The following is a 230686-nucleotide window of genomic DNA, read 5'->3' on the forward strand; positions in this document are numbered from 1 at the left end:
GCGGACGTATGATGACATGCAGCCGGGTGGTCGTCAGTACCTCACGTGCCATTGCTATCTCGCCATACGACGGAGTAGTTCCGCCTTCGGGGATACCGGCACAAAGTTCCACACGGTTTGCTCCACCTTCCTGTGCAGCAATGCAACTCTCTACAGAGTTGGTACAAACCTCAAATAAGTAATTCTTCATATTTTATCCATATTAAAAACAACTGTTGAACGGAGAATTAAAAAAGGGCGAATTGCTTCGCCCTTATCCTAAACATTTTCTTTTTCAATCTTTACTTTGCAAAGCTCACCGCACGTGTTTCGCGGATAACGGTTATCTTCACCTGTCCCGGGTAGGTCATCTCATCCTGAATCTTCTTCGCAATTTCACCCGACAGATTCTCCGTCTGCTTATCGTCTATCTTATCCGCTCCGACAATGACGCGAAGTTCACGTCCTGCCTGAATGGCATAAGTCTTGGTCACACCCGGATAAGACATAGCCAATTGTTCCAGATCGTTCAGACGCTTGATATAAGCTTCAACAATTTCACGGCGTGCACCCGGACGTGCTCCTGAAATAGCATCACACACCTGTACGATAGGTGCAAGCAGACTGGTCATTTCTATTTCATCATGGTGAGCACCGATAGCGTTGCAAATATCCGGTTTTTCCTTAAACTTCTCAGCAAGCTTCATACCTAACAAAGCATGTGGCAATTCCGGTTCTTCATCGGGCACCTTACCAATATCGTGCAGCAATCCGGCACGTTTTGCCTTTTTCGGATTCAGTCCCAGTTCGGATGCCATCACAGCACAAAGATTAGCCGTTTCGCGAGCATGTTGCAACAGGTTCTGTCCGTAAGACGAACGATATTTCATTTTACCGATGATACGAATCAACTCCGGATGTAATCCGTGTATACCAAGGTCGATAGTGGTGCGTTTACCTGTCTCGATAATCTCTTCTTCCACTTGCTTACGCACTTTGGCAACCACCTCTTCGATGCGTGCCGGGTGGATACGTCCGTCAGTAACCAACTGGTGCAATGCCAGACGGGCTATTTCACGGCGAACAGGGTCGAACGCAGAAAGAACGATAGCCTCGGGGGTATCGTCTACTACGATTTCAACACCGGTAGCAGCTTCGAGAGCACGGATATTGCGGCCTTCGCGTCCGATAATGCGTCCCTTGATTTCGTCCGATTCAATGTGGAATACAGTTACTGAGTTTTCAATAGCTGTTTCTGTAGCCACACGCTGTATAGACTGTATCACGATGCGTTTAGCCTCTTTACTTGCGGTCAACTTGGCATCATCCATGATATCATTGATATAAGACTGTGCCTGGGTTTTCGCTTCTTCTTTCAGTGACTCTACCAGACGTTCTTTGGCTTCGTCGGCCGACAAACCGGAAAGTGCTTCCAGCTTCTCAATCTCCTGATGCTGGAGTTTGTCCAGTTCTTCTTTCTTCTTGTCTACAATACCCAATTGAGCTTCCAGATTTTCTCTGACCGCATCAGCCTCGGCTCTTTTACGCTGAATCTCTTCCTGGCGCTGGCTAAGCACCATTTCACGTTGCTTCAACTTATTTTCGGCCTGTTGGATCTTTTGGTTACGTAGAGCTACCTCTTTCTCCAAATCTGCTTTCTTATTGAGAAACTTCTCTTTCACTTCCAGCAGTTTGTTTTTCTTAATCACTTCCGCTTCTGTCTCTGCTTCTTTCAGGACATTATCATATTTGGCCTTTAGTCCGTATTTAAACAATACGTACGATAAGATTCCTCCTACGATGAAGCATGCAATGGATGCTACTATTGTTACTAACATTGTAATTTAATTTAAATATAAATAAAAACGCACTGCCAAATACCCGAGAGCTTCCTCTTTCGGGCATCTTTAGCAGTGCGTGGATTTTCTTTATAAAAATGGAAACAGTTATTCCTCGTTCCTGAAATACTCTTCCAGCATTTCCGTAAGTTCTTCTATCTTGGCCGTATACGGTTGGGTATCATTACGTTGCAGCAACTGTAGCTTCTCCAGTGAAAACTGATATGCCACCATAGCTATAATCTTCTCCGGAGCCACGTTCCTGTAGTGCTCCCGATACGCATTGAGCCTGATATTTACCTGCTTTGCCGCTTCTCTTACGGTCTCTTCCTCATCACGGTTAATGGTGAGAGGATAATAAGAATCCGCTATTTGCAGGTTTATTTTTATTTTATCGTTCATACATCCTTTTTTATGTTATTCATTCAACAAAGCGATGCATTTATCGACTTCACGCACTAATTTGGACAATCGCAGCTTCGTCTCTTTTACGTCGCTGCCGTTAAGGCTGATTGTCGTAGCTGTTTTTAGGTCTGTGTAGCTTGATTCTAACGCTTTGTATTCAGCTCTCGCCTTTTCGAGTTCGGACTTCTCATCTTCGAGAAGTTGCTTTAACTCAGCATTTTCGCGCTTTAATTCATCGTGCAGATAGATTAAATGCCGCAGCCTTGCTTCAAAGGTACTTAATAGCTTCTTTTCTTCTTCTGTCATCACTACACCAAAATTGTACACAAAAATACGATTAACTCTGATATTACAAAAACTTTTCGGCGGAAAATAGTCATTTATAGTGAAAATAGTTATCCGGGGGACTTCCTTTACCTCCCCCGACTCCTAATTATATAAAAGCCCGCTACAAGCACAATTATCCAAAATCGACAACCGATTTGTTATAAATATGCAATAAGAGCGCAAAAAACCGGATACATTTTCATCTTTTTGTGGCTTTTTGTTATTAATTTAATAGAATTTATATCAGATAGACTACGATTTCGAACTTTTATTCCTACATTTGCGGGCAAATGATAACCTTTATTAAAACGCATAATCATGGCTAAAATAACCAAAGAAGCCGCATTGCTCTATCATTCACAGGGCAAACCCGGTAAAATTGAGGTGGTACCTACCAAACCCTACAGTACACAAACCGACTTATCTCTCGCTTACTCTCCCGGCGTGGCAGAACCATGCCTCGAAATAGAAAAGAACCCACAAGATGCTTATAAATATACAGCCAAAGGCAATCTGGTAGCTGTTATCTCAAACGGTACAGCTGTTCTGGGATTGGGTGATATCGGCGCTCTTAGCGGCAAACCGGTAATGGAAGGTAAAGGTTTGCTTTTCAAAATCTATGCAGGAATCGATGTATTCGATATCGAAGTCAATGAAAAAGACCCCGACAAATTTATCGAAGCCGTCAAAGCCATCGCCCCTACTTTCGGGGGTATCAACCTGGAAGATATCAAAGCACCCGAATGTTTTGAAATAGAACGCCGCCTGAAAGAGGAACTCGACATTCCCGTAATGCATGACGACCAGCACGGAACGGCCATCATCTCCAGTGCGGGATTGGTCAATGCCTTGCAAGTAGCCGGTAAAAAGATTGAAGATGTAAAAATCGTAGTAAACGGTGCAGGTGCTTCGGCCGTATCGTGTACGAAGCTTTATGTATCATTGGGCGCACGCCTTGAAAACATTGTCATGCTCGATAGCAAAGGTGTTATCAGCAAGGCACGCACCGACCTGAACGAACAGAAGCGTTATTTCGCAACCGACCGTACCGATATTCACACACTGGCCGAAGCCATCAAAGATGCCGACGTATTCTTAGGACTCTCCAAAGGAAACACTTTGTCGCAGGATATGGTGCGCAGCATGGCTCCGATGCCTATCGTCTTTGCCCTGGCAAACCCGACCCCGGAAATCTCTTACGAAGACGCCATGGCAGCCCGCCCGGACGTATTGATGGCAACCGGACGTTCGGATTATCCCAATCAGATTAATAATGTAATCGGTTTCCCGTATATCTTCCGCGGAGCTCTCGACACGCAAGCGAAAGCGATCAATGAAGAGATGAAAATTGCCGCTGTACACGCCATTGCCAATCTGGCCAAACAGCCCGTACCCGATGTAGTGAACGAAGCCTACCATGTGAACAACTTCACCTTCGGTCCGGAATATTTTATTCCGAAACCGGTAGATCCCCGCCTGATCACGGAAGTATCCATCGCCGTGGCCCGTGCCGCTATGGAGAGTGGTGTTGCCCGTAAGAATATAGAGAACTGGGATGATTATAAAACACATCTCCGCGAATTGATGGGACAGGAATCTCAGCTGACCCGCCAACTCTACGACACGGCCCGTCGCAATCCGCAACGTGTGGTATTTGCCGAAGGCGGACACCCCAACATGTTGAAAGCTGCTGTCGAAGCCAAATCGGAAGGAATCTGCCATCCTATTATATTAGGTAACGAAGAGCGCATCGAGAAACTGGCCAAAGAACTCGACCTGAGCCTGGACGGAATCGAAATCATCAACCTCCGCCACGACCGTGAAGCGGAACGCCGTGAGCGCTATGCACACATCCTCTCCCAGAAGCGTGCCCGCGAAGGTGCTACATACGAAGAGGCCAACGACAAGATGTTCGAGCGCAACTACTTCGGTATGATGATGGTTGAAACCGGAGACGCAGACGCTTTCATCACCGGACTGTACACCAAATACAGCAATACCATCAAAGTAGCGAAAGAAGTTATCGGCATCCGTCCGGAATACAAACATTTCGGAACCATGCACATCCTGAACTCCAAAAAGGGAACTTACTTCCTGGCTGACACTTTGATCAACCGTCATCCGGATACTTCCACTTTGATAGATATAGCCAAACTGGCCGATCAAACTGTCAGATTCTTCAATCATACTCCGGTGATCTCCATGCTGAGCTATTCCAACTTCGGTTCCGACCAGGCAGGAAGCCCGCTGAAGGTACACGAGGCAGTGGCCTATATGCAACAGGAATATCCCGAACTGGCAATTGACGGTGAAATGCAAGTGAACTTCGCCATGAACCGCGAGCTCCGTGACTCTAAGTACCCTTTCACCCGCCTCAACGGCAAGGATGTCAATACATTGGTATTCCCCAACCTGAGTTCTGCCAACGCAGGATATCAGCTGCTGCAAGCCATGGACCCGGATACCGAATTCATCGGCCCGATCCAGATGGGACTGAACAAACCTATCCACTTTACGGATATAGAAAGCTCAGTACGCGACATCGTAAACATCACAGCCGTGGCTGTGATCGACGCTATTGTAGAAAAGAAAAAAGCTAATAAATGAAACGGCCATTATCCAAATCACAAATAGTTTGTATCATTCTGCTTTGGGTGGCGCTTTGTTACATAGTATTGGTATACGCCGAACGTATTGACGGTCCTACCATACTTATGCTTATCATTTCGGCAGCATTAGTGTTTATTCCCGTCTATAAATCACTTAAAAAGAATAAATAATATCTTTTTATTCCTTTTTTGCGGCATAAAATATCAATTTTGATGTTTTATGCCGTTTTTCTTTATAAAATGCTTGCTAGTTCGATTTTTATGTTTACTTTTGCAACGTCATCAACAGAGACGATAGAATTTAAAAACAATCATATTAAAAAGAAAAAAGAATTATGAATGCAGCTAAGGTATTAGAAGATTTGAAGAGAAGGTTCCCCAACGAACCGGAGTATCATCAGGCAGTAGAAGAAGTTCTTTCTACCATTGAAGAAGAATACAACAAACATCCTGAATTCGACAAGGCCAATCTGATTGAACGTCTTTGCATTCCAGACAGAGTATACCAGTTCCGTGTAACTTGGGTAGACGATAAAGGCAACGTGCAGACCAACATGGGTTACCGTGTTCAGCACAACAACGCCATCGGCCCGTACAAAGGAGGTATCCGCTTCCATGCTTCTGTAAACCTTGGTATTCTGAAATTCCTTGCTTTCGAACAAACATTTAAAAACTCGCTGACCACATTGCCTATGGGTGGCGGTAAAGGTGGATCGGACTTCTCTCCACGCGGAAAGTCAAATGCCGAAGTAATGCGTTTCACTCAAGCCTTCATGCTCGAACTGTGGCGCCACATCGGTCCTGAAACCGACGTACCGGCCGGTGACATCGGTGTAGGTGGCCGCGAAGTAGGCTTCATGTTCGGTATGTACAAGAAGTTATCTCACGAATTTACCGGAACATTCACCGGTAAGGGACGCGAATTCGGCGGTTCACTGATCCGTCCGGAAGCTACAGGTTACGGTAACATCTACTTCCTGATGGAAATGCTGAAGACCAAAGGAACCGACCTGAAAGGTAAAGTATGCCTGATCTCCGGTTCGGGTAACGTGGCTCAGTACACTGCCGAAAAAGTATTGGAACTCGGTGGTAAAGTAGTTACCATGTCCGACTCCGATGGTTACATCTACGATCCGGACGGAATCGACCGCGCCAAACTGGATTACATCATGGAGTTGAAGAACCTCTATCGTGGACGTATCCGCGAATATGCCGAAACTTATGGTTGTAAATATGTTGAAGGAGCCCGCCCCTGGGGTGAAAAGGGTGATATCGCACTGCCTTCAGCCACTCAGAACGAACTTAACGGAGACGATGCACGCAAGTTGGTTGCCAACGGGGTGATAGCCGTATCGGAAGGTGCTAACATGCCTTCTACACCTGAAGCCATCAAAGTGTTCCAGGATGCTAAGATCTTGTACGCTCCGGGTAAAGCAGCCAATGCAGGCGGTGTATCTGTGTCAGGATTGGAAATGACTCAAAACTCTATCAAACTGAGCTGGAGTTCGGAAGAGGTGGACGAAAAACTGAAGAGCATCATGAAGAACATTCACGAAGCTTGCGTACAGTACGGTACCGAACCGGACGGGTACGTAAACTATGTGAAGGGTGCTAACGTTGCCGGATTCATGAAAGTAGCCAAAGCAATGATGGCACAAGGAATCGTATAATCAGCAAAGAATCCAATAATGTCATAGTAAAAGAAAGCCCGTTTCTCCTAAAAGGAGGACGGGCTTTCTTTTTAAACAATCCACACTACTTCTTTACAATAACCTCCGGTTCGAAAATCTCCCTATCGAACTGCTTTCACACATATGTCCCCCCTTTCATACCTCCGCACCCAATCAGGCAGAGCCATCCGGCGTTGCGAGTACAACTATCCCTCTTCTGGTTGCAACCATACGAAAATACGAATAGAAAACGGCTTGACAGGCATTACCAACTATATTGAAGAGCCAGTAGTGCTTTTTTAATTCCCTTCACGCGTCCACCATTTTACCGACCTCCGTCCGGTACTCCCAACGTCACCGGAATATGTCTCCCCATTCAGTTCCCGCCGATATTCCGCCAACCGTTCAGTCACAAAAAATAATATTAACAGGCGGTTCAAACAGATGCCTTATCAGTTTGCTATAAAAGAAGTTGCCGGCATCACAAAAATAAAAACAATCGTTTCAATCTTTCATAAAACTAAAAAGAGGTCTCTTTTTTTTATCTATTAAAAATTTGCTTGTTTGTTTTAAACCATTTACTTTTGGAATTTTAAAAACCAAAGCCTTATTTTTGAAAAAATCACAATCAGCCTTATATTCTACTAAATGATTTTAAATAACGAGTCTAATAAGAAGAAGAAATTTGAGCAGTTTTTCATTATGACTTATCCCAAAGTCAAAGCGTTTGCATGGAAATTGTTGAAGTCAGAAGAAGATGCAGAGGATATAGCCCAGGATATATTCGCAAAACTATGGACTAATCCTGAGATTTGGGAAAATCAGGAAACTTGGAACAGCTACATATATACTATGGTCCGCAACCATATTTATAACTTTCTAAAACATAAATCAATCCGGCAGACCTATCAGGAGCAATGCACAAAAGAGGAGCCGGCTATATCCGAAACTGACATTCACGATCAACTTTATGCCAAGGAAAGTGAACTTCTGATAAAACTTACGATTGCCAATATGCCCGAACAGAGGAGGAAAATCTTCCGAATGAGCCGGACACAGGAAAAAAGTAATCAGGAAATCGCCGACGAGCTGGATATTTCGATCCGCACTGTAGAGCGCCACATCTATTTGGCACTAATCGATTTAAAAAAAGTACTCCTCACCCTATTTTTTTTCTATCTCGGTTGAGTAATCAGTCACACCTAATTGTCTTATCTATATAAAGGCTATAAAAATGAAGAATTATATTCAGAGAATCATCCGTTTGTTTGCCACCTCCGACCCCGACCCAAAGCTCACCGGAGAGATCCACCGATGGCTGCTCGATCAGGAGCATGCCGGGGAAAAGGAGACGGCACTGCACGATTTATGGAACGAAACGGAAGGAAAGGTGGACAGGACTACTTGGGATTCTCTTGCATCGGTATATACCAAAGTCGGAGCCAACTCCGGGGACAGACATCAGCCACGTATCCGTTTCGCACATTATGCGGCTGCCATAGCGTTGCTGATCGTATCAGTTTCGGTCACTTTTCAAATGACCAAACAGCACTTTGCCGAAGCTCCCCTTATTGAAAACATAACACCGGACGGACGACTGAGCAGCCTTCGTCTTCCGGACGGCAGCATAGTACAAACCAACTCGGGCAGTATCTTGCTCTACCCCGAAAAGTTTAAAGGTGAAACCCGCACAGTTTACCTAATCGGTGAGGCCAACTTCAAAGTAAAGAAAAACTCCGGTCAGCCATTCATTGTCAGATCGGGTACCATGTCGGTGACAGCCTTGGGCACTGAATTCAATGTCGCTGCTTATCCGGAAGAGAACGAAATGATTGCAACTTTGATCCATGGAAAAATAAAAGTGGAATGCGACAATGGGAAAGAGAGTTATATCGTCACTCCCGGACAGCAGGTCACTTATCGTAAAAGTACGGGAGAAAGCCGACTCGCCGAAGCAAACATCGAAGACGTAACAGCCTGGCAAAAAGGAATGTACGTATTCAGAGGCGTCACCATGTCAGAAATCCTGAACGAGCTGGAAAGACGCTATGCAGTCACCTTCCAGTATAACGCCAATTTATTTAATGATGATAAATTCAACTTCCGTTTTCGTGAAAAATCCACTTTGGAAGATATCCTGAACATTATGCAGGAAGTTGTGGGAGGATTCAGTCATGAACTGAAGGGAAATATATGTTATATAAAACCGGAGACAAAAAAATAAAATGATTTAATATATTGATTTGTTTAACCTTAAAAACAACTGTTTAGTATGTAAAAAAGTATCCGGAAAGAGGCGGCCACCTGATTCCGGATATGAAATCTGAATTCTTTGCGTTAAAGCTTATGCTTTACTTTTTGGGAAATAAATATTATGATTTAACACTAAAATTCGTTCAAATCTATGAATTTTTATCGATTAAAGTCTATTTTTTTTATAATTTTTAGCTGTTTTATTCTACAAACGGCTGCCTTTGCTCAAAACAACGTAAAAATAACAATCAAGAAAAAGAATATCACGTTGCAGGAAGCATTGCGGGAGGTTGAGAAACAATCTGATTATCTGATCGCTTTCAACGAATCCAAACTTGAGAAAACCAAGCGCGTTAACCTGAATATTAATGCTGAATCTCTGGATAAGACACTGGCTTCTATCCTGTCCGGAACGGGGCTTTCCTACAAAATCAAAGACAAATATATCATGATTATTCCGCAATCAAAAGTGGAAGTCGAAAGCAAAAAACTGTCGGGGATAGTGAAAGATGACAAAGGAGATCCCTTGATCGGAGTCAACGTCTCCTTCAAAGGCAGCCCCACAGGAACCGTCACCGGTCTTGACGGACGATTTTCCATTCTGGCTGCCAAAGGAAATATCATTGAATTCTCCTACGTAGGCTATACCACCCAATATATTATAGTGGGCGATGCTTCTTCGCTAACTGTCGTATTGGAAGAAGACGCCAAGGCACTGGACGAAGTAGTTGTTACCGCACTGGGTATCAAACGTGCGGAAAAGGCATTGAGTTACAGTGTTCAGCAGGTAAAATCGGATGCTATCAACGATGTGAAAGATGCCAACTTCGTGAACGGATTGACCGGGAAAGTTGCAGGTGTATCCATCAACCGGAGTTCCTCGGGCATCGGCGGGGCGACCCGTGTTGTCATGCGCGGAGCCAAGTCTATCGTAGGAAACAATAATGTGCTCTACGTGGTGGACGGTATGCCTATCGGCAACCCTTCAAAAGGCGAAATCAACAATGACTATAGCACTCCGGGAGGAGGTGAAGGTATTTCCGACTTCAACCCGGAGGACATCGAAAGTCTATCGATACTGACAGGTCCGGCCGCCGCAGCCCTGTATGGTTCATCGGCAGCCAACGGTGTTATCCTGATTAACACCAAGAAAGGGCAGGAAGGCAAACTGAAAATCTCGATCTCCAACAATACGGAGTTTATGACCCCGTATGTAATGCCGGAATTTCAAAACCGATACGGTAATGCAAAAGGATCATACAAGAGTTGGGGTGAGATGCTGCAACAGCCTTCAACGTTCCGCCCGAAAGACTTCTTCAAGACAGGCGCCAATATCATGAATGCCGCCAATTTTTCAGTAGGAAACAAAAATAATCAAACGTTCGTATCGGTGGCAACAACAAACTCCACCGGCATCATTCCCAACAACGAATACTATCGTTACAACTTCACATTACGCAACACCGCGAGTATGCTGAATGACAAACTCCATCTCGACCTGGGAGCCAGTTATGTTCTGCAGGGAGACCAGAATATGCTGTCGGCAGGGCGTTACTTTAATCCGCTGGTACCTCTGTATCTCTTTCCGCGGGGTGAAGATTTCGAAGCAGTCAAGGTGTACGAGCGCTATGACACCAACCGAAAATTCCCCATACAGGAATGGTCTTATGGCGATCAGGGCCTGAATCTGGAAAACCCGTACTGGATTGTGAACCGCGAAATGTTTGTTTCCAAAAAGAAACGTTACATGTTTTATGCCAACGTAAAATACGATATTCTCAGTTGGCTGAACATAGCAGGACGTATACGTGTGGATAACACCAACACTACTTCCGAGCGCAAATTACACGCTTCGACAATCAAGCTGCATGCCCAATCGGACAAAGGAGCCTACAACCGGAGCATGGAAGAATATCAGCAGACCTATGCGGATATTATGCTGAATGTGAACAAGAATTTCGGTAACTTCAACCTGACGGCAAATGCCGGATTCAGTTATGAAGATCACCTGACCACCGGCATGGGCATCGGAGGAAAACTGTTTACCGTCCCCAACCTGTTCTCTGCCTATAACTTCGATCCGGCTTCCGGACCCGGTTCGCAATCGCACACCCATACACGTAACAATTCGGTCTTTGTAAGCACCGAGCTGGGATATAAAAGCATGCTTTACCTCACACTTACCGGACGACAGGAATGGGCTTCCCAGTTAGTCAACTCTGACCAGCCCACCTATTTCTATCCTTCTGTCGGAGTGTCGGGCGTAATCTCTGAGATGGTAAGTCTGCCTAAATTTATTTCATTCTGGAAGATGAGAGCTTCCTTCGCCGAAGTAGGAGGACCGATCAACTATACCGGATTGACTCCCGGAACTGTCACCGATCCCATGAAAGGCGGAGTCATCAATCCGATATCTGTCTATCCTTTCCCGAACTTCAAAGCAGAACAAACCAAATCGTATGAGTTGGGAACTAACCTGAGACTTTTCAACAACAAAATCAATATCGATGCCACGGTGTACCTGACAGATACCTACAACCAGACCTTCCTTTCCAGCATGTCTCCTGCTTCGGGATACTCGGGCTTCTATGTACAAGCGGGTAAAGTGCGCAACAAAGGTATCGAACTGTCATTAGGCTATAACGATCAGTTCGGAAAAGTGGGATATGCCACCAATCTGACTTATACAGCCAACCGAAATAAAATCATGAAGATGGTGCATGACTATAAGAACCCTTCGGACGGTTCGCTGTTCAGCATCACTGAACTGACCCTGCAGGATAAGGGAGGAGTTTACCTGCGGGAAAAGGACGCCATCGGAGACGTATATGTAAAAGGCATCCTTGCCAGGGGCAAAGACGGTAAACTGATCGAAGAAGAAGGAGGATATAAAGTAGACCGCTCACAACGCATCAAGATAGGATCGGTCAATCCGGACTTCTCGATCGGCTGGAGACACAATGTCACCTGGAACAACATTACTCTGGACCTGCTGTTCAACGGACGTTTCGGAGGTATTGTCACCTCTTCCACCCAAGCATTCCTTGACGACTACGGTGTATCGAAAGACACTTATAAAGCGCGTCAGAACGGTGGTGTATGGGTGAACGGAACCCAATACGACGCGGAAAAATATTATACGACCATCGGCGGCGAACAACTGATGGCATATTATGCATACAAAGCAACCAATATCCGTCTTCAAGAAGCCAGCCTGAGCTATACCCTACCGGGCAAATGGTTCGGAAATGTGATCAACCGGCTGACAGTTTCCGCCATCGGGCGCAATTTGTGGATGATCTATAATAAAGCCCCATTCGATCCGGAAATGACCTCTTCGACAGGTACCTATAACCGGGGAGATGTCTTTATGCCACCCAGTTTGCGTAGTGTGGGATTTAGCGTGAAGATTGAATTATAACCTTTAAAAAATGCAACACTATGAAATTAAATAAAGTAAAGAATATGTGGAGAACTCTATCGGTCATAGCCCTCTTGGGTTCAACACTATGCACCTCGTGTATATCCGAAGATATCAACCGGAACCCGTTGCTCCCGACGAAAGAAGATGAAAAGATGGACGGAGTTATTTACGGAGCCTACCTGCCCAATCTTGAAAAAAGTGTAATCCCCATCGGCACCGCTTCAGAAAGTACAGAACCGGTAAACCGCTATCAGATCGGAGTAAATCTGGCCGGTGACGCCTGGGCGGGATACATGTCTCCCCGAGACAACAAATTCAACGGCAGCAAGAATTTCACCAACTATTTCATGTACGAAAACTGGGTGAACTATGTGTATTCTTTTATGGTGACGGATGTATATTCGCCATGGATGCAGATAAAACGCATCTCGCAGGATGAAGGGACAAGAAATGACGAGATTTATGCCCTAGCCCAGATCATCAAGATCGCGGCACTGCACCGCACTACGGATATGTTTGGCCCCATCCCCTACTCACAAGTGGGCAAAGGTTCTTTTAAAGTGGCATACGACTCTCAGGAAAGCGTATACCGCTCTTTTCTGAAAGAACTGGAAGAGGCTGTCCAAACCCTGGACGATTACTCGAATAAGAGCAAAGAAGTATTGCCTGCCTTCGACATTGTTTATAACGGCGATGTCAATAAATGGATGCGCTTTGCCAATTCGCTGATGCTCCGCCTGGCCATCCGTGTCCGTTTTGCCGATGCGGGACTCGCCAAAGAATATGCGGAGAAAGCCGTGAAGCATCCCGCAGGCCTGATCGACAGTAAAGAACTGGCAGCCCAGATGGGTAAAGGAGCCGGCCTGCAGATGAAGAATCCGCTGAAAGTGATCAACGAAGAATACAATGACACCCGTATGGGGGCCACCATCTATTCTTACCTGGCAGGATACAATGACGCCCGCGCTGCCGTATACTTTGTCAAAAACAATGGTTTCAAAGCCGTACGTTGCGGGATCGCCAAGTCCGGAGACGCCTATAACGGATTCACACGCCCGAACGTGCATGAAGACGACCCTCTCTATTGGATGAAAGCATCCGAAGTATGCTTCTTGAAAGCCGAAGGGGCACTGGCCGGATTCGATATGGGCGGCAGTGCCGGCGACTTCTACAACGCAGGCATCCGCATGTCGTTCAGTGAGAATGGACTGGACAATTCGTCGGCCGAAACCTATCTGAAAGACTCCACCCGCAAACCGGCCAACTACACCGATACCTCCAACGGCGAGTTGAGCGCCAATGCTCCGAGCAGCATCACCATCCGTTGGGAAAACGGAGCTACGGAAGAAGAAAAACTGGAACGTATCATCACTCAAAAATATCTCGCCATCTTCCCCAACGGTCAAGAGGCATGGACCGAGTGGAGACGTACCGGATATCCCCGCCAAATAGTCGTTGCCGAAAATAAAACGAACTCCGCAGTATTGATCGGAAACGGATACGACCTGGGAGGCGTAAGGAGACTGCCCTATCCCCGCACCGAATATGAACAAAACGGCGAAAACCTCCACAACGCCATCAGCCAGTATTTGGGAGGAGTAGACAATGCTGCCACCAAAGTATGGTGGGACAAAAAAAGCAAATAGTAATGAACCTGAAAATTAAAGAAACATGAATATGAGAAATACCATTTTTACATTTATCGGAGTAGCATTGTTGGTAGGCTTCGTCGCATGCGATGACTGGACCTCACCGGAGAAACTCGATGTAGAAAACGAAGCAGTGGGTGACCTTTACTCCAAACGCGACTCCATCAAGTGGGCCGAAGAAGAAAAAAGGCATAAAGAGAACGAAGCTGCCTACGAAAAATACCTGGAGAACCTGAGAGCTTACAAAAGCACCAAGCACCCCATTATGTTCGGGTGGTTCAATGCCTGGCAACCGGACGGAGCGGGAAAATATCCCCGCCTGTCTCTTTTGCCGGACAGCATGGATGTTGTTTCGATATGGGGAAACTGGCACTCTCTGAGCGAAGAAAAAATCAAAGAGTTGCGGAGCGTACAGGCCAAAGGAACCAAAGTCATTATCGGCTGGATTATAGAAGATATAGGCGACCAGATAAAATGGGGACGCGACCAATGGCCCGCCGATGATACTCAAGCCATCAAAGAGTATGCGCAAGCCATCGTAGACACAATCAACAAATACGGCTACGACGGATTCGATTATGACTATGAGCCGTCATACGCATCACCGTTCAAGCCGGGCAACCATTGCGGCAATTTGACTTCTTGCTCACGCGATTATAATAAAGAGAAAGAAATCTTGTTTATGAAGACCATGCGCGAGCTGCTGGGCCCGGACAAACTGTTTCATCTGAACGGCTCTATCCACTGGCTGGACCCGCGTGCGGCACAGTATTTCGACCGTTTTGTCGTTCAATCTTACAACGGATCGGCTTCCAGTTTTGAGAGATGGACCAATGATATCCAAAACCGGTTGAATATCAAACCCGAACAGCTCGTATTTACGGAAAGCTTTCAGAACAAGCCCGGTGCACGAAGCAGATTCCCGGGTACATACGCCGGTTACGTGGCTTCCAAACAAGGCAATGTGGGAGGAATCGGAGTCTTTCATATTAATGAAGACGCATTTGAAGACGAAGCCTATGTTAACATCAGAAAGGCCATCTCTATCATGAATCCTCCCGTAAAATAATTAACCTAAAAACAGTTTGAAACATGAAATGTAACGTATCTTACAAATATCTGTTTATTGCGATCGGCATACTTTGCCCGCTCTTTTCCGCCTGTGACTATGCCGACGGAGAAGGTTCAGGCTCGGAAAACGCAGTATACATGGAAACACCCGATAATAAAGGCATCGTCAACTTCACTTTAGAGCCCGATGGCGGAATAACCTATCTGACACCCCGGCTGGCCAATATCAGCCAAAGCCCGGTGACTATACAAGTGGGTTATGACAAAGAGGCCTTGGATAAATACAACAAGGACAACGGGGCCTCGTATGAACCCCTTCCCCCCTCCGCTTTTAAACTGGCAGATGCAGAGGGAAACGAGCTATCCGCCTCCGAAGGCATACGAGTACCCGCCGGTGACTTTTCAGCAAAAATAATGGTGAAAGTAGGACAACTGAATTCCAAGGATTTCCCCGACAGTAAGAAATACGCCATTCCCCTGAGCATCACGGGTGCTTCCAACTATTCGCTGATTCCCTCACAACGCAGCGCGATCTTGCTCCTGAATCGTTCCATCCTTTCGTCGGTAGCCAAAGTCAGCGGTGGAGAAGGCATCCGGATAAAACCTGTCGGAATGCACACAAAGGCCGAATGGACCATTCAAATGAGTGCCATCTATTCCAGCCTGACCCGAAGCAACCTGACCACAGCCTATCTAAGCAACGGAACAGGAGGAGCATTCTATACCCGCATTTCATCTACTGCCGGCATACAAGTGAAAAACGGACGCGACGGGGACGACACATGGACTCAAATACCCCTGCAAGCGGGTAAATGGCTGCATATCACCTATGTGCACAAGGATAAGAAAACGACAGTCTATGTCAACGGAAAGGTCCAGAAGGTATTTGAGAACAGTGCCATCACCTTTGGCGAGAACAGCATGATCGTAGTCGGAAACTCCGGTTACCGTAACGACTATCTTCGCGAGATACGTTTATGGGACAAGGCGCTGACAGAGTCGGAAATCAACGATTACTTATACCTCCCGATGGACCCTGCAACCCCGCATCTTATTTCGTATCTGCCACTGAGCAAAGAGATGGAGACCAAAGACCTGAAAGCTCCCGCCGGTACGGAGAATGTAACCACGAAAGCCCGCATTGAATATGTGGAAAACGTTAAATTCCCGGCAGATGAATTAGTAATTGTAAATCAAGAATAAAAAGGAATTCAAAATGAAAAGAAGAATAAAATCCGCCCAAAGCATTTTATGGGTTCTATTACTCATTTTGTCAGCATCGTGCAGTAAAGACGAAATACAGATCGTAGATCAGGATACAAGTTGGCAAATGGACAATAAGTATATCGAAGAAGATATCCGTGAGCAACTCGGCATCGATCCGTTCACAGATCTGGTGTACCTGGGATATTACGGCAATCCTTATACACAGTTGGAGGCAATCAACGACCTGGTAAATACCACACTGGTGGGAAAGAACGAACTTTCGTTCAAAGTAAAAGTGACGAAGCCTTACAAAGAAGATATCAAAGTCAATCTTATGAAAGAAGACAAACTGGTAACCGATTTTCCAGAGATGGCGGAGGGAATACCTCTTTTTCCGAGCGAAAACTGCACCTTTGAAGGCGGTGTGCTGAAAGCCGGCGAACTGGAAACAACGGTGAAACTAACGATTAAGGATGTTGAGAAGTTAAACAACCTATCGGGTTATGTGATGGCCATAAAGCTGACGATGGAAGGATCGCATGAGCATTTGGCCATCGCCCGAACCCGCTCGGCATACTTTGTGAAATTAAATCTTTCTATACGCCTGGACAATATCGATTCAAGCAATAAAAAGATCGAAGGAAAAGGATTCAACAAAGAAATCAGTTTTAAATCGGACATACGCCCGGATAAATTAGGTTCGTTAAACGATGGCAACTTCACAGCCAACAACTGGTATACCTCCAACGCGAACAATTATCTGACGATAATTCTACCGGAAAAACAATCGCTCAAAGGGTTCAGGCTGGACACCAACACCTCTCCAAGCGGCTCGTATATGCTCAAATCCTGTAGAGTGATGGTTGAAACACCGGATGGGAATTGGGTGAACCATGGAGTATTCGACCGCAAGAGTATGGATGGAATTGCTTATATAAGCTTTAAAAAACCGGTGGAATGTACTAAAGTGCGTTTCGAGAATATGATGGCCTTCAATGGCAGATTTTCCGTTGATGTAAATGAAGTCACAGCTTTCCGGTAAAGCAAGATTTCATTACTTTTTATTCACGCCGTGAAGGGGCGGGACTGTTATTTCATAAGTCCCGCCCCTTCCTTAAAACCATGTGACAGCACATTAATATACAAACAGGTGAAGCAGTACCCTTCTCCATGTTATGCCTCTGAACACATTTCATATTTCTTACTATCTTTAGTGAAAATGGTCTGCCATTGATCCGGCCTGATCGTCCGGCTGAGATAGTTCTCCTTCGGGAACAGCCTCAGCTACCTCACGTTCGATAATCTCCTCGATCCGTTTTCTGTTTTTGCGCAACAGATCATAAATCTCATTTTCATCAAAGCTGTCCTCAAATATAATGGGATATTTTTCCACATCTTCGCTGTCACCAGCACAAACAAGAATACGCAGTTCGCTACAATGACCGTAAGATATTATGGCACTGTATTCTTTTAAAAGTTCAGCCAGTTTGGTGAGGAAATCAAGTTCTTTAGTTGTCAGTAGTCCGATCATAGTGTGTAATAGTATTGTTGTTATTTCAATAGCTGTAAAATAAGCGTAAAACAGTTGATTCTGCAAGCATATACGTATTCCTTATATTCTATTTTTAAGCAAAGTAATATTCATTTTATTCATCTTATTCCATTTTTTCGTATATTTGCTTCGAACGGAACATTTTAACGGAAATCGTTGTTCAAAAAGCAAAAAGAACATGGAAACAGAAGAAGAAATACAGAATGTAAATGTCCATCACGGACATAACATAAGGCGCACCCGGATCGAGAAAAACATCAAGCAGGACGCATTGGCAGCACTCGTAAACATGACACAACCGAATGTATCCAAATACGAGAAGATGCGGGTGATTGAGGATGAAATGCTAAATAGATTCGCAAGGGCACTGAATGTGCCGGTAGAATATCTGAAAACGCTGGAAGAGGATGCACCTTCTGTGGTATTTGAGAATATCACAAATAATGTGCATGACAATAAAGACAGCTCAATGGGATCTACAGGATATAACAACGATAGTATAACTAACACTTTTAATCCGATTGATAAAATCACCGAACTCTACGAGCGTCTTCTCAAAGAGAAAGATGAAAAATATGCTGCGCTTGAAAAACGGATTCAAGGTCTGGAACAGCAAAATAACAACGGAAAGTAATTCCGCAAACATATCTCTCCATATAAATGGGTATAGCCATCCGATGCTTAGGGTGTAGCCATACCGGGGTTAGGGTGTAGCTATCGGTCCCGGATGGCTACACCCTACTTATTATGTGCAAGTTCCATCGGGGCGGGCATCCCTCACCCGTTTCTCCGGACAAATCTTCGATCCGGGTATATTCCACATGACATTGTATACATGTATCTGTTTCCGCTAACACATCATTAAATACATAAAAAAAGCAATGGAATATGCTTGGCGTATCCAATCAGAAACTTCTGCCGGCATGTGGTCTGGAAAGAAAAAAAGAGTTTTAATCAGTTTATAACTATATCTGGCGGGCAGCTCTGTCCCTTCCCCATCCAAATCCAGAAAAGAGCGAATTATTCCTCTTTTTCACCAATAAGAGAAGGGTTTTGGTCGCTATTTGCAAACTCTCAATCAAATTTCACTCAATTCTATTATTCCACTAATAAAATACCAATTAATAGGTATTTTTCTGACAAGAAAAAACTTGTAAATTTGCATAAGCTGAACTAATTTTAATTATGAAAAAATTTTATTCCCTTTGTTTGTCGCTCGTACTTGTTGTCTCATCCCCAAAGAAGGACAATAGAATCGTTGAATGCCGTGTATTAACAAATGAGCATATCTAAGCCCTTCGTAACGAAAGCATTTTTGTTAAATCCCATTTATAGTATAACGGAGAATGTTTATATCCGTCATTAAGAATATATTTAATTTAAACCGATAAGAATAATGAAAAAATTAAGAATTACGTGGTTGTGCCTGATATTGGCTGGAATACTACTAGGTGTATCATCATGTTCTAACGATGCAGAGGAGTTACAAGGTAAGCTCGTTATAACATTCGCCAAACCGACAAAGGGACTCAAAGTTGCTATTTGTTCGATGGAGAATACTAAGTACCCCATTTTAGTAGAATCCCCGAATGTTAATGGAGTATTGAAAGTATCGTTGAATATAGGGAATTATTATATAAAACCCTCTGATGATTCTTCTGATATGTATTCGGACATCGGAATACAGGTTAGACCGGATAAAACAACAACAGTGACATATGGCGAATCTCGTCAGGTCATTGGAAGAGAATGATTATAATATTTAAACCCAGAATGGTTTTGACAGATTCAGTTTGAACCTGTCAAAACCATCTTTTAATAAGGAAAGAAGATACCCCAGACCTTTAATATGAAGTAGTAATATGTTTCTGCGCTTTATTAAAAACATGAAATTTCTAACCAGCAATAAAAGTATAACTTCCTCTAATCTGCAAGGACGACTACAATACCGGAACATGGTTATCTGGATATATTAGACTTACTGACATAGGGTTGTCATAGAAAGTGTTTGAGAGCAAATGTCAAAGTGCCAAAATGTCAAAATGATAATCCAATGGCTCTATATCCCGTTCTTTCGGGCACGTCTCTGATGAAGTTCGGAAAAACGGCTCACAGACGATTCCCCGATTATCATTTCAACAGGTCATTCAGCTGCTTCCTTATCAAATAGAAACAATAAAGGAGTATTATCCGCCGTAATCTCTTTGTTAGAGTAAAACACCATTCCTTTACACACTTCGGACAGGATACTTTCCTGCGAGCAACGGGAAGAAAATCCGTACTCTTATCGCCCGATTTGCATAACAATATATGTAATCTGCCAAAACATTAGGAGATATTTAAAAAAGAAGTAAGCAAATTAGGAAAATGTAACCGTCTTTCAAGGCAAATGCTTACTTGTTTTGAGGTAAATGCTTACTTGTTTTCCGGAAAAGCAAGGCTCTACCGACTCAAAAGAGCGGTTCTTCGCCAAAGAAACCAGCCATTTCTCACTTCTACCGTCCTGGTTGATCCGGAGAAAGAAAAGTACGAGTCTGTAAAAAGGAGAATTTTATTGCTTTTTATCTGTATTACAGCAGAAACGATATAATTTTGATATTCCCCTTCTACATCATCAGATTTATATCTTTTCAGTAATAGTGTATACGTCTCTTACTTAAAAATAATTTCTCTAACCAGATTCAAACGAATACCGTTTTTCTGATAAAATGATGTCATTTTGTCCTTATAGCTGACCCTAAAGTTAGGATGCCTTTTATTACATACAAATGCACGCTTATATTTATATCTCGATAAATCGTGGTTAGCCTTGAAATGATCAATGGTAGTTTGTAATTGTTCGTCCACCGCATGAAAAATCCAATCGGCTGCTTGTACTTTCAGTTCAACGAAAACAATATTGTCACCATTGGTTAACATGGCATCACAACGAAAGTCCATTGTTCCGTCACTTCGATTCATCTCTACGCAATTATCGACTGCTGTAAAGTTGATAGATTGATTCGTTTGGTTCTTTACCACAGCAACCCATTTATCCGGTTGATTCCTATCTACATAAGCAGGGGTCTTTTTTTCTTCGTCTTCATCATCGCAAATGCCAAATTCCTTATCAACGATGTTCTCTGTCTGACACTTTGCTATAAAAAAATCAATGGACATAGTCACTTAGTTTTTATAATCAAACTCTTGTTCTATTTCAAGTAACTGATCGAACAATTCATTAGTCACTCCCAATTGGATATTCAAAAAGTTCTCGTCAGAAGGCAAGCCCTCGTAAGTACTTAACCTAAATACTCCTCCGTCTTTCAGTTCGTAAATCCGGAGTCGCGCCGGATCTATCGCACTGTCCGCAGGAACTACCTCTTTTATTCTCTCTTGCAAAGTTTCATTTGCAGATATTTTTTGAGTCAGCAAAAAAGCTTTTGCGGCTAAAGTGAGATAATTGATGACATAAGGACTATGCGTAGTAAGCACAAGGCGGTTCAACTCTATCTTATTGGCATAACTTAATAAATCGAAAAGTACACTTCGCTGTGACTCCGGATAGAGATTCAGTTCCATCTCTTCAACAATGTTCACAAAGCAGGAATATTTGAACCGGGATGAGATATTGCGCAACATAGCGAACTTTACCCCATCCGTAAGTGATTTATCATTCATAACTTTATTCACTTCCTTTTCAATCTGCTTCTTCTCTTTAATGCTCAAGTCCTCTTTATTGGCATTGTCCAGCACTAGGTCGGATAGGAATCTGGTAATTAAAGAAAGAGGTAAAACAGACTGATAACCACTGGAAGCTGCCGACAAACGAATCTTGTAATCGCTGCCTTTAATCCACGATATCTTATTGAGTGCGTCATATTCAAAATCAGTGTCATTGAATGGAAGCCGATATCCGGTTTTGAATGCCTCCTTAGCCTTATCAAACTCTTCAAGCAGGGTTTCTAAAGATTCCGGCAGACTTTTCAATCCATCCGTATCATCGGCTGTACTCAAAAAATTTCGTTCAGCTGGAACATACATTACCTTCGCTACCTTATAAGACTCCGGAAGTCCTTTGGCTTCGACATGAAACTTTTCATTTTCATAGAAGAAGTTATAATGTAATCCATAAAAATGGATAACCGTTTCTCTCTTAAAGTATGATTCCAAACGGTGATAGGCACAATATATTTTCTGGAATCGTGAATATTGGGTAATGTATTTTTCACTGGTGATACGGCGTGCCAGCCCCTTCTCCAACCACGTAAACATGGAGTATAATTTGGCAATGGTACTTTTTCCCGATCCCTGTTTTCCTATCAAAACCGTATATTTGTCGAACACGACATCCGCCTCGGATATAGGTCCAAACTGATATACAGTAAGATTAACTGTTTCATTCATAAATAAACCCCTATTGATATTTACATTCAAATATACTACAAAAATACATTATTAACCCGTTTTCTCACAAAAGTTAATAAAATAAGATCGGGCAGCCGCACAATCGTCGTTTGATCGAAGACCGGCAACGAAGGTAAATATGAATCAATAGCAGATATAACATACTCCAGAAAGCTCCTACCCTATAATAAAACTTTGCGTGCAAACTATTAACTGTTTATCGCTAAACCATTAACCGTTTGCACGCAAAGAGTCATTTTTGGGTAGTGGTCTTAATGCCCCTATTCTTTTTTTGATGTTCCTTTACTTTGTCCTCAGACATCAGATGCCTGTTCTTTTCATATTCTTCATGGATCTGCACTTCCCGGCTCTCCATGTCCTTCTTCAATTGCCTGTCTCTATTCATACTTTCTACGTTTTAAAGATTGGCAATATGACAAATCCGGAAGAAGAAAGTTTGGAGGTTTAAGGAAGTTTAGGAGTAGCCGGACTGCTTTTCATCGACCTTCCTTACTGAACCAGGCCGATCCGGACTTTATAATTTCCGGAAGTAAGTTCCGCTCCCGATTCCTGAAGGATGGGACGCGCTTCGGAAGTCATTGTTTCTCCATCGGCATTGGTGGCGGTAAGCGTATAACTTAAATGGGTTCCACCGGTCGGGACATTAAAATATAAAAGGTCTGTCACATTACCTGCCAGGCTTGCCTGACGTCCTGTAGGACTACTTACGGTAATGGAGAAGTCTGTAAAGTTTGCCATAAATTCATCCGAATACTCAACGCCAACCCCGATATTAATTTGGGGCGCTTTCACCGAAATCAGAGTAACATCCTCCGATACAATAGCGAAAGGATAGTCGACGCTGTAGATGGGTGTACCCGATTCATTGTCCGGCGCCTCGGTCTGATCGGGAGTAAAGGCCTTCAGGGTATATTCACCAACCGGAAGAACGATCCTTTTGGAAAGTTCCGCTGCTCCCGGATCATAACTACGTACACACTCAGAACCTTGCCAGATCTCAAGCTTAAGTCCGGCATCGACGGCACGAGTAATGGGCAGCGTTTCGGTATCACAACTGAGGATGATATTTTCTACACGGAGATAACCGACGGAATGATCGGGAGCAGTTTGCTCGCTACAGGAAGCCGTAGCAAGCAAGAGGAGAAAGAGGTATATATAGGTTTTCATATTTATTTGTCGTAATGTAAAGTGAATGAATCGAGCCAGAACTGTGAACCTATGATATAAGCATCACCATATGGAACTTTTGCATCCCTAAACTTATCTTCCAAGTGATCACGATCTTCTTTAGTACCGGCCTTAAATATAATCTTCACATGAGAGATCGGTAAGTTTCTATGTTCATTATTATACTCAAAATTCAAGGTTTGAGTTTGATAGGATGAATATGCAGTACCGGATTTCAAATAAGCTTTGCCAATTATGGTTTCTACTTCTCCTGTAATATTTTCCAAATAGGCTTCAATCAAATACTCATCATCTTTATATGGAGCAGCTTTGTACACAAAACTCATAGACGTTGGACGAATATAAGCCGCTTTACCATTAACTACATCTCCAGCAGCCTCATAATCTCCTACGCAAACGATACCCGCACTGATATGATTAATAACACTATTTCCAAGCCAATAATCTTTATTACCGAAAGAACAAGTGTTTCCTGCTCCCCACCCTAATGTCATCATATGAGCAACATTACGCTCACCATCAACTACCGGAAGCGTACTTGATTTAGATACATAGAATGCGTTAGCTCCATCAGTATGACAGGTCAAAGGATTTCGCGTACCAATCCAATCGCCTTTAAATGTGTATAATGGATTCTCACTCTTGGGATATGTAACATCATATCCAGCATTAAAATCAGAATTGGGTATGGATAGCGCCTCATACGTTTTCACCTCCACTTTCTCTCCCGGCACTTCTCCCCTATACTTCGCTCTCACATAATAAGAGGTTCCCGGACTCAGCCCTGCCTTTCGCAAATCTCCGGGCATCGCCTCCCAACTATTACCATCGGCACTAAATTCGTAAGCAATATCGGTAAACTTATCTAAATTGCCGGTTTTCACGCTATCGGCAGTGAGTGTGTTCAAAGTAAACTCTTTCGTCCAAACATTGCCTGGATAATAACCCACTTTAAAGACAGGTTTCACAGTCCGGATGGTATACATACCGGCATCACTCCAACGGTCATTTGCTTTTACCCGAACGGCTATTATATTATCCGTATCCTGTCCTCCATCGTGAGTCAGCATGCCGGAAGTTACTCCGGCAAAGTCGATAACTCCCTCAGTACTTCCTGCAGTCAGATCGGGCAAGACAATATTCACAGCAGCCAAAGCCCGCCGATCTTCTTCGGAAAGTTCCGACAGCAGATACGTCTTATTCAGATGTTCCAAATGCTTATCCGCAAAGTTAAAGGCAAACTCCACATCCTGAACCGGACGCAAAGCTGTATACGCAATGCCGGCTCTCGACAAAGCATCTGCCGTCTCGGTATAAGTCAACACATGATTTTCATCGAAATCCTCACTAAATACCTTAGCCTTCGGCAACCAGCTGTCGGGTACGGTTTCGTTGATAGTAATAGGTTCCTGTTGAGTTTCCGTAGTGACCTCTAGACTTACATTGGAAGCCTTCATGGAGAGCTTATAATTATACTTAACACCCGCTTTCACTGTCTCGATCGGATTCAAAGCATAACTTCCCTCCTGCCCTGTCTCTACAGAAGTACCGATCAATGCCATTGTCACCCGGCCTCCGGCTTTAAAGTAGGGATGTGTGGCGTCTCCCGGTTTCCAAGTAACCGACTCCCCCCCTGCGCTAACTTCCACATAATAATCTTTCAGACGTTTATCAAAGACCTCTTGATTCACAATCTCAAAAGTAGCCAGCGCATTGGCTACCTTACAGCCGACAGTAACCGTCGTTGCTTTACCCTTCTCGATGGCAATGTCTTGAACTTCTCCATAATAATAGGGTGCATCCAATGCCAGTGACGGATTCTCTCCAAGATAAGCCTTCAGTTGATAACTGCCTACCTTGAATACCCTTTGATCTCCGAAATCTCTCAATGCACCTTTGTATTCGGGCACGATTGTCCCTTCTCTGTCACGCAGCAACTCAATCGTGAACTGTTGCCGCAATTCATCTGACAAAGCCTCCGGCAAAGTCCGGGTAACCGCCGCTTCATCCGTCAATACGATATTCAAACTGCCGTTAGGCATCGTTTCTATTTCTTCCTGACACGACAGGAAAAAGAACAAACAACACACTAAAGATAAAACAGATTTATGCATAGCTCTCTTTCTTATTCATACAATAATTCAAATTCATCAACCCACAGTTCACTGCCTACACCCACCGAACCGGTCACCTTCATCCCGGTAAAGTCACCGCCATAATGGCTCGAAGTGGCAACAATCGTTATCTTGGCAGGCTTCGCCGTTTTATTGGTATAAGTCACATCGAACCGGAACTGAGTATATTGGGTCACCGTCTCTTTTCCGATGAACTCTCCGTAACCGATCTCGTTGTCTTTATCGTCCCACAGACGGAGATAGATATGGCATTCATCATTTTTCAGATTATCCGGATTACCGACATAATCCACCGGTTTAGAAGTATATTTATACCACCCCTTCAATCCGGTGGGACGTGCCCCCGTAAACGAACGTCCAAACTTGGGGCTATCCTTGGGACTTTGGGCATTCGTTTTATAATCACCGATAAACAGATTGCCGGCAGCCACCCCTACCAGCGGCACACTACCTAAAGTGACCATATAAGCCGCCTTTCCGTTCACAACGCTCTTTTCTTCCGGGCGGGTACTCGAATCACGGCTGCCCGCCAGTGAAGAGGTCACTCCATCATTTCCGGTTGCCCAGAAAGAATTTGAGCCATCGGCATTAGGATACCAACTCTTCTTAAAGGTTCCTGTGGGATTCTGCGACCAGGTATCGAAGTTTAAGTTAGGTATTTCCTGTATCTTTTCGGTAGTAAATCCGGATTCCGTACTAGGAACTTCCTCGACCACTACCCGCCAAACGTAATCGGTACCATCTTGCAATCCGGTCAGTGTCGTACTGAAAGTTGTACCACTTTCCAGTTTCACATCTGTTTCGGGTACAACGGTCCAGGTATCTTCCGACTTCTTCCTGTATTCCACACGGGGAGTGGTTCCTTGCTTCATACCCCCGTTCAATGTGGCTCTTGTAGCCCACACATCGGCACTTCCCGTGGTACCTGTCGATGTGGTACGTACCACATCGACCGTCCATAACTCTTCTTTATCGAAACGGTTGACAACAAACTCTTGCGGTCTCCTGAAATTGGTTACAGTGGACGGATCGGGAGTGATGGTAGCCTTACTGCCTCCCAGAATCATCTTTGTTATCTTGACAGCAGACAAATCCTGTTTCTGCGAGACATACACCAATACCGTGTGATTCTTATCATCGATGATGGCAGGCAAGGCCTGGTTCTCGACTTCGACTATTCTCTCGATTGTCTGCTTAACGGTTATCATCCACTGATAATCCTGATAAGTACGCAACAGAACAGGAACGGTCTTACTGAAATCGACCCGTGTATCTGCTCCTGCCGGCAAGTCGGCTAAAGCAGAAAAGCCGGCCGAAGGAAATTTATTGGGGCTGACGCAGTATTGTTCGTCTACGCTGTAAGTGGCCTCTTCGTTCACAACGAACCTGGTAATACGTAATTCTTCTATATCGACTTCATCACCCACTTCCACTACGATGGTGCGGCTGTTCTTGTTTATCTCGGCATCACCGGTCTGCCCTTCTACTTCGAAAGCTGTAATTTCGCCTTTGATATAAGGGTAAGGAATGTCATTCTGTATGCAAGCACCCAGAGCAAAGACCGACAGAAACAGGAATAGATAAATTTGTAAACTCTTCATTTCTCAAAACACTGCTTAAATTAGAAATACATCGTCATTCCGAGATTAATCGAGAATAAGTCTATCTTAAAATTACCACTTGCACTATGACGGGACGCCTTGTTTACCTGATTGTGTATCTGATCGACCCATTTATAACTGAATCCCATCACTCCTACCGAAACTTCTACCGAAGCAAAATCGGATACGAATGCCGCCAATCCGGGAGCCGCACCGATCTCAAACGTGTGAGAACGCTGATAGTATCCCGTCAAGTCGTTACCCGTACCATTGGAATGTTTCCCCTGCCCATAAGCATAAGTCAGACGCACTTCATTGAAGAAGCCGAACACTTTACTGCTGCCCAGCCCCATATAGGTACGCAGAAATCCGGATGCGGAGTAGTTATGCTCCAGATACATATCGTCTTTGATGTGGAACGAAAGATCATCGCCCAGATTAATGTCTACGTTTCCTATATTGAAGTAGGTACGGGAGTAGGTGAACCTGCCTCCCGCTGCCATATTATCAGCAAAAAAGTATCCTCCGAAAGGGCTCAAACGGAATGTATAACCTTTGGCATCGATGTTTGCCAATACCAAAAACTGATATTGATCAGCACTCTGCTCCGAATACGAAACTGTAGAACCCATAAACCATTGCCCTTTCGGGACAAACACACTCTTCACGATTCCACGGTCAAACTTCTTCTTTGCCTGGACCAGTACCGGACAAAGAAGAAGTAGAAATATGATTATTTTTTTCATTCGCTATGGATTAGTTGGCGGTAACAGGTGTACCGTACACCAATTCAAAATCATCAATCAACATGACACTGCTTTCACTGCCGGTAAAGAAGTCACCATATTTACTTGCAGAAGCAACGACGATAATATATTTGGGTTTACGGGTCAAATCACGGTATTTCAAATCAATCGTAAACTGCTTCCAGACTACATTTCCGCTTTCATCGAAAGAACCTTTAGACTCTTCATCGGTAATGGAACCGTAAGCTATAACATCTTTATTGGCTTCAGAAAGATCAACCGTATAACGCGTAGGACTGCCTTCTTTGTTATTGTTGACTTCATAAGCTGTCTTCACTCCATTATCATCAACCAAACCTTCATTGTCAGTCAAGGCAATATAGATAGCACATTTATCACCACCCGAGTTTTTCAATTCCTCCACATTATGATCTCCACGATCTATACTGGTTCCACGAGTGTATTTGTACCATCCCTTCAGCTGCGTAGGACGTGACGTAAACTCACGGCCGAAACGTATACGTGCTCCCATCGGGCTTGTATACGTTTCCATATAACGCCCGATATAGATGTTACCGGCAGCAAATTTTCCGATACCAAACATTCCCACAAATTGCGAAGACAATTTGGCCGATTTACCACCTACGGTATGTACATCGTTACTTTCTCCGATACTTGGATTTTTACTCATGGTAGCTGCTCCCACATTACCGGTATCCCAATACGAATTCTTTGCAGAAGCCTCAGCCGCAGTTCCCGGGAACCAAGTTTTTCCATTCTGATTCCATTCATCAAAACTTCCATTTTCCAGTTGTTTCTGGAGTTCGGTGGTCGCAGTCGTTATTTTTCCGTTTACTCCATTTATTGCAAAACAGAAATCATACTCCGTACCGGGAATCAGACCGGTTATGGTTGCAACAAGCTTTCCATCGGCCTGTTCAACATTGGACACCGTATTCCAATCTTCCGTTCCGGAAATGCGATACTTACACTCTTTGGTAACGACGCCGTCAGGAAGAGGAAGAGTTACGTCTGCAAAATCAGACCAGACATTTACACTCGGATTACTTTCTTTAGGAATGGCTATATTCACATTATACTCTTTGGTAGAAGGATCTAAGGTGACTGATACCCCACCAATAGCACCATTGGCCTTCATAGTATAGTTAATACGATAGTGCTGACGTTCTTTTACATCTGTAATCGGTTCGGATTCAAAAACAAAAGAACGCCCATCCGTATTTGTCAATGCCAACGAAATATTCAACTTATCCACCGCAAAATACCCGGAGCGTGTCTCGTCCTTACCAAAAACCAGCTTACCGGAAGAATTACCCACAGAACAGTTCAGTTTCGAAAAATACTTCTTCACATCAGCACTGTAATTGACTGTCACTTTCACATTGGCCAAACGGCACTCTATGTTAACACTCTGATTTACTTTCGGAACAACCGTTACTTCACTTTGCCCCCAGTAATAAGGCTCGTCAAATCCGGCTGTCCCTACATCAACCCCTTTTGAGAAAGCATTAATGGTATAGGAACCTAATGGCAATTCAAGAGGAGTAGATGTCCAGTTATGCCAATCATCAGTCTCCTTTACAACGGTCCCGGCTCTGTCAACTACCTGCAAGGCAATCGGCAACTCTTCTGCTCTTGTTGCCGGAACTAAAATCGTACTTGTATTCTTCTCCACGGAAAACTGGAGAAATCCGGTCTTACCATTGGAAGTCTCCTCTTGTTGGCATGATGCCATCACAAGAGTAAAGACAGAGACGAACAAATATATATATCTTTTCATTGAAAATTCAAATTAGTTTTTCACCACTTTTACTGTCAATTTCTTGGCTAACTCCTTACCATTATTATCAATCAGTTTAATAGTAAAATAGTGTTGCTGAAGCCCAAACGGCGATAACATAGGCATAAAACCGGATACATCAAAGATAAACTCTTTTTTATCTTTAATCGGATCATTCGGGTCAATCAGGCCTATACCGGATCCGTCTTCTAAACTACCTCCAAGTTTATCCTCCAAATCACCAGGATTAGCTAAGTCGAACGTTTCGCCCAACCCCATTTGAGAAATTAAACCTATAAACTCGTTGGAATCTGAAGTTATCGTCACAAGTAAATTCTGAATTCCAGCCGGAGCTTTCATTGTAACCTGAACTGTTGGAGGATTATTGGTATCCACTTCTACCACTTCATCCGCCCCGATAATCTCCGGTCCGTCTACTGTCGGCTGATCGGGATCTGTTGGTTGATCCGGTTCGTCCGGTTTCGATTCTTCAATCAGTTCAGTCGGTACTTTCACTGTAATGCCAGTTTCATCCATGGTCAAGTCAATATCCAACTGTATCCCCAACTTCGGATCAGAAGGAGTTACGTCGGGATTGTTCGGATCTTCACCTTCTTCTACCGGTTTCACCGTGACATTAAAAGAATCACCGCCTTGCAGACCTTCTGCATCGGGCTTCGTCACTGTATAAACAGTCTCAATGTCTCTACCACTGTCCTTCTCCGTTACTTTCGCTACAATTTTAATCGAAGTAGAGCCGTCAGGAATGCTGAGATAAATCGAACTTAAATCTTCCTTCTTTACATAAATGACTCCGCCGATTCCGTTTGAAACGGTGAACACGTAATCATCGGCAAACATATTGAGAAACTCTTCTGATATATTCAAACTAACCTTCACAGTTGCCGATTTACAAAGAACTTCTGCCTTAGACTCCATTCCTTGCTTCACTTCGATAGAAGAACTTCCTTCAAAATAGGGAGTACGCGAAGCATCTTGCAAAACACCGCTTTTAGCCACAATCTTATAGTTTCCTACCGGAACGACCAACGGCAAAGCTTCTTTCAACTTTGCATAGCTGGCAAATGAACGGACCACGGCTTCAGTGGCATTATCAACAATCTCCACCTTATAGGTATTCACATCCAGTTCATCAGTAAGTGATGTACTTTCAGCCTTTGTAGTAGGCGTAGCCTGAGTCTTGTTCACCAGATCCAATGTCAGAAGCCCCTCGTCATTCTTCAAATTATATTTGCCTTCCAATTCATTCTTCATCTCGCAGGAACTCAAACAAAGTGCTATCAATGCCAGCACCGCATATATGTTTTTTATCGCATTCATATATACCAATCTTTTTATATTTACTTACTTGCATTACCCGGCCAATACTCTTCCGGAATCTCGATATTCACATCCTTATCTTCTGTACCGGTATCCACTGTTACGTCCAACGACGCCGTACCCGTGGAAATAGTAATAACTTCCGGATCGACTGTAATAGTAAGGTGTGTTTTGGGAGCCACTTTTTTCTCGGCAACCAAAGCTTCCATTACTACCGGATTGCCTTCTTTATCTCTGAAGCCTCCTACCGTAATCGATACCTTCTCGCCATCGGCATTTGCTTTCAGATAAGCATCCTTGCCGGAATCTTTTTTCATATTCACTTCAAAAGGAGCAGTCAGGTGTGAAGTAGAGAGCGATACGGTACAATCCGAATAATATTTCAGAAAATCTTCGGTATAGACAACCGATACTTTGACATTAGCCGGTTTGCAGTACAAAATAACATTCTTTTGTTCGCCTTCACTGACCGTGAACTCCTGACTACCTTCCACATATAGCTTGTCGAAGCCTGCGTTCACATTCTCGCCATAGAAAGCTTTTACGGTATACCCCTTACCGGCAGTCAGATCAATGGACAAGGGCATGTCTTTGTACAAACCATTGTATAAAGAGGCACCGTCGGCATCCTTGACCGTCACTTGATAATTATCGGCTTTTTTATATTCCGCTTCGTTGACGGAACGGGTTTTCGTGGAAAAAGAAGGATTGGCAGAGAGCCCGAGGCTCAATGTTCCTACACCGCATGAAACAGCATCACTGCCGGAATCACACGAGGCAACACATGAAATTAGCATCGCCATACTAACCATAAAAGAGAGTCTTTTCATAATGATAACTACTAATTATTACTCATAAGTTGTAAAAACCGAACGCAAAGTTATAGTTTTCCTTTATTATAATAAATGCACAACATGCGATTCCTTACAAAATCTGAAAAAAGAGCCACAAAAAGTTGTTTAATCATAAAAACAGACCACAAAAAGGAGGTAAAACAAGAAAGTCCTGCATTTCTTATGAAAAACAGGACTTTTTTTATACAACGTTATTCAATTATTTATCGGGCATAAGGACTACTCCAAGTTTCTTTTTGCCATCCATTTTCACAACAATCGGCCTTTCAAAGCGTACATGACGGAGATATTCGGTTTCAAATACGGCAGGTTGCGCATTCAGGAATTCCTGATTGTATACTCCATCATTCATAAACGCGTTAATCGTGAAATATCCCACACCAAAAGAAGTCAGGTTCTGGAAGAAATGTGTTCCCTGACTGGGATCTACCCGATAGTTAGTAAGTCCGGCCTCCACAATGACACGCGCGGCAGAAATATGTGGCCACTTCACCGGAATACCCAACCAAGTATCACTGCTTCCCCATCGTCCGGGGCCGACAAGCACATAGTTCTTGCCTTCATTCAGAAATTGCTGGTTGATTTTCTCTATTTCCCAAGCTATATTCTGATTGTTCGATGCACTGTAATGATCGGTTTTGACATACACAATATCGTGTATCTCGTTCATAATGCCATGCCCCAAAGAGTTGTTGGAACGAAGCAACACGTCTTCGTCAGGAATAGTCGTAAGATCCTCGTCCAACATATCTTTACTGTCCACAATAGGACGCACCTGAAGCAGATAGAATGTACCGGTCTTATCACGGTCGTGATTGAGCGTCACGGCAAATTCGATCTCTACCGGACGGCGCATCTCCTGCTGACCATAACGAAGCACCCAGCGCAGGATGCGTGCCAACGGAAATACATCGTGCTGCAGGATGTTGGCAAACGTGATCACTTTGCGCCCTCCGGGATACAAACCGTCCCGAATCACCTGATCGTAAGGATCGTAAGTAGAGGCAATATAACGCAACGAACCGTCTTTTTCGGCTTCCTTCACATGTAACTTCAAAAGATTGAAGCCATCGTCAATCGAGAAGTTATCACCGGCATTCTTCAGGTCGAGGGCATAAAAACGGGTCTGCGTCTCTTTCAAGGCAATATCCAATTCACTGGTCTGTAGCACTTTCGAAGGATGGGCAGGCGAGAAACGCAAAGTCATGCCTCCATCTACGATATACTTGCCCAAACCGAGAGCCAGATTTACCGTACCTTCTTCAGCCTTTTCGTCACCAATGGGATAATAATTGAGAGAGCGGGCTACACCGGACATGGAAGGATAATAACGGTCACCATACTGATTGCCGACTACCTGTTGCAGGATAACGGCCATCTTTTCCTGATCGATCACATTCGAAGTGGCTTGCATATATGCCTTACTGTCACGAAAATAGACTGATGCATATACTCCCTTAATAGCATCGGACAACATGCGAAGCATCTCATATTTATCGTCCAGATAAGGAATCATATAAGTGTTATAGATGCCTGCAAAAGGCTGATAATGGGAATCTTCAAGCAGAGAAGAAGAACGGATGGCAATAGGGGACTTCACTACATCGAAGAAAGTAAAAAAGTCCTCAACCAAGCGGTCGGGTAACTTTGCTTTCAGGAAATATCTCAGAATCGTATCGTCATCAGCATCGGAAAGGGCAACCTGATACAGATTATTCATATCCATAAACTCGTCGAATACATCGGTACAGAGCACTACTGTTTTCGGGATAGCTACACGGGCATTCTCAAATTCTTCAAATTCCGGATGGCGCTTCACCATATTGTCAATAAACGCCAGTCCGCGCCCTTTTCCTCCCAACGAACCGTCTCCGATACGGGCAAAGTTTGAATAACGGTCGAAACGGTCGCGCTTGAATACGGCTACCACTCCCTGGTTTTTCATCTTTCGATATTTCACGATGGCCTCAAAGATGATTTTGCGGTGTGCATCGACATCCTGCAGACTATGCCAGGTGATGGGACGAAGAAATTCGGCTACCGGAAACATGGCGCGTGAATACAACCAACGTGAGACATGGTTACGGCTGATATGATAAAGGAAAGATTCGGCAGGAACGGCAAAAAGGATATTTTGCAACTCTTTCAGATTCCGTACGCGGGCTATCTCGACTCCCGTTTCGGGATTACGGAACACAAAGTCACCAAAACCGAAATTATCGGAAACAATCCGGCGAAGATCGACATCCATCTTCTTGGAATTCTTATCGATAAACGTGGCCCCGTATTTTGCCGCATAGGCCGCATTCTCCGTCTCGGACGACTGGATGATTAAAGGAACAAACGGGTCTTTCTTTCTTACCTCGGCACACAACTTGATACCTGCCATACCGTCCTTCTCTCCCTTATCCACACGAGGAAAACGGACATCGGTAATAACTCCCAATATATTGTTAGTATACTTATTATATATATCCATCGCTTCCTCGTAAGTACGAGCCAATACAATTTTGGGACGACCACGCATACGGAGTGTACGTTGATGGGCATTCAAGGCCTCGGTAGAAAACTCCTGACTCTGCTTCAATACAAATTTATAAAGATTGGGAAGTACGGAAGAATAGAAGCGGATACTGTCTTCCACCAACAGAATCAACTGCACGCCTACCTCTTTTACGTCATGCTCCAGATTCATCTTGTCTTCGATCAGCTTAATGATAGACACCAGCAAATCGGTATTTCCCAACCAACAGAACACATAGTCGAATGCACTCAGATCTTCGTTTGCAATCCGTTTGGTAATACCATGACTGAACGGTGTCAGGATGACAATCGGTATCTGTTCGTACTTCTCCTTAATATGACGCCCGATATCAAAACTATCGTTATCTCCCGTACCCGGCATGCAAATCACCAGATCGAACGATACACTTTCAAGCTGCCTCAACGCCTCTTCTTCGGTGGAAACTTGTGAAAAACGGGGGGGATAACGGAGAGAAAGTGAGGTATATTCATTGAAAATCTTTTCATCGATACGCCCGTCATCCTCCAGCATAAAAGCATCATAAGGATTAGCTATCAGTAAGACGTTAAAAATTCGCCTTGTCATCAGGTTAGCAAACTGGGTATCTTTAAAATAGAGCTGGTTTAATTTAAATTTGCTGAGCATGGGCTTCCCGTAGTTTTAAAATTCAACAGACAAAAGTCGCTGTTTTTATTGGGAAAAACAAGAAAAAACAATTCACTTTATTGCTGACTATCCATATATGCACAGATTGCTTTCTCGTTTTCAGCTTAAAATCTCTCCTACTCTCATACGTATCGACCACAAGGCCGGACATGGTTCCAACAAAGCCACAACAAAGTTAGTAAAGGAGCAAGCAGACATCTATGCATTTATCATGTATAACCTGGGGATGAAAATGAAATACTGACATAAATATCCGAATAGGTATTTTTGTCATTTTATCATTATTTAATCAAAATAATACGCCATTCCGAATGACATCAGAAAACTTTTCTTATATTTGCATATGAAACAAGTTACATTTTATCAGAATCAACCTTTTTAAAACATACTATTATGAACATCGAAAAAATCATGTCCTCTCTTGAGGCAAAACATCCCGGTGAATCTGAATATCTTCAGGCCGTAAAAGAAGTATTACTCTCTATCGAAGATATCTACAACCAACACCCAGAATTTGAAAAGGCCAAAATCATCGAAAGACTGGTAGAGCCCGACCGTATTTTCACATTCCGTGTAACATGGGTGGATGATAAAGGTGAAGTTCAGACCAACCTGGGATATCGTGTTCAGTTCAACAACGCTATCGGCCCATACAAAGGCGGTATCCGTTTCCACGCTTCTGTCAACCTCTCGATCCTGAAATTCCTGGGATTCGAACAGACTTTCAAAAATGCACTGACAACTTTACCTATGGGCGGTGGCAAAGGAGGTTCCGACTTCTCTCCACGAGGAAAAAGTGATGCGGAAATCATGCGTTTCTGTCAGGCATTCATGCTTGAATTGTGGCGTCATCTAGGACCGGATATGGATGTGCCTGCCGGTGATATCGGTGTAGGAGGACGTGAAGTCGGCTATATGTTCGGTATGTACAAGAAACTGACCCGTGAGTTTACAGGAACTTTCACGGGTAAAGGACTTGAATTTGGCGGTTCACTGATTCGCCCGGAAGCCACTGGATTCGGCGGATTGTATTTCGTCAACCAAATGTTGCAGACCAAGGGTATCGACATAAAAGGTAAAACTGTGGCTATCTCCGGATTCGGAAACGTTGCCTGGGGAGCTGCTACCAAAGCTACCGAACTGGGAGCCAAAGTAGTTACCATCTCCGGACCGGACGGATATATCTATGATCCGAATGGAATCAGTGGAGAGAAGATCGATTATATGCTTGAGTTGCGTGCTTCGGGCAACGATATTGTGGCTCCGTATGCAGATGAATTTCCGGGTTCTACATTCGTAGCCGGTAAACGCCCATGGGAAGTAAAAGCAGACATAGCGCTTCCTTGCGCCACTCAAAACGAATTGAATGGCGAAGATGCCAAGAACCTGATCGACAACAACGTTCTTTGTGTCGGAGAGATCTCCAATATGGGTTGTACACCCGAAGCTATCGATCTCTTTATCGAACACAAAACAATGTACGCTCCCGGCAAAGCTGTCAATGCAGGCGGTGTGGCAACATCCGGACTCGAAATGTCACAAAATGCAATGCACTTGAGCTGGAGTGCAGCCGAGGTAGACGAGAAACTGCATTCTATCATGCACGGCATTCATGCACAATGTGTGAAGTATGGTACAGAGCCCGACGGATATATCAATTATGTAAAAGGTGCCAATATTGCAGGTTTCATGAAAGTAGCCCATGCAATGATGGGACAAGGAATCATCTGATTATTACTTGTCCACTAACATAAAAACTTTGTTTAGTTGTATTTGTATTTATGGTTTGCGTTATCCATCTCCTGAGACAGGACATGGGTAACGCTACTTTTTTATAAAAAGGTTTCATTTTCAACTAAAATCGCCTAACTTTGCATCTCGAAACCAAATAATAATACAAAATGTTACAACCCGAATTAAAGATGCGCCGCGATAAAATTCGTGTGCTTATGGCTCAGCAAAATATTGAAGCCGCACTTATCACTTGTAATGTAAATTTGCTCTATACTTACGGCCGTATCGTCAGCGGATACCTCTACTTACCTCTCCACTCACCGGCTTTATTATTCATCAAACGCCCCAACAATATCACCGGCGAACATGTATTTCCCATCCGTAAACCGGAACAGATTCCAGACTTGATCAAAGAAAACAATCTGCCGATGCCACAAAAGTTGATGTTGGAAGGCGACGAACTTTCGTTTACAGAATACAATCGCCTTGCTGCTATTTTCCCTGAATCGGAAATTGTAAACGGTACTCCTCTGATCCGTGAAGCGCGCAGCGTTAAGACTCCTGTAGAGATAGAATTATTCCGTCGTTCGGGTGTAGCTCATGCCAAAGCCTACGACCAGATTCCTTCGGTATATCGCCCGGGGATGACTGATCTGGAATTCTCCATTGAAATAGAGAGGCTGATGCGTCTGCAAGGTAACTTAGGTATCTTCCGCGTATTCGGTCAAAGTATGGAGATTTTTATGGGTAGCGTACTGACGGGTGACAATGCAGCTTATCCTTCACCTTACGATTTCGCTTTGGGAGGCGAAGGGTTGGATCCGGCTTTGCCAGGCGGACTGAATAAGACTCCTTTAAAAGAAGGACAAAGTGTTATGGTAGATTTAGGCGGAAATTTCAATGGATATATGGGAGATATGAGTCGTGTATTCTCTGTCGGAAAGCTAAGTGACGAGGCTTATACAGCTCATCAGGTCTGTCTTGACATTCAGGAAGCCGTTTCATCGATGGCTCAACCCGGCGTTGTATGCGAAGACTTATATAATGCAGCGATCAACATAGTAACCAAAGCCGGTTTTGCCGACAAATTTATGGGTATCAGTCAACAAGCCAAATTCATTGGCCACGGTATCGGCCTGGAAATCAACGAGGCCCCTGTACTTGCTCCCCGTATGAAACAAGAATTGGAACCGGGAATGGTTTTCGCTCTCGAACCGAAAATCGTCATTCCGGGTGTAGGTCCCGTAGGTATCGAAAACTCTTGGGCAGTAACTCCCGAAGGTGTTGAGAAACTGACTATCTGCAACGAAGAGATTATTGAGTTGCAATAAGACAGCTCTCTCTCTACGGATACTGATAACCGAGGGATGGTTTACACTATTGATGAACCTGAAGTGTAAATTAAAGCCGCAACAATAAAAAGAATCGGGAGAGCACTTTTTTGAAAGTGCTCTCCCGATTCTTTTTTATACCACTACCGGCTGTTATGCTACTAAGGCGTCACAACCGGAGTTTCCAGTTTTATATCTTCCCAGCCTATCCACGTAGGAGAAGCCATACATTGAGGTTCCTGAATCTTATCGATCAATGCGGTTGCACGTTTCACGGCAGCACTGGTTCTGTCAAACAGTTCTTTCATGGAGATATTCCCTTTTGCGTCCCGAATGGTCTTAATCAGGAAGTAAGTATAATATCCCTGTTTCTTTTCATGATAAACGCTTGAAGTCTGGTCACCGCTACTGGACGAGAAGCTCAATGTGTTTCCTTGTGGTAAACCCACCTTTGGTACCACACGCACCCCTTTCTGTGCCAATAACGGAGCAGCACTCTTATAACCACCGCTAAAGCAAGCATCGAGGAATACATAAGCCCCTTTCACCGGATATGTAGCCAGTTTTTTATACAAGTCACTCAACGAGATACCCAAACGAATATTCTTACCGGTAATATCTACCGGCAACAGATAAGGTTCTTTGGTAGCCTCGTCGTTATTTCCATGTCCTGAATAGTAGAATATCAATTCCGCCTGCGGATCCGTACTTGCCATATTCACCAGCCAGTCGAGTTGCTCGTGCATCATACCGGCTGTGGCATTCGGCACTACCTTGATTTGTCCGTCGGGCACCCCGAAAGTACGCACACAATACTCACGGAACAACACAGCGTCATTGACCGCATAAGGTACGTTTATTTCCGCATTAGCCCCTGTCATGCTATAATCCTCATTACCGATAATCAATGCATACCGATGGCGATTGACAGCTCCCACAGGCACATCCTCCATCAGTTCACTCTTAAAGCCGAGTGAGAAGTCTTTCACATTCACTTTACGTGCAGCTACATTTCCACTCAGGTTCATCGAAGCGGAAGCACTCAGGTACTCTCCGACTTTCACCTTATAAGCTTCATTCAGAGAAGCCGAACGAGTAGATTCCGTGACAGCCAGCATAACTGCAATCGAATCTCCATCAAAACGTTTATTCACCAAAAAACCATAGTCGAGTATAGCTACATCTCCCGGGGCAATGCTATCGACAATAATTTCCGGCGTATCAGTCGTATATACATTCTTCGGCAAAGTAAAGTTCACTTTCACCTTGCGTGCAGTCTGCGTACCGAAATTCTGTAAGGCAACAGTCAGCTTACCGTTCTTACCCAAAGTGATGGAAGAACCCTCGGAAGCGAAGAATTGGTGATCGGCAACACGCAGACGAGGCATTGCATATTCCTGAGTGTTCACAATCAGCTCGGAAGGATCCGCATCAAATCCATTCGCCTCGAACGCATAAATATTAATCTTGGCCAGACTTGTCGGCAACTCCTTCTTGGCTATATAACGGAAAGTGTATTCCTTAGACTTCCCGGCAGCAATATTACCACCGTCCAGTTCACGAGGGCCGTCAAAATACTGATCATAGCCCTGCTGTTCAGCCAGGCGAAGCCGTACATTGTAGGCATCTCCCTTACCCTGATTCTCTATGGTGAACCGTATAGCAAAACTTTCGCCGGCATCGATCACCTTATTGTTATTAGCATCCGTAAACTGGTCTACTTTGATAACCAGCATAGCCGGTTCAATAGGCACGGGAACCGCTTGTTGCTCTTGAGCCACATTCTCCGTTTTTTTCAATGCCTCTTTATAGGCCGCAAGACGAGACGGAAAGGCGGTATAAGAAGCCCCATCCTGAACGATTTTGTTCAGCACCTCATATTCCGGTTTCATATCCATATACTGATACACTCCAGCCAGTCCCTGCATATACATTTTGGAAGAAGGATCTTTCTGCAAAATTTTCAGGAAGAGGTCTTTGGCATCCATCAGATAACCCGATGCACGTTGACGTACCAAAGCATATTCCGTATCGTTGGCAATAGTGGCACCATTGTTCACAATCTCCGTAGCACAGTTAAAGTTGGCACGTGCCACTCCCGTCATCAATTCAAAACTCTCAGGGTGCAGTGCATAGAGACGTTTATAAATATCCAATGCCTCCACATTCTTTCCCTGACGCTCCAGGATGCGTGCCTTGATAGGCAACACTTTATCATTATTCGGGTCGACAGCCAGAATACGGTCTATTGCTCCAATCAGCTTCTCCATATTATTGGTAGCAATATGCACATTCACCAGATTGTATAGGAAATCAAGCGAAACGGGATACTTGGCAATAGCCTGTTCCAGCACACGTTCCTGGTCCGCATACTTCTTCTGCTTCTGATAAATCATATTCATATAAACATAGCAGTCTTTCTGCTGGGCCTCCGTACCGGTATTGAGATATTCCTGAAAATATCTCAAAGCTTTTTCGTTCTTCTCCAGATTGAAGGCCGCTACAGCTGCGTAATACACCACCGAAGCATATCGGTTATCTTTCGGCAACAATTCACTACGGAACAGTTTCAGCTGCGGCATATCGATATAAGCAGCAGCAAAATCCAATGCTTTGGACGGTTGTTTCTGTTCCGAATAGTACACTGCCCCGTTCAGCAGATAAGGATACAACGCTCTCAGTCGATTCTTGGCGCCTCCAATATACTGACTGTTATCCGGTGCCTCTACAACCTTCATGAAATTTTCGTAACTATCCATCAAATAATCATACATGGCCGTTACGTTCGTTCCCTTATCCCGCTCACTTTCAAAAAGCACATACTGTTGGTTGGCACGTTTTGAAGCGGAGGCAACTTCTTGTGCCCCCACTTTACCTGTTACAACAACAGTAAGAATGATTGTCAGTAAAAAAAATCTCTTCATTGTTTATTGTTGAAATGCATCCATAATTACAAACTCTACGTTGATCTTGCGGAATTCTCCACCACGCTCTTTGGCTACTTCCACATGATATTCGTATTCGTTCTTTGTATTACCCAATGTTGTCACGTTCTTCTCAATATAAGTCTTTACGCCTGCTGCACGCATCAGGGCCAACTGTTCATTCTGAGTGATTCCTCCGGCCTTGGTGACTGTGATATTATCGAGGTTGCCATCCTTATAATAAGGTTCGTCCACAAATTCTCCATAACGTCCGTCATAAGCCAGACGTCCGCGAATCGGGGCTGCGTCTGCCGATCCCGTAATAATCACCTTCACCTGCTTACCTTCAGAAAGATATTTGGCAAAGTCACCTTCAAACGCATTCTTGATAATCTTCATCAATGACATGGCTGCATTCGAACGTTCGATATTATAACCTCCCGACGGGAAGTCTTCCTTAGCCGAAAACTCTTTATTGATCACTTCATATTGGTAACCCACCTTGTAGTTCAGAATCTTTTTACCATTCGCATCCACTCCCGGGATTACCTCTGTCTTCACATTGATCTGCGTATTATCAGTGATCAGTTTATCTTGTTTTTTCTCCTCGATGACCTGTTCTTTGATCTCGGCCAATTGTGCTTCCTCACGGGTAGCCTGCTGCATAATTTCCAGAGGAACAAAGTTTTCATCTGCTTCCAGAGCAGTCAGTTTTGTACGTCCGATATTATCATAAATATAAACCTTGTTCGTCGTTTCGTTGGTAACTTCAACATAGGCCAACTCAAATTCATCTTTATCATTCAGCACATATACGGCATTCGAGAATTTCATCTTACCATCTTTAAAGTCGCCCGCTTCATTGGAGGGAACTTCCAGTCCGATAGACGGCAGTCCCTTAAAACCGATATTCAACATATTATTCGAAGCATCATAACCATCTATAAAAGGATTATCCATAGAAATACGGTCACCCGCCAATGCCGTAGCAACTTCCTGAGCAAACAGCTGTTGCTGTTTGATACGGGTTTCATCGTTTACACGAATCGCATAATCTTCCATCGATTCTCCCTGCATCATCTTCACCCATTCGTTCATCTTGGCATCCACTTCCCTACCCATAATCTTACCATAGAACGGGTTCAGTCCGTTTGCATCCCAGAAGACCATTTGTTTCGTACGATTGGTCAGCAGAAATACCTCGCTGTTCTGGTTGTTCTTAAAGAAACGCCCACCGGTAACACCGCCTGTAGGATCAACGATATCTTGTTCCACAACACCATTCTTCAGGTTGATGATCTCTATATTCTTTCCATCTTTCACCACACTGATATATTTTCCTTCCGGATGGAATGACGGAGAACTGAGTGTTCCTCCCAGCTTATCAAATATATCTACCTTATCCCAGTTTTTCGTATCGATAATGGTCAAGTGATTGTCATCTGTAGTTACAGCCAGCAATGCAGCATCCGGAGAGAAAGTCACCTCTTTAACGACTGCCGGCATAGGAATCGCTTTTCTCAACTCCTTTGTCTGGAAATTCCAGATATTAATATTCTGTCCTGCCGCGGCGGCGATAAAATAATTGTTCGAGCTCATGGCCAGGGCAGTGGCCGGAGCCTCCCCCTGAATATAAGCTAACGGCATATATTCTTTCGTATCATAAATCACAATTTCTCCCAACGAGTTACCCACAATAAAACTACGGGCGTCAGCAGAATAGCACATCGACACCGGCATCGGTTTAGCCTTCAATTTCTTACGTTTCTCCTTCAGTTCGAAAAGCTTCTTATTCCTGTCGCGAAAAGAGTAAATACTTATCGGATTCTTCGCCCTCAACAGAGCGATGGAGCTTCCCGTCGGGTTAAACACAATACGCTCAATTTTTCGCACATCATTAATAGCGATATCGCGCATGGTATACAGGGCTCCGTCAGACAAATAAGCAGTACAAAAAGTCGTGTTATCAAATGCATTAATCTTTTTCTGAGAGTCGAATCCCCTTTTTTCTACAACCTGTGCCATTGTTTGTCCGCAGAACATCGCGGCTACAAAACAAAAAGCAATACCTCTGTAAGTGTAAAATCCACATTTCATCCTATTCATACCTTAAAATGATTTAGTTTATGTTTAATAGTGTTTTGCAAAATAAGCACTTATTCCGCAATCTATCACTAACAGAAACTTCCTTTTTTTTTATTTTCTCGAAAGTTTGGTTGTTTATACACAGAAATGAAAAAAGAATAGACAGAAAGAGTAGATAAAAAAAGCAGTTTTGTAACGGAAAACCGTTACAAAACTGCTCTATGGCATATATAATCCTTTCCGGCATGAATCCCCGGAGATCACTAAAAACAAAAACTTATTGCATCTAAACCTCTTTGTTTTGTACGGGTTTCAATCCCATTTTTTCGGCTTTTTGAAGCATAAATGCATAGGCGGCTTCGTATTCATTGGGAATCACTCCGTCCAAAATAGCGTCTTTTATAGCACTTTTTAACGAGCCCACTTGCCTGCAAGGTCCCAGATTGAACACCTCCATAATCTCTTCCCCACTCACAGGTGGCTGGAAGTTACGGACACGGTCTTTTTCCTCCAGATCTTTCAATTTCTGCCTCACCAATTGAAAATTATTCAGGAAGCGCTGTTTACGTTCCATATTTTTCGAAGTTATATCCGCTTCACAAAGCGTCATCAGATCGTCTATATCATCTCCGGCTTCAAAAAGCAGACGCCGTACAGCCGAATCCGTCACCACATCATCCGCTATCACAATGGGACGCATGTGCAGGCTCACCATCTTCTGTACATACTTCATCTTCTCGTTCATCGGCAGCTTCATCTTCCGGAAGATATTCGGAATCATCTTTTCACCGATGAAATTATGATTATGGAAGGTCCATCCCGCTTTCGGCTCCCAACGTTTAGTCACCGGTTTAGCAATGTCATGCAACAGAGCACTCCAACGGAGCCAAAGGTTATCCGTCACTCTGCTGATATTGTCGAGTACTTCCAGCGTATGATAGAAATTATCCTTATGGGCACGCCCGTTCCGGGTCTCTACTCCCTGTAAAGCCACTAATTCAGGAAAAATCAATTCCAACAGCCCGCTCCTGTCCAGATCGATAAAACCCTTCGAAGGTATAGGTGAAAGCATGATCTTATTCAATTCGTCGGCAATGCGTTCACGTGAAATGATCTCAATCCGTTCTCTGTTACGGCAAAGAGATTCAAATGTATCATCATCGATGTAAAAATTCAGCTGGGTAGCAAAACGGATACAGCGCATCATGCGCAAGGGGTCGTCACTGAACGTTATGTCCGGATCGAGAGGAGTACGAATGATCTTCTCCTTCAAATCATTCATGCCGCCGAACGGATCGACCAGTTCTCCAAACCGCCCTTTGTTCAGGCAGACAGCCAGTGCATTGATCGTAAAGTCCCGGCGATTCTGATCGTCTTCCAACGTCCCGTCCTCCACAATCGGTTTACGGGAATCCCGTTGATACGACTCCTTCCGGGCACCTACAAACTCCACCTCCGTACCGTGACACTTCACCTGGGCCGTACCGAAATTCTTAAAAACAGAGACATGCGCACCGCGTCCCAAACGTTTTCCCAACGCTTCGGCCATCGCAATGCCACTCCCCACCACTACTACATCTATATCTTTAGAAGGACGTTGCAGAAAAATGTCACGGACATAACCGCCTACCACATAACACTCCAATCCCAACGCATCAGCCGTCTCTGAGATCTGACCGAAAATGGGCTCACTGAAATGCTGCTTCAATTCCTCCTGAGTCAACTCTATCATCTTTTATTTATCTTTTTTACAGTTATTGAAAAAGGCCTGCCTAAGCCCTCTGACGCTTTTGGCATACCCTCTTTATAGCTAATCAGTCTGCAAAGGTACAACTTTTCGCTCTTCACTTTCCACTCTTCACTCTAAATTTGTATTTTTGCCCTCTATAACAAAGAACAACAAAATGAAGAAACTGATTGTCCTGACATGTACATTGTCACTACTGACAGCTTGTGGTGACAGCATCGAAAAGAAAGCGGGTGAAAAGCTTGCCGCTGCCCGTGCAGCCTTTGAGCATAACGACTACAACGAAGCCAAGTTGCAGATCGACAGTATTAAAATTCTCTATCCTAAAGCTTTCGACACCCGTAAAGAGGGCATCAAGTTGATGCAACAAGTCGAACTGAAAGAGCAACAGGAAAGCCTGGTTTATCTCGACAGCATGCTTCAGGTCAAACAGGAAGAATTCGAAGCGATCAAGAACAAATATACTTTCGAGAAAAACGAAGAATACCAAAAAATCGGTAACTACTTCTGGCCTACCCAGACCGTAGAGAAGAACCTGCACCGCTCTTTCCTCCGTTTTCAGGTGAACGAACAGGGAGTAATGACACTGACGTCTATCTACTGCGGACCAAGCAACATCCACCACGTAGCCGTCAAAGTGATAGCACCGGACGGAAGTTTTGCCGAAACCCCAGCCTCCAACGACAGCTACGAGACTACCGATCTGGGAGAAAAAATCGAAAAAGCCGACTACAAAATGGGAGAAGACGGCAACGTCCTCAGTTTCCTCTACATGAACCGCGATAAGAAAAATATCCGTGTCGAGTATCTCGGCGAACGGAAATTCTCCACTACCATGACTCCTTCCGACCGTGAAGCACTCGTCGGTACTTACGAGTTGGCCAAATTACTTTCATCCATACGTCAGATTCAGCAAGAGAAAGAAGAAGCCAACCTGAAAATCGAATTTGTGAAAAGAAAAATGGAACAGAAAGCCCAAGAAGAGGCTGCGGAAAAACAAAGATAATAAAGCACCCCAACTGTCTGTTTCACCACGGATTAACGGATCACACAAAATACAGCTCACAAGCTATCGTATTTATTTGTCCCATCCGTCAATCTGTGGTGAACTCTTTCCGTCCTATCTATTTTTATCCCCTCCGAAAAGGCCGTCCCGATTATTCCCCACTATCCTGTCGCTATCAATGATCGACCGCCTCTCCATGCTCTCACTCTTCATCTCATGAATTTCCCCAATAATACGGAGTTCAAATTAAAATAAAGATAGCAATTTTTAGGTATTTTCAGAAACAAGTTCATTATGTGTAGCGATTACACAGACTATTCATAGTATCTATCTTTGTCCCCCGAAACATTTGAGTACATATGATAGAACGCTAATATGAAAGCAGTAATCATTTCTTTTTTTATCACCCTTTCCACCCTTACTAGTCATGCTCAGCAAAGAGATATTGTATTGACAGGAACAGTTACGGATCATCAAAACGGACCGCTTCCCGGTGCCACTATCCGCATTAAGGGTACCCAATTCGGCACAGTAACAGATACCGACGGGCATTATCTGTTACGTGGCAAATGGAAAGAAAACGATCTAATTCTTTTCTCTTTCATAGGAATGAAAGAGATACGTGTGAAATACACCGGTCAGAAGGTACAAGATGCAGCCATGCAAGAAGATCCCAAAGCACTGGATGAAGTGGTCATCGTTGCCCGGCAGAATATCAACGAATTGGATATTCGTGCCAAATCCGGCGTTGTACAACGAGTCGACGTAGAACGTCTCAACAGTAAGCCCATGATCGATATGTCCCTCGCCCTACAAGGAGCCGTACCCGGCCTGATTATTACCAATACCGGCGACCTGGGCTCCAAACCGGAAATTCGTATTCGAGGCAATTCATCTTTCCGTAAAGGAGATATGGCTAACGAACCCCTCTACGTCATGGACGGCAAAGTAATATCATCTGATGCCTTCATGACTCTTAATCCCGCCGATATTCAGGAAATAAAGGTTCTGAAAGATGCTGTGGCTTGTGCCTTATACGGAATAAAAGCAGCCAATGGTGTAATAGAAATCACCTCCCAGCGTGGCAATCCCGACGGAAGACTAACCACCAGTTACAGTTTCAATATAGGTATCACCACCCGTGGACGCAGAGGAGTCAAGATGATGGATAGCGAAGAAAAGTTAGAATTAGAAAGACGTTTACAGAATATATCGACTCCGGGATATCGATACAGTGAAGATTACTATCGGAAATATTATGCTACCGCCCCCAACCTCGACGAGCTGATCGCAGAAGGACAACAAGTACTCGACTCATTAAAGAATATCCATACCGACTGGTTTGATGAACTGATACATCGTAGCATCTACCAGCGTCATAACCTTAGCATAAAAGGAGGAACAGATAAGACATCTTATTATATATCCACCAATTATGCCAAGCAGGGAGGACGAGTACCGGGTAATGACACTCAACGTTTCACCGCCCGTATGAGCCTCGATCAGAAACTGGGAAACTGGGGATATTTTTCCTTAAGCACCGATGCAGGTTATTCGGCAACCGATACTCCCAACGGCAGTACCCATTCCCCTACAGATCTGATTTATCAACTTAACCCTTATGAAACCAAAACCGGTAAATTAATCTCCTACTCCGAAAAATCATCCGAATACACATTAAATGATTTGATGAGCCAATACCATAGTAAATCTACCGATAAACGTGGCGGAGTAAGCGGAAGTTTCAACTTAAGACCATTCAAAGGTTTGGAGATAGATGCAGTGACCGGTATCGATTTCCTTCTGAACGAAGCCCTTACGCTTGTTCCTTCCACGTCTATAGCAGAGCGGGAAATGGGAATCGCGATAGCCGAACGTGGAAAATTAACAAAAGAAAAAAATACAACGACCAATATTTCCTCCAATATACGTATCACTTACAACAAGACATTCGCCGGAAGACACGACCTGACAATCGGTGGGAACATGGACTACTACCTGACCCAGACAGATAACATATCTGCCACCGGATACGGAGTGGGGACACAAATGTCACTAAACGCAATCAACCACTCCATCACCGGAGCCCGGAAGCCGACAGCCAGTTCGCTTCTGGACAAAACGGCTCAGTTAGGATTCGGGGTAGTCATGGGCTACAGTTTCGATTCCACCTATGACCTTTTTGCTACTTACAAAGCCGACGCTTCTTCCGTTCTCCCTCCAGACAAGCGCTGGAATGCAGCATGGGCCGTAGGCTTGGGGTGGACCCTCAGCCGATACCCTTTCCTGAAAAATAATAAGGTCATCACTCTCCTGAACCTGAAAGGTTCCCATGGACGTATGGCAAACCTATCCGGAGTATCTGCCTCCGCCACAATCGGCACCTTCAGCTACTCCACCAATTATTACGGAAATGCCCGTCTGCTACAGTTACTCGGATTTTATAATACCGATCTGAAACCGGAACAGACTTCCACAACAGACTTCAGTCTATCCATCGAATTCTTCAAACGGCTGACATTAGGTCTCAATCTCTACCGCCGCGAAACGAGTGATGCACTGCTGGACGTCCCCATCCCCCTTTCCAACGGTTTCAATACCATGAAACGTAACATCGGTGTATTACGCAATGAAGGCTATGAACTGAACGCCGCAATAAAAGTGCTCGATACACCGGACTGGCGTGTATCTTTACGCGGTTCACTGGCCTACAACCGTAATAAGGTAATCAGCCTGTACTATACCGACCGTTTATACACCAGCGAAACCGCCCTGACTCCCGACTATGAAGTCGGAAAAGCTTATAACATGCTTTATGGGCTGAAGTCATTAGGCATAAACCCTATCACCGGTCTTCCGGTATTTCAAGGAGCCGATGGAAGTGAAATTCCCCCGACACAAAATCCGGCCAGAGAAAACTTCATCGTTTTAGGACATAGCACTCCTCCCTATAGCGGTACATTCAACCTGAATTTCTCCTATCGGAATTTCGATTTGGATATGGACTTTTACTATGTGTTCGGCGGCATTAAACCCTACAATTATTCTTATGTCCGTTCAGCCGACAGTGCCAATAAGAATGCCATTCAAAAGCAATTAGAAAACATGTGGTTCCACCGAGGAGATGAAGGAAAAATATACCATTCTCCATTTTACATATCTCCTGCCAATGCTTCACTCCAACAACCCAATACAGAAACCGTCGGGAAAAGCGATTATCTGAAATTGGCCATGTTGTCGCTACGCTACCGGGTTCCACACACCTTTCTGGAGAAAAATTGTCATTTCATAAAATATGCCAATATCGCCTTTCAGGCATCCAACCTTTTTATGATTACTCCTTATAAAGAGTCCGATCCCGAAACAGGTTCATTGGCCGGAGCTATGCAGCCCGTATTAACCATCAATCTTAGTTTGACCTTCTAAATACAAGTAATATATGAACCTGAACCCAATAATAAATAATTTCCAACGCCCAATACGCAAAGTACAAATCTGTTGCATATTGATATTCAGTTGTGCAGCCTGTTCGCTCAATATCCCCTACGAGAATCAGTATTCAGATCCGGATGCCATTACCACAGTAACTGCCGCACGCGAACTATTGGCATCAGCCTATGATGCAATTCCCAAACCGGAATTCAGTTTATCCGTATTGAGCGACGACTTCCAGCCTACTTTTTTAATAAACTTGAATGCCGACCTGAATAACCTGTATAAATGGCATCCTAAACCGATGGAGGACTTATCGAACTCTCTGTGGGAAAAATATTACTCAGCCATAGCCATAGCCAATACGGTACTGGAGCGCATCCATTATGTATCCCCTATTTCAGACAGTGACAAGCAAGAGTTGCAATGTATCGTTAGCGAAGCGAAAACCCTAAAAGCGTATTGTTACTTCAATCTGCTCAGACTTTTTGCCCCCACCTATCCGGAAGGTCCCGAAAAAGACGGAATCATCTTAAAAGAGCGGTTCGAACTTGCTTTTCTAAAACGCTCGAGCATCAGTGAATGTGTGAATGCTATCCGCCAATTGCTGACCGAAGCAGTTACCGTAGACAACCGTCCTTCACAGGTCTACTGGTTTTCCCGGCAAAGTGCTTATTATCTATTGGCAGCCTTAGAACTCTATGCCGAAAATTACGATAAAGCCGAAGAATATGCCTTAAAAATCCTGTCTTCAACCAATGCATACGATGTCCTGGCCCCCGTACATTATAAAAAACTATGGGAACAAGAACCATGCGAGGAATGTATTTTTTCTCTGCATACCACCAATTCATATTATACCGATATGAATTACGAAAGGAAGAAAGGAGACTACTTCACGATCAACTCCACACTCACCCAATTATATACTGCCAATGACATCCGTTACGAAGCAACGGTCTATCCCCAAGAAATGCCTGGTGAAAGCATCGGCGAGACCTTACCGGTACTATATCTGGGAAAATACAACAAACAGAACTGGAATTATAAGCCTATACAATATATCAACAAACTTCGTGTATCCGGCATCTGTTTTATTCTTGCCGAAGCCTATTGTCAAGACCAGAAAGGTCACGATGCATTGGCCCTGGAAGTAATAAACAACTACCTGGCCCAACGTGAAGCTCCCTTGCTTGACACATCACTTTCCGGCGCTCCCCTATTGAAAGCTATCCTTCAGGAAAAGTGGAAAGAATTTGCCGGTGAAGGTGAACGTTACTTTGATTTAAAGCGCTATCGGAAAAGCCTGCTTTCCGATTGGAATCTCTCTGCCACAATGAAAAATAAACCAATCAAACCAGATGATTACCGCTGGCTTTTCCCCATTCCGAAAGGCGAATATCTATATAATGAAAATATATCGCAAAATGCAGGATGGACCAAAATCGAAAAATAAACAAAATACTAAACTAAATGAAAACTAGAATGAAAAAACTGTTTATCTACACAGTAGGCATCTGCCTACTGCCTGCTTTCACGTCATGCAAAGACGATAGAGAAGAAAATAAATATACAGGAATCAACAAAATCTACCTGTCTGCCGACCCCCCGGTTATTACCGAGTCCGAAAACATTCCATTAACAGTAAATGTAGATTTAACATTGACCTGTGAACAGGACCTCGTACTCAACTTTGAATTGCCCGATGATAAAAACGGAGTTCTAAAATTAGAGAACAATCCCGTCACGATTAAAGCCGGAAAACGTTCTGCAACATTCGAAGTAGTTTCCAACCAAAAGAATTTATTAACCGAGGATACATACTTTCAGGTCGGAATTTCTCAATTCCCCACCGATAATTTAATGTTAAACGAAACATTGCAGGTACGTGTCAAGCCTAACCCTAAAATTCCGGAATTGTCCCCTCAGCAAAAAGCGTTAATCAAAGGTTATAAGACCAAATACGGCATTGACCTGAATAAATGGCTCGGAGTCCTCTCTTGCCATACCACTGTGCAAAGCCCTGCAGATGGGTATCTCCAACCCTTTGCAGCAGCATTTACGAAAGAATATGATGGCAAGACCGTCATCACTCTCAGTGAGCAGGCCACAGAAGACATGCCGGTATTAAAAATGACAGACAATCCATTCGGACTGACCGAATATTTATACTTTGTACTCCGTTCCGAGACCGTAGCAGATCCGGAATTCTGGACTCAACAGCCGGAACCGCAAAAACTGATGAAACTACTCAACTGGAATAAAGAAAGTAAAGAGACATTTGCCGTATCATTGGATGCAATCAGACTCAAAGACATCACTTCCACTTCAACCCGGCTGGAATATCTGGGTCCGGGAAAAAACTATTATGGAGCTCCTATTACCATCGTTCCATTTACCTACCAATTCAGTGCTTTAGACCGTCAAAACAAGCTCCTGGAAAGTGGAAACGCAGAAATTAAAGAGATCAATGACCAGGGAGCTTCCGCAGATCCGGCTTACTACCTCAACTGCTACGATCTTGTCAATTCCGACTACTATGATACCCCCGAAAACTTTATCAAATCCACCGGAAACATAGACTTTGCCACAGATAAAATGACTTATCAATTTCTCCTGAGCCATGCTAACGCCGGAGGATATACACGCATAACCGTAGTTTATGAAAAGAAATAATAAAAACAGATATTTATACATAGCAGCTATATTCATAGCTGCTATGCTCCCATATACAGCCTGCCCGCAATCCACTCCAATCCTTCTTCCACCCGGAACGGTAGAGGGACGCCTTCCCAACGGACTGCACTATCTTATCCTGCACAATGCTTCTCCGGCATCCAGAGTAGAGTTCAGGCTGATCATGCGGGTAGGTTCCGTACAAGAAACAGAGCAAGAGAAAGGTTGTGCCCACTTCCTCGAACACATCACTTTCGGCGGTACCCGTCATTTTCCTAAACGCTCTTTAGTAGAGTACCTCGAGTCCTTAGGAATGAAGTACGGACAAGATATCAACGCTTTCACCGGTTTCGACCGTACAATCTATATGTTCGCAGTTCCCACCGATTTTGCCAAAGACGAAGCTCTCGATCGTTCATTACTAATCCTGCACGATTGGTTGGACGGTGTCACTATAGATCCGGAAAAAGTAGAGAATGAAAAAGGAATCATTCTTGAAGAACTACGCGGATTCGACCCGGAAGACGATTTCTATCCGCTCAAAATCGGACAAGGCATATTCAGTCACCGTATGCCTTTGGGCACAACAGACGATATCCGCAAGGTCACCCCGCAGGTGCTCAAAAATTATTATCATAAATGGTATGTGCCCTCTTTGGCAACATTGGTCATTGTAGGCGACATATCTCCCCTGGAGATCGAATCTAAAATCAAAGAACGTTTCAAATCCTTGCCCGGACGTCCGGTCAATGACTTCCGGAACTACCCGTTAGAGTACACCCGGGGAATTCATTTGGCCTCCATACGAGACTCTCTGCAACCCCGTACAAAGGTCGAACTAATGATTCCACACCCTTGCACAGTAGAGCGTACCATGGAAGACGCCATAGCAAAGGAGAAAGGGCGCCTGCTCGTCAGTGCCATTTCTTCACGATTCCGTGCACGAAAACTAAAGACCGATGTTACAGACCAATGGTATTTAAGTGACAAGAACCATTTTGTTCTGACAGTGGAAGGAGAAAACAGAAAAGAAATACTTACATCTATTTCTACAACCGTATCTCTGTTGAATGATCTGATACGCAACGGATGGCAAGAGGACGAATTACAAGATATTAAAAACAATTTTTGCCGCCGGATGAAATTGTCCACCGATGCCCCGTCACGTCCTTCCTCCATGTGGTGTGACGATTTTGCCGATTACGTTATATCGGGAGACCGCTATCTGACCGATCCATCCCAACAGCAGCAACTCAAAGAAGCCATGTCCCGTGTCTCCGGCCAATCTTTGCAAACATTGCTCAAGGAGTGGATGTCTTACCGTGAAGAAACTCTATTAGTAGCCTGTTCAACCCATCCGGGACTGGGAGCCCCGTTATCGGAAACCGAAATAGCGTCGGCATGGGCCCAAGGCGAGCAAGTCGAATGCACTCCCTTTCTTTATTTCCGTCCTGAAAAACAAGAAGAGATCGACATTGAGACTCCTCCATGTCTGGCAGCCCGTTTTCCTTTCGATCCTGCATCCGTATTACGACAAACAGAATATCCGCAAAACAGGATTCGTGAAGTAGAACTGAAGAACGGCATACGGTTAGTCCTCAAACCTACCCTCGAAGCAGATTCCACCCTGCTGATCACTTCTTTTGCCCCTTTCGGCACTTCTTCCCTATCCGATGAAGAATATCCTTTATTAGAGGGATTTGCCGGATACATAGATATGGGAGATATCGCAAAAGTAGATGGACAAGTTTTGTCCGATTACCTCTTCCGGAAAGAAATCTCACTTTCCATGGCAGTCGAAAATCACTGGCATGGCTTCATAGGCATGTCTCCCACTGCAAATGCTCCCGAGCTATTCAATCTGATTTATGAAAAGATATTCGATCCCGAATTAAAATATGACGAATTTGAGGAAATACGCCAGGACCTTTTAGAAAATCAAGACAAAGAAACGATATTGGAGAAAATGCTTCAACGAAGTCCTGACCGGTTATTATCTGCCCGCATAAACGAGTTGACCGGAACCGGTTTCGCCCGCTCTTCCCAAAAGCTTTCGTCCGAACAAATCAAAAATCTGAATCTGGATTCCATCGCAGCTTTTTATAAAAAGCTCTATACGAATCCCCAAGGAACCACCTATGTCATTTGCGGCAATTTCAATGCGGACACTCTCATGCAGCAGTTTGTCTCCGTTTTCGGACGTATTCCTGTTTCGTCACATTTGTCCCGATTTTCTTATCCGCATTTCAATTTTCCAGTCAGAAAGCATATAGAAGGCTTTCCCAATGATAATGACACTCAGACACTGTTCGACTATCTTCTCCCCGGCCACTATCAACCGGGATTAAAAAACACACTCACTTTAAAATTGATGCGTGACCTTATTCGCAACCGTTTGATCTCCGTCCTCAGAGAACAAAAATCCCTTGTCTACTCTCCTTACATTTCATTAATGTATGAAGGCATCCCACAAGGAATTTTCTACTTTGACATCAATGCATCCGCCGATAACGATAACATGCCTCAAATAGAACAGTTGCTGAAAGAGATTCTCCACCAATTAAAACAGCAAGAAGTGGATAATGAAGAACTGAATACCCTTAAACGTTCATTTCTGATAGCCAAACGCGAAGCGTTAAACGAAGAATCACCTTCTGCCTGGCGAACCGCCCTGGTCGGTTTACTAAAAAACGGTGAAACCATCAGCGACTTCGATCACTACGAACAATGTCTCGACAGCATCACTCCCGCCATGCTCCGCGAAGCATTCCGTCGCTATCTGGATACCGAGAATTATATCCTTTTATATTTAAGCAAAAACAAACTGAAAAATGATACTTCAAACCATTAAACAGATTTCATGCCTGCTCTGCCTGTGCTGTTTCCTTCAGCAGTCAGCCTTCTCTCAGGATGATAAGGACAAACCGGCCTATACCCTGTTCGACAACACAGGAAAACAAATCAGCTACGGAGAATTAATCAAACGACTCTCCGGCTATGATGTTATCTTCCTCGGGGAACTGCATAACTGCCCCATCACCCATTGGCTGGAATTCGAAATAACCCGTTCCATCTATAACATTCATAAAGATCAACTGATGCTGGGAGCCGAAATGTTCGAAAGTGACAATCAACTGATTTTTGACGAATACATGCAGCAAAAGATCTCTTACGACCGCTTTGAGGCCGAAGCCCGTCTATGGGATAATTACCGGACTGACTATTATCCGGTTGTTTTCTTTGCCAAAGAACATCACATTCCGTTCATTGCAACCAATATCCCGAGACGCTACGCCAACATTGTAAAAAATAAAGGGTTCGAAGCACTCGACTCGTTATCCGAGGAAGCCAAACGATATATAGCTCCTTTACCGATCGATTTCGAATATGATGAAGCCCAAAGCGCAGCAGCTTTCAGTATGATGAATATGATGGGAGGACGCCGGGCCGGCGACAATCGGAAGTTGGCACAGGCACAAGCCATAAAAGATGCTACAATGGGATGGTTCATAGCCCGTAATATCAAAAATAAATTCCTGCATATCAACGGCAGTTATCATTCCAACCGACAGGGAGGCATCATCCCTTATCTGCTCCGTTACCGCCCCAATACGAGTATAGTGACGGTAACCTCGGTACGTCAAGAGTCCATCCGGAAACTGGATGACGACCATAAAGGCTTGGCAGACTTTTACATCTGCGTACCCGAAGACATGGTAAACAGTTACTAACTACCGAAGCCTTCGTCCCCCCCTGGATAAAATATCTGCCTCTTCTTCGGCATCAATATCGTTTTTTAAATCACTATATCGATACCGGAGAAGAGGATCATCGCTTTGGTATTTCATTTTTTGTATAACCTAAGTTCAAACAAAATTCTTATAAAGCGTTCATTTCAAGCAAAATTCAACATCAAGGTGCGATTTTGGTCTGGAAATAAAGCTACGGAAAGTTCTTGCTATTCAGTCACTATTGATATTCGTACAGCGTTCATTCCACGCATACCGCGCTCTATTTCAAATGTCACTCTATCACCTTCCGCAATTGTCGTAGGGGCAGAAGAGATATGGAAGAAATACTTTTCGCCATTATCCGCATCCTTCACAAAGCCATAGCCTTTCGCGGCATTAAAATACTCGATACGTCCCATAAGGGGAGCCACTTCCACATCCTCTTGTTTGGGTACAGAAACCTCGATATGAGAGGCATCCACTTCTTCCTCAAGCCTTTCCTGCGGCACTGAATGCAAAACACCGAACTGGTCGACATATGCAATCATATCCTCAAAAGAACTCGGACCGTTACTTTGGCGTTCCTCTTTACGTTGTTGCTTCTCCTTACGTTTCTGCTCCTTTAGCTTCTCCCGGTCACGTTTACTTGTTGTTATTTTTTTTACCATTCAATAATTTTATGTCTGAATCAATACCGCCTGTTCTTTTACATGTTGATTGCCGGATAGGCAGTTTTATGTCACACACACCAATAAACAAACGATTTCATCATTATATCCAGATCATACGCTACGCCGAATGCCAGCAGCACATAGGCGCGATGCTTTTATCCTGAACAAAGCAGCAAATAATGATGTCGATTGGGGAATGCCATAAGCCGCAGAATGAAGCGGAAAACAATCACGCACAAAGAAGATTTCAGTATAAACCCAATGTTAGTAACGGCAAATATACACATATTATTCGGTTATTCCTAATTCTCCGGTCCCAATCGTGATGGAACCGGAATTGCCAGATAGCGCAATCACTTAACGGCACTATCCAGATCGACCTTCTCTATCAGTTCCTGATCCTGCCAATAAGGTATTACCTTTAAATGTTACAACCTTCCTACTATTATGGCAGGGTGAGTACAGAACTTCTCAGCAAAGTAACGGATATTTCCCATGATAATTACTTATCGCAACTATATACTTTATTATACCAACGATTGTGTATAATGATTAGTTGTACCAATAATAAAGAGTTCATCCAAAGGTTTACTTTTACTCGCCGTACTTATTCTCTTGATTTAGCAGAAGAAACACAAAACACGCCACAATATCTGCCAAACTGACAGACATTGTGGCATTAAAGATTATTCATATTAATTGGCACTGTTTTTGAAAGTTTTATCAGTGTCATCGGCATTCCGTTTTGCTTAAAATTCATTTTTGGGATATAACGGCAGTTTACACCTATCTTTCTGAAATCAAGATGGCGGAGTTCCTTCCGTTGAAAAGGAAAATTCACATGTTTAACTAAGGAAAAATGTTATTATGGGTATCAAAACAGGTCCAAAAAGAATTGCTATTTCCACAGGAAAACCTGACCGTCGTCAAAGAGACAACAAGCAGACCCCAGGAAATACACCATCTTTGAAACCCCATATTCATAAAAAGGGGGATTAAACTCCAAATAAAAACGGATGCCTTTGTCTGACATCCGTGGAGTAAAGTGTAAATGTTTTCATCCTTATCGTGTATTAGCACGATTTTGAGGTCTATCAAAGCCACTGTCATTTTGGCACTATGACGGTGGTTTTTTTTCATAATGGTACAAATGTAACGTATCAAGATGAAATAGGTTGTGTTACTCTGAAAAAAATAAGATTTATTGTTATTAAATTATGCCATTCTACAACATCTGATTTCAACCAATTTTCGAGAAAACTTAATCGTTTTCTTCATTTGTTGTTTCTTCTTGTTTCTCTTCTGATTAGTTGTCTGCCAATTTAGCAATTTCTATCTGCAACGCATTTTCTAACATTTCATTCAGGATTTCTGTAAATGTTTCCATTTCAATACAATTTTGATTTGATAGAATATGTATTTACTCTCATAAAACAAATAAAAACTGATATTTCAGTACATCTAATCACATGATAATCTGGAGTTATAAAGTTTTCTTGTGAAAATTCTTAAGATTCTTCTCTAAAACTGAAATTATCCTCCCATTGCATGTATAATTTCTCTATTAATCAATAATTGTACACATGGAAACATTCCATTCATTACTTGATATTATAGAAACTCTTGATGCCGAAGAGCTATGTTTGAGGATTCCAATCTTCCGTTGAAGAAATGGTTCTATGCTATTAGTGTGTTTTTGACCTACAAAAGATGAATTAGTAGTGCTCAATTAACATGTAACTCAAAAGACATCATGGTTTATGTTACATCGCATCCTTCATAACATAAAGGACGATGATGCGACTTTTGAAGAACATACGCAAGTTGGTGAAAACTATGCCGGTGGCAGAACCAGCGAGAAAGACCAAAGGCGCAAGAATCATAAAAGCGGTAAAAAGAGTATGGGACATTCTTTGGCACAGAAAACCATTGTTATGGGTTTATTGTCCAAAGGAAAAGTTTATGCATAAGTTATTGAAGATGCAAATGCTAAAGACTTAAGGGGTATTATAGACCGATTGGTCAAAAAAGGTTCTACTGTTATTTCTGATAGCTGGAGCGGTTACCACAGTGTAAAGGATAGTTATACACATGAGGTTGTACAACATAGCTTAGGTATCTATGTAAACAAGAAAGGTTTCCATACTAACTCAATCGGAGGATTCCGGGGCCATCTTAAAAGGATGATTACAGGGGTTTATTATGTAATGAGCCCCAAACATCTACCGAAGTATTGTAAAGAATCAGCATTTAGATACAGTACCTACAAAATTTCCGACGGAGAACGCTTAAGCTATTCTTACAGCAACCAACGGAACGCTTGTACTATGGAGAGTTGCTGATGAAACCAGAATAGACGTGGGAATAAAATGGAAAACAATTATATAAGTAGTCTGTGATATTGTCTTTGAGATGTTTGTCTGTTTCCTCCTTTTTCATTTACTTTTTACACTAATTAAAAAAGGAAGTATAAGAACAGATATAATTTCCAAAAGACATATTGCATAACTTGCAGACAATTATTTGATTTGGTAAAATCTGAAAAATTTTAAAATGAAATTCAAAATAATGAGTCTAAGCATAGTTTGTATCCTTAACTGAGGATGCAGACTGCTTTTTCTTATTTGAACTTCGGGCTTGCCAGAGCCCTACCAATCAAAGAGAAAGAGCATATTTGTACCCTTTTCTTGTATCTACTCATTTGATGCTCCCCTAAAGGCAAAATTTCAAAAACTCTTCTCAAAAAGTCCATAATACATATATCAAATATTAATTATTAAAGAAAGGAGAAACCTATGGGTAAAATCTCAACACGAGCGTTTTGTAATACACTCAAAGCCGGTGCATTTCGTTCGGAACTAACCCGATGTCCGACAAGAAGTGAAATTGAGAATGCGGGACTAAAGGTTGTTAGTACATATGCCACAAGGCAGTTAGTGATGGAAGAAAGTTTCATTAGTCCCAATTATGTAATAATAGCGAGAAATGCTGGTTACATAGAAAAAGTAGAAATCTAAAATAGAAGGAGAAAATGCCAAAGGTACAACTCGTTTTCTTCATATAATCTCATCCCAGTAGTTGCGGGATAATTCATCAAAATATGAAAACAAAAAACTTTTATGTGATGGTGATTTGCACCAATTTATCGTTAATTGGATGCGACAAGGAAGAAATAGATGAACCAGTAACACCTCCCATTGAAAAACCAGATGAAACTATTGCTTCACCATCTGCCAATGACATTATTAAAATTAAAACAGGAGATATAAATATAATAATAGGAACAATTAATTGGCAAAATATTACTTATGGTAATGGAAGATATGTAGCTGTGGGACGTAGTGGATATATTGCATACTTCATAGATGAAATGAACTGGACATCTAAGCAAGTAAGTAGTAACTGTGCGTGAAATGATATTACTTATGTCAATGGGAAATATGTAGCAGTTAGTGGCGATAATTCTATTGGGTATTCGTCCGATGGTGTAAACTGGACAGCCAAACAAGTAATAGGTATGTATTTATATGGAATGACATATGGCAACGAAAAATATATAGCAGTAGGTGGCAGTAGTAGTATTAGTTATATTTGTTATTCCACAGACGGTGTAAACTGGACGACAAAACAAGTTTCTTGTCGTTATTTATATGGTGCTACATATGGCAATGGTAAATATATAGTAGTGGGTGATGGAAGATATATTGCTTATTCTACTGATGGAATTAATCGGACATCTAAGACCGTGGGATCAAGTTCGTGGCAGAGTACTGTTTATGGTAATGACAAATATGTAATGGTTGGTAATAATGGCTATATTGTATATTCTACAGATGGCATAAATTGGGCAACAAAAATATTTTCAAGTAATAGTGAATTGTGGGAAAGCGTCGCTTATAGTAATGGGAAATATATTGCTGTAGGGTATAATGGTTATATTGCTAGTTCTGCTAATGCTGTAAACTGAACAATAAATAAAAAAGAAAGTGTACGCTTAAACGGAGTCTGCATTTATCAATAGAATCTTTGCGATATGCCATAGTTCTCGAATAACATATCAAAGTATTAGTAGGGTATGCTGGAAAACTGGCATGCCCTTCGTATTGTCTTGAAAGAAAACTGTAACAGTTAATTAAGCAATTTACGGAAGAGAATTATGAAAATATAAACTCAATATTCTATTTTTAATAAAATTATTCATATATTTGCTACCATCAAATAATGAAGATGAATAATAAGATTAAAATAGCAATTGGTATTATCATGGTTTTTACATTATGCATGATAACTTACTGCTATAGAGATAAACTCAATATTATCACATATATTTCAATAGTTGGTAGTTATGCTTCTCTATTTGGTATATGGATTTCTTATTTGCAGATAAGATCTGTCAAAGAAATAGCCGAGATTACGCAACAATCTATTGAACAAAACATCTCAGAGGTGAATCAGTATTTATCCTATTCTGATATTTCTAAAACCATTAAAATAATTTGCGAAATAGAAAATTATATTCTTATTTCCAAGTTAGAACCTGCGTTGATAAGAATGAGAGACTTAAAATTGGCATTAATACAAATAAGTCAAAATGGAAGATTAATCAAAGAAATAGAGAAACAAAAAATATTAAAAAACCATATCACTAATTTAGGTATTGATATTGCGAATATTAATGAATATATAATGAATCAACATCAACTTGATTTTAAAGTGATTCATCAGAATTTAGAAAATGCGACAACGTATTTAGCCGAATTAGAAAGTAAACTAAAATATCAAAAATTATGATCCCACAAAATTATCAAGCCCTGATAGATAAATTGATACTGGGCACAAATATGAAGAAAATATCATGGAAGAAGACAAGTAGACAGACTGAATTCCAAACATCAGTTGGTTCTGGTACAATTACAACAGATAATTGGAAGGATGATACAACTGATATGACATATGTGGATTTTGTTATTTGGAATGATGAAGGAGAAGCCATTGATAGTATATCCGCATTTAAAGGAGATGAAGATTATGATTCGATAATGCAACTCCATGAATGTGCAAGAAGAGCATATTTGAAAATCGATGAAACTATCAATGATATAATGAATCATCTTGATTTTTAACATACAATATTAAAACGGGATATTGATTGAAGTGATAAAAGGATGTGTCAAGTTCTAAATGAAATAACTCTGGAATATTGAACTATCCTTTATTTTTTTTATGAAGTTCAACCAGTCATTATACACAATCGTTGGTACAATAAAGTATATAGTTGCGTTAATTTATACCTGAGCATATCAGTAGATATTGATTCCTCAAGAGGCTCAAAGATATTATATAAAAACAGCCGGAATCACCTGTTACGGTAATCCCGGCTGCCGCCTAAAACACGAATAACCGCCGTTACCCGTTTTCCGTAGCAGACCACAACAGCCTGCTGTTTCTTTCTATCTCCTGCAATTTCATCGCCAAATCATCATCATCCTCTATCGAAAACGATTCACCATAACGCATCACTTTCGTATCCTCCCTACCCGAACAGAGATATGTATACCACTCCTTTCTCAACAACATACGGCTGTAATTCAACGCTCCGTCACCATTGTAACCGAACAAGGAATATAGATTCAGCATCAGCCTGCATCCCGATTCCCGCAAGTGCAGATAGTCTTCCGTTCCCCAATAAAGCGAACGTTCCGGTTGCATCAGGACAGGAATATAACCCGACTGGCAGATGGCATGAATCATCTCACTGAGTCCTTCCGGCTGTTGTAAAGGAGACACATCTACCAGCAACTCCTTCCACCCTCCTATCGTCAACAAATCTCCCTTCTCCAACAAAGCCGGAAATCCTTCATCCAAACGATATCTTGCCGACAAACGCAGAGAGATATTACCGGAGTATTGCTGCTGTAAATATTGAAAGGCATCTTTCAGAAAAGAAAAAACATTCCCTTCATTTTCCACCTTTACCGGAGGTACACAGTAGATCTGCCTGACACCTTGCTGTTCAAGATAAACCAACAATTCCAACGCCTTATCCCCAGGCAAAGCCCATGCATCCGTATTAGGAAGTAAATAAGGCTGAAAATCGGTATGTACCAAAGAAGAGAGAATCATAAATTTAAATCTTTCAACCGGGGATGCCTGCTGTCCTTCTCCGAGAGAATCACACGATCTGCCGGAATACGCCAGTCAATACCCAAATCCGGATCATCCCAGGTAATGGCACCCTCACTATGCGGAGCATAAAAATTATCACACTTATACTGAAAAACGACTTCCTCGCTCAATACACTGAATCCATGTGCCAACCCACGGGGAATGAAAAATTGACGATGATTATCCTCCGTCAACTCTACTGCCACATGTTGTCCAAATGTAGGAGATCCTTTACGGATATCAACAGCTACATCCAATACCGCTCCTTTCACTACACGCACCAATTTACTCTGAGCAAAAGGGGCCTGTTGAAAATGTAAACCACGAAGTACACCATAACTCGATTTACTTTCATTATCTTGGACAAATGTAGTCTTGCATACTTTTTCCTCAAACTCCCTCTGATTAAAAGATTCAAAGAAATATCCCCGGTCATCTTTAAAAATACGGGGTTCGAGGATAACAACCCCATCGATAGCAGTCTTTATTACATTCATTTCAAACCAAGTTCCTGTATCACTTTCAACAAATACTGTCCGTACTGGTTCTTCAGCATGGGCTTTGCCAATTCACGCATCTTATCGGCACTGATCCAACCTTGTCTCAAAGCAATTCCTTCCAAACAAGCTACTTTCAATCCCTGACGTTTTTCTATCACTTCAATAAAAGTAGATGCTTCACTTAAAGAATCATGCGTACCGGTATCCAACCAGGCAAAACCACGACCTAGCAACTGGACTTTCAGTTCCTGATCTTTGAGAAATTCCTGATTCACTGTCGTTATCTCCAATTCTCCGCGTGCAGAGGGCTCTATTTTTTTTGCTATTTCCACCACCTTATTCGGATAGAAATAAAGCCCTACCACTGCATAATTAGACTTCGGTTCCTCAGGCTTCTCTTCCAGACTCAAGACATTTCCTTCTTTGTCAAATTCAGCCACTCCATAACGTTCCGGATCACTTACCCAATAACCGAACACCGTTGCCTTTTGCTCCACCTCTGCCATACGTACAGCTTCATTCAGCATACGGGTAAAACTCTGCCCATAGAAGATATTATCTCCAAGCACCAAACAGACCGAATCACTCCCAATGAATTCCTCACCAATAATGAATGCCTGAGCCAAACCATCCGGAGAAGGTTGTTCCGCATACTCTAAACGTATTCCGTAATCAGAACCATCTCCCAGTAAACGTCGGAAAGCAGGAAGATCATCCGGAGTAGATATAATCAAGATTTCACGGATACCGGCAAGCATCAACACCGAAATCGGATAATAAATCATCGGTTTATCAAAAATGGGAAGAAGCTGCTTACTAACTCCTTTGGTGATGGGGTACAGACGAGTACCGGAACCACCGGCTAAAACAATGCCTTTCATAAGTGCACTACTATTATTTTATAAAGAATTCGGTTATTTTATATAAATATCTGATTGACAACATAAAAACATTACTTTTCACACCATTTTCTCTAAAAGAGCGTAAATGTTCTTTCATTATTCGTATATGACTACCAATGCCATTTGTACTAACTCCACCTAAACGCATTGTTACCATATCCAAAGGAATATATTTAATAGAAATTTTATCAACATATATATATCTTAACAATAAGTCGAAGTCAGCACAGATTTTATAATCTATTTTATATAGTCCATATTTAAAGAAACAATATTTTCGGCAATAGAAACTTGGATGAGCTGGCATAAATCCATATTTCATTAAAACAGGTTTAAATATTCTAGATGAATAATAGCGTACAAACTTATTTAAGTTATCTGCTTTGACAAAATGTACATCACCGTACACCGCATCCAAAGATTTATTCTCAAATTCAGCAACCACACGACTTAAAACAGTTTGTGACGTATAAAAATCATCAGAATTAAGAACTCCAATTATATCCCCTGTTGCCAACTGAATACCTTTATTCATTGCATCATATAACCCCCTATCTGTTTCACTTATCCACTTTAAATTTCCATTAAACCGACATTCGAACATCTTTATTATCTCAATCGTATTATCTTGAGATCCACCATCTACAATTATATATTCTACATTGGAATAAGACTGAGATAAGACAGAAAGTACGGTATCAGTCAGAGTATTTCCACTATTATATGTCGCTGTTATAATCGAAACTCTAATTTTCTCTTGAGTAAGTGCCATATTAAATATATGCGATATTTCATTTTAAAGTACAACGATGTATTATTTTTCAATCCACCAGTAGAGGTATTCCCCAAATGTCGCCTGTAACATATTAACTTTTCTGGAATAATCTTATAAGAAAAGCTTGAAGCAGCTATTAAAAAAATCCAATTATCATGTGTACACAATTTATGATTAGGAGGAAAAGGGATAGCAATATCTAATATTTTTCTTTTAAAAGCATAACAACATCCTAAAAAACTAAATTTATATACATTAGCCCAAAATGAAACATAAGAATTTCGCTGTTTTATATAAGATTCAAACATAAAATTTCCTGAATTATCTATGATACAAGCATCTGAAACAATAAAATCATATTTCTTTAAATAATTTAAGCTTATATCAACTTTATCTTTTTTCCAAATATCATCCTGATCTGCTATAAATATTATTTCTCCAGTCGCTTTCTTCAAAGCATTCTCAAAGTTCGATGTATATCCCTTATCATTTTCATTTAAATAAATTTTTATCCTTGGATCTCGAAAAGAACGTATCAAACTCAGTGTACAGTCAGAGGAATGATCATCTGAAATTATTATCTCATCAAAATCAGTCAGTTGAGATAATATAGTTTTAAGTTGCTCTACAATAAACTTTTCACCATTGTAAGTAGCAATACAAACAGAAATTAAAGGGCGAATCATAAAAATATAAGCTCTTTGTGATATACATTTACAGACATCAGCAAAGAATAATATAGGAAGATTACTAATAAAGATTGTTTGTGAGTTCTAAAAAGAAAACACGCTATCGGAAATAAGAAAATCTCAATAATGCCAAACAGTTCTGAAATTCGGTACCCCAATAAAGGAGTTATTGAAGATAATGCGGGAAATAAGAACAAAGATAAGCCAAAAATCTTCAAATAAATAGTAAAATATTTATCTTTTCTTTCAAAAAAAGTATATTTTGTCAAAAAGAAATAATATATCCCTAACTTAAACAAGTAATAAGGATTAAATAAATTAACTTGAGAAAACCCATCTTCTCCCATCTCTTCCAACGCCTTATACATTTGCATCTTTTCTCTGATAACATCAATAGGAATCATAGAAATAACATTGATATTAAATACATGTAGAAACAAACCTAACATAGGAAACAATCCCCACAAAACAATCCTTTTTTGTGTTAGACCAGTATTTGTCACAGGTAATAATAGTAGTGCAAATAAACTTGAAAAATGAAATAAAGCTGCCACAAAAACGAAAAGCAAAAATTGTTTATAACACTTGTTTGCCAATACAGGAAAAGATAATAGTAATAATCCAGATGCTACGCCTGCCCTGATCTGGGTTATCTCGTGTAATAATAAAAAATTAGAAAAATAAATCAACAAAGCGACGAGCTGAAAACTACTATATTTTCTAATAGCCCAAAATTTAAGCCCAATTCCTAATGTCGCATATAGTAAAAATAAAAAAGCAGGAGGCAAACTAAAGTTTCTTATCACCAAACTAAAAAAAAGAAAAGTAGGTTCACTTATAGTAGTATTATCATATATTGCATTAAAATAATTCTGATAATCATGGTCTACATTTTCTGCACGAAATCCTACAACAAGCACCAGAATACAGCAAAAAAATAAATAGGAAACAGTGGAATATTTATAATTTAAAGAAGAAGTGTATATTTTAACACAAACAAAAAATGAAATTACATTAATCAATATAAATATAAACATAAACCAAGCTCTACACGAAAACCTTTATAGCAGCAACGAATTTTTCAAATGATCTTTCCCAAGTATAGGAACGTGCCCTGTTCCATCCAGCTTCTGCTATCTTCAATCTCAGTAAATCATCCTCTACTAATTTTATTATATTATTTGCCAATCCTTCTGCGTCACCAACTTCTGATAATAAAGCCGTCACATTATTCTCTGCCAAAATTGTGTACCCTGGATTATTGGTACAAGCGATAGCACAACCGCACAACATTCCTTCGCCAAGAGTTAACCCCCAACCTTCAGAATAGCTTGTACCAATAAAAATAGCAGACTGGTTATATAATTTTCTATGTAAGTCCTTTTGAGGCATTCTATAATAAGTAACCCAAGGAGGCAAATGCACAGGTTTCTCTGGCACTCCGAATAATTTTACTGAGAAATCAGGAAAACGCTTAAGTACAATTTCTAAAGCTTTCAATCCAATTGAACAACCTTTAAACGGATTATCATGCCAAAGCATAATAGCCGTATATTTATTTCTATCAGCAATTGGATTTGATAAATAAAATTCATCCTGATTAAAAGCATTTTCAACCAAAACGCTCTTCTCCCCCATATTACAAGCAATATCTTGTAGCCATGGAGCTATTACAATCTTGTTTAAGTTCATTTTCCATGTAGTGATCACCTTATCTTTACCAGCATGCCAATCCTCAAAATGCTGAATAAAATAATATTTACCACTAGGTTCTATACAACAATAATCATTTAACCAAAAAGCTGTAGCCCATGACGTTGCAATAATTATATCACTTTTAGGTATATTCCTTTCAGACAAACTATATACCAATTTATGGGAAATTTCAGGGTTGGTTTTAAACCATACAGTAGGTTTGTAATCTACAAAATACTTATATTTAATGAAACGAAAGAATCGAAATACCCTATAAAAGAAAGAAAGAAGAAAAGATAAATCTTTTCTCGAAACAATTCCATAGACAAAAGTCACCTGAACATTTCTTTGGGCTAGCCTATTTCCATACTCATATACGATTTTAAAACCACCGATAGGTACTTCACCTGTACGAGGTAAAAGAAATGTTACTTTTTTCATATAAGGATATACCATAAAAACATAACAGATTTCATTTTATTAAGAAAGATTAGAGATTGTACTATGAATTGAGGTATCATTGAGATCAAATACATATACAATATAGGAACATCCGTCACAAAAGGGATATATATACTATATTTTTTTATATCTTTATATTTAACATAGCCAAAGCCTCTCAAATACAATAAACGTTTCAGTCTAAAAACGCCTGTATATATATCATGTTTTTTAGTGCACTGGAGTTTACTATCAATTGATAGTGTCGCTGGCAAAGATAATATGGTCAGCATCCAAGTTTTCGCAAATATTTCAAACATATCTTTATACCATGACACTTTTGTTTTATCTAAATTAGTATGGTACAAAACCTGTTCTCTTAAAAAATAACATTTTAGAGAATCTAAAGAAGATAAATAATTAAACACCATACCAACATGTATAAAATTACTCCACAAATATGGTACATAATTTTCCTCCAAAACAGCTTTTTTATTTACAACAATAGAACCTATCAAATCCATTCCACCTCCTAAATCAGACAATATCTCATCGGCACTATAATAATAACGTGAATGAATTCCACTAAATTCGCACTCTCGATTTAGAACTAACAAATTCAAATCACAAGGCAACAATAAATCCATTATTGAATCAAGTCTATTCTTAAAACGATACGAATCACCTAAAACACAAATATATTCGGAGGTTTGAGACGCTATTTGATAAGCTTTCAAAATATTCATATCCCCTCCAATATTTTTTTCATTTCTTATATAAATAATATCACTATATTCATTAGCAATTAATACTGTATCATCTGTTGAATTATTATCTATTACATAAACCTTTATATCTAAACCTTTTATCTGCGGAAGCAATATATTAAGCCCTTCTCTTAATATTTCATATCTGTTATAGGTAGGAATACATATAGATAACAATGTATATTTATCTTTTTTTATGCCATTCATTTTTTTTACATTTAAAAATCCAATATCCCCAAAAAGTTAATATCAATGTAATACAACAGTATCCTCCAGTAATACCTAATATTCCATAATATATCCCCATAAAAATTGTAGATAAGCAACATAAAATCCCCCCCACTATTGAATTTATTAAAAAGGGTTCTCTTTTATGACACCTCAAATATATAGCCCATGAATTAACAAATTGATTAGCAAATAAGGATATCATCATTAGAGTCATAGGCCAGCACTTCAAAAAACGATCTCCTAAATTTATATCTCCTACAACAATATGATAGTGCTCTACAAAATATATAAATATAAACATAATAATTAATGCAGATCCATTTATAAAAACAGACTGCTTCAATGTTCTATTAAAAACAATATCTAACCGTTGATATTCCTTCTGCGCTATTAGTCCAGAGTAAAGTGGAATCTTCGTAGTCATCCAACTTAAAGACAGAGATTGTATACCATTTAATGCTGCTAAAGTCATTCCCATTTGCCCTGCTACAACAGCTCCTTCAGTTGCGAACAATACCGGATTAAAAAGCTGAAAAATGAAATAGCCACTAATCCAACTTAAAGCAATTTTCCATTGGTAAGGAAATATTTCTTTCCGATAATTCACCTTTTCTTTAATAGTTATCTGCCATATATTTTGTATAATATTTCCAAAATCAGTTTTTACAATAAAAATTACTATTAAAGTAATACCAACCAACCAATTTACTCCCAAGACATATAGTTTTGCTCCAATAATCAGTCCTCCCCAAACAACAAGAAGCCCAATCATTTGCTGCCATAAACACATTTTAGCAACCTCTTGCACTTTGCCCAACCCCTCTAAAAAAGCCGAAACAGGGGCAAGCAATAAATTCAAAGCTGTTCCAAAAGCTAAAAGTAACCAAGGTAAGTGCCAATCAATATCATTATGATTACCATATCTATTAAAGAAAGAATAACCAACTATAATCAAGGTAATTAATAATATTCCAGCAAAACCCAAATACCACTTCACACAGAAGTGTAAGAGCGAAGCCAAACGAGATTTATACTTTTCTTCACCAGATAACTCTACAGGAGTTTTCCAACTAAGATAAGAAACTTCATGAGCAACATATTGAGTTATAATACTATTAAGTCCTAATTCAAAAAAGACCTGAATCGCAACAATACTGCCAAAAGTATAATAGAATCCCTGCTCTATACCTGTTAAATATTTGGCTACAAAAAAAACTGAAATAACTCCACCAAACGCCTGCAATATACGTGCTACAGAAGTATAAAAAATAGCTCTGTCAATTCCTAAATACCTTTGTATAGTTCTTATAAATGAAGAATCCAACCTATTAATTATATTAAATACAACAATCTTCCTTCAAGCAATATATACAATCAAACCTCTGATAGCATATTCTCCTTATATTCTTCTTCTGGCAATAAAGGTAAAGGCTTGGAAATAGGCTTATCATATTCCAATTTCGGAGAAACACTAGTCAAGCCTTCTACCACACATTCAATAATACAGTTGTGGGCTGCCTGCATCTCTTCCCGCAAATCAGGATCATCCAACCGATCAACAGTCAATCTAAAATAAGGTAAGCCATAAGCCGTAGAAAGAGATTTAATATCCGGCACTCTGTAGCCTCCATTCAAAGTAGTTCCACACATTCGATCATCAAAATACAAATGTTGAAATTGAGTAATCATACCTAAAGAAGCATTATTCAATATTATTACCTTAATAGGAAGATTATATTGAGAAATAAGCATCAAAGACTGGATAGCCATATGAAAACCTCCATCACCATTTATGGAAAAAACTTTTTTATTTGGATTGGCAAACGAACACCCGATGGCTACCGGTAATGAAAAGCCCATTGGGGCAAGTCCTCCACTTGTTACAAATTTTTGCCCGGATTTTAACCGTAAGGTTTGAGCCGCCCACATTTGATTCTGACCTATATCCGCACATATAACATCGTCGGTTTGAGTCAAAGAATCAAAATACTGCATGAAGCGATATGGAGATTTGTTTTCAACAAAACGCTCTATTTCTGCATCCTGACCATATCGTTGCTTGAGCCCATGCAGGAAAAAATTCCACTCTGAAATGTCCCCTAAAGAAATCGGCATTTCTTTTTCCTTCTGTAGAAAGCAATCAATGGTACAATTCACTTTTTTACGATTCAATAAACGATGATATTCCAGTTCGTTGTCATCAATATCAACATGAATGATGTGCCCATTTGATAAAAATTGATCCAACCGGGCACCGGTCTGTCGAGTATCCAATCTGGTTCCTAATGCAATCAACAAATCGGCATTGGCAACTCCCATGTTAGCACAACGGTTACCATAACTGCCTATCATCCCAATGTAATTATCGTATGTTTCATCAATAGCCCCTCTACCCATTAAAGAAGTAATAACCGGGAAATGGTGCCGTCTTATGAAATCATTCAGCAAAACCATATCCGAATTGCAACATCCTGCCCCTAAAAGCAACATGGGACGATGGGACGACTCCATTAATAACCTGATTTCCTCCCAGGCTATCAAAGGATTATTTAAAATACTCTCACCGGAATATCCGATCAATGTTTCCGGATTAATTTCCTCCCGTTGGATATCCATTGGCAGATCCAGCAGTACAGGCCCTTTTCTACCCGACAAAGCAATATATAAGGCTTTATCCAGTTCATATTTAATATCTTCAGCCTTATCTATCAATTTGGCATATTTAGTGACGGACTTAACCATACTTACAATATCCGTCTCCTGAAAACCTTGCTGACGGACAGGCTTATCATATTTGTATTCATATGTATTCACCTGACCCGTTATATAAAGAACCGGAATAGAGTCAAAATATGCGTCAGCAATACCCGTCATCATATTAGTAGCTCCAGGACCACTGGTCGAAATAGCAACTCCAAAAAGTCCGGATTCTTTCGCAAAGCCTTCTGCAGCGATAGCAGCGGTCTGTTCGTGGTAAGTTTGAATAAATTGCATATTCGGATTCTGAGAAACAGAATCGACCAGATGGGTGATCATTCCACCTATATATCCGAATATGACATGTACTCCCCGGGACTCGATATACGATATTATATAGTCAGATACTTTCATGTTGTTTTTTATAATAAGTGATAGTATACTCCAAACCGGCATTTAACGGTGTATTCTCAAAGTGCCCAAACGACTTTACAAATTTCGATACATCACCTTGCACCAACATTGGTTGACCGGCACGATAGGGCAACGCACCAAAACGCAACTCAAAAGCCGGATTTAATCTATCTCTCAAATGTTCAAGAAGTACTCTTAATTCGATCGCAGTAGAAGATGATAAATTATAGACACCGCAGGGAGCTTTCCCTGAACATACTTTCATTACGGCATTGGCAAAGTCCTTCACATATAAATAAGCGTAGCGTTGTAGCCCTAAAGTCAGATCCATACCAGCCATATTGTCAAGCATATTAGTCAAAAGACCGGGGATCAGCCATTGGTTTGACTCCCGCTCTCCGTATACGGAAAAAACTCTTAACCAGTACCAATCAATCCCACGTAAATCACAGAAAGAACCAACCATCCGGGAAACCATGGACTTCACGTATCCATAGCTATTGACAGGAAACAAGCCGGCATTTTCAGAGACTATCCCATCAAAATCCCCATATTCGGCCTGACTACCCAAAGCTATAAATTTAGAAACGTTACTTTTCTCTGCTATATAAAGCAAAGAATTCATAAAGTCAATATTAGACAGTTGGACCGGCCAATCGTATCTATTGCCAGACAGGACCCCCGTCCAGGCTGAATGAATAATAATATCAGGGCTAAAAGAGCAAGCTTGGGATATCCAGATAGGGTTATCCGAGTTTATGACTTGTACATGATCAATGAAAGAGGTACAATTGTTCAACGAAGACATTGACCGTTTAGTTATCATCAGGTTAACATCGTTTGCCAGCAAGGCTTCTGCAATATGCGATCCTAAAAAACCAGTCGCCCCCGTCAATAATATCTTCATTTCAATAAATAATCTTTTATCTGGTCAACACAAACATCATATACCTCTTCTTCCCGGTATCTCTTATACCAGTCCACCGTCAATCCGACCGTCTGCCCGATATTCATCCTAGGCTCCCAGCCCAGACAGAACCGAGCCTTGGAGATATCCAACATCAAAAGCCGGGCTTCATGCAATGCATCCGGAGTAGAAAGGTCACGCAGTTCACCCCGCCCATACTCGGACACAACCCGGGTGGCCACATCCCAAACTGTCGAGATGGACTCGGAACGGGGACCGAAGTTCCAGCCCTCACAATAGTCCGTAGGGGCGTCCCACATCTTTTGTGCGAGCAGCATATAACCGCTCAACGGTTCAAGCACATGCTGCCAGGGACGGACAGCCTTCGGGCTGCGGATATCGATTGTCCGTCCCGATTCCAAAGCCTTGATGCAGTCCGGAATGATACGGTCCAAGGCCCAGTCTCCACCACCGATAACGTTACCAGCTCTTACACTGGCGATGGATTTTCCGTGTTTATCGTATTGCTCGGGGTTGAAGAAAGAACGACGCCATGAAGCAATAGCAATCTCAGCGGCTCCCTTGCTACTGGAATAAGGGTCATAACCACCCATAGGCTCGTTTTCACGATAGCCCCAGATTTGCTCTTTATTCTCGTAACATTTATCTGTGGTAATCATCACACCTACCTTCACGCTATCCGTAGAACGGACTGCCTCAAGAACATGGATTGTTCCCATTACATTGGTTTCGTAGGTTTCAACAGGGATGTCATAACTCAAGCGAACCAGAGGTTGGGCAGCAAGATGAAAAACAATCTCAGGTTGATATTCCTGAAAGATAGCCTTTATACGCTCACCATCGCGGATATCGGCACGAAGGTCGGCCTTAATTTTCTCGCCGATACCGGAAAGTACGAAATTGTCTCGAGCCGTAAAAGGGTCTTGAGCCACACCAATCACCTCGGCCCCCAATTCATGCAACCAGATGGAGAGCCAGCTACCTTTAAAACCCGTATGACCGGTGACAAGGACACGTTTGCCCCGATAAAAATTATCAAATATATCAATTCCCATACGGCTTACCACACTTTCCAGGGAGCGACTCCCTGATCCCACATTTCATTCAATTCTGTATTGTCTCTCAGAGTATCCATCGGTTTCCAGAAACCCGTATGGCGGAAAGCGTGCATCCGGCCCGCCTTGGCTATAGACTCGAGGGGTTGCCGCTCAAAGATGGTGGAGTCACCCTCAGGGATATAATCGAACACTTCGGGTTCACACACAAAATAGCCCGCATTGATCCAGTTACGGTCCCCGTCGGGCTTCTCCTGGAAAGAGAGGACCTTGTCCGTATCGAGATCGAGCTGCAGGGCGCCGAACTTACCACCGGGTTTGTAGGCCGTAAGGGAAAGGAGGCAGCCCGAAGACTCGTGAGCCTTCAGGGTATCACCGATGTTCAGGTCGGTGACACCGTCACCATAGGTCAGCAGGAAACGTTCGTTCCCGAGATATTTCTGTACACGCCGGATACGCCCGCCCGTTTGGGTGTTCAGCCCGGTATCAACCATCGTGACTTTCCAGTTCTCGGAATGGTTGTCCAGAATGGTGGTCGTATTGTTGGAAAGGTCCACGGTCATATCGCTGTTATGACGGAAATAGTTGGCGAAATACTCCTTGATGATATATTGTTTATAACCGCAGCAGATCACGAAATCGTTGATGCCGTAATGGCTGTAGGTTTTCATGATATGCCAGAGGATGGGTTTACCACCGATCTCCACCATAGGTTTGGGGATCAGGTTAGTGGCTTCGCTCAGGCGGGTGCCGAAACCACCGGCTAAAATGACGGCTTTCATTATGCTTGACAGATTACTGAAGGTTAATAACCGGAAATTACTTATGGGAAGAGACAAAGTCACGGATCGTACCGATCATGTGGTCGAGCATGGCACGGGTCATGCCCGGATAGACACCGATCCAGAGGGTATGATTCATAACGTAATCAGTACCTTCCAGATTGCCGATTACGCGGTATCCCTCACCCGTGGAACGCATTTCATCAAAGGCGGGATGCTTCAGTAGGTTGCCCGCAAACAGGTTGCGTGTCTGGATCTTCCTGCTCTCCAGGTGTTGGGAAAGGTCGTTACGGGTGAAGCCCGCATCTTCCTTCACCGAAATAAGGAAGCCGAACCAGCTCGGGTCGGAGTTCTTCTGCGCTTCGGGAAGGATAAGGCCAGATGTACCCGCAAGGCCTTCTTTCAGGTAGGCGAAGTTCGACCGCCGGGCTTCGACAATGGAGTCCAGCTTCTCAAGCTGGGCACAGCCGATGGCGGCCTGCATATCGGTCACTTTCAGGTTATACCCGAAATGGGAATAGACATATTTATGGTCGTAACCTACCGGGAGGTCGCCGAACTGTTTGCTGAAACGGTATTTGCACGTGTTGTCAACACCCCCGATGCACCAGCAGTCACGGCCCCAGTCACGGAAAGAGTTGACCAGTTTGTGCAGCAGAGGATCATCGGTATAGACAGCACCGCCCTCTCCCATCGTCATGTGGTGTGGAGGATAAAAGCTACTTGTGCCGATATGGCCGATCGTACCTGTTTTCTTTTCTACACCGTCGATTGTATAAGTAGAGCCAAGGGCATCACAATTATCCTCTACCAACCAGAGGTTATGTTTATCACAGAAATCTTTGACAGCCTGCAAATCAAACGGGTTACCCAAAGAGTGGGCAATCATTACCGCTTTAGTTTTGGGAGATAATGCGGCTTCCAGTTGAGTCACGTCGATATTGTACTCGGGGATGGTGACATCCACAAAAACAGGGACCGCACCATACTGGATGCAGGGGGTCACGGTTGTGGGAAAGCCGCAGGCTACCGTGATCACTTCATCACCCCGCCTGATTCTGCGCTCACCCAACTGCGGCGAGGTCAGGGCCATAAAGGCAAGAAGGTTAGCCGAAGAGCCCGAATTGGTCAGGGAGCAATATTTAACACCCAACCATTCGGAAAAACGGATTTCAAACTTCCGGGCCCACGGACCGGCAGTCAGCCAGAAATCAAGGGATGAGTCAACCAGGTTCACCAGTTCGCGGTCATCAAAATAACGGCCGCCGTAGTTGACAAAACTCTTACCGGGTTCGAAGGAGCGGGAGGACCCGTGAACCTCTTTGTAGTATTCCCGGGTTAAATCGAGAATTTGTTGCTTCAATAGATCTTTTTGGGACATATCGTATAATTATTTTTCTTATTTCTGTTTTTTATCTCTTACCCTGTCGAACCATAAATTCAGTCCCACCCACACAGCAATATCCGCCAAAAGCATCACCGTGTTGTCAATCACCGGAACCAACAGAATATTCACCGCACTAAACGCACAAGAAATCAGCAAGATCGTTATCATCGCCTTTCTTGGTGTGAAACCCATTGCCAGGAACTTATGATGAATATGGTTCTTGTCCGGTTCGAAAGGGCTCTTGCCACTGCGAACACGAACCATCACCACACGGATCACATCGAACGCAGGGACAATCAGCGTACTGAAAGCAATCACGAAAGCACCTTCGGTATACGGGGTGACATCCGGATTGTACTGGCTGTATTTGATGGCAAGGAAAGAGAGCACATAGCCCAAAGTCAGGCTGCCCGTATCACCCATAAAAATCTTACGGGCACGTTCCGCACTGCCGAAGACGTTATAGTAAAAGAAAGGGACCAGCACACCGAACGTGGCAAAGGCGAGCATGCTGTACGTCCAAAGTTCTTTCTGCATGAACAGGAAGCCGAAGACAAGCAGGGCAACGCTGCTCAGACCGGAGGCAAGACCGTCGATACCGTCAATCAGATTGATGGCATTGGTGACAAAGACAACCAGAAGAACCGTAAAAGGCATACCTATCCAGGCAGGAAGGGCATACAGGCCGAAAAGACCGTAGAAGTTATTGATCCAAAGGCCGGCCAGGGGAAAAAACGAAGCACAGATGATCTGGATCACAAATTTCTGACGGTAGCGCACTCCGACAAGGTCATCGGCAATACCCGTCAGGTAGAGCAAAGTCATCCCGCAGACCAGAAACAAGCACTCGGGCAACAAGTACACCGCACGGAGGGCGGGAACATCATAACCCATCAGGATGCGAAGGGCGAACACGCCACAGGAGGAAAGCAGGATGGTGGGAAAGAAAGAGACACCGCCCAAACGGGGAATGGCACGTTTATGAACCTTGCGCTCACTCGGCATATCGAAAAGCTTCTTCCGCAAAGAGATAAGCAGGATGCGGGGAATGATAAGCCGGGCAACCGAAGCAGAGATGACAAAAGCCAATATGATGAAAAGGATATTCAAGGCAAAGGGGATTTAGGTTATATACAGTGTTGTGTCGAAAAAGAAAAGAGTTTACTCCTCTACTTCCCAGTTGGGATAAGGATTCTCTTCAAGACTGCGGAGTTGTTCGGCAATCTCACATTCATCGCCGGAAAGGGCACGCTCTCCCCAGCTGTCGATGATGCTATGCGCCTCACGGGAGAGGTCGTCGTCAAAGACTTCACCATAGCAATAAGTCAGAAGGCGCACCTTCAGCAAGGAAGCGGGCAAGCGGTCGAGCACTTCCCAACAACGGTTCAGGATCTGCTGGATGCGGACTTCCTTGTCACCGTTATTGTAGATCGTCGCGTTATAACCCATCAGAAGCGAAAGGCACAAACGGGCTTCTTCCTCGTCGGTGGAGCCATGATGGGGATATAAAGTATTGGCACGACTGAGTACATCACCGTTCAACCGGCTGAAGTGGTCGCTGTAGATGGGGCTGCCATCGGAACCGAGATAAAGAAGTTCGTGCGCCAAGGTGTACAAAGCGGTAATTTGAGAATCTAAAGAGTTCATGGAAATATTTACAATTTACGATTTATTGTCTGCTATTTTACTGTTTAAAGATCGAGCGGCTCGATTAGAGAGGGATGGATGTAGGTGGTGGCAACGGCCATGACACCCTGGATGGAAACCATCACACGCCGATCGTTTTTCACACGGATAAACTCACCCTCGACGCCGGCAAAGATGCCTCCTGTCACACGCACACGCTGCCCTTTACGGAAAGCTACGGCTGAGGGTTCGAGATAGACCAGTTGCTGGTCGTAACTGCCGGCAACCGCCATGAAGCTGCGCATCTGGGAAGTGGGAACAACAATGGGCTGGCGGCTTTCACGATCCATGATATAACGGATCGGAAGGGTCATGCCCATCTCGTCTTTGATACGATCGATACGTTCACGGCTCGAACGGATAAACACCAGGTTGTGGACCGCAGGAACTAATTTACGCACGCGGCGCTCGTTCTTGACGATGTATTCGTAGTGCATGGGGATAAAATTCTCGATACATTCGCCATCGAGATACTCTTTTAAAGCAAGCTCACGGCTGTAAGTGACACGAACGGCATACCAAAACAGCTCTGGGGATTCCTTCACAAAAGGATGTTCTTTGGGGGCACCGGAGTACGAAAGTACCTCCCGGTCAGGTGATGTAATGCGAATATCAGTCTTGCTTGCATTCATGTGATCTCAAAACCCTCCCCTATCACAGTAGAAGGATGCTGAAATGTTATGTGACCGCCTCAAAAAACAGCCGATTTCGTAAAAACGCTGATTTTAAAGACTAATTAGCTATGAACGAAGATATTAGATACGGTTTATGTTTCAAAAAACGTTCGTTCAATGGAACAAAGGTAAACAGTATTTTTACTATAGCAAAATATTTTTATAAATAAATTCATTTATTCTATTTTTATCTTCTTCATGATACTGTAAATCAATGAATTATTGGAATCTAAAAAAAATAGATTTTCTTTTTGAATTTTTCTTTTTGTCCGGTTCTGAATTTCATCAAAAATGATGTTTCAAAAGACGAACGTTTTTTGAAACACGCCTTCTTTTCTTTACAATTCGATTTTCCTGAAGCTTAATATATTATATATAATCGCGCGTACGCCCATGCGCATAATCTTTTCTTTTTTAATCTATTTCACCCCGTTAAGTAAATAGGTCAGGTATACCTTACCTATTTGTTTGACGGAGCGAAACATCAATATAAAATAAACAATATACGCGTATATATAGAAATATCCATATAAGAACCACTAATTTTGCATTCGTAATAAAAAAACTTATTAGACGAAATGAGCAAAAAAACCGAATGAAGGAGTGGTATTAAACATGGGAAATACCCCTTACGTAGTAATCGTCAATGAAAAAAGTGACGAAGGACAGAAAGTGTTGGAAGCACTGGAAGAAAACATAGAAAAGATGGATATAGGCTCGCATAGGGAGCTTGTCATCTTCTTTTTCGTATGGCTGAACCATCAGCAGAAAGATCCCAAAAAGAGAAAAAACATACGGGAACTGGCAAAGATCATGCACCGGTCACTGTTCTTCGGACAAAAACACAACAGCAACGAGGAGATGAAGCCGGATTCCATTGAAACTGAGATATTTAAGATACTAAGGATATTAAAAAGCATGAAAAAAGCGGAAGATAAAGACTTGATTATAAATCTATTAGACGATATCAGCCTGTTTCTGGATGAAAACGTCTAACAGGGGTACAAAAAAGCCCCGTACTTTTGCAATCAAAGATTTATGTTAAACTTAAAAAATGAAAGATGAAAAGCATTAGTATTACCACTTACAGGGGTTTCAGCAAAGTGAAAGGGAAATGTTCACTGCAGGAATTGATCGGATGGGTACGGAGCAGACAATACGCCAACCTGATAGAGAAAATAGGAAGGCTGGTCAGTGAAGGAAAAACCAAGGAGGCGGAGAATGTGAAGCGGCAACTGGACTACTTCACCGTCACGGCAAACTATCATGAATGCAGGCTGGCGCACAGCATAGCCGCATACAACGACACCAGCACCATCGACATCGACAAGCTGCGGGAAGAGGAACTGGAACGCATACGGGCCCTGATAGAAGCCGACGAAGCGACGCTCGCCTGTTTCCTCACCGCCAAGCAGCACGGTTTCAAAATTCTGGCTTACCTGACAGACCTTGAGGCGGAGGCGTGGAGAAACTCGTTCTTCAAGACAGCAACCATCACCTACGACAGACTGGAACAGTATCACGCAGGCATCTACGAACTGACCCGGAAACACTACGAGAAACTGCTGCAAACAGAGGTGGACACCAGCGGAAAAGACTTGTCGAGAGGTGTCTTCGCCTCGTATGACCCGAAGGCGTTTTACTCTGCCGAAAGGGTGGCACGCATCCCCGAACGGACACTCACCATCGAAGCTCCCGAACCTGCACAAAGGGGAAGGAAGAAAAAGAAAGAACCCGAAACGGGACAGACGGGAGATATCAGCGCCTATACGTGTATGGAATTCAACAAATGCCTCTGCTCCACGCAAAGGCTGATGAAATATACGGAAGGAAGCCGCAATTCGTTCCTCTTCACCCTGGGAAACAAATGTTTCCGAAAAGGGCTCGAAGAGTCGGAAGTGAAGCGCCTGGCGGCGGAAAGGCTGGGAGACGGAGGAGGGATGGACACGGACACACCCATCGGAAACGCCTACACATATACCGACAGGACGGAACGGGCAGAGGAGAAGAAAAAGATACCACTCGTGGAACAGGTGATAGATTATCTGAACAAGAATTATGCTTTCAGGCGAAACACGGTGCTCGACCGCCTCGAGATGTGCGACTTATCCCAAACGGAAGAGAAATCTTTCTATGCCATGCGGAACAAGGATTTCAACTCCATCTTCCTGAACATCAGCAGACAGGGCATAGCTTATCCGCTCAACAGCCTGAAATCGGTCATCGACTCGGACTATTCACCGGAGTTCAACCCCTTCACGCACTACTTCGAAGGAAATGCCCGGTGGGACAGGAAGACTGACCACATCAGAAAACTGGCGGACACCATACAGGCGGAAGATCAGGAGTTCTGGAGGGAGGGATTCCGGCGGTGGATCGTGGCCATGGTGGCCTCGGCCCTCCGACCGGGCAAAGCAAACCAAGAAGCACTGGTGTTGCACGGAGCACAGGGAAAAGGAAAAAGTACCTGGATAAGGCATCTGCTGCCTCCGGAACTGGCAGAATATTACCGAAACGGAATGATAGATCCGGCAAACAAGGACGACCTCTTACTGCTGTCCACCCGCCTGCTGATCAACATGGAAGAGTTTGAGGGTGTGAAAACGGGGGACATCGCCGAACTAAAACGAATCATCGGGCAAGAAAACGTCACCATCCGGAAAGTGTATGACACCCAGGCACAACTGTATCCACGCAGGGCATCGTTCATCGGAAGCACCAACAACATGCAGTTCCTCAAGGATTACGGAGGAAACCGACGCTTCCTGGTCATTCCTGTAAAGACCATCGACTACCGCACCCCGGTAGACCACAAAGGGGTGTACGCGCAGGCGGTGCAACTGATAGAGGACGGTTTCCGCTATTGGTTTGAAGGAAACGAGATAGACGACATCAACACCCGAAACGAACGCCACCGCATGAAAGACCCACTGGAAGAGAACCTGTATGTTTACTTCCGTCCGGCAGGAGAAAAGGACTTTGAGGTGAAATGGAAACCCGCCGCCGCAATACTGGCTACTCTATCTGTATACGGACGGACACAGGCCAACGCGCAAACGCAACAAGTGTTGGTACAGATTCTGGAAAGGGATGCCTTCGGCAAGCGTGTAAACATCCATGGCATCACGGAGTATGCCGTAGTGGAACTCACACAACAGGAGGTGAGCGAAAACTTCAGGAAAAGGGAGAAGGGAAAGGAAATGGATGAACTCCCGTTTTAAAAGTACCGGAGGGAAGGAAATAGAAGAGAAATGCCCCGTAAGAATATATGTAATCGAAATAACATATATTCTTACGGGGCAGGACATATATTGGCGTTTTATTGACAAAAAGATATTAGCTATTTTAATTAGACTCCACACCTACTACAAACGACATACATATCAACAATTTTATCCTTATAGGCTTGACATATGAACAACACAACAACTCCCAATTCAAACCTTGTAATGGATTCTAATGATTCAGTTAAATATATTCAGATAGTATTATTCTATTAAAAACAACATATTTAAGAACAATGTAGAATAATCCAATAATTGTATTTTTCAAAAACAACTTTCATCTGGGTCGCAAATACCTAAATTTAGGTATTTGCGACCCAGATGAAAGTTCGTATTTTTGTATTCAGAAACTATTTAGGATTCATTAATATTTATACATTCATATTATTATTGGTTTCATTAAACCTTAGCAAACTATTTATTCATCATTAATAAAAAAACTATGAAGTATTATCTGCTGTTTTATTCACTTATTTTTTTATTTATTTTTTGTTCGTGTTACGATGAATCTCTTAATTTTGATCATGATATAATCCAAAAAGATCTTGATTCCAATTACACCTTTATTATGAACGAAGCAGATGCTCTAGATCTTGTTTCGTATTTTATAAATAGTATGGAAAACAGCCCAGCCACTCGAGTAGCTTCTTTAGATACCAGAGAAGTTGAAGGCATTGTTACCTTTCCTAAAACAAGGGCAAATCTCCTTCCGGAATGGTTACAAGAGTTCAATAAGAGATTTTATATTGTAAATATGAAAAATGACAAGGGATATGCTATAATTTCTAAAGACGAACGTGCATTCCCATTTTATGCTATTTTAGATCATGGACGGTTTAACTTTAATAGCATTGATTCTGTTTCAACATCTATCTATCAAGGATTTATAAGAAGAAATAAGATAGATATTGAAAGATCAGATTCTCTATATTTAAACAAATCATTATTTCCCTTAACGCGTAGTAGCTTAGATGATAAAACCTTTTTTCAAATCAAAGAATTAAAGAAAGGACTATTCCGTGGGTTTGGAAGATCTTCTAATTATCTTCTAAAAACGAGATGGACTCAAAATGTTACGAGACCCAATATTTATTTGCAAAAAAGTGGAGCAACCTATTATGATGTATATGGTAATACCACGAGAAGCGCTACAATAAATACAGGTGATGGTAGTATTCAAAGTACAAGATTATTTGGTTGTACTCCAGTTGCTTTTGGTCAAGTTTTGTATGGACTAAGAAGTCATAAAGGTGTCAAAGATTTATGCTATTCTAATGGACAACCAGTCTTATGGGACAGAATGGAAAAAGGTATGAATCCAGAGGTTGAACGTTTTCTAGGCTGGATCACAATGAACTGTTCTCCAAAAGTTGTTGATATTACTTTTTTAGGAACTTCATTAACTAAACCCGGAGTAATGGTCCACAATGTAGATGCAAAAAATTTTATTAAAAAAATTCTAGGAGATTATTTAGATATTCAATATGATAATTGCGTTATATGGGCTGGTGATTTAAATGGCTTTACAGGAAATAATGAAGGAAAAAAAATCGCAGAAAAGTTTTATACAACAAATAAAGAATGTTTTGCAATATTCACCGGATCCCAAAAGACAATGCCTTCCGACTACCACAGTTACGTTGTCGACAGAATGTGTGAAATTCTAATGAAACATAGAGGGGTAATTGTTACGCCGAAGGAAATTGTTGAGAGCTTTACACCAACACAAACCAATATAATGAAAGAACAAGGATTGTTAGTAATAGAGACTAATCCTAATCGCATTATCTATCATGAACCTTATTCAGTGACAATTTGTCATGTAAACTATGGCTGGGGAAATAAACATAATGGTTATTATTATTATTTTAATGAGAGAACCGATGGTGGATTAAAATATGAAGGTAATGAAGGGTTTAATAATAATTTCAACCACAATCTTGCTTATACTATTATAACTCCGAAATAAAGTAATGAAAGAATTAAAAAGACAGAACCAAATGGAAATATTAAAAAAAGGATATAAAATCTTTGTACTATTATTCAGTATAATTATTATTGCCTATTCTTGTAGAGACGGTGGAGTAGCCGCTGTGGTTAATTTCAAGCCGAATCCTATCCGATTTTCAAAAGAAGGGGGAGAATATACCATCAAGGTCAAAGGGAGTCGCGGTCCGCAATGGGATTACACCAACTGTACCACCCATTCAGGTAAGGAGGAAACAATGAAAATGGATACCATTGATAATATTGTTCATATAAGCAATGATTGGATTGAGTTTATGTTTAATTCTGGAGCAAATTGTAAATACATTGATGTGAAAGTAAAGCCGAATAATTCTGATATGAGAAGAAGTTTGATATTCAATGTCTGGAGTGTCGCTTTACCTACACAACTGGCTGTTTATCAAGATTAAAATAAAAAAGCTTCGTTACCACAAAAGAGAAAAGTACGAACAAAATTTATTCCGGCTACTTTTATCTGTTTGATTGCTGAATACATACAGATGATAAAGGTATTTGTATCATCTTATTTTTGAACTTGTGCATAAATTGCACAAGTTCAACTTCTTATCAAATCCTCCGAACCAATACCGGTATTGGTTTCTCTCTAATTTTATGCTCCCGGTTCTCCCATATATCGAAAGATCAGACGAACTTCCTTGGGCGTAAATGAATGGCGGTATTTATAGTATCCCACCTCCTCGAGCGCAGCCATCAGGAGTTTGTTGTGCCGCATCCAACGGCTGAGATTATTGAGGGCGGCATTTTCAGACAAATGGGGTGCATAAAGCAGAGCCAACTCGACTTTTGTATATACACGGATAGGAAACTCTCTCTCGTCATCTTCTAAATCTTTCATGTTTTTCAATTTTAAATTAATAAATAATCGGAACTTTACAATAGCATAAAGATAACAAAAACAAACGACATATCATAGCAGAAGCCATACTATTTCACAAAACATTCATTGATTTTCAATCTTTTATCCATACCGCCTCAACCCACGTCAACAAGCACAAAGCAGAGGTTACAAAGCGGTATCTTTGACATACCGGAAGAAAGGAAAAGAGCTCGTCCGACCTTCCGGATGCATTCTTAATTATTAACCATAAAAAACTATCAGACAATGGCAGTTCCATACAAAAAAATCGCGAGAAAAGATCCGCGAAAAACGGATGCTATAGAGAAATTTTATCCGCAACTGGTCACTTTAGGCCAAAGCGCAAGCCTGGAAAGCATTGCGTACGAAATGAAGGAGAAAAGTTCGTTATCATCGGGAGATATTAAAAGCGTACTCACCAATTTTGTAGAAGCAATGCGCACCTCCCTCTATAACGGACAATCAGTCAATATCCGGGATTTTGGAGTATTCAGCCTTTCGGCACGCACCAAAGGGGTGGATACGGAAAAAGAATGTACGGCCAAAAACATAATGGCAGTGAAAATAAACTTTCGTCCGTCATCGAGTGTACGTCCGAACCTGACATCGACCCGAGCCGGTGATAAAATCGAATTCATCGATATCAAAGCCGCACTGGAAGGTAAAGAATCTGAAAAAGGTGGAGACGGAGACATTGTGGATGACCCGACGGCATAAATCAGGATTACATAGAAAGGAGGTGTTGAAGAAATGAAAAAGTCAGGCTGGAGTACGGTTCTAAAGGTAATGATCGCAGTGGCATCTGCCATACTGGGAGTCCTTGGAGGTAATGCAATGAACTTGTAGGCAACGAAAACTAAATGGGAGAGGTGATATCCGCGTGGTATCACCTTTCCCATTTAGTTTTCATACTATCAACCGCTTCCGATCTTATTTTGCTACCATCACCTCGACATCATATCCCATAAACAATCCATTCTCGACAACTCCTGTGATTGATTTTATCTCTTTCTCGAGAGACGAATGAATATTGCCGAACCAGGCATCGAGAATCAGATTTCCATTTTCGGTAATTACAGGACCGTCTTTACCTTTAGCAAGCCTCAACTCCGTACGCAAAGCTCCCATAGTAAGCACTTCCCGCTCCACATAAGGCAGAGCCATCGGAAACACTTCGATAGGAACAGGAAAACGGCTTCCCAGAAAAGAAACCTGCTTGCTTTCGTCCACCAAAATGAAAGTACGATTGCTGCTGCATATCAAAAGTTTCTCCTTGAATAACGCTCCGCCTCTACCTTTGATCAGGTTATGATCGGGATCTACTTCATCGGCGCCGTCGAACGTCCAATCGGGGCGACACATCCATAAAGTAGTCTGCGGAATGCCCAAACGGACACACTCCATCGATATCTCCATCGAGGCAGGGATCACGGTGACATGCAGATTCTCCGTACGTATCCTTTCGGCAATAGCGAGCAATGCCAGATATACGGTCGATCCGGAACCTGCCCCAATAATCTCCCCTTCTTGCACACGCATGGCAATCATACGGGCTAACTGCTCCTTACTCTCCCGGTTGGTGATCGTGTCCGACCATTGGAGATGCTCCACCAAGCTACTTTCCCATTTCATACTAACACTTGTTTATAACAGGTAACAACTTATTTCACCCTACGGTTCAGTTGGTTATTGGCTTTTGAGGGCTTTGATTTTCCGATCCGTTTACCGGAAGGTTTCTTACCTCCCGAGGCTTTGGGCCGTCCGCTACCCGGACGGGCACTACTATTTCCGCTCTTCTTCATAAAAATCTTCATTATAATATTTGCCTAAATATCTGCGGGCTATAAAATCCCAGTTCTCGTGCAACACCCTCCTGCCATCCTCAAAAGGAAAAGTGACCTCGGACAATAAATCATGCTGCATGGCATAGTGCAACAAGTCGATGGGACAAAGTCCGGGAACATAAAGCAACTCGGCCCCTTCTTGTTCGGCAATCCCGGGATTATATGTCGAGTTTCGTTCATCCCGGAAGCAAGCACCGATATTGGGAGCAAGCAAGATGCCTTTCGGATTGGCAAAAAATACAAAATTTTCTTCATCGGCCAATTCGGGCATTAACGAATCGTCTTCGTCGGCCCACTCCAACGCATCGACACAGAAACGGCGCAAGCCCGCATAATCCTCAAAATAGACAAGCTGCTTCCCTTGGGTGGCATTCAGGAACTTGGTCACATCATGGGGAAGCTCCATTTCTGGGAAAATATCCAAAACAGGTCCCGGAGGAGGCAACAGGGCACGAATCTCCGGAAGCCAGTCCATCGACTCGTCATCGGTAAGAGGGGCTTGTTCAAAATGGGCTTCAAGTAGCGCATAAATATCAGTCGCAAGTCGAAGCAGAGATTTATCCGTCGGATTCCAAGGAACCGGAGAATCGTCTGTGACAGGAGAAAGAAGCGACCATAACAGGAACGACACATCCTCAAAATTTATTTCATCATCGGCATACGCCCCTGTCAGGGTATAAAAGGGCAGAAAACGCCCGTACAACCGCTTGTGCAACCGGATGAACTTATTCCATCCACCGGAATTATTCACACAATCTTCCAGATACCAGGTGAAATAAAGAACGGCCCGGTTTTTATGAATCATCTGTCCGGTAAGCTCCGACTTCTCAAATAGGGGCAGCAGCCTGTTGGCAAAATCGACATACCATTGATCGGTATCTGCCGATTGCGGACGCGGATGGACTTCCATCCACAGTTGACGATATATTTTTTGCAGTTTCATGAATTGGAGTGTTGATTTACGGAAACAAATGTACTTCTTTTCTGATAAGATTGGCTACATTTGCACCAATTTATGAACTTTACGGCAATGGATATTACGCTCAGAACGCTCACGGAAAACGACTTGCCTTTTGTAAAAGACATCTACGACTATTATACCCTCCACACGACAGTGGTGTACTTTGTACACTGCGCCAGCATCGACGAACTAAAAAACTACATACCCGTAGGCGATCCCGTCTACCGGTCGTTCATCATTGAAACTCCCGAAGGAGCACCCTGCGGATTCTGCTATTTCGCACGCTTCAAGCCCCGAGAAGCCTTCCGCATCTCGGTAGAGCTGACCCTCTACCTGAAACCGGAGTTTACAGGAAGAGGATATGGAAAACAAGCCATACTCCGACTGGAAGAGATCATCCGCCAAGAAGGCTTCAGCAACATAATGGCACTGATTTCGGGAGAGAACGAAGCCAGCATCCGCCTGTTCGAAAAATGCGGTTTCGAATGTTGCGCAAACATCCGGCAGGTAGCGGAGAAGTTCGGCAAAAAACTGGATTTGAGGATGTATCAGAAAATTATTTCAGACAATTCACATCTCACTCCCTGAAAGCCGATGATAGAAACACATCCACACAAGAAGTTCTCTTCAAATCTGAAAGCACGATTAGATAAAGAACTATAAATGAGCAAACATTGTGTGGCAATATTTGTATATACAAGAAATTATCGGTACTTTTGCCACAGAAATCAGAAGAAGAGCAGTAATGAAAACGGTTAATCAAATTATTGGAGAGAATCTAAAAAAAATTAGAGAGTTATCCGGTTTTACGCAAGAACAAGTAGCCCAATCTATTAAGATAGAACGCTCTACTTACAGTAATTATGAAGGAGGAACCAGAGAGATTCCTTATACCATTTTGGAAGATATCTCAAATTTATTCGGTTGTGAACCTTTTATATTGTTTGAGGACAATATTCAGACGAATAATGAAATTATGGCTACAGCTTTCAGAATTTCAAATTTAGGAGAAAATGATTTGAAAGAAATAGCAGCTTTCAAAGATATCGTAAAGTCTTATCTCAAAATGGAACGCATTGCCCAAAATGAAGCCGAATAAGTTTATCATAGAGAAGCAAGTCTCAGAGTTTCGTATGGACAATGGACTTAGCGCTACGGAGCCTATCACTTTGAAAAGCTTACTTTTGAAACTAAACATACTCACTGTTTTCAGACCTTTATCCGACAACTTCTCAGGAATGTGTTTGAAAGATAATTCAGAGCACCGTTTCATGCTTATCAATTCTAATCAACCACGAGGAAGGCAACACTTTACGATAGCTCACGAATTATACCACCTTTATATAGAGAAAAAACCGACTCCTCACAAATGTAATCCGGGATGTGCCAGCAAAGATCCGATAGAACAATGTGCCGACATGTTTGCTTCCTCTCTATTAATGCCGGAGGGCGGTATATGCCAGTTAATACCCGAAATGGAATTAAAAACCAAAAACATTTCGATGGCAACAGTCCTAAAACTTGAACACTATTTTTCCGTTTCCCGTTCCGCTTTATTGTATAGATTACAAAATATCGGACTTATAACAGAAAGTACACGTTCCCAATTGGCAGAAATAAAAGTAAAATACTCTGCCAAATGTTTTGGATATGACACAGCTTTATACGAACCGGCCAACGAAGGACTGGTTATCGGTGATTTTGGTGAAAAAGCCCGCAAGCTATTCGAACAGGAGAAAATTTCAGAAGGTCACTATATAGAGTTACTCCATAAAATAAACATCAATGGAACACAAGAAAACGAAGATAGTACTCGATGCTGATGTAATTATCCATTTCATGGAGGCTAATTATTTCTCAATATTACCCGATATATTTCCTGAGTACGAATACTTGATATTGGATGTGGTATATAATGAAATTTCCCAAAATTCCGGTACAAAAGATTTTATAGATAAATATCTCCATTTCTTCCCTAAATTGAAAAAAGAAGTTTTTTCCCCAAAGAGGGAATCAATGAAAGAGTTCTTTTTATTGCAACGCACTCTGGGAAAAGGAGAAAGTGCATGCATGATCTATTGCAGGGACAACCGAGACGTATTGGGAAGCAGTAACCTGAAAGACATAAAAGAATATTGCTCCAAGAATAATATTACCTATCTGACTACACTTGATTTTTTATATTATGCTTACTGCAGAAAGAAAATGACAGAGCAGGAGTGTAAGGAATTCATGCAGGAAGTAAATAATGCGGGAAGCAAACTTCCAATCATCGATATAACCCAATATACATGTACCGTACAAATTTAAACTCACACATTTCAAGAAAACAAGGCCAACACAACGACAAAGCCCTATCGCAGATTACATAAACAATCACATTCCTTTCCTCTGCGCTGTAACTCTATTATGCAATCTGCGACAGCAATGCCCCCCTCCGTCCGTTCTCAAAGTCTTTTTAAAGCCAGCTTAATGACTTTCTCCACCGGAGCATCGGGTTCTTCTTTCAATATGGCAAGCACCGCCTTCTGTGAAGGTGTAGCGGCAAATCCGAGCATGGTCAATGCAGCGATGGCCTCTTCCTGTACTTCCGCATTCATTGCCGGCAACAAAGCACCGGCAGCACCTCCCACGGCAGTTGCAGCCATGGCACCGGTTTTAATTTTATCTTTCAAATCGACAATGACACGCTGTGCGGTCTTCAGTCCGATACCTTTCACCGTCTTCAGCATATTGGCATTTTCGGTACTGATCACATTCACCAATTCGGCCGGTGAAAGAGCAGAAAGAATCATACGGGCCGTGTTTCCTCCAATACCCGAAACGGAAATCAGCAGCAGGAAAAGTTCCCGTTCCTGCTTGTCGGCAAAGCCATATAAAACGTAAGCATCTTCGCGGATGGCTTCGTAGATATAGAGTTTACAACTGCTCTTACCCTGAATGGCAGAATAAGTGTTGAGTGATATATTAACGGCATATCCTAATCCGTTACAATCGATAACTGCGGTTGCCGGACTCAGTTCGGCAATTTCGCCTTTGATGTATTCTATCATAATGGTTATAATCAGAACGCAAAGATAATAAATATTGTGCTTCACGAACCTTGAATAACAAAAACTAACTTTAACACCCTTAAGAGACCTGAAAACAAAGAAAATGACTAATTTTGCAACCGAAATAAAGAAATGTGTTAAACAAAACCAATAAAAAGATGAAAAAAGTAAGAGCAGCCATCGTAGGTTATGGCAATATTGGTCGTTATGTGCTGGAAGCCCTCCAAGCGGCTCCCGATTTTGAGATAGCAGGTGTGGTTCGTCGTGCAGGTGCCGAGAACAAACCGGCTGAACTGAATGATTACGCAGTAGTTAAAGATATAAAGGAACTTCAGGGAGTAGACGTGGCTATTCTTTGTACTCCGACCCGCAGCGTTGAGAAATACGCAAAAGAGATTCTCGCAATGGGCATCAACACAGTAGACAGCTTTGATATTCATACAGGCATCGTTGACTTGCGTCGTGAACTGGGTGCTTGCGCCAAAGAACACGGAGCTGTATCGATCATCTCGGCCGGATGGGATCCGGGAAGCGACTCGATCGTACGCACCATGCTCGAAGCAATCGCCCCCAAAGGAATCACTTACACCAACTTCGGTCCGGGTATGAGTATGGGCCATACGGTAGCCGTCAAAGCTATCGATGGAGTGAAAGCGGCTTTATCGATGACTATCCCTACCGGAACAGGTATTCATCGCCGTATGGTATACATCGAACTGAAAGACGGATATAAATTCGAGGAAGTGGCAGCAGCCATTAAATCGGACGCTTATTTCGTTAACGACGAGACACACGTAAAACAAGTGCCGAGCGTAGACGCACTGCTGGACATGGGGCACGGTGTAAACCTGACCCGCAAAGGTGTATCCGGAAAAACCCAGAACCAACTGTTCGAATTCAATATGCGCATCAACAACCCCGCACTGACCGCACAGGTATTGGTATGCGTAGCACGTGCTTCGATGAAGCAGCAGCCGGGATGTTACACCATGGTGGAAGTTCCGGTTATCGATCTGCTTCCGGGCGACCGTGAAGAATGGATCGGCCACCTGGTATAAAAAAGCCAAGTGTCTGATACAAACTATTTCCAAAGACAAGGAAAGGACGACCGTAGATTCTCTTTTTAATTATCACCGATAATCGAAAAGATAAAAATCTGCGGTCATCTTTTATTAGATAAACACTCCGGCTTACACACAATGAAGAACAAACGGTACTCACGCGGCGAAGAGCTGTCCAATACTTTAAGCCATGGCGCAGGCACCCTGCTGGGCATCACCACAGGATATTTTCTTTTGGAAAAGGCGCTCGCCAACCCTCACCCCTATTGGGCAACAGGCTGTGTACTGGCTTATCTGGTGGGGATGCTGGCATCGTACATCAGTTCGACCTGGTATCACGGCTCCAGGCCCGGCAAGCGGAAAGAACTTCTGCGCAAATTTGACCACGGCGCTATTTACCTGCACATAGCAGGGACTTACACTCCGTTCACCCTGTTAGTGCTACGCCATGCCGGCGGATGGGGCTGGGGAATCTTCACTTTTGTATGGCTGTCGGCTATTGTAGGATTCATATTAGCCTTCAAAAAACTGAAAGAACACAGCAATCTCGAGACGATCTGTTTTGTAGGGATGGGCTCTGCCATCCTGGTGGCCCTCAAACCACTAATGGACTGCCTGTCCGCCATCGGGGCCTCTCCCGCCTTCTGGTGGCTTCTCGGAGGAGGAGCTTCGTATATCATGGGAGCCGTGTTTTACTCGTTGCGAAAACCTTATATGCACGCCGTTTTCCACCTGTTTTGTCTAGGCGGAAGCATAGGCCATATCATAGCCATCTGGTTGATTCTTTAGCAAACCCGATCCGCTTTTTCTCTCCAAAAGTTTCCCGTTTTGGAAAACTTTCTGTATCAGGAAGAAAGAAAAGTTCTCCAAAAATTCTTGTTAAAACAAGAACAACTTATTGCTTTAACTGTTACCTTTGTAGCAGATTTCAGTACTAAAAAGAGGTTTAGTCATAAGGGAACGCTGTGCAAATCGGCGACAGTACCCGCTGCTGTAATTCTCTGAGAATCCGCACACTATGCCACTGCGCCCAGCGTGGGAAGGCGTTGCGAGGGAGAGATAAGTCAGAAGACCTGCTGAAAAAGTAAACATATTAAAAAAAAATCTAAAGCTTTCGGGAGTTAAAGTTATGAACTACGCGGAAATTTGTATCATCAAACGAGATGGTAAAAGGGAGGACTTCTCCATCAGTAAAATCAAGAACGCTGTATCAAAAGCGTTTAGTGCCACAGGAATCAATGATGAACAGCAATTGATTGCTGACATCACGATGAATGTAATCGGACAATTTGCATCTCCTACCATTACGGTAGAAGAAATTCAGGACCTGGTAGAAAAAGAGCTGATGAAGGTTCGTCCGGAAGTAGCCAAAAAGTACATCATCTATCGGGAATGGAGAAATACCGAACGAGACAAAAAGACCCAGATGAAGCATGTGATGGACGGTATCGTAGCCATTGACAAAAACGATGTCAACCTGAGCAACGCCAATATGAGCAGTCATACTCCCGCCGGACAGATGATGACATTCGCCTCGGAAGTAACCAAAGACTATACATATAAATATCTGTTGCCGAAACGTTTTGCCGAAGCCCACCAACTGGGAGACATCCACATCCACGACCTGGATTACTATCCTACCAAAACGACGACTTGCATCCAATATGACATGGATGACCTCTTCGAACGTGGATTCCGCACCAAAAACGGCAGTATACGTACCCCGCAAAGCATTCAAAGCTATGCTACCCTGGCTACCATTATTTTCCAGACTAACCAGAATGAACAGCACGGAGGTCAGGCCATACCGGCATTCGACTTCTTTATGGCAAAAGGTGTGAGCAAATCATTCCGTAAACACCTGGCATCATTCATCAGCTTCTATGTACAGATGAACAAGGGTGAAGAGATAGAAGAAAAGGCTATCCGTACAGTGATTGCCGAACATCTGTCGTCCATCAAAGCATCGGAACTGGAACGCGAAACGCTGCGCATGGCTCTGACTGCCCTACAGATCAATATCGACAAAGAACATCTGAACCAAATTATAGAGAAAGCATTTGTGCAGACTCAGAAAGATACGCACCAGGCCATGGAAGGCTTTATCCATAACCTGAACACAATGCACTCACGCGGCGGAAACCAGGTAGTGTTCAGTTCGATCAATTATGGAACAGACACTTCGGCCGAAGGACGCATGGTGATTGAAGAATTGCTGAAAGCAACCGTAGAGGGACTGGGCACAAGGGGAGAAGTGCCGGTGTTCCCCATTCAGATATTCAAGATAAAAAACGGAGTATCGTACACAGAAGCCGATTATGAAAAGGCTATGGCTAATTTCGATGCTGCCATGGAAGGTAAATTAAAATTTGAAGCACCCAACTTCGACTTGTTCCTGAAAGCTTGCCACACTACGGCAAAAGCACTCTTCCCTAACTTTATGTTCCTGGATGCCCCGTTCAACCAAAACGAAAAATGGGACGCCAACGACCCGCAACGTTACCGTTACGAACTGGCCACCATGGGATGCCGCACGCGTGTGTTTGAGAATGTAGCCGGCGAGAAATCGTCTTTGGGACGCGGAAACCTTTCGTTCACCACGCTGAACATGCCTCGCCTGGCCATCGAAGCCCGTATCAAAGCAGAAAACATGACGGAGGACGGACACAATAAAGATGCCGTCGAGAGAAAGGCTAAAGAAATTTTCATCGAATCGATACATGAAACGGCTACCTTGATAGCCGAACAACTCTACGAGCGATATCAATATCAGCGTACAGCCCTGGCACGCCAATTCCCCTTCATGATGGGAAATGATGTATGGAAAGGAGGAGCTGCCCTGAACCCGAACGAACAAGTAGGCGACGTGCTGCGCAGTGGTACGCTGGGTATCGGCTTCCTGGGCGGACACAATGCCATGGTGGCTCTCTATGGAGAGGGACACGGACACAGCCAGAAGGCATGGGACACCCTTTATGAAGCCGTGCTGGAAATCAACAAGGTGGCTGATGAATACAAAGCCAAATACAACCTGAACTATTCGGTACTGGCTACACCGGCCGAAGGACTTTCGGGACGTTTCACCCGTATGGACCGCCGTAAATACGGAAAAATCAAAGGAGTGACAGACAACGATTACTATGTCAATTCTTTCCATGTGGATGTAAAAGAACCGATCAGCATTGTAGAGAAAATAAAAAGAGAGGCTCCGTTCCACGCCATCACCCGCGGAGGACACATCACCTATGTGGAACTGGACGGAGAAGCCCAGAAAAACGTACGCGCCATTGCCAAGATCGTAAAAGTTATGTTTGACGAAGGAATCGGCTACGGCTCAATCAATCATCCGGTGGATACCTGCCACAATTGCGGATACAAGGGCGTGATCTACGATAAATGTCCGGTATGCCAAAGTGAGAATATTTTGCGCATGCGCCGCATCACAGGCTACCTGACCGGAGACTTGAGTTCATGGAATTCGGCCAAACGTGCAGAAGAAAAAGACCGTGTAAAGCACGGATAAGGAATCATGAACATCTTGTACACGTATCCCGAAACAATCGTTGACGGAGAAGGTATCCGCTATTCGATCTATCTGGCAGGATGCAGGCACGGCTGTCCGGGTTGTCATAACCCGGAAAGCTGGAACCCGCAAGCCGGTGAGGAACTGTCCGAAGGACGGCTGGCTTCCATCATCCGCGAAATAAACTCGAACCCGTTGCTCGACGGAGTGACTTTCTCCGGGGGCGATCCTTTTTATGATCCGGAAGCATTTTTGCCTGTCATCCGGAGAGTAAAAACAGAAACGGGACAGAATATCTGGTGCTACACAGGATATACTTACGAGGAAATAGAATCGGATCCGAAACTGGCAGCCATATTGCCCTACATAGATGTACTGGTGGACGGGCGCTTCAAACAGGAACTTTATTCACCGCATCTGGAATTCAGAGGAAGCAGTAATCAGCGGATTATCAAACTGAAATAGATATAAATAAACAAGCGTCGAAAGCACCACAGATTGCACAAATATCAATGGTTTATCGGACGGACTATCAACAATAACATTGGAAGTCGATCTGTGAAATCTGTGGTGAAGACGACCTTCCACTCCCTCCCCATCAAGTTTCAATGTGTAAAAAAACTTATATATCACTACCTCCCCCAACCGAAAAAGTCCGATTTTGTTTATTTTTGTAGCACTTCCATAAAAAAGTTCTTTATGATTCTACATACACAAACTCCGGTAGTTGACGAAACAGACGGCCTTCCTCTCCCGCACCGTATATGGGCAGTTGTCGGTATTTCTTTTGCCTTATGCATGTCGGTACTCGATATCAACATTATCAACGTGGTACTCCCGACACTTTCTCACGACTTCGGAACTTCTCCGGCAGTCACGACCTGGATTATCAACGGCTACCAGCTTGCCATTGTCATCTCTTTGCTTTCATTCTCGTCACTGGGAGAAATTTATGGATACCGCAAAATATTTCTTTCGGGAATAGCTATGTTCATCGTCACTTCCCTGATCTGCGCTTTGTCCCATTCATTTTGGACATTGACCATTGCCCGCATTTTCCAGGGATTCAGTGCTTCGGCCATTACCAGCGTCAACACGGCTCAGTTACGTACGATTTACCCCCGAAAACAAATCGGCCGGGGAATGGGGATCAATGCCATGGTAGTGGCCATATCGGCAGCAGCCGGCCCCTCGGTAGCCAGCGGAATTCTATCTGTCGCTTCCTGGCACTGGCTATTCGCTATCAACGTCCCTCTCGGATTAGTTGCCCTGACTTTGGGATTAAAGTACCTGCCCCGAAAAGAGGAACGTTCAAACAGAAAATTCGACAAGCTGAGTGCCATAGCCAATGCAATCACCTTCGGGCTCCTGATTTATACTTTGGATGGATTTGCCCACCACGAAAACAATGATTATATAGTGATACAACTTGCTGTATTGGCAGTTGTCGGGACTTATTATGTGCGCAGACAGTTGAACCAACCGTCTCCTCTCCTTCCCCTCGACCTGTTGGGAATTCCCATTTTCAGGCTTTCCATTCTTACCAGTATCTGTTCGTTCACCGCTCAAATGCTGGCAATGGTCTCTTTACCCTTCTTCCTGCAAAACTTTTTGGGATACAGCGAGGTCATGACCGGGCTATTGTTAACTCCCTGGCCTATAGCCACACTGGTGACAGCACCGGCAGCCGGATATCTGGTGGAACGCATTCATCCCGGCATACTGGGCAGCATCGGGATGGCATTGTTCTGTATCGGACTTTACTCTCTGTCTACATTAACGGCGGATTCATCGGTCACCGGCATCATCCTGCGATTGATGCTTTGTGGTGCAGGTTTCGGTCTTTTCCAGACACCGAACAACAGTACAATCATCTCTTCCGCCCCTACCCGACGTTCGGGAGGAGCCAGCGGAATGTTGGGTATGGCACGGCTCTTGGGACAGACATTCGGTACGACACTGGTTGCTTTGCTCTTCAGTTTTGTAGTACACGAGAAGAGTACGGCGGTCTGTCTGATAGCCGGCAGCGGATTTGCGTTTGTCGCAGCAGTGGTAAGCAGCATGCGGCTTTCACAACCCTCCACATTAAAGACGAAGCCCCGATAACCATCTCAATCCACGTATATCGTCCCACCGGAAGCCAGAGTAACACAAAGTGACACAGAAAGAGCTTAAGCTATTCATAATATTGATCTGTGCAAATCCGTGTTATTTTGTGGTGAATATAAGTTTCTTGAAGCCACCTCCATGTCAATCAATGAATGAAAAATTTAGTACTCAGTCTCTCTAACCACCTCCACTAGACGGGCAAAGTCCTCCGGATGTACATCTCCGATATTACCGATACGGAAAGTATCCGCTTTTGAAATTTTTCCGGGATAGATTACAAACCCCTTGGATTTAAGGGCGGTATAGAAGGCCTTAAAGTCGAATCCGGTTTTCGGATACAAGAATGAAGTGATAATAGGTGACTGGATCGCGTCATCGAGCAAAGTTACAAAACCGAGTGAACGCATACCCTCTACCAGTACCCGGTGATTCTCACAATATCTCCGGTGACGGGCCTCCACTCCACCTTCTTCAATCAGTTCGGTAAGGGCCTGCTTGAAAGCACGCACCACATGGGTCGGTGAAGTAAAACGCCATTTACCATGCCCTTTTTCCATCGTTTCCCACTGGTCGTAAATATCCAGAGAAAGAGAACGGGCTACTCCCTTACAACGCACCAGTTCCGAACGGCGGGCTATGATAAATCCGAATCCCGGAACTCCCTGGATACATTTATTGGCACTGCTGATCAGGAAATCGATTCCCAACTCACTAACATCCATCGGGATACCTCCAAAGCTACTCATAGCATCTACAATCAGTTTCTTGCCATGCATCTTCACTACATGTGCCAGCTCCTTCAACGGATTCAGGATACCGGTAGTCGTTTCGCAGTGAACGAAGGCCACATGAGTAACATCTGAATTATTGCTCAGATAGTCGTCCACATAGTCTACCGATACCTGTTCCGTTTCATCAAAAGCAAGGAGCTCGTAGTCGATATGATAATATTCGGCAATATTCCCCATCCGGTCACCATAAGCACCGTTACTGCAAATCAGAAGTTTATCATTCTTACCGATGGCAGCACCAATCACGGCTTCTACACAATAGGTTCCGCTTCCTTGCAAAAGAACAGATGTATACTCTTCCGTATTGCGGGTAGCAATGCCGACCAGCTCTTTACGCAATGCTTCGACAATGTGCAAATTATAGTCTTCATCCCATGTACACCAGTCGGTCATCATGGTTTCCTTTACAGTCTCTGAGGTAGTAAGTGGTCCGGGGGTCAATAACAAATAAGGTTTCATATCGATTAATGATTTAGTTTTGAGTTAATCAGTTGAATCAGTGCGGGAAGTTCTTCAATGCTTCGAATGACATACGAGGCTCCCGCAGCCAGCATACGTTGTTTCACTTCAGCAATACGGTTCTCGAGTTCGGCAGCCGGCAAGGCGTGCGTCTCTTCTTCGGTGAGTGCCATCTCGTTACTTCCGAGAACCACTCCCACACTCCATACTTTGGCATGTACACCTTCCTGAATATCGGCAATGGTGTCGCCTACCTTCACCACTGTATCCGGATCGGGAACCGCCAGTTTCGTGAGATTCTCAAAAATCATATAGGGAGCAGGACGACCGGCGGGCAGCAGATTCGGAGTGGCACAGTAATCCACCCGGTATCCTTTGGCCTGTGCCTCGGGCAGTACCACATCCATCATCTCGCGGGTATAGCCTGTAGTAGAACCTATTTTCAGTCCTTCGGCACGCAACTTCTCCAACGTAGGGATCACACCCGGAATAGGATCGGTATACTCTTTCAGTGAAGCAAAAAGATATTTCTCGAACAGGTGGTTCAGTTCTACGACATCCTCCTCTGTCCAGGCACGTCGATAACGGTTTATGAATTGTTCGTTTACTTCGGGCATAGTCAGCAATTCACGGATGTGCTGAATTTTCGGTAACCCCATAGGCTTACGAGTCTGCTCGACATCGATCGTGAGTCCCTTCCCGGCAAAAGCCTTGATGAAAGCAGCCACCGGAGCGAAACATCCGTAATCGACTGCCGTTCCTGCCCAGTCCATAATGATACATTCAATCTTTTTCATTTTATGTCTATAATTTCCTTGTTTTTGAATCTGATGCAAAAGTAGGGCATCCCGTACAGAGCAAAAATGAATTCCGCATGATTCATTTCATTCATATTCCGCACATTTCTTCCGAAATATTAATGTAACATTCATATCATGATTATATAATCCAAAAGTCATATATTTGCAATGTAAACAATGCGTCGATGTACTTATGAACGAACTGGAAGATATATACAAACGAATCGAATATCTCCGTAACAACGGAGTGAAAATGAAAGAAATAGCCGACTGGATACACATGGCTCCCAGTGTGCTGTCCGCACTCTACTCCAGTGTGCTGCCCACCTATCTGAACCTGCAAAAGACCAAGCCCCGGGAAGAGGCTCTGGACGAGGCACTGGCACTGGTAAACAATGTGTCGAAGAAACGGCTGCTCGGCAATCTGGGAGAAATGAAAGAACGGCTCTTCGATCTGGAACCCAATCAGGAAGCCAACATAACAGGAAATGCTTTTCTGAAATTACTGGAAAAGGAAATGCAGGAATCTGTGGGGGAAGTCTACAATTACAGTGGCACGTACCTGAGCTACAGCCTTTCTTCATCGACAGACAGTCTCAAGGCAGAACCCTATCTGATCTGTGCATCAGAAAACAATGATTATGTGAAAGTAGGCATGATCAATGCCTATAAATCCGTGCACTGGGGAAGTGGCATTATCAGTAATCATCAAAATTCATACCTGATGTTCAATGAACGGGAACTTCCGCAGTTTGCCCTGGTAACCATCTATCTGCAATTACCCCATTATGAGTTTCCGCATATGCTGAAAGGATTATATCTCTGTCTGGACTATAACCATAACCCGATAGCCCGGAGAATTGTCCTGGTGAAGCAATCGGACAGCACAGACATAGACGAGTTCCTGAAAATGGAAGGAAAGTTAATCTCCAGATCGGAACTGACCCCTGAAGAAGAGATCTATTATAATTATACATGCCAGGAAGGAGACTATATCAAGACTTGTACGGTACCCTCACCCAAACTGGATGAATCGGATCTGGAAAGAGAAAAAAAGATGCTGAAAATATAAAGCGACATACCCTAAAAACACCACAGGCTACTCAGATTTAGTTATTGAACAGGAGTTATCCGAATAGATCCCCCCCTGAAAACCTGAGTAGCCTATGGTAAAAAATACTTTTCCGAGAACTCTCCTATCAGAAGAAGAATCTCAATATATCATTGAAGTTAGCCCAAATCAAAAGGCCGAACAACAAAATCATACCCGCCATTTGTGCGTATTCCATAAATTTATCACTCGGTTTGCGACGGGCAATGATTTCATAGAACAGGAACAAGACGTGTCCGCCGTCCAACGCAGGAATAGGCAGAATATTCATAAAAGCAAGGATGATAGACAAGAATGCCGTCATATACCAGAACTGATGCCAATTCCAGGTTGCAGGGAAGATGCTTCCGATGGTTCCGAAACCGCCCAATTGTTTAGCTCCCTCTTTTGAGAAAAGATATTTCATGTTGCCTACATAGCCTTTCAAAGTCTTCACTCCTAATGCTACACCGGCCGGGAAGGATTCAAAGAAACCATACTCTTTCCTGATTACAGGAAGAAGTTGATCCGTATATGGATTGACCGCTACTCCTATTTTGAAAGCTGAATCCGTAGTCAAAGTCAATACATCGGTCTTTCCGTCACGCACATAAGTCAATGAGATCTGGTGCGGATTGATACTGTCATTTTGTAACGCTTTCGCATTTTGTCTTCTTTCAGCCATAGCTGCCAGGAAGTCTGTATAAGAAACCGGCTTTCCGTCGAGAGCAATGATACTGTCGCCCGGCTGGATACCGGCCATGGCTGCAGGTGAATTGACCATCACACTATCGACTACATAGGGGAAACGGAATTCGGCAAAGCGAACACTGTCACCCAACAGACGCTGCATCATATCTTCAGGGATATATACAGATGCCTTCTTACCCTCACGCAACACCGTTACCTCCCGGGCATCAGCTATCTGGCTGAGCATATCGGGATCGTAGCGTACAAAATCGACTCCGTCGGCAGACAACAAAATATCTCCGTCCTGAAATCCCACCGCTTTGGCTGTTTCATTAAAGTCCATACCCAATGGGGCCTTCTGTACGGGAATGTATTGATCACCCCACTTAAACAGAATCATTGAATAGATGAACAGAGCCAAAAGGAAGTTGAACAACACACCTCCCACCATAATCAACAGGCGCTGCCACGCAGGTTTAGAACGAAATTCCCACGGCTGTTCCGGTTGCTTCATTTGCTCGGTATCCATCGATTCGTCAATCATTCCGGCTATTTTGACATATCCCCCTAAAGGTAACCAACCGACAGCATATTCTGTCTCACTTTTCTTTGGCTTAAATTTAAATAGTGTGAACCAAGGATCAAAGAATAAACAAAACTTTTCTACCCGTACTTTGAACAGGCGGGCAAAGAGAAAGTGCCCTCCTTCGTGAATGATGACGAGCAAAGATAAGCTCATAATCAATTGCAGGGCACGGATTAAAAATGTTTCCATCAGATTATTTACAATTTATTTATTTACATATTAATTCACGGGCAATCCGGCGTGCTTCCGCATCGGTTGCCACATAGTCGTCGTAAGTAGGAGTCTGTACGAAAGACACCTGCCCCATGGTATGTTCTATCACATCACTCATGCCGAGAAAGCTGATTTCATCACGAAGAAAAGCCGCCACAACCACCTCGTTGGCCGCATTTACGATGCAAGGCATATTCCCTCCCCTATACATCGATTCATAGGCCAATGCCAGATTACGGAACCGCTTGGTATCGGGTTGCTCAAAAGTAAGGTTCGTACATTTCGAAAAATCAAGCCGGTCGAAAGACGAATTGATGCGATCGGGATAAGAGAAAGCATACTGAATGGGCAGACGCATATCGGGCATTCCCAACTGGGCCTTTATTGCTCCATCCTCAAACTGCACCATCGAATGAATAACCGACTGCGGATGTACCACCACCTCAATCTGGCCGGGCTGTACGCCAAACAACCATTTGGCTTCGATCACTTCGAACCCCTTGTTCATCATCGAGGCAGAATCAATAGTAATCTTAGCTCCCATTTCCCAATTCGGATGTTTGAGAGCCTGTACTTTTGTCACAGTCTTCAACTGTTCCATAGTACATGTACGGAAAGGACCTCCGGAAGCAGTCAGGATAACTTTCTCTATCGGATTGCCTACCTCTCCGGCCAAACACTGAAATACTGCCGAATGTTCGGAATCGACAGGAAGAATCGGTGTACGGTATTGCCGGGCTAACTGATTAATCAACTCTCCGGCAACTACCAGTGTCTCTTTATTGGCAAGGGCAATGGCTTTTCCGGCACGAATGGCATTCATGGTCGGCTTCAATCCCGCATACCCCACCATAGCGGTCAGGACTACATCGATAGGGCCGGACTCTACAATCTGGCATAACGCGGCAGCACCTGCATACACCTTAACAGGCAGGTCGCTGAGAGCCTCTTTCAGTTGGGCATATTTCTCTTCATTGGCTATAACTACAGCCTCAGGCATAAACTTACGTGCCTGGGCTATCAGGAGATCTACCTTATTATTGGCAGTCAGTGCATACACCTCGTACAGTTCGGGATGCTCTTCGATAACCTGCAAGGCCTGGGTACCAATAGAACCCGTAGAACCTAAGATAGCTATTTGTTTCTTCTTTATCTCGTTCATTATTAGAATACAATGTATTTTTCAGGATTAACCGGCCGTCCTCTGTGCCAAAGTTCAAAATGAAGATGCGGACCGGTAGTGAGCGTTCCGCTATTCCCAACCAAGGCAATAGCTTCACCTCCCTTCACAGTATCGCCTTCACGCTTCAGCAACGAACCGCAATGTTTATAGACTGATACAAAATCCTGGTTATGCTGTACCTCGATCAGGTAACCGGTTTCGGCCGTATAGGTACTCAATATGACTGTACCGTCCAAAGTGGCCAATACACTTTCGTTGGGATTGGCGGCAATATCGGTTCCAAAATGTTTCTTTTCGGCATCAAAATGATCGGAAATCATGCCACGGGTCGGACGATAAAAAATCAGTCCGTTGACATCGGGCTGTGCGGTAATAGAGGTCAGATTATATTTTTCGGTCTCTTCATATTGACGACGGAAAGCTTCTTCACGTTCGGAACGGGCAATCAGCGAATCTTCACGCATGGTGGTCAATGAATCCATTGACTGTACAGTATCCACCCGCACGGTGCCGCTGAAGATATCCTGTATATTCATGATATACATATTCTGACGGTCTACCAACTGTTGCAAAGAATCTACCCGCAAGGCATTTTCCACAACCTGAGCACGAATATCACTATTCATATATCCCGGCAAATAGTTGCGTAAAGGAGTAAAAGTGATAATGGCAGCGGCAAACAGGAAAAGCACGGTCAGAACCGAAAGTAACACGGAAAGACCATTCAGCTTGGATACATGAAGTCCCACCACCTCTTCGAGTGTATTCTCGTTGATGATAGTGAGTTTATACTTGAACTTGATATTGTTCCAAAAGGCTTTACTACGTTTCTTTTTCGGCATTATTATAGAATATCACGACAAATGTAAGCATTTCGCTTTACTTGCCGTCTGTTTCTTTATGCTATTTAACTTTCTTCATCATCGCACTCGTCCAAAGACAGCAGGCCTTCGGGCAAATCGACTGTAATGATTTTGTGCTTCTGATCGATACCGGCAATTAATTCCTCTTGTGCAGGAATCAGCAATTCATCGCCATCACGGTCCACTACAAACAGTGTATTAACGGTAGACGTATCCACATCCGTCACCTTTCCCAAAGCACCGTGACGGACATCTTCCACCCGGAATCCGACAAAGAAATCCCAGGACAACTCCCCGGGACCGGCTTCTTCGGCATGTTTCACCGGAAAATAAACTTCCACGTTGGTGAACATACGGGCACGTTCGGCAGTGTCTACACCTTCGAGTTTCACCAAAGCTGTGGAATCGGACCGGAAACGATACTCTTCTATAAAGAAAGGAACAAAAATATCATCTAACCGGCAAATCAGATAATCACAATCCGCCCGATCGAAAATATCGTCGGTAAAGGTGAACGACAATTCACCGTGTATGCCGTGTGGCTTATTGAACAAGCCTATCTTGTATACATCTTCTCTTTTTATCATATTCGTGTAATTCTTGCACCGATAGCGTTGAGTCGACCTTCGATATTTTGATATCCGCGGTCTATCTGCTCGATGTTATGAATCCGGCTGATACCTTCGGCGCTCATAGCTGCAATAAGCAAAGCGATACCGGCACGGATATCCGGAGAGGTCATATTGCCTCCCCGCAAAGTAAATCCATGATTATGTCCGATAACAACCGCACGGTGCGGATCGCAAAGAATAATCTGTGCGCCCATGTCGATCAGTTTATCGACAAAGAAAAGACGGCTCTCGAACATCTTCTGATGAATCAGTACACTACCTTTTGCCTGGGTAGCCACTACCAGCATGACGCTCAACAAGTCCGGAGTCAGTCCCGGCCAGGGAGCATCGGCAATGGTCATGATGGAACCGTCGATAAACGACTCGATCTGATAGCAATCCTGTGCCGGAACAAAAATATCATCTCCTCTCTGTTCGAGTTTAATACCCAGACGGCGGAAACTTTCGGGAATAATACCCAGATTTTCGTATGACACATTTTTGATTGTGATTTCGCTACGGGTCATGGCAGCCATACCAATGAAGCTACCCACCTCGATCATATCCGGCAACACAGTGTGATCGGTACCGTGAAGTTCCTCCACTCCTTCGATAGTCAATAAGTTCGAAGCAATTCCACTGATCTTCGCTCCCATCCGGTTCAGCATCTTACAAAGCTGCTGCAGATAGGGCTCACAGGCCGCATTATAAATCGTCGTTTTACCTTTGGCTAGTACAGCGGCCATCACGATATTGGCAGTTCCGGTCACAGAAGCTTCATCGAGCAACATAGATGTACCTTTCAATTCTTCGGCCGAAATTTCGTATATTTCCCGCTCTTCATTATAAGTAAAATCGGCTCCCAGATTCTGGATTCCTATAAAATGCGTATCCAGACGCCGACGCCCGATCTTGTCTCCTCCCGGCTTTGAAATCATGGCTTTACCGAAACGGGCGACCATAGGACCGATCAGCATCACAGATCCCCGCAGGCTGGAACACTTCTTCAGGAAGTTGTCACTTTCCAAATAGGCCAGATCGACATTCGCGGCCTTAAAACTATACGAATCGACACCTGTTTTTGCAACCGTCACGCCCATATCCCGCATTAACTGAATCAGGTTATTGACGTCCAGGATGTCCGGAATGTTATTCACTGTTACTTCTTCGGCAGTAAGCAATGTAGCGCAGATAATCTGCAACACTTCGTTTTTGGCACCTTGGGGATGAATTTCCCCACTAAGTCTGTGCCCTCCTTCGATTACAAATGAAGCCATGTTTCGAGGTGATTAGTGGTTAATGATAATGCTAATAATCACTTTGATCAGAATTTTCTTCTCTGATTATTATTTCTCTGGTTATTGTTGTTATTCGTACGTGGACGGTAGTTCTGAGCAATACGTTCAGACATCAGACGCAGAATCTCGTCATCCATCTGCAATTTGCCTCCCGAGAATTCGGCCAGGTCTTCGGCGATTTTCCGGTCGTCTACCGTATCTTTATTCCATGCCATATAGTCTTTCTTCATGTGATTGCAGATAAGGGCTACCAGATTCTTCTTTTCATCCCCTTCCTGAAATTCACACGCTTTTTTGATTAATATTTCCAATGTACGACCATAGTGGCGGTAGCGGATCTTAGTACTTGGATAAGGAATCGGATCCGGTTTCGTTACCAGATTGTCTTTACGGATAATCTCGTAAGGATAATCGATATCAAGCTTAAAGTCGGCCATAATAGCCAGATGATCCCATAATTTATGCTTGAAATCGGGTACATCTCTCAAATGGGGAAACATATTACCCATGATATTGATAATGGTATTGGCACAACGCTGACGTTCGGAACGATCCTGGATAGTCAACGCAAAGTCAACCATATTCTGGATACTGCGACCATATTCCGGCAGCGGCATTCTTTTCTGTTGAGTATTATACTGCATGTAGTTAAATTATATTTTAAAAATAGTAAATCAAATAAGGAGTGAAAAGCATTAAAGTAACTTCTTGGGTTGCGAAGCCACAAACTCTTTCAGATAGAAAGGCTCAAAATAGGCCACATCTTTATAGTCGTTGATTGCAACGGCCTTTTCTGCAAGCGGGAACATCATCTTTGCCAACGGATGAAGATCATCTATAAAATGCGCATTGGGGTGCGTAATCTTTTCACGGCACTTTGCGGCTCCATTTCCAAAGAAATAGACAGGATGCTGTTCCAGATATTCAAGATAAGAATTCTCGTCCACGATATCGGCGGAAATCTCACGCTTCACATTCAACGCACGGTCATAGATAGCCGCATATACCTCCATCCGCCGTGCATCAATCATCGGGCATAGCAATGCATCTTCCGGCAATTCATGATAAAGCAGCACAGGTACACTCAACACTTCCAATGTCGGGATACCGATCAACGGGACATTACGTCCGTAACAAATACCCTTTGCCATCGAAACGCCAATGCGAAGCCCGGTATACGATCCGGGACCACAACTGACGGCTACCGCATCCAAAGGAATGGCATGACTATCGATGAAAGACAACGCTTCATCCACAAATACTCCCAACGAAACGGCATGTGAAGGCCCCTTAAGGTCTTCTTTCACAAAAATATTCTGCCCGTCTTCACTTACTGCTACCGAACAAACGGCGGTAGAAGTCTCAATATGTAGGATACACGACATAAGAATCAGATTATTAAATTGACGCAAATTTACATGATTATTTTCAGATTACCGCACCGAGATATAAATAAAGCGCATTTCCCTTCAAAATCATTGCATTAAATTAAGTTTTTACATACTTTATCAGACTGTTTTATACAAGCAAAAGACAAATATAACAAGTTTTAAAACCTGCAATGAAACAGATACACTACTATATACTATTTCTATTATTCGCAAGTCTGACGGGCCTCTCGATCACATTAACAAACAGACCCAACGGATAAGGATCACATCGCTTTCTCCCGTTCAAAAGGCAGAATGTTCGAAATAGTTACTATCAACTAATGGAATATGCAAATTTCCAAAAGACTATCTTACTTACTAAAGCATTAAATTTCAGAGTATTACATTAACAACAAGGGCGTTCGATACTGCGATTTTAGGAACGTAGAACTGGATACCCCAACTTATAACTCAAGTTTAGGAAGTGAATTTACGCCGTTTGAACCGGTATCTTCATCCTTATACCTTTCTTCAATTAACATTGTTAACGCCTTTTGCAGGTTGTCAGGTTCTTGTGCGCAAATAACAAGTCTTTTGCATTTAAAGAACTTTTTATTCACATCCAAAGAACAAGTTTTAACACTGTGTTAAAACAAAGCTTTTGAGGACAGAGATCTTACTTTTTAAAAGTGTTGATTTTTAGATGGTTTAGTCTGAGGTTCGCTTCTTTATCTCACGGATGGACTCTTCGGGCGAAAGCCGGGATACTTGCTTTTTTGTCAACTATAAACGAGGGCTTACACTTCCGAAAACTGAATTAGATTCCATGAGTAAAAGAAAACTTGCCACCCAATTTGAAGAAGAACCTTTTTCGTATGTGTTCGGTTGCCGCACCTTCGTTATCGAAATACCGGATTCTAAGATTATTATGGCAGAAAATTCAAAACAGTTTCTTCTAACCAAGATGTCTTTTTTATCCATTTACAGCGATTATCTTAAAATTATCCCGTATTTTTGCACAAAACTTTTGGTAATATGATACAATCCATGACGGGATATGGCAAAGCAACTGCCGAACTTCCCGATAAGAAGATTAACGTAGAGATAAAATCGCTTAATAGCAAAGCGATGGATTTGTCGGCACGTATCGCACCGGCATACCGTGAAAAAGAGATGGAAATCCGCAATGAAATTGCACGTGTGCTGGAACGTGGAAAAGTTGACTTCAGCCTTTGGGTGGAAAAGAAAGAGTGTGCAGACGCTGCCACTCCCATCAACCAAGTATTGGTAGAAGGATATTACAACCAAATCAAAGCTATCTCCGAAAACCTCCACATTGCAGTACCTACTGACTGGTTTCAGACTTTACTCCGTATGCCGGATGTAATGACCCGCACCGAAACACAGGAGTTGAGTGAGGAAGAATGGGGAATAGTGTACGCAGCAGTCAAAGAGGCTGTTTCACATTTAGTCGATTTCCGGAAACAAGAGGGTGCTGCTCTGGAAAAAAAGTTCCGGGAAAAAATCGCGAATATCCATCGTCTGCTCGAATCGGTAACCCCTTATGAAAAAGAACGGGTAGATAAGGTTAAAGAACGTATCACCGATGCACTGGAGAAAACACTCAATGTGGACTATGATAAGAACCGTCTCGAACAGGAACTGATCTACTACATCGAGAAACTCGATATCAACGAGGAGAAACAACGTTTGGGCAATCATCTGAAATACTTCATCAGTACGCTTGAAAGTGGCAGCGGACAAGGTAAAAAGCTGGGATTCATCGCTCAGGAAATGGGACGGGAGATCAATACACTCGGCAGTAAATCGAACCACGCTGAAATGCAAAAAATCGTGGTACAGATGAAAGACGAACTGGAGCAGATCAAAGAACAGGTGCTGAATGTGATGTAATAACGATAGATTATGAACCCAACTGAAAGAATAACCACCCCACACCAAACGGGTGAAGCCAAAGTAATCATCTTTTCTGCTCCTTCCGGATCGGGTAAGTCAACAATCATAAATTATTTGTTGGCTCAAAAGTTGAATCTTGCATTCTCGATCTCAGCCACCAGTCGTCCCCCCCGGGGAAACGAAAAGCATGGAGTAGAATATTTTTTCCTCTCTCCCGATGAATTCCGTCAACGCATTGCAAACAATGAATTCCTGGAATACGAGGAAGTATATACCGACCGGTTCTACGGCACTCTGAAAGCACAGGTAGAAAAACAGCTTGCTGCCGGACAAAATGTTGTATTCGATGTAGATGTCGTAGGTGGCTGTAACATCAAGAAATATTATGGTGAACGGGCGCTTTCGCTTTTTATCCAGCCTCCCTGCATTGACGAACTGCGCCGCCGTCTGATCGGACGCGGAACAGATACTCCCGAAGTGATCGAGAGTCGGATAGCCAAAGCCGAATATGAATTAAGCTTTGCTCCGAAATTTGATAAGGTTATCATTAATGACGACCTGGAAACAGCCAAGGCACACGCATTGAAAGTGATTAAAGAGTTTCTGGGCATCGATACTGAATAATCTCCTACTCTCTTATTCGTGATTATAGCATATGGCAAAGACTAAAACCGGAATCTTCAGCGGCTCTTTCAACCCGATCCACATCGGACATCTGGCACTGGCCAACTATCTGTGCGAGTTTGAAGGGCTGGATGAAGTCTGGTTTATGGTCACCCCGCACAATCCTTTCAAGAATCAGGCTGATTTATGGCCGGACGAACTGCGTCTGCAACTGGTACAGCTTGCTATTGAGGGATATCCGCGATTCCGGGTATCCGATTTCGAATTTCATCTGCCCCGTCCTTCTTATACGATCCATACGCTCAATCGCCTGAAACAAGAATATCCCGAAAGAGAATTCCAGTTGATAATAGGATCTGACAATTGGATGGTATTTGACCGATGGTTCGAATCGGAACGTATCGTCTCAGAAAATAAGATACTCGTTTATCCCCGTCCGGGATTCTCTGTAGATAAGTCACAGTTACCCCCGAACGTACACGTAGCAGATTCTCCCATATTCGAAATCAGTTCTACCTTCATCAGAGAAGCCCTGGCTACCGGAAAAGATATACGTTATTTCCTTCATCCGGCTGTATATAAAAGAATTATACAACAGACCGGAAGCATTGATTCTTCCCACTCCTGCCATACCTGAGAATTATTCATTCCGGAGACGATGCAGTGTAATTATCACAATCTCGGCAGGTGCACCGATACGGATATTCTTATTTGAGGTACCGATTCCATTGGTCACAATCATCGGAATCTTAGCCGAGTTATACTTCAATCCTGTCAGAAAACGGCTGCCATAGTGTGAAGGAATAATGGGAGCATATCCCAAAATCCGGACTTGCCCGCCATGTGTATGCCCTGCCAGGACCAAATCAGAATTAGCGACTGACACATCCTCGGCATAATCGGGTGTGTGTACCAATAGTATTACGAAATCAGACGGAGAAAGGGACAAAGTAGGCGAAACTCCGTTATTGGCAAGGTCAAACGGATTGCGTACACCGGCCAAGATAATTTGTGCTCCATCACGTCTCAACGTATCGATCTGATGTTCAAGAGGTCGCATGCCGTAACGTTGCATCTCACGGATAATTTCATCATGGCAACGTTCATAATCGTTATTTCCCATCACTCCATAAGTCCCCATTGGAGTTTTGACTTTAGCCAACGCCGCAAAGAGCTCGGGCACGTACTGACATCCCTCCTGGTAGTCACCTCCCATCAACAGTACATCGGCATGCTGGGCATTCAGCAAACGCACCAGACTCTCCAGCCCTTTCTCCTTGAAAAGACTCTTATAATGTAAATCCGAAATAAAAGCAATACGGAAACCGTCAAAAGCATCAGGCACATCACGATGGGTGAACTCGTACTTTTTCACCCGGTCGATACCCGGATAAACGGAAGATACGCTCACCGCAGAACTGGTAATACGAGTCCCCCGGCCTACAATGGAAGGAGCAGAGCGCGTTATAACAGGAGAGGCAACATGCGTTTTTTCTCTCTTCCGCTTGACTGAGATTTTTTTGAGTTCGGAGGTATCCGGCGAGAACAGCCGGGCCACTACATCGGAGCTATCCGGACGGACAGAATCAACATTCAATACCGGACGAGGAATCGGAGAAACCAGATTCTTCTTCGATTTACAAGAGGAAAGCAGCAACAAAAGTGCCGCCAACAGGTATATTATCTTCTTCATATTCTCTAATATCAGGAGCGCAAAGATAGACAAAAAAGCAAAAATATACGTTTTTTGCCCTATCTTTGTTCTCTCAAAAACGGATGATAGAAAAAGAAAATGGAAGAAGTGAAACGTAACTCGTTGCAGGCATGGATACTTGCGGCCCGCCCCAAAACACTGGCAGGTGCCATTACTCCGGTAATGATAGGTTGTGCATTGGCTTTTGCCGACGGAAAATTCAATTGGATACCGGCATTGATCTGCTGTTTGTTCGCCGGACTGATGCAGGTTGCCGCCAATTTCATCAACGATTTATTTGACTTTCTAAAAGGGACCGACCGCGAAGATCGTCTCGGACCGGAACGTGCCTGTGCACAAGGCTGGATTTCGGCAGCCGCGATGAAACAAGGTATCTTCATCACGGTAGGCCTGGCCTGCCTGATCGGGTGTACTCTCCTGTTTTATGCAGGATGGGAGTTGATTCTTATAGGTGCGTTGTGTGTATTGTTCGCCTTCTTGTACACCACAGGACCTTATCCATTATCCTATAAAGGATGGGGAGACGTATTGGTCATTGTATTCTTCGGCTTCGTTCCGGTAGGGGGTACTTATTACGTACAGGCTCTCAATTGGACACCAAACGTCACGGTTGCATCACTGGTATGCGGACTGATTGTAGATACATTACTGGTAGTTAACAATTACCGGGATCGGGATGCCGACCGAAAAAGCGGAAAAAAGACCGTTGTAGTCCGTTTCGGTGAATCCTTCGGCAGATACTTTTATTTACTGCTCGGCATTACAGCTGCCTGGCTTTGTTTCTGGTTTCTATTCAACGGGCACCTATACGCAACTCTCTTACCCCAACTTTACCTGTTCTTCCACATTCGGACCTGGAAAAAAATGGTACAGATACATAGTGGCAAAAAATTAAACAGCATATTGGGCGAAACTTCACGCAATATGCTGTTAATGGGAATCCTATTGTCAATAGGACTTGTTATAAACGGTTAGCAAGTCAACGTTTACTATACATCCGTTCGTAATATTTCTGATAATCACCACTGGTTACTTCTTCCACCCATTCCTGATTATTCAGATACCATTCGATTGTTTTCACAATGCCGACTTCAAATTTCGTTTCGGGATACCAACCCAAGGCATTAGTGATCTTTGTCGGATCGATGGCGTAGCGCTGGTCATGCCCCAGACGATCCTTGACAAACGTAATTAAATCTTCGTTTATCCAGTCGATTGAAATTTCACCATCGGCATTTTTCTCTTTTTTCTTCAACACCTCACGATATTCGGGATGTTCTGCCATCAGGCGATGAATCGTTGCGATTGTTAATTTTACAATCTCAAGATTAGTCTTCTCGTTATGTCCGCCCACATTGTATACTTCTCCTTCCACACCTTCACGAACTACCAGGTCGATAGCCTTGCAATGATCTTCCACGTACAGCCAGTCGCGCACATTGCTACCGTCTCCATACACAGGAAGTTTCTTACCTTCAAGAATATTCTTGATAATCAGCGGAATCAGTTTCTCCGGAAAATGATACGGACCGTAGTTGTTTGAACAGCGAGTGATAGTCACCGGCATCTTATAGGTATCGTGATAAGCCATTACCACCATATCGGCACTGGTTTTCGATGCACTGTACGGGCTATGCGGACAGAGTGGAGTCGTTTCATGGAAATAGCCTTCGGCACCAAGCGAACCGTAAACCTCATCGGTAGATACCTGATGATAACGTACCCCTTTACGCCAGGTAGGATATCCGTATTCATCTTTACCGGTTACCCATGCGCGACGTGCGGCATCCAACAGGTTTTGTGTTCCCAGAATATTGGTCATCAAGAAAAGTTGCGGATTCTCAATGCTACGGTCTACATGGCTTTCAGCAGCAAAATTCACTACATAGTCAAACTTGTACTCACCAAAAAGGCGGTCGGCCAGTTCACGATCGCAAATGTCACCTTTCACAAAAAAGCAACGTTCGTTATCAATGTCGTTGGCAATCGTTCCAAGATTTCCGGCATAAGTCAGTGCATCGAGCACTACCACCTTGATATCACTGTGTTTAGCCAGAATATACTTCAGATAATTGGCACCGATAAATCCGGCAGCACCGGTTACAAGATAAGTTTTCATATTCTTTATGATTGATTTATTAATTTGCTAAGTCTATCAGATATTTACCATATTCGGTCTTTTCCAATTTCTCGCCCAAAGCTTTTAACTGAGCAGAAGAAATCCATCCGTTACGCCAGGCTATCTCTTCAATACAACTGACATAAAATCCCTGACGATTCTGGATAGTAGCCACAAAATTAGAGGCTTCGAGCAAACTGTTGCAATTCCCCGTATCCAACCAGGCAAAGCCACGGCCAAAGAGTTCTACTTTCAGTGTTCCTTCGTCGAGATATAGCTTGTTCAAATCAGTTATTTCATATTCACCCCGGGCAGAAGGCTCCAAAGCAAGCGCTTTTTCAGTCACCGTAGCATCATAGAAATAAAGTCCGGGGACGGCATAATTGCTCTTGGGAACAGCAGGCTTCTCTTCCAACGAAACAACCTTTCCACTTCCATCAAATTCCACGACGCCATAGGCGCGAGGGTCCTTCACATAATATCCAAAGATGCAAGCTCCCTTTTCAATGGTAGCCGCCCGGCGAAGCATAGCTGAGAAACCTTGTCCGTAAAACAAATTATCTCCTAATATCAAACAGCCCGGTTCACCATTCAGAAAATCGGCTCCCAGCACAAAAGCCTGGGCAAGTCCGTTAGGCTGCTCCTGCACCAGATATGAAAAGGACATTCCAAACTCTTCACCGCTCCCCAGAAGTTCACGGAACAACGGCAGATCACGAGGAGTAGAAATAACCAACACTTCCCGTATTCCGGCAAGCATCAATGTAGAAAGCGGATAGTATATCATCGGCTTGTCATACACCGGCATCATTTGCTTCGATATGGCCTTTGACAACGGATAGAGTCGGGTGGCACTACCGCCGGCAAGAATAATTCCTTTCATATTTTGAATGTTACAAGTTACGAGCTACAGATTACAAATCACAAGCTACAGTAAATTATATATAAACTCAATGCAAAATCCGCTTGTTCATAACGGGTTGCTTATAGCTTGTATCCCTAAACCTGTGACAAAGAACGGAAAGAATTCTGACGTGACAAAATAAAAATACAAATTTATTAGCCGGCCAGTTCAATCACTTCCAAATCCTTAAACACACCATTATCTATGGCAAAACGAACCATGGTACGTACTTTATGAAATCCGGACATCCCTGCAGCACCGGGATTAATGTGAAGCATATCCAGCGTCTTATCATACTTTACCTTTAATATATGCGAGTGTCCGCTGATAAACAACTTGGGTGGATGCACCAATAGACTTCCCTTGATGGACGGATCATAATTTCCCGGATACCCCCCGATGTGCTTCATCAGAACTTCGGCACCGTCCACCGTAAAACGATTCACTTGAGGAAACATCCGGCGAATTTCCTGACCATCAATATTACCGTACACAGCACGGAAAGGACGGAAAGCTGCCAACTTCTGTGCCACCTCCACTGAACCAATATCTCCGGCATGCCAGATTTCATCACAAGTTTCGAAATATTGCAAATATTTTTCGTCCCACCAACTGTGTGTGTCGGACAATAAGCCAACTTTTGTCATACTTTCTTTGTTTATCTCTGCAAAGGTAACTATATTTGGGCAAACCTTACGTGCAAATGGAAAACAAATACCAATACTTCAAAAGAGATATTAGTTGGCTATCATTCAACTACCGAGTACTTCTGGAAGCTGACGACGACCGGCTCCCACTCTACGAACGTATCAATTTTATCTCTATTTATTCCTCCAACCTGGAAGAGTTCTACAAAATCAGAGTAGCCGACCACAAAGCTGTAGCCTCTGGCGTAACAGATGGAACGGAAGAATCCCTGCAATCGGCCAAGGACCTGCTGGAAGAAATCAACCGGGAAGTGAACCGACAATTGGAGGATCGTATCCACATCTATGAAAAAAAGATCATACCTGCATTACGCAAAAATCACGTTATTTTCTATCAAAGCCGCAATGTAGAGCCTTTCCACCAACAATTCGTAAAAGACTTTTTCCGGGAAGAGATATTCCCTTACCTGCAACCGGTACCGGTATCCAAAGACAAAGTAATCTCTTTTCTGCGCGACAACCGGCTCTACCTGGCAGTTCGCCTGTTCCTGAAAGGTACAAACAAAGAAGATGCTGATCATCTGCAATATTTTGTGATGAAACTACCCTACAGTAAAGTGCCCCGCTTTATCGAATTACCCAAGCATGGCAGAGATTATTATCTGATGTTTATCGAAGATATTATCAAAGCGAACATAGACGTCATTTTCCCCGGATACGAAGTAGATTGCAGTTATTGTATCAAAATATCGAGAGATGCCGATATTATGATAGACGACACGATCAACAGTGTCGACCTGGTGGAACAAGTAAAGAAAAAAATCAAAAAGCGCAAGATAGGTGCCGTATGCCGTTTCGTCTATGACCGCGCCATGCCCGATGATTTTCTGAACTTCCTGGTAGACGCTTTCCGAATCCGGCACGAAGAGTTGGTACCGGGAGACAAACACCTTAACCTGGAAGATCTGCGTCACTTGCCGAACCCCAATCATTCCATTCCCCGGATTGAGAGACCGATCCCAATGAAACTGAATCGACTGAACGACAAGGAATCCATTTTCAGTTATGTTGAAAAGAAAGATTTATTGTTATACTATCCTTACCATTCTTTCGACCACTTTATCCACTTCCTTTACGAAGCAGTGCACAATCCCGAAACCCGTGAAATCATGGTAACCCAATATCGGGTAGCAGAAAACTCGGCTGTCATCAACACCTTGATTGCTGCTGCACAAAACGGTAAAAAAGTCACGGTATTCGTGGAACTCAAAGCCCGTTTCGATGAAGAGAACAACCTCGCCACTGCCGAAATGATGAAAGCGGCCGGTATCAACATTATCTATAGTATACCGGGGCTGAAGGTACATGCCAAAGTAGCTCTGATACGCCGTCGCAGCTTCACCGGTGAAAAGATTCACAGTTACGCTTATATCAGTACCGGCAACTTCAACGAGAAGACGGCTACACTGTATGCAGACTGCGGACTGTTTACCAGCAATCCGGTCATCGTACATGACCTCACAAACCTGTTCCGTACCCTCAGAGGCAAAGAGAATCCTCGATTCACCCGGTTGCTTGTGGCACGTTTCAACCTGATTCCCGAACTGAACAGGCTGATCGACAAAGAAATAGAACTGGCCGAAAAAGGAAGAGGCGGAAGAATCATCTTGAAGATGAACGCCCTGCAAGACCCGATAATGATAGACCGGCTCTACGAGGCCTCACAAAAAGGTGTAAAAATAGATCTGATCGTACGAGGCATTTGTTGCCTGATACCCGGACAAGAATATAGTTGTAACATACGTGTCACCCGTATTGTGGACAGTTTTCTGGAACATGCCCGCATCTGGTATTTCGGTAATGCCGGACATCCCAAAGTATATATGGGTTCACCGGACTGGATGCGTCGTAACTTATATCGACGAATCGAAGCGGTGGTACCCATTCTCGATAATGAATTACGGGAAGAAATCGTCGATATGCTTCATATCCAGTTATCGGACAATCAAAAGGCTTGCTTCGTCGATGATAAACTGAATAATATATTTAAATTCAAAACAAATGCCGCGCCCGTCAGAGCGCAGTATACCTTCTATAATTACCTAAAAGAGAAGAATGAAACATTTCTGTAACATGTATGACATTTCTCTGCAATACGAAAATCCGTCCTTTGCAGCCAGAAATAACATACACATTTATGGAGACAATTTATCTATGTATTATTATCTTCCTATTCGTACTTGCCGTATTCGACTTGATGGTCGGTGTAAGTAACGATGCGGTAAATTTCCTCAATTCGGCTGTCGGAGCAAAGGCGGCATCTTTTAAAACAATATTGTTCATTGCAGGTGCCGGTATCTTCATCGGAGCGTCCTTATCAAACGGTATGATGGACATCGCAAGACACGGCATCTACCAACCGGAACATTTCTATTTCGCCGAAATCATGTGCATCCTGCTTGCCGTAATGCTGACAGACGTCGTTCTGCTCGATGTATTCAACTCTATGGGAATGCCTACCTCGACCACTGTTTCAATGGTATTCGAACTTTTGGGAGGTACTTTTGCCCTGGCACTTATCAAAGTGCACAACAGTGATACACTGGGATTGGGTGATCTTATCAACACCGACAAAGCCTTGTCTGTCATCATGGCCATCTTTGTCTCCGTTGCCATTGCCTTCTTTTTCGGTATGCTTGTACAATGGCTGGCACGCATGGTGTTTACATTTAACTACAAGAGCAATATAAAATACAGCATTGCACTATTCGGTGGCATCGCTTCTACTGCCATCGTTTATTTCATGGTGATAAAAGGATTGAAAGACAGCTCTTTCATGACTCCTGAGAACAAGCAGTGGGTACAAGAAAACACGATGATGCTGGTAAGTTGTTTTTTTGTCATCTCTACCATCCTGATGCAGATATTACACTGGCTGAAAGTAAATGTATTCAAGGTAGTCGTTCTGCTGGGTACATTTGCATTGGCACTGGCATTTGCCGGTAATGACCTCGTCAACTTTATCGGTGTACCTTTAGCCGGTTATTCTTCGTTCATAGACTATACCGCCAACGGAACTTCTGTCGGACCGGACGGTTTCCTGATGACCTCTCTGATGGGGTCAGCCAAAACACCGTGGTATTTCCTGATAGGTGCCGGAGCCGTCATGGTATACGCCTTGTGTACTTCCAAAAAGGCACATGCCGTAATCAAGACCTCGGTAGACCTCTCCCGTCAGGATGAAGGTGAAGAAAACTTCGGAAGCACACCGATAGCCCGAACACTGGTGCGTTTCAGCCTCACACTGGCCAACGGTATTTCCCGCATTACTCCGCCGAGTGCCAAACGCTGGATAGATACCCGCTTCCGTAAAGACGAAGCCATCATTGCCGACGGTGCGGCATTCGACTTGGTTCGCGCTTCTGTCAATCTGGTATTGGCAGGTCTGTTGATCGCCGTGGGTACTTCGTTAAAACTTCCTCTTTCTACAACCTACGTCACTTTCATGGTGGCCATGGGTACCTCACTTGCCGACCGTGCCTGGGGACGTGATTCAGCCGTTTACCGTATCACCGGTGTACTAAGTGTCATCGGCGGATGGTTCATCACTGCCGGAGCTGCCTTCACCATCTGTTTCTTTGTTGCCATGGTCATCCACTTCGGAGGAAGCATAGCTATCATAGCCCTGATCGGTCTGGCAGCATTCACTCTGATCCGCAGCCAGTTGATGTACAAAAAGAAAAAAGAGAAAGAGAAAGGAAACGAAACTTTGAAGCAATTGATGCAAGCCACAAGCAGCCACAAAGCTTTAGAGCTAATGCGTAAGCATACACGCGAAGAGTTGAGTAAAGTACTGGAATATGCAGAACAGAACTTTGAGCTCACCGTGACTTCATTCTTGCACGAAAACCTCCGCGGATTGCGCCGGGCAATGGGATCTACCAAGTTTGAAAAACAACTGATCAAGCAGATGAAGCGCACCGGAACCGTAGCAATGTGCAAATTGGATAATCACACCGTACTTGAAAAAGGACTTTATTATTATCAGGGAAATGACTTTGCAAGTGAACTGGTATACAGTATCAGCCGCCTGTGCGAACCCTGTCTGGAACACATTGACAACAATTTCAATCCGCTGGATGCTATCCAAAAAGGTGAATTTGGAGATGTAGCCGAAGATATCACCTATCTGATCCAGCAATGCCGCCAAAAACTGGAAGGCAACAATTACAGCAATCTTGAAGAAGATCTGCACCGGGCCAATGATCTGAACTCACAGCTATCACACCTGAAACGCCAGGAACTACAGCGTATCCAGAGCCAGACCGGAAGTATTAAAGTAAGTATGGTTTATCTGACCATGATCCAGGAAGCACAAAACGTAGTAACTTATACGATCAACCTGATGAAAGTAAGCCGTAAATTCCAGATAGAAACAGATATTTAATAATCCCCTTTAAAATAGGAAGGTATTTCATAACTCACCACAGATTACAGGGATTTACACAGATAAATATTATGGGTTACCAGCAGATTAAAAATCGTTTTTGTGTAAATCCCTGTAATCTGTGGTGAATATGAGTTTTGACATCTATTTTAATCAACGTCACCTCACCACTTGATCTCCGGAAAATAGCTGCTTAAACAACCTCGAAGTGCACTTACCGTAATGGGCTTCACCAATACTTCGGATGCACCGGCTTGCATGGCATTCTCCCGGTCTGAGCTGAAAGCATAAGCAGTCTGCATAATAATAGGGAGGGAAGCTCCTTCTTCACGAATAATCCGGGTTGCTTCCAATCCGTTCATAATCGGCATTTTAATATCCATAAGGATAGCATGTGCATCTTGAGTGTGTTCACGGTATAAGTTCAACATTTCTTCACCGTTCTTCGCCCACAGAATGTCACATTTCTTACCGATAATAGCTTTAATCAATTTGAAATTGCTATCATCATCTTCGGCCACAAGAATAAGGGGACGAAAATCTTTAATTTCTTCAATATCCATTTTATATAATAGGTTTGCTTTTTATTTCATCTTATTCGATTCAGCCCGCAAGGTATAAAAAAAATCATAGATTTGATTATCTTTGCGGCTAAAATTTAAAGAAGCGATATGATTTCAGTAGACGGACTGGCCGTGGAATTCGGCGGAACCACATTATTTAGCGATATTTCATTTGTTATTAACGAAAAAGACCGCATCGCGCTTATGGGAAAGAACGGTGCAGGTAAGAGTACCCTACTCAAGATTCTGGCAGGCGTACGTCAGCCTACCCGTGGCAGGATATCTGCTCCCAAAGAGTGCGTCATAGCCTATCTGCCCCAACATTTGATGACAGAAGACGGGCGAACGGTTTTTGAGGAGACTGCCCAGGCCTTTGCCCATCTGCACGAAATGGAAGCTGAGATAGAACGCATGAACAAAGAGCTGGAGACACGCACAGACTATGAGAGCGACAGCTACATGGAACTGATAGAGAACGTGTCGACTCTCAGCGAAAAGTTTTATGCCATCGACGCCACCAACTACGAAGAGGACGTAGAAAAGGCACTTCTCGGATTAGGCTTCATGCGCGAAGATTTCCACCGCCAGACCAGTGACTTCAGCGGTGGATGGCGGATGCGTATCGAGCTGGCTAAACTTTTATTGCAAAAGCCGGATGTGCTTTTATTGGATGAACCGACCAACCACCTGGACATCGAGTCTATTCAATGGTTGGAAGACTTCCTGATCAATAACGGAAAGGCAGTAATCGTCATCAGTCACGACCGCAAATTCGTAGATAACATCACTACCCGTACCATCGAGGTGACTATGGGACGCATTTACGATTACAAAGTGAACTACTCCAAATATCTGGAATTACGCAAAGAACGTCGTGAACAGCAACAGAAAGCCTACGAAGAACAGCAGAAATTCATTGCTGAAACCAAAGATTTCATCGAACGTTTCAAAGGTACCTATTCAAAAACACTCCAAGTGCAAAGCCGGGTAAAGATGCTCGAAAAACTGGAAATACTGGAAGTGGACGAAGAAGACACATCGGCATTGCGTCTGAAGTTCCCGCCTTCACCCCGTTCGGGCAACTATCCCGTCATTATGGATGGTGTAGGCAAGAGCTATGGTGATAAAATTGTCTTCCGCAACGCCACTCTGACAGTAGAACGCGGTGATAAGGTGGCATTTGTCGGCAAAAACGGTGAAGGTAAATCGACACTGGTGAAATGCATCATGAACGAAATAGAGCATGACGGAACACTGACTTTAGGGCACAACGTACAGATAGGATACTTTGCCCAGAATCAGGCATCGCTTCTGGATGAAAACCTGACTGTATTCCAGACAATCGATGATGTAGCCAAAGGCGAAATACGTAATAAAATACGCGACCTGCTGGGAGCGTTCATGTTTGGCGGACCGGAAGAGTCGATGAAAAAAGTAAAAGTACTCTCGGGAGGTGAACGTACCCGCCTGGCCATGATCAAACTGTTGCTGGAACCTGTGAATCTGCTGATTCTTGACGAACCGACCAATCACCTTGACCTGAAAACCAAAGATATCCTGAAACAGGCATTGAAAGATTTCGACGGTACACTGATCGTAGTATCACACGACCGTGACTTCCTGGACGGACTGGTGACCAAGGTATACGAATTCGGAAACCAAAAGGTGACCGAACATTTATGCGGTATCTATGAATTCCTTGATAAAAAGAAAATGGATTCGTTACGTGAATTGGAGAAATGATATCTCCGGATCTTATTCCCGTAAATTTAATATTCGATAACTAACATACGGCAACTTTTACCTGTTAAGTAAAACAGAGAAGTACAAAACCCATTTAATCAATTAAAAAAGAAACCGTATGAAGAAATTAGTTTTCTGTGCTGCTTTTATCGCAGCAATGTGCATGGCAGGCACTACTACTGCCCAAGCTCAGGACGTAAAAAAGAAAGAAGTCAAGAAAGAGCAATGTGACAAAAAAGACAGCAAAGCATGCTGTAAAAAGGAAGAAAAAGCATGTTGCAAGAAAGAAGCAGATAAGAAAACAACTGACGGATGTAAACACAAAGCTGATTGCAAGGCTAAAGCCGGATGCAAAGACAGCAAATGTACCAAAGACAAAGGAGGCAAAAAATAACAAACGTTTCCGACATTTCATTTAAGACAGGTATGTCGAAACTCACCACAGAGGACACAGAGTAACATGGAGTCGATTTTCGGTCGTTGATCATTAACAAAAAAAGGCTCTGTGATACTCCGTGGTAAAAAGTACGACGCATCTGTCTTTTTGTTTTTTAAGTAACACTGTTTGTTTTTTATCCAATGATAGACTATCTTTGCCTCGCAATAATCTAAATTAAGAATGAGGAATAAACGGTACATAGTCTCTTTTCTCCTTTTCATCAGCATGATCATGCTGGTCGTACCTGTTATCCCCCATCATCATCATGCCGATGGCGTGATTTGCATGAAGAACGACTTGACACCGGAACCCCAGTGTCCTAAACATTATCATCATCCAGGCAACGATTCGTGCTGCAATGACGGATGTATGACACGCCTCAACTCACCAACCCCTTCCGTACAGGCAGACAATAATCCTCATTACCTATTTACTGCCATCTTATTTACGGACTTTATCATAGAGAATTTATTCAGGCCCCAGGAGCGACGTATTAAGAATTATTACGCATACCGGGAGTCTCTCCACGGTACGGCTGTCAACCGTGCATTTGGCCTTCGTGCCCCTCCATACCCTGTTGTATAGGCTTCTAAGCCACATTTCGTAAGGTTAGGAATATCCGGACGGTTGGTTTAAAACCAACGGGAAGTTCCTTTAAAACCAACGACGCCTTGGGTTTAAGCCAAAGGTCTTTGGGTTTGAAACCTACAGAAGCTCACTTTTCCGAATCATTAAAAGTAAAGAATTTATATCATCATGAAGAAACTTATCTTTATGGGAATCCTCGGATTGTTTATCTTGGGTTCCTGCAACAGTAAATCGGGTGGCAACCACGAAGGCCACGACCATGGAACAGAAGCACACGACCATGAACACGAAGGCGAAGACCATGAAGGACATGATCACGAAGGTGACGAACACAGCCGGAGCAGTGAACCGGCTACCGGTCACAGTGACGAAATCATTCTGCCGAAAGCCAAAGCAGAAGCAGCCGGAGTGAAAACAAGTATTATAGAACCGGAAGTATTTGAACAAGTGATAAAAACAAGCGGACAAGTACTGGCCGCACAAGGTGACGAATCCGTAGCAGTAGCCACCGTAGCAGGAGTAGTCAGCTTTCGCGGTAAAGTGACCGAAGGCATGAGTGTAGGCAAAGGTACTGCACTGGTGACCATTTCATCCAGTAACATTGCCGATGGTGATCCCGTACAACGCGCCCGTATCGCTTACGATATATCCAGAAAGGAATATGAACGTATGCAAGCGCTGGTAAAGAACAAAATCGTATCCGACAAGGAATTCGCACAAGCCGAACAGAATTACGAAAATGCCCGGATCAGCTATGAGGCCCTTGCCAAGAATCATTCGGCAGGAGGACAGGCCGTAACCTCTCCCATCTCAGGATTTGTAAAAAACATCCTGGTGAAAGAAGGTGATTACGTAACCATCGGCCAGCCATTGGTCAGCATCACTCAAAACCGTCGCCTCTTCTTGCGTGCCGAAGTTTCGGAAAAATACTATCCGTCTCTGCGCACCATCGGTTCGGCCAATTTCAAAACTCCTTATGACAATAAGGTATACGAACTGAAAGAACTGAACGGCCGTCTTTTGTCATTCGGTAAATCGGCAGGAGAAAATTCGTTCTATGTACCGGTCACTTTCGAATTTGATAATAAAGGAGACATCATCCCGGGCTCGTTCGTTGAAGTATATTTGTTGTCGTCTCCCATGGAGAACGTACTGTCGCTTCCCCGCACGGCGCTGACCGAAGAACAGGGGCTTTTCTTCGCATACCTGCAACTGGATGAAGAAGGGTATAAAAAGCAGGAAGTCACCCTCGGAGCCGACAACGGCAAGAGCGTACAGGTACTTTCGGGTATCAAGGCCGGTGACCGGGTAGTGACCCAAGGGGCCTACCAGGTGAAACTGGCTTCGGCAAGTAACGCAATACCTGCACACAGCCACGAACACTAACGACAAGGCGCCACAGCCTGGTTTCGATGTGGTGCATAACAACTAACGAAAAAAGAATATGCTAAATAAAATCATACATTTCTCACTTCAGAACCGTATCTTGGTACTTGTAGCCTCGGTACTGTTACTGATTGGCGGAACTTATACCGCCATGCATACCGAAGTAGACGTGTTCCCCGACCTGAATGCACCGACGGTGGTCATCATGACCGAAGCCAACGGAATGGCAGCCGAAGAGGTGGAACAACTCGTGACTTTCCCCGTTGAAACAGCCGTAAACGGTGCCACCGGTGTGCGCCGGGTACGTTCATCTTCCACGAACGGATTCTCTGTCGTATGGGTAGAATTCGACTGGGGAACCGATATATACCTCGCCCGCCAGATTGTAAGCGAAAAGCTGGCCATCGTAGGTGAAGAACTGCCTTCAAATGTAGGCAAACCGACACTGGGTCCCCAATCCTCCATTCTGGGCGAAGTCCTGATTATCGGATTAACCGCCGACTCGACCTCCATGCTCGACCTGCGTACCATTGCCGACTGGACCATACGTCCGCGCCTGCTCTCTACCGGAGGTGTAGCACAGGTAGCTGTATTGGGAGGAGAGTTAAAAGAATATCAGATTCAACTCGATCCGGAACGTATGCGTCATTATGGCGTATCTATGAATGAGGTGATGACCGTCACCCGCGGCATGAACCTGAATGCCAACGGAGGTGTACTTTATGAATATGGTAACGAATACATTGTGCGTGGTGTACTCTCCACCGCAAACATAGAACAACTGGGTAAAGCGGTAGTAAAGAGTATCGACAGCGTACCTGTACTGCTGGAGGATATCGCTGATGTCCGGATCGGACCGAAAGCCCCCAAACTGGGAACGGCTTCGGAAAGAGGGAAACCTGCCGTACTGATGACCGTCACCAAACAGCCCGCCACCAGTACTCTGGAGCTGACCGACAAACTGGAAGCTTCGTTGCAAGACCTCCGGAAGAATCTTCCACCGGATGTAAAGGTATCTACCGATATCTTCCGTCAAAGCCGTTTCATCGACAGTTCCATCAGCAATGTAAAGAAGTCCCTTTTTGAAGGCGGTATCTTTGTAGTCATCGTCTTATTCCTGTTCCTTGCCAACGTGCGAACCACGATTATTTCGCTGGTGACCCTGCCGCTCTCACTGCTGGTATCCATCCTGACTCTACATTTCATGGGACTGACTATCAATACCATGAGTCTGGGAGGTATGGCCATCGCCATCGGTTCGCTGGTAGACGATGCCATTGTCGATGTAGAAAACGTATACAAGCGCCTGCGTGAAAACCGTCTCCTCCCGGAGAATGAACGTCTTTCGGTCATCCAGGTGGTATTCAACGCCTCCAAAGAGGTCCGTATGCCTATCCTGAACTCTACACTGATCATTGTGGTCAGTTTCGTACCTCTCTTTTTCCTTTCCGGTATGGAAGGACGCATGCTGGTTCCGCTGGGCATTGCCTTCATCGTAGCATTATTTGCCTCGACGATAGTGGCATTGACCCTGACCCCGGTACTTTGCTCCTACCTGCTGGGCAAAGAAAAAGGTGATAAGCTTCCGAAAGAAGCATTCGTAGCCCGCTGGATGAAAGGGGTATACGAAAAAGCACTGACTTGGGTGTTAATTCATAAACGCCTGACCTTGGGAAGCACCATCGGACTGTTCATCATTACCCTGGGATTCTTCTTCACGTTGGGACGCTCGTTCCTCCCTCCATTCAATGAAGGTTCATTCACCATCAACATCAGTTCGCTGCCGGGCATCTCACTCGAAGAGAGCGATAAGATGGGACACCGTGCCGAGGAACTTCTGCTCTCTATCCCCGAGATACAGACAGTGGCCCGCAAAACCGGACGTGCCGAACTGGACGAGCATGCTTTGGGAGTCAACGTCTCGGAAATAGAGGCACCGTTTGAACTGAAAGATCGTTCGCGCAACGAACTGATGGCAGACGTACGCGAAAAACTGGGTACTATCACCGGAGCAAACATCGAGATCGGACAACCGATCAGCCACCGTATCGATGCTATGCTCAGCGGTACCAAAGCCAATATCGCCATCAAACTGTTTGGTGACGACCTGAATAAAATGTTCTCACTGGGCAATCAGATAAAAGAAGCCATCGGCAATATCCCCGGCATTGCCGACCTGAATGTGGAACAACAGATTGAACGCCCGCAGCTCAAAATCACTCCCAAACGTGAAATGTTGGCTAAATACGGCATTACCCTGCCGGAATTTTCGGAATACATCAATGTGGCACTGGCCGGAGAGGTGATTTCGCAGGTTTACGAACAGGGTAAGAGTTTCGACCTGATTGTGAAAGTAAAGAATAACTTCCGTGACGAAGCCGAAAAGATACGCAACCTGATGGTCGACACCCAAGACGGTAAAAAAGTGCCCCTGAGTTATATTGCCGACGTAGCCTCGTCCATGGGGCCGAATACCATCAATCGCGAAAACGTAAAACGTAAGATCGTGATTTCCGCCAATGTAGCCGACCGCGACTTGCGGAGTGTGGTCAATGACATCCAAAAGCAAGTGGACGAACAAATCAAGCTCCCCGAAGGTTATCATATCGAATATGGTGGTCAGTTTGAAAGCGAACAGGCAGCCAGCCGTACATTGGCACTGACCTCCTTCATGTCCATCGTAGTGATCTTCCTGCTGCTGTATCATGAATTCCGCAGCGTGAAGGAATCGGCAGTTATCCTGATAAACCTGCCGCTGGCACTGATCGGCGGTGTGTTTGCCCTGCTGATCACAACCGGCGAAATCAGTATTCCGGCCATCATCGGTTTCATTTCGTTGTTTGGTATCGCTACCCGTAACGGTATGTTGCTTATCAGCCATTACAACCACCTGCAACAGGTAGAAGGTTTGGGAGTATACGAAAGCGTAATCCGCGGATCACTCGACCGTCTGAACCCGATTGTTATGACAGCCCTTTCGTCTGCCTTGGCACTGATACCGCTGGCATTGAGCGGAAGCCTGCCCGGTAACGAGATTCAGAGTCCGATGGCAAAAGTGATTCTGGGCGGTCTGCTCACATCGACTTTCCTGAACGGATTCATTATCCCGATTGTTTACCTGATGATGAACGGAAAAAGAAAATAATAAGAACTTCAATAATTATATGAAACGAATAACCATACTTGCCGCTACCCTCTTCGCGCTATCCGGACTGCAAGCGCAAACCGGTATAGACGGGGTGCTGCGCAACATTGAAACCAATAATAAAGAGTTGCAAGCCAATGCGCAATTGATTGCCTCTCAAAAACTGGAAACCCGGACAGACAACAATCTGCCTGATCCGACTCTTTCGTATGCCCATTTGTGGAATAATAAAGACAAGAATAATACGATCGGAGAACTTGTAGTCTCCCAGAGCTTTGATTTTCCGAGCCTGTATGCTACCCGCAATCAACTGAACCGGCTGAAAGCCGGTGCTTTTGACGGGCAGAAGAGTGTATTCCGTCAGGGCATCCTGCTACAGGCAAAAGATGTGTGCCTGGATATCATCATGCTACGAAAGCAACAGCAGATACTGACCGAACGGCTGCGAAACGCCGAAGAGCTCTCAGCCATGTACGCCAAGCGTTTGCAAACAGGAGACGCCAATGTAATCGAAACCAATAAGATCAATCTGGAATTGCTGAACGTGAAGACAGAAGCGTCACTAAACGAAACTGCTTTACGCAATAAGATTCAGGAACTGACTGCACTGAACGGAAACATACCGGTCGTGTTTGAAGATGCTGACTATCCGGCTGTCATCTTCCCTTCCAACTACGAAGAACTGAAAACTGAAGTCCTGGCATCGGACTATACCCTCCAGGCACTCAACAGCGAAAGTGCCGCTGCCCGCAAACAGATTGCGGTCAACAAGTCGCAATGGCTACCCAAGCTGGAACTGGGTTACCGTCGTAACACTGAATCGGGCGAGCCGTTCAACGGAGTTGTAGTAGGGTTCTCGTTCCCACTATTCGAGAATCGCAATAAAGTAAAGATAGCTAAAGCCCAGTCGCTCAATGTCGACCTGCAAAGGGCTAATACTTCGGTACAGGTAGAATCGGAACTGACCCAGCTCTATCGTGAAGCCCATACCTTGCGTACTTCAATGGAAGAATACGAGAAGACTTTTCAGGCGCAACAGGACTTATCCCTGCTGAAACAAGCATTGACGGGCGGACAAATCAGTATGATAGAATACTTTGTAGAAGTATCGGTAGTCTATCAGAGCAAACAGAACTATCTGCAACTGGAGAATCAGTACCAGAAGGCAATGGCAAAGATATATAAGAATAAACTGTAGAGAAGGAGGAATGTGCCAAAAATTGTATTCACCACAGATTACACGGATTAACACAGATAAATATCTCTGATTATCTGTTGATTAATTTCATTCTGTGTTAATCTGGGTAATCTGTGGTGAATTATGGCACACCCGGTTATAGCTCTTGCCCGTTCATTGTTAGTTATTCCTCCATATCGGGCAAATAGAAATTAAACTCAGGCGAACGGTCTGCCACCAACTGCCCGTCCTTTATCAACAATTCTGCCACCTGTGCCGACGAACGGCGCAAATGATAAGGGATGTTACCGTCTTCATCTTTGGTCTCTTCGGAATGTGCCTTACGCCCGGGATGGGTAAAATAGATAACATAAGCCTTATCTCCTACCACAACCACATCACCATGCGCACCGCTCGGCGTATCTTCGGGACGGGTACCGGGTTTATCTAGAATCACTCCCTGCTTCTCCCATGTGGTGGCATCTTTTGAACGATACACACGCATGCCGTGCCATTCGTCGGTAAGCATCCAGTAATAACCTCCGAAACGGAATACCTTAGGCCCTTCCTGGCGACTCTGGTCAATCACCGGTGTATCATTCAGCGTCCAGTGGAACAGATCATCACTTTCTGCCGTCATGATAGCCGCATTACGGGTTTCATCTTTATACCAGGCACGCCATTTTCCATCGGGCATCCGGAAGAAAGTCGCATCGATCGTTTTATCGGATGACAGCTTCACAAAGCCTTCAAATTTCCAGTCCCACATGTTCTTACTTGTATAGTGAGCCATGCGCGCATGTCCGCCCCAATCGGTTCGTACCCCCTCGATATAAGATACGAACAAATGATATACCCCATTGAAGTTTACCACCTCCGGAGCCCAGAAAGTGTTCTTTCCTCTCTCCATATTGAGGTCGAGTACTCCACGATAAACCCACGTCCTGCCATGGTCACGGCTGGAAGCGATACCGATATCATTTCCATAGCAATAAGCTACGTTCCCGGCATTCACATTGGCCCGGCGCTGTGTATACAGCATCCACCAACTGCGGTCTTCTTTATTCCAGACTACGACCGGATCGGCTACTCCGTCATAAACAGGATCTCTGTAAAGAGGAGCCGGAGCAGTTTGTTTCACCTCTTCGGGATTTCCACCCGTCATTTGTGCGGATACGAACCCGCTGCATGCCAACAGGCATGACGCAATCATTGTTCTAATCATTTGTGTTTTATTTTGAGAATTAAGTTTGTGTCTGTCAGCCGCTCCGTCACGGAGCGGGCACGAATTTAAAATATCCGGTATGATAACTGGAAGTTAAGCACAGGATAAGCTTTAAAGTTTTTCAGGAACTTATTGAAACGGCTCAGGTCCTGATCGATCGCCTCTTCCACAATCTTTCCGGTAGTGGCTTCAATCTTCGGATTACCATGGAACATAGCTCCCAATTCGAACTTGAACCCTACGCGTGAATGAGCTACCGAACGTCCGAATCCAATACCTACATAAGGTTTCACGGCATTGGTCTTCAAAGCTGCTTCCACACGTCCGTCCGCTCCCGGCTCGATAATGATATCTCCCACCTCTATCCGTTCGTCTGTCTGTCCCGATACTTTCAGGATGGATGAAGTACCGAACAGCAGTCCGGCGGTCACATGAAAGACGGATCTCTTGAATGGAAAATAGTCGAGCAAAAGCATGCCGTTTGTCATATTTGCTTTTGCTTTCAGAGGAACGGTATAGTATTTATCCGGATTGTAACCGGTACGAGTACCGGCATCCTGAATCAACTGATCATCACGAATTCCGTCATAATCGTAATTACACTTGAACTTCAGTAAAGAGAATCCGGCACGAAGTCCCAGATAGTCATTCAACGGAGCAGCAACCTGGAGTCCTCCCCCCAGTGTTCCGGCATTCAGCGAAACGGATAAATGGCTGAAAGGCTTCACCTTATCCGGTCCCGTCTGGGCCATAACCGGGATGCCGACAACAAAGGCAACCAACCCAATTAAAAAACGACAGAAGTTTGTTTTCATAAGTAAGTTTGTTTGTGTGAATAATAAATTAACTGTCACAGAGTTCGTATGTCATCAGGCAGATATCCGCTTCGGATACGCCACTCCTGCGGATAAAGATTGTTGGCGCGATTGCCGATGTTCTTCACAAATCCCAAAGGAATCTCTTTATAAGTGACCAGTACATAACCTTTGGGAACAGAAGGCGGAAGGACGATAGCCTCTTTCCGCAGATAGGCGATGGCTTGTTCGTAAGTCAATGCTTCGGTTGAAAAAACCGACGTTTTCAACAGACGACTCATAGCAAGTCCATGTGCGGGAATCAGATCTTTGCCTTTTACTTCAGCCACTTCCGTACCGGCCTGGACGATGCGGAGAGACTGACGAAGCAGTGCCAGATCATTTTGGTAGTACACCGGAAAAGCAGTAATCGCAGTGCCGTTCACCAATAGATTATATTCGTCGGAAGACGCCAACCAACTTTTGGCAATAGCCAGATTTTCTTTAGATACAGGTGAAGCAGCAGTGTCCCCCTTCGATTTCTTTTTCTTCGGAGAAAAAAGATCTGTATCCGCCTCCCTGTCTTCTTCCGGCTTACGAAGAGCGGCGAGAAAGAAACCTTCTCCCTGAGTCTTATGAGGCAAGAAACGATAGACAGGTGCATCGACCCCGACAAGCAAGCTACCGGTAATGTTCCACTCCGCGGGAACGGCAAGCGGTAACGGCTCAGCACCGAACTCCTGCCTGATCCAGGTAATATTCTCTTCGTCTTCGCGCGTATTATAGGTACAAGTACTGTATATCAGGATTCCTCCCGGCTTCAGGCAAGGCCAGATGTCAGTGATAATCCTGCGTTGGCGCTGCCAGCAAATCTCTACATTCTCGGGACTCCACTCTTCTATGGCACCGGGATCTTTACGGAACATTCCCTCGCCCGAACAAGGCACATCCGTCAGTATGACATCGAAAAAAGAACCGATCCGGGAAAAATCAGAAGGATCGTTATTGGTAACCACAACATCGGCATATCCCCATTTCGTCAGATTTTCCGCCAGTATCTGCGAACGGTTGCGAATCACCTCATTGGCTACCAGCAGACTACCTTCGGGCAATACACTGCGGGCATGGGTCGACTTTCCACCGGGAGCGGCACAGAGATCGAGCATCTTGACAGGGGTTGTAACGTAACGGCGGAGCACCTGTTCCACAAACATCGACGAGGCTTCCTGCACGTAATAACATCCGGCATGAAAAAGGGGATCGAACGTAAACGTCAGGCGTTGGTTCAGATAATAGCCTTCTGCCGCCCAGGGGATACGTCCTGAGATGGATGAACAGGCAGCTAAACCGGGAAACTTACTGTTCAGCCGGACACTGGCAGGAGGTTCTTGCTCCAAGGCAACAGACAATTCTTGATACTCTTCATCTCCCATCAACGCACGGGTCGATTCGATAAATGATATAGGTAATTTCATTTTTCCTTATTATAAGATATAAAACCGATCGGATTACGAGTTTTTCCGCCTGCCTGTTTGTCTTTGGCCTGCAATTCAGCAATTGCCTGATTAATTAATTCAAGTTGCATCCTCGTATCTTCATTAATATCATTGTAATCGGCAAATGCCGCTTCTACATATTCTTTTAACTCTTTTATTTCATCTTGCAGCCTGGTGATGTCATTCACCGGAAGAGCCGAGACCAATTGGCGGACAGCTACAAAAGCTCGCATAATGGAAATATTCACTTCGATGGCGATCACTGTTTAACACTCCGGAGAGCATGGCCAGTCCTTGCTCGGTAAAGGCAAAGGGAAGTTTACGGGTACCTCCCCAACTTGATATCACAATTTGTGACTTCAAGATTTCCCATTCTTCCGTATTCAGCCGGAACATAAAATCCGTAGGAAATCGTTTGCTGTTCCTCTTTACAGCCTGATTCAGGACATGGGTTTCCACCTGATATAATCCGGCCAAATCAAAGTCCAACATCACTTTCTGTCCCCGTATCCCGTAAATCTTGCTCTGTATGATCTGCAGTTCCATCACTTTTGTGTATTAATACCTGCAAATATCAAAAATATTTCGTCTCTTTGCAACTTTCTGTGGCATGAACTACGTCTAACAGACAAATAAACAAAAACAATTAAAAAACAACAGTAATATGAAACGTATCATTATCGCTTTGATGGTAGCCGTAACTTTCTGTTCGCTGGCAATGGCACAGAACCCAACCATCACCCAAGACAACAAGAACTCTTCCGACTCCACCATCGTGACCGAATACACTGACATAGTGGACAGCAGTACGGTTGACACCGACTACCAAAGCAGCAGTTTCGACTTCGGCAATGAATTTCCGTTCAACATAGACAAAGGGGCCATTAACGGAGGCATACTGACAGGATTGGTAGTTATCATACTGATATTCGGATTCCCCTTCTTTATCGTATTCATCGCCTTCTACTTCCGGTATAAAAACCGGAAAGCAAAGTACAGACTGATGGAACAGGCACTGGCAACCGGACAACCTCTGCCGGAAGGTATCTTCAAAGACACTCTGCCGCAGGACTACCGGACGAAAGGTATCAAGAACATCTGTACCGGAATCGGACTGTTCATCTTCCTCTGGGCCATCACAGACGAATTCAGCATAGGATGCATCGGATTGCTGGTGATGTTCACCGGAATCGGACAGTGGATCATCTCACGCAATCAACAGCATGAACGGCCGGAAGACCCTTTCACACGCCCTACACACAAAGACGAAACTTTGAATGAACAAAAATAATGAGCCAGCTCAATGATATATCGTTAGTCGCACAGGTCGTGGTGTTCAGAAACACCAGGGCCTTCGACCAATTGGTACAGAAATATCAGTCGCCTGTACGGCGCTTCTTTCTGAACCTGACCTGCGGCGACAGCGAACTGAGCGACGACTTGGCACAAGATACGTTTATAAAAGCCTACACAAACATTGCAAACTTTAAAAATCTCTCAAGTTTCTCAACATGGCTTTACAGAATTGCTTATAACGTATTTTATGATTATATTCGCAGCCGAAAGGAAACAACAGACCTGGATGCCCGCGAGGTAGACGCTGCCAATAGTACCGAACAAGTAAACGTGGGTGAACAGATGGATGTTTACCAATCACTCAGAACGCTGAAAGAAATAGAACGCACCTGCATCACTCTGTTCTATATGGAAGACGTAAGTATAGACAAGATTGCGGGAATAACGGGGTGCCCGGTAGGAACGGTCAAATCGCACCTTTCAAGGGCTAAAGATAAATTAGCTATTTACTTAAAACAAAACGGTTATGACGGAAACAGATGATAAACTCCTGAAGCAATTCTTCGGCGAGCAAAAACAGGAAATAGAAGACAACGGATTCAGCCGCCGCGTCATGCGTAACCTCCCGGGACGGAACCACCGGCTGGTTCAGGCATGGGGAGCAGCCTGCGCAGTAGTATGCGTCATTTTGTTCTTCACTTTGGGAGGTCTGCAAGCCACCATCAGTACACTGCGCGAAGTATTTGTCTCGATGGTCCAGCAAAGTGCCACAACAGGATTCGACCCGAAATCCCTGTATATCGCCGCCCTGGTACTTGCCTTCTTCGGGGCGCGCAAGGCATGGTCGATGGCATAACACGCAGAGATCATACGAAAGCAATGCAGGATATTCAATATAACTGCCCGAAAAACAGACGAAAAACTTGCTTTCGGACTCGGGATGTACTATCTTTGTAAACAAGATACATACAATATATTCAATTTAATATGAGGTAAAAGGGAGAAGTTTCAGCTTCTCCCTTTTTTTTATGGTATCATCGGCAAGTCTTCCGGCAGACGGTGTGTCCGGAGAGAATAGACGGTATCTTGGGGGGCGGAAGACGTTGAGTTTTCGCTAAAAGCAGTAATCATTCACCTCCGAAGCCCGGTTCTTCGACCCGATACCATCAGGAGATAAATGATTATCTCCTGATGGTATCGGAAGTTACTCCTATTCTTTTCCAAAGAAGTGCCAAATTGTTAATCTATACTAAATCTGCTCTTGACAAAAAGAAGGCAAGAACAGAGATGTTGTATCTTTGTTTCCTTGTAAACTAAATAAAGACTGAGGTTTTGAAATTATACGTTTTAATAATAGCGATCATTCTCTCTATAGGCACTGCCCGAACACAGAATATTGACAGCCTGTTGATGCAGCGGGAGGACACCACACAATTCATCCGAAGCGACTCCCTCGTGTTACAATTTCTGGAATACTCGAATATCCCCATAACCGATAATAATAAGGTGAAACTTATCAAAAGCGGACGGGAAAAATTTGAGGACTTGTTCGAAGCCATCCGTGGGGCAAAACACCACATTCATCTGGAATATTTTAATTTTCGCAATGACTCCATAGCCAATGCACTGTTCGACCTGCTGGGCGAAAAAGTGAAGGAAGGTGTCAAAGTAAGGGCGATGTTCGATGCATTCGGTAACTGGTCGAACAACAAACCACTCAAGAAAAGACATCTGAAAGCAATCCGGGAGAAAGGAATCGAAATCGTAAAATTCGATCCGTTCAAATTCCCGTATATCAATCATGCGGCTCACCGCGACCATCGGAAGATTGCAGTCATCGACGGCAAAATAGGATATACCGGCGGAATGAATATTGCCGACTATTATATCAACGGACTCCCCAAGATAGGCACCTGGCGCGATATGCATATCCGCATTGAAGGCGATGCGGTAAACATCCTTCAAGAAATCTTCCTCGACATCTGGAATAAAACCACCAAGCAAAACATCGTGGGCGAAGAATATTTTCCGAACCACCCGGAGCGGGCCGACAGCTGCAATACGGTCATTTCGATTGTAGACCGCACTCCGAAACGGAATTCCCGCATGTTGAGCCATACGTATGCCATGTCCATCTATGCAGCGCAACATGATGTACGCATCGTGAACCCGTATTTCGTACCGACTTCATCCATCCGCAAGGCACTCAAAAGGGCTTTGAACCGGGGGACGAAAGTGGAAATTATGATTTCTTCCAAATCCGACATCCCTTTCACACCGGATGCTTCGCTCTATGCCGTACAGAAACTGATGAAAAAAGGGGCAATGATCTATTTGTACAACGGCGGATTTCATCACTCGAAAATCATGATGGTGGACGACCTGTTCTGTACCGTGGGTACAGCCAACCTGAACAGCCGCAGCCTGCGATATGATTACGAAACGAATGCGTTCATCTTCGACAAGGACATTACGCAGCAACTGAATGACGTTTTCGAAGCCGACATGCTGCACTGCACCCGCCTGACCCCGGAAATGTGGAAACAAAAATCAGCCTGGAAGAAGTTTAAGTGCTGGTTTGCGAACTTATTCACACCATTCCTGTAAGTTATTCAGGCTGTTTTTGTAACTTTGGCAGGAATTTTTAGTAACCCAAGAAGTATACCATTCGTATGAAACAATATTTAGACCTGCTCGACCGAGTGTTGACGGAGGGAATAGAAAAAGGTGACCGCACCGGAACGGGAACCATCAGTGTCTTCGGACACCAGATGCGTTTCAACCTGGACGAGGGATTCCCTTGCCTGACTACCAAGAAACTTCATCTGAAATCAATCATTTACGAACTACTGTGGTTCCTCAAAGGAGACACGAATGTGAAATATTTGCAGGACCACGGCGTACGCATCTGGAACGAATGGGCGGACGAAACAGGAGATCTGGGACATATATATGGATACCAGTGGCGTTCGTGGCCAACCTACAACGGAGGATTTATCGACCAGATCAGCGAAGCTGTAGATGCCATCAAGCACAATCCCGATTCACGCCGCATCATTGTCAGTGCATGGAATGTAGGAGACCTGGATCACATGAACCTCCCTCCTTGCCACGCATTCTTCCAGTTTTACGTAGCAAACGGACGGCTGAGCCTGCAACTCTATCAACGCAGCGCCGATATCTTCCTGGGGGTACCTTTCAATATAGCATCTTATGCATTGCTGCTGCAGATGATGGCGCAAGTCACCGGTCTGCAGGCAGGAGACTTTATCCACACACTGGGCGACGCACATATCTACCTGAACCACCTGGAACAGGTGAAACTCCAGCTCAGCCGGGAACCGCGCCCACTACCACAAATGAAGATCAATCCGGACGTGAAAAACATCTTCGACTTCCAATTCGAGGACTTTGAATTAGTAAATTATGATCCGCACCCGCACATCGCTGGAAAAGTTGCGGTATAATCCCCCATCGGACTATGAGTAGAATCAGCATTATCGCCGCCGTAGACAGCCGGATGGCTATCGGCTTTCAAAATAAACTTTTATTCAGGCTGCCCAATGACCTGAAACGTTTCAAGGCGTTGACCACAGGAAACACAATCATCATGGGACGCAAAACGTTCGAATCACTCCCGAAAGGGGCATTACCCAATCGCCGGAATGTGGTCCTTTCTTCCAATCCGGCAGCCGAATGTCCGGGAGCAGAAGTATTCACTTCGCTGGAAGCCGCTTTGGAAAGCTGCCAAGCCGAAGAAAAAGTATACATCATCGGAGGGGCAAGCGTCTATCGCCAGACCATATCCCTGGCCGACGAGCTGTGCCTGACCGAAGTAAATGATACAGCGCCGGAAGCCGATGCCTTCTTCCCGGCTGTAGACACAACTATATGGCACGAAAAAAGCAGAGAAGTTCATCCTGCCGATGAAAAACATCTCTGCTCGTATGCTTTTGTAGATTACGTACGGGGAATCGATTAATCCTCGTCCGTATCTACCATAATCGGCATCTGCCGCTTGATGGCTTCATGGAATGAAATCAGCGTCTCGGTGCGAGCCAATCCCAACGGCTGGAGTTTATCATGAATCACACTCAAAAGATGGTGATTGTTCCTTGCGTATATCTTGATAAACATATCATATTTCCCGGTAGTGAAATGACATTCCACCACTTCCGGTATTGCTTCCAAAGCCTTGGTTACAGAATCAAACGACTCAGGATCTTTCAGATAAATCCCAATATAAGCACATGTCTCGTACCCGATCTTCTCCGGGTCGATGACATACTCCGAACCTTTCAATATACCCAGATTAGTCAACTTCTGTATGCGTTGATGAATAGCCGCACCCGAAACATTGCACGCTCTTGCCACTTCCAGAAACGGAATGCGGGCGTTGTCGGCAATCAACTTCAGAATCTGCTCGTCTAAAGTATCTAATTGATGATGTCCCATTTTAAATCAATTTGTTTTAATATATCAATGTCTTATGCAAAGTTAGCTATTTCCCCGGCAATAAATACTATAGTTTATTACTTTTATTTGTAGAAATAGAATAAATCGGCAATAGTTAGTACCTTTGTAAAAACAATAAATTCACACGATATGAAGCTGATATTAACCCTATTCACCTGTCTTTTCGTGACAGGATGTGCATACGCACAAAATTTCTCGGACTACTTCACGAACAAAACCCTACGCATCGATTATCTATTTACGGGGAATGCGGACAAGCAGTCGATCTGTCTTGACGAACTTTCGGAACTGCCCGTATGGGCAGGCAGACGCCATCATCTGTCGGAATTGCCTTTGGAAGGAAACGGACAGATTGTGATGCGCGATGTGGCAAGTGGAAAAGTAATTTATACGACTTCGTTTTCTTCGCTCTTCCAGGAATGGCTCGAGACAGATGAAGCCAAAGAGGTCACTAAAGGATTTGAGAATACTTATCTCCTCCCCTATCCCATAAAGCCGGCCGAGGTAGAAATCACATTACGCAATAACAAACGCGAAGTCAGTGCCAACCTGAAACACGTCGTTAAGCCCGACGACATTCTGATACACAAAAAAGGGCTCACACACATCACTCCGCACAAGTATCTGCTGAAAAGTGGAAATGAAGAACAATGTATCGATGTAGCCATCCTGGCAGAAGGGTATACCACAAGTGAAATGGAAACTTTCTATAAAGATGCCGCCATCGCATGCGAAGCCCTGTTCTCACACGAACCGTTTCAGTCGATGAAGAATCGCTTCAACATCGTGGCTGTGGCCAGTCCTTCGGCAGACAGTGGGGTCAGCGCTCCCAAACAGGGAGCATGGAAGCACACGGCCTTCGGCTCCCACTTCGATACATTCTATTCCGACCGCTATCTGACTACCAGCCGGGTAAAAGCAATAAACGACGCATTGGCAGGCATCCCTTATGAACATATCATTATCTTAGCCAATACGGAACAATACGGTGGGGGCGGCATCTACAATGCTTTCACACTGACCACCGCACACCATCCCAATTTCCGTCCGGTAGTGGTACATGAGTTCGGTCATAGTTTTGGTGGCTTGGCCGACGAATATTTTTATGATGAAAACGTCATGAACGGACTCTATCCTCTCAACATTGAACCATGGGAGCAGAACATTACCACCCGCATCAACTTTGCCTCTAAATGGGAAGATATGCTCACCAAAGCTACTCCTGTTCCGACTCCGGTAGCAGATAAGGACAAATATCCCATAGGCGTATACGAAGGAGGAGGCTACTCAGCCAAAGGTATTTATCGCCCGGCATTCGACTGCCGCATGCGTACCAACGAATATCCTACCTTCTGTCCGGTTTGCCAAAGAGCTATCCAACGGATCATAGAGTTTTACACAGGTAAATAACCTGAACTTAATATAGGAGTAGTGATGGAACTATCGTCTTGCACGCTAGCCAAACAGAATTAGAGAACCAACTTCCAACCGTTCAACAGGTGTATTGAACTTTAGCCCCTAAGACCGTAAGCCTGATCACTACTCCTATATTATTTACTGTTCATTCGCCTCTACAATGCCTCCACTTTCCTTATTCCGGCTATCCATCATTTCAATCCACCACCTGGCAATAATCCTCCCCTGCGTAATCCAATCGCACCAAGAACAGTAAACCGCTCTTCCTCTGAATCCATACAGATATTGTATACACAACTCTGAATAAAGCCTACGAATGAGATGATTCTACAAATACATGGCTCTACGAATAATATAGTTTCTATAAATACATAGCTCTACGAATGGTATAGTCCCTACGAATAACACAGCACTACGAGAACCTCTGCAGCCCCCAAACAAACCCATAAAAAAAAGCCGTCTGATTATCCTCAGACGGCTTTTTCTATGTGTAGAGTCAACTTATTCGCGAGCTCTCGCAGAATAGTTAATTTTCAGTGCATAAGCTTGACGAAGAGCCTGTTTAATATCGGTAACGATACCCATCTTAGTATCCTGGTCAATTTTCAAAGACACAGTCATAAAGGGTTGGTCTTCCTCTTTCATACTTGAGCGCTCGTTAGTCACGTAAGCCTGAATCTCGTCAACTTCAGCATAAGCATCATTCAACTGGATACGGCTTTCAGACCCCAGTTTTTTACGAAATTCTGCTGTCGGTTTACCTACGTAGATAAACGTAACCAAAGATTTCTTTTCAAGCTTTTCCAACTCAGTACCTTGCGGAATCTTAAACTCAACCTTCAATGAAACTTCACGCATTGTTGTTACAATCATAAAGAAGAACAACAATGTAAAGATCAAGTCAGGCAGTGAAGAAGTATTCAGCGTAGGCATCCCGCGCTTACCTGTTTTATTAAATTTTCCCATTAATTATTCTTTTTTACTCCTTTAGGTTCAGCCTCAGATATCTTCTGAGGAAAAATATCACGAATAGCCTTCTGCTGATCTTCATTTAAATCAGCATAATTCTTCTGCCACTTTTCCTGAGCCAATTCATCTCTTAACTCGTTATAAGCAGCAACCAGCTCATTCTGAACATCAAAATAGGCCTGATAAGAAGATCCACGGTCACTCTGCAAAGAGATTACATGATTCTCCGTAACCATGACATTACCAAAGAAAGGCACATCTTTAGCGTGTTTTTCCGGTAATTTTTCATCGTTATATGGATTGGCAATGAACTCTTTGGCTTTTTCTCTCAATTGCTTCACATCAACAATTTCGCCACCGCACATCAGCTGATTCTGAAAGTTCAGAAAAATCTGCAAAACGTTACGGTCCTTAACAACTACGTCATTATCAACCTGATCCTTTTCAGGAGGTGGGGGCAACTGTCTTGCCAAACCACGGTCAGTATCCATAGATGTCGTAATCAAGAAGAAGATAAGCAATAAGAAAGCAATATCCGCTGTTGAACTTGAATTAATCTCAGGAACTTTTCTATTTCCTTTTGCCATTGTAGTTACTGTATTTTATTGAGTTTCCTCAATTAGTTATGATAATTTCTTTTTGATACTACTTCCGATGATAGCAAGAACTGTTACCAACATTAAGAAATAGATACTATAAAGGAACATATCAGTCAGTTTTAACCAGAAAGGAACATTATCCGTTCCCTCATATCCTTGAATGGTCAGTGTTTCACCACTACCCATAGACCATGCTACGACCAATACAAGAACCAGAAGAATAAGTCCGAGCAATGATCTGATAGCACCTTTAGGGTTATCTTTCAAAGCAGAACCGAACTGGAAGATAGCAGCAACCACAGTTGCAACTACAGCAATGCCAAACAGACCATACATCAAGTACAGTAAGGCATCTGTGTTTGCGGGATTATCCATGTCGTATACAATTGGAGTTTCCATTTGTCCACCGAAGTAGAACAAGCCCAATACGATCACGATAAGAGCAAACATCGCGTACAGTACGTAATACGATACTTTATATGTTAACTTACTCATCTCAGATTATTTTTTGTATTTCAAGTTATATTTGATTACCATGTCAAGCAAAGAGATAGAAGAATCTTCCATTTCGCTTGTAAGAGCTTCGATTTTAGCAAGGATGTAGTTATAGAATACCTGAAGGATCAAAGCTACAACCAAACCGAAGATAGTAGTAATCAAGGCAACCTTCATACCACCGGCAACAACTGTCGGAGAGATATCACCCTGCTGCTGAATCTTATCGAACGCCATAACCATACCTACTACAGTACCCAAGAATCCTAATGACGGAGCCATTGCGATAAACAGTGTGATCCAAGAACATCCTTTTTCAAGGTAACCGGCCTGAACACCACCATAAGATACTACTGATTTTTCAACAACATCGATACCCTGGTCGATTCTCATCAAACCCTGATAGTAGATAGAAGCAACAGGACCTCTTGTGTTACGAGCGATGTCTTTTGCAGCTTCAACATCACCTTTTTCCAGAGCTGCTTCGATAGAAGACATAAATTTCTTAGTGTTGATTTCAGCCAAGCTCAAGTAAATGATACGTTCAATACAGAAAGCCAAACCAATAACCAATGCGATAGCAACCAAACTCATGAAAGATGCAGTACCTTCGATGAATTTTACTTTAATTTCTTTGTGGATACCACCTTCTTCAGCGCCTGCAAGAGGAGCAGAAGCTTCAGCAGCCTCAGCTACAGCATCAGCAACCGGTTTGTCTGCTGCAGGAGCAGCTTGTTCGGTAGCAGCAGCATCCTGAGCCTGAACGAGTTGAGTTGAGCCAAATGTTAAGACTCCCATCACAGCAACAATTGCAAATAACTTTTTCATTGTGTGTCTAATTTTTAAGATTAATTAATTAAATTATTATTATTGTATTTACTTATCGTCTCTTGTTTATACTTCCTGCGGAGAGAGCGGGATTCGAACCCGCGATACACTTTTGGCGTATACACGCTTTCCAGGCGTGCCTCTTCAACCACTCGAGCATCTCTCCAATTGGCGCTTTCTTCAAATCGGGTGCAAATTACAAAAAAAATGCGAACCACAAGCGTTTTCAGCTACAAATGTATTCTTTTTTTTCTTCTTCTGCAGCATTATCCTTCTTTTATCTTTAATAAATCAACTAAATTAATAAAATTTAAAATCTTGTGGAGCTTATTTGAGCATTCCAAACACTTTTAATGCGCTAACAGCGGTCAATTCCGCAACTTTTTCCGGATCTTCGTTATATATTTCGGCAACTTTTATTAATGTATCTTTCACATTCGCACTCTCATTTCTCTTTCCACGATTAGGAACCGGAGTGAGGTAAGGCGAATCGGTTTCCAATACGATACGTTCCAACGGAACAGACTTCAATGTCTCCGGCAACGTTGACTTTTTGAAAGTCACCACACCGTTTATACCGATCTTAAATCCCGGAAACTCCATCATCCGGGCAGCTTCACCGGGAGTTCCCGTAAAACTATGAAAGATTCCGGTCAGTCCACTATTTTTATAAGGTTGCAATACCTTATATATATAATCGAAAGCTTCGCGGCAATGAATCACTATGGGCAATTGATAATGAAGGGCCCATTGCACTTGTTTTTCAAAAGCAATCAACTGTTCTTTCAGCCAGGTTTTATCCCAGTAAAGATCGATTCCAATCTCGCCCACAGCAACGAACCGGCCGGAAGTTTCCAGATTTGCGGCAACGATTTCAAGCTCTTTTTCATAGGACTCGTTCACGGAGGTAGGGTGCAATCCGATCATCGGAAAGCAAAAGTCCCGATAGGTATCACAAACCGACAGCATGGGTTCAATCGTCGTACTATCTATGTTAGGCATAAAGATATGCGTCACACCGGCAGCACGGGCACGTTCCATAACGAAAGGTAAATCTTCGGCAAACTCTTCCAGAAAAAGATGGGAATGTGAATCGACAAGCATATTTTAAAGAATCTCCTTATTCTGTTTTTCTCCGGTCCGATAATAATAAATCAGACCATAATCACGACATTTTTCCAAGCGTTTCTCATTGGGCGATACATCCTGGAATTTGGCTTCCACCTGATTCCAGATATCCAGAATCAGCCGGTCGGCTTGCACACGCATGGATGCAAGTTGCTCTAAACTACGATTGGTGAGAGACTGAAGGCTTTTCTGTTTTTCATATCCTTCCATGAATATATCATAATGCACTTTCACTTTAGCAATCGTAGGGTTATAAATCGGAATACCGCCTTGAGAGGTGCGTTTCCGCTCCCCTTCTATAATTTTTTGTCCCCACTCGGCCAGAGACGCTTCACTACTTAAATCGGGTACACTGAAATTATCTACGGGCAAGCCATACAAAGCCTTATGAGATTCTTTGATTTCCATACGAATCACAGCCAAATTCAAGACTTGTATGAAGTGAGAAATATAAAGCCGGGCCGTTTTTACATTCGCCTGGTGTTTCTTACTGTTCCTGCTTTGCTCTCCGTAACAGTGTACATAATAAGAATGCGCCGTTTCAAATTTAGACAGAAATATACGGGCTTCTCCCAATGTCTTGAGTGAAACAGGCAAATCATAGACATCACACATATCGCCCTTCACGACCGCTGTTTTCAGCGCCCGTATCCTGGCTTGATCTGTATTTGGCAAACGTCTATAGGGCATCTCGATATTACATCTCGCGGTACATTAAATGCTTCATCAACTTTTTCAGCTCACTCTTCTTATCCTCAATGACAGACACGGCGCCCAGGCTTGTCATCGCACGAGTGTAATACTCACGCATCTTGTTTTCGCAAACAGCCTTGATGCCAATCTGAGTGTACAATTCGGTCACAGCACTGATTTTTTCTTCGGGACAGAATGAAGTTGCACTTAACCAATGATTTAATCCCTCCAACTGATCCCGGTCGGCACGTTCCAGTGCTTTAATCAGCATATACGTCTTTTTATTGCATAGAATGTCTCCACCGATATTTTTACCAAACACAGCAGGATCACCATATACATCCAGCAAATCATCCTGCAATTGAAAGGCTACTCCGATCTGCATGCCAAAATCATACAGATTTTCGGCATCCTCAGGAGAAGCTCCACCTAAAATAGCTCCGATTTTCAAACTGGCAGCCAACAAAACCGCCGTTTTCAAACGGATCATTTCCAGATACTCCTCTTCCTTTACATCCTCACGGGACTCAAAATTCATATCCATTTGCTGCCCCTCACAAATTTCAAGTGCTGTCAGGCTGAACAAATCCATCACTTCTTTGAGGTGTTCCGATGAACTGGCAGCCATATACTGATAGGCCAGCACCAGCATAGCGTCTCCTGACAAAATCGCAGTATTGTCATTCCATACTTTATGGACAGTTGTCTTGCCGCGGCGCATATCAGCCCGATCCATCAAATCGTCATGCAAAAGAGTATAGTTATGATAAACTTCAATAGCCGTAGCAGGGTCATAAATAGAGGACACATCCTCCTTGTAGAGGTTGTATGCCATTAGCATAAGAACCGGCCGAATACGTTTCCCTCCCATGGAAAGAACATATTTAATAGGGTCATACAAACCTGCCGGAGTACGTGTAAACTGGATATCTGAAATGTGAGAATTGATCTTATCGAGAAGCTGAAATGCTGTATACATAATAAATAAATTATAAAAAGAGAGATTGAATGAAAAGAGGCTGCTTGGACGGCAGCCTCTCTTCTTATACTATACAATGATTATTGCAGTCTGAATCGTACAGGTAATGTAAACCGACAACGAACCGGTTTACCTCTCTGCATACCCGGCTTCCACTTAGGCATGGTCTTAACCACACGAAGAGCTTCTTTATCAAGGTAGGGGTCAACGCTCTTTACAACTTTAATATCACCTATGCTACCGTCACGTTCAACAACGAACTGGAGGACAACCTGTCCCTGAGTACCGTTTTCCTGAGCGATCGGCGGATATTTGATATTCTTGTACAGGAACTGGAGACAAGCAGGCATACCACCCGGGAATTCAGGTGCATTTTCTACTACTTCAAAAATCTCTTGTTCCGAGGGTTCTTCTTCTTTTACCTCAACCGGTACATATTTTACTTCCACTTTCTGTCCGGTATCCTCTGTTGAAGCAATGGCTGTTTCTTGTACATCAGCCTCGTCATCAACAATCTTCAGGATTTCAGCCTGTTTGGGAACCTCGACAGGAGGTGGGGCCGGTTTTTCTTCCTGTTGTGTAATAGGAATCATTTCCTCTTCAAACTCAATCTGGGCTACCGCCTGGCTTGTATCGATCTTTATATCACGCTCCGTCCATTCGAACGCAACGAATATAAAGGCGAGCACCACCACGTAACCGATCAGCAGCCACTGGGTTTTCTTACCTTCGAGGTCTGCTTTGGGCGATTTTTTTACTTCCATAAAATTAGTATATAAAAATTGGTGTTCTTCTGGTTTTTAAGCTGTTATTGCTTTTGTGGCACAAATATAATGCAGATATTTTAAAAATACAGTATATTTGGCGAAAAAATTTAGATAATACGTTAAAAAAGGGAGTAAACCTGCTGCATAACATAATGAAAAAGATAACAATTGCAATTGATGGCTTTTCCTCGTGCGGGAAAAGCACCATGGCTAAAGATTTAGCCAAAGAAATAGGATACATCTACATCGACAGTGGAGCGATGTATCGTGCCGTTACATTATATAGTATAGAAAATGGCATCTTTCACGGTGATACAATCGATACGGATGAATTAAAACGACGTATCGGCGACATCCACATCTCTTTCCGGATCGATCCGGAGACAGGACGCCCCAACACTTACTTAAATGGAGTGAATGTAGAGAACAAAATCCGCACAATGGAGGTTTCTTCTAAAGTAAGCCCGATCAGTGCACTCGGTTTTGTCCGGGAAGCGATGGTGGCTCAGCAACAGGAAATGGGAAAAGCCAAGGGTATTGTTATGGATGGTCGTGACATCGGGACGACCGTATTTCCGGATGCGGAATTAAAAATATTCGTAACCGCCTCCGCCGAAATCCGTGCCCAACGCCGCTATGACGAATTGAAAGCCAAGGGGCAGGAAACCGGTTTCGAAGAGATACTGGAAAATGTGAAGCAACGTGACCACATCGATCAGACACGTGAAGTCAGCCCATTGAAGAAAGCCGACGATGCTTTGCTATTAGACAACAGCCATCTCACCATCGCCGAGCAAAAAGAGTGGCTGATGGCAGAATATCAGAAAGCGATAAAAGCATAAAAACAAAAGGGTGTAACCATCCGCCTGTTAGGGTGTAGCCATCCTAAAGAAAGGGTGTAGCCATCCGGTCAGTATGGCTACACCCTTTTTTAATCATACATTTGTAATCATTATGGTAAAAGTAGAAATAGATGAAGGTTCCGGTTTTTGCTTTGGAGTGGTCACAGCTATCCATAAAGCCGAAGAGGAACTCGCAAAAGGGGTAACACTCTATTGCCTGGGAGACATTGTACACAACAGCCGTGAAGTGGAACGCCTGAAAGAGATGGGGCTGATTACCATCAATCATGAAGAGTTCAAACAACTCCATAACGCCAAAGTGCTTTTGCGTGCCCATGGCGAACCACCCGAAACCTATATCATTGCCAAAGAAAATAATATCGAAATCATCGATGCCACGTGTCCGGTGGTACTCCGCCTGCAAAAACGAATCAAACAAGAGTATATGCAGGAGGACCTCGACGAAAAACAAATCGTAATTTACGGAAAGAACGGACATGCGGAAGTCTTAGGTTTGGTAGGGCAGACAACCGGCAAAGCTATTGTGATAGAAAAGCTCGACGAGGCTCGCCGGCTGGATTTCAGCAAAAGCATACGCCTGTACTCGCAGACAACCAAATCACTGGATGAATTCTGGGAAATCGTGGAATATATCAAGGAGCACATCTCTCCCGACGTAACTTTTGAGTACTACGATACCATTTGCCGCCAAGTGGCCAACCGTATGCCCAACCTGCGAAAGTTTGCCGCATCACACGATTTGATCTTCTTCGTCAGTGGTAAAAAAAGTTCAAATGGCAAAATGTTATTCGAAGAATGCAAAAAAGTCAACCCGAATTCACATTTGATAGACAGTGCCGACGAAATTGACGACTCTTTACTACCCGGTGTCAATTCTATCGGTGTATGCGGGGCTACATCGACTCCTAAATGGCTGATGGAAGAAATCTCTGAAGCTATAAAGGCACAGATTAAAAGACAATGAATTAACGTTATTTAATCATACAGGGCACTCCTTTTTGTTATCTTTGCAACGTCAATTAAAAAACATGATTGTTATGGGAACAGTTAAGTGTGTTGGTATTTTAACTTCCGGTGGTGATGCACCGGGAATGAACGCTGCTATTCGTGCAGTAACGCGTGCAGCAATCTACAACGGACTGCAAGTAAAAGGTATATATAGAGGATACAGAGGCTTGGTGACAGGAGAGATCAAGGAGTTTAAGAGTCAGAATGTAAGTAACATCATTCAACTGGGAGGAACGATCCTGAAGACAGCACGTTGCAAAGAGTTTACAACTCCCGAAGGACGTAAAATGGCATACGACAATATGGTGAAAGAAGGAATCGATGCCCTTGTAGTGATCGGTGGCGACGGTTCGCTGACCGGAGCACGCATCTTTGCACAAGAGTATGACATTCCATGCATCGGACTTCCGGGAACCATCGACAATGACCTTTACGGCACCGACACGACCATCGGATACGATACGGCGCTGAACACTATTTTGGATGCTGTCGACAAAATCCGTGACACGGCCACTTCTCACGAACGTCTGTTCTTCGTTGAAGTGATGGGACGTGATGCCGGTTTCCTGGCATTGAACGGTGCGATTGCTTCCGGAGCAGAAGCTGCCATCATCCCCGAATTCAGTACAGAAGTCGACCAATTGGAAGAATTTATAAAGAGCGGTTTCCGTAAATCAAAGAACAGCAGTATCGTACTGGTAGCCGAAAGCGAACTCACCGGAGGAGCTATGCATTATGCCGAACGCGTGAAAAACGAATACCCTCAATACGACGTCCGTGTCACCATTTTAGGGCACTTGCAGCGCGGGGGTAGTCCGACGGCACACGACCGTATTTTGGCCAGCCGTCTAGGCGCAGCCGCTATCGACGCTATTATGGAAGATCAACGAAATGTCATGATTGGCATTGAACACGACGAGATTGTATACGTTCCGTTCAGTAAAGCCATCAAGAATGATAAACCTGTCAAGAGAGATCTCGTCAATGTATTGAGAGAACTGTCTATTTGATAGCAGTACAACAGTAATAAGATAAACGGTGGACGGTAAACATACATGTTTATGGTTCACCGTTTATCATTTATCGGCAAGAAGCCCTTTTCCGACAAGATCCGTTCCGTCTCTTCCCATAGCTGTGCCCTTCGGTCAGGACGGGTATATTTTTCCGGTAGAAGACGACAATGATTATTCAAATTAAACGTTGCCGTCCGTCCCTCCACTTCCGCATCGAGCAATAATCCGATTGCAGTAGCTGCTCCCTGGAGGGGAGTACGTATAAAAGGACGGAAAAAAATGTCTGTCAGCGGATCGAACCACTGGTCCATCCGTATGATATTGGTAGACACAATGCCCGGATCGGCCGCATTGACAGTAATCCCGCGTGCCCGAAGACGTTCAGCCAGTTCAATGGTAAAAAGCAACAAAGCAAGCTTGGTATTGCTATAGATAGGAATACGCCAGAAACTTCCCTTTCTCCCCCAAAGAAAAAAATCCGGGAAATCCAGTTTACCGATTGCATAGGTACAAGACACCATATTGACAATGCGGGTTCCCTCTCCCATCAAGGGAAGCAAAAGCCGCGTCAAAAGATAAGGACCTACATAATTTACACTGACCGTCCGCTCTAAACCATCTTCCGTAATGTGCAATCCGGTTTCCATGGTCCCGGCGTTATTCATCAACAAAGCGACAGGAGTCTTTTGCCGTAACATCCGGTCGGCAAAAGCCCTCACCGAAGCCAGTGAAGCAAGGTCGATCTGCCATACCTCTATCTTTTCATTTCCCGTTTCTTTCACCAACTCCCGGCATTTGGTTTCAGCTTTTGACGATGAATAGCAGGCCATAATTACATCATACCCCGCACAAGCCACGGCACGGGTAATCTCCGTTCCCATCCCGCCGTCGGCACCGGTAATAACAGCAAGTTTATGTTCCATCATTTATTCTCCAACTGTTCTATTTCTTTTTTCAGGCAAAGAGGAAGTTCTTCTGTCAGATGCTGATGGCAAGCCATTTCGATCGTGTACATCCTCCCAATGCAATAATTACTATGACCGCAATTACAGCGTGCTTTCTCTTCCCGACGCATCCGATTGACAAACCCCGGTTCGTTGAGTAAAGCACGTGCCATCTGCACGGCTTCGAACCCTTCGTTCAGCACTTCATCTATTTTCTCACGGGAAACAAGTCCGCCGACATAGATCAAAGGAATTTTAATTTCCGAACGAAACTTCAGAGCATCTTCCAGAAAATAGGCTTCTTTGAAAGGAACAGTCGGTATCATCATCCTCCCCGCCAATTTGACGCCGAACTTCAACCACCAACAATCCATATAATGTGTCAGGGTCTTGATAGGCATGGCCCCACGCATGACGTACATAGGGGCTTTACTGACAAATCCTCCGCTCAAAACCAACGCATGAGCCCCCAAAGATTCGAGTCGCCTGGCTACCTCGAGCGTCTCTTCTATTTCCATTCCGCCCCGAAAGCCATCACGCATATTCATCTTCACAAATACTGCCAGATCCTTACCGGCCGCCTTCATCACCTCGTTCATCACCATCGTCATGAAACGCATCCTATTCTCCAACGATCCTCCGTATTCATCTTTCCGGTGATTGGTATAAGGCGACAGAAACTGACTGATCAGATAGCCGTGTCCCGCATGTACCTCGACGGCATCAAAACCGGCTTCGCGAGCCAGGCAGACAGCACGCCCGTAAGCTTTTGCCATCTCCGGCAACTCTTCGCGTTTCATCCCCCGCACCCAAGTAGGCGAATAAATATTGAAACCTGACGAAGCAGAAATTGGGGTAACTCCGCAAATACTCTTATGAGACATATTGCCGCAATGCCCTATCTGTATGCTGGCGGCGGCACCTTCGGCATGAATAGCGGCAGTCACTTCACGCAAACCGGGAATAATTTCCGGACGGAGCCACAATTGCCGTGGAAACGACAGCCCGCTGCGTGTTACCGAAGCATAGGCAATGGTAGTCATTCCCACGCCTCCGGCGGCCACAGAACGATGGTAATCGAGTAACATGGGGGAAGGAGCATTTCCCGGGCACATGCCTTCAAAAGCCGCCGAACGGATGGTACGGTTACGCAAAGTGAGCGGTCCGATGGTAACCGGCGTGAAAAGCTTAGAAGCAGAATGTGTGTTCATAAGTACTGTGTGTTTTAATATAAGAAAGGAAAAATTCGTTTCTTCAATCCGACCTGCGTCCCAAACTCTTCCCGATAGCGATGCCAGATAGCATCTGCTCTCGGAACAAGATTGGCAACAGTCCACCAGGCGAAAATACATCCGGACAAAGACCAAGTGAGAATAGCCCAACCTACCCACTCTACAATTTCACCCAAATAATTGGCAGAGGTCACATACCGATACATGCCTCTTTGAGGAAGGTAATGACGGGTATCTCCGGGAGCACGCAGATGACGGATGACTGAATCCGAATGCCAGTTGATCCCCATTCCGGCAAAAAATAAAAGGGTTCCTATCCAAAAGCAAGGAGTCAGCAACCATCCGGGTGTATAATAGTCCGAGGGAGCAAGATAGAATATCCATTCTCCCTGCATCAGTCCGTTGAGAATATTAAAGATCACTCCCATCAAAAGAATGAGTACCGGCATCTTGCTCTTTCCTTTCATCAGGAAAGGAAAAACAAAAGCCCTTTGGAAGTAATGTAGTTGGAAAAAAAGAAAGAAAGTGAGTTCGACAGGTAAAAAACGTCGGTCGGAATGCCACCACAACCATCCCATAACCAGAAAGACAGGAGCTTCCATCAGAATCCAGGCTATCTTATTATTCACCGAGATTCCCCAGGAACGGCTGCGAAACATGCCATATCCCGCCCTGACAAAATAAAGGGCTATGAATACGACCAAAGCCACCAGGCCCATTACTAAAAGAAGCAGATTAAAGCTTTCTATACTCATATCCAAGATTTTATACAAGGACAAAGTTAAAAGAAAAACTTTAAAGGGACAAATAGTTTACGAAAATAAAGCAAGCGTATCACAAAAGTCTGTTCTACCACAGATTGGCAGACGGTACAAACATAGAACTGACAGCTAATCAATGCCGGTACCGGTCTGTGCAATCTGTAAATCTGCGGTGAACTTCTGACTTCAAGCTTCTCTTTTACCGTTTCTTTAACGGTACATATTGTTCTTCTTCCAACACATTTTTATAAGCCGGACGAATGATACGTTTACCTTCAAAATTCAACTCTTCGTTGCGATGGGCACACCAACCCACGATACGCGCCATGGCAAACAAGGGGGTATAGATTTCCTGCGGCAGGCCAATCATCTCATAAACAAAACCGGAATAAAAATCAACGTTGCTGGATACTGTTTTCCCATTATTCTTAATCTTACCGAAAGTAGCGATAGCACGTTCTTCCAAAAGTTCAAGAAAAGCAAACTCCCGTTCACGACCTTTCTCGTGTGCCAAGTCACGTGCGAGTTCCTTCAGCAACACAGCTCGCGGATCGGAAATGGTATATACGGCATGCCCGATGCCATATATCAATCCGGTCTTATTGTAAACCTCCTTATTCAACATACGGGTAAAGTAAGTATCGATTTCATCTACATTGGTCCAGTCCTGAATATTTTCCTGTAAATGATGGAACATATCGGCTACCTGAATATTGGCTCCTCCGTGAAGCGGGCCTTTCAGCGACCCGATGCCTGCGGCAATGGCCGAGTATGTATCTGTACCGGTAGACGAAGTTACCCGGACAGTAAACGTAGAGTTGTTACCTCCTCCGTGCTCTGCCTGAAGCACCAACAAAAGGTCGAGTGTACGCGCATCCAGCTCGGTATAATCGCGTTTCAGCATATAGAGAAAGTTTTCGGCAATCGACAGATTCTCCTGCGGATGACGAATGTGTAACGAACGCCCGAAGGTGGCATGACGCAACATGTTAAAAGCATAAGCAATAATGGTCGGGAATTTCGAGATCAGATCGATGCTCTGACGCATTAGGTTGTCACGTGAAGTATCATCCGGATTAGGGTCGAAACGATACATCTCGAGTACGCTGCGCGCCAGAATATTCATAATATTGTTTCCTTCAAGTTCAATGATATTCATCTTGGTCTTCTGCTCCAAAGGCATATTATCATTGATCAGCTCGCGAAACGAAGCCAGTTCTTCCTTATCGGGCAAACTGCCGGATAACAGCAGGTAGGCCACCTCTTCAAATCCGAAACGTTTTTCTTTTAAAATGGCGTGGGCTAAATCTTCCAGGTCATATCCACGGTAAAATAACTTTCCCGGGATCGGCTTCAGACCACCTCCGGGGATTCGTTCGTATCCTACGACATTACCAATCTTAGTCAATCCGACCAATACACCTGTACCGTCTTCATTGCGAAGCCCCCGTTTAACGTCAAATTTTGGAAACAATTCGTTATCAATCCGGGTACAATCCTTCATTGCCTCGGAGAGTTTATAAATCAAATATTCTTTTTTCATGTCCTGAAGGTATTAATTTTTAATTCGGTTAATGATTTCCCGGGTAAATTCCGAAGTAGAGAGCGGCTGGCCTTTGTGCATGAAACGTGCCAGGTCATTAGTGGCTTTCCCCTCGGCAAAACTGGCTTCAAGCGCCTCGACGATAAGATCGGCGGGTTCTTGCCAGCCTATATATTCAAGCATCATAACGGCCGAAAGTATCAGTGAACAGGGATTCACCACATTCTTTCCGGCAATATTGGGGGCTGTCCCATGAGTGGCCTCAAAGATGGCGTGTCCGGAATCATAATTGATATTGGCTCCCGGTGCAATACCAATGCCACCTACCATCGCAGCCAGTTGGTCGGAAATATAGTCTCCGTTCAGATTCAGAGTGGCAATGACCGAATATTCTTCAGGAATCAAAAGAGTGTTCTGCAAAAAGGCATCGGCTATACAGTCTTTGATCACCAGTTTACCTGAGGCAAGAGCATCTGCAAACTCCCGCTCAGCCAATTCGTACCCCCACTTCTTAAAACCTCCTTCTGTGAATTTCATGATATTACCTTTGTGCACCAAGGTGACCGAGGGCAATTCATGCTGCAACGCATAACGGCAGGCAGCGCGTACCAGACGCTCCGTCCCCTCACGCGAAACCGGTTTCACACCAAAAGAAGAGGTTTCGGGGAAACGTACTTTACTGACTCCCATCTCTTCGTGCAAGAACCGGTAGAACTTCTTAGCTTCCGGAGTGCCTGCTTCCCATTCGATACCGGCATAGATATCTTCCGTATTCTCACGAAAGATGTACATATTCACCTTTTCGGGCTCTTTGACCGGAGACACCACTCCGCGGAACCAACGTACCGGACGCAGGCAGACATATAAATCGAGTGTCTGGCGCAAAGCCACGTTTAACGAACGTATTCCTCCTCCTACCGGAGTAGTCAACGGTCCTTTGATGCCTATCAGATACTCCTTGAAAACCTCCATCGTTTCGTCCGGCAACCACGAACCGGTAGCCCGGAAAGCACGTTCACCGGCCAGTACTTCTTTCCATTCGATGCGCCGGACACCACCATACGACATGTCTACCGCCGTATCTACTATCGCCTGCATGGCCGGAGTTATTTCCGCTCCTACTCCATCACCCGTTATAAAAGGTATTGTCGGTACATCCGGCACTGACAATACTCCATTTTGCTGTTTGGTAATTTTACTCATCTATTTATCTTTTTATATACTCCTCCAATCGTGTTCCGAAGTAAAGGTTCGTTGGTTTAGAACCAACACTCCTTACCTTTTAAACTAAAGACCCGTTGGTTTTAAACCTAAGTCCTATTGATTTTCAAACCTAAAAGCGGGCCCCTGAAAGCCTCCTGAAGGCTATTTTGCATTCAAAGCAGAACCGGCACGGAACCAGCCGATCTGTTGTTCATTGTAAGTATGTTGTACAGCAAACCGTTCTTCCGTACCATCTTCGTGGTGCAATATCACCTCCAGATTGCGTCCGGGTGAAAACTCTTTCAATCCGACTACCGAGATCAAATCGTGCTCACGAATCCGGTCATAATCGGCCTTGTCTGCAAATGTAACAGCCAGCATACCTTGCTTTTTCAGATTAGTCTCATGGATACGAGCAAAACTCTTAGCCAGGATCACCTTTACATGAAGGAAACGCGGTTCCATAGCGGCATGCTCACGACTGGAACCTTCACCGTAATTTTCTTCGGCCACAACGATGGAAGAGATACCGTCCGCCTTATACTGTTTAGCCGTACCCGAAACAGTTTCATAGGTATTGGTCAAACGATTCCATACCTTATTCGTTTCGCCATTGAAAGCATTCACCGCTCCCATCAGCATATTATCAGATATATTCTCCAGATGCCCCCGGAACCGAAGCCAGGGACCCGCCATCGAAATATGGTCTGTCGTACACTTACCCTGTGCTTTGATAAGCAGTGGCATATTGAGAAAATCATTGCCATCCCACGCGGGGAAAGGAGTCAACAACTGCAACCGTTGAGAATCGGGAGCCACTCTGATCTCGTTTTTCTCACCGCCGGGAGCCTGATATCCCTGATTACCGGCTACAAATCCGGCTGATGGAAGTTCGTCACCTTGAGGTTCACTGAGTTTCACCTTTTCACCGTCATGATTCACCAAACGGTCTTTCAGCGGATTGAAACAAAGGTCTCCGGCAATAGTCAATGCCAAAACAATTTCAGGAGAAGCCACAAAAGCAAAAGTATTCGGATTACCGTCGGCACGTTTGGCAAAATTACGGTTAAAGGAAGTCACTATCGAGTTTTTACGGGTCGGATCGTCCGTATGGCGTTTCCACTGTCCGATACAGGGACCACAGGCATTAGCCATAATCGTAGCTCCCATCTTTTCGAACACATCCATCATGCCGTCACGCTCGGCTGTAGCACGAATCTGTTCGGATCCCGGATTCACAATCAGCGGTGCCGCCACTCCCAAATTCTTTTCATTCACCTGCCGGGCAACAGAAGCGGCACGGCTGATATCCTGATAAGAAGAGTTGGTACAAGATCCTATCAACCCCACTTCCATCTTCCGGGGATAACCGTTTGTTACCACTTTCTCTGCAAACTCTGAAATAGGAGTAGCAGCGTCCGGAGTAAACGGACCATTAATATAAGGTTCCAGTTCGGAAAGGTTTATCTCAATAACCCGGTCATAAAAATGGTCCGGTCGTGCCATCACTTCGTCATCTGCACGCAAGTCGGCAGCTACACTGTCAGCCATCGCAGCTACTTCTTCACGTCCGGTTGCTTTCAGATAAACAGCCATCCGTTCATCATACGGGAATAGTGAAGTGGTTGCCCCCACTTCGGCACCCATATTGCAGATGGTGGCCTTTCCTGTAGCCGATAGCGAAGCTGTACCCGGGCCAAAATATTCGATAATGGCATTCGTCCCACCCTTCACGGTCAAGATGCCCGCCAGTTTCAGTATCACGTCTTTCGGAGCTGTCCATCCGTTCAACTCGCCTGTCAAACGGACTCCAATCAGTTTTGGCATCTTAAGTTCCCACTCCATACCTGTCATTACATCCACAGCATCGGCTCCGCCTACACCGATAGCTACCATTCCGAGACCTCCTGCATTGGGAGTATGTGAGTCTGTACCGACCATCATCCCACCCGGAAAAGCATAATTTTCAAGTACTACCTGGTGAATGATACCCGCTCCCGGTTTCCAGAAACCGATGCCATAACGGGAAGAGACATCACGCAGAAAATCGTACACCTCCCGATTGGTTTGTGTAGCAGTTTCAATATCGCGTTCAGCCCCCCGATAAGCTTGTATCAGGTGGTCGCAATGAACCGTGGAAGGTACTGCCACCGCTTCTTTACCCGCATTCATAAATTGCAACAGAGCCATCTGAGCAGTAGCATCCTGCATAGCAACGCGGTCCGGTCGAAAGTTGACATAGTCTTCACCCCTTTCATAATTTTTTAAATCCGCCACATTATACAAATGTGTATACAAAATCTTTTCAGCCAACGTCAAAGGACGTTTCAAGGCTGCACGAACATGCTCCATCTTCCCTTTATAGGAAGCATAGAAGCTCTTCAACATATTCAAATCATATACCATAACAATTTCGGTTTTATCTGTTCTTCTATTTATTATAACCAATAATATGAAAGAAAGGTTTAACAAATTGAAATGTTTATTCCAACCCGGAAACAGAATTGTTATCTTTGCGGGAAATTTTGTGAGAAGCTATAAGTATAGCTGCTACAAATCAGATGCTACAAGCTACAAATGACTGTGACAGGTTCTGCATAAATTTCGTAATTTGTAGTCATTCCATAACTATAGTTCTTAGCATATAACTTACAGCCAATCAAGATGAATGATAATAAAATAAAGTCTTCTTCTCCACTCAGTGATCTTCAGCATCAGCAACTTTTGCTACGCATGGAATATGAATACGAGAAAGAAGAATTCCGCCGGCAGACAGAGACGATGGGCATTGCACGGAAAGTAAAACGAGGGCTCTGCTGGTATCCGGTCGGGACGGGACGGAGTTTCTACAATTCACTGAACCAATTGGTCATCGAAATAGAAAGGAAAGAAGATAAAGACATCGAACATGTATTCGAATTCGGACGTCCGGTTTGCTTTTTCGAACAGGGATATGACGGAAAAATACATTATTTCAATTCCATCTGTACAGTCAGTTATGCCGACGAGGAGCGTATGGTAGTAGCCGTACCCGGTGCCGGATCTCTACTTGAAATACAAGGAGCAGAACGTCTGGGAGTACAACTCTATTTTGATGAAACCTCCTATCGTACCATGTTCGAAGCGCTGGAAGATGTGATTCGCGCCAAAGGCAACCGCCTTGCCGAACTACGTGATATATTGCTAAGCAAGCAACCCTCCTGCTGGAGGGCAACCTATCCGGTCCGTTTCCCTTGGTTGAACAGCACTCAGGAAGCAGCAGTCAACAAAGTACTTTGCGCCAAAGACGTAGCCATCGTTCACGGTCCTCCGGGAACCGGAAAGACCACCACTCTTGTAGAAGCCATCTACGAGACCTTGCACCGCGAAAATCAAGTCCTGGTCTGTGCACAAAGCAACACGGCCGTCGACTGGATTGCCGAGAAGCTGGTGGACCGCGGAGTACCTGTATTGCGTATCGGCAATCCGAGCCGGGTAAATGACAAGATGCTTTCATTTACTTACGAACGCCGTTTCGAGGGGCATCCGGCCTATACCGAACTCTGGGGAATACGTAAATCGATCCGGGAAATGGGAAACCGGATGCGCAAAAGCAGTTACTCGGAACGGGAAGCTGCACGCAGCCGCATCAATCATCTGAGGGAGCGTGCCACGGAGCTGGAAATACAAATCAATGAAGATCTGTTTTCGGGGGCACGGGTCATCGCTTCCACATTGGTCAGCAGTAACCACCGTATCCTGACCGGCCGGCGATTTACCACACTCTTTATCGACGAGGCAGCACAAGCCCTTGAGGCTGCCTGTTGGATAGCCATCCGAAAAGCAGACCGCGTCATCTTTGCCGGAGACCATTGTCAGTTGCCTCCCACAATAAAATGCATAGAAGCGGCCCGGAACGGGTTGGAACAAACATTAATGGAAAAAGTAGCAGCCAACAAGCAGGAAACGGTCTCACTCCTGAAAGTTCAGTACCGCATGCATCAGTCTATTATGCAATTCTCCTCCGAATGGTTCTACCAAGGCGAACTACAAGCCGCCCCCGAAGTGACCAACCGGGGGATACTCGATCTGGACCTGCCCATGAGTTGGATTGACACCTCCGAAATGGAGTTCCACGAAGAATTTATAGGAGAAAGCTTCGGCCGCATCAATAAACCGGAAGCAAACTTATTGTTGCAAGAACTTGAAGCATACATCCGCAAAATCGGCGAGAAGCGTGTATTGGAAGAGCGTATAGACTTCGGCCTTATCTCCCCTTACAAAGCGCAGGTACAGTATCTGAGAGGAAAACTCAAAGGCTGTTCATTCTTCCGCCCCTTCCGTAGCCAGATCACCATCCATACAGTAGATGGTTTTCAGGGACAGGAGCGTGATGTCATTTTCATCAGCCTCGTCCGCGCTAACGAAGATGGACAAATCGGTTTTCTCAACGACTTGCGCCGAATGAACGTAGCCATCACCCGCGCCCGAATGAAACTGGTTATATTAGGAGATGCGGTCACAATGAGCAAGCATGCTTTCTATAAGAAATTGATCGGATATATCCGGCACATCAGCCAAGGACTCTGATGCCGATCTCCTTATTTCAGTCGTAACTTCTGTTTCCATTTAAAACCATAAAACAAGGGGCTGTCGGATTTTCGGACAGCCCCTTGTTCTATAGCATAAAAACGACATCAACTTATTTCTTCAAATACCAATCCTTATCTGTCGTTCCGCCGGATTGTGCCCATGAAGCAAAACGAGGATACGACTTATCAATAGCTTCCTTCTCCGTTGTACTGAATGACTCGACATCCGACAGATGAATGGCAAACGGATAATTCTGATCGGACACATAATAGATGCCTTTATCTTTATCCGACAAATCCTGATGGGTATTGAACAGATCCATATTTTCTTTAGAGGTTGGTCCGTGATTTACCAAATGCACCTCTGTACGGTTCTTGTCCGTATTCTGATGCAAGAAGATAAAAGGATTGTAGGGTGCCACTCCGAAAGTTTCATGATCGACTGGCTGTTTAAATTTGTTCTGAACCTTAAAAGTAGAAGTCTTAGTGTTCTCTCCCGTCTCTTCAATCGCATTGGCAAACACCGAAATGGTGGCCTGCTCCAAGTCTTTGTCTAATCCTTGTTTGTCCCATCCCGACTTTCCTTCCAATATGCTGCATTCCACATTGCTTCTATCGGTATTCAACTGATAGGCAAAGCCATTCTTAAAGAGAGCTCCGGACCACATCGCCGTAAACGTATCTTCAGCGGAAAGCACCTGATTCTTGGTATTGAACTCTAATATAGAGCTATATTTCACAATTACATCGTTCAAATCGTAATCACCCTTAGAAGGCCAATTGTCTTCAAAAGCCAAAATACCTTTATAAGTCATGCGATAAGCAACCGACGCATCATCCGGATCTATCGGATCTACCGAAGGTACATCCGGAGCAATAGCTTCAATCGGATTAGACCAGATGTTAAACATCACATCATTGTAATCCTGATCAGTCCAATCTTCAAATGATAAAACTATAAAATCATTGATCTTGAATGCAGCCGTATGGGTACGACCATCCGAATTCAAGGCAGTGGTCGAATAAAACATTCCGAGTCCTTTACCAACACTGCCGGTCTTTTCACCCTTTTTCGTAAATGCATCATTACTGATAAACCAACCTATCTTTGTTCCTTTTGGAAAAGTAGTCCCTTGGTCTTCACCATTTTCATCGATATAATGCAGCTTCACACACTCTCCGCCTTTTATGCCGACTCCGGTTTTCGTATTGGGAAACACCACATATTTCCTAGCATTCTCTATCTGTTTTTTAGCCGCTCCTTCCGGATAACAATAATATCCGAAAGCACTGTACGCAGCACTTGTACCTCCAACAAAACGCACCTTCACTTCAGCTCCCAATTCATCGTTGATAACAATGTCAGCCGATTGCCGATATTTCCGAGGACAATTTCCACCTTCCGGAATTGTTTGATTAATCGTCTGATAAAATGAAGAAGTCAATTCTATTACCCCTTCACTATCCAGATAATTAGGGCGTCCCTTCACGTTCCAACTTCCTAAAGTATAAAATCCCTGAGGCACTGTCTGATACTCGCCTTCGGCACGTGTCTGAACAGACTCCTCTGCCGCCGTATCCCAATTTATATCGGCTGTAATCGTATTCCCTACTATTTTAGTCTTATACAACATCGGCACTCCGATATAAGAAGTATAGATATAAACCTCCTCCCCATAGGCCGGTACCGTCTCCTTGGCACGATATTTTCCGGTTCCATCAGTCATTCTCGTAACCTTGGGAGTGATATCAGTACGTTTCACCACCTGCCCTTCGGCATCTGTCGTCAACGGATTTTCAAAATAGAGTTCAAACAAAACCTGATAATCTTTCACAGGAACATCATACTTTAGATCCAATTGGACATCCTGAGTAGTCGCAAAATCAAAAGAGTTAGGCACTCCTGATGTTTTATCGTCCGGTTTATAATGATCTTTTTCATCAATACAACCTGTTACTGCATACCCTAGTAAAAAAGCACTCAGTAATGTAGCCAGCATCCCTTTCATTGTATAAATACGATTTTTCATATGATATAATATTGTTTGTTGTTTGATCAGGGCACAAAGATATATATTAAACTTGATTTATCTATCCAAACAATCTATCTATTTTTCATATTCTACAACATACCATTCTAACAACTCAGACACAAAACACTAATTACAAGCAAAATAAAAGGAGGAAACAGCAGTTTCCTCCTTTTATCATAAGTTGTATAATCTATTCAGATCAATTATTCTCCGGACGAAGTTTACGAACAGTAACAGCTGTCTGCCACATTTCGCTTTCACGCAATGCCTTCAGTTCGGCCTCCAGTTTCTCGCGATAATCCGGTTTTGAATTAGAGTCGATAGAGATCTGTGCCTCGTTACCGGTCTTTACACTATTATATAATTTCTGAACAACGGGTTTAATAGCATCGTGGAACGGGCCCATCCAGTCAAGAGCACCACGCTGAGCCGTAGTCGAGCAGTTGGCATACATCCAGTCCATACCATTCTTAGCAAACAGCGGCATCAATGACTGAGTTAACTCCTCAACCGTTTCGTTAAATGCCTCAGATGGAGTATGACCGTTCTCACGCAAAACCTCATACTGAGCCAACAGCAAACCTTGTATAGCTCCCATCAGCGAACCACGTTCACCTGTCAGGTCGGAAGTAGCTTCACGGACAAAAGTCGTTTCAAACAGATATCCGGAACCTACACCGATACCCAATGCGATGGTTCTCTCCATAGCTCTGCCGGTAGCATCCTGATAGATGGCATACGAAGAGTTCAGTCCGCGACCTTCAAGGAACATCGTACGGAGTGAAGTACCCGAACCCTTCGGAGCGACCATAATGACATCGATATCTTTCTGTGGAACAACACCGGTGCGATCGCTCCATGTAATTGCGAAACCGTGAGAGAAATAGAGTGCTTTCCCGGCAGTCAGGTAAGGTTTGATAGTAGGCCATACAGACATTACGGCTGCATCTGACAACAGACACATAATAATAGTGCCTTTCTCGCATGCCTCTTCGATGCCGAACAGTGTTTCACCCGGAACCCAGCCGTCTGCCACTGCTTTTTCATATGTTTTTCCCGGACGCTGACCAACGATTACATTGAAGCCATTATCGCGCAGGTTCAGTGATTGACCCGGTCCCTGCACACCGTAACCGATAACAGCGATTGTTTCATTCTTCAATACCTCACGAGCTTTTTCCAAAGGAAATTCTTCACGGGTTACTACATTTTCCGTAACACCGCCAAAATTCAATTGTGCCATTTTTCTTTTTGTTTTAAAAGTCTTGTTCCGTTCGGACGAAAACAAAACCGATTATTAATAATTAAACTTATATTCTTTATCTTACAGTGCAAAACGCCAACCGACATTTAGCTGGACCACACTATTGTTTGCTTTAGGATTAGAGTCGCTTGCCCAAGATTTGTTTACGTTAATCAGTCCGATGTTATAGTTTAGAGAGATCAGCAGACCACGTTCAAACTGATAACCGGCTCCAAGCCCCACTCCACAATCAAACTTGCGAATCACATTCATGCCTATGACTGTGCTACCATAGTCGGAGGATGATTTGTTCTCTGAGTTCACATTGAAACTGAACTGCGGCCCTCCAAACACATACAGCCCCTTATATATAAATTCTTTCGCATATACCGGAACATTGATATAATCCAGTTTATCCGTATAAGAGACTCCGCCCCCTTTATATTTGCTTCCCTGCATGGAGTAATACACTCCTGTTTCTATTCCAAAGCGTTCGGTCAGCATGACATCACCTCCCAGACCGATATTGAGTCCGGAACGCACTTTAGAATCCACCTCTCCGGTAGTATTTGCCAGATTCAAACCGACCTTCGGAATCAGATGAAACTCCTGTGCATTCATGCAGCAAGCAACACAGAGCAGCAAAAGAAAAACAATCTTCTTCATTTTAATCACATTTTAAACTACACAAACTTCACTTTTGCCCGGCATACAACTTCACTGCCGTTTTTCTTAATCTCGACGTGATATTCATTCTCACTTACTTCCTCTTCAAAAAAAGAAAGCTCGTCGCCATAATAACTTTCTGCCACATAGGCCATTTCAAATCGCTGATTCCGTTTCGATTTATACAAATCGATCGGAAACAAATCGAGGATATGTTCTATATAACGAATGCTGTTCACATGACCATTGATGTCGATATCGCTGTATTTAGCTGTCAACTTAGCACAAGGTTGGTCAGTAGCCACTTTGATACGCGAAGGCTTTTCGATCGGACAAGGTTCGTCACATACATAGTCCACAATACTACCGCCATGCAACGTCAGCAAATCAGCCGGCTTGCGGGTATTTAAATTAATCATGGCCCATACCGAACGGGCATATCCGATCTTCTTGCCGTCCTTGTCTATAATGGCAAAATTACGATCAGTAAAAAGACGATATACATTCTCCACCCATGTCTGTACAGTAAACTCCTCATATTGATAAGGCATCTCTTCCAGATCGATGGCCAGACGAGACAATACCCATGTATAATTGTCCTCATTCAATGTAGCGATTCCAAAGCCGCGTTCACTGGCATGAAAGCCGGCACAGTTCAACAGATGGTTGCCAAGCACCCCCATTGTCAAACGTCCGTTGAAATCTACATGAAAAGGCTCCGCAATAAACTTATAACTCCCTATCTTCTTATCGTCACTCATTCACTTTTCCTCTTTCTTGCTTAAGTTATATTTGGTCTCACGATCTGCCAGAAACTCGTTCACACGTTCAAAGCAACTGGTAGTGATTGCCACACGTCCCGAACGCACAAATTGCAACACACAATTCAATGCACTCAACTCTTCGTAGAGAGAAGTAATTTCTTCACTGATTCCATTTTTCTCGACGATGGCAAATACCGGATTCACTTCCACAATCCGTGCATTATAGCGACGAATCACCTTCGAAGCTTCCGGCTGTGACTGAAATTCGGGCATAGACACCTTATAAAGAGCTATTTCATGAAAATAGATTTCATCTTCAGTGAAATAATGTGCCTGAAGCACATCGATCTTCTTCTCAATCTGTTTGACAACCTTCTCTATCGTATCTTTATCGGTCCAAGCCGTAATAGTATATTTATGCACCCCCTTGATAGATGAAGCCGAAACATTCAGGCTTTCTATATTAATCTGCCGACGGGTAAATACTGCCGTAACCTGATTCAACAATCCGGCAAAGTTCTCTGAATGAACAATTAATGTATATAATGTCTTATCCATAATTCCTAACTTATTAGCATTCCAACAACATCTGGTTAACTGAACCTCCCGGAGGGGTCATCGGCAACACATTTCCCTCTTCAATCACACAAGCTTCCAACAGGAACGGACCGTCTGTCGCAATCATCTCGTCAATCGCATCAGCCAGTTCTTCACGGGTAAAGACTCTTTTGGCCGGTATATCATAAGCAGAAGCAATCTTAATATAATCGGGATTCAGCATGGGTGTGAACGAGTATTTACGGTTGAAGAACATTGCCTGCCATTGGCGTACATTGCCCAGGAAATTATTGTTTAATACGATAATTTTAACCGGTGCCTTCTGTTCCATAATGGTTCCCAACTCCTGAATGTTCATTTGCAGACCACCGTCACCCATAAATACACAAACCGTACGGTCCGGTCGGCCAAAGGTTGCACCGATAGCAGCCGGCAACCCGAATCCCATGGTACCAAGTCCTCCGGAAGTAATCATACTCCGGTCTTTTGAATATTTAAAGTACCGGGCAGACATCATCTGGTTTTGACCGACATCGGTCACCAATATCGCTTCATGATTGGTCGCATCGCTTACCGCACGCACCACTTCCCCCATCGAAAGCGTATCTCCCATCGGATGCAATTCCGGACGGATTACCTTTTCTTCTTCCACCTGTTCATAAGGCAGGAAACTATCCAGCCATTCTTTATGCTCGTTGGGCTGCAGCAATGCCGTAACAGCAGAGAGCGTCTCTTTACAGTTACCCAGAACCGCTACATCCGCATGTACATTCTTATTAATTTCAGCCGGATCGATATCAAAATGAATCACTTTCGCCTGCTTGGCGTACGTAGCCAGGTTTCCGGTCACACGGTCGTCAAAACGCATCCCGACAGCAATCAGGACATCACATTTATTAGTGTTCATATTCGGTCCGAGATTACCGTGCATTCCCAGCATACCTTTGTTCAAAGGATGCTCGGTCGGCAAAGCCGACAGTCCCAACAACGTACATCCGGCGGGCATATCTGCCTTTTCGATGAAAGCACGCAATTCCTGTTGTGCGTTGCCCAGTTCCACACCTTGCCCCACCAATACCAACGGGCGCTCTGCACCGTTAATTAATTCGGCAGCCGCTTTCACGGCCTCCGGGTCAGTCTCGGGTACAGGCACGTAACTGCGTATGAAATCGAGTTTCGCAGGCATATATTCGGCTTTCTCCACCTGGGCATTTTTTGCAAAGTCGAGCACTACCGGTCCCGGGCGTCCGCTTTTCGCTATATAAAAGGCGCGGGCCACCGCCCATGGCACATCTTCGGCACGACGGATCTGATAACTCCATTTTGTAATTGGCTGCGTGATGCCTACCAAGTCGACCTCCTGAAAAGCATCTGTCCCCAAAAAAGCTGTTCCCACCTGTCCGGCAATGACTACAATCGGTGTACTGTCGATCATTGCATCCGCAATACCGGTTATGGTATTGGTAGCACCGGGGCCGCTCGTCACCAGGCAAACTCCGACCTCACCCGAAGCACGGGCAAATCCCTGAGCCGCATGTGCCGCCCCTTGTTCGTGGCGAACCAAAATATGATTCAAAGTCTCTCTATGATCGTATAAGGCATCGAATACGGGCATGATAGATCCTCCGGGATAACCAAAGATCGTCTTTACACCATGATATTCCAAAGAACGCATTAATGCTTCACCGCCTGAAATTATATCTTTACTCATGTACTAAAATTTACGATTTTACGATTTACAATTTACGATTGAAACAACTCTGTGGTTAATCAATCAGTCTCACCGCTCCTTTATCGGCAGAGCTTACCATGCTGGCATACGCTTTAAGACTTTTAGGCACATAGCGTTCACGAGTGACCGGAGTCATCGGACGTGCAGCCAGTTCTTCATCGGTCAGTCGCACGTTGATAGTCCGTTCGGGGATATTGATTTCGATGATATCACCATCCTTAATCTTTCCGATATTACCTCCGGCTGCTGCTTCGGGAGAGATATGCCCGATGCTGAGTCCCGATGTACCTCCGCTGAAACGGCCGTCGGTTATCAGCGCACACTCCTTGCCCAAGTGGCGCGATTTGATATAAGAGGTAGGATAAAGCATTTCCTGCATACCGGGACCTCCCTTCGGACCCTCGTGCGTGATGACGACTACATCTCCGCTGACAACTTTTCCTCCGAGTATCCCATTGCAGGCTGCTTCCTGTGAATCGAACACCTTTGCCGGACCGGTAAACTTCCAGATGCTCTCGTCCACTCCGGCCGTCTTCACCACACAACCATCCTGGGCAATATTTCCTTTCAGTACGGCCAGTCCTCCGTCTTTGCTATATGCGTGCTCTATGTCGCGAATACACCCTTCGGCACGGTCCGTATCCAGCTCTTTATAATAGACGTCCTGAGAGCCGAGCACCAGATTGAACTTTCCGGCAGCCGCACTCTTATACTTTTTAATAGCCTCTTCACATACGTTCGGGCTAGTTATATCATATTTATCTATCGCCTCACCCAATGTCATCCCGTCGATACGCACTACAGACGTATCGATCAATCCGGCTTTGGCAAGTTGTCCCATAATCCCCATGATACCTCCGGCACGGTTTACATCCTGAATATGATACTTCTGTGTATTCGGCGCCACCTTACACAAGCATGGGCTCTTGCGTGAAAGCATATCAATATCGTCCATTTTAAAGTCCGCCTCCGCTTCATGGGCTATCGCCAGCAGGTGAAGTACCGTATTGGTAGATCCTCCCATCGCGATGTCCAGCGTCATGGCATTCAGGAATGCCTCACGGGTGGCAATGCTCCGGGGAAGTACGCTTTCATCACCGTCCCGATAATATTTATAGGTATTTTCTACAATCAGTTTCGCAGCATCTTTGAACAATTGGGTACGGTTGGCATGAGTCGCCACAATCGTTCCGTTTCCGGGGAGAGCCAGACCGATCGCTTCGTTCAGGCAGTTCATCGAATTGGCGGTAAACATTCCCGAACAACATCCGCAAGTGGGACAGGCCCGATTCTCGATCTTGGAGACTTCTTCATCACTCACACTTTCGTCGGCCGACTTAATCATCGCATCAATCAGGTCCAAATGCTGTCCATCCAGTTCACCGGCTTCCATCGGACCTCCGGATACAAATACAGTAGGAATATTCAGTCTCATAGCCGCCATCAACATCCCCGGAGTGATTTTGTCACAATTGCTGATGCATACCATGGCATCCGCTTTATGGGCATTCACCATATATTCCACACTATCGGCAATGATATCCCGGGAAGGAAGCGAATAAAGCATTCCGTCATGTCCCATGGCAATACCATCATCAATGGCAATCGTATTGAATTCCGCAGCAAAGCATCCCAGCTTCTCAATTTCTTTTTTCACCAGCTGACCTATTTCATGTAGATGTACATGTCCCGGCACAAACTGAGTAAACGAATTGACGATGGCAATGATAGGTTTGCCTAATTGCTCTTTTTTCATACCATTGGCTGCCCAAAGTGCCCGGGCGCCTGCCATGCGGCGACCCTGTGTGCTGAACGAACTGCGTAACTGCTTTTTCATTTCAATATTCCTTTTAAGTAAAGAGCCTTCCCCACTGTAGTGAGAAAGGCTCTAAATCATATCTTCTATCTGTACAAATACATACATAACCTTTCTCACGCTCTTGATGGAATCACCACGACGCGAATAATATGCAGGACTGCCAGGTTAATTGATGTATGATTATTCATAACTTCTATTTTCTATTCTTTGATTGCTGCAAAGGTAAGTGCTTTTTTATAAACTCCAAACAAATTGAAGAAAAAAATCACCTAAAACAAAATAATTGTAAGCAAAGCCCATCTTTAAATATGTATTTATCATTCAAAAACCTATATTCCCAACTATTTCTTATTATAATGTACTAATTTAAAACGCCGGAATCTCAGTTTGTTTTCATCAAAAGACGGATTCTTGTAATGGCTGTCACTTAAATACAAGCCGTCTTTACCTATATAGTGCAAGGTAGATATATACGTAAAATCCGAAAAACGAGTCTCCCCGATAACATCAAAATCTTCATTCAGAATCATTATAGAGAAAGATTTACGCCCATATTGCCATATATTCAGATAATTTTTCTCCCCGTCCAAATCCGCTTTCAAGTATACAAAACGGTAATAGACTTTCCGATATTTATCATAAATCAGATTTCCGTAACAAGGAATTTCTGAGCTTGCTTTCATCGCCCCATCAAAATCCTGTGGAGGATTCTCCTTGATTGCAGGCTTATCGATATATCGACTCTTTACTTTGATTTTTTTCATTTCTCCATCTTGTAGAGAAACTACGTAAATATCTTCATCAAAAAAGAAAGAGAATACAAATTGATCCTTGTCATTTAAACAGCAACTATATGAGAGTTCATTACCTAAGGATGGTTTAGTAACATCATCCGAAGACATAATAGGAGGAAACTTAATTGGAAAAGGACTGAGCACATTTTTAACCGTATCAACCACGACGTAGACAGGAGATTTTTCCATCACTTTGTTCCCTAAACGCATATTGATGGTTTGGGGTATATACATTTTCCCGTTATTAAAGTAAATAGGGCGATATGCAAAGGTTATGGCTCCGAAAGGCAATAGAGGTATCCCATCATCCGTTTTCTCTGTTATAATCTCACGTTTTTTCTTGCCCGACTCTTCCATCACAAACACTTTACTTTGTTGCAAACTGGGCAAATATATTTCATCAAAATCAATAATATGATATCCTCCGAACATACCAACACCATTAGCCCCCTCTCTATCAAAGAAGATGCTTTTCACAAACTCTCCCGACTGCAAATCATAAACACAAATCTCTGGTTCCAATTGATTCTGAAAAGTTAGGTATTCATGCCCATCTTTATCAATAAAAGGGAATAGAGCCTTTATTCCTAACGTCACATTATCGGCCAATAAATAAACAACAGAATCTTCTGTCAGTTCCAGACCGGCATCCGCAGACTCCTTCTTACCGCCGGAACAGGATATTGCCAAAATAAAAACTCCCAGAATCCCAATTATATTTTTCATGTTTACTATTATTAATCATGTAATCACCTATACCAAAGCCATTATTATTTTCCCCTAAATTAAACAATTATTTAACTGAAAATAAAATCAACAGATAAAAAATGCCCTGAGACCATTAATTAATATCTCCAAGAGCAAGACACAATGCATCCTAAACAATTATTTTGCGATAGTTCTCTCAGGAAGAAAGCAGAGAAACATCAATCATAAACAGAGAAAGAAGAAAAGAGCGGAAAGAGCAGATTAAGACCGAACCAATAAAACATGGGGATGTTGTGCAGTAAAACATCCCCATGTTATAATACAAAACATCCGGATGTTTTATACAACAACATCCGGATGTTTTTACGCAAAGAGTCTAAAGTTTCAAAGTAAACAATGGCATATTACTGACGAATAAAACGTATGCTAAATCCGTAACCACGACTATATGTATTCGTAGATTGTGGTACGGATACATTCGAAGGATTGATGGAGAGCGCCCAGCAATTATACCCATCGACACTGCTAAACCACCAATACCCGACTTCATCTTTTTCCTGGAAAGCAAAAGGTTCATCAGCATCACGCCGTCCACCGGGTTTTCCCACAAACCCGGCAATACTCAATGCCTCGGCCACTTTAGAATCCCCACCCAGGAAATTCCGCAATTTATCCCAATCGCCCAAATGATTCGGTATTTTCCAGCCTTCAGTAACTAAAGACGTAGAACCGGAAAACACACCTGCATTGTACAACAGTCCATATTGATTGCGAATGGTCCGGCTATCTTCCGTAATGCCGGCGGGAAAACCATATACAGCATATCTCGGGTTAGCATCTTTTCTCCATTCCGAAGAAATGACTCCTGCACTGTTTGTTATCGTCCGCAGATTGTCCGCCATCCAATATTGGGTACCGATTTTCATCACCCGATATGAGTTGCCTTCATTATCAGTAGTCAGATAAGGACGGAGTCCGTTTGCCTGACTATCCGAGTAGCCGATATAATCGCCGGTTATAAAACTCACTCCGTCTTCTGTAAACAGGGAGGTGAATGGTTGCGTATTGGTACCCGGCGTATAAACGGTAGTCAGATAGTCTACTTTCCCTCCGTTATCCAATACCATTCCTTCGCCAAACGTTTTGTTATAAACATTATAAGGATAAAAGACCGAGGCACTTTTACCCGATCCAAATGAATAATCGGGAATAAACTCATGACATAGTTCTCCTACTTTCACTCCCTCAACATAAAGTTCATAAACAAACGAACGGGAAGAATCGGGCACTTTAAATTCAAGCAATAAAGTGACTCCGAGCGTTGCCGACAACTTCTTGCCGTCCTTGGCTGTCAATTCAAGAATAGCAGTACCGGACAAGGCTCCATCGGCCGAGCTTTTATCAGGAGCAATCACCGTCATCTCCCCGGTGGTGTCCGACGTATATTGGGCCGTAACTGTCCAACCGACCGGAGCCGTACATACCGGAGCAATACTTTTATTTACGCCACTGCAAGTAAACGTAAAGGTCAGAGACTCACTCCGATGAAAATACGTCACTCCCGAAGCCGCCAATTCTACCTGTGCCCCTCCCCACTCCGGCACTTTAAATATGGTTCCATCAGTCAGATAAAATACAATATAACCGTCTTCACTGACCACCTTCCGGAACATAGGATCACCGGACACACCTTTCGCTTTCATCGGATTGCCCGCAGCATCTTTCAATTCGACAGGACCGCTCCCATAATCAAGCGTCCAGTATCCTGCCGCATTGACCCCAATGACCGGAACAATACCATCGGTTCCCGAAGCTCTGACCTTTTGCCCGTTGTTGTCCAAAAGAAAAGAAGATGTTCCATCGGCATTCTTGATAGCCCAATACAGATGTCCGTCCGTATCCATTTTCATAGTGACGACAGGAGCTGTCCCATTCTGTCCTTTGTCTCCTTCCGGACCGTCCGTACCGTCTGTTCCATCCTGGCCATCTTTACCGTCGGTACCGTCCTGGCCATCTTTGCCATCGGTACCGTCCTGACCGTCTTTACCGTCAGTACCATCCTGTCCGTCTTGCCCATCGATACCGTCTTGACCGTCTTTACCGTCGGTACCATCCTGACCGTCTTTGCCATCGGTGCCATTCTGACCATTCTGACCATCCTGACCATCTTCTCCTTTTTTACCGTCGTCTCCTTTTTCGCCATTCTTGATGACAATCGTACCACTTTTGAAAAAACTGATGGTATAGCCGCTTCCATCTGCAAGTTCCTTGAAACCGGTAATATAATCACCTGATTCAGAAGAATTAATGATCAGCTTCAAAGCAACGATATCCCTATTCATATTTTTGCACAACTCCTCGATAGAGTTTGCCTGCCCCTCCATTTCCGCGTGATTCTTCAACACCTCGTTCATCTCCTCCTGGCTACAGGCGGTTGCGAAGAACAGACAGAGAAACAATAGTTTGATTATATGATTCATATTCATTAGAGTTAAATTAATAATTTGCATCCCGGACACAACGAATGCTGTTACCTTCACCCGCCAACGCATTGCCAGAAGTCAACAGTTCTACAGAATTAGATTTGTAGGACATCCGGATGCGATAACTCGTTTCCGTCGACCACCATTGCCCTGTTGTTTCCTGGGCTCCGGTACTGCCATTACCGCCATTAACCGTATTAGCAGGCAAAGCCGTAAAACCGGTCAGATTGTTCGCCTCTATTCCCGTATCCTCCAACCAATTTCCAATTCCTTTCCCAACAGCTGTCGACTTCAGTTTACGTGCATCTGCCCCCACAAAGTCTACCAATGCTTGCAATTCTACTTTAGAAGGAACATGCCATCCTTGGGGAGCTATATTTCCTTTCATTGCAAACTGATTGTAAAGTACACCGTACAGGTTGCGATATTGCATAGCTCCCGGAGCATTGGCATTAACCGCCCGGTCGACCTGACAGGCCGGAAGATCTGCCCCGCACTGAATTTCCCAATCCAGAGATGTGGCAAAACCGGTAGGAATAGGAGTACCATCATTAAATTGGGTTGTCTTCAGATTTTCTCCCATCCAGTAGAGACTACCTATTTTTACAACCCGGTAAGCATACCCCTGCACATCGACAGCCAAGGAAGCTTTCAGCCCGCAAACAGTCCCGCTCACCAGTCCGTCTGCCCCATCTGCCGCCATCACATATCGGCTACCGTCTTCCGTAAGTATGGCAGTGGACGACGGATTGCCGGCCACCGGCATATATCCTGTTCCGTCATGCTGTATCGATGCTCCGTTTTCCAAGATCAGTCCGGAACCAAAAGTACGCGAAGCAGCATTATAAGAATAGACTACTGTAGCCCGGTCCGTCGTGGAATACGCCGGCACATACTCCCGGCATATTTCTCCTACTTTAACTCCCTCCATCAATACATCATAAACCTGAGAACTATTGAACTTCGGAAGTTCAATACGATAATACAACGTTACCAGGATGTCTGCCCGGACAGTATTTCCCAAAGCATCTGTGCCTTCTATCGTTATTCTTTCCGAAGCCGGCAGAGCCGAACCGGCAGCAGGTGCTTTCACAGTCAGCCTCCCTTGCAAAGCTTTCGGCTGATAATTAATCGTAGCATCCCATGTTCCTGCCACTTTTACTATCTGTCGGAAACTGCTACAATCAAACGTAACGTCCTGCGTTACTCCACGACGGAAGAAAAGTGGCCCCGTTTCATTGAATATCAATTTACTGTCTCCGGTTTTGGCCACTTTATAGATACTCCCGTCAGTCATGGTAAACACGACATATTCAGGATCTCCGGTATTCACAGAAGCAAAGATGGACGGGCTGCCATCTGTCACCGTAGCCACTATCTTCTCTCCGCTTCCTCCTGTGATCCATTTCGTTACACCTCCGACAGTAACCTGCCAATAGTATTCACCATCGGTATCTTTAGCTATGCCGACAGATGGAGTGACACCATTCACAGGAGTCATGATCACCTTGTTACCTTCTCCATCCGTCAGCCACTCTACCGCTCCGTCACCTATTTGTACAGTCCAGTAATAATTGCCATCCGTATCCCGTTTGGCACCCAGCAACGGAGTATCTCCTGCAGGACCTTTCACGCCGTCGTTACCGTCGTTACCGTCAACTCCGTCTTTGCCATCCTCACCATTGGCACCGTCCTGTCCGTCACTGCCATTATGCCCATCGGTACCATCAGTTCCGTTCGACCCGTTTTGACCGTCGGCTCCGTTCTGACCGTCAACGCCGTCTTTACCGTCCGTACCATCCGCGCCGTTTGCTCCATCACTGCCATTCTCACCATTGGCACCGTCATTGCCATTTTCTCCTTTATTCCCCGTCAGGCCATTCTTTATAAGAATATCTCCTCCTTTATGAAAAACAATCAGTGTACCACTTCCATCAGGCAATTCGGTCACACTCTCAATGTAATCATGAGTCGGTATCGTATTCACTATCGTGGCAAGCAGCCTCACTTCATTATTGGTATCGGATATCCATTCCCGGAGTTTTCCCATCCGTACATTCAGTTCGGCTTCCCGGCGCAGGGCCTCGTTAATGTCCTCCTGAACACAGCCTCCCGCCAACAGAACCGACAAAATGATAAACATATATTTTTTATATCTCTTCATGATTTCCTGTTTTAAAGATTAATCTTCTTTCAAAAGCCGTACACTGTAGCCTGTCGAATTATTGTCTCCGCTGTTAAACTCGAGTACGGATGAGTTTGCGGACAATCTGAACACAGCACCGACACTCTCCAGACTGGCACTGCTCCACCAGATACCGACTTGCTGAAAATCGTTGAACGAAAGACCGTCAGCACCTCTGTATCCTCCTCCGACACCGGAAAAACCTGTGAGATCGGTTCCACCCCCTGTCAGCCAATGCTCTGTTCCGGACTCTTTCAATAATGTACCGGCATTAGAACCCAGAAAAGCCCGTAATGTGGATACGATATCCGATTCCGTTGGAAGCTTCCATCCGGCAGGCACCACTTTTCTGGCAGCAACTCTATTGTACAAAACTCCATAAGATACCTTATTGGCAAATGCCCCTGCTGCTGCAGCATTCTCATAATCGTACACGGCACAGGCACCCGAACCGCTATCATCAAATCCACTCTCTCTCCAGGCACGCCCCGACAAGCCGGTGGCAACAGGAGTTCCGTCAGGATAAGTAAGTGTCCGTAAATTCTCCGCTGTCCAGTACTGTTTACCTATTTTCACAATGCGGTAGGCATTGCCATCCGCATCAGTCAGCCTTTCCGCCTGCAGGCCGTCTCCGAAATCCGGTTCCCGTCCTTTCAACGAACTGTCGGTATAGAATTCCGATCCATTTTCAGTATAGATATACATAACTGCCGGCCTGTCAGAAACTGAAGCATGATAACCCGTACCGTCGTGCTTCACCGAAGCACCGGTATTCGTGATAAGTCCCGATCCATAAACTCCTCCTGTCAAATAAGGATAGACAACCGTTGCAGACAATCCCAGTTCCCGCTGGTATTCACGACAAAGTTCTCCTACCTTTTTACCCCAAAGACGGATGTTGTACACATAAGAACCTCTAAAATCCGGAAGCATTATCTTATAAAGCATACTCACGGTGAAAGAAGTCCGCGCCGTTTCTTCTGCGGTATTCGTACTTCGCAGTACCACATCTCCTGATAATGCTACGTCCGCTGTTCCCGCCGAAGGGGCCTCAAGAGTCAAAGCTCCCGCTTCAAAATCGACTGTCGCTTTCCACCCCTTCGGAACATCTACCGACAATTGCTCTTTTGAGATACCCTTACAACTGAAAGCAATCTCCTGAGACCCGCCCCGGTTGAAAAAAAACAGTTTACGTCCCTCCGGAACCTCAATAACCGGTCTTCCTATAGGTAATCTGAACCGGGTTGCCCCACCGCTTAAAGTAAATTCCACATAATCCGGCTCCTTCAAGTCCACCTTCTCAAACACGGACACAGCATTTTTTGCATTGGCAACTATTTTCTTTCCATCCGCTTCAATCCATGTCTCGGGACCGGTTCCAATCTTTTGCGTCCAGTAATAGTTATCGTCGCCCCCGTCGGACGTTTCCCATTGCTTCACTCCCAGTTGAGGGGTTTGTCCATCGTGTACCGTAGAGGTTGCCTTTATTCTGTTTCCATCATTGTCGGCCAGATAATAAGGTTCACCGGAACCTATTTTTATAGTCCAGTAATATTCCGAATCAGCGGGATCCTGCATAATGCCAACCACCGGATTCTGTCCGGGGTCACCTTGCTCCCCCTTATTCCCGTTGGTACCGTCGACACCATCTTTGCCATCGGTACCATCCACGCCATCCTTACCGTCCGTACCATTCGTACCATCTGCACCATCTTTACCATCGGTACCGTTCTCACCATCTTTTCCGTCCGTACCGTCGGTACCGTCCACACCGTCTTTACCATCCGTACCATCTACGCCATCCTTACCGTCTGTACCGTCTATGCCGTCTTTCCCGGCATCTCCATCCGGACCGGTATCTCCTTTCTTCCCGTTACGGATAGTAATCGGAGCACTTTTGGAGAAGGAGATAGTATACCCCGCACCATCCGCCAGTTCCTCGATATGAGTAATGTTATCTCCTATCCTGTCGGTATTGACAATCACCTGAAGATTATAAATATCCTCATTCAGTTTTTTACATAGATCCGTCAATTCCTGCAATTCTTTCCTCTGATCACCCTGTCTGTCAAGTAAATCGTTGAAATCGGACTCTTTACAGCCATGCAGCAAAGGTATCAATAACAACAACAGATATATTTTCTTTCTAATCATAGTTTTCATTTTTGGATTTCAACAATAACTCGCCTGGCAAGTACGCTGTAATTATTCGGATCGGAAGTAAGCATATCTATGCACTCTCCTTTCACGGCGATACGTTTGCCATCTATCCCCTTCTTTTCAAGATAGGCTGCCAGTGCTTCGGCACGCTGTAAAGAGATTTTTTGATTAATATCCGGATTCCCGGTATGGTCGGCATGCCCTGAAAGAATAACTTTCAGCTCAGGATACTTTTTCAGGGTTTGCACGATGCGGCATAATTCATTTTTGTACAAGGCTACATTCAGATAAGCCGATCCTCTCTTAAAATAGACCGGAGGCAATTCGTTGAATCCCAGTATCGGATCAGAACCGGTCTTCTCCTTCACTACCGTGTGCGCCTGTTGCAACTGCATATTTAAAGAAGCAATCTCCCGTTTCATCCGCTCCTTCTCTATCGAATCTTCAACGCAACAAGCAGGGGTAGGCAAGCTGACCGCACGCTCCTCTATATATCTGATCTCCACATCCGCCGCTCGCCTTGAGGCATAGAGAACATTGTCTTCTTTCTTTTTACCCACCTTCCATATCAAAGAGAGTCCGGCACTGGTCATAAAGTGGTCTTTCGACTTAATCAGCGTAGATATACCATCCATCTTATTGTTATTGACCCATATAATTCCCGTACGCAACTGTACATCAAAAGCCCGGGAAATCTTATAACGCAAAGACACATCTCCCCCTATCCCGATGTTCCACTTATCCGTCTTTTTTCCCGATAATGGGCTTTTATCTGCCTTATTTATTAACTCTGTAGAGAAATGTTGTGCATAGACGGCAGGACCCAGTAATACCGTCCAGCGACGATTTCCCCGGTTAGGGCCAAAGAAATTATTCACATTCAGATTCATCTGCAAACCAATATTCGTAAAGTGTACTTTCGAAAACACATCCTTATACTTCCAGGTATTAAAATCCTGATTCGTATAATAAGTCATCCCGTCGGCATTCATAAGGTAATCACCCGCGTAAGATTTCGCCCCCATTCTGGTATATCCGGTTCGCGCAGATGCCTCTATGCCTATCCACGAATTGACCTGATAACCGGCAAACCCTCCAAACTGAGATCCGACATAGGTTTTATCCGCCGAGAATGAAGTAAAATCGCCAAACAGGAAAGGGACACCATATTCTGCTCCAAAATACCAATGTGAATACGATTTAAGAGGTTTATCAACCTTAACCGGCGTTTCCGTTTGGGCAAACCCGGTACCAAACAGCGGAGAAAAAAGAAGGAAAAGGATGGCTCTTCTGCATCCTGTCTCCATACAACAATGATTTTTTAACATAAGCTTCAATTTAAGAATTATTGTTTGTTTTCAATTTCTTGCGAAGTTCGCAAGGTGTCAGTCCATATTGTGACCTGCAAAATTTATTAAAGTGTGAAGGAGATGAAAATCCGAAGTCATCGATAATCTGGCTAAACTCATCACCATATACGGTAATACGGTAAATGATATGTTGTGATTTCCGATTGAGAAGCCAACGGTAGACCGACACTCCGAACTGTTCTTTAAACTTTGCCCGAAAATTAGTGACGCCATAGCCTAACAGGCTGGCCAACTCACCCACATTTTTTGCACTGAGATAGTTCTCCAGTATCTGTTCTTTAAACCTGGACGACTGTTCCGTCAAGGAACTGAACAAAATGGCGAGTTCCTGCTCATTATAAACAGAATTCAGGATATAGAACAGTTCCCGCTGCTTCGCTATATACAAAGAAAGATCATATAAATTCATCTCCATGTACTGTGCAAGAAGCTGTAAAAAAGAATTCAAAGGCTCGGCAAATTTAAGTCCCACATCTTTTGAAACAGAGCTATCCGAAATAGCTCCGAAAGGACGGAATGTCAATAAATCATGTACTATTAAATCACCAAATGCAAATAAGATGACTTGTGAGTCCGAAAGCATCTCGCAGGTATAGTCATCTTCTTTATCCCAGAAAAAGATATGCCGCTCTCTGACGGTAGCCAACTCTTGCTGAGCAGAGGAAACTTTCATAGTACCACTCATAATAAAAATCAAAACATTGCTATCCAACTTCAATAAGGAGTTCCCTTTTAAGATGATTAAAAAGCTAAATCCGGTTTGAAAAATCTGATTGGGTAGCAAATCAGAAGTCAAATTTTCAATTAAGGTTTTCATAGGTTGATGTATATTATAAAAAAACAAAAATGTACCAATATCTTACATTTAGAAGTACAAAGGAAGGCTTTTAACAGGTCAGTTCGTTTATACATTTTATTTAATTTGTTATATATAATAACAAATGGAAAAACTTTTTTTTCAGTTTAACGACATATAGATATACTACTTCTTTCATTTTCGTTATTCATCGCCTATCAGCCAACAGGTATTAATTTCTACTACGAAAGAATAAACTCCCCACCAGTCCATAAATCTCTGACGATTAATTCGTATATTTGTCCCCACGGAAAATCCGAATTTTATTAATAACATTATAAAGAACAGATGGAAACAGCAGAAAACAAGTACATCACTGTAGCTTACAAACTGTATACAACAGAAGATGGTAAAAGAGACTTAGTAGAAGAAACAGCAGCCGAACATCCTTTCCAATTCATTTCAGGTTTGGGCACTACGCTCGAAGCTTTTGAATCACAGATAGTAAACCTTCATAAAGGAGACAAATTTGAATTTACTATTCCTTTTGCCGAAGCTTATGGTGAATATGACGAAGAACATGTAATCGATCTTCCCAAAAATATCTTTGAGATTGACGGAAAATTCGATAACGAACATATCTATCCGGGAAACATCATTCCTTTGATGAACTCAGAAGGCCAGCGCCTGAATGGTAGTGTAGTTGAAGTAAAAGCCGATACAGTAGTGATGGATATGAACCATCCGTTGGCCGGTGAAGATTTGACTTTCGTGGGCGAGGTTACCGAGAGCCGTCCGGCTACAAACGAAGAAATTCAGGAAATGATTAAAATGATGACCGGCGAAGGCGGATGCAGTTGCGGAAGCTGTGGCGACGGTTGCGGTGACGACTGCGGAGACAGTTGTGGAGACAGCTGCGGTTGTGGACATTGCCATTAATCCCGAGCGGTAATTTATAAAACGAAAAACGGTGAACATACTGCAACTGCATCGTATGTTCACCGTTTTATTATACCTAAGGACAGACAATCTATTTCACGATCTTTATCAGGAAAGAATCCTTACTGTATTCTTTGTCATTCAAGTAAAGCCTTTTATGTATTGTAGGGTTCTGTTTCTTCCAGGTGATATATAAGTCGAATTTTACCACATCTTTCGTTCCATCTCCCCAATGAATCGTAAAGGTCTCTCCCTTATATTGATGTTCCGGAGAAAACTCACCAAAAGAAAGCACACGCTCTTTCGCTTCACCCAGCACTTCTTTTCTCAATCCCAACGGGCGGGGCATATTAAAGCGGGTATCCACAGAATTTTCCAATGGAAAGGATTTATCCCCATATTCCACAGTAATCTCATTACCCAATATATTCGACGCAACCTGTGGGTCCAGCAAGTTATTGCCGGCGGCATCCTTCACAGAAAAATAAATATTATAGTTTATGAAATCCCAAATATAATCTCCCTGGTCCTTCTCTTTATCTTCTTCTCCATAACATCCGGTCAGCAGAAGCGGAAATAATAAAAGCAACCATACAAAATGTTTTTTCATATATACAGCATTAATAGTTCGTCACTCCAACAAGATTCTTTATATCAAGAAAATGAAAGAATTAGTCTTTTACTGCTTGTCTTCTATTTTTTAACATATAGTTTAACATTAGCACCCTTTATGTGTCATGATGTCGAGCACCACCCTGTCTGTTTCATTCATACCCTGTGATCCAATCCGCGTCAGATTTCGGATGCTTTGATCGACATCCTCGTCAATAATTCCCTCGACCGAAGTAACACAACGATTCTCCATTGCCATTACCGCCGACAACACAGCTGTCGACACTCCTGTCGTCACCTTCAGAGCACAACTGGGTTTAGCTCCGTCACAAATCATTCCGGTCAGATTGGCTATCATGTTTTGAACGGCAAAAGCCACCTGCTTATAAGAGCCTCCCATCAACCAAGTAATGCCACAACTCGACCCGGTTGCCGCCACTACACAGCCACAGAGGGCGGATAGGCGTCCCAGACTCTGCTTAATATAAATCACAGTCAAATGACTCATCATCAAAGCACGAATTAATTCTTCTTCCGACTTTCCGTTTTCTTCGGCATATACCACTACGGGCAAAGTCGCAGAAATCCCCTGGTTACCACTGCCCGAATTACTCATAACAGGAATCATGGCTCCCGCCATACGGGCATCACATGCTGCCGACGTATACGAAAGAATATGTGAGAAAACGCTATCCCCCATAATTTTATGTTCATAAGTGCCCCGAAGCATCTTACCCAACGCATGTCCGTAATCACCCTGAAAAGACTGTTCTGCCGCTTTTTTATTAAGCCGTGCCGTCTCAAGAATAAAGCGGATTTCATCCAACGGAGCAGTCAACGCAAAATCATACACCTTCCGTAAAGTAAGTTCCAGAGTCTCTTCTTCCTCTTCCTCCCCGGAAGTCTGCTGTTTATTCAACAGTACTTCATCTCCCTTTGCCACGTAAACAAAGGTGGTATGCCCACCGGAAATGATAGCCGTCGCCTGTTCACCACCGGCTTCGCACGTCACTTCTATATAAAGTTTCTCCGTAATGTCTTCCTTCAACGAAATACAGATACGCTTTTCATCAATCAGTTTCTTTCCCTCTTCTACAGCTTCCGGAGTACTGTCTTTCAGCACCTCGAGCTGATAATCGGACTTCCCGATCAACGCACCCAAAGCCACAGCGATGGGCAGCCCGATCATTCCCGTACCGGGGATTCCTACTCCCATTGCATTTTTCAAGATATTAGCACTCAACAATACCTTTATTTTCTCCGGTTTGGCCCCCAAAGTCTCTGTAGCTTTTGCTACACACAATGCAACTGCAATCGGCTCTGTACATCCGATAGCAGGAATCACCTCCCGCTGTATTAAAGCGATTATCTGTTTTCTTTCTGATTCAGTCATCTGTCCAAGGTTTATATTTTGCACAAAAGTAGGAAATATACTCTTATAAACCATCCATTTAACCAAAGAATATCCTATCCGGATGAGTGAATGGTTTTACACTCTATCCTCTGGTTATTTAATAATTATCATGTATCTTTGCCTCTCAATTACAAATACTTAATAAAAAAGAGTAATGAATAAAGGATTTATACTAAAAGCCCAGTTTCTGTTATGCTTTCTTTTCTCACAAACAGCCCAAGGACAATCTTTCACTCCCGGAGAGATATGGCCCGATAATCACCAGGTACATATCAATGCGCATGGCGGAGGCATTTTATATGAAAACGGAACCTATTATTGGTTTGGCGAACACAAAACAGAAGGTGAAGCCGGAAATTTAGCCAATGTAGGGGTGCATTGCTACTCGTCCGATGACTTATATCATTGGAAAGACTGTGGCATTGCACTATCAGTGATAGAAAATGATCCCGGGCATCCCATTTCTAAAGGGTGTATTCTCGAACGTCCTAAAGTTATATACAACCCTCTCACTAAGAAATATGTCATGTGGTTTCATCTTGAACCCAAAGGTGCAGGATATTCGGGAGCACTAAGCGGAATTGCCCTTAGCGACCGGGTTACAGGCCCTTACACCTTTCTAAAAGCTGTCCGTCCCAATGCCGGTTCATGGCCCATCAACGTACTACCCATTCATAAAACCACCCGCAGACCTTCTGCAGAAGAAGAACGTCAATGCACCGGAGGTAGTCTTCCTGCCCATCCGGACAGCCTCAACATATTGGGCCGCGACATGGAGCAGGGGCAAATGGCACGTGATATGAATCTGTTTGTCGATGATGACGGTAAAGCTTACCATATCTACTCCTCCGAAGAGAATAGTACGTTGCACATTGCCGAACTGGATCCGACCTATACAGGCTATACAGGCAAATATATCCGGGTCTTTATTAACCGGTTCATGGAAGCTCCGGCCATGTTCAAGAAAGATGGTAACTATTACCTTATTATGTCCGGCTGTAGCGGATGGAATCCCAATGCCGCACGCTCTGCCATAGCTTCTTCCATTTGGGGAGAATGGAAAGAGTTAGGAAATCCTTGTATAGGTCAGGATGCAGACCTTACTTTTCATTCTCAAAGCACTTATATCCTACCGGTACAAGGTAAGAAAAATCAGTTTATATACATGGGTGACCGCTGGACTCCACAAAACGCTATTGACGGGCGCTACATCTGGCTTCCCATTCATTTTGAAGGCCCCAAACCGATTATCGAATGGAAAGATTCATGGACTTTAGACTAAAAACATACCATTCTGAACATTATGACCGTTATAAAATGTTGTATTGTAGGCATTCAAATGTATCTTTTCAAAAAAGAAACTTAACTTTGCAGCCAAGTTTACAAAAAATCAACTAAACTAAAAGGATTATTAATCAAAAACAGAATCGAATGAAATTAAAGAATCTGATAGCCTGTTTCTTTCTGGGCTTTATAATGGTTTCTTGCATACAAGACGAAGCACCTAATGCAGAAGCAGACATCATTGCATGCTCTGTACCGGGTGACGTACTCAACCGAGATCCGATAATTGAAAACAATAAGGTTACATTAATCGTAAAAGCAGGAACAGATATAACAGCATTAGCTCCCAAGTTTACCTTAACTCCTGGAGCCTCGATTATCCCTAATAGCGGAACTACATTGGATTTCACTACACCTCAATATTATGAAGTGACTTCTGAAGACAAAAAATGGAAGAAAAAATATGAAGTAGGAGTAGCTTTCTCTGGTATTACTAACACAACGTACCATTTTGAGAATATAAAATTCGATTCAGAAGGGAAATACCATATTTTCTATGAAACAGACGCACAAGGAAAAGAAACAATGACTTGGGCAAGTGGTAATGCCGGATTCGCTTTCACCGGCGTAAAAGCAACAGCTGAAGAATATCCAACAAGTCAATCAACGAACGGTGTAGAAGGAAAATGCTTAAAATTAACAACTTGTGAAACCGGTTATTGGGGTTCATTGCTTGGAATGCCGATCGCAGCAGGTAACTTATTTTTGGGCAGCTTTGAAGTAAGACCTACCGATATCCTCCGTTCAACCAAATTCGGAACTCCATTTTCCAATATTCCAACTTCAATTACCGGATATTATAAATATAAAGCAGGAAAGTCATTCCAAATAGATGGTAAACCCGTAGATAATAAAAAAGATATCTGTGATATTTATGCTGTATTCTATGAGACAGATGAAAAATTGTCCACACTTGATGGAACCAACATATTGGCAGAGGATAATACTCATATAGTGTCAGTAGCCCGTATTAAAGATGCAAAAGAAACTGATGAATGGATTAAGTTTGACTTACCATTTGAATATCGTACCGGTAAATCAGTAGATATGGAGAAACTCAAAGCGGGAAAATATAATCTAGCGATCGTATTTTCTTCAAGTATACGCGGAGATCATTTTGAAGGTGCTCCAGGAAGTACACTTTACATTGATGAGGTTCTATTAAATTTCACTAACAAGTAAAAACAAGAAAATGAAAAAGTATATACTTATAGGCCTACTCGCTATCATCAGTACAATCACTTCTGTACAAGCTCAGGAAGAAAGGAACCATGGTATTATTTGGTCTGCATTACACGGGCTTGAATATGAAATAAAAGCGGGATTCAATGTGGGAGGAGCCTCTCCACTTCCATTACCAGCCGAAATACGCGCACTCACAGGATATAGTCCAACGATATGCTTTGCCATAGAAGGTAATACCACCAAATGGTTTGGTAAAGATTCTAAATGGGGAATGACTTTAGGACTACGTCTTGAAACTAAAGGTATGGAAGCCAGAGCACGCGTAAAAAACTATAGTATGGAGATCATAGGGGATGGTGGCGAACGCCTAGCAGGTTACTGGACCGGAAAAGTAAGAACCAAATACCGAGGCTCTTATTTCTCGGTTCCTATAACAGCTGCTTATAAAATAAGCCAACGTGTAAAAATCAATGCAGGTCCTTATGTTTCATTTATGACTAGTGGTGACTTTAACGGTCACGTCAATGATGGTTATCTGCGTAAAGATACTCCCACAGGAGAAAAAGCTGAATTTGAGGGAGATAAAATAGCTCCTTATGATTTTTCTAAGGACCTGAACAATTTCCAATGGGGAGTTCAGGCCGGTGCAGAGTGGAAAGCATTCAAACATTTAAATGTATATGCAGATCTAGTATGGGGCTTGAATGATATCTTCAAAAAGGAATTTAAAACAATTACATTCAACATGTATCCTATTTATTTAAATGTAGGCTTTGGATATGCGTTTTAATTAAAAAAGACATACTTCATTTCATTATAAACTCGTATAAATTCTAATATTTAGACTTTATACGAGTTTTTATACAATATCTAACCACTCTTCTTCGAATATAAGCAATAGCGTAATACAGATAATATCGCTCTAAAAAGAGATACAATAAATGGTCTCCATTCAATTTATATAACCTAGACTATTAATATAATCCGAGACATTAATACTACATAATAAAAAAGGAGGATGCTCTAAAAACATCCTCCTTCTATTATGTGTATTTACAGATCTATTTAGTTCCAACAAAAGTTACCTCTACCTTCTGAAGTACGGCTGAAATAGACAGAGAGATATTACAGTTATTATCACTAACCTTTGAACCATCATTGAATTTCGCAGATAATCTCAAGAAACCGTATTTGATTGTTTTCAAAGTTAAATTTCCCGCAGCATCTTTTGAAGCTGTAATAACAACATCTGCTTTTGGATAACCTGAATAAGAAAAATCGGGAATTGTTAATGTCACAATATCACTTTCTGTCACAATTACATTCTGGCCGTCTTTTACAGTTGGAGCATTACCATCAACAGAAATCGTCAATCTACCAGTGTAAGTGCCAGCAGCATTTGCTGCAAACACACTTATCGTACAAAGTAACATTAATAAGGTAAATATCTTTTTCATTATTTATTGTTTTAACATTATATACTACAAACTATTTATTTAGCCAATAAATCCAATCCTAGATCAAAACCAGTTGTAGATGGCCAATTCTGTGGCAATCCAATTAAAAGGATTATAGCAGCAGCTGCATCTTCCGGAATTATTTTCGCATCCATCATAATCTTCCATAATTTAAATAAATCTGATCCAGTACCAAAATCAGAAGAATCAGCAGACATTTCTTTATCGACCATAATTGGATCAAAAGCTGTTTTATCAAGATAAATATAGGTATGTCCTTTATCTGTAGTCTTCACATTCAAAGGTATACCATTATTTACCCAACCCAGTAACATTTCAAATGTCTCATCACTAATAGAACTCATATCAACCTTCAACATTGTACCTATTAGTTTCTTAACAGTAGCAGCATCACCATTTAAGATTTCAGAAATTATCGGAGCAAGTGATTCTGCATTACTACCCATTGCCTGAGAAATAATAGTAGAAACATTTAACTTCAAATACAGTTTATCATCTTTAGGGAACCAATAAGCTAGATTTTTAGGAGATTGTTGCCAGCCATCAGTAGGGATTAATTTATTTAAAACATCAACTCCTGGTGCTCCACCACCAAAAATTAATCCCATTGCCCAATTCGGATCAAAAGTTACAGAACCTGAAGAATATTTTGCAGAAATATTTCCATCAGCTTCAAGAGTGACAGACTGCAAAACTTGAGGCAAAATCAGCCCGCCAATAGTTCTAAGTACTGCAGGAAAGAAAGTAGAATAATATGCATCTTTAACTTCCCAATTAGAATATAAAGAGCTTGTTAATACAGAGTTAGGCATAGGTGTACCATCTACATCTAAAGTACCAATAGTGTATTCTCCCAAAGTATATGTCTTAGCCCATCCTTTCGGATCATTCATTGTCACTTTCAAATTCAAGGTCAATACTTTATCCTTGCGAGAACCTGTATATTCTATAGTAGAAGTATTTGTCTTAGTACTTCCACTGAATCCTTCATTTGCCACTTGAACACCAGTCAATGTAGTTTCTGTTTCTCCTGGAATAATATCCTTCAACAGAATACTTACATTAGCACCATCTGTGGCATCAAACACCACCTCTTTGCCTGTTAGTGTAGTTTCTCCATAAGTCAAGACTAAAGTTTCACCTTTATAAGTTCCGATATAAAGACCGGCACCTGTTGCACTAACATTCAAAGTTACTTTACCTTCAGGAGTAATCATACCATCAACTGTAACTTTCAATAATGGAGCCGGTTGAGATGTTTCTCTTGTCACAGGTTTTGTCATGATATCTTTCGTTCCATTGAATTTGAAAGAACCATCCGCCTGTTTTTCCATTGTAACATCAACAGTTATATCACTATAGCCATCAACCACATTTTTAAAACCGACTGTTGCAGATTGAAGACTTGTGGCTTCAAAGTTCACTGTTCCGGTTGTATTCGTCCCATTCAACTGAAAGTCTACATTTTCTGCTTTAATTTCACCTTTAGGAAGTTCCTGCCAGCTGTTATCATCATCGTCACTACAAGCAGTGAACAAGCTCACTGAGCAAATCAGCGCGAAGAGATACAATAAATTTTTCTTCATAAATTAATCACGTTTAGTTAGTAATTTTTAATTTTCATTCTAAAACGGAGCAAAGTAACAACTTTATTTCCATCCAAACAAGGTCTATCTTACGTATTTTATGTTCTAAATTTAAGATTAAGTTGGTTATCGAGCGAAATCGTATTAAAAAAAAATTAATCTATGATTCGAATCGAGCAAATATAATATATCTCCATCATCATCTTTAATAAGATAATGATAGAATTGTTTTCTCCTGCTAATTACTTATATTACACTGATTATACGAAAACAAGGGTAGGAGATCCTATCTATCAAAAAAGATCTCTTACCCTTCATCTGCTTTCACACATAATAATATAATTGTATATATGCGTTTTTAATTACTGCTACCGATTATCCTATTTTTTAAGAATCAGTATATTTCGTCCAATACTTTCACCCGAAATGCGAGGTATACCGGGACCGTATGCTCTTGTCTCATAATCTCACCAATCTTTTTGACAATCTCAGGATACTTAGGACTGTGAATGAATTTACACCGGCCAGCTCATGAAGGTCTGCCGTTGCACAAGTAATGCAGAACATACATATCTAATATTCATACAAACTCAATATGAAACAGTCCGGCACTATTTTTCTAATGGTGATATCTTAAAAGTAGTCATCACAAAGCCGTGATCGGAAGGATAAAAGAACTCCTCTCCCATAAATTTCAAAGGCTTGATCAACTCCTGATTATAAGATTCGGAGGTAATTGCACGAATGGTCTTGCCTTGGTAATAGATAAAATCAATACGGTCGGATCGGAGTGGTTTATCTTCATTATCATAGATCCATGTAGTCCCTATATTTTTTTCCGGTTCGGGATGTATTTCGCGGAAGCTGTCTTTGAAACCTGCATTTTGCATCTCTTTAGATACAGTCCACTCCACAACTGCACCACCATGATGATACATGTCTTTCGTTGCATCAGTCCAATCAAGATGGGAATGCACATTGAAATCTCCACCCATAATCATGGGAATACTGTCAGTCTGACGAATCATCGGCTGCAAGACAGAGAGTATACGGCGTATTTCATTATCCCGGGTACCGGCATCATCCCATGCGAGAATATCTGTTTCCGATTGTTCGGTAGGTACCAAGCGCATATCAGGTAAATAATGCAACCAGGTATCGAATAAACGGACCGGTGTGCCATCCATGTCTATTTCGACTCCTCCAAAATTGAATGTAGAAATGGAGTCAGGGAAAAGATATGTTTTTTTAATCGGATAGCGGCTATAAATACACAGATTGTCCGATAACAATACATAATCATATCCCAAAGAGTCTGCAACCATTGGAGCCGCACCATAAGTCTCAATCATCAAAATAACATCGGCCTGACTCTTTCTCAGAATCCCGATAGTACCTTCACATCCTTTTTCAGGATAATTTTTAGCATGTCCCGCATGCCATACATTCCATGACAAAACTTTTAATTCTTTCTCTTTTGCACGTTCTTGCGTACAGGAAGCAAAGCTTATTGCAACAATTGCAACAAAAATATATATAAACTTATTCATACCTATTCTATTATTGAAAATAATACATGGAGATATGACAGAAGTTACCTCCTGTCACACCTCCACAAAAAGAATTAATTATTTAGTAAAAAATGCAGTTGTTACCGGATTGCCCAACCAAGCTTCGTGAGGCTCTACACCCAACAACCAGGCTTCTGTGGCAGGTACGTCAATAACCATCGTGCTTTCAGTAATCTTATAATTCTTTTTCACCCCCTTTCCATAAAAGACAAGTGGGGTCTCCATTTCATTGAGCGTTTTTCCTCCATGATTGGTACCGATGCCACCATGGTCTGCGGTCAAAATAATCACTGTTTCGTCCATCATACCGGCTTCTTCAATAGCTGCTACTATTTCACCTAAATACCCATCCAATTCATCTAACTTTTCATAATACTCTTTAGATTCCCATTTATAGGTATGTCCGGTATGATCAGGATATTCAAATATAACAGCACAATACATCGGCTTTTTCTCTTTCAGATAATTGACGGCAAATTGTGTCGCTCCCTTGGGATGATCTTTTGTCTGTGGAGCATGTACGAAATGATTGATGGCAAGCGAATCGACTAAATACTTCATGCCATCCCATTCGTAAATATAACCGAGTTCCGCTTTAGGATGTGTGTCGCGCAGCAATCCGTACAGTCCCGGAAAACGGCCATATTGGTTGGTGATAAAAGGAGGAATTTCCGGTGTTTTGCTTCCCCAAGTAGTGTAACCGTGAAGTTCCGGTCCTACTCCGGTAAACATGGAGGCCCAGTTAGGAGCACTCGATGAAGGGAGGATAGAACGGTTATTCAATGTAGAAGCTCCTTCTTTCATCAACCGATTGAAATTGGGCATGGGATGATTACGGATAGCAACAGCACTCAGTCCGTCAAAAGCAACCAATACCACATGCTTGGGACGTTTCTTCAAACGTGGGCCGGCCGCGCTTACTTCACTGACAAATAAACCAAGAATCAAGGAAAATATAAATAGTATAGATATCTTTTTCATTTTGTATATACATTTAATTGTGTAACTTAAAATTATAAATATTACCGCCAAAATCGGCAACAAACAGACAGTTACCACTAACTGCCACGCTTGAGAATACAGGTGCTCCCAAAGCCCGCTTACCGCGATAAGCCCCCGTATTCAGGTCAACGGCATGCAAATATCCATCGCTGGCGCCAAAGAGAACAGCCGAACCTACAAGGACAGGCGAAACCTCGACCGTACATTCCTGATTATGTGAATACGGAACGGTATAGAAAAGACTTGTCCCGGTACGATAATTCCAGACTTCCTTAAAAGTGAGGCGGTCAAAAGCGACCACACCTTTATTGGAAGTAGAAACAATCAGATATTTATCCGTCACAAGCGGAGCGCAAGCCGAATTAAATTCATAAGAAGTTTCTGCCATTTTCAGAATATCTCCGGAACGGGGATTGATTACATACAGATTCTCACATGAAGCTAAATAGAAATTACCATCATAGAAAGTAGCTGATCCGTCTCGAAAACGAATCTTACTATCACGCTTCTTCCACAACAAAGCACCATTACTGATGTCATGTCCGAAAAGCCCGTTCCAATGGGCCGATGCAACTAACACTCCCGCACCCACGGTAAAGGTGGAAGTGGTTCCCTCGCCTCCGTCCCAGGCTTTATTCTGCCATAAAATTTTTCCGTCGACAGCCTGCACAGCACAAGTACCTTTTGCATGTCCGGCATATACCACACCATCGGCTACGGCCAATCCTTCGTCGAGAAGCGGCAGCAAAGAAACCGGCAATTGCGTTTGCCAGCAAGCTGTTCCTTTTTCAGCATCTATGGCATAAAGCATTCCCGAAGCATCCGAAGCGAATATACGGCCATCTTCATAGGCAATGGTATTCTTTATCGAATTGGAAGTGACAAAGGTCCAGCAAAGATGTCCTGTGGTCGCATCATAGGCTTTTACATAGCATTTCTTCGCTTTGTCATCATCAATGGTTCCGATAAAGACTTTGTTCTGCGCAACAATCGGCGAGCACATGTAAATGTTGCTGCCGACATTCTGAATCCAGTTGGTTTGCAAGGGTAAAGATACACTGTCATTCACCAGTTGGTTGTGTGCGGCATTTCCACGAAGCCCTGCCCAGACATCAGATGTCGCAATGACCGATAACGGCTGCTTAGTTACAGTATAGTCTACTCTCTTCGTCAAACGAGTTCCATCTTCAAACTCGGCAGTCACCAACAGGCGTTGCTTACCGCCGGATACCCGGACCGCCCCGCTCCATCCCCAGTCTGTTTCAGGCATAAGCGTCACAGTCGATACAAGCCTTCCGTTTCGTTCAACAGAAGCTGTCACCTTCTTCGCATCCGATATAGTACGGTAAGCATTGATCCGGACCGTCATTTTTCCGTCAGGAACTGAAACGGTTTCACCTTCCGCCGGATAGGCAGAAGTCAATATTCCGTCTATATAAGTATAACGAGTTGCTGAACTTAATTTACCTTTGGTATCAGCATTGTAAATTCTGAAACAAGAAGTTCCATGGTCTATTCCTCCTTTGTCCGGAGTGGATGAGCAGTAAGTATGAAGTCCTGACTTCAACTGCTTATAATAATGATTGTGCCAGTGTCCGTAAATCATGGCATCCAGATTGTAATCAGCAAAGTCTATCTGTTCGCCATTTTTATCTTTGAAGAGCAAATCGTCTCCCCAAAACCATAAGTCGTGATTAAATAAAACAATTCTTTTCCCTTTATCCGTTTGTGCAAGATCATTCTTCAGCCAACGGATGATGTCGGAACGCCTGTACGAAGGTGCATGATCACCACCCAGCATCGGAGTTACTACATAATGTACATTACCGACATCAAACGAATACCATGAAGGACCAAAATGACTTTGCCACAACTCTTCACCGTATTTTCCGGCACGCAGATCATGATTCCCCACACAATAGTAGGTCGGAATTCCCAAATCTACGGAACGAAGATAACGTCCATGAAAATCCTGATGAGCTTCATAACAAATATCACCGGTATGGATAATAAAAGCAGTCGGATTGGTTTTCACGTACTCTTTCAAGTTATCGATCCAATCACCGTATAGAGAAGTTTCCGTATCTGTAATTTGTACAAACGAATATCCATTCCCGGTATCTACCGAGGTCTTGCAGATACCCAATTCATACTTTTTTCCGGTTCCGTCAAAAGATAGGTAATGGGAGGTTGATGCCTGATACCCATCGGGAACAGTCAAAGTTACAAAACGTGTATCTTTATGTCCCGGAAGTATGAAATGACCATCATCTGTGGTTTTCACCACATTGAGACCATCTTGTACGCAGACTCCTTTTAGCCCCCTCTCTCCCGCATCACAAATGCCATTGCCGTTCGCATCGATATAAACTTTTCCTTCTATTTGTGCGAACACAGAGCTACCGACTCCCAAGAATAAAGCAGCCATGCTTATAAATAATTTCAACATATTTATTAATTTATCATATTAATTGCCCTTGTCACTTAACGAAAACAAGAGGGCCCCTTCATTACTGCCGAAGCAGCCCTTCCTGTTTTCTGATTAAGATAAACCTATTCCCAGAATGGATTCTGATAGAGGTTCTCGTTAACAGTTATATCTTTGGTAGCTACCGGATAGTAATAATATTTTGGAGATACAAAAGTATACTTATTATGTTGGGCAACCAAATAGATATAGCCTTTTGTTCCTTCGGTAAGTCCGATGGTATTACCTTCCAAAGCATAAACTGTCAGTTTATACTTTTGCTTGTCTTCTTCGGGAATTTTATCTATATCTGCTTTCTTTTCTACTATAGCGACATCCGGTTGACCGTCACCTGTCACATCATAGTATCCCATCCCCGGAATATAAGCTCCTTCGGGAGCTGCTTCAAACAACTTTCCACATCCCCAACGCATCAAATCGCCATATCTGAACCCTTCGCATGCCAACTCGATTCTCCGTTCACGGCGCACTTCCAAAACAGCACCTTTCTGTGCTGACTGTACATTGGAGTAACGTTCATCCTGTACCGGATCGATATTAGCCAGCCAATCATCCAACGAAGCATCCGGCATGCCTGCACGCTGCCTGATCAGGTTAATTGTCTGGTTGACATCATCTTGCGTGAGTATACCCAGCTCGGCTTTTGCCTCTGCATACATCAACAAAACCTCGGCATAACGGATAATAGGCAAATCTGTATACGATTTTCCCCAGTCAATCTGATCGAATGTCAGCGGACGGAACTTAATCTGAGGATATCCTCCCAAGTTCAATTTCGTACGATGAGGTTCAGTGGTTCCCACATTCAAAACACCCGGTTTCATAAATGTTTGTTCCAGGCGGGGATCTCTGTTTTCAAAGACTTCAAGTACTGTCTTCGTTTTATAGCCTTCCACTTGATGAAAATACTCGGTATGTCCATCCTTAACAACTAAATAATCTTCCATCAGGCTACGGGAAAGACCGGTGTTGTAGTCAAACTGAGCCTGAGCATTGTGCAGACGTCCTAACGCCTTGTCGTAGTCAGCTACCAGAATCATTTCCGGATTTTGTGTAAGATCCGTACTGCAAAAAAGTGACTGATAGGCCGGTAAACCACTCTCTTTGGTTGTAGACAAACTATAACTTTTTGTGTCCATAATCTTCTGGCATGCCTCTACCGCTATTTTCAAGAATCGGTCGCCGTCATTCAGCTTCAGTTCCGGATGATATTTACGGAACGTTCCTTCATGCAAAGCAATCCGTGCCTGTACAGCCAAAGCCGCATCACGATAAATACGAGTCGTGCTTTTAGTCGTTTTCATATGAGTTACGGCAAAGTCAAGATCTGCCATAATAGAGTCTACCACCAATGCTCGAGGGTCCTGCGGCTTATACAATAAATCAATGTCCGTCGTTTGCAGGTCATGGCTATACCAAGGTACATCCGAATAATCTTTCACCTTTGAATAATAGACCAGTGCACGAAACATACGTGCCAACCCAATATAATGATCAATCTCACCGCGATCTCCTTCTACACGACCTGTCCGAGCCAACATAAAATTGACTGTACGAATGTTGCTCCAGCTCCATTTACCTATATTATCCGCCCGATATTCGCCGCGCATCATTTTATAAATATCGGTATCTTCTGGGTAAAGCATATTGTCGGAAGGAGTATCCGAATAGCTTGCACCGATATAGCCGTACATGCCATTGGTATAAGTCTCCAAATCAGCAGGAGAAGAAAAAAAGACTTTCTCTGTAATACTCGTTTCCGGAAAGCGATCCATAAACCCGTCATTACAACTTGTCATCAGTCCTGCGCCTGTGAAACAGCACGCAGTCAGTAATATATGTTTTATTTTTGAACACATAATTTATCTAAATTAGAATGTAACATTTAAACCGAATGAATAAGAACGCTGAAGAGGATAGACAATGTCACCTAAGCTCTCCGGATCTACTTTGTAATGCTTGTATAAACCCGAAAATTCACACAAATTATCACCGGAGAAGAAAATGCGCAAGCGCTCAATTCCTATCTTATTCAACAATACCTTAGGAAGTGTATAACCTACTGTGAGGTTTTTCAGACGCATATAAGCTGCATTCTGTAAATATCTGGTCTGTACCACTCCACATTCTCTATCCGTATTTTCCGCCACATAAGCTTTCATACGGGGGAAGTACGCATCCGGATTTTCCTCCGTCCAATGGTCATACATATTACCTTTGGTGATATTGGTCCAAGGCTGTGCATAGATACCCCAGAAATAGAGGTCACCCGTACCCGGATAATAATCCTTCTTACCTACTCCCTGGGCAAACAAGCTGAGATCGAATCCATTCCACTGTGCATTGGCCGATAAACCAAATGTATAACGAGCACGGCTATTACCTATAATTTTATAATCGCCATGGTCTTCCAAAGTCCATGCTCCGTCAGTAATTTTACCATCCTTGTTTTCATCTTTAAACTTCAGGTCACCCGGTGCCAAAGGACGGGTACCCGGATAAGAAGTACACCATGACTGATCGGCATGATTCTTAATGTCTTCTTCGGAAGTAAAGAACCCTAAAGTTTCTACACCCCATATCTCACCAATCTCTTTTCCTACATAATAATCGCCCAGCAATCCCTTGGGATTTTCGTACTTTGTAATATAAGCACGGCTATCCGCCAGATTGAAGTTTACATCATAATAGAACGGTTTTCCGGCCAACTTGAACTGATCTTTCCAACCCACAGTCAATTCCCATCCTTCCGTCTTTAAATCGGCTGCATTCTGTTTGGGCACGTCGGTTCCCAAAACACTTGGAAGCGTAACTCCGGGGGTTAACATATCTTTTGTACGACGTACATATACCTCACCTGTTATGCTTAAACGGTTATCAAAGAAATTGGCATCCAAGGCAAGATTGGTAGTAGTTACCTTTTCCCAGGTTAAGTTACCGGCAACCAATCCGGGAGCTCCCACATATACCGGTTGCTGCTTATCCAGTATCTGACTGATTTTTCCTGATCCCATCGTGGCAAGATATGCATAAGCATCCACATCCTGGTTTCCTAAACTACCATAGGAACCTCTCAACTTCAGGAAACTGACCACTCCGGTCAAAGGCTCAAAGAACTTTTCACGTGAGATGACCCATCCTAAAGAAACAGAAGGATTAAATACAAAACGGTCATTCTTAGGGAAACGTGAAGTACCGTCATAGCGTCCGTTGAATTCAAAAATATATTTGTCGTTATAAATATATCCCAAACGCGCAAAAGCACCTCTCAGAGCCCAGGTCGTTATACTCTGGGACATATTCATATCACCTGTAGCCAGATTAATAGTAGGCAGTGAACTTGAAATCAGTTCTTTACGATTTGCTTTTACGTAATCATATTTATACTCTTCCTGATTGAAACCCACAACAGCAGTGACAGCATGCTTCTTCGCAAATGTTTTTTGGAAGGTACCATATACATCAAATAGAATATGTTTCGTATCGGAGTTACTGCTTGAAGCATCGGATACGGTCGAAATCGGATTAAATGTCAAAACAGGTAATTCCGGTCCGTTACGGTAAGTCACAGGCAAATTATACCAATTACTTCTGGTTTTTGTATTTGAAAAGGCAAATGTTCCTTGTACAAAAAAGACATCTTTGATCACATCTATCTTAGTCGACAAGTTGATATTTGTATTTGTTTTCCAGTCGGTAGCACGACCACCTTCGGCCAATGCTCCCAATGTACCGACACTGGCATCTGTCCAAGTTCCATCAGGATTCTTAACCATATCCATCGGATTCTTACGATACATCTGTTTATAAGTGTTGGTCATGGCATTCGCATAATCATAATCGGAAGTCGTCAGGCTGACATTACTGTTCAAGCTCCACCAGTCTGTCAGTTTAAACTGTAATTTGGTACGCAGGTTATATCGGTTATAAATGTCATTACCATACTTAAACATACCGTTTTGCCGATTGTATCCTCCCGAAAAGTAATAGGAAATACGATCTGTTTTTCCGGAAATATCAATGTTGTGGATAGTTGAAAAACCTACATCGTTGTAAGCCTCGTCAACCCAGTTTGTCCGACCAAAGTAAGTATAAGATCCATCCGGATTCAAGAAATAAGGAGAAGTAGAAGGATCCTCAGAACATTTCTTCGCATAGGCCAGTTGCTCCTCGTTATAAAGATTATACCATGGATATGCCATCGTATTTCGAGTGGTTGCCACCAGATAAGGATCTGTTATAATTTCCGGCATGCGGGTATTGGTACGTAATACAAAATTGTTGTTATAATTGACGGTAAGTTTTTCATTGCTACCATCCTTAGTTGTCACCAGGATGACACCAAACGCAGCACGTGAACCATATATAGCAGATGACGCAGCATCCTTCAATACAGAAATATTTGCTATATCAACAGGATTCATACGATTCAGTTGATCACTGGTAGAGACCACACCGTCGATGACAACCAACGGAGAACCTCCATTCAATGAGGTGGTACCACGAATATTATAAGAAGGAGAATCATCTGCTTCACCATCACCGACCGATACATTGAGGTTGGCAACAGCACCTTGCAGCGCTTGTCCCATATTCAATACCGGACGGTCCTCGATCGCTTTGGTAGAAACAGTTGCTACCGAACCCGAAAGATTAACTTTCTTCTGAACAGCATAGCCAACTACCACGACTTCATCCAGCGCTTTACTGTTTTCCTCCAATACAATGTCTATCACTGACTTATCACCTACCTTTACAGTCTGGGCGATATAGCCGACGTATGAAAACTTAAGTGACTTACCTGCCGGAACCTTCAACGAATATTTCCCATCGATATTAGTGATAACACCGGTAGTAGTTCCCAATACCGTTACATTTACACCTATCAACATTTCGCCTCGTGTGTCTGTAACCGTACCAGTTATCTCTTTCGTTTTCGCAGTATTATCATTTGGGGTATTTTGTTTCTCCGCACCAGGAACCAAAATAATCTTTCTATTCTCCACTACACATTTGCAGTCCGGAAGAATTTTGGATAAAATCACATCAATACGTTCGTTATTGGCTTGTACCGTAACTTTACGGTTCATGTCAATTTCGGCATCATTGTAGAAGAAAGTGTATTCACTCTTCGATTCGATCGATTTAAGCACTTGCTTTAGGGGAACTTGTTTCACATGAAGATTGATGCGGGTTTGCTGAGCATAAACTCCCTGAAAAACAAATAGAAACAAAATAAAAGACATTAGTCTAACTAAACGAATGTTTCTTTCTGTTAAGAAAAAGCTTAAAAAGCTTCTCCATTTAAATTTATTCATATCTTTGTAAAAGATTTAAAGTAAATAATTGCGCCTCCTGCAAGAGACGTGATTAAAAAAACTCAGAGATAGGTAAGTGCTGCAACATTTACCTATTTTTTTGCTTGGATGTGTGTTTCTACATATTTTCAATTCATTTTAAGATTAATACTTGTGTTGCCTATCACTTTCTGGGAAGAATATGTAAGATACCATTCTCCCAGTAATATCTTATTGGAGCAACCAAAGTCATCGCTTTCAGAATTTCATCCAGATTCTCTCCATTCCTGACAGAGAACGACATAAATACTTTTTCAGCAAACTCTGACGGACATTCAATATCCACCCCATACCACTTATTTAAATTAATAATAATATCAGCCAACTTATCATTATCAAAAGTCAGTTCATTTTGAATCCAACTGATATAATCATCCGTATTCACCATTTGTACTTTCGTACGTTCACTTTTCTTATCATAATTAATCAACTGCCCGGGAGTCAATACTACCGAATGATTCATCTTACAACCGGCAATCTTCACACTACCTTCTACCAATACTGCTTCAACCCCGGATTTCCGTCGATAGTTGTCAACAATAAAACGAGTCCCCAATACCTCTACTTTCATCTCTCCGGCTTGCACACGGAAAGGAAGCTTCTCATTCCTCCGTACCTCAAAATAGGCTTCACCGGACAAACTGACTTCACGGGCTGATGAACTAAACGTTTCAGGATATTCCAATAAACTATTGGAATTAAGCCATACAACCGTACTATCCGGCAAAACAAATCGTCCCTTACTTCCATTGGCAGTCAACAAACGATTCATGACATCCGGCTGTTTCGGGACCGAACTGCTACCCCAATAATAAAAGACAGACCCTACAGTAAATAACATCAAAAAGACAGCTGCCACACGCAAGAACGGAACGAAGTGTTTCCTGAAAACGAATCTGTTTTTACGTAAACCGGATTCTGTTGACTGTATCCGATTTTTAAATCGCTCTAGCGCTATCTCTGTTTCCAGATCGTCGGTAGCTATCGTGTTGCCTAAAAGCCATAAATCACGGACTTCGGAAAATTCATTCCGGTTCTTTTCTGATTGTTTCAGCCAGTTGAACAGAAAAACTTTCTCTTCACCGGTAGCCGTACCATCCAGAAAACGTATGATAACTTCATTTATGTCTTTAATTTCATTCTTCATTTTTAGCTCCTCTATTAGTAATACAAGTGAAATTTAAAAAACCCTCCTCTAAAAACATACTTTTTTTTAAATATTATTTAGAGCAAAGATAAAGCAAGAATAAAAGACTCATTAAATCCTTGTTTTTAAGATGAGTACGTAGTTCCAACAAAGCACGGGTCAAATACTTTTCTACGGTTTTTGGAGAAAGATCGAGCTGAACGGAGATTTCCTTTATTTTCAGACCATAGCTTCTACTTAATATAAATACCTTTTTTACCTGCGTAGGAAGTGTTTCGATAAAAGTTTCAATTTCACCCTGGAGTTCTTTCATGAACAACGAGTTTTCCTGATTATTCTCCAGAATTTGCAGTGCTTCGATTTGATCGGAAAATTGTTCTACGGATTCTTCTTCGGTATATTTCTTACTGGAAAGGATATTAAGCGATTTATTATAGACAGCCTTAAAAAGATAGGCTTTTACCGCGCCATCAAATTCAATATCTGTACGTTTATTCCATAAAGCAACAAAAACATCCTGCACTACGTCTTCTGCAATATCCCAATCATTCACAAAACGGAACGCATATACCCGCAACACCTTATAATATTGCCGAAATAATTGTTCTACCGATTCAAGATTCGAATACATTGTGTTTTCCTTCATTTTAAAGTATTAGTTAATAAAAAGGCATTGACAAAGTAACAAATAATAATAATAATCTCAAAATTTTAAGAAACGGTTTTAGTAATTGCAATAAATAAGTTGTGACAGTTTTCAAACAAACCGTTTTTCTCATCTCTATAAAAGCAGGTATCTGCATAAGGGCTTAGATAGCCATAGCCATTGAAAGCACTGTCCGTACTCATACTTACCGATTGACATTATAAAAGCAATATTCCGAAATCCGTATTAAAAAATTGCAAAAAGCCATTTTATACTAACTATTCATTTTACCAAAAACGGCGAAACAGGAGCGAATCGGCAAACAAAATGTGAATATCGGGTCTGTTTATACCCTGAAATCCGGAAGCAGGAAACAGGAAGTTAACATCGTAAAGATAAAAAACAAACTTCTTACCAAGAGAAAGTTAACATCGTGAAAGCAGGAAGTTAACTTCCTGCTTTCACGATATCTGTCTTCCAGAAAGAAAAGCAAGGCCACGTCGTAGAAAACAGAATAAATGGCCCTCGAAAAAGAGTATTTTCTTCTAGAATCCAATCACAAACGAGTATCACACAAATAGCATTTTGAAATCTTTCTAATATTTCTGCCTTTCATTTTATTACCATACAAAACCAAAAGCTCTTCTTTATAATCAAGATATCATCCAATCACAAGACGCGTGAATTACACTATCGCAAAATCCACACATTTTTATTCAGCCCATCTCCTTCGGACCGTAAAAAAGAGTTTCTACACATTTTCAAAATACAAAATGACAGGATTGTAAGTGATCATGAAAAAACAAGTTGTGATACCCATTGTGTGCGTTTTCTCTTACCATCCGGGATTCTGTACCAGTTTTTTTGACTTTTGTATCTCTGCCAACGGAATGGGATACAGATACATACGTTTTTCAAAAATACGAGTTTCAAAAGCAGTACGTTTCATGAAACCTTCAAGATCGGTAGCATTCATATCCATACCATGAACCGGACCACCTTGTTTATAACCCTCCTCTTCAGCACACATCCAACGGCGCACATCAAAATAGCGTTGTCCTTCGGCAAACAATTCGATACGACGCTCGTGACGGATCGCTTTTTCCTGCAACTCCCGGTTACCGATAATTTCCGGCTTAATATCTTTCAGTAAAGGAATACCGGCTCTATAACGAACACTGTCCACATACTGAATGATGCGTGCATCACCCGGATTTACATGATTCAAAGCTTCTGCATATAACAAATAGAAATCGGCCAAACGGAACAACATACCTGCTCGATATTTGGATTTCGGATTGTTTCCCTGATTCAACAAGTCACGGTTCATGCCTTTATAAAGCAAGTATCCCGAATAACTCATATCTGCTTTAGAATTATCGTCAGGCATTCCTTTATAAAAATAAATTTTCTTATCTGTTTTTTGCCATACTTTGCCGGAATAAGTTATATCCTGGTAAAAACGAGGTTCACGGTTCTTATACATATTCGGTATACCGTCTTCACCAATGCCCTCTTCTTTATACAAACCCGATTCTTCAATGCTCTTGCCATCACTCATCAAAAAGTCATCGATGGCTTCCTGGAGGACTCCGACACAACTGAATCCGCTAAAAATTGCACGCGGTGTACATCTACGCTCACGACCCTCACCATTTACGCCTCCCCAGGAGTTCTTACTACTTTGCCAAACAGCTTCGGAATTGTTAACGCTTACCTGAAACAACTGATAAAGTGACTCAGCCGGATCGATTTCACCATTTTTCATTACTTGGTATAAAGAGTAGCGTCCCTTTGAATAATCGATAAAACGTTGTAAAGCATCCAATGCAGTCTTCCATTTCGTGTCATCTTTTGCCGGGAAAAGTTGCTTGCCTTGATTATCCTTCAAAGCAATAGCTTCGGGATAACCACCATTGAACAACGGACTTGCCGCATATACATGCAATTTAGCCAAGATAGCCAATGCCGCCCCTTTGGTTGGCGCTGCCGCACGCTCATTATTGATGGTGCCATCCGGATTCAGTTCTTTCTCCGGAAGTAGGTCATAGCATTCATTAAGTTCTTTATCGATAAAAGCGACTACTTCATCTACCGAATTTCTGTAATAGTCCAAATCAGCGGCCGAGGGATCAGCAATTTCGGTCATAATAGGAATTGGGCCATATAACTCAAACAACAGGTAATGATAATAGGCACGTAAGAAACGTGCTTCATTTTTCAAAAGAGCCAGTTCTTTTTCATCAATAAAGTCAGCCACATCGCCATTCTGCGGAATAACGTGGGCATAGGCAATGAACTCATTCGCCTGTCGTATCTGCTTATAAAGACTCCAGCGTGACAAAGTTGCCGATCCGGCATGATAACCGATTGTCGGAATCGTCTTCACATTGTTCTGTGCAGACTTCAATTCATCAGAAACAGCCGGCCAGGGATTGTCCAAACCGGTCAGATCGGCATAAGCACTCGTTATAATGATATTTGACACATCGGGAATACCCGTATAGATGTAGCGATGAAACCGACGTGCATAACTTGTGTTATTAAAAACTTCTTCCATAGTCATCTCCGCAGCCAGATCATCAGAAACATTCAGATAATCTTCACAACCGGAAAAGAGAGTCGCACTAAATCCAAGTGCCAGTATATAGGTGGATAAATTCTTAAATACTTTCATATAAATACTATTATTAATTTAGTTAGAATGTAAAGTCAAGACCAAAAGTAAATGTACGGTTCAAAGGATAAGGGAATCCTCCATTGCTGTTTCCTTGTTCGGGATCCCACATTTTAATATGATCCCATACACACAGATTGTTTCCTTGCACATAGAAACGTAATGCCTCTATATTCAACTTTTTCAGCAACTTTTTATCAAAATTATAACCTAATTCGATATTCTTCAGTCTCAGGAAACTTGCGTCACGCAACCACCACGTACTGGCTACCGTATTATTCTGGAAGTTGTTACTATGCATACGGGGAAACATTACATTCTGACTCGGATTCTGTTCTGTCCAGCGATCGGCTACCACCGAACGCACAGCAGATTCTTCAACTCCCCACTGGAAAGGGAAAAAAGTTGCGTCAGCTCCGGTTCCCAATACTGTCGAAGTGTTACCGGCTCCCTGAAAAAAGATACCTGCATAAAAACCTTTCCATTCAGCATTAAATCCAAAACCATAGACCACTTCGGGAACAGTAGGATTTCCTACATCTTCCTTCTGGTCATTACTGTCAATCTTACCATCACCGTTCAGGTCTTTGTATTTGATATCACCCGGACGCACACCGCTTGAAAGGCCGGAAACGACTCCGGGTTTTAATTCATAAGTACGGTTGAGCCCCTCACCATTGATGATAAAGTCATCATATGTATAAAGCCCCTCGGCAATATATAGTTTATTTGAGTTGAGTCGGGTGCCTCTTTTCTCCAACCAAGGATATACCTGTGGCACTTGATCGTATTCGATAATTTCATTACGGGCAAACGTAAAGTTTCCACGTGCACTCAGATTGACCTGCCCTATTTTCTGGTTAAGGGTCAGACTGGCATCCACTCCATGATTCTTCACAATACCGAAATTCTGCCAAGGCATCTGCTGGAAGCCGGTTACATTGGACACTGTATTACGCTGCAACAAAATGCTTTTACGCTTATTATTGAAATAGTCAACTTGCAAATCAATACGGTTGTCGAATAACCCGAGATCAATACCGTAATTCTTCTTTTCCTCAATTTCCCATGAAAGGTAAGGAGCTTCAAACCGGGCTTCGGTTATTCCATTACCAATACCTCCCATACCTCCCGTATCGCTGAAACCGAGATCATATCCTCCATTATCCTGTTTCATCGTACCACGATACAAGAAACGGTCGCCACCGGTATCATCATTTCCCGTACGGCCGATAGAAAATCTAAATTTCAACTTATTGACCACCTTCTTCAATACCTCCGGATAAAAGGGTTCGTTACTGACATACCATGCCAATCCCATTGCCGGGAAAAAGCCGAAACGATATCCTTTGGCAAAGGTTTCGGAACCTGTATAACCGAAGTTTCCTTCTATAAAATAACGCCCGTCATAGCCATATGTAGCACGTCCCACAAGTCCCTGCTTTCTGTAAGGTAGAGCATTATTATGATATTGAGTCTCTTTTTGCATGTAAAGAACCATGGCAGTCACATCGTGTTTCTGCGCAAAAGTCCGGTTATAGTTGAACGAAGTCTCAAAATAAATCTTTTTATTCGAAGAGTTTTCCAGTTTCTCGGTCAATACGTCGCTGCCTTCCACTACTTTCTTAAATTGCAATCCACCGTTTTCATCACGTCCGGTCGCCAGATATTGAGTAGGTGTCTTTGTACGTTTTGCTATATATTTCATGTCTGCATCGAAACTGATCAGACCTTTCCAGTTCAGTCCTTTGGTGATAAAGTCTAATTTTTGGTCTACTTCCAGTTTCGACTGGATAGATGTTCTCCATTCTTTGGCATATCCGGAATTCATAAGTAAGTTATACGGATTCACCCGATTACCCGAAGGACGCGGATGTCCGGCAATTGTCCCGTCTGAGTATTCAGCAGGCATCAGGTAAGACGGGGTGCGGCACATCGAATTAAAAATAGTATTTGTACTTGTCCCCGGATAGTTTGTCTGCAAATATTGCCCACTTATATCTACTTTTACTAAAGTCGTTTTCGTTGCATCAAAATCGATATTACTACGTAAATTATAACGTTTTAGCCCGATATTATTGTCATACTCGTTTTTCTTACCTTCTTTAAAGATACCGTTCTCCTGATAAAACGCTCCGGAAACAAAATAACGCGCACGTTCGGAACCTCCCCTTACATTAAGAGTATAACGCATATTGTAAGTATGCTCTCTCAACATCTCCTTCAACCAGTCGGTATCGGGATAAAGATCACGATCGGCTCCCGGACCATACATGGCAATTTCTTCCGCTGTGCGTATACTGGCTGTTCCTTCATTATTTAAAGCTTCATTATACAGATCGAGTGTCTCCACCGAATTCATGAATTTAGGTAGACGAGTCGGAGTAAGCAAAGTGGACTCGGCACGAAGAGATATTTTGGGTTTCTGTGAATTTCCACGCTTAGAAGTGATCAAAATAACTCCGTTGGCACCCTCTGCCCCATATACAGCCGTCGCAGCAGCATCTTTCAGCAAAGTAAACGATTCAATCTCGTCGGGTTCGATATCTTGCATATTACGAGGCACACCATCAACTAAAACCAACGGATTCGTACCTCCCTTAAAAGAACTTACACCTCTAATCCAAAACTCAGAGTTATCATATCCCGGCTCACCCGAACGTTGAACGGCAATCAGGCCCGGCACCTGTCCGGCCAAGGAATTGGTCAAATTTCTGTTAGATGATACTGCCAGTTCTTTAGGCCCGATGGCATTAATAGAACTTACTACACTATTTTTTTTCTGTTTGCCGTAACCAATTACCACTACTTCATCCAACAATTCGGTGTTTGGAAGCATTTTTATAGCCAAAATCTTTTCACCTTTATAGGTTATCCGCTGTGGTTCGTAGCCCACATACGAAAAAAGAAGTATGTCCCCTTTTTTGGCATTTATCGAGAAATTGCCATCTACATCGGTAATAACTCCTGTAGTAGTTCCTTCCAATTTAATTTGTACTCCAATCAAGGGCTGGCCATTCTCATCCACCACAAGTCCGGCGGCATTACGGACTTGGGCAAAGGCTGAATTGAGTCCGATAGATAATAAAAACAGAACAAAGCAAATTGATCTTAATACTTTATTCTTAAACACATATTTTTCTGGTATCCCATCGATACGATTACTGCCAGTATCGGTATCATGACTAATATGAACAGTTATCGGTAAAACTGATATTAGCATAAAAGGTTTTCTCATAAGCTTAAATCTTTTTTGTTGTGTAGGTTTTAAAATTAATTTTCAAGAAAAGAGATACTATCCATCTATCGATGCATAGTTCTGTCTGGGATCGGGTCTTTCTTATGTTTTCATAGGCGTAATAAATATGGTTTATACTTCATCTATACTGAACCATGCTGATATTAATTTGCACAAAACGGCTGATTTTATCAGAGTTCCTGTAGAACTTAAGAAAAGAAAAAACCTATGAAATAAACAGGTAAACGATATAAACGAAAAGGAGAAATTGTAAAGTGTAGTTCAGAATCCTAAAGAAATATACCTATTTTCCACCCCTGGATATTTTCTATGAAAAAGTATATAATCAAAAGCTAGATGGTCAAATCATTGATAGTAAATAGTATAGAAAGCCATCTTATAGAAAGGAACTTTTAGAGTCATAATTACGATATTTTAAAAAAAGATATGCTTAAATAATTGTTTTATTAAAGTTATTAGTATATTTGCCACGAAAAAGAACCATTTATTACGAACTTTTAAAACTGTTAACTTCACAATCTAAAAGGTAGCATCTGTATGTATAATGCACAAAACTTTCCAAGTTCTACAGGAACTTTTCTCAAGTACTTTTGAATTTATTTATTTCCCAACAGAAGTGCATATTAATAACATTTTTATAGAAGATCATTGTAAAATAATTACTAAGTCAAAAGTTGTATACGGTATATCTTTGGTAGCATGAAAACAATCTGATGACATTACACTAAAATATAAATGCGAGTTAATAATTGAATTTACAACTATTAACTCGCATTATTAATTTATTTATATCAGTTGACGACTGTACCCCTTACATCCAATTCACGAATCGCAGCTACTGTACCATTACCCACCCCATCCGGAATGACCAATTTGATATAGCGTGCCGTGGATGATTTTACATAATATTTTAGTGCGGCATCCTGATTCGTAAAACCAAACTGACCGATCGATTCCCAATTCGTCCCGTCTTCACTGGCTTCAAAACGTACCACCTTTATCGGATTATTACTTCCTCGCCCACGTGGCAATAACTCTATCTGAGCTATTTTGACCCGATGATTCATATCGATAATTATTTCATAAGGTAAAGGATCAGATCCTCCCTGCCCGCGAATGCCAGAAAGTCTCGACATTTCCGTCAATTAAATGTTTGGCATGTCCATTATTGCTGCCTTCACCCGAAGCCTCCTCGGTAGTGAACGATACAATTTTCCAATCTGTTTTAGAAAGTTTATCCCCTTCTTTAATAATGCTATAAGCTGCATAAACATCCTTATCAGCCCGTATAGTAGCATCAGAAGTTACCTCTGCTATTTGCACGGGTAACATATAATTTCCCGGCAGGACATCGTCTTTCAGTTTATAAGTTGCTGTAACCTGATTTACTCCACTATGAAGAATCGGAGTTTCGGGAGCCACATAGGCATCGGACGGAAGCATGCTGAAATAAGTACCGTGAGCCGTATTATAGGCATCAATCACCGACTGGCGGCTTTCCAAGCGACAGCTGATTTCCCATTTATTGGTGAATGGGACCCCGATCTGTACAGGTAACTCCTTTACTTCTGCCAGGTTGATCTCTTCTACTCCGGCATTCATAATAGTTACAATCGGCTCTGAAACTTTAAAACCCAACAACACAACAGAACGTCCTGAAACAAAAGGCATTCCACTGGATGTAGCACGTAAAGGCAACACATATTTCAAATGATCATATCCGGAGAGCTCTTGTATCTTAGCCGGGTCGTAAGTGAGCTCACCTTTCAACAGCCATTCGTTTACGGGAATATCGACAGAACTTTTTGTTAATTGATAACAGTCAGCAGGAAGAAGTTCATATGAGGTTCCATCGGCAATATTCATTGAATCGAGCAAGGCTTTGTCCACAGAAAAACTTACTACACTGGCAGTTGACTTCAAGCCCCCCTGTTGTATCCATAAATCTGCTGTATACTTTTCGCCTACATTATAAGATTGCAATGTATTAAACCCTTCCTGAGAAACAGCCAAAACCCCATCGGCTTTGGAACTTACATCAAAACTATCATCACAACTGCTCATAGACAGTGCGACGTAAGCTAACATTCCTATGTAATTAAATCTATTCATAAGTACATCTTTTTTATTTATTCAAAAATCACCATCCCGGATTCTGTACCAGATTCTTGGTCTTTCTCATTTCGGAATCAGGCATGGGATACAGATACATTTTCCGGTTAAATACAATCTGGCTTGCTTCCACTATGCGATTGAAATCTTCTTTATCATTCGACTCACCGCGTACATTCATTCCGTGCACATAGCCATTCTGACGACCTTCCCCGTTTTTATCAGCAATCATCCATCTTCTCACATCAAAATAGCGCTGCCCCTCTGTGGCCAGTTCAATCTGGCGTTCACGTTGAATGGCAGCCCGTTGCAATTCCTGATTACCACGAATAGCCGGATTCAAAGTCTCTATATCGGGTAATCCTGCACGCTCACGCACCAGATTGAGGTATTTCAAAACTCTCGCGTCATTAGGATTGACTTCATTGGCTGCCTCAGCATACATCAAATAGAAATCTGCCAAACGGAAAATAATAGAGGGACGGAACTGGGAGGCTACTCCCGGATTAGTTAAACTGACCGAACGATTGAAACGTTTGAAAAGCATATAACCGGTCAGGGTAGCCTGTCCTTCCTGTACGCCGGAGTTACCACCATTGTAAAATAATACCTGATTACAGCTCACTGGCCATTGACGTCCATTGAAAAAGACTGTATTATAAAAACGAGGTTCACGATTGAGATAGCGATTGCTGACAGTCACATTGGTATACTTCTTAGAAAAGTTATCATTCTGATCTTTGTAAGTCCCATACCCTTCTTCCTGATAAAGTGTAGACTGCGGCAAATAGGCTGTAGCCGAAACAGGGAAACCGTCTTTCATATAAAAAGCATCGACCAGTTCCTGAGTAACTCCAGTGGAACCTAAGCCATTTTTTTCGCAACGGGGAGCAATACGACGGTCGAAAGCATCACCATTCATTCCCCCCCAATCATTATTTGCCGTAGCCCAGATAATCTCATGTGTATATTTCTGAAACAGATTATACACAGACTTATCCGGATCAATGACAGCACCGTTATCGTCTTTATACTCTTTGTATAATTCATATCTTCCGGCCTCAGCATAGTCAATAAAGTCTTTACAAGCAGCAAGAGCTTTCTCCCACTTACCGGCGTCATAATCAGGAAACAGACGGGTACCATCCGGATTTGTCACCGACAGAGCTTCGCGGTATCCACCGTTTAAAAGAGGACTTGCAGCATACAACCACAATTTTGCCCGAACAGCCAAAGCAACTCCTTTAGTCGGCCAGGCACGATAGTCCTTATCTTCAAAAATAGGCTCCTGAGTCAATTCAGAAGCAACAGCTGTGAGCTCGGAATCAATATACTCTATTACTTCATCTACTGTATTCCGGGGTACATCCTGATCCTCAGTCGCATTGTATATTTTGTCCTTTACCAAGATGATCGGACCGTATTGTTCAAACAACAAATAGTGATAAAATGCCCGCATAAAACGCACATTGGCTTTCATCTGTGTCAGCTCGTCTTCCAACAACTGGTCTCCTTGGGTTCCCGTAGTCATTATCGGATGTGCTTTCTGCAAAAAAATATTAGCCTGACGAATGTATTTGTAACAGTCACCATAACGATGAAAACCCATGTTGGCAGCATTTCTATCCGAATTATTGTATTTGGAAGAGTTTCCATACCCAACGACCAGCTCATCACACATACCCGTCCAGGGATTTTTGAAAGCTCCCACATTCACGCTGTTAATCCCTGAATAATCGGGGATACCGGCAAAAACATTGGCATACCATCTCTTTGTATACGATACATTATCAAACACCTGTTCGGTATTCTGCAAACCTCCTGCAAGTTGATCGGAAACTCCCAAATAGTCGCAAGAACTAACAAAGCACAATAGCGCTATCAACAAAGTGTATATAGAATTTTGCTTTTTCATCTTTCTATTTATTAATCAATTTTGTCTTTTTAGAATGTAAAGTCTAAACCGAGAGTGAAAGTACGGGGCAAAGGATAATTCAAACCCGCATTGGCATTACCGGCTTCCGGATCGAAATATTTAATGTCATCCCACACAGCAAGGTTATATCCCATAATATAAATACGGGCAGCCTCAAAACCAATCTTATCCATAAATTTCTTAGGAAGCTGATAACCGAACTCTATATTTTTCAGTCGTAAGAAGGAACCATTACGCAACCACCAAGTGCTTGCCACCCGATTATTGGCATTATTGGCATTGTTCTTATGCAAACGCGGAATAATAACATCCTGACTGGGATTGTTTTCAGTCCAGCGGTCTAAAGCAAACGTGCGATAATTGGACTGGTCGACGCCCCAAGAGAACGGATACCACCCTTCGGAAGTGGCTCCTCCCAGAAGAACAGATGTATTGCCTGCTCCTTGAAAAAAGATACTCGCATAGAAGCCTTTGTACTCAGCGTTAAGACCAAATCCATAAATAATTTCAGGAGTACTCGGATTACCCACTCCTCTTACCTGATCATAAGAGTCAATCACGCCATCACCATTTACATCGACATATTTGATATCACCCGGGCCAATCAGTCCTCCTAAAGTAGGACGTGGAAGTTCCGAACGGAGTTTATAGGTTTTCAATCCGTTAGCATTGGTACTGACTATAAAATCGTCTTCTGTATAAAGGCGGTCGGCTATATAAAGAGTATTCTCACTAACTCTTGTACCGGTAACAGCTTGATATCCATACTTCTGAGGTAGTTCATCATATTCAAGAATTTTATTCCGGGTAAAAGTAAAGGTTCCCCGAGCACTAAGTTTCAGTTTACCTATCTGTTGATTGAGATTCATCGACATATCTATACCCTGATTACGTACTTTACCAAAATTCTGCCACGGGTCTTGACGAAGCCCGCCCAATTGTGGAACAGTACGACGCTGTAACAAAATATCCCTACGCTCAGAACGGAAATAATCGAAGATAATATCGATGCGGTTATCAAACAGTCCCAGATCGAAACCATAATTCTGCTTGTCCTCAATTTCCCAAGCCAGATAAGGAGCGGCGAAACGTCCTTCAACAATTCCGTTACCAATTCCGTTAGTTCCGCCCGTATCACCGATACCCTGCGTAAATCCGCCGGCATTGGTAGTAAAAGTGGGACGATACAAAAAACGTTCCTGTCCGGTTTTATCGTTACCAGTCCGCCCGACAGACGCTCTTAGCTTTAGTTTATTTACCACTTTTTTTATTGCTTCCGGATAAAATGATTCATTGGAAAGGTAATAAGCAGCACCTATTGCCGGAAAAAAGCCAAAACGATTGCCTTCAGCAAATGCCTCAGAACCGGTATAACCAAAATTACCTTCAATAAAGTAACGCCCATCATAGCCATATGTAGCACGTCCTACGAATCCTTGCTTACGGAATGGAAGGGGAACATTATGCTGTTGCGTTTCTTTTTGCATATATAGTAACATTGCTCCCACATCATGCTTTCCAAATGTACGCTTATAGTTGATAGATGCATCGATATAAATTTTCTTGGTAGCAGATGTCGCACTGTTTTTTGGATCTTGAATATCCGGATTACCCGATACTACTGTGGAAAAAATCAGCTGCCCTAATTCATCACGGCCTGTGGCATGATATCGTGTCGGATTATACTCGCGACGAATAATCATCTCACTATCGTAGTCATAACTTACATTTAAGTTTGCAGACAAACCTTTAGTAATAAAATCAAGTTTCTGGTTGACATTTACTTTCGATTGTATACCTGTCCTATATTCTTTGGCATACCCGGAATTCATTAATAAGTTATAAGGGTTACGCATGTTCGCATCTCTTTCCTGGGCATACGTGGCTACGGTACCATCACTGTACACTGCGGGGAAAGCATAAGGAGGCGTGATTAACATAGAACGGAAAATGGTGGAAGTACCCGTTCCCGGATAATTATTAATAAGGTATTGCATAGCGAGATCTACCCCTACAGTAGTGGTGGAAGATACAGCCATATCGATATTCGAACGCAAGTTAAAACGGTCTATACCAATATTGGTATCATAAATCCCATTCGGCCTGTTCTTGAATAATCCGCTTTCGTTATAATAGGCTCCCGACACAAAATACTTGGCTTTCTCAGTACCGCCGCGTACATTGAGTGTATAGCGATGACTAAAGGTGTTCTTCCGGAGAAGTTCGTCAATCCAATTGGTATTGGGATACAAATCCGGATCGTCGTTGTTACGGTAATGGGCTATCAGTTCATCTGAAAACTGCGGTCCTTCACCATCATTACGCAATGCCTCATTATATAAACTAAGATAATCGGCAGAACCTACAAACTCAGGAAGGCGGGTAGGTGATGAAATGGTGTGTTCGGTCTTAAAAGATATTTTAGCTTTTTCAACACGGCCACGTTTAGTAGTCACCAATACTACACCGTTAGCTCCTTCTGCGCCGTAAATAGCAGTAGCAGCTGCATCTTTCAGAACAGAAAATGTTTCTATTTCATCCGGTTCAATATCGCTCATATTTCTCGGCACTCCGTCGACAAGTACGAGCGGAGAAGTTCCCCCGGCAAAAGTACTGACTCCACGAATCCAGAATTCAGCATTGTCATAACCGGGTTCTCCAGAACGTTGTACGGCGATCAGACCTGCTACCTGACCGGCAAGACTATTATTAAGGCTGCGGGAAGGAACAACAATATCTTTGGGCTTGATAGAACTCATGGAGACCACCACACTTTCCTTCTTCTGCTTACCGTAACCAACTATCACTACTTCATCGAGTGCTTTTGAGTCCTCATGCAAAACAACGTTGATATTACGACGTCCCTTTACTTTGATTTCTTCGGTATTATATCCCAAATATGAAACCAATAAAATGACATCGTCCGAGGGAAGCATCACTTCATAACGTCCTTCCATATTGGTAATGGCACCTATGGTAGGATTCCCTTTTACGACAACGTTAGCACCGATGATAGACTCACCTTTTGCATCAGTAACAACCCCGGTTACTTTAATTTTGTTTTTTTGCTGTGAAACCGAAGGTGTCGCAGAAGTCTCTTTTTTATAAATGATTATTTGACGGTCTTTAATGGTGAAACCATTATCGGTATGTGCCAGTAACTGCTCCAGTATTTTATCAACAGACTGGTTAACCACATTTACACTAACCTTCCGGTTTAAGTCAATAACACCGTCTCTATAAAAGATTATAAACTCACTATTCTTCTCTATTTCTTTAAAAACCTGTAATACGGTTTTCTCGGCAGATTGCATAGTAAAGACTTTGGTTTGAGAGTAAACACTTGAAGCATAAGCCATTTCGAATGCAAAAGTGAATAACAAAAACAAAAAAATACTTTTTATTGATAATAAAGTTCTTACTTTAGTCCTATCGGGACTAAAAATTCCATGATTATTCATACATTTGTACGATTTGATTAACAAATTTGTTTTTACGTAGTTTAATCTAATCAGGGGTTGGATGATATGAGGGTATTATCCAACCCTTTCTTTTAAAATTTAAGGTCCTTGTTTCATAGTATTAAAAATCACTTGGTTAATAAAAAATAATTATCTCTGGTCTCTATTTGTGCAGGTATAGTTTTACTTAATACTTCCAGAACATCCCGTAAATCGTCTCGTAAATCGAGCTTACCACTACAAGTCAATCCTATCAATCCGGAATCAGGTATGACACGCTTTCCATAATATCGAGATAGCTTTTCGGTTATGATTTCAATCTTCTCATGGTTGAAACAATAATAACCATCCACCCAACTTATATATTCAGACACATCTACTGTATTTACCCGTAGCCCGTCGTCTTGTCCGTCATAAGTCAACATATCATTGGGCTTCAGAACTTTTTTAGGATATTTATATGTATCCACTTCTACTTTACCTGATACTAGAACCACCGATTGATTTTTTGTAAAATCGTAAGCACTTACATTAAATTCCGTACCCAACACTTCTACTTCCATGCGATTGGTTTTCACAACGAAAGGATGCTTTTTATCAGGAGATACTTGAAGATAGACTTCTCCATTCACATAAATTTCCCGCTTATGTCCCGAAAACTCTGACGGGTATACTATACGGGTATTGGCATTTACGGCTACTCGGGTACCATCGGAGAAAGTTATGAAAGAACGTTTCCCCGAAGGAACAATTAATTGATTGTAACCGGTTTCATTTTCTTCGTCCAATTGGGTCTTTCCGGAACTAATAGCTATCTTACCACCTTCCTTGTAGTGCAACCTGCTTTCTTTCCCATCCATAACCAACTTACGTCCTTCCGATAAAATCAGCTGTATGTCATTACTGCTATCCGGCTCGGAAATACCGGCCAAACTGTAACAAAAACTTTCTTCATAAAATGAAATAAGTGAAAAAACAAAGTAACTGCTCAATGCCAACACTGATATGCAAGCAGCAATCCCGGCCACACGTAAGAAAAGCAACTGTTTTTTTCTTTTCACTCTTTTTTCCATCGCTACCTGCCGGCTAATTCGCTCCCAAAGTGTCCCCACTTCATCGTCTGTCATCCGTTTTTGAGGGCTTTCCGCCACAGCCATTAAAAAGCTTCGGGCCATACGTAATTCTCCGGCAAAAGTTTCATTTTCCTTTTCCAGTTGTGACCAGAACTTTTCACTTTGCTCCGTAGGGTGTTGCATCGAATCCAGGAAAGTCCCGTCATTCAACAAATCGGCAGCAGTATAATGTATATAGTGATTTTTCTCCATTTTCTTCTTTTCATAAAAAGACAAACAGAGTTTCGAAATCTACTCAGTGTAAATGGATTTTTTTTATTACTTTTTTATTATCTACTGATAAACAGAATATTAAAATAGAAAAAAGAATGGTAATATACCATACATTTCACGTAATCTGGAGAGAGAACGCTGAAGTAAATTATAGGCTGACTGATAATTAAGCCCCATCAATTCACAAATGGCACTGTAATCTAATCCTTCAAAAAAACGATAGTAAATAATCTCTCGCTGTCTGGGAGAGAGTGTATTTAGCAAATGAGCAACAGTATGCTTCTGAGAGGTTTCATCTTCTGTCTCAATCAGTTTTTCTTCAACCGACAAATCGAATTCATAATTGATATTGGAGATATAAGTGTCATGCAAATTCCCTTTATTGAAAACATTAAAAATAGAATTTCTTAATGAAGACATTAAGTAGATTTTAACATTATCCGGAGGAGAAGAGTACCTATCCTTCTGCCTATAAACATTCACAAAAACATCTTGAACACAATCTTTCACCATCTCTGTATCCGTCGTAAAACGGCATCCGTACTGATAGAGTTGCTGAACATACCGGGAATATAGCCATGCATAGGCATCATCATCTCCTTTCAGAAACGACTGCCATTTTATCTTACTACTTTCAATAAGTTCATCATTATACATATTGCACGGCTTCTAACAATATCAGTTGCGCAAAATAAATAAAAAATCATCAAATGTAGTTAATGCAGCTCTCTTTTTAATTATAAAGTTCCTTTATAGTTGCTAATTTCCTCTATCGGAATAATTAGAGAGCGGACTATGTTTGATGCCAATTACAATAAGATTCATCTTCCACGGATAAAGGAAAACTCGAGAGAACAACTCTTTCCTGAATTTTATTGTTATATTTGCATATACTAAATTTTAAAGCCTTATTCAATATGTTCAATTCATTTGGCAATATTTTCAGACTAACCAGCTTTGGCGAATCCCATGGTAAAGGAATCGGAGGAGTGATCGATGGATTTCCAGCAGGTATCGTCATCGATGAGGAGTTTGTTCAGCAGGAACTAAACCGCCGTCGTCCGGGACAATCGGTAATTACTACCTCCCGAAAAGAAGCTGATAAAGTAGAATTCCTTTCAGGCATTTTCGAAGGAAAGTCTACCGGATGCCCTATCGGGTTTATCGTATGGAACGAAAACCAACATTCTAATGACTACAATAACCTGGAGAAAGTATACCGCCCGTCACACGCCGACTACACATACACCGTAAAGTATGGAATCCGCGATCACCGTGGCGGTGGTCGTTCTTCGGCACGTGAAACCATTTCAAGGGTAGTAGGCGGTGCATTGGCCAAATTAGCATTACGCCAATTGGGTATTCACATCACGGCATATACTTCACAGGTAGGTCCTATAAAACTGGAAGGCAATTACACGGATTACGATCTGGACTTGATCGAAACCAACCCGGTGCGCTGTCCCGATCCGGAGAAAGCAAAAGAAATGCAAGACCTGATTTACAAAATCAAAGGAGAAGGAGATACCATTGGCGGTGTACTGACTTGTGTCATCAAAGGTTGTCCTATCGGACTTGGGCAACCCGTATACGGCAAGCTCCATGCTGCATTGGGCAATGCTATGCTAAGCATCAATGCCGCAAAGGCTTTTGAATATGGAGACGGATTCAAGGGGCTCAAACAAAAGGGATCGGAACAAAATGACGTATTCTACAACAATAATGGCCGGATTGAAACACGTACCAACCACTCCGGAGGTATACAGGGAGGAATCAGCAACGGACAGGACATCTTTTTCAGGGTAGCGTTTAAACCGGTGGCTACTGTTTTGATGGAGCAGGAAACTGTAAACATAGACGGTATTGATACAACACTAAAGGCCCGGGGACGCCATGACCCGTGTGTATTGCCACGTGCAGTGCCTATTGTGGAAGCTATGGCAGCAATGACCATACTCGACTATTATTTATTAGATAGAATGACACAACTTTAACAACTATTGAACGTGAACGAAATTCAGAAATACATTGCAGAGAATGAATCGACGATGATGGAAGACTTGTTCAGCCTCATCCGTATTCCCAGTATCAGTGCATTGCCGGAACACCATGATGATATGCTGGCATGCGCACAACGCTGGACACAATTGCTACTCAAGGCCGGAGCAGACGAAGCCATCGTTATGCCTTCGAAAGGTAATCCGATTGTATTTGGGCAAAAGATAGTGGATCCGAATGCTAAAACAGTGTTGATATACGCTCATTATGACGTGATGCCTGCCGAGCCTCTCGATCTGTGGAAGAGCCAACCGTTCGAACCGGAAATACGTGACGGACATATTTGGGCGCGCGGAGCCGACGATGATAAGGGACAAGCATTTATCCAGGTGAAAGCATTTGAATATCTCGTAAAATACAACCTGCTGGAGAATAACGTAAAGTTTATCTTTGAGGGAGAAGAAGAGATTGGTTCACCAAGCCTGGAAGCTTTCTGTGAAGAGCATAAAGAATTACTAAAAGCCGATGTTATCTTGGTATCAGATACCAGTATGTTGGGGGCCGACCTTCCTTCACTAACCACCGGACTGCGTGGTCTGGCTTACTGGGAAATCGAAATAACAGGTCCTAACCGTGACCTCCATTCGGGACACTTTGGTGGAGCGGTAGCCAATCCGATCAACGTACTTTGTGGTATGTTAAGTAAGGTAATTGATACCGACGGACGTATCACAATACCCGGATTCTATGATGCTGTAGAAGAAGTTCCACAAGCAGAACGAGAAATGATTGCCCACATCCCTTTTAATGAAGAAAAATATAAGGAAGCCATCGGAGTAAAAAAACTTTTCGGTGAGAAAGGATACAGCACTCTCGAAAGAAACAGTTGCAGGCCTTCATTCGACATTTGTGGTATTTGGGGAGGTTACACCGGGGAAGGTTCTAAAACAGTACTCCCTTCCAAAGCCTATGCCAAAGTATCATGCCGCCTGGTTCCCCATCAAGATCATCATGTGATCTCAAAACTTTTTGCTGACTACATCCGGCAGATCGCTCCTGCTACGGTAGAAGTAAAAGTGACTGCCATGCATGGAGGCCAGGGATATGTATGTCCCATATCACTGCCTGCTTATCAGGCAGCGGAAAAAGGATTTGAAATTGCTTTCGGGAAAAAGCCATTGGCAGTACGCCGAGGAGGAAGTATACCTATTATATCAACTTTCGAACAGGTGTTAGGTATAAAAACTGTATTAATGGGATTTGGCCTAGAATCGGATGCGATCCATTCTCCTAACGAAAACTTCTCTTTGGATATATTCAGAAAAGGAATTGAAGCTGTAGTAGAATTCCATCTGATATATGGAAAGAAATAATATATCCACTGCGGATAACACAGATTAATACAGAATTTTTTAGTTGAATTCTGTATTAATCTGTATCTGCCTCGGTAGACATTTTTATTGGGGTAATTCAAACATAAATGTAAACGATCTACTGTCTTTGAAATCTTTCACTACATCTCCTGCATAAACCTCTCCGTGAGTCAAAGACAATTTCTTAATACTTGCATTCGGACTAAAATCGACTTTATGTAAATCTATCCAGAAAAGGTTAGGAGTTAAAGTAGACTCAAAATAGTATACCCGATTTTTTTGATCGGAAACCGAACGCCAACGAGTGGAAGAAATGTAAGGCTTATCCGGAGTCGTAATTCCAAAAGGAACAGAAACATTACGCATGACGCTCAACACACTCGGTACGGCAATTTTTGCATCCGAAGTCTGCGGAATAGCATGAATATAGAAAGAAGCGCGTACAAAACGATCACTTGAACGATTAGTGCCCGGCAGCATATTTAAACCACCTACTTCCTTCCAATAATCATTCACAGCCAACTGTAGATCATAACGGGGTGAATTAGTCATCACCTGATACTCCTTACCTTCATGAATAATCAGATTTCCATCGATATATTCCAAAACAGCGGAATTACCCGTTTCATCAGTGATAGCCATGTGCAATGTAGATGCCGAACCATTAGGCATATCCGGAGCATCAATACGGAAAGTCTGTTTCTTCAACTCTTCTACAGCCTCACTTACCGTAGCAAAATTATCCAGCACATACTGTGTCCAAATGCTGATACCCATAACAGGACGAGTATCATTAGGACGGACATAAATAGATTCCGGCAAGAATAACAAGCTGGCAACCAGTCCTTTTTCGTTCATGCCGTCACAAGTACCGATATCATATCCGGTTGCTACAATGCTACCGTACTTCGAAATCCACTCTACCGTATTTCCTTTATTATATCCGGCCCGTTTGATACCGCGAGGGAAAAGATACAGGTTAGACTGAATATCCTCTTTCCAATCCATTGTACGCCCGGTGATTACCATATTGTCCGGACCAATATATACTGCACGCGTACATGCTTTTACCGGTTGTCCACTCCAGATAAAATTTACAGCTATGACAATCAATGTTGCCATCATTATTTTTCTTCTCATACTCTTTATATTAAAATGGTTTTGTTATCTGCATTTAGATAACAAAACCATAGAGTATTAGTTTTATTCAAAGGCGGGTACTTCCGAAATACTTCCGTATCTATGATATTCAAAGGCAATACTTTGCTCCTTAATATAATTATCAGCTCTACCCTTCCGTTTTTCACCGGAGGCGCCGCTGCAATATGTTTGTCAGCCTGTGCAGCCGCCTTATATATTTTCATCGGTATCTCAAGGGAACAAGTACGGTACTAACCATGATTCTCCCGGTTCCAATGTCAATGCCCGCAGTAATTTTTCATTTTTTATTCGTTATCATTGGCCCCACTACATTACCCGGATTCCAAACACTCCCCGCTTTCATGCTGGAAGCCACATCAATCAGTTTCTTTTGGAAGTTCTTATCTTCATATACCGAACGCTCAACCAACAACGAACAGGCAGAACACTTCTGTCCCGCATTACCAAAAACTGATATGACAATATTCATAATAGTATGATCACGATCCCCCGAGGCAGTCAGAATAATGACATTCTTCCCTCCGGTCTCTGCCGAAAGCGGAGTAGCCGGAATAGCTTTTGCTATGCTACGGGCCGTATCCGTTCCACCAGTCAAGATAATATGTTTCACCTTACAATCACAAAAACATCGTAGGGCTGAACATAACGGCACGATAGCTATGCAAAGTCTGCAATGCCTGCTGTGAAAACCGATCAAAAAGAAGATGTCGGTTCATAATAACATATTTAAGGAGATGTGTATCTGCAAATGCATAGATATTTCACCAATAATCAATCATCTTTTTGATGTTTTTCCAGAAGTCGGAAATTACATTCCTTTTTTGATACCCGATTTAATCAACCATACATTCACCGGATAGGACACCATGAATCCCAAAAGCATGGCAATCTGCATCATAAACCAGAATGTCCAGGATGTTTTTTCCAGAGATTCATCTTTAAAAAGTATAAAAGTAGCAACAGCCATCCAGCTATACATCCCTACCTGCCAAGCTAATAATGAAAAAAAATCGGCCTTAAAGGCACGAGAAACAGCTTCACGAAAAGAGATAGCTTCCATTTCGCGAATTGCAATAAATTGAAAGAAAACACCGAGAATCAATGCCAATACAAAATCGAGTGCCCAGCTACCTGCTATTAAACTTCCTCCTATCTGCAAAGGTACCCAGTATGTAAACCATTCTCCGATAATATCCGCCAAAGTGCAACCGGCTCCACAATGAAGTGCCGACAAAGTGATAGACTGCCATTGTGGACGTACTTCAGACATATCCATCTCCATCGATATCTTCATATCCATTTTCATATTCTCCATAGGTACTGTTGCCACCATATTATCTTTTCGGACACCAAAAGTATAATAAGCAAACAAAGCGAAATAATGGCCCCACAATCCGGTAAGTACCCACACTATATTCATTATTTTCATGGATTGCCTGTGAAATATTACATTAATTGCCAGAATAAGGGCTATGATAAGACCGGCGCATACAAAAAAACAAGATACCGCGTTGAAAAACATTGTATTCATAAGGCTCGTTATTAATTGATAAGTGGTATTAATAACGAGCTTTTTATAAAATAGTTCAGTTAAAATTATGTATTAACAAAACAGAAGCCCTATTCGAACGCTTTCCGATAAGTGCATCCATTTTTCCATTCGGAACAGCCATAAGCAGTTTTACCCTTGATTATCATTCCCTTTCCGCAAACCGGACAAAGTTTCCCTACCAAAGAATCTGTTTCTTTTAAGGCATCCGCCCGAACAGATTGACCGGTAGAAGACACATCGACTGTTGCAGGCTCCGATTTACCTTTCTTTTCCTTCGGAGTAGCAGATTTCCGTTCCCGTCTTTTCGGTTCTTTCTTTTTCTTTTCTTCTTCTACCGCTGTAGCCTCCTGAATGGTGATACGACGGTTCGTATTATCAGATAGCACACTATTTACTATCTCAGACACCATTTGCTTCAATTCTTCCAGGAATTGACGAGCATCGTAAGTTTTCTTTTCTATCTCACGCAATTTCTTTTCCCAGATACCCGTCAGTTCAGCCGACTTCAGCAACTCTTCATGAATCAACTGAATCAATTCCACTCCGGTAGGGGTAGCTATCAGATTCTTCTTTTCCTTACGGATATAGTTACGTTTAAAGAGAGTTTCGATAATAGCTGCACGAGTAGAAGGACGGCCGATACCATTTTCTTTCAATGCATCCCGAAGTTCATCATTATCCACCAGCTTACCGGCTGTTTCCATCGCACGAAGCAGGGTAGCTTCCGTATAGGGTTTAGGCGGCTGAGTCCATTTTTCATTCAAATCCGGTATATGCGGACCACTTTCCCCTTTCACGAAAGCAGGAAGCACGTTTTCATCTTCACCTTCTTTTTCTTCATTCGGATCTTTTACGTCTTTGGCAAATACTACCCGCCATCCCGGTTCCAGAATCTGCTTACCGGTTACCTTGAACTCGATACTATCAACCTCTCCCATCACTGTTGTAGTAGAAACTTTGCAATCAGGATAAAAAACCGCTATAAACCGGCGAGCTATCAAATCAAATACCCTACGCTCCATATCCGTCAGGTTTTGCGGATGAACTCCTGTAGGAATAATGGCATGGTGATCGGTTACTTTCGAACTATCAAAAACCTTTTTCGACTTAGGCAATGAAGCTCCTGCCAACGGCGTAGTAAGTACTTCATAATCTTTCAGTCCTTTCAGGATATTCGGACACTTAGGATAAATATCGTCACTCAGGAAAGTAGTATCTACACGTGGATAGGTAGTCACTTTCTTTTCATAAAGAGATTGGATAAGTTTCAGAGTTTCATCGGCAGAATAGGCAAACTTCTTATTGCATTCCACTTGAAGAGAAGTCAAGTCGAACAGACGGGGAGCATACTCCTTTCCGTCTTTTTTAGCCACAGAAGTCACGACAAAAGGCAGATCTTTAATGCGTTCCACCAATGCCATCCCCTCTTCACGATTAGCTATCGGATCAATGCCCCGGTTCTCTGTTTTCTTAGCCTTACCACCGGACTTTTCTTCTTCAGCCGCCAGCTCTTCATCACTTTTACGAATAAGGGCCGAGAAAGTTGTATCACGATATATGGTTTTCAGTTCCCAATATTGTTTAGGCTGAAAATTTTCAATATCCAGTTGCCTGTTGACGATCAGTGCGAGTGTAGGGGTCTGTACTCGTCCGATCGAAAGCACTTGCCGATTCTGCCCATATTTTACAGTATAGAGCCTCGTGGCATTCATCCCCAGCAACCAGTCACCAATAGCCCGGGACATCCCCGCCTCATAAAGTGGTTGAAAATCCTTCTGATCTTTTAGTTTCGCAAATCCTTCTTTAATAGCTTCTTCTGTCAGTGAAGAGATCCACAAACGTTTTACCGGACACCGCGCTCCGGCTTTCTGCATCACCCACCGCTGAATCAGTTCTCCCTCTTGACCGGCATCACCGCAGTTTATTATCTCATCAGCCTTTTGCATCAATCCCTCAATAATATGGAATTGTTTCTCGTAAGTAGGATTCTCTATCAGTTTGATGCCAAAACGTGGAGGAATCATAGGCAGGCTGCCCAGGCTCCATGACTTCCAGCCGGGAGTATATTCGTGAGGTTCTTTCAGGGTACAAAGATGACCGAATGTCCAGGTAACCTGGTATCCGTTTCCTTCAATATACCCTTCTTTCCTTTCGCGGGCTCCTAAAATATCAGCAATATCACGTGCCACAGAGGGCTTTTCGGCTATGCAAACTATCATTTGTTTTTCTTATTATAATGAGAATTGAGCAGACAAAGGTACAAAAAAATAGGAAGGGAGAAGTAGTAATCCGTCTCCATTTATTTTGTAGCTTTGCTTCGTATAATCTTTAAAATCCGAAAAAACATGAAAAGCTACAAATTATTATTGGCATTTACCTTATTCCTTGCATTTGCTTTCAATATGAAAGCACAATACGTTCACGAACGTTCCGACCAATATACGCCTCCTGAAGATAGTCTGGTAATACAAAAACTACATCACTGGCAGGACCAGAAATTTGGAATGCTGATTCACTGGGGTTTATATTCCGTTGCAGGAATCGTAGAATCATGGTCTATCTGTTCGGAAGAGGCAGATTGGATTCCACGCGACAGCACTATGGCCTATGAAGACTACAAAAAATGGTATTGGGGGCTGAAAGATTCATTCAATCCTACCCGTTTCGATCCGGAGCAATGGGCACAAGCGGCGAAGTCAGCAGGTATGCGCTATGCAATATTTACAACTAAGCACCACGACGGATTCAATATGTTCAATACGGCTTTCTCCGATTTTTCAATAGCCAAAGGCTCCTTCCAAACAGATCCCCGGGCAGACGTTGCCAAATACGTGTTTGAGGCTTTCCGTAACAATGATTTAATGGTAGGAGCCTATTTTTCTAAACCGGACTGGCATTCGGAATATTATTGGTGGCCGCGCTACGCCACTCCCCGACGTACACAAAATTACAACATTGACAAGAATCCCTGGCGTTGGAATCAGTTCAAAGAGTTCACTTACAATCAAATCGGAGAGTTAATGCATAACTACGGTCCGATCGACATTTTATGGTTAGACGGCGGATGGGTAAACAATCCCGGAACGAAGTCAGTTTTAGACATGGACCGTATTTCACAAATGGCACGACAGGCACAACCGGGTATTTTATTCGTAGACCGTACCATCCATGGCAAATATGAAAACTATCAGACCCCGGAACAGCAAATTCCGGACAAACAACTCCCCTACCCGTGGGAAACTTGTATGACACTGGGAGTAGACTGGGGATATACTCCGCATGCAGTATTCAAATCACCAGTTACAGTAATAGCAAAACTAATGGAAATCGTAGCAAAAGGAGGAAGTTTATTACTTGGTGTAGGTCCTACCCCCGAAGGGATATTACAGGATGAGATTGTCAGCCGTCTGCAAACCATAGGAGGATGGATGAAGAAGAATGGTACGGCTATCTACAACACTGTTACAACACCCCAATATTATAGTGAAGGTATCTGGTTTACCATGAATAAAGATGGAAAAACGATGTATGCATTATATAGTAATCCGGAAACTGAAAAGTTTCCCGACTATATAGAATGGGAAAACAATATCCCTGCAAAAAGAAGTGCCATCTATTGTTTACAGAACGGGAAAAAAGTAAAATGGGAAATAAAGAATAACCGAGTACGTGTCTACCTGCCTCAAAACCTAAAGACAGAAGTTAATGCACTCGCATTCTCTTTTGCCAGACAAGCTATTCAATAAAGCGCAAAGGACAAACATCCGATAATAAGCCAACGGATAGAACCCAAAAGAGGCGAAGTATTTTTCATACTTCGCCTCTTTATTGTCATTCTTTAAAGATGGTCTTTAATCCTCATCCATCAGGATTTCCAGAATCTGACAAGCAGCCTTGGCCACCGGAGTACCCGGACCAAAAATAGCAGCCACACCAGCTTTATACAAGAAATCGTAATCCTGAGCAGGTATTACACCACCGGCAATTACTACGATATCTTCACGTCCCAGTTTTTTCAGTTCTTCAATAATCTGCGGAACCAAGGTCTTGTGTCCGGCAGCTAACGAAGAAACTCCCACTACGTGAACATCATTCTCTACCGCCTCACGAGCTGCTTCGGCAGGAGTCTGGAACAACGGTCCCATATCCACGTCGAAGCCACAATCGGCATATCCGGTAGCTACTACTTTGGCACCACGATCGTGACCGTCCTGGCCCATCTTTGCAACCATAATACGGGGTTGACGTCCCTCTTTCTTTGCAAACTTCTCAGTGAGTTCGCAAGCGCGCTTAAAGTCAGCGTCGCCTTTGCTTTCTGATGAATACACGCCTGATATAGTTCTGATTATTGCTTTATAACGTCCTACTATTTGTTCGCAAGCATACGAGATTTCACCCAATGTAGCACGAACACGGGCAGCTTCTACCGCCAACTCGAGCAAATTGCCCTTACCGGTTTTCACACATTCAGTGATAGCGGCCAGTGCCTTGTCCACTTCGGCCTGATTACGACCTTCTTTCAAACGTTTCAGGTTCTCGATCTGCTCTTTACGAACAGCAGTATTGTCTACTTCAAGAATATCAATCGGATCTTCTTTTTCAAGACGATACTTATTTACACCGACAATGGTCTGCGATCCGCTGTCGATACGTGCTTGTGCACGGGCAGCCGCTTCTTCGATACGCATTTTCGGAATACCGGTCTCGATAGCCTTTGCCATACCTCCCAACTTCTCGATTTCCTGAATATGCTCCCAAGCACTGTGAGCCAATTCATTGGTCAGAGATTCCACATAATAAGATCCACCCCACGGGTCAACGTTCTTGCAGATATAAGTCTCTTCCTGAATATAGATCTGAGTATTACGGGCAATACGTGCAGAAAAGTCTGTCGGCAAAGCAATAGCTTCATCGAGAGCATTGGTATGCAACGACTGGGTATGTCCCAGTGCAGCAGCCATGGCTTCGATACAAGTACGTCCCACATTGTTGAACGGATCTTGTTCTGTCAATGACCAACCGGAAGTCTGAGAGTGCGTACGCAGTGCTAGAGATTTCGGGTTCTTCGGATTGAATTGCTTCACAATCTTCGCCCATAACATACGTGCTGCACGCATTTTGGCAATTTCCATAAAGTGATTCGTTCCAATGGCCCAGAAGAAAGAGAGACGCGGAGCAAAAGCATCAATATCGATACCTGCGGCAACACCTGCACGGAGATATTCCAAACCGTCAGCCAATGTGTAAGCCAATTCGATATCGGCTGTCGCACCAGCCTCCTGCATATGATAACCGGAGATAGAGATAGAGTTGAACTTCGGCATCTTCTGTGAGGTATATTCAAAAATATCAGAGATGATTTTCATTGAGAATGCAGGTGGATAAATATAAGTATTACGCACCATAAATTCTTTCAAAATATCATTCTGGATCGTACCGGCCATCTCCTCGAGTTTAGCTCCTTGTTCCAGTCCGGCATTGATATAGAATGCCATGATCGGGAGTACAGCACCGTTCATAGTCATAGATACGGACATCTTGTTCAAAGGGATACCATCAAACAAGACTTTCATATTCTCGAGTGAACAGATGGATACACCGGCCTTACCCACATCACCTACCACACGTTCGTGGTCGGGGTCATAGCCGCGGTGTGTAGCCAAGTCGAACGCAACCGACAGACCTTTCTGTCCGGAAGCCAAGTTACGGCGATAGAAAGCATTTGACTCTTCAGCTGTAGAGAATCCGGCATACTGGCGGATAGTCCAGGGACGAAGAGTATACATCACTGAATACGGACCACGCAAATAGGGAGGAAGACCGGCAGCATAGTCCAGGTGTTCCATTCCTTCAAGGTCTTCTTTGGTATAAACAGGCTTTACGCAGATGTGTTCCGGAGTCTTCCAGTTGGCTTCGATTCCGTTAGCCTTTTGCCATTCCGCACCGTTAGCGGGCTGGAATGCTGCGTAGATATCTAAGTTTTTAAAATCTTTTCTCATCTTACTTCAATAATTTAGCGTTGAACTCTTTAAGTGTTTCCAGTACATTGACACGTACATGGATGAAGTTCTCGATACCGGCAGCTTTCAGCTCTTCGGCACATTCCGGATTTCCGGCAATGATGAACATGGCACGACCGTTCAAGGCCCGGAAGGCCGGAATAGCGTACTCTGCATATTCGTCATCGCTTGAGCAAAGCACCACAATATCAGCTTTGGCAGCCATCGCTGCTTCCACGCCTGCTTCAACCGTTTCAAAACCAAGATTATCAATCACCTCATATCCGGCACAAGCCAGGAAGTTACAGGAGTATTGTGCACGTGCCTGACGCATAGCCAGATTACCGATTGTCAGCATAAAGGCCTTCGGACGTTTGCCGCTGGCTTCCGTTTCCAGGCGTAATGCCTCAAATTGACTTGCAGCACGATCGAAGTTCAATGTAGCAACATCTTTTTCGCAAGTATCGTGCCCGCCACAACAACAGGTCGCTTCTACCGGTTTCTTATCACCGGCTTTTTCATTGAAATTAGGGAACTGGTTAGTACCCAACAGGACTTCACGACGCTGAGCCACCGCTTTATGGCGCGCTTTGTTACTTTCGTTTACAGCCGCCTGAACAGTACCGGCTTTCAAAGCAGCATAGAAGCCGCCTTCTTCTTCAACGGCAAGGAAGATTTCCCATGCCTGCTTAGCGATAGATACCGTAAGGTTTTCAATATAGTAAGAACCGGCTGCCGGGTCAATCACTTTATCGAAGTGTGATTCTTCTTTCAACAGCAACTGCTGGTTGCGGGCCAGACGTTCGGAGAATTCATCGGGAGTTTCATAGGTTTTATCGAAAGGAACTACCGTCATTGAATCTACGCCTCCCAATGCAGCAGACATTGCTTCTGTTTGTGTACGAAGCAGATTCACGTGAGCATCAAACAATGTCAGATTGAAAGTAGATGTTTCGGCATGTACCTTCATCTTGGCAGCACAACGGCACTCACCGTTAGGTCCCTTGTTTTCGCAATCACGCAGACATTCGGGATTGTAAGAAGCCACAATGTTTGCCCACAACATACGGGCAGCACGGAATTTTGCAATTTCAAGGAAATAATTAGAACTGATACCAAAATTAAACTTAATTTTCTTAGCCACGATGGCAGCGGGAATCTCGGCTTCAGTCAACTGATTCATATATTCATTACCCCATGCCAATGCATATCCCAGTTCCTGAGAAATATAAGCACCCGCATTATTCAGGGTCAGTGCATTCACATTCAGCACACGATATTTGGGTAATTGTGCAGTAGCCTCGATCAGGGCTTTGGCTGTTTGCACCATGTTTCCCTTTTCTTTGCCTTTGGCCAGCATCTTATTGAAGAAGTCATAATTGATAGAGCCTTGCAACTTCGTCAAATCATAATCCTTTTTCTGGAAATAAGCTACCAACAAATCGGCAAGCTCCACTACATGTCCCTGACAGGTAGAAAAATTCAGTTCAACACATTCTGCACAAATGTCGTTCAACAATGTCTCAATGTATTCCGCATTGAGTTCTTTTGCTTTTACATGGAAAGAAAGAGAATCGATGCCTTTGTTCAGAATATCCAGAGCTTTCGCATTGGCTTCTTTCGGAGATTCCACCTTAATCTCCTGACGAACCAACCACTCATTACTATTCTTCTTCGTGCCTCTTAAATAAGGGAATTCTCCGGGAAGCGCATCGGTTGTTTTAAGTCCTTCCAGGTCTTCCATCCGGTAGAAAGGTTTTACCTTGAATCCTTCGTTTGTCTTCCAAACGAGTTTCTTCTCAAAATCAGCTCCTTTCAGGTCAGCTGTGACCTTCTCCATCCACTTCTCGGTGGAAACAGGAGAAAAATCTGAGAAGAGTTTTTCTTTACTGTCTGCCATAGTTTATTTATTTTAAATTAAAATAAGATTGTTATCTCAATTTATGTCTCTAATTCTTTAATCAAAATGTAAGATTGCGACTTGCAAATATACTGAAATACTCTAAACCTCACGCTTTTTTTAGGGAAAATTCGCACTACCTGCTACCCCTGTGACTTCCCCAAATAAAAGGCAGGCAAATATTTGATTACCTCCGAGGTTATAGCTAATTTTGCACCCGTTTACATAAAATTATAAACTACTATATTATGGATTGGTTACAAGATTTATTATGGAACCCCAACTCCGTAGCCCACATCGTCTTCCTCTACGCTTTCGTAGTGGCGGCAGGTGTCTATTTGGGAAAGATCAAGATCTTCGGAGTCTCTTTAGGGGTTACCTTTGTTTTGTTTGCCGGCATCCTAATGGGACATTTTGGCTTCACAGGCGATACCCATATCCTACATTTCATCCGCGAATTCGGATTGATATTGTTCGTATTCTGTATCGGTCTTCAGGTGGGGCCTTCTTTCTTCTCTTCATTTAAGAAAGGCGGAATGACCCTAAACATGCTGGCCGTAGGAATTGTGGTATTGAACATTGCCGTAGCAATGGCGCTCTATTTCATTCTGGGAGGCAGAATCGAGCTCCCCATGATGGTAGGTATCCTGTACGGCGCAGTCACAAACACCCCGGGACTCGGTGCCGCACAAGAAGCACTGAATCAATTGAGTTATTCCGGTCCGCAGATTGCATTAGGTTATGCCTGTGCTTATCCGTTGGGAGTAGTAGGTATCATAGGCTCTATCATCGCAGTGCGTTACATCTTCCGCATCAACTTCGCCAAAGAAGAAGAGAACTGGAATCAAGAGACTGACGGCACTCACCACAAGCCACACCTTATGAGTCTGGAAGTACACAACGAAGCCATCTACGGAAAAACCCTGGGCACAATCAGCAGCTTCCTCGGACGTCCGTTTGTTTGTTCGCGCATCCGTAAAAACGGGCACGTCAGCATTCCAAACCACGGCACTATCCTGGAACAGAATGACCAGTTATTTGTGGTATGTTCAGAAGAAGATTCAGATGCCATTGTAGCCTTTATCGGACGCGAAGTGCAAGTAGACTGGGAGAAACAGGATATGCCGATGGTATCACGTCGTATCTTGGTAACCAAACCGGAAATAAACGGAAAGAAGCTCGGTATGCTGAACTTCCGCAGCATGTATAATGTCAACATTACCCGTGTCAACCGTTCGGGTGTCGACCTGTTTGCTAACCCCAACCTGATACTGCAAGTGGGTGACCGTGTCATGGTAGTAGGCTCCGAAGACGCTGTAGAACGGGTAGCCAGTGTACTTGGTAACTCTTTGAAACGCCTCAACGAACCGAACATTATCACATTGTTTGTGGGCATCTTCCTGGGTATCCTGTGCGGTAGTCTTCCCATTGCATTTCCGGGTATGCCGACTCCTGTCAAGCTCGGCCTTGCCGGCGGACCGCTGGTGGTAGCCATTCTGATAGGACGTTTCGGACACAAACTACATCTGGTAACTTATACAACTCAAAGCGCCAACCTGATGATACGTGAAATCGGTATCGTTCTCTTCCTTGCCAGTGTAGGTATCGAAGCCGGAGCAAATTTCGTGGATACGGTAATCCATGGAGATGGTCTGCTTTATGTAGGTTGCGGTTTCCTGATCACGATTATTCCTTTGCTGATAATCGGGGTCATAGCACGTTCGTATTATAAAATCAATTACTTCATGCTGATGGGATTGATTGCGGGTAGCAATACCGACCCTCCCGCATTGGCCTATTCCAATCAGGCAACCGGTAGCGACGCACCGGCAGTAGGTTATTCTACCGTATATCCGCTATCGATGTTTCTCCGTATCCTTGCGGGACAAATGATATTGTTGCTAATGATGTGATAACGATACACCCTGATACAGCAATGGCCAGTTACCATGTTTTTATTTACATAGTAATTGGCCATTTCTATATGGTAACAGCTTCTATTACAAAGCCAGTTTCTTCACCACAAATTCTTCTATAAACCTTACCGTTTCATCAATTCCCAATACCGAAGAATCGATGCAAAGATGATAGGTCGCAGCTGCTCCCCAGGTTTTATAGCTATAGTAATTATAATATTCTGAACGCTTCTTATCCGCCTTATTCATTTTTTCTGCGGCTGCTTCTTCAGAAATTCCGTGGATGCGACACAGACGGGCTATACGATCCTCTTGCGAAGCAGAAATGAAAATATTGGCACAACGGGGATGTTCACGCAAGATGTAATCGGCACACCGCCCCACAAACACACAGGATTTATTTGCCGCAAGATGCCGGATGACATCACTCTGGATTTTAAAAAGAGCATCATTGCTCAGGCAATTGGTGCAAGGCATGGCACCATCACTAATAAAAGGAAAACGCATCCCAAACAACCCGCCGATAATACCCTGAGAGGCTTTCTCGTCGGCTTTCTCGAAAAACTCCCGACAGAGTCCGCTTTCCTCCGAAGCCAGATTAATCAGCTCTTTATCATAGAAATCGATGCCTAACCTGGCTGCCAATTTTTCTCCGATCTCTTTTCCGCCACTGCCCAACTGACGGCCGATATTGATGACATAATTACCATTCATAGTACTTTTGTATATTGGTTCAATAGCAAACATACACATTATTTCCGAAAGAAGAAAATAAATAATGTACCAATATACAGAGTGCCGCATTTCTTATCAATTGGTAACTTTTATCCATTTTCAGAGTCGTATCTTTGCAGCCGCAAAAAAATAAACATTGTTTTTATGAAGGACAGCATTGACTTCGGAAATATGGAAATTCCGAGACTATTCAGGAAATTATTGATTCCAACAGTACTTGGAATGGTCTTTTCCGCCGTGTTTGTAATCACCGACGGTATATTTGTCGGTAAAGGTATAGGCAGTGATGCCCTGGCAGCGGTCAACATCACGGCTCCGCTATTTATGATAACCACCGGCATCGGACTGATGTTTGGAGTGGGCGCATCTGTTGTAGCTTCCATTCACCTGTCACAAGGTAAACGAAAAGTTGCGAGTATCAACAT

Annotated in this window: 184 protein-coding genes, 1 tRNA gene, 4 pseudogenes and 1 riboswitch (2 of these 190 cut by a window edge); of the genes and pseudogenes, 75 read left to right on the forward strand and 114 right to left on the reverse strand. The window is 43.2% G+C overall.

Going from position 1 to position 230686, the window contains the following annotated elements; genetic code table 11:
• From BSHG_RS19225 to BSHG_RS19210, 4 genes are all read right to left on the reverse strand, one after another.
• A protein-coding gene (locus BSHG_RS19225; protein ID WP_005797842.1) for a copper homeostasis protein CutC crosses the window boundary here: on the reverse strand, positions 1-190 show its beginning. Its footprint begins 566 nt before the window's first position; 190 of the gene's 756 nt are visible here — the first part of the coding sequence; it begins with the start codon at positions 188-190; the stop codon falls past the left edge of the window.
• Positions 191-281: 91 nt separating this feature from the next.
• A complete protein-coding gene (gene rny, locus BSHG_RS19220) occupies positions 282-1817 on the reverse strand; it encodes a ribonuclease Y (RefSeq protein WP_005790424.1) in 1536 nt (511 codons plus the stop codon).
• 108 nt (positions 1818-1925) lie between these two features.
• Positions 1926-2219, reverse strand: a complete 294-nt coding sequence (locus BSHG_RS19215) for a cell division protein ZapA (protein WP_005790425.1) — start codon at positions 2217-2219, stop codon at positions 1926-1928.
• A 15-nt stretch (positions 2220-2234) separates the two neighbouring features.
• Positions 2235-2528: a hypothetical protein gene (locus BSHG_RS19210; protein ID WP_010993398.1), complete on the reverse strand. Its 294-nt coding sequence runs from the start codon at positions 2526-2528 to the stop codon at positions 2235-2237.
• Positions 2529-2867: 339 nt separating this feature from the next.
• Here BSHG_RS19210 and BSHG_RS19205 point away from each other — a divergent pair, with 339 nt between their 5' ends.
• From BSHG_RS19205 to BSHG_RS19165, 10 genes are all read left to right on the forward strand, one after another.
• Entirely contained in the window at positions 2868-5156 is a 2289-nt protein-coding gene (locus BSHG_RS19205) for an NADP-dependent malic enzyme (protein WP_005790429.1), read from the forward strand.
• Positions 5153-5329 carry a hypothetical protein gene (locus BSHG_RS21005; RefSeq protein ID WP_002562412.1) on the forward strand — a complete coding sequence of 59 codons (177 nt, stop codon included), beginning with the start codon at positions 5153-5155 and terminating at the stop codon, positions 5327-5329. Before BSHG_RS19205 ends, BSHG_RS21005 begins: the two co-directional genes overlap by 4 nt.
• A 164-nt stretch (positions 5330-5493) precedes the next feature.
• A complete protein-coding gene (locus tag BSHG_RS19200) occupies positions 5494-6828 on the forward strand; it encodes an NADP-specific glutamate dehydrogenase (protein ID WP_005790434.1) in 1335 nt (444 codons plus the stop codon).
• Between the two features lie 648 nt (positions 6829-7476).
• The gene (locus BSHG_RS19195; RefSeq protein WP_005790435.1) at positions 7477-8016 is read left to right on the forward strand and encodes an RNA polymerase sigma-70 factor; all 540 of its coding nucleotides are present in this window, start codon (positions 7477-7479) and stop codon (positions 8014-8016) included.
• Positions 8017-8062: 46 nt separating this feature from the next.
• Positions 8063-9052: a FecR family protein gene (locus BSHG_RS19190; RefSeq protein ID WP_005797855.1), complete on the forward strand. Its 990-nt coding sequence runs from the start codon at positions 8063-8065 to the stop codon at positions 9050-9052.
• 180 nt (positions 9053-9232) lie between these two features.
• Entirely contained in the window at positions 9233-12502 is a 3270-nt protein-coding gene (locus BSHG_RS19185; RefSeq protein ID WP_008657333.1) for a SusC/RagA family TonB-linked outer membrane protein, read from the forward strand.
• Between the two features lie 20 nt (positions 12503-12522).
• Positions 12523-14151: a RagB/SusD family nutrient uptake outer membrane protein gene (locus tag BSHG_RS19180; protein WP_005797856.1), complete on the forward strand. Its 1629-nt coding sequence runs from the start codon at positions 12523-12525 to the stop codon at positions 14149-14151.
• A 31-nt stretch (positions 14152-14182) separates the two neighbouring features.
• Positions 14183-15223 carry an endo-beta-N-acetylglucosaminidase family protein gene (locus BSHG_RS19175; RefSeq protein ID WP_005790443.1) on the forward strand — a complete coding sequence of 347 codons (1041 nt, stop codon included), beginning with the start codon at positions 14183-14185 and terminating at the stop codon, positions 15221-15223.
• A gap of 23 nt (positions 15224-15246) precedes the next feature.
• A complete protein-coding gene (locus BSHG_RS19170; protein ID WP_008657335.1) occupies positions 15247-16428 on the forward strand; it encodes a DUF1735 and LamG domain-containing protein in 1182 nt (393 codons plus the stop codon).
• 13 nt (positions 16429-16441) lie between these two features.
• The gene (locus BSHG_RS19165) at positions 16442-17473 is read left to right on the forward strand and encodes a BT_3987 domain-containing protein (protein WP_005797859.1); all 1032 of its coding nucleotides are present in this window, start codon (positions 16442-16444) and stop codon (positions 17471-17473) included.
• Between the two features lie 168 nt (positions 17474-17641).
• On the opposite strand, the gene BSHG_RS19160 is transcribed toward BSHG_RS19165, so the two are convergent.
• Positions 17642-17962 (reverse strand): hypothetical protein, encoded by a 321-nt coding sequence (locus tag BSHG_RS19160; protein WP_005790449.1) that lies wholly within the window; start codon positions 17960-17962, stop codon positions 17642-17644.
• 199 nt (positions 17963-18161) lie between these two features.
• Between BSHG_RS19160 and BSHG_RS19155 the strand changes: the two genes are divergently transcribed.
• Entirely contained in the window at positions 18162-18617 is a 456-nt protein-coding gene (locus BSHG_RS19155) for a helix-turn-helix domain-containing protein (RefSeq protein WP_005802441.1), read from the forward strand.
• Between the two features lie 762 nt (positions 18618-19379).
• Complete coding sequence (locus BSHG_RS19150; protein WP_005790457.1) at positions 19380-19736, forward strand: hypothetical protein; 357 nt, start codon at positions 19380-19382, stop codon at positions 19734-19736.
• A gap of 899 nt (positions 19737-20635) precedes the next feature.
• Here the strand turns inward: BSHG_RS19150 and BSHG_RS19145 are convergent.
• The 11 genes from BSHG_RS19145 to BSHG_RS19100 all read right to left on the reverse strand — a co-directional run bounded on the left by BSHG_RS19145 (position 20636) and on the right by BSHG_RS19100 (position 35225).
• On the reverse strand, positions 20636-21142 hold the full coding sequence (locus BSHG_RS19145; protein WP_008657336.1) for a hypothetical protein: 507 nt from the start codon (positions 21140-21142) through the stop codon (positions 20636-20638).
• Between the two features lie 6 nt (positions 21143-21148).
• Positions 21149-22369: a DUF3696 domain-containing protein gene (locus tag BSHG_RS19140; RefSeq protein ID WP_005802440.1), complete on the reverse strand. Its 1221-nt coding sequence runs from the start codon at positions 22367-22369 to the stop codon at positions 21149-21151.
• 253 nt (positions 22370-22622) lie between these two features.
• On the reverse strand, positions 22623-22775 hold the full coding sequence (locus BSHG_RS21030) for a hypothetical protein (protein ID WP_005797871.1): 153 nt from the start codon (positions 22773-22775) through the stop codon (positions 22623-22625).
• A gap of 104 nt (positions 22776-22879) precedes the next feature.
• Entirely contained in the window at positions 22880-23557 is a 678-nt protein-coding gene (locus BSHG_RS19135; RefSeq protein ID WP_008657337.1) for a DUF4493 domain-containing protein, read from the reverse strand.
• A 2-nt stretch (positions 23558-23559) separates the two neighbouring features.
• Positions 23560-25692 (reverse strand): DUF4493 domain-containing protein, encoded by a 2133-nt coding sequence (locus tag BSHG_RS19130; RefSeq protein WP_008657338.1) that lies wholly within the window; start codon positions 25690-25692, stop codon positions 23560-23562.
• 11 nt (positions 25693-25703) lie between these two features.
• Positions 25704-27314: a PCMD domain-containing protein gene (locus tag BSHG_RS19125; protein ID WP_008657340.1), complete on the reverse strand. Its 1611-nt coding sequence runs from the start codon at positions 27312-27314 to the stop codon at positions 25704-25706.
• Positions 27315-27334: 20 nt separating this feature from the next.
• Positions 27335-28060 carry a hypothetical protein gene (locus tag BSHG_RS19120; protein ID WP_005781085.1) on the reverse strand — a complete coding sequence of 242 codons (726 nt, stop codon included), beginning with the start codon at positions 28058-28060 and terminating at the stop codon, positions 27335-27337.
• A 10-nt stretch (positions 28061-28070) separates the two neighbouring features.
• Complete coding sequence (locus BSHG_RS19115; RefSeq protein WP_005790466.1) at positions 28071-29861, reverse strand: DUF4493 domain-containing protein; 1791 nt, start codon at positions 29859-29861, stop codon at positions 28071-28073.
• A 12-nt stretch (positions 29862-29873) separates the two neighbouring features.
• On the reverse strand, positions 29874-31202 hold the full coding sequence (locus BSHG_RS19110) for a DUF4493 domain-containing protein (RefSeq protein WP_005797878.1): 1329 nt from the start codon (positions 31200-31202) through the stop codon (positions 29874-29876).
• A gap of 20 nt (positions 31203-31222) precedes the next feature.
• Positions 31223-32032 carry a DUF4493 domain-containing protein gene (locus tag BSHG_RS19105; protein WP_008657348.1) on the reverse strand — a complete coding sequence of 270 codons (810 nt, stop codon included), beginning with the start codon at positions 32030-32032 and terminating at the stop codon, positions 31223-31225.
• A gap of 223 nt (positions 32033-32255) precedes the next feature.
• Positions 32256-35225 (reverse strand): PEP/pyruvate-binding domain-containing protein, encoded by a 2970-nt coding sequence (locus tag BSHG_RS19100; protein ID WP_008657350.1) that lies wholly within the window; start codon positions 35223-35225, stop codon positions 32256-32258.
• A gap of 133 nt (positions 35226-35358) precedes the next feature.
• On the opposite strand from BSHG_RS19100, the pseudogene BSHG_RS23690 reads away from it, so the two are divergent.
• The 3 genes and pseudogenes from BSHG_RS23690 to BSHG_RS19090 all read left to right on the forward strand — a co-directional run.
• Positions 35359-35490: pseudogene (locus BSHG_RS23690) on the forward strand (peptidase); the annotation flags it as partial.
• A 149-nt stretch (positions 35491-35639) separates the two neighbouring features.
• Positions 35640-36977 carry an NADP-specific glutamate dehydrogenase gene (gene gdhA, locus BSHG_RS19095; RefSeq protein ID WP_005790474.1) on the forward strand — a complete coding sequence of 446 codons (1338 nt, stop codon included), beginning with the start codon at positions 35640-35642 and terminating at the stop codon, positions 36975-36977.
• Between the two features lie 170 nt (positions 36978-37147).
• Positions 37148-38311: a M24 family metallopeptidase gene (locus BSHG_RS19090; RefSeq protein ID WP_005797880.1), complete on the forward strand. Its 1164-nt coding sequence runs from the start codon at positions 37148-37150 to the stop codon at positions 38309-38311.
• A 161-nt stretch (positions 38312-38472) separates the two neighbouring features.
• Here BSHG_RS19090 and BSHG_RS19085 read toward each other — a convergent pair whose 3' ends face one another.
• The 3 genes from BSHG_RS19085 to BSHG_RS19075 form a co-directional block, all read right to left on the reverse strand.
• Positions 38473-41235, reverse strand: coding sequence for a caspase family protein (locus tag BSHG_RS19085; protein ID WP_008657354.1), 2763 nt, complete (start codon positions 41233-41235; stop codon positions 38473-38475).
• Positions 41236-41238: 3 nt separating this feature from the next.
• A complete protein-coding gene (locus BSHG_RS19080) occupies positions 41239-43341 on the reverse strand; it encodes a WD40 repeat domain-containing protein (protein WP_008657356.1) in 2103 nt (700 codons plus the stop codon).
• A gap of 265 nt (positions 43342-43606) precedes the next feature.
• Entirely contained in the window at positions 43607-45052 is a 1446-nt protein-coding gene (locus tag BSHG_RS19075) for a CCA tRNA nucleotidyltransferase (RefSeq protein WP_005802427.1), read from the reverse strand.
• A 172-nt stretch (positions 45053-45224) separates the two neighbouring features.
• On the opposite strand from BSHG_RS19075, the gene BSHG_RS19070 reads away from it, so the two are divergent.
• The 6 genes from BSHG_RS19070 to BSHG_RS19045 all read left to right on the forward strand — a co-directional run bounded on the left by BSHG_RS19070 (position 45225) and on the right by BSHG_RS19045 (position 55912).
• The gene (locus BSHG_RS19070) at positions 45225-46073 is read left to right on the forward strand and encodes a hypothetical protein (RefSeq protein WP_008657359.1); all 849 of its coding nucleotides are present in this window, start codon (positions 45225-45227) and stop codon (positions 46071-46073) included.
• A 375-nt stretch (positions 46074-46448) separates the two neighbouring features.
• Complete coding sequence (locus tag BSHG_RS19065; protein ID WP_008657360.1) at positions 46449-49499, forward strand: SusC/RagA family TonB-linked outer membrane protein; 3051 nt, start codon at positions 46449-46451, stop codon at positions 49497-49499.
• Positions 49500-49512: 13 nt separating this feature from the next.
• Entirely contained in the window at positions 49513-50961 is a 1449-nt protein-coding gene (locus BSHG_RS19060; protein ID WP_008657361.1) for a RagB/SusD family nutrient uptake outer membrane protein, read from the forward strand.
• A 29-nt stretch (positions 50962-50990) separates the two neighbouring features.
• Positions 50991-52181: a DUF4929 domain-containing protein gene (locus tag BSHG_RS19055; RefSeq protein ID WP_008657363.1), complete on the forward strand. Its 1191-nt coding sequence runs from the start codon at positions 50991-50993 to the stop codon at positions 52179-52181.
• Positions 52168-55032 (forward strand): M16 family metallopeptidase, encoded by a 2865-nt coding sequence (locus tag BSHG_RS19050; protein WP_005817299.1) that lies wholly within the window; start codon positions 52168-52170, stop codon positions 55030-55032. The genes BSHG_RS19055 and BSHG_RS19050 overlap by 14 nt, the downstream gene beginning before the upstream one ends.
• Positions 55013-55912 (forward strand): ChaN family lipoprotein, encoded by a 900-nt coding sequence (locus tag BSHG_RS19045; RefSeq protein ID WP_005817301.1) that lies wholly within the window; start codon positions 55013-55015, stop codon positions 55910-55912. The genes BSHG_RS19050 and BSHG_RS19045 overlap by 20 nt, the downstream gene beginning before the upstream one ends.
• Positions 55913-56139: 227 nt before the next feature.
• On the opposite strand, the gene BSHG_RS19040 is transcribed toward BSHG_RS19045, so the two are convergent.
• On the reverse strand, positions 56140-56580 hold the full coding sequence (locus BSHG_RS19040; RefSeq protein ID WP_008657369.1) for a cold-shock protein: 441 nt from the start codon (positions 56578-56580) through the stop codon (positions 56140-56142).
• 1763 nt (positions 56581-58343) lie between these two features.
• Between BSHG_RS19040 and BSHG_RS20855 the strand changes: the two genes are divergently transcribed.
• The 6 genes from BSHG_RS20855 (at position 58344) to BSHG_RS19025 (ending at position 61706) form a co-directional block, all read left to right on the forward strand.
• Positions 58344-58553 (forward strand): hypothetical protein, encoded by a 210-nt coding sequence (locus BSHG_RS20855; protein WP_050441110.1) that lies wholly within the window; start codon positions 58344-58346, stop codon positions 58551-58553.
• Between the two features lie 3 nt (positions 58554-58556).
• The gene (locus tag BSHG_RS23740) at positions 58557-58925 is read left to right on the forward strand and encodes an IS1595 family transposase (protein ID WP_080690292.1); all 369 of its coding nucleotides are present in this window, start codon (positions 58557-58559) and stop codon (positions 58923-58925) included.
• Between the two features lie 758 nt (positions 58926-59683).
• Complete coding sequence (locus BSHG_RS20860; RefSeq protein ID WP_050441111.1) at positions 59684-59995, forward strand: hypothetical protein; 312 nt, start codon at positions 59684-59686, stop codon at positions 59993-59995.
• 105 nt (positions 59996-60100) lie between these two features.
• Positions 60101-60550 (forward strand): hypothetical protein, encoded by a 450-nt coding sequence (locus BSHG_RS20865; RefSeq protein WP_050443367.1) that lies wholly within the window; start codon positions 60101-60103, stop codon positions 60548-60550.
• 260 nt (positions 60551-60810) lie between these two features.
• A complete protein-coding gene (locus BSHG_RS19030) occupies positions 60811-61374 on the forward strand; it encodes a hypothetical protein (RefSeq protein WP_008657376.1) in 564 nt (187 codons plus the stop codon).
• Positions 61371-61706: a hypothetical protein gene (locus tag BSHG_RS19025; protein WP_008657378.1), complete on the forward strand. Its 336-nt coding sequence runs from the start codon at positions 61371-61373 to the stop codon at positions 61704-61706. Before BSHG_RS19030 ends, BSHG_RS19025 begins: the two co-directional genes overlap by 4 nt.
• Before the next feature lie 283 nt (positions 61707-61989).
• Here the strand turns inward: BSHG_RS19025 and BSHG_RS19020 are convergent, their stop codons facing one another.
• The 17 genes from BSHG_RS19020 to uphY are packed head-to-tail and all read right to left on the reverse strand — an operon-like array spanning position 61990 to position 78242.
• Positions 61990-62706 (reverse strand): CpsB/CapC family capsule biosynthesis tyrosine phosphatase, encoded by a 717-nt coding sequence (locus tag BSHG_RS19020; protein WP_008657380.1) that lies wholly within the window; start codon positions 62704-62706, stop codon positions 61990-61992.
• Positions 62703-63245, reverse strand: a complete 543-nt coding sequence (gene rfbC, locus BSHG_RS19015) for a dTDP-4-dehydrorhamnose 3,5-epimerase (RefSeq protein WP_005817306.1) — start codon at positions 63243-63245, stop codon at positions 62703-62705. Before rfbC ends, BSHG_RS19020 begins: the two co-directional genes overlap by 4 nt.
• Positions 63242-64129 carry a glucose-1-phosphate thymidylyltransferase RfbA gene (gene rfbA, locus BSHG_RS19010; RefSeq protein WP_008657385.1) on the reverse strand — a complete coding sequence of 296 codons (888 nt, stop codon included), beginning with the start codon at positions 64127-64129 and terminating at the stop codon, positions 63242-63244. Before rfbA (BSHG_RS19010) ends, rfbC begins: the two co-directional genes overlap by 4 nt.
• A 13-nt stretch (positions 64130-64142) precedes the next feature.
• A complete protein-coding gene (locus tag BSHG_RS19005) occupies positions 64143-64922 on the reverse strand; it encodes a glycosyltransferase family 2 protein (protein WP_008657387.1) in 780 nt (259 codons plus the stop codon).
• Positions 64883-65611, reverse strand: coding sequence for a glycosyltransferase (locus BSHG_RS19000; protein ID WP_008657389.1), 729 nt, complete (start codon positions 65609-65611; stop codon positions 64883-64885). The genes BSHG_RS19005 and BSHG_RS19000 overlap by 40 nt, the downstream gene beginning before the upstream one ends.
• Complete coding sequence (locus tag BSHG_RS18995) at positions 65608-66651, reverse strand: EpsG family protein (RefSeq protein WP_008657392.1); 1044 nt, start codon at positions 66649-66651, stop codon at positions 65608-65610. Before BSHG_RS18995 ends, BSHG_RS19000 begins: the two co-directional genes overlap by 4 nt.
• 10 nt (positions 66652-66661) lie before the next feature.
• A complete protein-coding gene (locus BSHG_RS18990; protein ID WP_225549509.1) occupies positions 66662-67750 on the reverse strand; it encodes a glycosyltransferase family 4 protein in 1089 nt (362 codons plus the stop codon).
• Positions 67747-68724: a glycosyltransferase family 2 protein gene (locus BSHG_RS18985; RefSeq protein WP_008657396.1), complete on the reverse strand. Its 978-nt coding sequence runs from the start codon at positions 68722-68724 to the stop codon at positions 67747-67749. Before BSHG_RS18985 ends, BSHG_RS18990 begins: the two co-directional genes overlap by 4 nt.
• Positions 68702-70072 carry a lipopolysaccharide biosynthesis protein gene (locus BSHG_RS18980; protein WP_008657397.1) on the reverse strand — a complete coding sequence of 457 codons (1371 nt, stop codon included), beginning with the start codon at positions 70070-70072 and terminating at the stop codon, positions 68702-68704. Before BSHG_RS18980 ends, BSHG_RS18985 begins: the two co-directional genes overlap by 23 nt.
• Before the next feature lie 50 nt (positions 70073-70122).
• Positions 70123-71901: a thiamine pyrophosphate-binding protein gene (locus tag BSHG_RS18975; protein WP_315984452.1), complete on the reverse strand. Its 1779-nt coding sequence runs from the start codon at positions 71899-71901 to the stop codon at positions 70123-70125.
• The gene (locus BSHG_RS18970; RefSeq protein ID WP_008657401.1) at positions 71846-72766 is read right to left on the reverse strand and encodes an NAD-dependent epimerase/dehydratase family protein; all 921 of its coding nucleotides are present in this window, start codon (positions 72764-72766) and stop codon (positions 71846-71848) included. Before BSHG_RS18970 ends, BSHG_RS18975 begins: the two co-directional genes overlap by 56 nt.
• Positions 72763-73842, reverse strand: coding sequence for a CDP-glucose 4,6-dehydratase (rfbG, locus tag BSHG_RS18965; protein ID WP_008657403.1), 1080 nt, complete (start codon positions 73840-73842; stop codon positions 72763-72765). The genes BSHG_RS18970 and rfbG overlap by 4 nt, the downstream gene beginning before the upstream one ends.
• Positions 73843-73847: 5 nt before the next feature.
• A complete protein-coding gene (gene rfbF, locus BSHG_RS18960) occupies positions 73848-74624 on the reverse strand; it encodes a glucose-1-phosphate cytidylyltransferase (protein ID WP_005781149.1) in 777 nt (258 codons plus the stop codon).
• Between the two features lie 37 nt (positions 74625-74661).
• Positions 74662-76005 (reverse strand): lipopolysaccharide biosynthesis protein RfbH, encoded by a 1344-nt coding sequence (gene rfbH / locus BSHG_RS18955; RefSeq protein WP_008657408.1) that lies wholly within the window; start codon positions 76003-76005, stop codon positions 74662-74664.
• Positions 76006-76023: 18 nt separating this feature from the next.
• The gene (locus BSHG_RS18950) at positions 76024-77121 is read right to left on the reverse strand and encodes an MraY family glycosyltransferase (protein ID WP_005790532.1); all 1098 of its coding nucleotides are present in this window, start codon (positions 77119-77121) and stop codon (positions 76024-76026) included.
• Between the two features lie 51 nt (positions 77122-77172).
• On the reverse strand, positions 77173-77658 hold the full coding sequence (locus BSHG_RS18945) for a UpxZ family transcription anti-terminator antagonist (RefSeq protein ID WP_005790533.1): 486 nt from the start codon (positions 77656-77658) through the stop codon (positions 77173-77175).
• 44 nt (positions 77659-77702) lie between these two features.
• Positions 77703-78242 carry a capsular polysaccharide transcription antiterminator UphY gene (gene uphY / locus BSHG_RS18940; RefSeq protein ID WP_008769904.1) on the reverse strand — a complete coding sequence of 180 codons (540 nt, stop codon included), beginning with the start codon at positions 78240-78242 and terminating at the stop codon, positions 77703-77705.
• Positions 78243-78986: 744 nt separating this feature from the next.
• Here uphY and BSHG_RS18935 point away from each other — a divergent pair.
• The 4 genes from BSHG_RS18935 (at position 78987) to BSHG_RS18920 (ending at position 84072) form a co-directional block, all read left to right on the forward strand.
• Positions 78987-79367 carry a hypothetical protein gene (locus BSHG_RS18935; RefSeq protein ID WP_005790536.1) on the forward strand — a complete coding sequence of 127 codons (381 nt, stop codon included), beginning with the start codon at positions 78987-78989 and terminating at the stop codon, positions 79365-79367.
• Positions 79368-79432: 65 nt separating this feature from the next.
• Complete coding sequence (locus tag BSHG_RS18930) at positions 79433-81592, forward strand: VapE domain-containing protein (RefSeq protein ID WP_005797910.1); 2160 nt, start codon at positions 79433-79435, stop codon at positions 81590-81592.
• 505 nt (positions 81593-82097) lie between these two features.
• Positions 82098-83624: a Spi family protease inhibitor gene (locus tag BSHG_RS18925; RefSeq protein WP_005790538.1), complete on the forward strand. Its 1527-nt coding sequence runs from the start codon at positions 82098-82100 to the stop codon at positions 83622-83624.
• A 4-nt stretch (positions 83625-83628) separates the two neighbouring features.
• Positions 83629-84072 (forward strand): BACON domain-containing protein, encoded by a 444-nt coding sequence (locus BSHG_RS18920; RefSeq protein WP_010993437.1) that lies wholly within the window; start codon positions 83629-83631, stop codon positions 84070-84072.
• 200 nt (positions 84073-84272) lie between these two features.
• Here the strand turns inward: BSHG_RS18920 and BSHG_RS18915 are convergent, their stop codons facing one another.
• A complete protein-coding gene (locus tag BSHG_RS18915) occupies positions 84273-84518 on the reverse strand; it encodes a DUF4248 domain-containing protein (protein ID WP_005790540.1) in 246 nt (81 codons plus the stop codon).
• Between the two features lie 267 nt (positions 84519-84785).
• Between BSHG_RS18915 and BSHG_RS18910 the strand changes: the two genes are divergently transcribed.
• Positions 84786-85256: an HU family DNA-binding protein gene (locus BSHG_RS18910; protein WP_005802390.1), complete on the forward strand. Its 471-nt coding sequence runs from the start codon at positions 84786-84788 to the stop codon at positions 85254-85256.
• Positions 85257-85289: 33 nt separating this feature from the next.
• Positions 85290-85385, forward strand: a complete 96-nt coding sequence (locus BSHG_RS22910; RefSeq protein WP_149245169.1) for a smalltalk protein — start codon at positions 85290-85292, stop codon at positions 85383-85385.
• Between the two features lie 84 nt (positions 85386-85469).
• Here the strand turns inward: BSHG_RS22910 and rpiA are convergent, their stop codons facing one another.
• From rpiA to BSHG_RS18900, 3 genes are read right to left on the reverse strand one after another with little or no spacing between them, the layout of a single operon-like run.
• Complete coding sequence (rpiA, locus tag BSHG_RS18905; RefSeq protein ID WP_005790542.1) at positions 85470-86171, reverse strand: ribose 5-phosphate isomerase A; 702 nt, start codon at positions 86169-86171, stop codon at positions 85470-85472.
• Positions 86172-86200: 29 nt separating this feature from the next.
• A complete protein-coding gene (locus tag BSHG_RS21060; RefSeq protein WP_005790543.1) occupies positions 86201-86341 on the reverse strand; it encodes a hypothetical protein in 141 nt (46 codons plus the stop codon).
• Positions 86322-87326, reverse strand: coding sequence for a DUF3843 family protein (locus BSHG_RS18900; RefSeq protein WP_008657424.1), 1005 nt, complete (start codon positions 87324-87326; stop codon positions 86322-86324). The genes BSHG_RS21060 and BSHG_RS18900 overlap by 20 nt, the downstream gene beginning before the upstream one ends.
• Before the next feature lie 72 nt (positions 87327-87398).
• Between BSHG_RS18900 and BSHG_RS18895 the strand changes: the two genes are divergently transcribed.
• From BSHG_RS18895 to BSHG_RS18880, 4 genes are all read left to right on the forward strand, one after another.
• Positions 87399-87932, forward strand: a complete 534-nt coding sequence (locus BSHG_RS18895; protein WP_005802386.1) for a GNAT family N-acetyltransferase — start codon at positions 87399-87401, stop codon at positions 87930-87932.
• Between the two features lie 157 nt (positions 87933-88089).
• Positions 88090-88443, forward strand: coding sequence for a helix-turn-helix domain-containing protein (locus BSHG_RS18890; RefSeq protein WP_032497322.1), 354 nt, complete (start codon positions 88090-88092; stop codon positions 88441-88443).
• The gene (locus tag BSHG_RS18885; protein WP_005797919.1) at positions 88430-89167 is read left to right on the forward strand and encodes an ImmA/IrrE family metallo-endopeptidase; all 738 of its coding nucleotides are present in this window, start codon (positions 88430-88432) and stop codon (positions 89165-89167) included. Before BSHG_RS18890 ends, BSHG_RS18885 begins: the two co-directional genes overlap by 14 nt.
• The gene (locus tag BSHG_RS18880; RefSeq protein ID WP_008657427.1) at positions 89130-89654 is read left to right on the forward strand and encodes a hypothetical protein; all 525 of its coding nucleotides are present in this window, start codon (positions 89130-89132) and stop codon (positions 89652-89654) included. Before BSHG_RS18885 ends, BSHG_RS18880 begins: the two co-directional genes overlap by 38 nt.
• A 137-nt stretch (positions 89655-89791) precedes the next feature.
• Here the strand turns inward: BSHG_RS18880 and ruvA are convergent, their stop codons facing one another.
• A complete protein-coding gene (gene ruvA, locus BSHG_RS18875; RefSeq protein ID WP_008657429.1) occupies positions 89792-90397 on the reverse strand; it encodes a Holliday junction branch migration protein RuvA in 606 nt (201 codons plus the stop codon).
• 158 nt (positions 90398-90555) lie between these two features.
• Between ruvA and BSHG_RS18870 the strand changes: the two genes are divergently transcribed.
• The 5 genes from BSHG_RS18870 (at position 90556) to BSHG_RS18850 (ending at position 97087) form a co-directional block, all read left to right on the forward strand.
• A complete protein-coding gene (locus BSHG_RS18870) occupies positions 90556-91455 on the forward strand; it encodes a diaminopimelate dehydrogenase (RefSeq protein ID WP_005790557.1) in 900 nt (299 codons plus the stop codon).
• Between the two features lie 141 nt (positions 91456-91596).
• A complete protein-coding gene (gene trhA, locus BSHG_RS18865; RefSeq protein ID WP_008657434.1) occupies positions 91597-92247 on the forward strand; it encodes a PAQR family membrane homeostasis protein TrhA in 651 nt (216 codons plus the stop codon).
• A 123-nt stretch (positions 92248-92370) separates the two neighbouring features.
• Positions 92371-92554: riboswitch (cobalamin riboswitch) on the forward strand.
• A gap of 33 nt (positions 92555-92587) precedes the next feature.
• Positions 92588-94981 carry an anaerobic ribonucleoside triphosphate reductase gene (locus BSHG_RS18860; protein WP_005790561.1) on the forward strand — a complete coding sequence of 798 codons (2394 nt, stop codon included), beginning with the start codon at positions 92588-92590 and terminating at the stop codon, positions 94979-94981.
• Between the two features lie 6 nt (positions 94982-94987).
• The gene (gene nrdG / locus BSHG_RS18855; RefSeq protein ID WP_005790564.1) at positions 94988-95446 is read left to right on the forward strand and encodes an anaerobic ribonucleoside-triphosphate reductase activating protein; all 459 of its coding nucleotides are present in this window, start codon (positions 94988-94990) and stop codon (positions 95444-95446) included.
• Between the two features lie 234 nt (positions 95447-95680).
• A complete protein-coding gene (locus BSHG_RS18850) occupies positions 95681-97087 on the forward strand; it encodes an MFS transporter (RefSeq protein ID WP_008657439.1) in 1407 nt (468 codons plus the stop codon).
• A 164-nt stretch (positions 97088-97251) separates the two neighbouring features.
• Here the strand turns inward: BSHG_RS18850 and BSHG_RS18845 are convergent, their stop codons facing one another.
• Both BSHG_RS18845 and phnX read right to left on the reverse strand, forming a co-directional pair.
• The gene (locus BSHG_RS18845) at positions 97252-98340 is read right to left on the reverse strand and encodes a 2-aminoethylphosphonate--pyruvate transaminase (RefSeq protein WP_005790568.1); all 1089 of its coding nucleotides are present in this window, start codon (positions 98338-98340) and stop codon (positions 97252-97254) included.
• Positions 98341-98345: 5 nt separating this feature from the next.
• Positions 98346-99137 (reverse strand): phosphonoacetaldehyde hydrolase, encoded by a 792-nt coding sequence (gene phnX / locus BSHG_RS18840; protein WP_005797923.1) that lies wholly within the window; start codon positions 99135-99137, stop codon positions 98346-98348.
• Positions 99138-99333: 196 nt separating this feature from the next.
• On the opposite strand from phnX, the gene BSHG_RS18835 reads away from it, so the two are divergent.
• Positions 99334-100212, forward strand: a complete 879-nt coding sequence (locus BSHG_RS18835; protein WP_005790572.1) for a hypothetical protein — start codon at positions 99334-99336, stop codon at positions 100210-100212.
• A gap of 127 nt (positions 100213-100339) precedes the next feature.
• Here the strand turns inward: BSHG_RS18835 and rseP are convergent, their stop codons facing one another.
• The 7 genes from rseP to tsaB form a co-directional block, all read right to left on the reverse strand.
• Positions 100340-101695, reverse strand: a complete 1356-nt coding sequence (gene rseP, locus BSHG_RS18830) for an RIP metalloprotease RseP (protein ID WP_005790574.1) — start codon at positions 101693-101695, stop codon at positions 100340-100342.
• Between the two features lie 19 nt (positions 101696-101714).
• Positions 101715-102881, reverse strand: a complete 1167-nt coding sequence (locus BSHG_RS18825; RefSeq protein ID WP_005802379.1) for a 1-deoxy-D-xylulose-5-phosphate reductoisomerase — start codon at positions 102879-102881, stop codon at positions 101715-101717.
• Positions 102882-102883: 2 nt separating this feature from the next.
• Entirely contained in the window at positions 102884-103744 is an 861-nt protein-coding gene (locus BSHG_RS18820; RefSeq protein ID WP_005817352.1) for a M23 family metallopeptidase, read from the reverse strand.
• A 65-nt stretch (positions 103745-103809) separates the two neighbouring features.
• Positions 103810-104352, reverse strand: coding sequence for a ribosome maturation factor RimM (gene rimM / locus BSHG_RS18815; protein ID WP_008657443.1), 543 nt, complete (start codon positions 104350-104352; stop codon positions 103810-103812).
• A complete protein-coding gene (gene murA / locus BSHG_RS18810; protein ID WP_005790583.1) occupies positions 104349-105653 on the reverse strand; it encodes a UDP-N-acetylglucosamine 1-carboxyvinyltransferase in 1305 nt (434 codons plus the stop codon). The genes rimM and murA overlap by 4 nt, the downstream gene beginning before the upstream one ends.
• A gap of 47 nt (positions 105654-105700) precedes the next feature.
• A complete protein-coding gene (locus BSHG_RS18805; protein ID WP_005790584.1) occupies positions 105701-106318 on the reverse strand; it encodes a DUF4290 domain-containing protein in 618 nt (205 codons plus the stop codon).
• 51 nt (positions 106319-106369) lie between these two features.
• Positions 106370-107059, reverse strand: coding sequence for a tRNA (adenosine(37)-N6)-threonylcarbamoyltransferase complex dimerization subunit type 1 TsaB (gene tsaB, locus BSHG_RS18800; RefSeq protein WP_005790587.1), 690 nt, complete (start codon positions 107057-107059; stop codon positions 106370-106372).
• Between the two features lie 1020 nt (positions 107060-108079).
• On the opposite strand from tsaB, the gene BSHG_RS18795 reads away from it, so the two are divergent.
• The 3 genes from BSHG_RS18795 to nadD are packed head-to-tail and all read left to right on the forward strand — an operon-like array spanning position 108080 to position 110222.
• Complete coding sequence (locus BSHG_RS18795; protein ID WP_008769918.1) at positions 108080-108958, forward strand: YicC/YloC family endoribonuclease; 879 nt, start codon at positions 108080-108082, stop codon at positions 108956-108958.
• Between the two features lie 12 nt (positions 108959-108970).
• Positions 108971-109585, forward strand: a complete 615-nt coding sequence (gene gmk, locus BSHG_RS18790) for a guanylate kinase (protein ID WP_005797929.1) — start codon at positions 108971-108973, stop codon at positions 109583-109585.
• Between the two features lie 31 nt (positions 109586-109616).
• Positions 109617-110222, forward strand: a complete 606-nt coding sequence (nadD, locus tag BSHG_RS18785) for a nicotinate (nicotinamide) nucleotide adenylyltransferase (protein WP_005790594.1) — start codon at positions 109617-109619, stop codon at positions 110220-110222.
• 3 nt (positions 110223-110225) lie between these two features.
• Here the strand turns inward: nadD and BSHG_RS18780 are convergent, their stop codons facing one another.
• The gene (locus BSHG_RS18780) at positions 110226-111278 is read right to left on the reverse strand and encodes a metallophosphoesterase (RefSeq protein WP_008657446.1); all 1053 of its coding nucleotides are present in this window, start codon (positions 111276-111278) and stop codon (positions 110226-110228) included.
• 99 nt (positions 111279-111377) lie between these two features.
• On the opposite strand from BSHG_RS18780, the gene BSHG_RS18775 reads away from it, so the two are divergent.
• Entirely contained in the window at positions 111378-112274 is an 897-nt protein-coding gene (locus BSHG_RS18775) for a 1,4-dihydroxy-2-naphthoate polyprenyltransferase (protein ID WP_005797932.1), read from the forward strand.
• A gap of 4 nt (positions 112275-112278) precedes the next feature.
• Here the strand turns inward: BSHG_RS18775 and rfbB are convergent, their stop codons facing one another.
• The 3 genes from rfbB to BSHG_RS18760 form a co-directional block, all read right to left on the reverse strand.
• Entirely contained in the window at positions 112279-113418 is a 1140-nt protein-coding gene (gene rfbB, locus BSHG_RS18770; protein ID WP_005790599.1) for a dTDP-glucose 4,6-dehydratase, read from the reverse strand.
• A 19-nt stretch (positions 113419-113437) separates the two neighbouring features.
• Entirely contained in the window at positions 113438-114301 is an 864-nt protein-coding gene (rfbA, locus tag BSHG_RS18765) for a glucose-1-phosphate thymidylyltransferase RfbA (protein WP_005790602.1), read from the reverse strand.
• Positions 114302-114477: 176 nt separating this feature from the next.
• Complete coding sequence (locus BSHG_RS18760) at positions 114478-114969, reverse strand: metallophosphoesterase family protein (RefSeq protein WP_005790604.1); 492 nt, start codon at positions 114967-114969, stop codon at positions 114478-114480.
• A gap of 56 nt (positions 114970-115025) precedes the next feature.
• Here BSHG_RS18760 and BSHG_RS18755 point away from each other — a divergent pair, with 56 nt between their 5' ends.
• Both BSHG_RS18755 and BSHG_RS18750 read left to right on the forward strand, forming a co-directional pair.
• Positions 115026-117101 carry an RNA degradosome polyphosphate kinase gene (locus BSHG_RS18755; protein ID WP_008657449.1) on the forward strand — a complete coding sequence of 692 codons (2076 nt, stop codon included), beginning with the start codon at positions 115026-115028 and terminating at the stop codon, positions 117099-117101.
• A gap of 65 nt (positions 117102-117166) precedes the next feature.
• Positions 117167-119416, forward strand: a complete 2250-nt coding sequence (locus BSHG_RS18750; RefSeq protein WP_032497324.1) for an inorganic phosphate transporter — start codon at positions 117167-117169, stop codon at positions 119414-119416.
• 164 nt (positions 119417-119580) lie between these two features.
• On the opposite strand, the gene BSHG_RS18745 is transcribed toward BSHG_RS18750, so the two are convergent.
• The gene (locus BSHG_RS18745) at positions 119581-119979 is read right to left on the reverse strand and encodes a response regulator (protein WP_005790608.1); all 399 of its coding nucleotides are present in this window, start codon (positions 119977-119979) and stop codon (positions 119581-119583) included.
• A gap of 108 nt (positions 119980-120087) precedes the next feature.
• Between BSHG_RS18745 and BSHG_RS18740 the strand changes: the two genes are divergently transcribed.
• From BSHG_RS18740 to BSHG_RS18720, 6 genes are all read left to right on the forward strand, one after another.
• Positions 120088-121722 (forward strand): ABC-F family ATP-binding cassette domain-containing protein, encoded by a 1635-nt coding sequence (locus BSHG_RS18740; protein ID WP_008657453.1) that lies wholly within the window; start codon positions 120088-120090, stop codon positions 121720-121722.
• A 118-nt stretch (positions 121723-121840) separates the two neighbouring features.
• Positions 121841-122116: a hypothetical protein gene (locus BSHG_RS18735; protein ID WP_005817374.1), complete on the forward strand. Its 276-nt coding sequence runs from the start codon at positions 121841-121843 to the stop codon at positions 122114-122116.
• A gap of 225 nt (positions 122117-122341) precedes the next feature.
• Positions 122342-122746: a DUF6769 family protein gene (locus tag BSHG_RS21065; RefSeq protein WP_008657459.1), complete on the forward strand. Its 405-nt coding sequence runs from the start codon at positions 122342-122344 to the stop codon at positions 122744-122746.
• Between the two features lie 171 nt (positions 122747-122917).
• Positions 122918-124135 carry an efflux RND transporter periplasmic adaptor subunit gene (locus BSHG_RS18730; protein ID WP_008657461.1) on the forward strand — a complete coding sequence of 406 codons (1218 nt, stop codon included), beginning with the start codon at positions 122918-122920 and terminating at the stop codon, positions 124133-124135.
• A 58-nt stretch (positions 124136-124193) separates the two neighbouring features.
• Positions 124194-127280: an efflux RND transporter permease subunit gene (locus BSHG_RS18725; protein WP_005790618.1), complete on the forward strand. Its 3087-nt coding sequence runs from the start codon at positions 124194-124196 to the stop codon at positions 127278-127280.
• Between the two features lie 19 nt (positions 127281-127299).
• The gene (locus tag BSHG_RS18720) at positions 127300-128478 is read left to right on the forward strand and encodes a TolC family protein (protein ID WP_005790620.1); all 1179 of its coding nucleotides are present in this window, start codon (positions 127300-127302) and stop codon (positions 128476-128478) included.
• A gap of 163 nt (positions 128479-128641) precedes the next feature.
• On the opposite strand, the gene BSHG_RS18715 is transcribed toward BSHG_RS18720, so the two are convergent.
• The 4 genes and pseudogenes from BSHG_RS18715 to BSHG_RS21070 all read right to left on the reverse strand — a co-directional run bounded on the left by BSHG_RS18715 (position 128642) and on the right by BSHG_RS21070 (position 132518).
• Positions 128642-129682 carry a family 43 glycosylhydrolase gene (locus BSHG_RS18715; protein ID WP_005797938.1) on the reverse strand — a complete coding sequence of 347 codons (1041 nt, stop codon included), beginning with the start codon at positions 129680-129682 and terminating at the stop codon, positions 128642-128644.
• Positions 129683-129747: 65 nt separating this feature from the next.
• A complete protein-coding gene (locus BSHG_RS18710; RefSeq protein ID WP_008657464.1) occupies positions 129748-130497 on the reverse strand; it encodes a hypothetical protein in 750 nt (249 codons plus the stop codon).
• A gap of 35 nt (positions 130498-130532) precedes the next feature.
• The gene (locus BSHG_RS18705; protein ID WP_008657465.1) at positions 130533-131951 is read right to left on the reverse strand and encodes a methyltransferase RsmF C-terminal domain-like protein; all 1419 of its coding nucleotides are present in this window, start codon (positions 131949-131951) and stop codon (positions 130533-130535) included.
• A pseudogene (locus tag BSHG_RS21070) lies at positions 131948-132518 on the reverse strand (ORF6N domain-containing protein). Before BSHG_RS21070 ends, BSHG_RS18705 begins: the two are co-directional and overlap by 4 nt.
• A 118-nt stretch (positions 132519-132636) precedes the next feature.
• On the opposite strand from BSHG_RS21070, the gene BSHG_RS18700 reads away from it, so the two are divergent.
• From BSHG_RS18700 to BSHG_RS18675, 6 genes are all read left to right on the forward strand, one after another.
• Positions 132637-133263 carry a DUF6249 domain-containing protein gene (locus tag BSHG_RS18700; protein ID WP_005790632.1) on the forward strand — a complete coding sequence of 209 codons (627 nt, stop codon included), beginning with the start codon at positions 132637-132639 and terminating at the stop codon, positions 133261-133263.
• The gene (locus tag BSHG_RS18695) at positions 133263-133811 is read left to right on the forward strand and encodes an RNA polymerase sigma factor (RefSeq protein WP_005790634.1); all 549 of its coding nucleotides are present in this window, start codon (positions 133263-133265) and stop codon (positions 133809-133811) included. Before BSHG_RS18700 ends, BSHG_RS18695 begins: the two co-directional genes overlap by 1 nt.
• Positions 133795-134124, forward strand: coding sequence for a DUF5056 domain-containing protein (locus tag BSHG_RS18690; RefSeq protein ID WP_005790636.1), 330 nt, complete (start codon positions 133795-133797; stop codon positions 134122-134124). Before BSHG_RS18695 ends, BSHG_RS18690 begins: the two co-directional genes overlap by 17 nt.
• 476 nt (positions 134125-134600) lie before the next feature.
• The gene (gene cls, locus BSHG_RS18685) at positions 134601-135875 is read left to right on the forward strand and encodes a cardiolipin synthase (protein WP_005790638.1); all 1275 of its coding nucleotides are present in this window, start codon (positions 134601-134603) and stop codon (positions 135873-135875) included.
• Positions 135876-135940: 65 nt separating this feature from the next.
• Positions 135941-136735 (forward strand): thymidylate synthase, encoded by a 795-nt coding sequence (locus BSHG_RS18680; protein ID WP_005790640.1) that lies wholly within the window; start codon positions 135941-135943, stop codon positions 136733-136735.
• Positions 136736-136749: 14 nt separating this feature from the next.
• A complete protein-coding gene (locus BSHG_RS18675; protein ID WP_008657472.1) occupies positions 136750-137250 on the forward strand; it encodes a dihydrofolate reductase in 501 nt (166 codons plus the stop codon).
• Here BSHG_RS18675 and BSHG_RS18670 read toward each other — a convergent pair.
• Positions 137247-137723 carry an Lrp/AsnC family transcriptional regulator gene (locus tag BSHG_RS18670; protein ID WP_005790644.1) on the reverse strand — a complete coding sequence of 159 codons (477 nt, stop codon included), beginning with the start codon at positions 137721-137723 and terminating at the stop codon, positions 137247-137249. The genes BSHG_RS18675 and BSHG_RS18670 overlap by 4 nt on opposite strands.
• A 150-nt stretch (positions 137724-137873) precedes the next feature.
• Between BSHG_RS18670 and BSHG_RS18665 the strand changes: the two genes are divergently transcribed.
• The gene (locus BSHG_RS18665; RefSeq protein ID WP_008657474.1) at positions 137874-139154 is read left to right on the forward strand and encodes an IgA Peptidase M64; all 1281 of its coding nucleotides are present in this window, start codon (positions 137874-137876) and stop codon (positions 139152-139154) included.
• A gap of 507 nt (positions 139155-139661) precedes the next feature.
• Here BSHG_RS18665 and BSHG_RS18660 read toward each other — a convergent pair.
• From BSHG_RS18660 to BSHG_RS0220000, 9 genes are all read right to left on the reverse strand, one after another.
• Positions 139662-140126 (reverse strand): ExbD/TolR family protein, encoded by a 465-nt coding sequence (locus BSHG_RS18660; RefSeq protein ID WP_005781259.1) that lies wholly within the window; start codon positions 140124-140126, stop codon positions 139662-139664.
• The gene (locus BSHG_RS18655) at positions 140126-140716 is read right to left on the reverse strand and encodes an ExbD/TolR family protein (protein WP_005790648.1); all 591 of its coding nucleotides are present in this window, start codon (positions 140714-140716) and stop codon (positions 140126-140128) included. The genes BSHG_RS18660 and BSHG_RS18655 overlap by 1 nt, the downstream gene beginning before the upstream one ends.
• 36 nt (positions 140717-140752) lie before the next feature.
• Positions 140753-141223 (reverse strand): hypothetical protein, encoded by a 471-nt coding sequence (locus BSHG_RS18650; protein ID WP_005790650.1) that lies wholly within the window; start codon positions 141221-141223, stop codon positions 140753-140755.
• Between the two features lie 6 nt (positions 141224-141229).
• Positions 141230-142051 carry a MotA/TolQ/ExbB proton channel family protein gene (locus BSHG_RS18645; protein ID WP_005790652.1) on the reverse strand — a complete coding sequence of 274 codons (822 nt, stop codon included), beginning with the start codon at positions 142049-142051 and terminating at the stop codon, positions 141230-141232.
• 78 nt (positions 142052-142129) lie between these two features.
• Positions 142130-142217 (reverse strand) — tRNA-Ser (locus BSHG_RS18640).
• A gap of 161 nt (positions 142218-142378) precedes the next feature.
• Positions 142379-143155 (reverse strand): TatD family hydrolase, encoded by a 777-nt coding sequence (locus tag BSHG_RS18635; RefSeq protein ID WP_005817413.1) that lies wholly within the window; start codon positions 143153-143155, stop codon positions 142379-142381.
• A gap of 3 nt (positions 143156-143158) precedes the next feature.
• Complete coding sequence (locus tag BSHG_RS18630) at positions 143159-143869, reverse strand: hypothetical protein (RefSeq protein WP_005790656.1); 711 nt, start codon at positions 143867-143869, stop codon at positions 143159-143161.
• Positions 143870-143876: 7 nt separating this feature from the next.
• Entirely contained in the window at positions 143877-144851 is a 975-nt protein-coding gene (locus BSHG_RS18625) for a polyprenyl synthetase family protein (RefSeq protein ID WP_005790657.1), read from the reverse strand.
• A gap of 80 nt (positions 144852-144931) precedes the next feature.
• Positions 144932-145615 (reverse strand): energy transducer TonB, encoded by a 684-nt coding sequence (locus BSHG_RS0220000; RefSeq protein WP_005790660.1) that lies wholly within the window; start codon positions 145613-145615, stop codon positions 144932-144934.
• Between the two features lie 155 nt (positions 145616-145770).
• Here BSHG_RS0220000 and cmk point away from each other — a divergent pair, with 155 nt between their 5' ends.
• The 3 genes from cmk (at position 145771) to pfkA (ending at position 148499) form a co-directional block, all read left to right on the forward strand.
• The gene (gene cmk / locus BSHG_RS18620; RefSeq protein WP_008769932.1) at positions 145771-146460 is read left to right on the forward strand and encodes a (d)CMP kinase; all 690 of its coding nucleotides are present in this window, start codon (positions 145771-145773) and stop codon (positions 146458-146460) included.
• Between the two features lie 112 nt (positions 146461-146572).
• Entirely contained in the window at positions 146573-147445 is an 873-nt protein-coding gene (locus BSHG_RS18615) for a 4-hydroxy-3-methylbut-2-enyl diphosphate reductase (protein ID WP_005797949.1), read from the forward strand.
• Positions 147446-147518: 73 nt separating this feature from the next.
• Positions 147519-148499: a 6-phosphofructokinase gene (pfkA, locus tag BSHG_RS18610; RefSeq protein ID WP_005790668.1), complete on the forward strand. Its 981-nt coding sequence runs from the start codon at positions 147519-147521 to the stop codon at positions 148497-148499.
• 56 nt (positions 148500-148555) lie between these two features.
• Here pfkA and BSHG_RS18605 read toward each other — a convergent pair whose 3' ends face one another.
• From BSHG_RS18605 to BSHG_RS18580, 6 genes are all read right to left on the reverse strand, one after another.
• Positions 148556-149425, reverse strand: a complete 870-nt coding sequence (locus tag BSHG_RS18605) for an SDR family NAD(P)-dependent oxidoreductase (RefSeq protein WP_008657483.1) — start codon at positions 149423-149425, stop codon at positions 148556-148558.
• On the reverse strand, positions 149425-150657 hold the full coding sequence (locus BSHG_RS18600; RefSeq protein WP_005802351.1) for an NADH:flavin oxidoreductase: 1233 nt from the start codon (positions 150655-150657) through the stop codon (positions 149425-149427). Before BSHG_RS18600 ends, BSHG_RS18605 begins: the two co-directional genes overlap by 1 nt.
• Before the next feature lie 14 nt (positions 150658-150671).
• The gene (locus BSHG_RS18595; protein ID WP_008657484.1) at positions 150672-151433 is read right to left on the reverse strand and encodes a DUF1295 domain-containing protein; all 762 of its coding nucleotides are present in this window, start codon (positions 151431-151433) and stop codon (positions 150672-150674) included.
• A gap of 205 nt (positions 151434-151638) precedes the next feature.
• The gene (locus BSHG_RS18590; RefSeq protein WP_005790680.1) at positions 151639-152982 is read right to left on the reverse strand and encodes a citrate/2-methylcitrate synthase; all 1344 of its coding nucleotides are present in this window, start codon (positions 152980-152982) and stop codon (positions 151639-151641) included.
• A gap of 12 nt (positions 152983-152994) precedes the next feature.
• A complete protein-coding gene (gene icd / locus BSHG_RS18585) occupies positions 152995-154185 on the reverse strand; it encodes an NADP-dependent isocitrate dehydrogenase (RefSeq protein ID WP_008657485.1) in 1191 nt (396 codons plus the stop codon).
• A gap of 162 nt (positions 154186-154347) precedes the next feature.
• Complete coding sequence (locus BSHG_RS18580; protein ID WP_008657486.1) at positions 154348-156591, reverse strand: aconitate hydratase; 2244 nt, start codon at positions 156589-156591, stop codon at positions 154348-154350.
• A 258-nt stretch (positions 156592-156849) separates the two neighbouring features.
• Here BSHG_RS18580 and BSHG_RS18575 point away from each other — a divergent pair, with 258 nt between their 5' ends.
• Positions 156850-158754: an AAA domain-containing protein gene (locus BSHG_RS18575; protein ID WP_008657487.1), complete on the forward strand. Its 1905-nt coding sequence runs from the start codon at positions 156850-156852 to the stop codon at positions 158752-158754.
• A 112-nt stretch (positions 158755-158866) separates the two neighbouring features.
• Here BSHG_RS18575 and BSHG_RS18570 read toward each other — a convergent pair whose 3' ends face one another.
• From BSHG_RS18570 to BSHG_RS18510, 13 genes are all read right to left on the reverse strand, one after another.
• On the reverse strand, positions 158867-160786 hold the full coding sequence (locus BSHG_RS18570) for an LruC domain-containing protein (protein ID WP_008657488.1): 1920 nt from the start codon (positions 160784-160786) through the stop codon (positions 158867-158869).
• A gap of 202 nt (positions 160787-160988) precedes the next feature.
• Complete coding sequence (gene ilvC, locus BSHG_RS18565; protein ID WP_005790693.1) at positions 160989-162032, reverse strand: ketol-acid reductoisomerase; 1044 nt, start codon at positions 162030-162032, stop codon at positions 160989-160991.
• An 81-nt stretch (positions 162033-162113) separates the two neighbouring features.
• The gene (locus BSHG_RS18560; protein ID WP_008657489.1) at positions 162114-162698 is read right to left on the reverse strand and encodes a porin family protein; all 585 of its coding nucleotides are present in this window, start codon (positions 162696-162698) and stop codon (positions 162114-162116) included.
• Between the two features lie 17 nt (positions 162699-162715).
• Positions 162716-163459: an acyl-[acyl-carrier-protein] thioesterase gene (locus BSHG_RS18555; protein ID WP_008657490.1), complete on the reverse strand. Its 744-nt coding sequence runs from the start codon at positions 163457-163459 to the stop codon at positions 162716-162718.
• A complete protein-coding gene (gene ilvN / locus BSHG_RS18550) occupies positions 163460-164020 on the reverse strand; it encodes an acetolactate synthase small subunit (RefSeq protein ID WP_005790699.1) in 561 nt (186 codons plus the stop codon). It lies immediately after the preceding gene.
• 13 nt (positions 164021-164033) lie between these two features.
• Positions 164034-165731 carry a biosynthetic-type acetolactate synthase large subunit gene (gene ilvB / locus BSHG_RS18545; protein ID WP_005790701.1) on the reverse strand — a complete coding sequence of 566 codons (1698 nt, stop codon included), beginning with the start codon at positions 165729-165731 and terminating at the stop codon, positions 164034-164036.
• Positions 165732-165786: 55 nt separating this feature from the next.
• Complete coding sequence (gene ilvD / locus BSHG_RS18540; RefSeq protein ID WP_005790703.1) at positions 165787-167589, reverse strand: dihydroxy-acid dehydratase; 1803 nt, start codon at positions 167587-167589, stop codon at positions 165787-165789.
• Between the two features lie 323 nt (positions 167590-167912).
• Positions 167913-169091, reverse strand: a complete 1179-nt coding sequence (locus BSHG_RS18535) for a DUF4221 domain-containing protein (protein WP_008657494.1) — start codon at positions 169089-169091, stop codon at positions 167913-167915.
• A 386-nt stretch (positions 169092-169477) separates the two neighbouring features.
• On the reverse strand, positions 169478-171553 hold the full coding sequence (locus BSHG_RS18530) for a PL29 family lyase N-terminal domain-containing protein (RefSeq protein WP_008657495.1): 2076 nt from the start codon (positions 171551-171553) through the stop codon (positions 169478-169480).
• 16 nt (positions 171554-171569) lie between these two features.
• Positions 171570-173720 (reverse strand): FISUMP domain-containing protein, encoded by a 2151-nt coding sequence (locus BSHG_RS18525; protein ID WP_008657497.1) that lies wholly within the window; start codon positions 173718-173720, stop codon positions 171570-171572.
• Positions 173721-173738: 18 nt separating this feature from the next.
• Positions 173739-175895, reverse strand: coding sequence for an FISUMP domain-containing protein (locus BSHG_RS18520; protein WP_008657498.1), 2157 nt, complete (start codon positions 175893-175895; stop codon positions 173739-173741).
• A gap of 5 nt (positions 175896-175900) precedes the next feature.
• Positions 175901-177208: an OmpA family protein gene (locus BSHG_RS18515; protein WP_008657499.1), complete on the reverse strand. Its 1308-nt coding sequence runs from the start codon at positions 177206-177208 to the stop codon at positions 175901-175903.
• Positions 177209-177239: 31 nt separating this feature from the next.
• Positions 177240-178088, reverse strand: a complete 849-nt coding sequence (locus tag BSHG_RS18510; protein ID WP_005790717.1) for a helix-turn-helix domain-containing protein — start codon at positions 178086-178088, stop codon at positions 177240-177242.
• Between the two features lie 327 nt (positions 178089-178415).
• Between BSHG_RS18510 and BSHG_RS18505 the strand changes: the two genes are divergently transcribed.
• Positions 178416-179006 carry a peptidylprolyl isomerase gene (locus BSHG_RS18505; protein WP_005790721.1) on the forward strand — a complete coding sequence of 197 codons (591 nt, stop codon included), beginning with the start codon at positions 178416-178418 and terminating at the stop codon, positions 179004-179006.
• A 91-nt stretch (positions 179007-179097) separates the two neighbouring features.
• Here the strand turns inward: BSHG_RS18505 and BSHG_RS18500 are convergent, their stop codons facing one another.
• Together BSHG_RS18500 and BSHG_RS18495 are read right to left on the reverse strand one after the other, a co-directional pair.
• Positions 179098-179616: a hypothetical protein gene (locus tag BSHG_RS18500; protein ID WP_005790723.1), complete on the reverse strand. Its 519-nt coding sequence runs from the start codon at positions 179614-179616 to the stop codon at positions 179098-179100.
• Positions 179617-179724: 108 nt separating this feature from the next.
• Positions 179725-181011, reverse strand: a complete 1287-nt coding sequence (locus BSHG_RS18495; protein WP_005798122.1) for a serine dehydratase subunit alpha family protein — start codon at positions 181009-181011, stop codon at positions 179725-179727.
• A gap of 175 nt (positions 181012-181186) precedes the next feature.
• Between BSHG_RS18495 and BSHG_RS18490 the strand changes: the two genes are divergently transcribed.
• The 3 genes from BSHG_RS18490 (at position 181187) to BSHG_RS18480 (ending at position 184351) form a co-directional block, all read left to right on the forward strand.
• Positions 181187-182314: a glycoside hydrolase family 43 protein gene (locus BSHG_RS18490; protein WP_008657500.1), complete on the forward strand. Its 1128-nt coding sequence runs from the start codon at positions 181187-181189 to the stop codon at positions 182312-182314.
• Between the two features lie 149 nt (positions 182315-182463).
• A complete protein-coding gene (locus BSHG_RS18485) occupies positions 182464-183558 on the forward strand; it encodes a PCMD domain-containing protein (RefSeq protein ID WP_005790728.1) in 1095 nt (364 codons plus the stop codon).
• Between the two features lie 10 nt (positions 183559-183568).
• A complete protein-coding gene (locus BSHG_RS18480) occupies positions 183569-184351 on the forward strand; it encodes a porin family protein (RefSeq protein ID WP_005790731.1) in 783 nt (260 codons plus the stop codon).
• A 271-nt stretch (positions 184352-184622) separates the two neighbouring features.
• On the opposite strand, the gene BSHG_RS18475 is transcribed toward BSHG_RS18480, so the two are convergent.
• The 16 genes and pseudogenes from BSHG_RS18475 to BSHG_RS18405 form a co-directional block, all read right to left on the reverse strand.
• Positions 184623-185018, reverse strand: coding sequence for a calycin-like domain-containing protein (locus tag BSHG_RS18475; RefSeq protein WP_008657502.1), 396 nt, complete (start codon positions 185016-185018; stop codon positions 184623-184625).
• Between the two features lie 35 nt (positions 185019-185053).
• Positions 185054-186625 carry a DUF4925 domain-containing protein gene (locus BSHG_RS18470; RefSeq protein ID WP_008657503.1) on the reverse strand — a complete coding sequence of 524 codons (1572 nt, stop codon included), beginning with the start codon at positions 186623-186625 and terminating at the stop codon, positions 185054-185056.
• 611 nt (positions 186626-187236) lie between these two features.
• Complete coding sequence (locus tag BSHG_RS18465; RefSeq protein WP_008657504.1) at positions 187237-188175, reverse strand: endonuclease/exonuclease/phosphatase family protein; 939 nt, start codon at positions 188173-188175, stop codon at positions 187237-187239.
• Between the two features lie 78 nt (positions 188176-188253).
• Positions 188254-189177, reverse strand: a complete 924-nt coding sequence (locus tag BSHG_RS18460; RefSeq protein WP_005798135.1) for an alkaline phosphatase — start codon at positions 189175-189177, stop codon at positions 188254-188256.
• Between the two features lie 13 nt (positions 189178-189190).
• A complete protein-coding gene (locus tag BSHG_RS18455; protein WP_008769947.1) occupies positions 189191-191647 on the reverse strand; it encodes a PQQ-binding-like beta-propeller repeat protein in 2457 nt (818 codons plus the stop codon).
• Positions 191648-191751: 104 nt separating this feature from the next.
• On the reverse strand, positions 191752-193545 hold the full coding sequence (locus tag BSHG_RS18450; RefSeq protein ID WP_005790742.1) for a RagB/SusD family nutrient uptake outer membrane protein: 1794 nt from the start codon (positions 193543-193545) through the stop codon (positions 191752-191754).
• Between the two features lie 12 nt (positions 193546-193557).
• Positions 193558-197004, reverse strand: coding sequence for a SusC/RagA family TonB-linked outer membrane protein (locus BSHG_RS18445; protein ID WP_008657506.1), 3447 nt, complete (start codon positions 197002-197004; stop codon positions 193558-193560).
• Between the two features lie 163 nt (positions 197005-197167).
• Positions 197168-198190 (reverse strand): FecR family protein, encoded by a 1023-nt coding sequence (locus BSHG_RS18440; RefSeq protein WP_005798140.1) that lies wholly within the window; start codon positions 198188-198190, stop codon positions 197168-197170.
• A gap of 73 nt (positions 198191-198263) precedes the next feature.
• Positions 198264-198836 (reverse strand): RNA polymerase sigma-70 factor, encoded by a 573-nt coding sequence (locus BSHG_RS18435; RefSeq protein WP_010993474.1) that lies wholly within the window; start codon positions 198834-198836, stop codon positions 198264-198266.
• An 835-nt stretch (positions 198837-199671) separates the two neighbouring features.
• Positions 199672-201513 (reverse strand): RagB/SusD family nutrient uptake outer membrane protein, encoded by a 1842-nt coding sequence (locus BSHG_RS18430; RefSeq protein WP_005790751.1) that lies wholly within the window; start codon positions 201511-201513, stop codon positions 199672-199674.
• A gap of 22 nt (positions 201514-201535) precedes the next feature.
• Positions 201536-204751 carry a SusC/RagA family TonB-linked outer membrane protein gene (locus BSHG_RS18425; RefSeq protein WP_008657507.1) on the reverse strand — a complete coding sequence of 1072 codons (3216 nt, stop codon included), beginning with the start codon at positions 204749-204751 and terminating at the stop codon, positions 201536-201538.
• An 812-nt stretch (positions 204752-205563) separates the two neighbouring features.
• A pseudogene (locus BSHG_RS0220005) lies at positions 205564-206884 on the reverse strand (BT_3987 domain-containing protein).
• 28 nt (positions 206885-206912) lie between these two features.
• Positions 206913-208799, reverse strand: a complete 1887-nt coding sequence (locus BSHG_RS18420; RefSeq protein ID WP_005798153.1) for a RagB/SusD family nutrient uptake outer membrane protein — start codon at positions 208797-208799, stop codon at positions 206913-206915.
• Between the two features lie 29 nt (positions 208800-208828).
• Positions 208829-212281, reverse strand: a complete 3453-nt coding sequence (locus tag BSHG_RS18415) for a SusC/RagA family TonB-linked outer membrane protein (RefSeq protein ID WP_005798155.1) — start codon at positions 212279-212281, stop codon at positions 208829-208831.
• A 128-nt stretch (positions 212282-212409) separates the two neighbouring features.
• Positions 212410-213606, reverse strand: coding sequence for a FecR family protein (locus BSHG_RS18410; RefSeq protein WP_008657508.1), 1197 nt, complete (start codon positions 213604-213606; stop codon positions 212410-212412).
• 99 nt (positions 213607-213705) lie between these two features.
• Positions 213706-214284: an RNA polymerase sigma factor gene (locus BSHG_RS18405; protein WP_005790871.1), complete on the reverse strand. Its 579-nt coding sequence runs from the start codon at positions 214282-214284 to the stop codon at positions 213706-213708.
• A gap of 260 nt (positions 214285-214544) precedes the next feature.
• Between BSHG_RS18405 and aroC the strand changes: the two genes are divergently transcribed.
• On the forward strand, positions 214545-215621 hold the full coding sequence (aroC, locus tag BSHG_RS18400; RefSeq protein WP_005802245.1) for a chorismate synthase: 1077 nt from the start codon (positions 214545-214547) through the stop codon (positions 215619-215621).
• Between the two features lie 12 nt (positions 215622-215633).
• Positions 215634-216998: a dipeptidase gene (locus BSHG_RS18395; protein WP_008657514.1), complete on the forward strand. Its 1365-nt coding sequence runs from the start codon at positions 215634-215636 to the stop codon at positions 216996-216998.
• 84 nt (positions 216999-217082) lie between these two features.
• On the opposite strand, the gene BSHG_RS18390 is transcribed toward BSHG_RS18395, so the two are convergent.
• The 4 genes and pseudogenes from BSHG_RS18390 to BSHG_RS18380 all read right to left on the reverse strand — a co-directional run bounded on the left by BSHG_RS18390 (position 217083) and on the right by BSHG_RS18380 (position 221930).
• A complete protein-coding gene (locus BSHG_RS18390; RefSeq protein WP_025814018.1) occupies positions 217083-218138 on the reverse strand; it encodes a linear amide C-N hydrolase in 1056 nt (351 codons plus the stop codon).
• Positions 218139-218384: 246 nt separating this feature from the next.
• Positions 218385-218769, reverse strand: a pseudogene (locus BSHG_RS0220015) (aldehyde dehydrogenase family protein); the annotation flags it as partial.
• 198 nt (positions 218770-218967) lie between these two features.
• Positions 218968-219690 (reverse strand): DUF4396 domain-containing protein, encoded by a 723-nt coding sequence (locus BSHG_RS18385; protein WP_008657516.1) that lies wholly within the window; start codon positions 219688-219690, stop codon positions 218968-218970.
• 89 nt (positions 219691-219779) lie between these two features.
• A complete protein-coding gene (locus tag BSHG_RS18380) occupies positions 219780-221930 on the reverse strand; it encodes a DNA topoisomerase 3 (protein WP_008657518.1) in 2151 nt (716 codons plus the stop codon).
• 126 nt (positions 221931-222056) lie between these two features.
• On the opposite strand from BSHG_RS18380, the gene BSHG_RS18375 reads away from it, so the two are divergent.
• Positions 222057-223457 carry an alpha-L-fucosidase gene (locus BSHG_RS18375; RefSeq protein ID WP_008657519.1) on the forward strand — a complete coding sequence of 467 codons (1401 nt, stop codon included), beginning with the start codon at positions 222057-222059 and terminating at the stop codon, positions 223455-223457.
• A gap of 105 nt (positions 223458-223562) precedes the next feature.
• On the opposite strand, the gene scpA is transcribed toward BSHG_RS18375, so the two are convergent.
• Both scpA and mutA read right to left on the reverse strand, forming a co-directional pair.
• Positions 223563-225710, reverse strand: a complete 2148-nt coding sequence (gene scpA / locus BSHG_RS18370) for a methylmalonyl-CoA mutase (RefSeq protein ID WP_005790883.1) — start codon at positions 225708-225710, stop codon at positions 223563-223565.
• Between the two features lies 1 nt (position 225711).
• Positions 225712-227610 (reverse strand): methylmalonyl-CoA mutase small subunit, encoded by a 1899-nt coding sequence (mutA, locus tag BSHG_RS18365; protein WP_005790884.1) that lies wholly within the window; start codon positions 227608-227610, stop codon positions 225712-225714.
• Between the two features lie 248 nt (positions 227611-227858).
• On the opposite strand from mutA, the gene BSHG_RS18360 reads away from it, so the two are divergent.
• Complete coding sequence (locus tag BSHG_RS18360) at positions 227859-229523, forward strand: putative transporter (RefSeq protein WP_005790885.1); 1665 nt, start codon at positions 227859-227861, stop codon at positions 229521-229523.
• An 87-nt stretch (positions 229524-229610) separates the two neighbouring features.
• On the opposite strand, the gene BSHG_RS18355 is transcribed toward BSHG_RS18360, so the two are convergent.
• Entirely contained in the window at positions 229611-230240 is a 630-nt protein-coding gene (locus BSHG_RS18355) for an AAA family ATPase (RefSeq protein ID WP_011203450.1), read from the reverse strand.
• A gap of 165 nt (positions 230241-230405) precedes the next feature.
• Here BSHG_RS18355 and BSHG_RS18350 point away from each other — a divergent pair, with 165 nt between their 5' ends.
• Positions 230406-230686, forward strand: partial view of an MATE family efflux transporter gene (locus BSHG_RS18350; protein ID WP_008657522.1) — the beginning only. The gene runs 1072 nt beyond the window's last position; only the first 281 of its 1353 coding nucleotides appear in the window; the start codon lies at positions 230406-230408; the stop codon falls past the right edge of the window.

It is taken from the genome of Bacteroides sp. 3_2_5 (assembly GCF_000159855.2).
GTDB lineage: Bacteria > Bacteroidota > Bacteroidia > Bacteroidales > Bacteroidaceae > Bacteroides > Bacteroides fragilis.

Bases quoted from the DNA above. Each gene is read 5' to 3' on its own strand.
- rny (WP_005790424.1), bottom strand. From the start codon at position 1,817: ATGTTAGTAACAATAGTAGCATCCATTGCATGCTTCATCGTAGGAGGA.
- BSHG_RS19215 (WP_005790425.1), bottom strand. From the start codon at position 2,219: ATGAACGATAAAATAAAAATAAACCTGCAAATAGCGGATTCTTATTAT.
- BSHG_RS19210 (WP_010993398.1), bottom strand. From the start codon at position 2,528: ATGACAGAAGAAGAAAAGAAGCTATTAAGTACCTTTGAAGCAAGGCTG.
- BSHG_RS19205 (WP_005790429.1), top strand. From the start codon at position 2,868: ATGGCTAAAATAACCAAAGAAGCCGCATTGCTCTATCATTCACAGGGC.
- BSHG_RS21005 (WP_002562412.1), top strand. From the start codon at position 5,153: ATGAAACGGCCATTATCCAAATCACAAATAGTTTGTATCATTCTGCTT.
- BSHG_RS19200 (WP_005790434.1), top strand. From the start codon at position 5,494: ATGAATGCAGCTAAGGTATTAGAAGATTTGAAGAGAAGGTTCCCCAAC.
- BSHG_RS19195 (WP_005790435.1), top strand. From the start codon at position 7,477: ATGATTTTAAATAACGAGTCTAATAAGAAGAAGAAATTTGAGCAGTTT.
- BSHG_RS19190 (WP_005797855.1), top strand. From the start codon at position 8,063: ATGAAGAATTATATTCAGAGAATCATCCGTTTGTTTGCCACCTCCGAC.
- BSHG_RS19185 (WP_008657333.1), top strand. From the start codon at position 9,233: ATGAATTTTTATCGATTAAAGTCTATTTTTTTTATAATTTTTAGCTGT.
- BSHG_RS19180 (WP_005797856.1), top strand. From the start codon at position 12,523: ATGAAATTAAATAAAGTAAAGAATATGTGGAGAACTCTATCGGTCATA.
- BSHG_RS19175 (WP_005790443.1), top strand. From the start codon at position 14,183: ATGAGAAATACCATTTTTACATTTATCGGAGTAGCATTGTTGGTAGGC.
- BSHG_RS19170 (WP_008657335.1), top strand. From the start codon at position 15,247: ATGAAATGTAACGTATCTTACAAATATCTGTTTATTGCGATCGGCATA.
- BSHG_RS19165 (WP_005797859.1), top strand. From the start codon at position 16,442: ATGAAAAGAAGAATAAAATCCGCCCAAAGCATTTTATGGGTTCTATTA.
- BSHG_RS19160 (WP_005790449.1), bottom strand. From the start codon at position 17,962: ATGATCGGACTACTGACAACTAAAGAACTTGATTTCCTCACCAAACTG.
- BSHG_RS19155 (WP_005802441.1), top strand. From the start codon at position 18,162: ATGGAAACAGAAGAAGAAATACAGAATGTAAATGTCCATCACGGACAT.
- BSHG_RS19150 (WP_005790457.1), top strand. From the start codon at position 19,380: ATGAAAAAATTAAGAATTACGTGGTTGTGCCTGATATTGGCTGGAATA.
- BSHG_RS19145 (WP_008657336.1), bottom strand. From the start codon at position 21,142: ATGTCCATTGATTTTTTTATAGCAAAGTGTCAGACAGAGAACATCGTT.
- BSHG_RS19140 (WP_005802440.1), bottom strand. From the start codon at position 22,369: ATGAATGAAACAGTTAATCTTACTGTATATCAGTTTGGACCTATATCC.
- BSHG_RS21030 (WP_005797871.1), bottom strand. From the start codon at position 22,775: ATGAATAGAGACAGGCAATTGAAGAAGGACATGGAGAGCCGGGAAGTG.
- BSHG_RS19135 (WP_008657337.1), bottom strand. From the start codon at position 23,557: ATGAAAACCTATATATACCTCTTTCTCCTCTTGCTTGCTACGGCTTCC.
- BSHG_RS19130 (WP_008657338.1), bottom strand. From the start codon at position 25,692: ATGCATAAATCTGTTTTATCTTTAGTGTGTTGTTTGTTCTTTTTCCTG.
- BSHG_RS19125 (WP_008657340.1), bottom strand. From the start codon at position 27,314: ATGAAGAGTTTACAAATTTATCTATTCCTGTTTCTGTCGGTCTTTGCT.
- BSHG_RS19120 (WP_005781085.1), bottom strand. From the start codon at position 28,060: ATGAAAAAAATAATCATATTTCTACTTCTTCTTTGTCCGGTACTGGTC.
- BSHG_RS19115 (WP_005790466.1), bottom strand. From the start codon at position 29,861: ATGAAAAGATATATATATTTGTTCGTCTCTGTCTTTACTCTTGTGATG.
- BSHG_RS19110 (WP_005797878.1), bottom strand. From the start codon at position 31,202: ATGAATGCGATAAAAAACATATATGCGGTGCTGGCATTGATAGCACTT.
- BSHG_RS19105 (WP_008657348.1), bottom strand. From the start codon at position 32,032: ATGAAAAGACTCTCTTTTATGGTTAGTATGGCGATGCTAATTTCATGT.
- BSHG_RS19100 (WP_008657350.1), bottom strand. From the start codon at position 35,225: ATGCTCAGCAAATTTAAATTAAACCAGCTCTATTTTAAAGATACCCAG.
- gdhA (WP_005790474.1), top strand. From the start codon at position 35,640: ATGAACATCGAAAAAATCATGTCCTCTCTTGAGGCAAAACATCCCGGT.
- BSHG_RS19090 (WP_005797880.1), top strand. From the start codon at position 37,148: ATGTTACAACCCGAATTAAAGATGCGCCGCGATAAAATTCGTGTGCTT.
- BSHG_RS19085 (WP_008657354.1), bottom strand. From the start codon at position 41,235: ATGAAGAGATTTTTTTTACTGACAATCATTCTTACTGTTGTTGTAACA.
- BSHG_RS19080 (WP_008657356.1), bottom strand. From the start codon at position 43,341: ATGAATAGGATGAAATGTGGATTTTACACTTACAGAGGTATTGCTTTT.
- BSHG_RS19075 (WP_005802427.1), bottom strand. From the start codon at position 45,052: ATGATAGAGTTGACTCAGGAGGAATTGAAGCAGCATTTCAGTGAGCCC.
- BSHG_RS19070 (WP_008657359.1), top strand. From the start codon at position 45,225: ATGAAGAAACTGATTGTCCTGACATGTACATTGTCACTACTGACAGCT.
- BSHG_RS19065 (WP_008657360.1), top strand. From the start codon at position 46,449: ATGAAAGCAGTAATCATTTCTTTTTTTATCACCCTTTCCACCCTTACT.
- BSHG_RS19060 (WP_008657361.1), top strand. From the start codon at position 49,513: ATGAACCTGAACCCAATAATAAATAATTTCCAACGCCCAATACGCAAA.
- BSHG_RS19055 (WP_008657363.1), top strand. From the start codon at position 50,991: ATGAAAAAACTGTTTATCTACACAGTAGGCATCTGCCTACTGCCTGCT.
- BSHG_RS19050 (WP_005817299.1), top strand. From the start codon at position 52,168: ATGAAAAGAAATAATAAAAACAGATATTTATACATAGCAGCTATATTC.
- BSHG_RS19045 (WP_005817301.1), top strand. From the start codon at position 55,013: ATGATACTTCAAACCATTAAACAGATTTCATGCCTGCTCTGCCTGTGC.
- BSHG_RS19040 (WP_008657369.1), bottom strand. From the start codon at position 56,580: ATGGTAAAAAAAATAACAACAAGTAAACGTGACCGGGAGAAGCTAAAG.
- BSHG_RS20855 (WP_050441110.1), top strand. From the start codon at position 58,344: ATGTTACATCGCATCCTTCATAACATAAAGGACGATGATGCGACTTTT.
- BSHG_RS20860 (WP_050441111.1), top strand. From the start codon at position 59,684: ATGAAAACAAAAAACTTTTATGTGATGGTGATTTGCACCAATTTATCG.
- BSHG_RS20865 (WP_050443367.1), top strand. From the start codon at position 60,101: ATGTATTTATATGGAATGACATATGGCAACGAAAAATATATAGCAGTA.
- BSHG_RS19030 (WP_008657376.1), top strand. From the start codon at position 60,811: ATGAATAATAAGATTAAAATAGCAATTGGTATTATCATGGTTTTTACA.
- BSHG_RS19025 (WP_008657378.1), top strand. From the start codon at position 61,371: ATGATCCCACAAAATTATCAAGCCCTGATAGATAAATTGATACTGGGC.
- BSHG_RS19020 (WP_008657380.1), bottom strand. From the start codon at position 62,706: ATGATTCTCTCTTCTTTGGTACATACCGATTTTCAGCCTTATTTACTT.
- rfbC (WP_005817306.1), bottom strand. From the start codon at position 63,245: ATGAATGTAATAAAGACTGCTATCGATGGGGTTGTTATCCTCGAACCC.
- rfbA (WP_008657385.1), bottom strand. From the start codon at position 64,129: ATGAAAGGCATTGTTTTAGCCGGTGGTTCCGGTACTCGTCTGTACCCC.
- BSHG_RS19005 (WP_008657387.1), bottom strand. From the start codon at position 64,922: ATGGCACTTACTCAAGAGAAAATTAGAGTTTCGATTATAACAGCGACA.
- BSHG_RS19000 (WP_008657389.1), bottom strand. From the start codon at position 65,611: ATGATTCGCCCTTTAATTTCTGTTTGTATTGCTACTTACAATGGTGAA.
- BSHG_RS18995 (WP_008657392.1), bottom strand. From the start codon at position 66,651: ATGTTTATATTTATATTGATTAATGTAATTTCATTTTTTGTTTGTGTT.
- BSHG_RS18990 (WP_225549509.1), bottom strand. From the start codon at position 67,750: ATGAAAAAAGTAACATTTCTTTTACCTCGTACAGGTGAAGTACCTATC.
- BSHG_RS18985 (WP_008657396.1), bottom strand. From the start codon at position 68,724: ATGAATGGCATAAAAAAAGATAAATATACATTGTTATCTATATGTATT.
- BSHG_RS18975 (WP_315984452.1), bottom strand. From the start codon at position 71,901: ATGCCGGTTTGGAGTATACTATCACTTATTATAAAAAACAACATGAAA.
- BSHG_RS18970 (WP_008657401.1), bottom strand. From the start codon at position 72,766: ATGAAGATATTATTGACGGGGGCGACTGGTTTTTTAGGATCGCATATT.
- rfbG (WP_008657403.1), bottom strand. From the start codon at position 73,842: ATGGGAATTGATATATTTGATAATTTTTATCGGGGCAAACGTGTCCTT.
- rfbF (WP_005781149.1), bottom strand. From the start codon at position 74,624: ATGAAAGCCGTCATTTTAGCCGGTGGTTTCGGCACCCGCCTGAGCGAA.
- rfbH (WP_008657408.1), bottom strand. From the start codon at position 76,005: ATGTCCCAAAAAGATCTATTGAAGCAACAAATTCTCGATTTAACCCGG.
- BSHG_RS18945 (WP_005790533.1), bottom strand. From the start codon at position 77,658: ATGAACTCTTTAGATTCTCAAATTACCGCTTTGTACACCTTGGCGCAC.
- BSHG_RS18935 (WP_005790536.1), top strand. From the start codon at position 78,987: ATGGGAAATACCCCTTACGTAGTAATCGTCAATGAAAAAAGTGACGAA.
- BSHG_RS18930 (WP_005797910.1), top strand. From the start codon at position 79,433: ATGAAAAGCATTAGTATTACCACTTACAGGGGTTTCAGCAAAGTGAAA.
- BSHG_RS18925 (WP_005790538.1), top strand. From the start codon at position 82,098: ATGAAGTATTATCTGCTGTTTTATTCACTTATTTTTTTATTTATTTTT.
- BSHG_RS18920 (WP_010993437.1), top strand. From the start codon at position 83,629: ATGAAAGAATTAAAAAGACAGAACCAAATGGAAATATTAAAAAAAGGA.
- BSHG_RS18915 (WP_005790540.1), bottom strand. From the start codon at position 84,518: ATGAAAGATTTAGAAGATGACGAGAGAGAGTTTCCTATCCGTGTATAT.
- BSHG_RS18910 (WP_005802390.1), top strand. From the start codon at position 84,786: ATGGCAGTTCCATACAAAAAAATCGCGAGAAAAGATCCGCGAAAAACG.
- BSHG_RS22910 (WP_149245169.1), top strand. From the start codon at position 85,290: ATGAAAAAGTCAGGCTGGAGTACGGTTCTAAAGGTAATGATCGCAGTG.
- rpiA (WP_005790542.1), bottom strand. From the start codon at position 86,171: ATGAAATGGGAAAGTAGCTTGGTGGAGCATCTCCAATGGTCGGACACG.
- BSHG_RS21060 (WP_005790543.1), bottom strand. From the start codon at position 86,341: ATGAAGAAGAGCGGAAATAGTAGTGCCCGTCCGGGTAGCGGACGGCCC.
- BSHG_RS18900 (WP_008657424.1), bottom strand. From the start codon at position 87,326: ATGAAACTGCAAAAAATATATCGTCAACTGTGGATGGAAGTCCATCCG.
- BSHG_RS18895 (WP_005802386.1), top strand. From the start codon at position 87,399: ATGAACTTTACGGCAATGGATATTACGCTCAGAACGCTCACGGAAAAC.
- BSHG_RS18890 (WP_032497322.1), top strand. From the start codon at position 88,090: ATGAAAACGGTTAATCAAATTATTGGAGAGAATCTAAAAAAAATTAGA.
- BSHG_RS18885 (WP_005797919.1), top strand. From the start codon at position 88,430: ATGAAGCCGAATAAGTTTATCATAGAGAAGCAAGTCTCAGAGTTTCGT.
- BSHG_RS18880 (WP_008657427.1), top strand. From the start codon at position 89,130: ATGGAACACAAGAAAACGAAGATAGTACTCGATGCTGATGTAATTATC.
- ruvA (WP_008657429.1), bottom strand. From the start codon at position 90,397: ATGATAGAATACATCAAAGGCGAAATTGCCGAACTGAGTCCGGCAACC.
- BSHG_RS18870 (WP_005790557.1), top strand. From the start codon at position 90,556: ATGAAAAAAGTAAGAGCAGCCATCGTAGGTTATGGCAATATTGGTCGT.
- trhA (WP_008657434.1), top strand. From the start codon at position 91,597: ATGAAGAACAAACGGTACTCACGCGGCGAAGAGCTGTCCAATACTTTA.
- BSHG_RS18860 (WP_005790561.1), top strand. From the start codon at position 92,588: ATGAACTACGCGGAAATTTGTATCATCAAACGAGATGGTAAAAGGGAG.
- nrdG (WP_005790564.1), top strand. From the start codon at position 94,988: ATGAACATCTTGTACACGTATCCCGAAACAATCGTTGACGGAGAAGGT.
- BSHG_RS18850 (WP_008657439.1), top strand. From the start codon at position 95,681: ATGATTCTACATACACAAACTCCGGTAGTTGACGAAACAGACGGCCTT.
- BSHG_RS18845 (WP_005790568.1), bottom strand. From the start codon at position 98,340: ATGAAACCTTATTTGTTATTGACCCCCGGACCACTTACTACCTCAGAG.
- phnX (WP_005797923.1), bottom strand. From the start codon at position 99,137: ATGAAAAAGATTGAATGTATCATTATGGACTGGGCAGGAACGGCAGTC.
- BSHG_RS18835 (WP_005790572.1), top strand. From the start codon at position 99,334: ATGAACGAACTGGAAGATATATACAAACGAATCGAATATCTCCGTAAC.
- rseP (WP_005790574.1), bottom strand. From the start codon at position 101,695: ATGGAAACATTTTTAATCCGTGCCCTGCAATTGATTATGAGCTTATCT.
- BSHG_RS18825 (WP_005802379.1), bottom strand. From the start codon at position 102,881: ATGAACGAGATAAAGAAGAAACAAATAGCTATCTTAGGTTCTACGGGT.
- BSHG_RS18820 (WP_005817352.1), bottom strand. From the start codon at position 103,744: ATGCCGAAAAAGAAACGTAGTAAAGCCTTTTGGAACAATATCAAGTTC.
- rimM (WP_008657443.1), bottom strand. From the start codon at position 104,352: ATGATAAAAAGAGAAGATGTATACAAGATAGGCTTGTTCAATAAGCCA.
- murA (WP_005790583.1), bottom strand. From the start codon at position 105,653: ATGGCTTCATTTGTAATCGAAGGAGGGCACAGACTTAGTGGGGAAATT.
- BSHG_RS18805 (WP_005790584.1), bottom strand. From the start codon at position 106,318: ATGCAGTATAATACTCAACAGAAAAGAATGCCGCTGCCGGAATATGGT.
- tsaB (WP_005790587.1), bottom strand. From the start codon at position 107,059: ATGTCGTGTATCCTACATATTGAGACTTCTACCGCCGTTTGTTCGGTA.
- BSHG_RS18795 (WP_008769918.1), top strand. From the start codon at position 108,080: ATGATACAATCCATGACGGGATATGGCAAAGCAACTGCCGAACTTCCC.
- gmk (WP_005797929.1), top strand. From the start codon at position 108,971: ATGAACCCAACTGAAAGAATAACCACCCCACACCAAACGGGTGAAGCC.
- nadD (WP_005790594.1), top strand. From the start codon at position 109,617: ATGGCAAAGACTAAAACCGGAATCTTCAGCGGCTCTTTCAACCCGATC.
- BSHG_RS18780 (WP_008657446.1), bottom strand. From the start codon at position 111,278: ATGAAGAAGATAATATACCTGTTGGCGGCACTTTTGTTGCTGCTTTCC.
- BSHG_RS18775 (WP_005797932.1), top strand. From the start codon at position 111,378: ATGGAAGAAGTGAAACGTAACTCGTTGCAGGCATGGATACTTGCGGCC.
- rfbB (WP_005790599.1), bottom strand. From the start codon at position 113,418: ATGAAAACTTATCTTGTAACCGGTGCTGCCGGATTTATCGGTGCCAAT.
- rfbA (WP_005790602.1), bottom strand. From the start codon at position 114,301: ATGAAAGGAATTATTCTTGCCGGCGGTAGTGCCACCCGACTCTATCCG.
- BSHG_RS18760 (WP_005790604.1), bottom strand. From the start codon at position 114,969: ATGACAAAAGTTGGCTTATTGTCCGACACACACAGTTGGTGGGACGAA.
- BSHG_RS18755 (WP_008657449.1), top strand. From the start codon at position 115,026: ATGGAAAACAAATACCAATACTTCAAAAGAGATATTAGTTGGCTATCA.
- BSHG_RS18750 (WP_032497324.1), top strand. From the start codon at position 117,167: ATGGAGACAATTTATCTATGTATTATTATCTTCCTATTCGTACTTGCC.
- BSHG_RS18745 (WP_005790608.1), bottom strand. From the start codon at position 119,979: ATGGATATTGAAGAAATTAAAGATTTTCGTCCCCTTATTCTTGTGGCC.
- BSHG_RS18740 (WP_008657453.1), top strand. From the start codon at position 120,088: ATGATTTCAGTAGACGGACTGGCCGTGGAATTCGGCGGAACCACATTA.
- BSHG_RS18735 (WP_005817374.1), top strand. From the start codon at position 121,841: ATGAAGAAATTAGTTTTCTGTGCTGCTTTTATCGCAGCAATGTGCATG.
- BSHG_RS21065 (WP_008657459.1), top strand. From the start codon at position 122,342: ATGAGGAATAAACGGTACATAGTCTCTTTTCTCCTTTTCATCAGCATG.
- BSHG_RS18730 (WP_008657461.1), top strand. From the start codon at position 122,918: ATGAAGAAACTTATCTTTATGGGAATCCTCGGATTGTTTATCTTGGGT.
- BSHG_RS18725 (WP_005790618.1), top strand. From the start codon at position 124,194: ATGCTAAATAAAATCATACATTTCTCACTTCAGAACCGTATCTTGGTA.
- BSHG_RS18720 (WP_005790620.1), top strand. From the start codon at position 127,300: ATGAAACGAATAACCATACTTGCCGCTACCCTCTTCGCGCTATCCGGA.
- BSHG_RS18715 (WP_005797938.1), bottom strand. From the start codon at position 129,682: ATGATTAGAACAATGATTGCGTCATGCCTGTTGGCATGCAGCGGGTTC.
- BSHG_RS18710 (WP_008657464.1), bottom strand. From the start codon at position 130,497: ATGAAAACAAACTTCTGTCGTTTTTTAATTGGGTTGGTTGCCTTTGTT.
- BSHG_RS18705 (WP_008657465.1), bottom strand. From the start codon at position 131,951: ATGAAATTACCTATATCATTTATCGAATCGACCCGTGCGTTGATGGGA.
- BSHG_RS18700 (WP_005790632.1), top strand. From the start codon at position 132,637: ATGAAACGTATCATTATCGCTTTGATGGTAGCCGTAACTTTCTGTTCG.
- BSHG_RS18695 (WP_005790634.1), top strand. From the start codon at position 133,263: ATGAGCCAGCTCAATGATATATCGTTAGTCGCACAGGTCGTGGTGTTC.
- BSHG_RS18690 (WP_005790636.1), top strand. From the start codon at position 133,795: ATGACGGAAACAGATGATAAACTCCTGAAGCAATTCTTCGGCGAGCAA.
- BSHG_RS18680 (WP_005790640.1), top strand. From the start codon at position 135,941: ATGAAACAATATTTAGACCTGCTCGACCGAGTGTTGACGGAGGGAATA.
- BSHG_RS18675 (WP_008657472.1), top strand. From the start codon at position 136,750: ATGAGTAGAATCAGCATTATCGCCGCCGTAGACAGCCGGATGGCTATC.
- BSHG_RS18670 (WP_005790644.1), bottom strand. From the start codon at position 137,723: ATGGGACATCATCAATTAGATACTTTAGACGAGCAGATTCTGAAGTTG.
- BSHG_RS18665 (WP_008657474.1), top strand. From the start codon at position 137,874: ATGAAGCTGATATTAACCCTATTCACCTGTCTTTTCGTGACAGGATGT.
- BSHG_RS18660 (WP_005781259.1), bottom strand. From the start codon at position 140,126: ATGGGAAAATTTAATAAAACAGGTAAGCGCGGGATGCCTACGCTGAAT.
- BSHG_RS18655 (WP_005790648.1), bottom strand. From the start codon at position 140,716: ATGGCAAAAGGAAATAGAAAAGTTCCTGAGATTAATTCAAGTTCAACA.
- BSHG_RS18650 (WP_005790650.1), bottom strand. From the start codon at position 141,223: ATGAGTAAGTTAACATATAAAGTATCGTATTACGTACTGTACGCGATG.
- BSHG_RS18645 (WP_005790652.1), bottom strand. From the start codon at position 142,051: ATGAAAAAGTTATTTGCAATTGTTGCTGTGATGGGAGTCTTAACATTT.
- BSHG_RS18635 (WP_005817413.1), bottom strand. From the start codon at position 143,155: ATGCTTGTCGATTCACATTCCCATCTTTTTCTGGAAGAGTTTGCCGAA.
- BSHG_RS18630 (WP_005790656.1), bottom strand. From the start codon at position 143,869: ATGCCCTATAGACGTTTGCCAAATACAGATCAAGCCAGGATACGGGCG.
- BSHG_RS18625 (WP_005790657.1), bottom strand. From the start codon at position 144,851: ATGTATACAGCATTTCAGCTTCTCGATAAGATCAATTCTCACATTTCA.
- BSHG_RS0220000 (WP_005790660.1), bottom strand. From the start codon at position 145,615: ATGGAAGTAAAAAAATCGCCCAAAGCAGACCTCGAAGGTAAGAAAACC.
- cmk (WP_008769932.1), top strand. From the start codon at position 145,771: ATGAAAAAGATAACAATTGCAATTGATGGCTTTTCCTCGTGCGGGAAA.
- BSHG_RS18615 (WP_005797949.1), top strand. From the start codon at position 146,573: ATGGTAAAAGTAGAAATAGATGAAGGTTCCGGTTTTTGCTTTGGAGTG.
- pfkA (WP_005790668.1), top strand. From the start codon at position 147,519: ATGGGAACAGTTAAGTGTGTTGGTATTTTAACTTCCGGTGGTGATGCA.
- BSHG_RS18605 (WP_008657483.1), bottom strand. From the start codon at position 149,425: ATGGAACATAAACTTGCTGTTATTACCGGTGCCGACGGCGGGATGGGA.
- BSHG_RS18600 (WP_005802351.1), bottom strand. From the start codon at position 150,657: ATGAACACACATTCTGCTTCTAAGCTTTTCACGCCGGTTACCATCGGA.
- BSHG_RS18595 (WP_008657484.1), bottom strand. From the start codon at position 151,433: ATGAGTATAGAAAGCTTTAATCTGCTTCTTTTAGTAATGGGCCTGGTG.
- BSHG_RS18590 (WP_005790680.1), bottom strand. From the start codon at position 152,982: ATGAAAAAAGAATATTTGATTTATAAACTCTCCGAGGCAATGAAGGAT.
- icd (WP_008657485.1), bottom strand. From the start codon at position 154,185: ATGAGTAAAATTACCAAACAGCAAAATGGAGTATTGTCAGTGCCGGAT.
- BSHG_RS18580 (WP_008657486.1), bottom strand. From the start codon at position 156,591: ATGGTATATGATTTGAATATGTTGAAGAGCTTCTATGCTTCCTATAAA.
- BSHG_RS18575 (WP_008657487.1), top strand. From the start codon at position 156,850: ATGAATGATAATAAAATAAAGTCTTCTTCTCCACTCAGTGATCTTCAG.
- BSHG_RS18570 (WP_008657488.1), bottom strand. From the start codon at position 160,786: ATGAAAAATCGTATTTATACAATGAAAGGGATGCTGGCTACATTACTG.
- ilvC (WP_005790693.1), bottom strand. From the start codon at position 162,032: ATGGCACAATTGAATTTTGGCGGTGTTACGGAAAATGTAGTAACCCGT.
- BSHG_RS18560 (WP_008657489.1), bottom strand. From the start codon at position 162,698: ATGAAGAAGATTGTTTTTCTTTTGCTGCTCTGTGTTGCTTGCTGCATG.
- BSHG_RS18555 (WP_008657490.1), bottom strand. From the start codon at position 163,459: ATGAGTGACGATAAGAAGATAGGGAGTTATAAGTTTATTGCGGAGCCT.
- ilvN (WP_005790699.1), bottom strand. From the start codon at position 164,020: ATGGATAAGACATTATATACATTAATTGTTCATTCAGAGAACTTTGCC.
- ilvB (WP_005790701.1), bottom strand. From the start codon at position 165,731: ATGAGTAAAGATATAATTTCAGGCGGTGAAGCATTAATGCGTTCTTTG.
- ilvD (WP_005790703.1), bottom strand. From the start codon at position 167,589: ATGAAAAAGCAGTTACGCAGTTCGTTCAGCACACAGGGTCGCCGCATG.
- BSHG_RS18535 (WP_008657494.1), bottom strand. From the start codon at position 169,091: ATGAAAAATATAATTGGGATTCTGGGAGTTTTTATTTTGGCAATATCC.
- BSHG_RS18530 (WP_008657495.1), bottom strand. From the start codon at position 171,553: ATGAATCATATAATCAAACTATTGTTTCTCTGTCTGTTCTTCGCAACC.
- BSHG_RS18525 (WP_008657497.1), bottom strand. From the start codon at position 173,720: ATGAAGAGATATAAAAAATATATGTTTATCATTTTGTCGGTTCTGTTG.
- BSHG_RS18520 (WP_008657498.1), bottom strand. From the start codon at position 175,895: ATGATTAGAAAGAAAATATATCTGTTGTTGTTATTGATACCTTTGCTG.
- BSHG_RS18515 (WP_008657499.1), bottom strand. From the start codon at position 177,208: ATGGAGACAGGATGCAGAAGAGCCATCCTTTTCCTTCTTTTTTCTCCG.
- BSHG_RS18510 (WP_005790717.1), bottom strand. From the start codon at position 178,088: ATGAAAACCTTAATTGAAAATTTGACTTCTGATTTGCTACCCAATCAG.
- BSHG_RS18505 (WP_005790721.1), top strand. From the start codon at position 178,416: ATGGAAACAGCAGAAAACAAGTACATCACTGTAGCTTACAAACTGTAT.
- BSHG_RS18500 (WP_005790723.1), bottom strand. From the start codon at position 179,616: ATGAAAAAACATTTTGTATGGTTGCTTTTATTATTTCCGCTTCTGCTG.
- BSHG_RS18495 (WP_005798122.1), bottom strand. From the start codon at position 181,011: ATGACTGAATCAGAAAGAAAACAGATAATCGCTTTAATACAGCGGGAG.
- BSHG_RS18490 (WP_008657500.1), top strand. From the start codon at position 181,187: ATGAATAAAGGATTTATACTAAAAGCCCAGTTTCTGTTATGCTTTCTT.
- BSHG_RS18485 (WP_005790728.1), top strand. From the start codon at position 182,464: ATGAAATTAAAGAATCTGATAGCCTGTTTCTTTCTGGGCTTTATAATG.
- BSHG_RS18480 (WP_005790731.1), top strand. From the start codon at position 183,569: ATGAAAAAGTATATACTTATAGGCCTACTCGCTATCATCAGTACAATC.
- BSHG_RS18475 (WP_008657502.1), bottom strand. From the start codon at position 185,018: ATGAAAAAGATATTTACCTTATTAATGTTACTTTGTACGATAAGTGTG.
- BSHG_RS18470 (WP_008657503.1), bottom strand. From the start codon at position 186,625: ATGAAGAAAAATTTATTGTATCTCTTCGCGCTGATTTGCTCAGTGAGC.
- BSHG_RS18465 (WP_008657504.1), bottom strand. From the start codon at position 188,175: ATGAATAAGTTTATATATATTTTTGTTGCAATTGTTGCAATAAGCTTT.
- BSHG_RS18460 (WP_005798135.1), bottom strand. From the start codon at position 189,177: ATGAAAAAGATATCTATACTATTTATATTTTCCTTGATTCTTGGTTTA.
- BSHG_RS18455 (WP_008769947.1), bottom strand. From the start codon at position 191,647: ATGTTGAAATTATTTATAAGCATGGCTGCTTTATTCTTGGGAGTCGGT.
- BSHG_RS18450 (WP_005790742.1), bottom strand. From the start codon at position 193,545: ATGTGTTCAAAAATAAAACATATATTACTGACTGCGTGCTGTTTCACA.
- BSHG_RS18445 (WP_008657506.1), bottom strand. From the start codon at position 197,004: ATGAATAAATTTAAATGGAGAAGCTTTTTAAGCTTTTTCTTAACAGAA.
- BSHG_RS18440 (WP_005798140.1), bottom strand. From the start codon at position 198,190: ATGAAGAATGAAATTAAAGACATAAATGAAGTTATCATACGTTTTCTG.
- BSHG_RS18435 (WP_010993474.1), bottom strand. From the start codon at position 198,836: ATGAAGGAAAACACAATGTATTCGAATCTTGAATCGGTAGAACAATTA.
- BSHG_RS18430 (WP_005790751.1), bottom strand. From the start codon at position 201,513: ATGAAAGTATTTAAGAATTTATCCACCTATATACTGGCACTTGGATTT.
- BSHG_RS18425 (WP_008657507.1), bottom strand. From the start codon at position 204,751: ATGAGAAAACCTTTTATGCTAATATCAGTTTTACCGATAACTGTTCAT.
- BSHG_RS18420 (WP_005798153.1), bottom strand. From the start codon at position 208,799: ATGAAAAAGCAAAATTCTATATACACTTTGTTGATAGCGCTATTGTGC.
- BSHG_RS18415 (WP_005798155.1), bottom strand. From the start codon at position 212,281: ATGAATAATCATGGAATTTTTAGTCCCGATAGGACTAAAGTAAGAACT.
- BSHG_RS18410 (WP_008657508.1), bottom strand. From the start codon at position 213,606: ATGGAGAAAAATCACTATATACATTATACTGCTGCCGATTTGTTGAAT.
- BSHG_RS18405 (WP_005790871.1), bottom strand. From the start codon at position 214,284: ATGTATAATGATGAACTTATTGAAAGTAGTAAGATAAAATGGCAGTCG.
- aroC (WP_005802245.1), top strand. From the start codon at position 214,545: ATGTTCAATTCATTTGGCAATATTTTCAGACTAACCAGCTTTGGCGAA.
- BSHG_RS18390 (WP_025814018.1), bottom strand. From the start codon at position 218,138: ATGAGAAGAAAAATAATGATGGCAACATTGATTGTCATAGCTGTAAAT.
- BSHG_RS18385 (WP_008657516.1), bottom strand. From the start codon at position 219,690: ATGAATACAATGTTTTTCAACGCGGTATCTTGTTTTTTTGTATGCGCC.
- BSHG_RS18380 (WP_008657518.1), bottom strand. From the start codon at position 221,930: ATGATAGTTTGCATAGCCGAAAAGCCCTCTGTGGCACGTGATATTGCT.
- BSHG_RS18375 (WP_008657519.1), top strand. From the start codon at position 222,057: ATGAAAAGCTACAAATTATTATTGGCATTTACCTTATTCCTTGCATTT.
- scpA (WP_005790883.1), bottom strand. From the start codon at position 225,710: ATGAGAAAAGATTTTAAAAACTTAGATATCTACGCAGCATTCCAGCCC.
- mutA (WP_005790884.1), bottom strand. From the start codon at position 227,610: ATGGCAGACAGTAAAGAAAAACTCTTCTCAGATTTTTCTCCTGTTTCC.
- BSHG_RS18360 (WP_005790885.1), top strand. From the start codon at position 227,859: ATGGATTGGTTACAAGATTTATTATGGAACCCCAACTCCGTAGCCCAC.
- BSHG_RS18355 (WP_011203450.1), bottom strand. From the start codon at position 230,240: ATGAATGGTAATTATGTCATCAATATCGGCCGTCAGTTGGGCAGTGGC.